The 227655-nt window shown below is 72.5% G+C and carries 202 protein-coding genes, 6 pseudogenes and 1 riboswitch (2 of these 209 only partly in view); of the genes and pseudogenes, 107 read left to right on the top strand and 101 right to left on the bottom strand.

The window, feature by feature from the left end:
* Together AB0H64_RS01040 and AB0H64_RS01045 are read right to left on the bottom strand one after the other, a co-directional pair.
* On the bottom strand, positions 1–266 hold the beginning of the coding sequence (locus AB0H64_RS01040; RefSeq protein ID WP_357618486.1) for an ABC transporter permease. Its footprint begins 472 nt before the window's first position; the window shows 266 of its 738 coding nt (coding positions 1–266); its start codon is at positions 264–266; the stop codon falls past the left edge of the window.
* Positions 263–1009, bottom strand: a complete 747-nt coding sequence (locus AB0H64_RS01045; protein WP_357618489.1) for an ATP-binding cassette domain-containing protein — start codon at positions 1007–1009, stop codon at positions 263–265. Before AB0H64_RS01045 ends, AB0H64_RS01040 begins: the two co-directional genes overlap by 4 nt.
* Before the next feature lie 61 nt (positions 1010–1070).
* Here AB0H64_RS01045 and AB0H64_RS01050 point away from each other — a divergent pair, with 61 nt between their 5' ends.
* The gene (locus tag AB0H64_RS01050; RefSeq protein ID WP_357618492.1) at positions 1071–1781 is read left to right on the top strand and encodes a TetR family transcriptional regulator; all 711 of its coding nucleotides are present in this window, start codon (positions 1071–1073) and stop codon (positions 1779–1781) included.
* Here AB0H64_RS01050 and AB0H64_RS01055 read toward each other — a convergent pair.
* The gene (locus AB0H64_RS01055; RefSeq protein ID WP_357618495.1) at positions 1704–2021 is read right to left on the bottom strand and encodes a DUF4190 domain-containing protein; all 318 of its coding nucleotides are present in this window, start codon (positions 2019–2021) and stop codon (positions 1704–1706) included. The two genes, AB0H64_RS01050 and AB0H64_RS01055, sit on opposite strands and share 78 nt — an antisense overlap.
* Before the next feature lie 115 nt (positions 2022–2136).
* Here AB0H64_RS01055 and AB0H64_RS01060 point away from each other — a divergent pair, with 115 nt between their 5' ends.
* The 3 genes from AB0H64_RS01060 to AB0H64_RS01070 all read left to right on the top strand — a co-directional run bounded on the left by AB0H64_RS01060 (position 2137) and on the right by AB0H64_RS01070 (position 3488).
* Complete coding sequence (locus tag AB0H64_RS01060; protein ID WP_357618498.1) at positions 2137–2610, top strand: nitroreductase family deazaflavin-dependent oxidoreductase; 474 nt, start codon at positions 2137–2139, stop codon at positions 2608–2610.
* A gap of 66 nt (positions 2611–2676) precedes the next feature.
* Positions 2677–3198, top strand: a complete 522-nt coding sequence (locus AB0H64_RS01065; protein ID WP_357618501.1) for an ion transporter — start codon at positions 2677–2679, stop codon at positions 3196–3198.
* Complete coding sequence (locus tag AB0H64_RS01070; RefSeq protein ID WP_357619687.1) at positions 3183–3488, top strand: ion transporter; 306 nt, start codon at positions 3183–3185, stop codon at positions 3486–3488. Before AB0H64_RS01065 ends, AB0H64_RS01070 begins: the two co-directional genes overlap by 16 nt.
* A gap of 63 nt (positions 3489–3551) precedes the next feature.
* Here AB0H64_RS01070 and rpsD read toward each other — a convergent pair whose 3' ends face one another.
* On the bottom strand, positions 3552–4166 hold the full coding sequence (gene rpsD / locus AB0H64_RS01075) for a 30S ribosomal protein S4 (RefSeq protein ID WP_355435866.1): 615 nt from the start codon (positions 4164–4166) through the stop codon (positions 3552–3554).
* Between the two features lie 76 nt (positions 4167–4242).
* Between rpsD and AB0H64_RS01080 the strand changes: the two genes are divergently transcribed.
* On the top strand, positions 4243–5085 hold the full coding sequence (locus AB0H64_RS01080) for a DUF2470 domain-containing protein (RefSeq protein WP_357618504.1): 843 nt from the start codon (positions 4243–4245) through the stop codon (positions 5083–5085).
* A 26-nt stretch (positions 5086–5111) separates the two neighbouring features.
* Here the strand turns inward: AB0H64_RS01080 and AB0H64_RS01085 are convergent, their stop codons facing one another.
* Both AB0H64_RS01085 and tnpA read right to left on the bottom strand, forming a co-directional pair.
* A complete protein-coding gene (locus tag AB0H64_RS01085) occupies positions 5112–6470 on the bottom strand; it encodes a transposase (protein WP_357618507.1) in 1359 nt (452 codons plus the stop codon).
* 6 nt (positions 6471–6476) lie between these two features.
* A pseudogene (gene tnpA, locus AB0H64_RS01090) lies at positions 6477–6877 on the bottom strand (IS200/IS605 family transposase).
* 107 nt (positions 6878–6984) lie between these two features.
* Here tnpA and AB0H64_RS01095 point away from each other — a divergent pair.
* On the top strand, positions 6985–7533 hold the full coding sequence (locus tag AB0H64_RS01095) for a hypothetical protein (RefSeq protein WP_357618510.1): 549 nt from the start codon (positions 6985–6987) through the stop codon (positions 7531–7533).
* A gap of 18 nt (positions 7534–7551) precedes the next feature.
* Here the strand turns inward: AB0H64_RS01095 and AB0H64_RS01100 are convergent, their stop codons facing one another.
* Complete coding sequence (locus AB0H64_RS01100; RefSeq protein WP_357618512.1) at positions 7552–8733, bottom strand: ROK family transcriptional regulator; 1182 nt, start codon at positions 8731–8733, stop codon at positions 7552–7554.
* A gap of 150 nt (positions 8734–8883) precedes the next feature.
* Here AB0H64_RS01100 and zwf point away from each other — a divergent pair, with 150 nt between their 5' ends.
* From zwf to AB0H64_RS01125, 5 genes are all read left to right on the top strand, one after another.
* Positions 8884–10413, top strand: coding sequence for a glucose-6-phosphate dehydrogenase (gene zwf, locus AB0H64_RS01105; protein WP_357618515.1), 1530 nt, complete (start codon positions 8884–8886; stop codon positions 10411–10413).
* 103 nt (positions 10414–10516) lie between these two features.
* Entirely contained in the window at positions 10517–12463 is a 1947-nt protein-coding gene (edd, locus tag AB0H64_RS01110; protein WP_357618518.1) for a phosphogluconate dehydratase, read from the top strand.
* Between the two features lie 139 nt (positions 12464–12602).
* The gene (gene glk / locus AB0H64_RS01115) at positions 12603–13592 is read left to right on the top strand and encodes a glucokinase (RefSeq protein WP_357618520.1); all 990 of its coding nucleotides are present in this window, start codon (positions 12603–12605) and stop codon (positions 13590–13592) included.
* Between the two features lie 242 nt (positions 13593–13834).
* Positions 13835–14449: a bifunctional 4-hydroxy-2-oxoglutarate aldolase/2-dehydro-3-deoxy-phosphogluconate aldolase gene (gene eda / locus AB0H64_RS01120; RefSeq protein WP_357618523.1), complete on the top strand. Its 615-nt coding sequence runs from the start codon at positions 13835–13837 to the stop codon at positions 14447–14449.
* A gap of 225 nt (positions 14450–14674) precedes the next feature.
* Positions 14675–16615, top strand: a complete 1941-nt coding sequence (locus AB0H64_RS01125) for a protein kinase (RefSeq protein WP_357618527.1) — start codon at positions 14675–14677, stop codon at positions 16613–16615.
* A gap of 21 nt (positions 16616–16636) precedes the next feature.
* Here AB0H64_RS01125 and AB0H64_RS01130 read toward each other — a convergent pair whose 3' ends face one another.
* A complete protein-coding gene (locus AB0H64_RS01130; RefSeq protein ID WP_357618530.1) occupies positions 16637–17572 on the bottom strand; it encodes an NADP-dependent oxidoreductase in 936 nt (311 codons plus the stop codon).
* A gap of 117 nt (positions 17573–17689) precedes the next feature.
* On the opposite strand from AB0H64_RS01130, the gene AB0H64_RS01135 reads away from it, so the two are divergent.
* From AB0H64_RS01135 to AB0H64_RS01145, 3 genes are all read left to right on the top strand, one after another.
* Entirely contained in the window at positions 17690–18127 is a 438-nt protein-coding gene (locus AB0H64_RS01135; RefSeq protein ID WP_357618532.1) for a helix-turn-helix domain-containing protein, read from the top strand.
* Between the two features lie 61 nt (positions 18128–18188).
* A complete protein-coding gene (locus tag AB0H64_RS01140; RefSeq protein ID WP_357618535.1) occupies positions 18189–18650 on the top strand; it encodes a MarR family transcriptional regulator in 462 nt (153 codons plus the stop codon).
* 16 nt (positions 18651–18666) lie between these two features.
* Positions 18667–19866, top strand: coding sequence for a cytochrome P450 (locus AB0H64_RS01145; RefSeq protein ID WP_357618537.1), 1200 nt, complete (start codon positions 18667–18669; stop codon positions 19864–19866).
* 25 nt (positions 19867–19891) lie between these two features.
* Here AB0H64_RS01145 and AB0H64_RS01150 read toward each other — a convergent pair whose 3' ends face one another.
* Positions 19892–20767 carry a PfkB family carbohydrate kinase gene (locus AB0H64_RS01150; protein WP_357618540.1) on the bottom strand — a complete coding sequence of 292 codons (876 nt, stop codon included), beginning with the start codon at positions 20765–20767 and terminating at the stop codon, positions 19892–19894.
* 26 nt (positions 20768–20793) lie between these two features.
* Positions 20794–21819, bottom strand: coding sequence for a LacI family DNA-binding transcriptional regulator (locus tag AB0H64_RS01155; RefSeq protein WP_357618543.1), 1026 nt, complete (start codon positions 21817–21819; stop codon positions 20794–20796).
* A gap of 252 nt (positions 21820–22071) precedes the next feature.
* On the opposite strand from AB0H64_RS01155, the gene AB0H64_RS01160 reads away from it, so the two are divergent.
* The 4 genes from AB0H64_RS01160 to AB0H64_RS01175 all read left to right on the top strand — a co-directional run bounded on the left by AB0H64_RS01160 (position 22072) and on the right by AB0H64_RS01175 (position 26732).
* Positions 22072–23352, top strand: a complete 1281-nt coding sequence (locus AB0H64_RS01160) for an ATP-binding cassette domain-containing protein (RefSeq protein ID WP_357618546.1) — start codon at positions 22072–22074, stop codon at positions 23350–23352.
* A 39-nt stretch (positions 23353–23391) separates the two neighbouring features.
* On the top strand, positions 23392–24207 hold the full coding sequence (locus AB0H64_RS01165; RefSeq protein ID WP_357618549.1) for a cyclase family protein: 816 nt from the start codon (positions 23392–23394) through the stop codon (positions 24205–24207).
* Between the two features lie 16 nt (positions 24208–24223).
* The gene (locus AB0H64_RS01170) at positions 24224–25627 is read left to right on the top strand and encodes an MmgE/PrpD family protein (protein ID WP_357618551.1); all 1404 of its coding nucleotides are present in this window, start codon (positions 24224–24226) and stop codon (positions 25625–25627) included.
* A 142-nt stretch (positions 25628–25769) separates the two neighbouring features.
* Positions 25770–26732: a sporulation protein gene (locus tag AB0H64_RS01175; protein WP_357618554.1), complete on the top strand. Its 963-nt coding sequence runs from the start codon at positions 25770–25772 to the stop codon at positions 26730–26732.
* Between the two features lie 165 nt (positions 26733–26897).
* On the opposite strand, the gene AB0H64_RS01180 is transcribed toward AB0H64_RS01175, so the two are convergent.
* The 5 genes from AB0H64_RS01180 to AB0H64_RS01200 all read right to left on the bottom strand — a co-directional run bounded on the left by AB0H64_RS01180 (position 26898) and on the right by AB0H64_RS01200 (position 34357).
* A complete protein-coding gene (locus tag AB0H64_RS01180) occupies positions 26898–28124 on the bottom strand; it encodes a hypothetical protein (protein WP_357618557.1) in 1227 nt (408 codons plus the stop codon).
* Positions 28125–28328: 204 nt separating this feature from the next.
* Positions 28329–29558, bottom strand: a complete 1230-nt coding sequence (locus AB0H64_RS01185; RefSeq protein ID WP_357618559.1) for an acyltransferase — start codon at positions 29556–29558, stop codon at positions 28329–28331.
* A 24-nt stretch (positions 29559–29582) separates the two neighbouring features.
* Positions 29583–30512 (bottom strand): cation diffusion facilitator family transporter, encoded by a 930-nt coding sequence (locus AB0H64_RS01190; RefSeq protein ID WP_357619690.1) that lies wholly within the window; start codon positions 30510–30512, stop codon positions 29583–29585.
* Positions 30463–31062 (bottom strand): ACT domain-containing protein, encoded by a 600-nt coding sequence (locus AB0H64_RS01195; RefSeq protein ID WP_357618562.1) that lies wholly within the window; start codon positions 31060–31062, stop codon positions 30463–30465. The genes AB0H64_RS01190 and AB0H64_RS01195 overlap by 50 nt, the downstream gene beginning before the upstream one ends.
* A 175-nt stretch (positions 31063–31237) precedes the next feature.
* Positions 31238–34357: a cytochrome P450 gene (locus AB0H64_RS01200; RefSeq protein WP_357618565.1), complete on the bottom strand. Its 3120-nt coding sequence runs from the start codon at positions 34355–34357 to the stop codon at positions 31238–31240.
* A gap of 69 nt (positions 34358–34426) precedes the next feature.
* On the opposite strand from AB0H64_RS01200, the gene AB0H64_RS01205 reads away from it, so the two are divergent.
* The gene (locus AB0H64_RS01205; RefSeq protein WP_357618567.1) at positions 34427–34987 is read left to right on the top strand and encodes a TetR/AcrR family transcriptional regulator C-terminal domain-containing protein; all 561 of its coding nucleotides are present in this window, start codon (positions 34427–34429) and stop codon (positions 34985–34987) included.
* Positions 34988–35056: 69 nt separating this feature from the next.
* On the opposite strand, the gene AB0H64_RS01210 is transcribed toward AB0H64_RS01205, so the two are convergent.
* Genes AB0H64_RS01210 through AB0H64_RS01230 form a run of 5 tightly spaced genes read right to left on the bottom strand, consistent with a single transcriptional unit; the run spans position 35057 to position 41866 of the window.
* The gene (locus AB0H64_RS01210) at positions 35057–36328 is read right to left on the bottom strand and encodes a right-handed parallel beta-helix repeat-containing protein (RefSeq protein ID WP_357618570.1); all 1272 of its coding nucleotides are present in this window, start codon (positions 36326–36328) and stop codon (positions 35057–35059) included.
* Between the two features lie 47 nt (positions 36329–36375).
* On the bottom strand, positions 36376–38163 hold the full coding sequence (locus AB0H64_RS01215) for a glycoside hydrolase family 13 protein (RefSeq protein ID WP_357618573.1): 1788 nt from the start codon (positions 38161–38163) through the stop codon (positions 36376–36378).
* Between the two features lie 4 nt (positions 38164–38167).
* Positions 38168–39007, bottom strand: a complete 840-nt coding sequence (locus tag AB0H64_RS01220) for a sugar ABC transporter permease (protein WP_357618575.1) — start codon at positions 39005–39007, stop codon at positions 38168–38170.
* Positions 39004–40572, bottom strand: a complete 1569-nt coding sequence (locus AB0H64_RS01225) for an ABC transporter permease subunit (RefSeq protein ID WP_357618578.1) — start codon at positions 40570–40572, stop codon at positions 39004–39006. Before AB0H64_RS01225 ends, AB0H64_RS01220 begins: the two co-directional genes overlap by 4 nt.
* Before the next feature lie 4 nt (positions 40573–40576).
* Positions 40577–41866: an extracellular solute-binding protein gene (locus AB0H64_RS01230; protein WP_357618581.1), complete on the bottom strand. Its 1290-nt coding sequence runs from the start codon at positions 41864–41866 to the stop codon at positions 40577–40579.
* A 303-nt stretch (positions 41867–42169) separates the two neighbouring features.
* Here AB0H64_RS01230 and AB0H64_RS01235 point away from each other — a divergent pair, with 303 nt between their 5' ends.
* The 3 genes from AB0H64_RS01235 (at position 42170) to AB0H64_RS01245 (ending at position 46132) form a co-directional block, all read left to right on the top strand.
* Complete coding sequence (locus tag AB0H64_RS01235; RefSeq protein ID WP_357618584.1) at positions 42170–43789, top strand: glycoside hydrolase family 13 protein; 1620 nt, start codon at positions 42170–42172, stop codon at positions 43787–43789.
* Positions 43790–43887: 98 nt separating this feature from the next.
* On the top strand, positions 43888–45243 hold the full coding sequence (locus tag AB0H64_RS01240; RefSeq protein WP_357618587.1) for an ATP-binding protein: 1356 nt from the start codon (positions 43888–43890) through the stop codon (positions 45241–45243).
* 70 nt (positions 45244–45313) lie between these two features.
* Positions 45314–46132: an SAM-dependent methyltransferase gene (locus AB0H64_RS01245; RefSeq protein ID WP_357618589.1), complete on the top strand. Its 819-nt coding sequence runs from the start codon at positions 45314–45316 to the stop codon at positions 46130–46132.
* 57 nt (positions 46133–46189) lie between these two features.
* On the opposite strand, the gene AB0H64_RS01250 is transcribed toward AB0H64_RS01245, so the two are convergent.
* Entirely contained in the window at positions 46190–47527 is a 1338-nt protein-coding gene (locus AB0H64_RS01250) for a cation:dicarboxylase symporter family transporter (RefSeq protein ID WP_357618592.1), read from the bottom strand.
* 136 nt (positions 47528–47663) lie between these two features.
* Between AB0H64_RS01250 and AB0H64_RS01255 the strand changes: the two genes are divergently transcribed.
* The 5 genes from AB0H64_RS01255 (at position 47664) to AB0H64_RS01275 (ending at position 54308) form a co-directional block, all read left to right on the top strand.
* Positions 47664–49169, top strand: coding sequence for a sensor histidine kinase (locus AB0H64_RS01255; protein ID WP_357618594.1), 1506 nt, complete (start codon positions 47664–47666; stop codon positions 49167–49169).
* Positions 49166–49843: a response regulator gene (locus tag AB0H64_RS01260; protein ID WP_357618597.1), complete on the top strand. Its 678-nt coding sequence runs from the start codon at positions 49166–49168 to the stop codon at positions 49841–49843. Before AB0H64_RS01255 ends, AB0H64_RS01260 begins: the two co-directional genes overlap by 4 nt.
* A gap of 62 nt (positions 49844–49905) precedes the next feature.
* Positions 49906–52044, top strand: coding sequence for an N-acetylneuraminate synthase family protein (locus tag AB0H64_RS01265; protein ID WP_357618600.1), 2139 nt, complete (start codon positions 49906–49908; stop codon positions 52042–52044).
* Positions 52045–52077: 33 nt separating this feature from the next.
* On the top strand, positions 52078–53058 hold the full coding sequence (locus AB0H64_RS01270) for a glycosyltransferase family 2 protein (protein ID WP_357618603.1): 981 nt from the start codon (positions 52078–52080) through the stop codon (positions 53056–53058).
* Positions 53055–54308, top strand: a complete 1254-nt coding sequence (locus AB0H64_RS01275) for an alpha-2,8-polysialyltransferase family protein (protein WP_357618606.1) — start codon at positions 53055–53057, stop codon at positions 54306–54308. The genes AB0H64_RS01270 and AB0H64_RS01275 overlap by 4 nt, the downstream gene beginning before the upstream one ends.
* Before the next feature lie 96 nt (positions 54309–54404).
* Here the strand turns inward: AB0H64_RS01275 and AB0H64_RS01280 are convergent, their stop codons facing one another.
* The 4 genes from AB0H64_RS01280 to AB0H64_RS01295 form a co-directional block, all read right to left on the bottom strand.
* Entirely contained in the window at positions 54405–55568 is a 1164-nt protein-coding gene (locus AB0H64_RS01280) for a DUF6716 putative glycosyltransferase (protein ID WP_357618609.1), read from the bottom strand.
* A complete protein-coding gene (locus AB0H64_RS01285; protein ID WP_357618612.1) occupies positions 55565–56509 on the bottom strand; it encodes a hypothetical protein in 945 nt (314 codons plus the stop codon). Before AB0H64_RS01285 ends, AB0H64_RS01280 begins: the two co-directional genes overlap by 4 nt.
* Positions 56510–56658: 149 nt before the next feature.
* The gene (locus AB0H64_RS01290; RefSeq protein ID WP_357618615.1) at positions 56659–56898 is read right to left on the bottom strand and encodes a transposase; all 240 of its coding nucleotides are present in this window, start codon (positions 56896–56898) and stop codon (positions 56659–56661) included.
* On the bottom strand, positions 56889–57842 hold the full coding sequence (locus AB0H64_RS01295) for a transposase (RefSeq protein ID WP_357618618.1): 954 nt from the start codon (positions 57840–57842) through the stop codon (positions 56889–56891). The genes AB0H64_RS01290 and AB0H64_RS01295 overlap by 10 nt, the downstream gene beginning before the upstream one ends.
* Positions 57843–58036: 194 nt before the next feature.
* Here AB0H64_RS01295 and AB0H64_RS01300 point away from each other — a divergent pair, with 194 nt between their 5' ends.
* From AB0H64_RS01300 to AB0H64_RS01350, 11 genes are all read left to right on the top strand, one after another.
* Entirely contained in the window at positions 58037–58852 is an 816-nt protein-coding gene (locus AB0H64_RS01300) for an aldo/keto reductase (protein WP_357618621.1), read from the top strand.
* 20 nt (positions 58853–58872) lie between these two features.
* Positions 58873–59826 carry a Gfo/Idh/MocA family oxidoreductase gene (locus tag AB0H64_RS01305; protein ID WP_357618624.1) on the top strand — a complete coding sequence of 318 codons (954 nt, stop codon included), beginning with the start codon at positions 58873–58875 and terminating at the stop codon, positions 59824–59826.
* A 118-nt stretch (positions 59827–59944) separates the two neighbouring features.
* Positions 59945–60084: riboswitch (cyclic di-AMP (ydaO/yuaA leader) on the top strand.
* A 13-nt stretch (positions 60085–60097) separates the two neighbouring features.
* Entirely contained in the window at positions 60098–60811 is a 714-nt protein-coding gene (locus AB0H64_RS01310; RefSeq protein ID WP_357618627.1) for a CHAP domain-containing protein, read from the top strand.
* 383 nt (positions 60812–61194) lie between these two features.
* The gene (locus tag AB0H64_RS01315) at positions 61195–62526 is read left to right on the top strand and encodes an ABC transporter substrate-binding protein (protein ID WP_357618629.1); all 1332 of its coding nucleotides are present in this window, start codon (positions 61195–61197) and stop codon (positions 62524–62526) included.
* A 79-nt stretch (positions 62527–62605) separates the two neighbouring features.
* The gene (locus tag AB0H64_RS01320; protein WP_357618632.1) at positions 62606–63562 is read left to right on the top strand and encodes a sugar ABC transporter permease; all 957 of its coding nucleotides are present in this window, start codon (positions 62606–62608) and stop codon (positions 63560–63562) included.
* Positions 63559–64395: a carbohydrate ABC transporter permease gene (locus AB0H64_RS01325; RefSeq protein WP_357618635.1), complete on the top strand. Its 837-nt coding sequence runs from the start codon at positions 63559–63561 to the stop codon at positions 64393–64395. The genes AB0H64_RS01320 and AB0H64_RS01325 overlap by 4 nt, the downstream gene beginning before the upstream one ends.
* Positions 64392–65801 carry a GH1 family beta-glucosidase gene (locus AB0H64_RS01330; protein ID WP_357618638.1) on the top strand — a complete coding sequence of 470 codons (1410 nt, stop codon included), beginning with the start codon at positions 64392–64394 and terminating at the stop codon, positions 65799–65801. The genes AB0H64_RS01325 and AB0H64_RS01330 overlap by 4 nt, the downstream gene beginning before the upstream one ends.
* A complete protein-coding gene (locus AB0H64_RS01335; protein ID WP_357618641.1) occupies positions 65782–66780 on the top strand; it encodes a LacI family DNA-binding transcriptional regulator in 999 nt (332 codons plus the stop codon). The genes AB0H64_RS01330 and AB0H64_RS01335 overlap by 20 nt, the downstream gene beginning before the upstream one ends.
* A gap of 18 nt (positions 66781–66798) precedes the next feature.
* Positions 66799–67821 (top strand): phosphotransferase, encoded by a 1023-nt coding sequence (locus tag AB0H64_RS01340; RefSeq protein ID WP_357618644.1) that lies wholly within the window; start codon positions 66799–66801, stop codon positions 67819–67821.
* 79 nt (positions 67822–67900) lie between these two features.
* Positions 67901–69100 carry an FAD-dependent oxidoreductase gene (locus tag AB0H64_RS01345; RefSeq protein WP_357618647.1) on the top strand — a complete coding sequence of 400 codons (1200 nt, stop codon included), beginning with the start codon at positions 67901–67903 and terminating at the stop codon, positions 69098–69100.
* Between the two features lie 67 nt (positions 69101–69167).
* Positions 69168–70505 (top strand): class II 3-deoxy-7-phosphoheptulonate synthase, encoded by a 1338-nt coding sequence (locus AB0H64_RS01350; protein WP_310711972.1) that lies wholly within the window; start codon positions 69168–69170, stop codon positions 70503–70505.
* 78 nt (positions 70506–70583) lie between these two features.
* On the opposite strand, the gene trxA is transcribed toward AB0H64_RS01350, so the two are convergent.
* Positions 70584–70964, bottom strand: a complete 381-nt coding sequence (trxA, locus tag AB0H64_RS01355; protein ID WP_357618651.1) for a thioredoxin — start codon at positions 70962–70964, stop codon at positions 70584–70586.
* A gap of 137 nt (positions 70965–71101) precedes the next feature.
* Positions 71102–72886 (bottom strand): ExeM/NucH family extracellular endonuclease, encoded by a 1785-nt coding sequence (locus AB0H64_RS01360; RefSeq protein ID WP_357618653.1) that lies wholly within the window; start codon positions 72884–72886, stop codon positions 71102–71104.
* A 106-nt stretch (positions 72887–72992) separates the two neighbouring features.
* Between AB0H64_RS01360 and AB0H64_RS01365 the strand changes: the two genes are divergently transcribed.
* From AB0H64_RS01365 to AB0H64_RS01385, 5 genes are all read left to right on the top strand, one after another.
* Positions 72993–74396: a pentapeptide repeat-containing protein gene (locus AB0H64_RS01365; RefSeq protein ID WP_357618656.1), complete on the top strand. Its 1404-nt coding sequence runs from the start codon at positions 72993–72995 to the stop codon at positions 74394–74396.
* 123 nt (positions 74397–74519) lie between these two features.
* Entirely contained in the window at positions 74520–75302 is a 783-nt protein-coding gene (locus AB0H64_RS01370) for a class II aldolase/adducin family protein (protein WP_357618659.1), read from the top strand.
* Positions 75303–75401: 99 nt separating this feature from the next.
* Positions 75402–75650 (top strand): SCO4226 family nickel-binding protein, encoded by a 249-nt coding sequence (locus AB0H64_RS01375; protein WP_357618662.1) that lies wholly within the window; start codon positions 75402–75404, stop codon positions 75648–75650.
* A 150-nt stretch (positions 75651–75800) separates the two neighbouring features.
* Complete coding sequence (locus AB0H64_RS01380; protein ID WP_357618665.1) at positions 75801–76670, top strand: TIGR03619 family F420-dependent LLM class oxidoreductase; 870 nt, start codon at positions 75801–75803, stop codon at positions 76668–76670.
* Positions 76671–76843: 173 nt separating this feature from the next.
* The gene (locus AB0H64_RS01385) at positions 76844–77143 is read left to right on the top strand and encodes a hypothetical protein (RefSeq protein WP_357618668.1); all 300 of its coding nucleotides are present in this window, start codon (positions 76844–76846) and stop codon (positions 77141–77143) included.
* A 34-nt stretch (positions 77144–77177) separates the two neighbouring features.
* Here the strand turns inward: AB0H64_RS01385 and AB0H64_RS01390 are convergent, their stop codons facing one another.
* Complete coding sequence (locus AB0H64_RS01390) at positions 77178–79019, bottom strand: rhamnogalacturonan lyase (RefSeq protein WP_357618671.1); 1842 nt, start codon at positions 79017–79019, stop codon at positions 77178–77180.
* A gap of 342 nt (positions 79020–79361) precedes the next feature.
* On the opposite strand from AB0H64_RS01390, the pseudogene AB0H64_RS01395 reads away from it, so the two are divergent.
* From AB0H64_RS01395 to AB0H64_RS01415, 5 genes and pseudogenes are all read left to right on the top strand, one after another.
* A pseudogene (locus tag AB0H64_RS01395) lies at positions 79362–79769 on the top strand (universal stress protein); the annotation flags it as partial.
* Positions 79770–80053: 284 nt separating this feature from the next.
* Entirely contained in the window at positions 80054–80158 is a 105-nt protein-coding gene (locus AB0H64_RS01400) for a hypothetical protein (protein WP_357618674.1), read from the top strand.
* 184 nt (positions 80159–80342) lie between these two features.
* Positions 80343–81362 (top strand): acyl-CoA desaturase, encoded by a 1020-nt coding sequence (locus AB0H64_RS01405; RefSeq protein ID WP_357619692.1) that lies wholly within the window; start codon positions 80343–80345, stop codon positions 81360–81362.
* 63 nt (positions 81363–81425) lie between these two features.
* Complete coding sequence (locus AB0H64_RS01410; RefSeq protein WP_357618677.1) at positions 81426–82235, top strand: class I SAM-dependent methyltransferase; 810 nt, start codon at positions 81426–81428, stop codon at positions 82233–82235.
* A gap of 244 nt (positions 82236–82479) precedes the next feature.
* Positions 82480–83151, top strand: coding sequence for a permease prefix domain 1-containing protein (locus AB0H64_RS01415; protein ID WP_357618680.1), 672 nt, complete (start codon positions 82480–82482; stop codon positions 83149–83151).
* A gap of 124 nt (positions 83152–83275) precedes the next feature.
* Here the strand turns inward: AB0H64_RS01415 and AB0H64_RS01420 are convergent, their stop codons facing one another.
* On the bottom strand, positions 83276–83608 hold the full coding sequence (locus tag AB0H64_RS01420; protein WP_357618683.1) for a helix-turn-helix transcriptional regulator: 333 nt from the start codon (positions 83606–83608) through the stop codon (positions 83276–83278).
* A gap of 90 nt (positions 83609–83698) precedes the next feature.
* Here AB0H64_RS01420 and AB0H64_RS01425 point away from each other — a divergent pair, with 90 nt between their 5' ends.
* The 4 genes from AB0H64_RS01425 to cydC are packed head-to-tail and all read left to right on the top strand — an operon-like array spanning position 83699 to position 89256.
* Complete coding sequence (locus tag AB0H64_RS01425; RefSeq protein WP_357618686.1) at positions 83699–84859, top strand: cytochrome ubiquinol oxidase subunit I; 1161 nt, start codon at positions 83699–83701, stop codon at positions 84857–84859.
* Positions 84860–84871: 12 nt separating this feature from the next.
* Complete coding sequence (locus AB0H64_RS01430; RefSeq protein ID WP_357618689.1) at positions 84872–85636, top strand: cytochrome d ubiquinol oxidase subunit II; 765 nt, start codon at positions 84872–84874, stop codon at positions 85634–85636.
* 6 nt (positions 85637–85642) lie between these two features.
* Positions 85643–87577, top strand: coding sequence for a thiol reductant ABC exporter subunit CydD (gene cydD / locus AB0H64_RS01435; RefSeq protein ID WP_357618692.1), 1935 nt, complete (start codon positions 85643–85645; stop codon positions 87575–87577).
* Positions 87574–89256: a thiol reductant ABC exporter subunit CydC gene (gene cydC, locus AB0H64_RS01440; protein WP_357618695.1), complete on the top strand. Its 1683-nt coding sequence runs from the start codon at positions 87574–87576 to the stop codon at positions 89254–89256. Before cydD ends, cydC begins: the two co-directional genes overlap by 4 nt.
* A gap of 51 nt (positions 89257–89307) precedes the next feature.
* On the opposite strand, the gene AB0H64_RS01445 is transcribed toward cydC, so the two are convergent.
* Together AB0H64_RS01445 and AB0H64_RS01450 are read right to left on the bottom strand one after the other, a co-directional pair.
* Positions 89308–98886 (bottom strand): amino acid adenylation domain-containing protein, encoded by a 9579-nt coding sequence (locus AB0H64_RS01445; protein WP_357618698.1) that lies wholly within the window; start codon positions 98884–98886, stop codon positions 89308–89310.
* The gene (locus tag AB0H64_RS01450) at positions 98883–103586 is read right to left on the bottom strand and encodes an amino acid adenylation domain-containing protein (RefSeq protein ID WP_357618701.1); all 4704 of its coding nucleotides are present in this window, start codon (positions 103584–103586) and stop codon (positions 98883–98885) included. The genes AB0H64_RS01445 and AB0H64_RS01450 overlap by 4 nt, the downstream gene beginning before the upstream one ends.
* Positions 103587–103782: 196 nt before the next feature.
* Here AB0H64_RS01450 and AB0H64_RS01455 point away from each other — a divergent pair, with 196 nt between their 5' ends.
* From AB0H64_RS01455 to AB0H64_RS01470, 4 genes are read left to right on the top strand one after another with little or no spacing between them, the layout of a single operon-like run.
* Complete coding sequence (locus tag AB0H64_RS01455; RefSeq protein WP_357618704.1) at positions 103783–104406, top strand: hypothetical protein; 624 nt, start codon at positions 103783–103785, stop codon at positions 104404–104406.
* Positions 104403–104729 (top strand): transcriptional regulator, encoded by a 327-nt coding sequence (locus AB0H64_RS01460; RefSeq protein ID WP_357618707.1) that lies wholly within the window; start codon positions 104403–104405, stop codon positions 104727–104729. The genes AB0H64_RS01455 and AB0H64_RS01460 overlap by 4 nt, the downstream gene beginning before the upstream one ends.
* Positions 104726–105607, top strand: a complete 882-nt coding sequence (locus AB0H64_RS01465; RefSeq protein WP_357618710.1) for an ABC transporter ATP-binding protein — start codon at positions 104726–104728, stop codon at positions 105605–105607. The genes AB0H64_RS01460 and AB0H64_RS01465 overlap by 4 nt, the downstream gene beginning before the upstream one ends.
* Complete coding sequence (locus AB0H64_RS01470; RefSeq protein WP_357618713.1) at positions 105600–106340, top strand: ABC transporter permease; 741 nt, start codon at positions 105600–105602, stop codon at positions 106338–106340. The genes AB0H64_RS01465 and AB0H64_RS01470 overlap by 8 nt, the downstream gene beginning before the upstream one ends.
* A 119-nt stretch (positions 106341–106459) precedes the next feature.
* Here AB0H64_RS01470 and AB0H64_RS01475 read toward each other — a convergent pair whose 3' ends face one another.
* The 10 genes and pseudogenes from AB0H64_RS01475 to AB0H64_RS01520 form a co-directional block, all read right to left on the bottom strand.
* Complete coding sequence (locus tag AB0H64_RS01475) at positions 106460–107698, bottom strand: trypsin-like peptidase domain-containing protein (RefSeq protein WP_357618716.1); 1239 nt, start codon at positions 107696–107698, stop codon at positions 106460–106462.
* Between the two features lie 154 nt (positions 107699–107852).
* Positions 107853–109403: an AMP-binding protein gene (locus tag AB0H64_RS01480; RefSeq protein WP_357618718.1), complete on the bottom strand. Its 1551-nt coding sequence runs from the start codon at positions 109401–109403 to the stop codon at positions 107853–107855.
* A 114-nt stretch (positions 109404–109517) separates the two neighbouring features.
* Positions 109518–110345: a MetQ/NlpA family ABC transporter substrate-binding protein gene (locus tag AB0H64_RS01485; protein ID WP_357618721.1), complete on the bottom strand. Its 828-nt coding sequence runs from the start codon at positions 110343–110345 to the stop codon at positions 109518–109520.
* Positions 110346–110380: 35 nt separating this feature from the next.
* Positions 110381–111037, bottom strand: coding sequence for a methionine ABC transporter permease (locus tag AB0H64_RS01490; protein WP_357618723.1), 657 nt, complete (start codon positions 111035–111037; stop codon positions 110381–110383).
* Positions 111034–111984, bottom strand: coding sequence for an ATP-binding cassette domain-containing protein (locus AB0H64_RS01495; protein WP_357618726.1), 951 nt, complete (start codon positions 111982–111984; stop codon positions 111034–111036). The genes AB0H64_RS01490 and AB0H64_RS01495 overlap by 4 nt, the downstream gene beginning before the upstream one ends.
* 300 nt (positions 111985–112284) lie before the next feature.
* Positions 112285–112413 (bottom strand): hypothetical protein, encoded by a 129-nt coding sequence (locus AB0H64_RS01500; RefSeq protein ID WP_357618729.1) that lies wholly within the window; start codon positions 112411–112413, stop codon positions 112285–112287.
* 115 nt (positions 112414–112528) lie between these two features.
* Positions 112529–113791: an alpha-amylase family protein gene (locus tag AB0H64_RS01505; RefSeq protein WP_357618732.1), complete on the bottom strand. Its 1263-nt coding sequence runs from the start codon at positions 113789–113791 to the stop codon at positions 112529–112531.
* A pseudogene (locus AB0H64_RS01510) lies at positions 113775–114152 on the bottom strand (FUSC family protein); the annotation flags it as partial. The gene AB0H64_RS01505 and the pseudogene AB0H64_RS01510, both read right to left, overlap by 17 nt.
* A 122-nt stretch (positions 114153–114274) precedes the next feature.
* Positions 114275–116647, bottom strand: coding sequence for an endopeptidase La (gene lon, locus AB0H64_RS01515; protein WP_357618735.1), 2373 nt, complete (start codon positions 116645–116647; stop codon positions 114275–114277).
* A gap of 102 nt (positions 116648–116749) precedes the next feature.
* Entirely contained in the window at positions 116750–116944 is a 195-nt protein-coding gene (locus AB0H64_RS01520) for a hypothetical protein (RefSeq protein ID WP_357618737.1), read from the bottom strand.
* Between the two features lie 502 nt (positions 116945–117446).
* Between AB0H64_RS01520 and AB0H64_RS01525 the strand changes: the two genes are divergently transcribed.
* The 3 genes from AB0H64_RS01525 to AB0H64_RS01535 all read left to right on the top strand — a co-directional run bounded on the left by AB0H64_RS01525 (position 117447) and on the right by AB0H64_RS01535 (position 120227).
* Positions 117447–118100, top strand: coding sequence for a biliverdin-producing heme oxygenase (locus AB0H64_RS01525; RefSeq protein WP_357618740.1), 654 nt, complete (start codon positions 117447–117449; stop codon positions 118098–118100).
* A 67-nt stretch (positions 118101–118167) separates the two neighbouring features.
* Positions 118168–118773, top strand: coding sequence for a TetR/AcrR family transcriptional regulator (locus AB0H64_RS01530; RefSeq protein ID WP_357618743.1), 606 nt, complete (start codon positions 118168–118170; stop codon positions 118771–118773).
* Positions 118774–118829: 56 nt separating this feature from the next.
* Positions 118830–120227 (top strand): MFS transporter, encoded by a 1398-nt coding sequence (locus AB0H64_RS01535; protein WP_357618746.1) that lies wholly within the window; start codon positions 118830–118832, stop codon positions 120225–120227.
* Between the two features lie 13 nt (positions 120228–120240).
* Here the strand turns inward: AB0H64_RS01535 and AB0H64_RS01540 are convergent, their stop codons facing one another.
* On the bottom strand, positions 120241–121485 hold the full coding sequence (locus AB0H64_RS01540) for a cytochrome P450 (protein WP_357618749.1): 1245 nt from the start codon (positions 121483–121485) through the stop codon (positions 120241–120243).
* A 153-nt stretch (positions 121486–121638) separates the two neighbouring features.
* Between AB0H64_RS01540 and AB0H64_RS01545 the strand changes: the two genes are divergently transcribed.
* Positions 121639–123060 (top strand): FG-GAP and VCBS repeat-containing protein, encoded by a 1422-nt coding sequence (locus AB0H64_RS01545; protein WP_357618752.1) that lies wholly within the window; start codon positions 121639–121641, stop codon positions 123058–123060.
* On the opposite strand, the gene AB0H64_RS01550 is transcribed toward AB0H64_RS01545, so the two are convergent.
* From AB0H64_RS01550 to AB0H64_RS01575, 6 genes are read right to left on the bottom strand one after another with little or no spacing between them, the layout of a single operon-like run.
* Positions 123045–124553 (bottom strand): HAMP domain-containing sensor histidine kinase, encoded by a 1509-nt coding sequence (locus AB0H64_RS01550; RefSeq protein WP_357618754.1) that lies wholly within the window; start codon positions 124551–124553, stop codon positions 123045–123047. The two genes, AB0H64_RS01545 and AB0H64_RS01550, sit on opposite strands and share 16 nt — an antisense overlap.
* Positions 124554–124563: 10 nt before the next feature.
* Positions 124564–125256, bottom strand: a complete 693-nt coding sequence (locus AB0H64_RS01555) for a response regulator transcription factor (protein ID WP_310714105.1) — start codon at positions 125254–125256, stop codon at positions 124564–124566.
* On the bottom strand, positions 125253–125819 hold the full coding sequence (locus tag AB0H64_RS01560) for a hypothetical protein (RefSeq protein WP_357618757.1): 567 nt from the start codon (positions 125817–125819) through the stop codon (positions 125253–125255). The genes AB0H64_RS01555 and AB0H64_RS01560 overlap by 4 nt, the downstream gene beginning before the upstream one ends.
* 37 nt (positions 125820–125856) lie before the next feature.
* A complete protein-coding gene (locus AB0H64_RS01565; protein WP_357618760.1) occupies positions 125857–127113 on the bottom strand; it encodes an ABC transporter permease in 1257 nt (418 codons plus the stop codon).
* Entirely contained in the window at positions 127110–127841 is a 732-nt protein-coding gene (locus AB0H64_RS01570; RefSeq protein ID WP_357618761.1) for an ABC transporter ATP-binding protein, read from the bottom strand. Before AB0H64_RS01570 ends, AB0H64_RS01565 begins: the two co-directional genes overlap by 4 nt.
* Entirely contained in the window at positions 127838–129010 is a 1173-nt protein-coding gene (locus tag AB0H64_RS01575) for a biotin/lipoyl-binding protein (protein WP_357618764.1), read from the bottom strand. The genes AB0H64_RS01570 and AB0H64_RS01575 overlap by 4 nt, the downstream gene beginning before the upstream one ends.
* 146 nt (positions 129011–129156) lie before the next feature.
* On the opposite strand from AB0H64_RS01575, the gene AB0H64_RS01580 reads away from it, so the two are divergent.
* Positions 129157–130947, top strand: a complete 1791-nt coding sequence (locus AB0H64_RS01580) for an efflux RND transporter periplasmic adaptor subunit (RefSeq protein ID WP_357618767.1) — start codon at positions 129157–129159, stop codon at positions 130945–130947.
* A 92-nt stretch (positions 130948–131039) separates the two neighbouring features.
* Here the strand turns inward: AB0H64_RS01580 and AB0H64_RS01585 are convergent, their stop codons facing one another.
* The 8 genes from AB0H64_RS01585 to AB0H64_RS01620 form a co-directional block, all read right to left on the bottom strand.
* Positions 131040–132596 (bottom strand): alkaline phosphatase D family protein, encoded by a 1557-nt coding sequence (locus tag AB0H64_RS01585; RefSeq protein WP_357618770.1) that lies wholly within the window; start codon positions 132594–132596, stop codon positions 131040–131042.
* 115 nt (positions 132597–132711) lie between these two features.
* Positions 132712–133305, bottom strand: a complete 594-nt coding sequence (locus AB0H64_RS01590; protein WP_357618772.1) for an HAD family phosphatase — start codon at positions 133303–133305, stop codon at positions 132712–132714.
* Positions 133302–134120 carry a hypothetical protein gene (locus AB0H64_RS01595; RefSeq protein WP_357618774.1) on the bottom strand — a complete coding sequence of 273 codons (819 nt, stop codon included), beginning with the start codon at positions 134118–134120 and terminating at the stop codon, positions 133302–133304. The genes AB0H64_RS01590 and AB0H64_RS01595 overlap by 4 nt, the downstream gene beginning before the upstream one ends.
* Before the next feature lie 83 nt (positions 134121–134203).
* Entirely contained in the window at positions 134204–134587 is a 384-nt protein-coding gene (locus AB0H64_RS01600) for an ArsC/Spx/MgsR family protein (protein WP_357618777.1), read from the bottom strand.
* A 59-nt stretch (positions 134588–134646) separates the two neighbouring features.
* Positions 134647–135054: an alternative ribosome rescue aminoacyl-tRNA hydrolase ArfB gene (gene arfB / locus AB0H64_RS01605; protein ID WP_357618780.1), complete on the bottom strand. Its 408-nt coding sequence runs from the start codon at positions 135052–135054 to the stop codon at positions 134647–134649.
* A gap of 167 nt (positions 135055–135221) precedes the next feature.
* A complete protein-coding gene (locus AB0H64_RS01610; protein WP_357618783.1) occupies positions 135222–135809 on the bottom strand; it encodes an NAD(P)H-dependent oxidoreductase in 588 nt (195 codons plus the stop codon).
* A 228-nt stretch (positions 135810–136037) separates the two neighbouring features.
* Positions 136038–138041, bottom strand: coding sequence for an AarF/UbiB family protein (locus tag AB0H64_RS01615; RefSeq protein ID WP_357618786.1), 2004 nt, complete (start codon positions 138039–138041; stop codon positions 136038–136040).
* 123 nt (positions 138042–138164) lie between these two features.
* The gene (locus tag AB0H64_RS01620) at positions 138165–139091 is read right to left on the bottom strand and encodes an acyl-ACP desaturase (RefSeq protein ID WP_357618789.1); all 927 of its coding nucleotides are present in this window, start codon (positions 139089–139091) and stop codon (positions 138165–138167) included.
* Positions 139092–139165: 74 nt separating this feature from the next.
* On the opposite strand from AB0H64_RS01620, the gene AB0H64_RS01625 reads away from it, so the two are divergent.
* Positions 139166–139639 (top strand): NUDIX hydrolase, encoded by a 474-nt coding sequence (locus AB0H64_RS01625; RefSeq protein ID WP_357618792.1) that lies wholly within the window; start codon positions 139166–139168, stop codon positions 139637–139639.
* On the opposite strand, the gene AB0H64_RS01630 is transcribed toward AB0H64_RS01625, so the two are convergent.
* Both AB0H64_RS01630 and AB0H64_RS01635 read right to left on the bottom strand, forming a co-directional pair.
* Positions 139596–140225 carry a hypothetical protein gene (locus AB0H64_RS01630; protein ID WP_357618795.1) on the bottom strand — a complete coding sequence of 210 codons (630 nt, stop codon included), beginning with the start codon at positions 140223–140225 and terminating at the stop codon, positions 139596–139598. The two genes, AB0H64_RS01625 and AB0H64_RS01630, sit on opposite strands and share 44 nt — an antisense overlap.
* Positions 140226–140275: 50 nt before the next feature.
* The gene (locus tag AB0H64_RS01635; protein WP_357618797.1) at positions 140276–141055 is read right to left on the bottom strand and encodes an HAD-IIA family hydrolase; all 780 of its coding nucleotides are present in this window, start codon (positions 141053–141055) and stop codon (positions 140276–140278) included.
* A 71-nt stretch (positions 141056–141126) separates the two neighbouring features.
* Here AB0H64_RS01635 and AB0H64_RS01640 point away from each other — a divergent pair, with 71 nt between their 5' ends.
* The 9 genes from AB0H64_RS01640 (at position 141127) to AB0H64_RS01680 (ending at position 150692) form a co-directional block, all read left to right on the top strand.
* Positions 141127–142350, top strand: a complete 1224-nt coding sequence (locus AB0H64_RS01640) for a M20 family metallopeptidase (protein WP_357618800.1) — start codon at positions 141127–141129, stop codon at positions 142348–142350.
* Positions 142351–142448: 98 nt separating this feature from the next.
* On the top strand, positions 142449–142904 hold the full coding sequence (locus AB0H64_RS01645; protein ID WP_357618803.1) for a calmodulin-binding protein: 456 nt from the start codon (positions 142449–142451) through the stop codon (positions 142902–142904).
* Positions 142905–143048: 144 nt separating this feature from the next.
* Positions 143049–143798 carry an aminotransferase class IV gene (locus tag AB0H64_RS01650; RefSeq protein WP_357618806.1) on the top strand — a complete coding sequence of 250 codons (750 nt, stop codon included), beginning with the start codon at positions 143049–143051 and terminating at the stop codon, positions 143796–143798.
* Positions 143799–143996: 198 nt separating this feature from the next.
* On the top strand, positions 143997–145820 hold the full coding sequence (locus AB0H64_RS01655) for an ABC transporter substrate-binding protein (RefSeq protein WP_357618809.1): 1824 nt from the start codon (positions 143997–143999) through the stop codon (positions 145818–145820).
* A gap of 7 nt (positions 145821–145827) precedes the next feature.
* Entirely contained in the window at positions 145828–146835 is a 1008-nt protein-coding gene (locus AB0H64_RS01660; RefSeq protein ID WP_357618812.1) for an ABC transporter permease, read from the top strand.
* Positions 146832–147767: an ABC transporter permease gene (locus AB0H64_RS01665; RefSeq protein ID WP_357618815.1), complete on the top strand. Its 936-nt coding sequence runs from the start codon at positions 146832–146834 to the stop codon at positions 147765–147767. The genes AB0H64_RS01660 and AB0H64_RS01665 overlap by 4 nt, the downstream gene beginning before the upstream one ends.
* A gap of 2 nt (positions 147768–147769) precedes the next feature.
* Entirely contained in the window at positions 147770–148810 is a 1041-nt protein-coding gene (locus AB0H64_RS01670) for an ABC transporter ATP-binding protein (RefSeq protein ID WP_357618818.1), read from the top strand.
* The gene (locus AB0H64_RS01675; protein WP_357618821.1) at positions 148807–149817 is read left to right on the top strand and encodes an ABC transporter ATP-binding protein; all 1011 of its coding nucleotides are present in this window, start codon (positions 148807–148809) and stop codon (positions 149815–149817) included. Before AB0H64_RS01670 ends, AB0H64_RS01675 begins: the two co-directional genes overlap by 4 nt.
* Positions 149818–149822: 5 nt before the next feature.
* Positions 149823–150692, top strand: a complete 870-nt coding sequence (locus AB0H64_RS01680; protein ID WP_357619694.1) for a GNAT family N-acetyltransferase — start codon at positions 149823–149825, stop codon at positions 150690–150692.
* Positions 150693–150694: 2 nt separating this feature from the next.
* On the opposite strand, the gene AB0H64_RS01685 is transcribed toward AB0H64_RS01680, so the two are convergent.
* Positions 150695–151807, bottom strand: a complete 1113-nt coding sequence (locus AB0H64_RS01685) for a DUF1343 domain-containing protein (protein WP_357618824.1) — start codon at positions 151805–151807, stop codon at positions 150695–150697.
* 57 nt (positions 151808–151864) lie between these two features.
* On the opposite strand from AB0H64_RS01685, the gene murQ reads away from it, so the two are divergent.
* Together murQ and AB0H64_RS01695 are read left to right on the top strand one after the other, a co-directional pair.
* Positions 151865–152836, top strand: a complete 972-nt coding sequence (gene murQ / locus AB0H64_RS01690) for an N-acetylmuramic acid 6-phosphate etherase (protein WP_357618827.1) — start codon at positions 151865–151867, stop codon at positions 152834–152836.
* A gap of 126 nt (positions 152837–152962) precedes the next feature.
* Positions 152963–154024 carry a serine hydrolase domain-containing protein gene (locus AB0H64_RS01695; RefSeq protein ID WP_357618830.1) on the top strand — a complete coding sequence of 354 codons (1062 nt, stop codon included), beginning with the start codon at positions 152963–152965 and terminating at the stop codon, positions 154022–154024.
* 9 nt (positions 154025–154033) lie between these two features.
* On the opposite strand, the gene AB0H64_RS01700 is transcribed toward AB0H64_RS01695, so the two are convergent.
* Entirely contained in the window at positions 154034–154936 is a 903-nt protein-coding gene (locus AB0H64_RS01700; RefSeq protein WP_357618832.1) for a TIGR03619 family F420-dependent LLM class oxidoreductase, read from the bottom strand.
* Between the two features lie 18 nt (positions 154937–154954).
* Between AB0H64_RS01700 and AB0H64_RS01705 the strand changes: the two genes are divergently transcribed.
* The 3 genes from AB0H64_RS01705 to AB0H64_RS01715 all read left to right on the top strand — a co-directional run bounded on the left by AB0H64_RS01705 (position 154955) and on the right by AB0H64_RS01715 (position 156908).
* Complete coding sequence (locus AB0H64_RS01705; protein WP_310714046.1) at positions 154955–155809, top strand: phosphotransferase; 855 nt, start codon at positions 154955–154957, stop codon at positions 155807–155809.
* A gap of 57 nt (positions 155810–155866) precedes the next feature.
* Positions 155867–156130: a zf-TFIIB domain-containing protein gene (locus AB0H64_RS01710; protein ID WP_357618835.1), complete on the top strand. Its 264-nt coding sequence runs from the start codon at positions 155867–155869 to the stop codon at positions 156128–156130.
* Positions 156131–156497: 367 nt separating this feature from the next.
* Positions 156498–156908 carry a peptidase inhibitor family I36 protein gene (locus AB0H64_RS01715; protein ID WP_357618838.1) on the top strand — a complete coding sequence of 137 codons (411 nt, stop codon included), beginning with the start codon at positions 156498–156500 and terminating at the stop codon, positions 156906–156908.
* 63 nt (positions 156909–156971) lie between these two features.
* Here the strand turns inward: AB0H64_RS01715 and AB0H64_RS01720 are convergent.
* Together AB0H64_RS01720 and AB0H64_RS01725 are read right to left on the bottom strand one after the other, a co-directional pair.
* Positions 156972–157079, bottom strand: a pseudogene (locus tag AB0H64_RS01720) (IS5/IS1182 family transposase); the annotation flags it as partial.
* Between the two features lie 141 nt (positions 157080–157220).
* Positions 157221–158225, bottom strand: a complete 1005-nt coding sequence (locus AB0H64_RS01725) for a hypothetical protein (RefSeq protein ID WP_357618841.1) — start codon at positions 158223–158225, stop codon at positions 157221–157223.
* Positions 158226–158461: 236 nt separating this feature from the next.
* On the opposite strand from AB0H64_RS01725, the gene AB0H64_RS01730 reads away from it, so the two are divergent.
* The gene (locus AB0H64_RS01730; protein WP_357618844.1) at positions 158462–160219 is read left to right on the top strand and encodes a long-chain fatty acid--CoA ligase; all 1758 of its coding nucleotides are present in this window, start codon (positions 158462–158464) and stop codon (positions 160217–160219) included.
* 9 nt (positions 160220–160228) lie between these two features.
* Here AB0H64_RS01730 and AB0H64_RS01735 read toward each other — a convergent pair whose 3' ends face one another.
* Genes AB0H64_RS01735 through meaB form a run of 4 tightly spaced genes read right to left on the bottom strand, consistent with a single transcriptional unit; the run spans position 160229 to position 163969 of the window.
* Complete coding sequence (locus tag AB0H64_RS01735; protein WP_357618847.1) at positions 160229–161341, bottom strand: acyltransferase; 1113 nt, start codon at positions 161339–161341, stop codon at positions 160229–160231.
* Positions 161338–161955 (bottom strand): TetR/AcrR family transcriptional regulator, encoded by a 618-nt coding sequence (locus AB0H64_RS01740; RefSeq protein ID WP_357618849.1) that lies wholly within the window; start codon positions 161953–161955, stop codon positions 161338–161340. The genes AB0H64_RS01735 and AB0H64_RS01740 overlap by 4 nt, the downstream gene beginning before the upstream one ends.
* Before the next feature lie 47 nt (positions 161956–162002).
* On the bottom strand, positions 162003–162947 hold the full coding sequence (locus tag AB0H64_RS01745; protein WP_357618851.1) for an acyltransferase domain-containing protein: 945 nt from the start codon (positions 162945–162947) through the stop codon (positions 162003–162005).
* 41 nt (positions 162948–162988) lie between these two features.
* A complete protein-coding gene (gene meaB, locus AB0H64_RS01750; RefSeq protein ID WP_357618854.1) occupies positions 162989–163969 on the bottom strand; it encodes a methylmalonyl Co-A mutase-associated GTPase MeaB in 981 nt (326 codons plus the stop codon).
* Between the two features lie 135 nt (positions 163970–164104).
* On the opposite strand from meaB, the gene AB0H64_RS01755 reads away from it, so the two are divergent.
* The gene (locus tag AB0H64_RS01755; RefSeq protein ID WP_357618856.1) at positions 164105–166288 is read left to right on the top strand and encodes a protein kinase; all 2184 of its coding nucleotides are present in this window, start codon (positions 164105–164107) and stop codon (positions 166286–166288) included.
* 15 nt (positions 166289–166303) lie between these two features.
* Here the strand turns inward: AB0H64_RS01755 and scpA are convergent, their stop codons facing one another.
* From scpA to AB0H64_RS01780, 5 genes are all read right to left on the bottom strand, one after another.
* Positions 166304–168451: a methylmalonyl-CoA mutase gene (scpA, locus tag AB0H64_RS01760; RefSeq protein ID WP_357618859.1), complete on the bottom strand. Its 2148-nt coding sequence runs from the start codon at positions 168449–168451 to the stop codon at positions 166304–166306.
* A complete protein-coding gene (locus tag AB0H64_RS01765) occupies positions 168448–170247 on the bottom strand; it encodes a methylmalonyl-CoA mutase subunit beta (protein ID WP_357618862.1) in 1800 nt (599 codons plus the stop codon). Before AB0H64_RS01765 ends, scpA begins: the two co-directional genes overlap by 4 nt.
* Before the next feature lie 124 nt (positions 170248–170371).
* Positions 170372–171082 (bottom strand): N-acetylmuramoyl-L-alanine amidase, encoded by a 711-nt coding sequence (locus AB0H64_RS01770; RefSeq protein WP_357618865.1) that lies wholly within the window; start codon positions 171080–171082, stop codon positions 170372–170374.
* A gap of 181 nt (positions 171083–171263) precedes the next feature.
* Positions 171264–172214, bottom strand: coding sequence for an S-methyl-5-thioribose-1-phosphate isomerase (gene mtnA / locus AB0H64_RS01775; protein WP_357618868.1), 951 nt, complete (start codon positions 172212–172214; stop codon positions 171264–171266).
* A gap of 68 nt (positions 172215–172282) precedes the next feature.
* Positions 172283–174136: a potassium transporter TrkA gene (locus AB0H64_RS01780; RefSeq protein ID WP_357618870.1), complete on the bottom strand. Its 1854-nt coding sequence runs from the start codon at positions 174134–174136 to the stop codon at positions 172283–172285.
* Positions 174137–174361: 225 nt separating this feature from the next.
* On the opposite strand from AB0H64_RS01780, the gene AB0H64_RS01785 reads away from it, so the two are divergent.
* The 5 genes from AB0H64_RS01785 (at position 174362) to AB0H64_RS01805 (ending at position 180446) form a co-directional block, all read left to right on the top strand.
* Positions 174362–175471 (top strand): DUF5925 domain-containing protein, encoded by a 1110-nt coding sequence (locus AB0H64_RS01785; RefSeq protein ID WP_357618873.1) that lies wholly within the window; start codon positions 174362–174364, stop codon positions 175469–175471.
* Positions 175472–175541: 70 nt separating this feature from the next.
* On the top strand, positions 175542–176618 hold the full coding sequence (locus AB0H64_RS01790; RefSeq protein ID WP_357618876.1) for a C39 family peptidase: 1077 nt from the start codon (positions 175542–175544) through the stop codon (positions 176616–176618).
* Between the two features lie 4 nt (positions 176619–176622).
* Positions 176623–178479, top strand: a complete 1857-nt coding sequence (locus tag AB0H64_RS01795) for a prolyl oligopeptidase family serine peptidase (RefSeq protein WP_357618879.1) — start codon at positions 176623–176625, stop codon at positions 178477–178479.
* Positions 178476–179738, top strand: a complete 1263-nt coding sequence (locus AB0H64_RS01800; RefSeq protein ID WP_357618882.1) for a M20/M25/M40 family metallo-hydrolase — start codon at positions 178476–178478, stop codon at positions 179736–179738. Before AB0H64_RS01795 ends, AB0H64_RS01800 begins: the two co-directional genes overlap by 4 nt.
* A gap of 105 nt (positions 179739–179843) precedes the next feature.
* The gene (locus AB0H64_RS01805) at positions 179844–180446 is read left to right on the top strand and encodes a TIGR03086 family metal-binding protein (protein ID WP_357618884.1); all 603 of its coding nucleotides are present in this window, start codon (positions 179844–179846) and stop codon (positions 180444–180446) included.
* A gap of 49 nt (positions 180447–180495) precedes the next feature.
* Here the strand turns inward: AB0H64_RS01805 and AB0H64_RS01810 are convergent, their stop codons facing one another.
* The 4 genes from AB0H64_RS01810 to AB0H64_RS01825 form a co-directional block, all read right to left on the bottom strand.
* Positions 180496–181644, bottom strand: coding sequence for a hypothetical protein (locus AB0H64_RS01810; RefSeq protein ID WP_357618888.1), 1149 nt, complete (start codon positions 181642–181644; stop codon positions 180496–180498).
* Between the two features lie 134 nt (positions 181645–181778).
* A complete protein-coding gene (locus AB0H64_RS01815) occupies positions 181779–182273 on the bottom strand; it encodes a GNAT family N-acetyltransferase (protein WP_357618890.1) in 495 nt (164 codons plus the stop codon).
* A 48-nt stretch (positions 182274–182321) separates the two neighbouring features.
* Positions 182322–183044 (bottom strand): hypothetical protein, encoded by a 723-nt coding sequence (locus AB0H64_RS01820; protein ID WP_357618892.1) that lies wholly within the window; start codon positions 183042–183044, stop codon positions 182322–182324.
* 1 nt (position 183045) lies between these two features.
* Positions 183046–184542 (bottom strand): hypothetical protein, encoded by a 1497-nt coding sequence (locus AB0H64_RS01825; RefSeq protein ID WP_357618894.1) that lies wholly within the window; start codon positions 184540–184542, stop codon positions 183046–183048.
* A gap of 248 nt (positions 184543–184790) precedes the next feature.
* Between AB0H64_RS01825 and AB0H64_RS01830 the strand changes: the two genes are divergently transcribed.
* Complete coding sequence (locus AB0H64_RS01830) at positions 184791–185651, top strand: glycerophosphodiester phosphodiesterase family protein (protein WP_357618895.1); 861 nt, start codon at positions 184791–184793, stop codon at positions 185649–185651.
* A 38-nt stretch (positions 185652–185689) separates the two neighbouring features.
* On the opposite strand, the gene AB0H64_RS01835 is transcribed toward AB0H64_RS01830, so the two are convergent.
* The gene (locus tag AB0H64_RS01835; RefSeq protein WP_357618898.1) at positions 185690–186277 is read right to left on the bottom strand and encodes a hypothetical protein; all 588 of its coding nucleotides are present in this window, start codon (positions 186275–186277) and stop codon (positions 185690–185692) included.
* A gap of 120 nt (positions 186278–186397) precedes the next feature.
* On the opposite strand from AB0H64_RS01835, the gene AB0H64_RS01840 reads away from it, so the two are divergent.
* Complete coding sequence (locus AB0H64_RS01840; RefSeq protein ID WP_357618901.1) at positions 186398–187369, top strand: LuxR C-terminal-related transcriptional regulator; 972 nt, start codon at positions 186398–186400, stop codon at positions 187367–187369.
* 11 nt (positions 187370–187380) lie between these two features.
* Here the strand turns inward: AB0H64_RS01840 and AB0H64_RS01845 are convergent, their stop codons facing one another.
* Positions 187381–187875: an ATP-binding protein gene (locus AB0H64_RS01845; protein ID WP_357618904.1), complete on the bottom strand. Its 495-nt coding sequence runs from the start codon at positions 187873–187875 to the stop codon at positions 187381–187383.
* Between the two features lie 158 nt (positions 187876–188033).
* Between AB0H64_RS01845 and AB0H64_RS01850 the strand changes: the two genes are divergently transcribed.
* From AB0H64_RS01850 to AB0H64_RS01865, 4 genes are all read left to right on the top strand, one after another.
* Positions 188034–188501: an adenylyltransferase/cytidyltransferase family protein gene (locus tag AB0H64_RS01850; RefSeq protein WP_310713983.1), complete on the top strand. Its 468-nt coding sequence runs from the start codon at positions 188034–188036 to the stop codon at positions 188499–188501.
* 302 nt (positions 188502–188803) lie between these two features.
* A complete protein-coding gene (locus AB0H64_RS01855; protein ID WP_357618907.1) occupies positions 188804–190762 on the top strand; it encodes a TRAP transporter fused permease subunit in 1959 nt (652 codons plus the stop codon).
* Positions 190759–191712, top strand: coding sequence for a TAXI family TRAP transporter solute-binding subunit (locus AB0H64_RS01860; RefSeq protein ID WP_357618910.1), 954 nt, complete (start codon positions 190759–190761; stop codon positions 191710–191712). The genes AB0H64_RS01855 and AB0H64_RS01860 overlap by 4 nt, the downstream gene beginning before the upstream one ends.
* A 62-nt stretch (positions 191713–191774) precedes the next feature.
* On the top strand, positions 191775–192272 hold the full coding sequence (locus AB0H64_RS01865; RefSeq protein ID WP_357618913.1) for a DUF1850 domain-containing protein: 498 nt from the start codon (positions 191775–191777) through the stop codon (positions 192270–192272).
* On the opposite strand, the gene AB0H64_RS01870 is transcribed toward AB0H64_RS01865, so the two are convergent.
* Both AB0H64_RS01870 and AB0H64_RS01875 read right to left on the bottom strand, forming a co-directional pair.
* On the bottom strand, positions 192250–193224 hold the full coding sequence (locus AB0H64_RS01870; protein WP_357618916.1) for a magnesium transporter CorA family protein: 975 nt from the start codon (positions 193222–193224) through the stop codon (positions 192250–192252). The genes AB0H64_RS01865 and AB0H64_RS01870 overlap by 23 nt on opposite strands.
* Positions 193225–193938, bottom strand: a complete 714-nt coding sequence (locus AB0H64_RS01875) for a DUF72 domain-containing protein (RefSeq protein WP_357618919.1) — start codon at positions 193936–193938, stop codon at positions 193225–193227.
* Between the two features lie 124 nt (positions 193939–194062).
* On the opposite strand from AB0H64_RS01875, the gene AB0H64_RS01880 reads away from it, so the two are divergent.
* On the top strand, positions 194063–195322 hold the full coding sequence (locus AB0H64_RS01880; protein WP_357619696.1) for a YibE/F family protein: 1260 nt from the start codon (positions 194063–194065) through the stop codon (positions 195320–195322).
* Here AB0H64_RS01880 and AB0H64_RS01885 read toward each other — a convergent pair.
* On the bottom strand, positions 195268–196125 hold the full coding sequence (locus AB0H64_RS01885) for an NAD(+)/NADH kinase (protein ID WP_357618922.1): 858 nt from the start codon (positions 196123–196125) through the stop codon (positions 195268–195270). The two genes, AB0H64_RS01880 and AB0H64_RS01885, sit on opposite strands and share 55 nt — an antisense overlap.
* A 170-nt stretch (positions 196126–196295) precedes the next feature.
* Between AB0H64_RS01885 and AB0H64_RS01890 the strand changes: the two genes are divergently transcribed.
* Both AB0H64_RS01890 and AB0H64_RS01895 read left to right on the top strand, forming a co-directional pair.
* On the top strand, positions 196296–197654 hold the full coding sequence (locus AB0H64_RS01890; protein WP_357618924.1) for an MFS transporter: 1359 nt from the start codon (positions 196296–196298) through the stop codon (positions 197652–197654).
* Between the two features lie 675 nt (positions 197655–198329).
* A complete protein-coding gene (locus tag AB0H64_RS01895; protein WP_357618927.1) occupies positions 198330–198677 on the top strand; it encodes a hypothetical protein in 348 nt (115 codons plus the stop codon).
* A 123-nt stretch (positions 198678–198800) separates the two neighbouring features.
* Here AB0H64_RS01895 and AB0H64_RS01900 read toward each other — a convergent pair whose 3' ends face one another.
* The 7 genes from AB0H64_RS01900 to AB0H64_RS01930 all read right to left on the bottom strand — a co-directional run bounded on the left by AB0H64_RS01900 (position 198801) and on the right by AB0H64_RS01930 (position 204554).
* On the bottom strand, positions 198801–199817 hold the full coding sequence (locus AB0H64_RS01900) for a peptidase (RefSeq protein WP_357618929.1): 1017 nt from the start codon (positions 199815–199817) through the stop codon (positions 198801–198803).
* A 23-nt stretch (positions 199818–199840) separates the two neighbouring features.
* Positions 199841–200365, bottom strand: coding sequence for a hypothetical protein (locus AB0H64_RS01905; protein WP_357618932.1), 525 nt, complete (start codon positions 200363–200365; stop codon positions 199841–199843).
* Between the two features lie 389 nt (positions 200366–200754).
* On the bottom strand, positions 200755–200934 hold the full coding sequence (locus tag AB0H64_RS01910) for a hypothetical protein (protein ID WP_357618935.1): 180 nt from the start codon (positions 200932–200934) through the stop codon (positions 200755–200757).
* A gap of 595 nt (positions 200935–201529) precedes the next feature.
* Positions 201530–202546 (bottom strand): MBL fold metallo-hydrolase, encoded by a 1017-nt coding sequence (locus tag AB0H64_RS01915; protein WP_357618938.1) that lies wholly within the window; start codon positions 202544–202546, stop codon positions 201530–201532.
* Positions 202547–202732: 186 nt separating this feature from the next.
* Positions 202733–202867 carry a hypothetical protein gene (locus AB0H64_RS01920; protein WP_357618941.1) on the bottom strand — a complete coding sequence of 45 codons (135 nt, stop codon included), beginning with the start codon at positions 202865–202867 and terminating at the stop codon, positions 202733–202735.
* A 107-nt stretch (positions 202868–202974) separates the two neighbouring features.
* Positions 202975–203988: an SDR family oxidoreductase gene (locus AB0H64_RS01925; RefSeq protein WP_357618944.1), complete on the bottom strand. Its 1014-nt coding sequence runs from the start codon at positions 203986–203988 to the stop codon at positions 202975–202977.
* Positions 203985–204554 (bottom strand): methyltransferase, encoded by a 570-nt coding sequence (locus AB0H64_RS01930; protein WP_357618946.1) that lies wholly within the window; start codon positions 204552–204554, stop codon positions 203985–203987. Before AB0H64_RS01930 ends, AB0H64_RS01925 begins: the two co-directional genes overlap by 4 nt.
* 178 nt (positions 204555–204732) lie before the next feature.
* Here AB0H64_RS01930 and AB0H64_RS01935 point away from each other — a divergent pair, with 178 nt between their 5' ends.
* A complete protein-coding gene (locus tag AB0H64_RS01935) occupies positions 204733–205329 on the top strand; it encodes a TetR/AcrR family transcriptional regulator (protein WP_357618949.1) in 597 nt (198 codons plus the stop codon).
* A gap of 180 nt (positions 205330–205509) precedes the next feature.
* Here AB0H64_RS01935 and AB0H64_RS01940 read toward each other — a convergent pair whose 3' ends face one another.
* Complete coding sequence (locus AB0H64_RS01940) at positions 205510–206082, bottom strand: NUDIX domain-containing protein (RefSeq protein ID WP_357618952.1); 573 nt, start codon at positions 206080–206082, stop codon at positions 205510–205512.
* A gap of 373 nt (positions 206083–206455) precedes the next feature.
* Here AB0H64_RS01940 and AB0H64_RS01945 point away from each other — a divergent pair, with 373 nt between their 5' ends.
* On the top strand, positions 206456–207025 hold the full coding sequence (locus AB0H64_RS01945; RefSeq protein WP_357618955.1) for a hypothetical protein: 570 nt from the start codon (positions 206456–206458) through the stop codon (positions 207023–207025).
* Between the two features lie 51 nt (positions 207026–207076).
* Complete coding sequence (locus tag AB0H64_RS01950; RefSeq protein WP_357618958.1) at positions 207077–207634, top strand: hypothetical protein; 558 nt, start codon at positions 207077–207079, stop codon at positions 207632–207634.
* 72 nt (positions 207635–207706) lie between these two features.
* Here AB0H64_RS01950 and AB0H64_RS01955 read toward each other — a convergent pair whose 3' ends face one another.
* A complete protein-coding gene (locus AB0H64_RS01955; RefSeq protein ID WP_357618961.1) occupies positions 207707–208006 on the bottom strand; it encodes a hypothetical protein in 300 nt (99 codons plus the stop codon).
* A 157-nt stretch (positions 208007–208163) separates the two neighbouring features.
* Between AB0H64_RS01955 and AB0H64_RS01960 the strand changes: the two genes are divergently transcribed.
* On the top strand, positions 208164–208349 hold the full coding sequence (locus AB0H64_RS01960; RefSeq protein WP_357618964.1) for a hypothetical protein: 186 nt from the start codon (positions 208164–208166) through the stop codon (positions 208347–208349).
* Positions 208350–208401: 52 nt separating this feature from the next.
* The gene (locus AB0H64_RS01965) at positions 208402–208752 is read left to right on the top strand and encodes an STAS domain-containing protein (protein ID WP_357618967.1); all 351 of its coding nucleotides are present in this window, start codon (positions 208402–208404) and stop codon (positions 208750–208752) included.
* Between the two features lie 33 nt (positions 208753–208785).
* Here AB0H64_RS01965 and AB0H64_RS01970 read toward each other — a convergent pair whose 3' ends face one another.
* Together AB0H64_RS01970 and AB0H64_RS01975 are read right to left on the bottom strand one after the other, a co-directional pair.
* A complete protein-coding gene (locus AB0H64_RS01970) occupies positions 208786–209211 on the bottom strand; it encodes an ATP-binding protein (RefSeq protein ID WP_357618970.1) in 426 nt (141 codons plus the stop codon).
* Between the two features lie 201 nt (positions 209212–209412).
* Entirely contained in the window at positions 209413–210831 is a 1419-nt protein-coding gene (locus tag AB0H64_RS01975; RefSeq protein ID WP_357618973.1) for a glycoside hydrolase family 6 protein, read from the bottom strand.
* A 426-nt stretch (positions 210832–211257) separates the two neighbouring features.
* Here AB0H64_RS01975 and AB0H64_RS01980 point away from each other — a divergent pair, with 426 nt between their 5' ends.
* Positions 211258–212397 (top strand): cytochrome P450, encoded by a 1140-nt coding sequence (locus AB0H64_RS01980; RefSeq protein ID WP_357618976.1) that lies wholly within the window; start codon positions 211258–211260, stop codon positions 212395–212397.
* 221 nt (positions 212398–212618) lie between these two features.
* Here the strand turns inward: AB0H64_RS01980 and AB0H64_RS01985 are convergent, their stop codons facing one another.
* Positions 212619–214169, bottom strand: a complete 1551-nt coding sequence (locus AB0H64_RS01985; protein WP_357618979.1) for an alpha/beta fold hydrolase — start codon at positions 214167–214169, stop codon at positions 212619–212621.
* 858 nt (positions 214170–215027) lie between these two features.
* On the opposite strand from AB0H64_RS01985, the gene AB0H64_RS01990 reads away from it, so the two are divergent.
* The gene (locus AB0H64_RS01990) at positions 215028–215606 is read left to right on the top strand and encodes a hypothetical protein (RefSeq protein ID WP_357618982.1); all 579 of its coding nucleotides are present in this window, start codon (positions 215028–215030) and stop codon (positions 215604–215606) included.
* Positions 215607–215904: 298 nt separating this feature from the next.
* On the opposite strand, the gene AB0H64_RS01995 is transcribed toward AB0H64_RS01990, so the two are convergent.
* Positions 215905–216504, bottom strand: a complete 600-nt coding sequence (locus AB0H64_RS01995) for a hypothetical protein (protein ID WP_357618985.1) — start codon at positions 216502–216504, stop codon at positions 215905–215907.
* Between the two features lie 677 nt (positions 216505–217181).
* On the opposite strand from AB0H64_RS01995, the gene AB0H64_RS02000 reads away from it, so the two are divergent.
* Positions 217182–217451, top strand: coding sequence for a GlsB/YeaQ/YmgE family stress response membrane protein (locus AB0H64_RS02000; protein ID WP_357618988.1), 270 nt, complete (start codon positions 217182–217184; stop codon positions 217449–217451).
* A 98-nt stretch (positions 217452–217549) separates the two neighbouring features.
* On the opposite strand, the gene AB0H64_RS02005 is transcribed toward AB0H64_RS02000, so the two are convergent.
* Positions 217550–218230 carry a GNAT family N-acetyltransferase gene (locus AB0H64_RS02005; RefSeq protein ID WP_357618991.1) on the bottom strand — a complete coding sequence of 227 codons (681 nt, stop codon included), beginning with the start codon at positions 218228–218230 and terminating at the stop codon, positions 217550–217552.
* 69 nt (positions 218231–218299) lie between these two features.
* On the opposite strand from AB0H64_RS02005, the gene AB0H64_RS02010 reads away from it, so the two are divergent.
* The 4 genes from AB0H64_RS02010 to AB0H64_RS02025 all read left to right on the top strand — a co-directional run bounded on the left by AB0H64_RS02010 (position 218300) and on the right by AB0H64_RS02025 (position 221092).
* Positions 218300–218827, top strand: coding sequence for a carboxymuconolactone decarboxylase family protein (locus tag AB0H64_RS02010; protein ID WP_357618994.1), 528 nt, complete (start codon positions 218300–218302; stop codon positions 218825–218827).
* Between the two features lie 336 nt (positions 218828–219163).
* Complete coding sequence (locus AB0H64_RS02015; protein WP_357618997.1) at positions 219164–219466, top strand: hypothetical protein; 303 nt, start codon at positions 219164–219166, stop codon at positions 219464–219466.
* 40 nt (positions 219467–219506) lie between these two features.
* Positions 219507–220112, top strand: a complete 606-nt coding sequence (locus tag AB0H64_RS02020; protein WP_357619000.1) for a PadR family transcriptional regulator — start codon at positions 219507–219509, stop codon at positions 220110–220112.
* Complete coding sequence (locus tag AB0H64_RS02025; RefSeq protein ID WP_357619003.1) at positions 220109–221092, top strand: cellulase family glycosylhydrolase; 984 nt, start codon at positions 220109–220111, stop codon at positions 221090–221092. Before AB0H64_RS02020 ends, AB0H64_RS02025 begins: the two co-directional genes overlap by 4 nt.
* A gap of 81 nt (positions 221093–221173) precedes the next feature.
* On the opposite strand, the gene AB0H64_RS02030 is transcribed toward AB0H64_RS02025, so the two are convergent.
* The 4 genes and pseudogenes from AB0H64_RS02030 to AB0H64_RS02045 all read right to left on the bottom strand — a co-directional run bounded on the left by AB0H64_RS02030 (position 221174) and on the right by AB0H64_RS02045 (position 224091).
* The gene (locus AB0H64_RS02030) at positions 221174–221740 is read right to left on the bottom strand and encodes a YciI family protein (protein WP_357619006.1); all 567 of its coding nucleotides are present in this window, start codon (positions 221738–221740) and stop codon (positions 221174–221176) included.
* A 45-nt stretch (positions 221741–221785) separates the two neighbouring features.
* Positions 221786–222829: an alcohol dehydrogenase catalytic domain-containing protein gene (locus AB0H64_RS02035; protein WP_357619009.1), complete on the bottom strand. Its 1044-nt coding sequence runs from the start codon at positions 222827–222829 to the stop codon at positions 221786–221788.
* 182 nt (positions 222830–223011) lie between these two features.
* A pseudogene (locus AB0H64_RS02040) lies at positions 223012–223416 on the bottom strand (phosphotransferase); the annotation flags it as partial.
* 72 nt (positions 223417–223488) lie between these two features.
* Positions 223489–224091: a CGNR zinc finger domain-containing protein gene (locus tag AB0H64_RS02045; RefSeq protein ID WP_357619011.1), complete on the bottom strand. Its 603-nt coding sequence runs from the start codon at positions 224089–224091 to the stop codon at positions 223489–223491.
* A gap of 162 nt (positions 224092–224253) precedes the next feature.
* On the opposite strand from AB0H64_RS02045, the gene AB0H64_RS02050 reads away from it, so the two are divergent.
* From AB0H64_RS02050 to AB0H64_RS02060, 3 genes are all read left to right on the top strand, one after another.
* A complete protein-coding gene (locus AB0H64_RS02050) occupies positions 224254–224706 on the top strand; it encodes a VOC family protein (protein ID WP_357619013.1) in 453 nt (150 codons plus the stop codon).
* 70 nt (positions 224707–224776) lie between these two features.
* Positions 224777–225676: a pyridoxamine 5'-phosphate oxidase family protein gene (locus AB0H64_RS02055; protein WP_357619016.1), complete on the top strand. Its 900-nt coding sequence runs from the start codon at positions 224777–224779 to the stop codon at positions 225674–225676.
* On the top strand, positions 225673–225867 hold the full coding sequence (locus AB0H64_RS02060) for a ferredoxin (RefSeq protein WP_357619019.1): 195 nt from the start codon (positions 225673–225675) through the stop codon (positions 225865–225867). Before AB0H64_RS02055 ends, AB0H64_RS02060 begins: the two co-directional genes overlap by 4 nt.
* A gap of 39 nt (positions 225868–225906) precedes the next feature.
* Here the strand turns inward: AB0H64_RS02060 and AB0H64_RS02065 are convergent, their stop codons facing one another.
* The 3 genes and pseudogenes from AB0H64_RS02065 to AB0H64_RS02075 form a co-directional block, all read right to left on the bottom strand.
* The gene (locus AB0H64_RS02065; RefSeq protein WP_357619022.1) at positions 225907–226404 is read right to left on the bottom strand and encodes a serine hydrolase domain-containing protein; all 498 of its coding nucleotides are present in this window, start codon (positions 226402–226404) and stop codon (positions 225907–225909) included.
* A 43-nt stretch (positions 226405–226447) separates the two neighbouring features.
* A pseudogene (locus AB0H64_RS02070) lies at positions 226448–226663 on the bottom strand (hypothetical protein); the annotation flags it as partial.
* A gap of 25 nt (positions 226664–226688) precedes the next feature.
* Positions 226689–227655, bottom strand: the 3' portion of a protein-coding gene (locus AB0H64_RS02075) for a glycoside hydrolase family 88 protein (RefSeq protein ID WP_357619025.1). Its footprint extends 221 nt past the window's final position; 967 of the gene's 1188 nt are visible here — the last part of the coding sequence; the start codon falls outside the window, past its right edge — the gene reads right to left on this strand; its stop codon occupies positions 226689–226691.

Genomic DNA, 227655 nt, shown 5'->3' on the forward strand with positions numbered 1-227655 from the left:
GTGACGCGCAGCCGCTCCAGCACCCCGAAGCGCCGCTCGAAGACGACGCCGAACCCGGCCATGCCGGTGCTCATGAGCCCGAGTTGGATGATCAGGCCGGGCACGAGCGTCTCCCAGGTGCCGATCGTGGCGAAGAGCGGCCCGAACAGGACGAGGAACAGCAGCGGCTGGATCGCGCCGATGACGACGCCGATCTTCTGCTGGAGGGTGACGGCGAAGTTGTGGCGGAACAGCAGCCACGTGTCCCGGGCCGCGGACCCGATCACGCCGGCAGCTCCTCGCGCAGCGACCGGCCGGTGATGTCGAGGAACACGTCGTCGAGCGTGCGGCCGCCGGCCTTCAGCTCGGCGGGGCTGCCCTCGGCGACGATCCGGCCGCCGTCGATGATCAGCAGGCGGTCGCAGAGCGCGTCGGCCTCGTCGAGGTAGTGCGTGGTGAGGAACACCGTCATGCCGTGGTCGGCACGCAGCGCGCGGATGTGGTCCCACAGATGGGCCCGGCTCTGCGGGTCGAGGCCCGTGGTGGGCTCGTCGAGGAAGAGCAGCGGCGGCCGGTGCAGCAGGCCGAAGGCCAGGTCGAAGCGGCGGCGCTGGCCGCCCGACAGAGCGCCTCCGGGCAGATGCTCCATGCCGGTGAGCTCCAGCCGGTCCAGCACCCCGGCGACGCGCTCGCGCGCCTCCTCGCGGCTCAGGCCGTACAGCATGGCCTGGAGCCGCAGCTCGCCGTCCTGCGGCGCCGCGAGGTTGACGCCGCCGCCCTGCGAGACGTAGCCGATGCGCCGCCGCACGCCAGCCGGGTCGGCGAGCAGGTCGTGGCCCGCCACGGTGGCGGTGCCCGAGGTGGGCGGCAGGAGCGTGGTCAGCATGCGCATGGTCGTGGTCTTGCCGGCGCCGTTGGGGCCGAGGAAGCCGACGATCTCGCCGGCCTCCACGGTGAGGTCCACGCCTCTGACGGCCTCGGCGCCGCCCTTGAAGGTCTTGCTCAGACCTTTTGTCTTGATCAATTTCATCGCCTCCAAGTTTAGAGTAGACGCAATTTTGGAGCGACTGCAAATTGGGTAGCATGAGCGCATGGAGGAAGGACTGCGCGAGCGCAAGAAGCGGGAGACCCGCCGGCGCATCGCGGACGTGGCGATGTGGCTGTTCATGTCCCGCGGGTTCGACAACGTCACGGTGGCCGAGGTGGCGCGCGCGGCGGACGTGTCGGTCAACACGGTCTTCAACTACTTCGGCACGAAGGAGGACCTGTTCCTCGACCGGCGGGACGACCTGCGGGACCTCCGCACGCGGGTGGTGCGGGAGCGGGCGCCCGGCGAGAGCGTGGTGGCGGCCTTCCGGCGCGACTTCTTCCAGGCCCTGGACGAGGGCGACTGGCGCTACGGCTTCAACGAGGGGGCCGAGGTGTGGGGGCGGCTGGTCAGCGAGAGCGCGTCACTGGCGGCCCGGGCGCGCGAGCTGGAGTCCGAGATCGAGGAGGGCCTGGCCGCGGCCATCGCCGAGGAGACCGGCGCGGACGACGACGACCTGACGCCCAAGCTGGTGGCGCAGCACATCCTCGGGCTGACCCGCCTGCTGGGGCGGCACTACACCCTCCGCAGCACGGCGGGCGAGCCGCGCGAGGAGATCCTCACCGACCTGCGTGAGCGGGCGCGGGCGGGGTTCGACCTGCTGGAGTCGGGGATCGGCGACTACGGCCGGCGCTCGCTAGGAGCCGACGCCGTTGAACACCGCGAGGCCGCCGGCGACGAGGAAGATGACCACGTAGAAGGCGATCACCGCTAGCCACAGGCAGGTGCTGACGATGCCGCAGATGCGGCCGGCCTGCACCATGCCGCGGTTCTCGTAGTAGTAGCCGCTGCCGTCGATCTCGCGCAGCGCCTTGTTGCCCATCACCCAGGCGAACGGGCCGAGCAGGCCGCACACGACCAGGCTGAGGATGCCGAGCACGAGGATCGTCGTGCCGTTGGGGTGGGTCTGGGGCGGCGGTCCGTAGGGGGACGGGCCGTAGTTCGGGTAGGACATCTGCGCTCGCCCCTCGTCGGTCGCCTGACAGCGGTTGTTTATACCACGAAGGCCACCTGACGGGCGGACGCTCCGCGGAGAGTGCATTTGACCTAGCGCTTGCTACACTCACGGCATGATGCAGGTCCTCAAGCCCTTCGCCCAGTGGATGGCCTCGACCGACTGGTTCCTGAAGGTCGGCCCCCGGTTCGTCCCCAAGCTGGACCGCGCCCTCTACCGGCTGACCCGGGGCAAGGTGATCAGCAGCGACCGCGTGGTCCCGTCGCTGGTGCTCACCACCACCGGCGCCAAGACGGGGCAGCTCCGCCAATCACCGCTCGCCTGCCGTCCCGAGCCGGACGGCGGCTTCCTCGTCGTGGGCAGCAACTTCGGCCGCGAGAACCATCCGGCCTGGACCGGCAACCTCATGAAGCAGCCGGAGGCCGCGGTCACGTACAAGGGGCGGGAGATCCCCGTCACGGCCAGGCTGCTGACCGGCGAGGAGCGCGAGGCGGCCTGGCGGGGGCTGGTCGAGCAGTGGCCCCTCTACGACCGGTACGTGGAGAAGTCGGGCAGGGAGCTGAGGGTCTTCCGGCTCACGCCCCGATGATCGTCCACACCTGATCTTCTACGCCATCATGGTGGGGCACCCGAGACCGTCAAGGAGCCTCCACCCGTGCGTGAACGTGTCCGCGCCGTCGTCACGAGCCGCCGTTTCCAGCAGCTCATCGTCGTCGTCATCCTGATCAACGCCGCCACCCTCGGCCTGGAGACCGTGCCCGCGGTCGCCGCGCGGCACGGCGCCACGCTCACCGCCATCGACCACGCCGCCCTCTACGTCTTCGTCGCCGAGCTGATCGCCAAGGTCTACGCGGAGCGGTCGCGCTTCCTGCGCGACCCCTGGAACGTCTTCGACGCGCTGATCGTCGCGATCGCGCTGGTGCCCGCGACCGGCGGCCTGTCGGTGCTGCGATCGCTGCGCATCCTGCGCGCCCTGCGCCTGCTGTCGGTGGTGCCCAGCCTGCGCCGCGTCGTGTCGGCCCTGCTGCGCGCCATGCCGGGGATGAGCTCCATCGTGGTGCTGCTGGGCCTGGTGCTGTACGTGGCGGGCGTCATGGCACCAAGCTGTACGGCCAGGCCTCCCCGGAGCGCTTCGGCAGCCTGCCCTCCTCACTGTTCACGCTGTTCCAGACCATGACGGGCGACGACTGGGGGAACATCGCGCGGGACGTGATGACCCTTCACCCGACGGCCTGGATCTTCTTCACCGCCTTCATCCTGATCTCCACGTTCATCGTGCTCAACCTGTTCATGGCGGTGGTGGTGAGCGCGATGGACGAGGAGTCGGCGGCCGAGCGCGCCGAGCTGCAGGGGCTCGGCGACGAGTCGGCGGCCTCCACCCGCGTCATCCTGGACGAGCTGGCCGCGCTGCGCCGCGAGGTCGCCGCCCTGCGCCGCGACGGCGCCCTCGACGGCCCCGGCCGCTGATCCCCTTCCGGAGACACGGCCGGAGACACGGCCGGGACACGGCCCGAGACACGTCCGGGCGGGTCAGCGGGAGTAGAACTCCACGACGAGCTGCTCGTCCACCGGAACCGCGATCTGCTCGCGTTCCGGCCGGGCCGTCAGCGTGAAGCGCAGGTCGGCGTGCTCCACGGACAGGTACGGCGCGATCCGCTCGTCGGCGTGGACGCCCTCGGCCGCGGCCACGAACGGCTGCATGCGCCGCGACCGCTCCCGGACCGAGACGACCTGGCCGGGCTTGACCAGGTAGCTGGGGATGTCCACCTTGCGGCCGTCCACGGCGATGTGGCCGTGTGTGACGTACTGGCGGGCGGCGTAGATCGACGGCGCCAGGCCGGCGCGCAGCACGAGGGAGGCCAGGCGGGTCTCCAGCAGCGTGACGAGCTCCGCGCCGGACGCGCCGGGCTTGCGCACGGCCAGGTCCCAGTAGCGGCGCAGCTGCCGCTCGGACACGTCGTAGTACCAGCGCAGCTTCTGCTTCTCCAGCAGGCGCAGGCCGTAGTCGCCGGTGGTGCGGCGGTTGGTCTTGCGGCCGTGCTCGCCCGGCGGGTACGGCCGCTGCTCGAAGTAGCGGATGGCCTTCCTGGTCAGCGGCACGCCCGCGCGGCGGGACAGCCGCACCTTGGGACCGGTGTAGCGCACGTTCACCTCATGTGATTAGGTAATCCTTACTTAGGTAAGGCTAACCTAGTCTTCACGTGGATCTCAAGGAGCCGCCATGCCGCCCGTCGCCGAACGCGTCCGCACACTCGCCGCGACCTCCGCCGTGGTCCGGGTGACCGTCGACGGCGCCCCCTCCCCCGCGACCGGCGGGGTGGACGAGCGGGGCCGCCCGGTGCTGCTGGTGCGCGCCGGCGAGCCGCTGCACCGGCTGCGCGACGACGCGGTGGTGGCGGTGAACCTCACCGCGACGCGGCGCCTGGGCGAGGCCGAGCACCCGCGCGGGCTGCTGGAGGTCCAGGGGTGGGCGCAGGCCGTACCGGTGGAGGAGGCGCGGGCGGCGGCCGTCGCGGTCGCGGCGCGCAGCGCGGACGAGGGGCTGTTCGCGGCGCTGGAGCGGTACGGCGAGCCGTCCGCGCCGCGGCTGCTGCGGCTCGACGTGGCGCAGGTCGTGTACCTGACCGGGCAGGAGTCGGGCGTGCTGGACGCCGACGAGTACCTCGACGCCCGCCCTGACCCGCTGACGGAGACGGCCGAGCGCGTCCTCGCCCACGTCAACGAGGCGCACCGGGCGCAGCTCGCCAACGGCGTGGCCGCCCTGCTCGGCGAGCCCGCCCTCATGGGCCAGGGCCGCGGTCACGACGGACGCCCCGGCGGCCCCGGCCGCTCGGGCGCCATCGGGACGGGCGATCCTGCGGCGGGCGCTCCCGGGGCGGGCGCTCCCGGGGTGGGCGCTCCTGGGGTGGGCGCGGGGCGCGGTGAGGTGTGGCTGTGGGAGCTCGACAGCCACGGCGCGACGGTCCGCGTCGACGACGACCTCGTCCGCTTCCCGTGGCCGGCCCGGGTGGGCACCGGCCAGGACCTGGAGGCCGCGCTGCGCGGGCTGATGTGCACGTGCTGAGCCGCCCGCGGCGATCACCATCTTGATCACGATTGTCGCGGGGACGGTCCAACCTCCGGCCGGCAATCACTATCTTGAAGCGCTCCCCGCGACTGAAGAAGTCGGGGGATTCCAGCCAGCTCGGGCTCCGGCTGCGCGGTGGCCCGGGCTGCTGTTGCTTGGCGGTCGGCCTTCCGGCCCACACGGTTGCGTGGTTTGCGCGCCCCAACCCGCACAGCCGGTCTGGCTTGTGCGTGCTCCGCCCTTCCGGCGGTGAGGATGTTCTTGGCGGCGTTCACGTCGGCGTGCTCGGTGTGGCCGCACGAGGTACACCGGAAGACCGCTTGTCTCTCGCGGGACTTCCGATCCACCACCGTGCACACGTTGCACGTCTGACTCGTGTACGCCGGGTTGACGGTTAGCACTTGAGTGCCCGTGTAGCGAGCCTTGCTCCGGGTGGCCAGCTCGATCCTGTGCCAGCCCTTGTCCAGGATGGCCCGGTTCAGACCGGACTTGCGCGCGGCCCCGTTCGGCAAGAACGCGCCAGGCTGTCCGGGGTCCGGCTTCGGCGCCACCCCGGCAGTCATCTTCCTGGTTGCCAGGGCCTCGAACACGATCAGCTCGAAGCCGGTGGCCAGGATGTGGGCGGTCTTGGCGGCGAAGTCAGCGCGGCGACGCCGTACCTTCGCCAACGCCGTGCCGAGCTTCGCGGCGGCGTGCCTGCGCCGGGCCGAGCCCTTGCGGGTGCGGGCCAGGCGACGCTGAAGCCTGGCGGCGTGCTCGATCTCCCGCTCGCCGGCGAAAACCTGCTGGTGGAACAGCCCGTCCGAGCGGGTCACGACCTTGGCCACCCCCCGATCGATGCCGACCGCGCTGCCGGGGTTGTCGTGCCGCTCAGGCGTGACCACGCCGTCGTCGACGACGAAACTGACATACCCGTGCCTGCCGTCCCGGCTCACGGTGGCGTTCTTGACCGTCCCGCCGAGCGGCCGGGTGATACGGAAGCGCACCCAGCCGAGCTTGGGGAGCCTCGCGCGCGCCCAGCGGCGGTTGAGCCGCTCGACCGTGATCTTCCCGCCCTCGGGGAACCGGAAGCTCGGAGCGTTCCTCACCCGCGACTTCCAGCGGACCTTCCATGCTCCGTGCCGGGCACATGCCTGATCCAGGTCAATGAGCGTCTGCTGAAGGCAATGACCGGGCACCTCGGCCAGCCAAGCGAACTCAGCCTTAGCCTCCACCAGTTGGCGCGCCTGCTCGTGGTAGCCGATGAACGCCCCACCACGCCGGTAGACGCGGCGCTGCTCCAGGGCGGTGTTCCACACACTGCGACAGGCCCCGCCGATCCGCTCGGCGAACTCAGCCTGCTCCGGCGTCAGATCCAGACGATACCTGCGCCCCGTCAGCATCCCCGATCACCGGCTCTTGTGGTTCTCGACGTACCACTCGACCACATCCAGGGGTGCGCCGCCCACGGTGGCCACGAAGCAGGAGCTGGCCCACAACGTCGGCAGCTTCGACCTGGCAGGGCGGCAACGCCTGACGCAGGACACGCGAGAAACGGCCCTTGACGGCCTTGACCAGCCTGTGGATCCCGAACCGCGGATCCACCTCGACCAGCAGAGACAAACGCGGTCGAGCATCACCTCCAGTTCCACCCGCCATGCCCCCTTCCTCCGATCACTTCGCGGATCAGCTCTTCCAGGCGGGTCTCAATCCGGCCGCCCAGCACACGCCTGCGCTACCTGAGGCACCACACCACCTGAAAGGCGCACTCGAAGGCGATGCCGCTGTCCGAGCGCAACATCACAGCCACGCAGAGCAAACTACAGATTCGATCTATCCACCGCTCAAACATTCGACAGAAGGGCTTGCCCTCATTGACGACGCCAGGAATCCGCCCAAGATCTATGATCGGCAGCTGTGACCGAGACCGAGCCGCGCAGACGTGTCCTGATGGCCGCCGGTGTGCTGACCGGCGTGGTGATGCTGAGCGCGGCGGCGATCCTCGGTCTGGGAGAGCTCGGAGGCGCCTCGCTGTCGCCGGTCAGCCTGCCGGACGGCGGCGAGCGGCCTCCGGTGCCCGCCACGGCCGGGGCCACGCGGGTCACGACGGCCAGCGTCCCGGTGACGCGCCCCGCCCATCACGCGCACACGCCGGCGGCCGTGCCGTCGCCGCTTCGCACCCCGACGCCCCGGCCCACGGCCACCCGCTCGCCCCGCACGGTGGACGCCACACCGGCTCCGCGGCGCGGCGCCACGACCGCGCCGCCCGTGAGGCCGGGCGAGGCGTCGGTCACCCCCACTCACTCCCGGCGGCCAGGAGCCGCCGGCCCCTCCCCGGCGGGCCCGGTCACGCCCACGCCCACGGACGTCGTCCCGAACGCCTCCGCCAACCCCGCCGGCCACACCCCGCCGGGCCGGACCAGGCAACCGGGCCACGGCGACAGCAACGGCGACGGCGCGGACTGATCTTCTCGGGGACGGGTGTCAGGAGGGGCGCCGGGCGAGGCTCTCGTCGACGGCCTCCGGTGACAGGACGCTGTCCAGCACCATCACCGCGCACCCGCTGATGCCCGCTCCCCAGCCCATGCGGCTCGGCTCGATGCGCAGGCGCCGTGTGGCCAGGGCCGTGGAGCGCCGGTAGACGACCTCCCGGATGCTCGACACGAGCGGCCCGAACGCCTCCGCCACGTCGCCGCCCAGCACCACCACGGACGGGTTGAGGATGTTCACCGCGCCGGCCAGGACCTCGCCGATGCGCCGCCCGGCCTCGCGGACCATGGCCATCGTCTCGGCGTCTCCGGCCCGCACGAGCGCGGTCACGTCGGCGATCGTCTTGACGTCCTTGCCGGCCGTCCGCAGCTCGCGCAGCAGCGCCGTGCCGCTCGCCACCGAGTCGACGCAGTCGACGTTGCCGCAGCGGCACAGGACGCCGCCGCCGTCGCGGACGGGGATGTGCCCGATCTCGCCGGCCGCGCCGAGCGCGCCGCGCAGGATGCCGCCGCCCGCGATGACGCCGGCGCCGATCCGCGTGGACACCTTGACGAACATCAGGTCGTCGAGGTCGGGGTAGACGCCGCGGTGCTCGCCGATGGCCAGCGCGTTCACGTCGTTGTCGACGAGCACGGGCACCGGGAACCGCTCGCGGACGATGGGCGGGATGAGCACGCCGGTCCACGACGCCATCACCCGCACGCTCTCGGTGCGGCCACGCGCGAACTCGACCGTGGCGGGCACGCCCATGCCGACTCCCTTGACGTCCTCGCGCGGCCGGTCGCCGAGGAGGTCGTCCCAGGTGTCGAGGAGCAGCGGCAGCACCACGTCGGGGCCCTGCTCGACGTCGATGGCGAAGTCGCGGCCGGCCAGCTCGTGGCCCGCGAGGTCGCACACGGCGACGCGGGTGCGGCTCGCGCCCAGCGCGGCCACCAGCACCACCCCGCCCGCGGCGTTGAACTCCAGCCGCACGGGGGGCCGCCCCCCGGTGGAGGGCGCGTCGGCCCGCTCCACCACGAGACCGCGCTCGATCAGCTCGGCGACGCGCAGCTGCACGGCGGGGCGCGACAGGCCGGTCACCCGGCCGAGATCGGCCCGCGTCACCGCCTCACCCGAGCGGATGAGGCGCAGCACCTCGCCGCTCGTGGCGAGGGTCGCGGCGGTACGTCGTGGCATCGGCTAAGTGAATCACAGGAGGTTACGTAATGAAAAGTCGCAACTTTTTCATCTCACATGCCAAAACTCTGCTTGTCCGCGAACCAAACTCTGGCTAGTGTCCGTTCTGTCCTTCTTGATAGATCAACGGAGTTCCTCGTCGTGTCCCCCATGAGCTCGTCTTCCGGCACATCCGCATCCGGCACATCAGCGTCCGGCGCGCCCGAGACCGCGCACACCGCCGACCTCGTGGTCTTCGGCGGCACCGGCGACCTGTCCATGCGCAAGCTGCTTCCCGCGCTGTACCACGGCGACCGGGAGGGGCGGCTCGCGCCCGGAACGCGCATCATCGCGATGTCCCGCGGCGGGCTGACCGACGCGGACTTCCGCGGCAAGGTGGACGCCGAGGTACGCGACCGGATCCCCGGCGGGGACCCCGAGGTGTGGCGCCGCTTCCTGGGCCGCCTGCACCACGTGTCGATCGACGTGGGCGGCGGCCGGGCCGTCGACGGGGGCTCCGACCGGTCGGGGTGGGGCGCGCTGGCCGCCCTGCTGGCCGGGCACGAGGACCGCGACCGGGTGTTCTACCTGGCGAGCCCGCCCCGGACGTTCGGCGCGTTCTGCCGTGAGCTGGCCGCCGCCGGCCTGGTGACGCCCCGCTCCCGCGTGGTGCTGGAGAAGCCGCTCGGCCACGACCTGGTCAGCGCGCAGCGCATCAACGACGAGGTCGGCGCCATCTTCGACGAGCGGCAGATCTTCCGGATCGACCACTACCTGGGCAAGGAGACCGTGCAGAACCTGCTCGTGCTCCGCTTCGCCAACGCGTTCCTGGAGCCGATCTGGAACTCGCTGTGGATCGACCACGTCCAGATCACCGCCGCCGAGACCGTCGGCACGCCCGGCCGCCGCGGCTACTACGACCACGCGGGCGCCCTGCGCGACATGGTGCAGAACCACCTGCTCCAGCTCCTCTGCCTGACCGCGATGGAGCCGCCCGCGCGCAACGACCGCGAGGCGATCCGCGACGAGAAGGTCAAGGTGCTGCAGGCGCTGCGGCCCATCACCGGCGGCGAGGTCGAGCGGTTCACCGTGCGCGGCCAGTACGTCGAGAGCGGGGACATGCCCGGCTACCTGGACGAGCCCGCCTCCACCCCGCCCACGGAGGAGTCGCGCCGGGTCGAGACGTTCACCGTGATCCGCGCCGAGATCCGCAACTGGCGCTGGGCCGGGGTGCCGTTCTACCTGCGCACCGGCAAGCGGCTGCCGCGCCGCGTGTCGGAGATCGTCGTCCAGTTCAAGGACGTCCCGCACTCGATCTTCCCCGGCGGCACGCCCAACCGCCTGGTCCTGCGGCTCCAGCCGGAGGATGGCATCCAGCTGCACATCATGGCCAAGGAGCCGGGCGCGGGCGAGGTGACGCTCAAGCCGGTGCCGCTGAGCCTCAGCTTCGGCCGGACGTTCACCGCGCGGGTGCCCGAGGCGTACGAGCGGCTGCTCATGGACGTGCTGGCCGGCAACCCGACGCTGTTCATGCGGCGCGACGAGGTGGAGGCCGCCTGGCGGTGGATCGACCCGATCCTCGCCGCGTGGGAGGCGTCGGGCGAGCTGCCCGAGCCGTACGCGGCGGGCTCGACCGGCCCCGCGGGCGCCCACGAGATGCTCGCCCGCAGCGGCCGGGCCTGGCACGAGGACGAGTCGTGACCGCCGCCGCCCCCTTACCTCCCCCACCATCTGCCCAGACCCCGACAGCACCGACAGCACCGAAAGCACCGGCAGTGGCCGCGTGGCCGACGAAGGAGCGTCCATGAACCCCGTCATCCAGGAGATCACGGACCGGATCACCGAGCGCAGCCGCGCCAGCCGCAGCGTCTACCTGGACCGGATCCGGCGCGCCGGCGAGGCCGCCCGCGCCAAGGGCCCGGCCCGCGCGCACCTGGGGTGCGCGAACCTGGCGCACGGCTTCGCCGCCGCGCCCGCCGAGGACAAGCCCGCCCTCATGGGCGCCGCCAAGCCCGGCGTGGCCATCGTGACCAGCTACAACGACATGCTGTCGGCGCACCAGCCGTACGAGACGTACCCGCCGGAGCTGAAGGCGGCCGTGCGGCGGGCCGGCGGCGTGGCGCAGGTGGCGGGCGGCGTGCCGGCCATGTGCGACGGCATCACGCAGGGCCGGGCCGGCATGGAGCTGTCGCTCTACAGCCGGGACGTGATCGCCATGGCGACCGCGATCGCGCTGTCGCACGACATGTTCGACGCGACGCTGCTGCTGGGCGTCTGCGACAAGATCGTGCCGGGCCTGTTCATCGGCGCGCTGCACTTCGGGCACCTGCCCGCGATCTTCGTGCCGGCCGGTCCCATGACCTCCGGGCTGCCGAACAAGGTGAAGGCCCGCACCCGGCAGCTGTTCGCCGAGGGCAAGGTGGGCCGCGGCGAGCTGCTCGACGCCGAGGCGAAGTCGTACCACTCCCCCGGCACCTGCACCTTCTACGGCACCGCCAACTCCAACCAGGCGCTGATGGAGGTCATGGGCCTGCACCTGCCGGGCTCGACGTTCGTCAACCCGCACACCGAGCTGCGGCACGCGCTGACCGAGGCGGCCGGCCGCCGCGCCGTGGAGATCACCGCGCACGGCTCCGAGTACACGCCGCTCGGCGAGCTGGTGGACGAGAAGGCCATCGTGAACGCCTGCGTCGCGCTGCTGGCCACCGGCGGCTCCACCAACCACACCCTGCACCTGGTGGCCATGGCCGCCGCCGCGGGCATCGTGCTCACCTGGGACGACCTGGCCCGCCTGTCGGAGGCCGTGCCGTCGCTCACCCGCATCTACCCGAACGGCCAGGCGGACGTGAACCACTTCCGCGACGCCGGCGGCATGCAGGTGCTCATCGGCGACCTGCTCGACGAGGGCCTGCTGCACGAGGACGTCCTGACGGTGGCCGGGCGGGGACTGAGCCACTACCGCTCCGCCCCGGCGCTGGAGGACGGCACGCTGGTCTGGTCCGAGGTCACCGGCGGCAGCAAGGACCTGGACGTGCTGCGTCCCGTCTCCGAGCCGTTCTCCGCCGACGGCGGCATCCACATGGTGGAGGGCAACCTCGGCCGGGCCGTGAGCAAGGTGTCGGCCGTCAAGCCGGAGCACCTGGTGATCGAGGCCCCGGCCAAGGTGTTCGACGACCAGCTCGACCTGCTGCGCGCGTTCGAGGCGGGCGAGCTGGACGGGCAGGACTTCGTCGCCGTCATCCGCTACCAGGGGCCGAGCGCCAACGGCATGCCGGAGCTGCACAAGCTCACGCCGCCGCTGGCCGTGCTGCTCGACCGCGGGCAGCGGGTCGCGATCGTCACCGACGGGCGCATGTCCGGCGCGTCCGGCAAGGTGCCCGCGGCCATCCACCTGTCGCCGGAGGCGGCCGACGGCGGCCCGATCGCGCTCGTCCGCGACGGCGACGTGATCAGGCTGGACTCGGCGGCCGGGACGCTGGAGCTGCGGGTCCCGGCCGAGGAGCTGGCCCGGCGCACGCCGGGCGGCCGGCCGCTCAGCGACGCGGAGTGGGTCGGCACGGGGCGCGAGCTGTTCGCGACGTTCCGCCGCATGGCGGGGCACGCCGAGCAGGGCGCCGGGATCTTCGGCATCAGCGGCGCCGAGTCGCCGCACCACGGCCCCGGGCTGGGCTTCCCGGCGGAGGCGGGCGCCTCCCACCTGGAGACCGGCCTCGCCGACCCGGCCCAGGTGGGCGCCGGAGCCCCCAGGTGAACGGGTTCGGACGGTCCGACAAGGCCGGCCGCCCCGGACGACCCGGTAAGGCCGCATGCCTCGGACGGCCCGACACGGCCGGCCGCCTCGGACGGCTCGGTAAGGCCGCGCGCCTCGGACGGCTCCGGAAGGCCGGGCGGTGAGCGGGTTCGCCTTTCCGTGGCTGGTCGCCGACATCGGCGGCACCAACGCCCGGTTCGGCCTGGTGACCGAGCCCGGAGCGCGGCCCTCGCACATCGCCGTACTCGCGGGGGCCGAGCACCGTGGCCTGCCCGAGGCCGTGGCCGCCTACCTCTTCGACCACGCGGAGGGCGCGCGGCCGGGTGCGGCCTGCCTGGCGCTGGCCGGTCCCGTGGACGGCGACCGCTACGCGCTGACGAACCTGCCCTGGTCCGGCTCGGCCCGTGACCTCGGCGTGCCGGAGGTGGCGCTGCTCAACGACTTCGAGGCGCTGGCCGTGTCGCTGCCGCACCTGGACGGCGACGACCTGGTGCCGCTGGGTAGCCCCGCCCCGGCGTACGGGGTGAAGGCGGTGCTCGGTCCCGGCACCGGGCTCGGCGTGGCCGGGCTCGTGCCGGTGGACGGCGGCTGGGTCCCCGTCCCGGGCGAGGGCGGGCACGTGACGCTGCCCGTACAGGACGAGCGTGAGCTGGAGGTGCTGCGGGCGCTCACGCGCCGGCACGTGCCGGGCGGCGCCGGCGGCCAGGTGGTGGCCGAGCACGTCCTGTCGGGTCCCGGACTGGTGCGGCTGTACCGGGCGCTGGCCGACGTCCAAGGCGTCCCCTCGACCGAGGACACGGCGTCGGCGATCGTGGCGCGGGCGGACGACGCGTTGTGCGCGGAGACGGTCGAGGTGTTCTGCGGTCTGCTGGGGTCGTTCGCAGCCAACGTCGCGCTGACGCTGGGCGCGCGGGGCGGGGTGTACCTGGGAGGCGGGGTGCTGCCGCGGATCGCGGAGCGGGTCCGTACGGGTCCGTTCCGCACACGGTTCGCCACGAACCCGGACATGGCGGACTACCTGTCGGCCATCGCGACGTGCCTCATCGTCGCCCCGCAACCGGCGCTGACCGGGGCCGCGGCCTGGCTGAGGCGCCTCGCCACGCGCGCCGCCCGTGGCTCCTCGGAATGAGCGGACGACCTGCCCGCCATGGCGGCCGCGCGGCTCCGGCGGAGCCGGCGCCGCCGCCGGGCCGAGGGACGGCGATGGCCGCGCGGACCTGCGGCCCGGGGACTCAGTAGCCTGGGCGCACGGCTCGCCCCGGCCGGACAACCTGGGGCGCACGGCTCGCCCCGGTTGGACAACGTGCAACGGCCTTCGGGGCCGACGAGATGGATGACGGCCCCCGTGGCCGGCAAGGAGAAGAGTTACAGATGACGAGCCTGCTCGACCTCGCCCCCGTGATCCCCGTCGTGGTGATCGACGACGTGGAGACCGCCGTGCCGCTGGCGCGGGCGCTGGTCTCCGGCGGCCTGCCGGTCATCGAGGTGACGCTGCGCACGAAGGTGGCGCTGGAGGCGATCGGCCGGATCGCCGCCGAGGTGCCCGGCGCCGTGGTGGGCGCGGGCACGGTGCGGACGGCCGGCGACGTGGAGGCCTCGCTGAAGGCGGGCGCGTCGTTCCTGGTCTCGCCCGGGGCCACGCCGTCGCTGGTGGACGCGATGCTGGCGGGCGGGGCTCCGTTCCTGGCGGGGGCGGCCACGGCGTCGGAGGTCATGGCGCTGGCCGAGCGGGGGCTGAAGGAGCTGAAGTTCTTCCCCGCCGAGGCCGCGGGCGGCCGGCCGTACCTGAAGTCGCTGGCGGGGCCGCTGCCGGACGTGCGGTTCTGCCCGACGGGCGGGATCCGGCCGGAGACGGCGGCCGACTACCTCGCGCTGCCGAACGTCGGCTGCGTCGGCGGCACCTGGCTCACCCCGGCCGACGCGCTGGCGGCGGGCGACTGGGCCCGCGTCGAGGCGCTCGCCGCCGAGGCCGCCGCCCTCCGCTGACCGGCTCGGGAGCCCACCCCCTGGGGACGGGCCTCTCTCCCCGCCCCTCCCGGCCCTCCGTGCCCCCATGGCCCATGGGGGCGGGGAAGGCGGCGGCGGGCGAGGCCCTCACGCCGCCACCGGAGGGCGTCTTCCTCCGTTAGAGTCTGGGGTGGAAAAGGGCATGCCGGGCGAAGGCCCGGCCGGTCGAGGCGGCGGGATGACGACGGCGAGAGGACAGCGACGTTGGGGCTGCAGGGCCGCTCCGCGGGCACTCCGCTGACACCCGAGGACCCCCCGGCGATCGGCCCGTACGAGCTGGTCAGCCGGCTGGGGTCGGGCGGGATGGGCACCGTCTACCTGGCCAGGGCCGCCGACGGTGCGCGGGTGGCGCTCAAGGCGATCCGTCGCGACTACGCCGCCGACCCGGTCTACCGGGCGCGCTTCCACGAAGAGGTCTCCAACGCGCGCAAGGTCGCCTCGTTCTGCACCGCCCGGGTGCTCGACCACGGCGAGGACGGCGGCGTCCTGTACCTCGTCACCGAGTACATCGACGGCATCTCCCTGGAGGACCACCTGATCGAGCACGGGGCGCTGTCGCCGTCCGTGCTCCACTCGGCCGCCGTGGGCGTCGCCGCGGCGCTGACCGCGATCCACGCGGCGGGCCTCGTCCACCGCGACCTCAAGCCGGCCAACGTCATGCTGACGCTCGCCGGGCCCCGGGTGATCGACTTCGGGCTGGCCCGCTCGGCGCACCTGTCCTCCCGCCACACCAACGCCGGGATGGTCATGGGCACGCCGGGCTGGATCGCTCCGGAGCAGGTGTTCGAGGGGAAGACCAGCCCGGCGGGCGACGTGTTCGCGTGGGGGTCGCTCATCGCGTACGCGGGCCTCGGCGGGCACCCGTTCGGCGAGGGCGACGCGTACGTGATGGCCGCCCGCGCCCGCACCGCGCCGCCCGACCTGCGGGGGCTGCCCGCGCCGCTCGACCGGCTGGTGGCCGCGGCCATCCACCCCGACCCGGCGCGCCGGCCCCCGGCCCGGCAGCTGCTGCTGGAGCTGGTCGGGGCGGCGGACGAGCCGGCGGCGCAGCTCGCGGCCACGCGCCACCTCACCACCACGTGGGACCCGGCGGACTTCCCGCCGCTGGCGCAGTCCCCCCGCAGCGCCCCCGGGCGCCCGCCCGTTCCCCCGCCCGGCCCGCAGGCGCCCTCGGCCGCGCCGCCCGCCCAGCCGGGGCCGTCCTCGCCCACGGGCGGCCGGCCCCCGCAGGCCCACCAGGCGGGCCAGGTCCCGCTCCCGCCGCAGGCCCACCAGACCGGTCAGGTGCCGCTTCCCCCACCGGGGCAGGCGCCCATGCCGTCCGGGGCCCTCCAGCAGCCGCCGCACCACCACACCGGCCAGGGCCCGCTCCCCGGCCGCCCCGGACCGGCCGCCCAGGCCCCGTCACACGGACCCGGACCCCAGAACCCGCCGTCACACGGACCCGGAACCCGCGGCCCGTCATCGCACGGACCGGGCGGCCCGAGCGGACCCGGCGGACTGGGCGGACCCGGCGGACCGCACGGCCCGTCGGGACACGGCCCGTCGGCACACGGGCCCGGAGCGCGCGGGCGTACCGTGCAGGGGCCGCCACCCGGTCAGGGGCCCGCGTCCGGGCTCACCGGGCCGGGCCCGCTGCCGCCCTCGACGATGCCCCCGCCCGGCACGCCCCGGCGCGGCACGTTCACCGGCTGCCTGACCGCCGTGGTGGTCGCCCTGGTGCTGCTCGTGCTGCTGGTCGCGTTGATCGCCTGGATGACGCGGGACCCCGCCGTGGGCAGCGTGGACGGGCCGGCGCAGGACGGCAGGCTGCGGTTCGCGGTGACCGGCACCAAATGTCCCAAGGCCGCCAAGTCCGCCAAGCTGCGCACCTGTACGGTCTCGGTGAAGGTGGACAACATCGGCCAGGAGGCCCGGGTCCTCTACCCGGGGCAGCAGAAGCTGTGCGACGAGGACGACGTCCCCCACGGCGGCATCCGGCTGCTCGACAAGGCCGGCACGGAGATCACTCCGGTGCGCATCGGGCCGGGTCAGTCGTTCAGCGGGGCGCTGGTGTTCGAGCTGCCCAAGGGCGCCGGCCCGGCCGCGCTGGAGCTGCACGACTCCGGCCTGAGCCACGGCGTCCGCCTCACCCTGGGCGGCTGACTCCCCCAGCCCCCGGCCAGGTCAGGGGACGAGGACGAGGCGGCCGCGCAGGCCGCCCTTGGCGAGGCGGCGGTGGCCCTCGGCCACCTCCTCCAGCGGCAGGGTCTCCGCGACCCTGAGCGTGAGCGTCCCCTGCTCCACCAGCTCGACCAGGTCCGCCAGCCGTGCCCCGTCCGCCGTGATCCAGTGGGTGAACACGCGCGTCCCCCGCAGCGGCACCGGGGCGCCGCCCGCGACCACCGCGGCGAAGGAGCCGCGGGAGCGGACCGCGTCGAGCGCCGCCGCCCCGGTCACGGCCGCGTCCAGAGCGCCGTGGACGCCGCCCGCCACCAGAGCCCGTACGGCCTCGCCGAGCCGGGCGGTACGGGGCACGAACAGCTCCGCGCCCAGCTCCCGTACCAGGGGCTCGTCCGCGGCCCCGGCGACGGCGACGACCCGCAGGCCCCGCGCGGCGGCGAGCTGGACGGCGAACCCGCCCACCGCCCCCGCCGCGCCCGTCACCAGCAGCGTCTCGCCGGGGGCCAGGCCGAGCCGGTCGAGGGCCTGCACGGCGGTCAGCCCGTTGAGCGGCAACGTCGCCGCCTCCACGGCACTCGCCCCGGACGGCGCGCGGCTCACGACGTTCGCGTCGAGCACGACCTGCTCGGCCTGGGTCCCGAGCGGCACGTCGAGCCGGTCCGACAGCCCCACCACGCGGTCCCCCGGCGCGAGCCCGGTGACGCCCGGACCGGTCTCCTCGACGGTCCCGGCCACGTCCCAGCCGATGCCGATCAGGTCGCGCTCCGGCAGCAGCCCCGCCTCGGTGAGGACGCCCGACCGGGTGGCCGCGTCGACGGGGTTGACGGTCGCCGCCTCGACCCTGATCCGCACCTGCCCCTCCCCCACCGACGGCGCCGGCAGGTCGGCGATCTCCAGCACCTCCGGGCCGCCGAAGGCGCGGATGACGACAGCACGCATGCGATCTCTCCCTCTCACTCGGGTGGCGGATCTCCCGCCGCACACCACCGTAGGAGAGGTACTCTCTAGCAGGAAGTACGTACCTGAGAGTGCGTAACGTACGGAGAGGAGACCCGCATGACCACGCGCACGGTCGCCGAGCGGCGCGAGGAGGCGCGCGCCGCCTACGACGCCTATCTGGCGGTCTGCCCCGCCCGGCAGCTCCTCGACCGGATCAGCGACAAGTGGGTGAGCCTGCTGCTCAACGCGCTCGCCGACGGCCCGCGCCGCTACAGCGATCTGTCGCGCACGGTCGCCGGGGTCAGCCAGAAGATGCTCACCCAGACGCTGCGCGCGCTGGAGCGTGACGGGCTGGTGTCCCGCTCGGTGACGCCGTCGGTCCCGGTGCGCGTGGACTACGAGCTGACGCCCCTCGGCCGCAGCCTGCTGCCGGTCATGCAGGCGATCAAGCAGTGGGCCGAGGCCAACATCGAGCAGGTCACGGCCGCCCGCGAGGCGTACGACGCGGGCCGGCCTCCGCGCCCGCACCGGCCCGCCACAAGGTCGGAGGCCTGAAACGAGGACGCGCGTATAGTTCGTCAAGTACGTACTTGACGATATTTCCGGCGGTGACACGATGGATCCACGGGAAGGCGAGTTCATCGACCGGATGGGGCTGGTCATGGAGCGCATCGGCGGGACCCGGACCATGGGCCGGCTGTACGCGTGGCTGATGATCTGTGATCCGCCGCACCAGTCGCTGACCGAGCTGGCCGCCCGGCTCGGGGTGAGCAAGACGGCCGTCAGCACGGTCGCCAGGCAGCTGGAGTCGGGCGGGATGATCGAGCGCGTGCCCGCACCGGGGCGCGAGCACCGCTACCAGGTGGCCCGCGGCGGATGGGCGCACGTCCTGAAGGTCCAGCTCGCCGGGGTGCACCTCGGCGTCGAGGCCCTGGACCTCGGGCTGTCGCTCGTCGGCGAGGACCGGCCCGAGCAGCGGGCCCGGCTGGAGGAGACCCGGGAGTTCTTCGCCTTCACCGAGCGCGACGCGGACGAGATGCTCCAGCGCTGGCAGGAGTACCGCGCAAAGGCGACATGATTCGGAGGGAGAGGCGATGACCGACATCGTCGAACGGTACGACATCCCCGAGCAGCACTTCTGGCTGCGCGGCCCGCGATCGGGACCACCGGTGGAGTACGACACCCGCACCGGCATGTGGAACGTCTACGGCTACCCGGAGACGCACGACATCCTCGGCGACCCCACGACGTTCTCCTCCGACACCATGCGGGTGCTCCCCAAGGGGCTGATGCCGGACAGCGAGGAGTTCTCGATGGCCGGCTTCATCACCCAGATAGACCCGCCGGAGCACGGCAAGCTGCGCAAGCTGGTCAGCAGCGCCTTCACCCGCAAGGTCGTCGCGGACCTCGAACCCAGGATCGCCGCCCTCACCCATGAGCTGCTCGACGCGGCGCGGGACCGCGGAGGGCTGGAGCTCGTGACCGACCTCGCCTACCCGCTGCCCGTCATCGTCATCGCCGAGCTCCTGGGCGTGCCCAGCGGTGACCGGGCCCTGTTCAAGCAGTGGGCCGACGCGCTCTTCCAGCGCGACAGCACGATCTCCCTCAACGAGCCCGTCGAGAAGCAGAGCGTGGACATCCAGGCCACGCTGAAGCCGTGGAAGGAGATGTCCGCCTACCTCGCCGGCCACGCCGAGGAGCGCCGCCGGCGTCCGCGCGCCGACCTGCTCACCAGACTGGTCGAGGCCGAGGTGGACGGCGAGCACCTCCCCGACGACCAGGTGGTCAACTTCGCGATCATCCTGCTGCTCGCCGGGCACATCACCACGACCCTGCTGCTCGGCAACACCGTGCTCTGCCTGGACGCCTTCCCCGAGCAGCAGGACAAGGTACGGGCCGACCGCGCGTCGGTCCCGGCCGTCATCGAGGAGTCCCTGCGCCTGTTGCCCCCGTTCGCCGCCCTCGGCCGCGCCACCACCCGCGAGACCGAGCTGGGCGGCGTGACGATACCGGCCGACCAGCTCGTCATGGTGTGGCTCGGGGCGGCCAACAGGGACCCCCGGCAGTTCGCCGACCCCGGCGTGTTCGACCCCGGCCGTGACCCCAACCCGCATCTCGCCTTCGGCCGCGGCATCCACTTCTGCCTGGGCGCTCCCCTGGCCCGGCTGGAGGGACGGGTCGCCCTGAACATCCTGCTCGACCGGCTCGACCCGCTGCGCACCGATCCGGAGGACCCGCCGAGGTTCATCCCCACGCCGACCATGACGGGGGTGGCCCGCCTGCCTCTCGCGTAGCCCTGTCAGCTCTCGCGGAGCCCTGTCAGGCAGCCGAGGCCGCGCGGAGCAGCGCGGCCTCGGTGATCGGCGCCTCATGGGTGCCGGGCACCGTGCAGGCGTGGGCCCCGGCCAGGGAGCCGAGCCGCACGCACTCCTCCAGCGCCGTTCCGCGCAGCCGGCCGTACAGGAAGCCGGAGACGAACGCGTCGCCCGCGCCGTTGCTGTCGACCACCGGACCGGGCAGCGGGGTGGCGGGGAAGGCCCGCAGGGCGCCGCCGCGCGGCAGCACCAGGCAGCCCTCCGCCCCGCGCGTGCAGACGACCAGCTCGGCGCGGCCCCGGCGGAGGATGTCGCGCATCACGCGCTCGGGCGACTCCAGCGCGGCGGCCGACATGAACACCAGGTCGGAGCGGTAGGCGAACGCGCGGTGGTGGTCGTTGACGCCGTCCCAGTCGTGCAGGTCGGTGGAGACGGGCATGCCGTCGAGGTCGTCGTACACGTCGCGGCAGTAGCCGGTGATCGAGACGTGCGCGTGGCGGGCGCGCACGCCGGCGTAGAGCTCGCGCGGCAGCCGCTCGCCCGGCGTGTCGCGCGGGTCGTGCAGCGAGGTGCGGCGGCCGTCGGGGCCGACGAGCAGCACGCTGCGGCGCGTGCCGGCGGCCGCGCGGCCCCAGAAGGCGTCGACGCCGGCGAGCGCGCCGCGGATGAGCGCGCCCTGCGAGTCGTCGCCGACGAGGTCGGCGAACGCCACCGACAGGCCGAGGGCTGCGCACCCGAGCGCCACGCCGGCGCCGGTGTTGCCGATCCGCTCCTGGATGGGCGGCACCCCGTAGGTGTCGGCGTACGGCAGGGGCAGCTCGGGGACGTAGACCGTGGCGTCGACGCCCGACCCGCCCAGCACGAGCACGTCATGGGGCATGTCCGGGGTCCTCCCCCGCTGGGGCGTCACCGGTTGACCAGGGGGCCGGAGCCGGTGGAGCCGCGCACGACGAGCTCCGGGCGGAAGATCAGCTCGACGTGCTTGGCCGGCGCGCCGTTCACCTCCTCGAGCAGCGTCTGCACGGCGGCGGACGCCATCGCGCCGATGGGCTTGCGCACGGTCGTGAGGGGCGGGTCGGTGAACGCGATGAGCGGCGAGTCGTCGAAGCCGACCACCGAGACCTGCCCCGGCACGGCCAGCCCCTTCTCGCGGCAGGCGCGGATCGCGCCGAGCGCCATGAGGTCGCTGGCGCAGACGATGCCGGTGCAGCCGCGGGCGAGCAGCTGGGCGGCCGCGGCCTGGCCCCCCTCGACGGAGAACAGCGAGTCGGCGATGAGGTCGTCGACGTCGGTGGCGCCGAGGAGCTGGGCCATGGCCTGACGGAATCCCTCGATCTTCCGGATGACGGGGACGAACCGGCGCGGCCCGAGGGCCAGCCCAATCCGCTCGTGCCCGAGGTCGACGAGGTGCTGCACGGCCAGGCGCACGGCCAGCCGGTCGTCGGGCGAGATGAACGGGGCCTCGATGCGCTCGCTGTAGCCGTCGACCAGCACGATCGGCAGCCCGCGGTCGGTGAGCCGGGTGTAGCGGTCCATGCGGGCGGTGGTGTCGGCGTGCAGGCCGGACACGAACACGATGCCGCTCACGCCCCGGTCCACCAGCAGCTCGGTGAACTCGTCCTCCGGCGCCCCGCCGGGCAGCTGCGTGCACAGCACGGGCGTGTAGCCGTGCTGGGTGAGCGCCTTCTCCACGGCCTGCGCGAACGCGGGGAAGATCGGATTGTCGAGCTCGGGGGTGACCAGGCCGACCAGGCCGTTGCTGCGCTGCCGCAGCCGGGGCGGGCGCTCGTACCCCATGAGGTCGAGCGCGGTCATCACGGCCTGGCGGGTGGCGGCCGAGACGCCCGGCTTGCCGTTGAGCACCCGGCTGACCGTGGCCTCGCTCACGCCGGCCTGGGCGGCGATGTCGGCGAGGCGGGCATGACCGTTCATGGCAGTCACTTTACCTCTGCTCGACCCCCATGCTGAAAGCCTTTCCGCAAATTTCCGCAAGCACTTCCAGACACTCGCGCAATCCCGCATACGCGGACAACCAGGGGTCCCAGCTTTATGGACCGAAACACAGCCTGAAATCACGTTTGTGAGAGATGTTTCACATGAAGGGTGGACATCGAGGTTGAGGCGCGATGTACTACCTCTTCCATCAGCCCCGTCACAGGTGACACGTGCGCAAGGTGTGGGCCCATGAGCTCGGTCGTTCTCGACAAAGTGACCAAGGTGTACCCGGGTGACCACCTGGCGGTCGACCGATTGAGCTTGAAGGCCGAGAACGGCGAGTTCCTCGTCCTGCTCGGCCCCTCCGGCTGCGGCAAGTCCACGCTGTTACGCATGATCGCGGGACTCGAGGAGATCACCCAGGGCGACCTGTGGCTCGACGGCCAGCTCGCCAACCACCTCGCCCCCCGCGAGCGGGACGTCGCCATGGTGTTCCAGAACGGCGCCCTCTACCCCCACCGCACGGTCCGCGGCAACATCTCGTTCCCGCTGGAGATCGCCAAGTCCGACCCGGCGCTCGTCCGCCAGCGCGTCACCGAGCTGTCCAAGGCGCTGCACATCGACGAGACCCTCGACCGCCGCCCCGGCACCCTGTCCGGCGGCCAGCGCCAGCGGGTCGCGATGGGCCGCGCCATCGTCCGCCAGCCCAAGCTGTTCCTCATGGACGAGCCCCTGTCGAACCTCGACGCCGGCATGCGCACCGAGCTACGCATGGAGATCTCGGCGCTGGTCAGGTCGCTCGGCGTCACCACCATCTACGTCACGCACGACCAGATCGAGGCGCTGACCCTGGCCGACCGCATCGCCATCATGAACCGCGGGGTGCTGCAGGACGTCGGCACCCCCTCGCAGATCTACAACGACCCGGCGACGGCGTTCGTGGCGGCGTTCCTCAACTCCCAGCAGCTCAACCTGCTCGCCGCGACGGTCCGCACCCCGCAGAACGAGCACGTCATGCTCGACTTCGGGCCGCATCGGCTGATCATCCCGTGGAGCGATCCCAGGGCGTACGCCATCTCGCAGCACACCGGTGGCCAGGTGCTGGTCGGCATGCGCCCCGACGGGCTGGCGCCCGTGCCGGAGTCGTACGACGGGCCGTCGTTCTTCGGGCGGGTCCGGGCGCTGGAGTACCACGGCCACGAGTGGCTCGCCTACATCGAGTGCGGCATGCCCGCGGTGCCCGTGCCGGAGCCGCCGGACCCCCGTGCCCGCGCCAACGGCCGCCCGAACGCCTCGGGGCGGCTCGGCGCGTTCGTCAAGCGGATGTTCGGGCAGGAGGAGGAGCGGCAGGAGCACGAGCAGACCGGCCAGCACCCCGGCAGCGGCGTCCACCGGCGGGCCGACCTCATCGTCCGCGTCGGCGGCCGCCCGGCGTGGCGGGCCGGCGACGCCGCCAAGGTCGCCGTGGACCCCACCCGCCTGATGATCTTCACGTTGGACGGCGCCCGCATCGACCCGCCCCGCCGCTGACCTTGTTCGTTCGTCCCGCCGATCCGGGGAGTGCCTGAGATGTCGCTCTGGAAGGCCCTCGACGGGGCACGTGTGTTGGACCTGGCACAGCCGATGCGCAAGGGCATGCCGCAGTCCCCGAACCATCCGCCGTTCCGGATGACGCTGGAGCGCAGGCACGGCGACGTCGTGCGGCCCGGAGGCGGCTCGGCCGCCAACGAGATCATCGTGACGGGCGGCCACGTCGGCACCCACGTGGACGCGCTCGCGCACGTCTCCCAGGACGGCCTGCTGCACGGCGGGCGGCCCGCGGCCGAGGTCATGACGCACGAGGGGTTCGGCGAGCTGGGCATCGACGCGTTCGAGCCGTACGTGGGCCGGTGCGTGCTGCTGGACGTGGCCGCTGTCCACGGGGTGCCGACGCTGCCGGCCGGGTACGAGGTCACGGCCGGCGACCTGGAACGGGCCGCCGCCGGGCTGGAGCTCCGCGAGGGCGACGCCCTCCTGATCGGCACCGGCTGGTCACGGCTCTGGCCGTCCGGGCCCGGTGCCGGCCCGTCGGGGACGGACTTCACCGGCGCGCGGGACGGCGCGCCCGGGCCAGGGGTGGAGGCGGCGCGCTGGCTGGCCGCGCGCCGGCCGAGGGTGGTCGGCGGCGAGACCATCGCCTTCGAGCACGTGCCGCCGGGCCGCGGGCACGCCACGCTGCCGGTCCACCGGATCATGCTGGTGGAGTCGGGCGTCAACATCGTGGAGACCATGCGGCTGGGCGAGCTGCTGGACTCGGGGGCGCGCGAGTTCCTGCTGGTGCTGAACCCGTTGCCGATCGCGGGGGCCACCGGCGCGCCGGTCCGCCCGCTCGCCGTCCTCGGCTAGCGCGATGGAGGACGCGATGCCCACCCACGTGGAGCGGCTGGCGGCCTTCGCGGCCGGCTGCCGGGACCAGGGCGTGCCGGACGCGGTGCGCGACGACGTGACGGGCCGGGTGCTGGACGTGCTGGGCAACTGCCTCGCCGCGTACGCCGACCCGGCCGGCGACGCGGGGCCGGCCGTGCTGCGTGCGGTGCGCCGGTGGGGCGGCACCGCGGAGGCGACCGTGATCGGCGACGGCCGCCGCCTGCCCGCCCCGTCGGCGGCGCTGGTCAACGGCACGCTGGCGCACTCGCTGGACTACGACGACACGCACCTGCCGTCGGTGCTGCACCCGAGCGCCTCGGTGGTGCCGGCCGCGCTGGCCGCCGCCGAGGCGACCGGAGCGAGCGGCTCCGCGCTGGTGAGCTCGGTGGCCGCGGGGATCGAGGTGTGCGCCCGCCTCGGCATGGCCTCCTACCTGCCCGAGACGCGCACCTCGCTGTTCTTCGAGCGAGGCCAGCACGCCACGTCGATCTGCGGGACGCTGGGAGCGGCCGTGGCGGCCGGGCTGCTGTTCGGGCTGCCGGCGGAGGGCGTCGCGCACGCGGCCGGGGTGGCGGCCAGCATGGGCTCCGGGCTCATCGAGGCGAACCGGACGGGCGGCACGGTCAAGCGGGCCCACTGCGGATGGGCGGCGCACGCCGGAGTGTCGGCCGCGGTGCTCGCGCTCGAAGGCGTGACGGGGCCGCCGACCGTGCTGGAGGGGCGGTTCGGGTTCTTCCGGGCGTGGCTGGACGGCCGGTACGACGCGGAGGCGCTGCTGTCGGGCCTCGGCGAGCGGTGGGAACTGCCGCGGACCGTGTACAAGCCGTACCCGGCCAACCATTTCACCCATCCGGCCGTGGACTGCGCGCTGGCGCTGCGGGCGGGCGGGCTGTCGCCGGAGGACGTGGCGGAGGCCGAGCTGGGGGTGGCGGCCCCCGTGCTGCGCACCATCGCCGAGCCGCCGGAGGAGAAGTCCCGGCCGCGCTCGGCGTACCACGCGAAGTTCTCCGGCCCGTACACGGTGGCCGCGACGCTGCTCGGAGGGGGCGGGCTCGGGCTGGACCTGGACGACTTCGCCGCCCTCGACCCGGACGCGCTCGCGCTCGCGGCGCGCGTGCGGTGCGTGGCGGACGAGCGGGCGTCGGAGCTGTTCCCGCGCGCGTTCGCGGCGGTGCTGAGGGTCCGGCTGCGGGACGGCTCCACGGTGGAGCACCGGGTGGACTCCTCGCGGGGCGGGCCGGAACGGCCGCTGACGCGGGAGGAGCTGGAGGTCAAGTTCCGCTCGAACGCCGGGCGGGCGCTGCGGGCGGACGCGGTGGAGGAGCTGCTGGCGGCGGCCCGCGACCTGCCCTCGGCCTCCTCGGCCTCCGCCCTCCTGGGGCTCACCCGCGCCGGCTGACACCGATCGTGGTCGAGCGATCACCCGGCGAACACGGGCGCGGACTGATAATCTCACGCCGCTCGTTCCGGAACCACAGCCCGGCGATGATCGTTTGCTGGTCGACATCAGTCATCGGTCCTGATCGACAGGAGTGCAACCCGTGGTCTTCAAACGCATGCTCGGCGCTCTCGGCGTGGGCGCGCCCTCGGTGGACACCGTCCTCGCGACGCCGCTCGCCCGGCCGGGCGGGACGCTGAGCGGCGAAGTACGGCTCGCCGGCGGCGACTTCGACGCCGACATCGAGCACATCACGCTCGGCCTGGTCGCCGGGGTCGAGATCGAGGGCGGCGAGGGCGAGGCGAGCGGGCTGGCGGAGTTCCATCGCGTCCAGGTGTGCGGCCCGTTCCGGCTGGCGGAGAAGGAGCTGCGGACGATCCCGTTCCAGATCACGCTGCCCTGGGAGACGCCGCTCAACGACGTCGACGGGCAGCCCCTGACCGGCATGGCCGTGGGCGTGCGCACCGAGCTGGCCATCGCCAAGGCTGTCGACAAGGGCGACCTCGACCCGGTCTCGGTCGAGCCGCTGCCGTCGCAGCTGCGGGTGCTGCGGGCGCTCCTGGAGCTGGGCTTCCGGTTCCGGTCCGCGGACGTGGAGGTCGGGCAGATCTACGGGGTGCGGCAGGAGCTGCCGTTCTACCAGGAGATCGAGTTCTACCCGCCGCCCCGGTACGCCGGACAGGTCGGCGAGGTGGAGCTGACGTTCGTCGCCGACCCGCACGGGCTGGAGGTGATCCTGGAGGCGGACAAGCGCAGCGGCCGGTTCGGAGGCTCGGGCGACGCGATCGGCCGTTTCCGCGTGGGACACGACGAGGCGCTCGGCATGGACTGGGCGAGCGAGATCGACCGCTGGCTCGGCGGCCTGGCGCGGCACGCCGGCCACGGCTACGGGCACGGCGGCGGACATCACGGCGATCACCACCACGGGGGACGCCACGGCGGCGGCGCGGGTCTCGGCGCGGTCGCGGCGGCCGGCGCGGCGGGCCTCGTCGGCGGCTACCTCGTGGGAGAGGCCGTCGAGGAGATCTTCGAGAGCGACGACGAAGGCGGCGGCGACGAGTGGTGACCCCGCACGCGAGCTCCGGCGAGCCTGGCCGGCCCCGTCAACGACGGTGAGCCGGGACGGTCGGGCCAGTGAGCCTGGCCGTCCCGTCAGGTTGGAAAAGGCGGGCCGGCGCGTCAGGACGGTGAGCCGGGCCGTCCCGTCAGGACGCTGAGCGGGGGCGGGTGGTCAGGACGCTGAGCCGGGGCGGGTGGTCCAGCGGGGGCCGTCCGGGGTGTCCTCGACCAGGACGCCGCCCCGGCCCATCGTCTCCCTGAGTGTGTCGGCGTCGGCGTAGCGGCCGGCCCGGCGCAGCTCGTCGCGCAGTGCCAGCAGCGGCTCCACCAGCCGGCGCACACCGGCCCCCGACGCCGACTCCCCCAGCCGGGCGATGAGCAGCCGCATGAGGTCGCGGGCCTGGTCGACGCCTCCCTCGTCCTCCTCGGTGTCGGACGACCACTTGACCAGGTCGGCCTCCAGGTCGAGCACGGCCCGCGCCGCGGCCGTCAGGTCGGACTCGGCCACCGCGTCCCGGAAGCGGCCCTCGCACGCGCGGATCACCTCCTCCAGCGTCACCTGGACGACCCTCGGGACGGCGAGCGGGCGCAGCGCGGCACCCGTCCGGCCCACGCCCCCGGCTCCCCCCTCGCCACCGCCCTTGCCGTCATCCCCGCCCTCGGTGAGGCGGCGCAGCTCGGCCAGGGTGACGCGGGTGCCGGCCGGCAGCACGGCCGCCGAGCCCTGCCGGCGGACGGTCAGGCCGCCGCGGCCCGCCACCTCCACCTCCCCGGCGTCGAGGTCCACGAGCACGGCGGTGTGCTCGTCGAGGCCGAGGACCGCGGTGCCCGGCGGCAGCTCCCGCTCCATGCGCGACAGCCGCCGCTCCCCCAGGTAGCAGTAGCGGGTGTCATGGGTGCCGCCCTCGGCGTTGTCGAAGTGCGGGATCACGACCACCCGCAGCCCGAGCGGCGCCAGCAGGTCGAGCCCCGGCCGCCAGTGCGGCTCCGCGCCGACCTTGTAGATCTCGTACACCGGGACCGTGGCCACCCCGGCCGTGCAGGCCGCCGCCGAGGCGAGGACCGTCGCACCCTGCCGGGCCCGGACGCGGGCCCGCAGGTCGCCGCCGACGGGCCCCTCGCTCCAGCGCTCCAGCGCGTACGTGGGACTGCCCGGCCCCGAGAACACCCAGTCGGCGCCCGCGACGCCGTCGGCCACCCGCACCTCAAGGCCGACGCTACGGGCGAAGTAACGACGGGCGCGGGCGCTGATGTCGGCACGGTTCTCCTGGAACGCGTACGGCGTGTCGAGCAGCACGGCCCGTGCCCCCGCCGGGAGGCGCCGAGCCACGGACCGGTGGACCTCCACCATGGTCGGGCTCGTCTCGCCGGACCCCATCAGCACCAGCATCCCGGGCATTCCCGCCGCCTCTCTCTCGCCCGCCCGCACCCGCGCCACAGGCGCGCTCGCGTGTCTCTGGCAGAACGTCGGGTGGTGGTGGCGGGAGGAACGCTCATGCTACGGGCGGGCGCCGACAATCGCCGGGCCTACCGCCTCCACCGTCCCGCCCCCGGAGAGACGGCAGCGGCGCCGGGACCGTGGGCCGGCAGGCCCGCGGGCGGGTCAGGTCGTGGCGAGCCGGGCCGCGCGGCGGCCGAGGCGCTGCATCGGCCGCTCCACGAACCGGTACGCCAAAGCGCTGACCAGCATGACCAGCGCCAGGGCCGTGGCCGCCATGGCGAGCTGCACCGGCAGCGGCGAGCGGCGCAGGTCCCCAGTGACCGCGATGAAGTACTTCAGCAGCGGATGGTGCACCAGGTACAGCGAGTAGCTGATCAGGCCCGTCCAGGTCAGCACCCGCGGCAGCCGCCGCCCGCGCAGCGCCATCGCCCCCGCGAACGTGGCCGCGGCCAGCACGATCGTGGTGATCCACACGTCCGGCTGGACCCACCACCATCCCGACCCGATCGCCCCCACCGGCGCGAGGGCGACCAGCGCGCCCGTGACGGCCACCGGCCAGAGGGCGCCGGTGCCGCGCTCCCAGCGGTAGACCGCGGTGCCCGCGAACATCACGCCCAGCACCGCGACGCCCAGCCACGGCACCCGCCCGCTCAGCACCAGCAGCGCCACCGCCATCAGGCCGAGGACACAGGCGCCGGCCGTACGGAACCGGCCCGAGACGACGCACGCGAGCCCGGCGGCGAACACGGCGCCCGAGGCGTACGGGAGCCAGCCGCCCGTCACCACGGCGCCCGCGAGCGCCAGCCCCACGACGACCGAGAACCCGGCGAACACCACGCTCAGCAGCCCGCTGCGCTCGTGCGCCCGCATCACGAACAGCGCGGTCACGAGCAGGTAGAACACCATCTCGTACGACAGCGTCCACATGGTGTCGGCGACGCCGCCCACGCCGACGACGTCCAGCAGCATGGTCGCGTGCGCCGCCACCGCCGACCCGTCCCGCGGCACCTCCGCGCGCACCGGCACCCACCAGGCCAGCCCGACCACCAGCGCGGCGACGGCCAGGTACAGCGGGTAGAGCCGGAAGGCACGGCTGACCCAGAAACGCCGCAGGTCGCCGTGCCGCTCCAGCGAGGCCGGGATGATGTAGCCGCTGACCAGGAAGAACACGAGGATGCCGTACACACCGAGGCTGAACCAGTACGGGCGCAGCGACGGCAGGAACCAGGGGAGCATGTGCTCGGCGACCACGGCCATCGCGCCCACGCCGCGCAGCGCGTCCAGCCACGCGAGCCGGTGCTCCCGGTGCGCGGCGTTCTCGTCCCCGGGGTCCCGGGCGTCCTCGCGGGCCGCGAGGGACGGGACGGGCTGGTCTGAGGCGGCGGAGGACACCCACCCCAACCTACCCTCACCTCATCAGGTGATGCGATGCCTATGGAGAGGGGCGTGGTGGTCGACGTCCGCGGGGCCGTGGGGGTCGGTGTGGACCGTGGCGGCCCGCAGCCGCGGCACGTCGTGGATGAGCCGGTGCTCCGCCTCCACCGCCAGCGCGTGCGCCCGCACCAGCGTCAGGTCGTGGTCCACGAGGATGTCCACCTCGGCGTGCAGCGCGTGCCCGATCCAGCGCAGCCGGACCGAGCCGACCTCGCGCACCCCCTCGACGGTCCTCAGGACGGCCTCGGTCTGGTCCACGAGGCCGGGGTCGACGGCGTCCATGAGCCGGTGGTAGATCTCCCGGCCGCCGTCGCGGAGCACGAAGCAGATGGCGACGGTGATGAGCAGGCCCACGATCGGGTCGGCGAGCGGGAAGCCGAGGGCCGCGCCACCGGCCCCGAGCAGCACGGCCAGGGACGTGAACCCGTCGGTCCTGGCGTGCAGGCCGTCGGCCACCAGTGCGGCGGAGCCGATCTCCCGGCCCACCCTGATGCGGTAGCGGGCCACCCACTCGTTGCCGGCGAACCCGGCCACGGCCGCGGCGGCCACCCAGCCCAGCGCCCGGACGTCCTGCGGCTCGACCAGCCGCCTGACCGCCTCGTACCCGGCCAGCGCGGCCGTGGCGGCGATGACGAGCACGATGGCGATGCCGGCGAGGTCCTCCGCCCGGCCGTACCCGTAGGTGAAGCGGCGGTCGGCGACACGGCGGCCGACGGAGAACGCGATGGCCAGCGGAACGGCGGTGAGCGCGTCGGGACGCGCTCGATGGCCCCCCGCTCCTCCACGTGGTCGGCCGGCGACACCACCAGGCTGGGCGCGACCCCCAGCGTGGCGGCCAGGTCCTGCTGGGAGGCGGCGGTCCTCAGCGCCGGGACAGGACGGACACCACGTCCACGATGCGGGCGGCGCGATCCACCTCGGCGCGGTGGAAGCCGGGGCCCTCGGAGCGGGCGACCACCACGTGCATGTCGTGGGCGGCGACCGGCAGCAGCATCAGCCGCAGCTTCTCGGAGACGCGCGTGGCGGCGCGCAGCGGCGGCTCGTCCAGGTCGAACGCGGCGGGGGCGGACAGGCTGGCGTGCCGCACCTCGCCGCCGGACAGCGCCAGCGACCACTCGGCCCCGCACAGCCCCGGCAGCGCGTCCACCAGCGTCGCGAAGGCACGCCCCGGCTCGGCCGCGACGTGCATGAGCAGGTCGTAGTCGGGCGCGGAGCCCGGCACCTCCCGGGTCGTCCAGACGCCCTCGATCCGGATTCCCGGCACAGCGGACAGCCGGTCGCGGACCTCGTCCGTCGTGGCGGCCCCCGGCCAGGACACGGTGAAGTCGTCCACGGCGCGCCCGGACGCGCGTTCGAGCACGGTCACCTGCAGGATGTCGGCGCCCAGGGCGCCGAGCGCCCGCGCCACCTGGCCGAGCGCCCCCGGCCGGTCCGGCAGCGACACCCTCAGTCGCAGCAGCATCGGAGCCCTCCTTTCAAGGGCTCCCACAGTGCCGCGCCAAGGTTTCGTGGATGTTTTAGGGATATGTCACGCATGCTGCGGTTATATCCCAATCCCCCGTTCCGGAGGGGGTTGGTCAGGGAGCCTTTGCCCCCTACGGCCTGCACCTTTCCACCCCTCCGGTGCGCCCAGGAGGTCAGGCGAAAACGTCCTGCTGGTAGCGGCCCCGCTCCTCCAGGCCGGCCAGCCACGCCTCGCCGTCCCCGCCCGTCCGCTCCCGGTGGATGCCGGCCAGGACGCGCCGGACGGCGGGCGCCATGCGCAGCCCGTCGCCGCACACGTACACGTGCGCCCCGGCCTCCAGCAGCTCCCACACGCGGTCGGCCTCGGCGGCCACGGCGTCCTGGACGAACCTGTGCGGATGCCCCGGCACGGCCGAGAACGCCTCGTGCACCCGGACGTGCGGCGCGGCGGCCCAGCCCGCCAGCTCCTCCCGGTACAGCCAGTCGTGCTCGGGGTGGCGGCACCCGGTGAACACCTCGACCGGCCCGCTCGCCCCGCCCAGCGCCCGCTCCTCCAGGAAGCCGCGCAGCGGCGCGAACCCGGTGCCCGGCCCGACCAGGATCACCGGCGTCTCCGGGTCGTCCGGCAGCCGGAACGGCGGCGCGGGCACCCGGACGTAGCCGTAGAACGTCTCGCCGGGGGCGAGGGCGGCCAGGTAGGCCGAGCACATGCCCTGGTAGCGGCCGCTGCCGGACCACGCGGGCCCCTCGACGAGCCCGACGGTGATCCGCACCCGGCCCGGCTCGGCCAGCGGCGAGGACGACACCGAGTAGTACCGCGGCTTGATCGGCCCGGCCATCTCCAGGAACGCCGCCAGCGGCAGCTCGATCGCCGGGAACCGCTCCAGCAGCGCCAGCGGCGACAGCCGCTTGGCGAGGATCTCGTCGGCGTAGTCCGCGGTCAGCGCGGCGAGCTGCCCGCGCGTCCACGGGCAGGAGGTGTGCGTCGCCAGCGCCTCCAGGTCGGCGCGGGTGGCGACCTCCTGGAGCTCGGCGAACTCGGTCAGCAGCAGCCCCGCCGTGACCGGCCGGTCCACCGGCAGGTGCGTGCCGCCCCGGGCGCGCAGCCGTACGACCTGGTCGCGCGGCACGCGCAGGCACCGCAGCGCCCATTCCACCAGCTCGGGATCGTTCTTGGCGAAGACGGCCAGGTGGTCGCCTGCGGAGTAGGTGACCCCTTCGGGCAGCTCCGCGACGAGGGAGCGGACCCCGGGCCGGGGCGCCTCCACCGAGAAGTCCCAGAGCCCGGCCGGGTCGGAGGTCAGCTCCTCGTTGGACACGACCGTGAGCGGGAAGGCCCGCTCGGAGACCACGGCGGGCCGCACCTCGGCCTCGGTCAGCACCTCCAGCTCGTAGCGGGGGCCGGCGTCCGCGGCCGACGCGCTGTACTCCTCGGCCAGGGCCGCCCACAGCGTCGCCGTCCAGGCGGACACGTCGCCGTCGAAGTCGCCGTCGGCGTCGGCCTCGCCCCGCTCGACCAGCGGCACGGCGCCGGCGGCGGTGAGCTTGTCGTACGCGCGGCGCGGGAAGTCCTGGTACGTGGGCCACTGGGTGTTGCCGCAGCCGAGCACCGCGAGCCGCACCCCCGACAGGTCGGGCAGCGCGCCGAGGGCGTCGAAGCGCTGGGCGTTGTCCGGGGCCTTGCCGTTGTAGGAGGAGGCGACGACGACGAGCAGGCCCTCGCGGGGCGGTTCGAGGTCGTCGAGGGTGGTGAGCGTGGTGGCGAACCCGGACCGGCCGGCCCGCTCGGCCAGCCGCTCGGCGATGTCGGAGCAGGTGCCGAGGTTGGAGCCGTAGGCGACGGTGAGCGGCACGCCGGTCACGGCGATCTCCTGTCCCTCGTCCCGCTCCTCCATCTGCTCCACGGGCGCCGCGCCGCTGAAGCGCTCGTGCGGGCGCCGCTCACGCACCTGGAGCGTGAACCCCTCCGGCTTGAGGGTGAGCGTCTGCTTGATCTTCATCTTGTACGCCGCGGGGTCGGAGAGCGCGAACCGCCGCAGGAGCATGGCCAGCGTCAGCCGCGCCTCGGTGAGGGCGAACTGGCGGCCGATGCAGGCACGCTCGCCGTTGCCGAACGGCTTGTAGGCGGCCGGGTGGTGGTCCTTCCTGCGCTCGGGCAGCCAGCGGTCGATGTCGAACTCCTCGGGCCGCTCCCACGCCTTCGGGTGGCGGTGCAGGGCCGGCAGGATGAGGGCGGCCGGGGTGCCCGCGGGCACGGGGTAGCCGCCGAGCGTGGTGTCCGCCAGCGCGGTGACGGCGAAGGCGGGGATCGGCGACCAGGTGCGCAGCGTCTCGTCGAGGATGCGCGGGATCACGTCCAGCTTCATGATCGTCTCGTAGGTGGGCGGCTCGTCGCCGGGCAGCAGCCGGTCCACCTCGTCGTACGCCTGGGCCAGGGTGTGGGGGTGGCGCAGCAGGTTGTACAGGGCGAAGGACAGCAGGCCGCTCGTCGTCTCGTGCCCGGCGATGAGGAAGGTGAGGACCTGGTCGCGGATGTTCGCGTCGGACAGTCGCTCGCCGGTCAGCGGGTCGGACGCCTCCAGCATCAGCCCGAGCAGGTCCTTGGCCCCGCCGGCCGGTCGGGCCCTGCGCTGCCGGATGACGTCCTCGACCAGCTCGCGCATGGTGGCGATGTCCTGGCGGTAGGCCTCCTCGCTCCGGCGCTTGAGCTTGGTGACCACGGGGAGCTGCCGGTTGCGGATCATGGCCTCGGTCAGCGCGCCGCCCATGGCCTTCAGGAACGGGTGCAGCTCGGGCGAGCGGAACGACTCGAAGCGGTAGCCGAAGCCGGTCAGGGAGATGACGTCGAGGGTGAGCCGGGTCATGTCGTCCGACACCGGGAGGTCCTCGCCCTGGCGGGAGGCCCACGAGTCGACCAGCCGCTCGGCGATCTCCAGCATCTGCGGGTAGTACGACTTCATGGAGCGCTGGCTGAAGGCCGGCATGAGGATGCGGTGGGCCTGCCCCCACACGGGCTCGTCCAGCTCGGCGGTGAACAGGCCGTCGCCGGAGAAGTCGCGGACGATCGACAGGGGCGGCTCGATGCGCTTGCGGAACCGGGTCTCGTCGCACAGCTCGGCCGCCATGTCGGGGTCGTAGACGAAGAGCACCCTCCGGCCGACGATGTCGAGCTGGAAGAGACCCTCGTCGTACCTGCCCGCCAGCTCGGTGAAGTGCGCCATCGGCGAGTGCGCGGGGATCTGCAGCGTGTTGCCCAGGAACGGCAGACCGGACGGTGAGGGGATCTCCTTCATCAAACTCTCCCTGTGTCGTCGCCTCACGAAGTAGCCATACACCGTATGGCTATCGCTAGCATACGCCGTATGGCTGTCAGTGCGCGCAGGGGCGCCCCCCTGAGTCCCGAGGAGATCTACTCGACGGCGCTGCGCCTGGTGGAGGAGGGCGGCGTGGAGGCGCTGTCGATGCGCAAGCTCGCCGCCGCCCTCGACGTGAACCCCATGTCGCTGTACCACCACGTCGAGAGCAAGACGGCGCTGATCGCCCAGATCTGCCGGACCATGGCGGGACGGCTGGAGCTGCCCGTCCAGACCGGGGTGCCCTGGCAGGAACGGCTGCGCCGGCTGGCCCACGCCTACCGGCGGCTGGTCTCCACGTACCCGTCGCTGTGGACGTACATCCACACCCACCCGGAGGCGGTCGCCGCCCACGAGGGCGGGCTGTGGGACGTCCTCTTCCCGATCATGGCCGAGGCCGGGGTGCCGGAGGACCAGCGCACGCGCACCGCCGACGTGCTCTACGGCTTCGTGACGGGGCTCATCCTGACGGAGCGGCAGGGCCACATCGGCCGCGACGATCCGGAGGAGGCGGCCCGGACGTTCGAGATCGCCATCGACATGATCATCCGCGGCCTCCCCCACCGCTGAGGCGGCATGGTCGCCAAGCGGCCGGCCGGCGTCTGGAAACGGCGATCACCACCTCGCCGCGGCCGGTGGTCAGGGCTGGTAGGCGCCCGCGGCCGGTGGGGAGGACAGGGGCTTGCCGGCGATGTCCGTGGTCAGGGCCGTGCCGCCGAACCAGGCGGCCGACAGCGGCAGGCCGCGGCCGAGCGCCGGGGACCCCGGGCGCAGACGCAGGTCGGTGCGCGAGACGAAGCGGGGGTCGGCCATGACCGTCCTCGGGCCGCGCTTGAAGCGGGCCGTGCGGCCCTCGTAGACGCTGCCCGCCTCGTCGGCGCCCTTGCCGTCCTCGAAGCCGGCCTGGCCGCCCACCCTGACGGCGTTGTTGCGCAGCCGCAGGATCGACGGGGAGCAGCCGCCGTGGCAGGACCAGCCGAGGGTGCGCGGGCCCGTCAGGTACACCGAGTTGTGCACCGCGACCGTGCCGAGCACCGGCCCCACCACGTGCCGGGGGCCGCGGGTGACGAGGAAGGAGCTCTGCGACAGGGAGGAGGTGACGACGTTGAAGGCGTACACGTTGCCCGTGGCGGTCTTGCCCTTCGTGGCCCCCAGCTCGGTGAACGTCTCGTTGTCGTGGGCGCGGTTGTAGGTGACGCGGTTGCGGTCGCCGTCGTAGATCTCGACGGCCGCGCCGTCCACCCGGTAGTCGCGGCTCGGTGCTTTGCTGCCGGTGATGGTGTTGCCCGTGACGAGGTTGTCGTCGCCGTTGACGAGGATCCCGAACGCCCCGGAGTCGTTGTCGGGGGCGTCGTCGTTGACGCTCATCTTGTCGTTGTCCTTGAGCGTGCTGTCGCGCACGACGTTGCGGGAGCCGGTCGGGGTGATCCAGACGCCGGCGATGTTGCGGTCGGCCTGCACCCCCACCAGGTGGTTGCCGTCGCCGCCGACCTCGAACCCGGCCCACAGGCACCGGGAGGCGCGCAGGCCGCTGACGCGCCAGTGGTCGCCGCTGACGACCACGCAGTTGCCCTCCTGGCCGCTGATCGTGGCCAGAGGGCCCTTGCCGTACGGCTGGACGACGATGGGCCGGGCCGCCGTGCCGTTGGCGGACAGGGTGAGGGTGCCGGTCCACCGGCTGCCCCGCTTGACGCTGATCGCGTCACCGGGCTTCAGGTCGGCCGCGTTGACCTTCTCGAGGGACTTCCACGGGGCGGTGGCGCTGGTGCCGGCGGCGGAGTCGTCGCCCTTCCTGGAGTCGACGTAGTACGTCGTACCGGCCGCGACGGCGGCCCCGGCCACGGGCACGGCGGGCACGGCGGGCAGCAGGAACGCCAGGACGGTCACCGAGGACAGGTTCACGCGCACCACGCCTACAAGTTGAACGCTCAAACAGGAAGGGCGCCCAACGTATCGGCTCACCGTGCCAGGCGCCAGATTCTCAGCGCCGGCCCGCCGCCGGGGATCGCGTTCGTGTCCGAAGTGTTGTAGACGGGGGTCGCGGGCCCCGGCAGAGGCAGCGGCTCGCCGGACGCCCGGCGGGCGCTCACCAGGAGAGTCTCGGCCTCGGTCTCGCGGGCGAACACCAGGTGGTCCGCGTCGGCGTGCAGCCAGCGCAGGCCGCCGCGCCGCAGCGCCGGCTCGGCGCGGCGCAGCCCGAGCAGCTCCCGGTACGCCGTCAGCGTGGCGAGGTCCTGGTCGGCCGGCCGGTTCCACGGCATAGGGGTGCGCGCGTGCTCGCCGTTGACGCCGGTGAGCCCGAACTCGCTGCCCGCGAACACCATCGGCGTGCCCGGCAGCGTGGCCTGGAGGCCGAGGGCCACCAGGTGACGCTCGCGGGAGCCGGTGACGGTGCGGATCCGCGGCGTGTCGTGCGAGTCGAGGATCTGCCAGGAGTGGACGAGCGAGCGCCACGACATGTGCGCGGCGAACGTCCGGACCGTGGCGAGGGCGGCCGTGCCGTCGCGCGCGGGCACACCACCGGGCACGCCGAGGAAGTGGGCGAGGCCGAGGCCGGGGTCGCGCAGCCAGGTCCAGACGGGGCGGGTGAAGCCGCCGTAGTTCATGGTGCCGTGCCAGCCGTCGCGGTCGAGGTCGGCGGAGGCGTCGTGGCTGTGCTCGGCGATGAGCGCCGCCCCCGGCCCCGCCTCGCGCCGCAGCAGCGCCGCGACCTCGTGCGTGTGGTCGTCGGCCCCGAAGCGCCCGGTCATGTTGGCGACGTCCACCCGCCATCCGTCGAGCGGGCCCAGCCACCTCCTCAGCGTGGCCGGCACCCGGGAGCGGACGAGCCGGCTGCCCCAGTTGAGCTTGGGCAGCGTCTTGACCCCGAACCACGCCTCGTAGTCGCCGGTGTCGGGGTCGAAGTAGAACATCTCGCGCTCGGGCGCGTTCACGTCGGACACCGCGGCGGTGAACCACGGGTGCGCGTCTCCGCAGTGGTTGGTGGTGATGTCGCCGAGCAGCCGCATGCCGTGGCCGTGCAGCGCGTCCGCGAGCCTGCCCAGCGCCTCGTCGCCGCCGAGCAGCGGGTCGACCCGGTCGAAGGCGGCGGCGTCGTAGCGGTGGTTGGAGCGGGCCGGGAAGATCGGTGTGAGGTAGACCGTGTCGGCGCCCAGGGCCCGGACGTGGTCGAGGTGCCGGACCACGCCGTCGAGGTCGCCGCCGTAGAACTGCTGGGAGGTGCCGGGGCCCTCCGGGATGACCGGGTCACGGTCCCAGTCACGTGACAGCGCCCACCCGGGCAGCGGCCGGGACGTGCCGGAGCGGCCGAAGCGGTCGGGGAAGATCTGGTAGACGATCGCGTCGGCCATCCAGGGCGGCGGCGGGTCGTGGGAGACGAGCCGGAAGTCGCCGGCGTCGGTCACGTCGTGCGCGGCGGGCCCGCCGGCGGTGAGCCACACCTGGCCGCCCGGGGTGTGCAGCAGGAAGCGGTAGCGGGTGACCGGGTTGACGGCGGCGATCTCGGCACGCCACCACACGTCCTGGCGCCCGTACCCGGTGACGTCCGAGGCCGTCCTCAGCTCGTCGACGGCCGCCTCGGTGTAGCGGGGCTCGCCGTCGTACACCGTGCGGACGTGCACGCCGGTGACGGCGGCGGAGCGGGGCGCGCGCACCCAGACCGTCACCGGGGAGCCCGGCGACGGCGTGAGGTCCGACACGTAGAGCGCGGAGCCGTCGTGGTGCGGCTCCCCGGCGAAACGCAGCATGCGCCTACCCCTTCACGGCTCCGGCGGTGAGGCCGGAGACGATGAACTTCTGCAGCCAGAGGAACACGCCGACGGTCGGGATCGCGGTGATCAGCGTGCCGGCCGCGAACATGCCGAAGTTGGCGTTGCGCTGGTCGCCGGCGATCATGCCGTACATGCCGACGGCGAGCGTCTTGCTCGCCGGATCGCGCAGGAACACGCTGGCCATGATGAACTCGCTCATGATCCCGATGAACGCGAGCAGCCCCGTCACCGCGAGGATGGGGGTGACCAACGGCAGGATCACCCGCCAGAAGATCTGCGCGTGCGTGGCCCCGTCGACCGTGGCCGCCTCGTCGAGCTCCTTCGGCACGGTGTCGAGGAAGCCCTTCATCAGCCACGTGTTCGCGCCCAGCGCGCCGCCGAGGTAGAGCAGCATGAGGCCCCACACCGTGTCGAACCCGAACGCCGGGTACAGCTCGGTGATCCGCGTGAAGATCATGAAGATCGTCACGATGGCCAGGAACTGCGGGAACATCTGGATGAGCAGCAGCGACAGCAGCCCCACCCGGCGCCCGCGGAAGCGCATCCGGCTGAAGGCGTAGGCGGCCATCATCGACAGCAGCAGGCTGGCGAACGAGGCGGCCAGCGCGATGAACACCGAGTTGAGGAACCACCGGGCGAACGGGTACCGGTCGTTGGTGAACAGGTCGGCGAAGTTGCCGAGGCTCGCCCCGTTCGGCAGCAGGTCGGTGGAGGCGAGCGTGCCGAGCGGGTTGATCGCCGCCGACACCACGAACATGATCGGCACCAGGGCGAACACGCACACGAGCAGCACGAAGCCGTGCCTGAGCGCGAGCTTCACGCGTAGACCTCCTCCTGCTTGCGGGTACGGCGGAAGGCCACCGCCGAGATGACCGCCACGAGCGCGAAGATGAACACCGAGATGGCCGCCGCGAACCCGAACTGCGCCCCGCCCGCCCCGAACGCCAGCCGGAACGTGTAGGTGATGAGCAGGTCGGTCGCGCCGACCTGCGGGCTCTCGGCGGGGAACGGGCCGCCCTCGCTGGTGAGCTGGATCGCGTTGAAGTTGTTGAAGTTGAACGCGAACGACGAGATGAGCAGCGGCGTGAGCGCCACCAGCAGCAGCGGCAGCGTCACCTTGCGGAACCCGTACCAGGGCGAGGCCCCGTCGATGGAGGCCGCCTCGGTCAGCTCGCGCGGGATCGCCTGGAGCGCGCCGGTGGTCACCAGGAACATGTACGGGAAGCCCAGCCACAGGTTGACCAGGAGGACGGCCGCGCGGGCCGTGCCGCTCTCGCCGAGCCAGTCGACGTTCAGCCCGAGAAGCTGGTTGATCAGGCCGAAGTCACGGTTGAACATGTCCCGCCACACCATCAGCATCGCGAAGGACGGCATGGCGTACGGCAGGATCAGCATGATCCGGTAGATCCCCGTGCCCCGCATGCGGGGGTGGTGCAGCGCGAGCGCCACGCACATGCCGAGCACGAACGTGCTGACGACCGAGACCAGCGCGAACACCACGTTCCACCCGAAGACGCCGAGGAAGTAGCCGGAGATGGTGGGGTCGGTCACCACCCGGGTGAAGTTGCCGAACCCGACGTTCACCTGCCAGCCCTGCGCCAGGTGCTCGCCCTTGGCGTTGACGAAGTAGCCGCGCGCCTCGTCGGCCTTCCAGGGACCGCCCTCGCCGTTGACGCAGTCGCAGGCGGCGTCGTAGGTGAGCGCGGACCTGCCCTCCACGGCGCGGCTCAGCCCGTTGGCCTTGATCACCCCGCCGGAGGTGGGGACGGCCAGCGCGGAGATCTCCTGCCCGCGGGCGGCGGCCTCGGGGGCCTTGAGCACGGTGAAGCCGGGAGCCTGGAGGACCTTGCCGGTGATGCCGAGCCGCGCTCCGGTCACGGGGGCCAGCCCCTGGCCGGAGCCGGCCTGCACCCGCTTGGTCTTGGGGTCCACGAGAAGGAACACCAGCTCGCCGTCGCGCAGCGCCGCGGTCAGCGCGTACTCGGGCGAGCCGGGGGCCTGCCGCACGGAGCCGGCCTCGATGGCGGTGACCGCCGCGTGCTTGTCGCCGCGGTGCCCGTCGCCGAAGTTGGTGAAGGCGGTGCTCACCGTGTACAGGACGGGGAACACCTGGAAGGCGATCAGGCAGACGGTGCCCGGGACGAGGTACTTCGCGGGGACGAAGCGGCGGGTCAGATAGAGGTAGGCGATGCCCGCGCTCGCCAGGCAGAGCAGCGCGAGCGAGGCCCACGCCTCGGCGGCGACCAGCGGCGGCACGGCGTAGAGCAGGATCGCGGCCGCCACGGCCAGCACCGCGATCCTGCTCACCACGTACGTCGTGGTGATCTCCCGGCGTGGCCGCGGACCCCTGCGGGTGTCCGCGGCCACGCGCGTGTCCTGCGCCATGACGTCAGTTCTTGAGCGAGCCGTCGATGGTCTTCTGCGCCGCCGCGGCGGCCTTGGCGGGGTCGCCGCCCTTGACGACCGAGGCCTCGGCGATGCCGAAGGGCTCCCAGATGGCCGCCATCTCGGGGATGGCCGGCATCGGGAAGCCGTCCTTGCCGGCGTCCATGAACTTGCCGGCGTCGGCGTCGGCGGCCTGGACCTCCTGCAGCGCCGCGGTCAGCGCCGGCGGGCGCGGGTCGGCCGCGTAGAGGGCCTTGGCGACGTCCTTGTTGGTCACGTAGTTGGTGACGAACTCCTGCGCCAGCGTCTTGTTCTTGCCCTTCGCGGCGACGAAGAACGACTGCACGCCGACGAACGGGGTGGCCGGCTTGCCGCCCTTGAACGGCGGGACGGGCGTGATGTCGTAGGAGAAGCCGCCCTTCTTCACATCACCCATGGCCCACGGGCCGGAGACGAGGAAGGCGCACTTCTTGGCGGCGAAGCTCGGGATGTAGTTCTCGTTGGTGATGGAGGTCTTGAGCGCCCCGTCCCCCTTCTCGCCGAGCTCCTTCAGCTTGCCGAACGCCTTGACCGAGTCGGGCGAGCCGACCAGCACCTTCTTGGCGTCCGGGTCACCGGTGGCCGTCGCGCCGAACAGGGCGCCGCCGCCGGAGGCGAAGATCGGATAGGAGTGGAAGGCGTCGCCCTTCTGCGCGACCGGCAGGCAGAGCACCTCCTTGACCTTGCCCGCGGCCTTGAGCTCCTTGCCCTTGGCGACGAGGTCCTCGAGGGTGGCGGGCGCGTCGGGCGCGAGCTCGGTGTTGCGGATCAGGGCGATGTTCTCCACCGCGTACGGCGCGGCGTACACCTGGCCGTTGAAGGTGACGGCCTTCATGGCGATCTCGGGGAAGGCGGCCTTCTGCTCCTCGGTGAGGTTGACCGGGTCGATGGCGCCGTTCTGGACGAGGTTGCCGATCCAGTCGTGCGCGCCGACCATGATGTCGGGGCCGCTGCCCTGCTGGGAGGCGGTGAGGAAGACCTGCTGGTTGTCCTTGCTGATCTCCTTCACCTCGACGGTCACGCCGTTCTCGGTGCCGAACTGCTCGGCGAAGGGCTTGAGCGCCTTGACCCGGTTGGGGTCGGCCCAGATCACGAGCTTGCCGCCCTGGGCGGCGGGCGCGGTGGCGCCGCTCGACCCGGTGGGCGCCGAGGAGGGGGCGGCGGCCGGCTCGCCGCCGCCGCAGGCCGACACGGCGACCGCCAGGGCGGACAGGGCCGCCACGTGTGCCGCCGCACCCAGAGCTCGCTTGCGCATGGGACCTCCAGAGGTCACGGAGGGAGCGGCGGCACGGGAGAGGTGCCGCCGCTGGAAGTCGATGTGGGCCGCGGATCAGCGGCTTATGTTTCCGGGACGTTAGCGAGACTTTGCAAGAATTGGAAGAACTTGCAAAAAGCGTTACCTGATCCAGACCCGTGCTGACCCCGGTTTGACCTGAGGACCAGGGCCCTGACCGGCAGAAGGGACGCTTCTGCAACTTTCCGCAAGTTGCGCTTGACCTCTCGTAACGCCACAGGCCATCCTGCATCGGAACGAACCACCCCCGGGGGAAGGACGACCATGGGCACCACGCCGCACCCGCTGCCGAACGACGCGCCGGACACCGGGCCGCCCGCCGTGTCTCCCGCTGTGTCACCCGCCGGGTCATCCGCCGGCGACGACTGGTGGCGGGACGCCGTCGTCTACCAGGTGTATCCCCGTAGCTTCGCCGACGACGACGGCGACGGCATGGGCGACCTGCCCGGCGTGCGCCGGCGGCTGGGCTACCTGAGCGAGCTGGGCGTCGACGCCCTCTGGCTGAGCCCCTTCTACACCTCGCCGCAGGCCGACGCCGGCTACGACGTGGCCGACTACCGCGGCGTTGACCCCATGTTCGGCACGCTGGCCGACTTCGACGCGCTGGTCACCGACGCCCACGCGCTCGGCATCCGGGTCATCGTGGACCTCGTCCCCAACCACTCCTCCGACCGGCACCCGTGGTTCCAGCAGGCGCTGCGCGGCGAGCGCCGCGACCGCTACATCTTCCGCGACTCCCCCAACGACTGGGAGTCGGTCTTCGGCGGCCCCGCCTGGACCCAGGTCGAGGACGGGCAGTGGTACCTCCACCTGTTCGCGCCCGAGCAGCCGGACCTCAACTGGGACCACCCCGAGGTGCGGGCCGAGTTCCGCGACATCCTGCGCTTCTGGCTGGACCGCGGCGTCGACGGCTTCCGGGTCGACGTGGCCCACGGCATGATCAAGGACGACGGGCTCCCGGACGTCGGGCCGAAGGAGGGCCGCCAGGTCGAGCTGCTCGGCGACGAGCGGGTGCCGTACTTCGACCAGGACGGCGTCCACGACATCTACCGCGAGTGGCGGCCGATCCTCGACTCCTACCCGGGCGGCCGGATGGCGGTGGCCGAGGCGTGGGTGTCGTCGCCGGAGCGGCTGGCCCGCTACGTCGGGCCGGACGAGCTGCACCAGGCGTTCAACTTCGACTTCATGATGGCCGACTACCACGCCAAGTCGTTCCGCACGGTCATCGAGAAGTCGCTGGCGGAGGCGGAGCTGGTCGGTGCGCCCACCACGTGGGTGCTGTCCAACCACGACAAGCCCCGCCACGTCACCCGGCACGGCGGCCTGGCCCGCGCCCGCGCCGCGACGCTGCTCATGCTGGCGCTGCCCGGCTCCGCCTACCTCTACAACGGCGAGGAGCTCGGGCTGCCCGAGGTGCTCGACCTGCCCGACGAGCTGCGCCAGGACCCCGCGTTCAAGCGCAGCGGCGAGAGCCGCGACGGCTGCCGCGTGCCGCTGCCGTGGACCACCGCGCCGGGCTGCGGCTGGCGCGACCCGTGGCTGCCGATCCCCGAGGAGTGGCGGGAGCTGTCGGCCGAGGCCCAGGAGGGCGACCCGGACTCGACGCTGAGCCTCTACCGGGCGGCGCTGCGGCTGCGCAAGCGGCATCCGGCGCTGGGCGGCGGCGCTCTGCGCTGGCTGGAGTCCTCCGTGCTGGACGCGCGTGAGGACGTGCTGGCGCTGGAGCGCTCGCCCGGCCTGGCCGTCGTGCTCAACACCGGTGAGGAGCCGGTCACGCTGGCGGAGCTGGGGCTTTCGGGCGAGGTCCTGCTGTCCAGCGGCCCTCAGCCGGACGCCGGCGCGGTGGCCCCGGACACCACGATCTGGCTCGCGCTCACCTCCTGACCGACGCGAGGGCCGACGCGAGCGCCGGTCGTGAGCATTGGGGGAATCTTTCCCTGCGCACGACGTCCGGCGGTCGTCACGGTTAGTAACCTCGGGGCGTGTCCCGCAAATGGGCGCGCTCCCTGCGCGGGCGTGTCACGCTCGTCGCGACACTGGTCGCCGCGATCCTGCTGATCCCGGTCGGCATCGGGGCGGTCACCGTGACCCGCACCTGGGTCGCGGCCAGCGTGGCGGCGGACACCCGTAACACGGCCGAGCGGATCGCCGCGGAGACCCGGGCCGGCACGCAGTGGCGCGCCGGCAGGGTCGCGGCGCCGGACCCGACCGTGCCGCTCATCCAGATCGTCGCCTCGGACGGCACCATCACGGCGGTCAGCGACGCGGCGCTCGCCATGCCGCGGCTCAGCGACGTGTGGCCCACCCCGGACAACCGCGTCATCAGCACCACGCGCTGCGGCCCTCAGGGGTGCCTGCACCTGACCGCCGTCCGCGTGTCGGCCGCCACGGCCTCCAGCGTCGTGTACGCCGGGCGGCGGGCGCCGAGCGTGCTGGCCAGTCACACCCTGGAGACGGTGACCTCGATCGAGATCATGATCCTCATCGCGCTCACCGGCTGGGCCAGCTGGACGATCATGGGGCGGGCGCTGCGGCCCGTGGCGGCCATGCGCGCCCAGCTCGACGAGATCAACGCCAGCGACCCGAGCCGCCGGGTGATGCAGCCGACCCGGGACGACGAGCTGGCCGGGCTGGCCGACTCCATCAACGGGACGCTGGCGCGCCTGGAGCGCTCGGCCCACCAGCAGCGCCAGTTCGCCTCCGACGCCTCCCACGAGCTGCGCACCCCCATCGCCGGGCTGCGCGCCCAGCTCGAAAGCGCCCAGCTCTACCCGGACGACACCGACCTCGACGCGCTCGTGTCCAGCGCGCTGCGCGACACCGACCGGCTGGAGGCGATCATCACGGACCTCCTGCTGCTGGCGCGGATCGGCTCGCGCGTGGACGCGGCGATGGAGCGGGTGGACCTCGGCGAGCTGGTCCGCGAGGAGCTGTCCGTCCGCAACGACAAGATCCCGGTACGGCTGGCGGTCGAGGACGGCGTGATCGTCCACGGCGTCCGGCTCCAGCTCGCCCGCGTGCTGACGAACCTGCTGGACAACGCCGCGCGGCACGCCGACCGCTACATCAGGGTGTCGGTGGAGCGCCAGGACGGGCTGGCCGTCCTGGCGGTGGAGAACGACGGCGCGGAGATCGCCCAGGAGGACCGCGAGCGGATCTTCGAGCGGTTCACCCGCCTGGACGCGGCACGCAGCCGCGACGCGGGCGGCACCGGCCTGGGACTGGCGATCGCCCGCGACGTGGCGGTGGCGCACGGCGGGACGCTCGAGGTCGACGACTGCCAGGGCGGCGCCCGCTTCGTGCTGCGCCTGCCGTCGGCGGCGCGCACCCCCGAGTGACATACCAGAAAGAACGCGACATCAGGGGAATCAGTGGATGGAAGCCTCTGATGTCCGGAATCATGGACTCATGATGGAGCAGGCGCCGTTGGGCATTGATCCGCACGTTCCCAACGCTGCGCGGATGTACGACTACTTTCTCGGCGGCAAGGACAACTTCCAGGCCGACAGGGACCTTGCGGAGCTGGTGCTGAGCGTGATGCCCGACGTCCGCGTCGGCACCCAGCAGAACCGCGCGCTGATCGGTCGCGTGGTGAGGTACCTGTGCGACCAGGGGATCACCCAATTCCTGGACCTGGGGTCCGGTCTGCCCGCGCAGGAGAACGTGCACGAGGTGGCCCGGCGGTACGCCCCCGACGCCCGGGTGGTGTACGTGGACAGCGACCCGGTGGTGGCGACCCACGGGAGGGCGTTGCTGGCCGAACCGGACCGCGTGGCCATGGTGCAGGCCGACGCGCGGCGGCCGGAGGACGTCCTCGGCGACCCCAGGGTGCGGGAGCTGATCGACTTCGACCGGCCGGTGGCGCTGCTGATGATGTTCTTCCTGCACCTGGTGCCGGACGAGGACGACCCCCAGGGGTTCGTGGCCCGTTACCGGGAGGCGCTGGCGCCGGGCAGCTACCTGGCGATCTCGCACGTGGGCAGCGACACGGCGCCGGAGCAGGTCAACAAGGTCGTCGAGTTCTACCGGCAGGCCAACACGCCGTTCTGCCCGCGGCCGGGCTCGGAGATCGCGGCCTTCTTCGGCGACTTCGAGCTCATCCCGCCGGGCCTGGCCACGGGGCTGGGCGAGCAGACCGGCTGGCCGTTCATCGACCCGGACGACCGGCCGCTGATCGACGAGGAGCTCGCCCGCATGGGGTACGCGGGCATCGGCCGCAAGCCGTAGCACCTCGCCGGGCCGGGCACCCGTGAAGGGGCGCCCGGCCGGTGGACGGACCGGGGATCAGACCGGTGACATCTCGCGGTCGGTCTGGGCAGCCGGCGGCTCGGGCTCGCGCTCGTCGTCGTCCTGCAGCGTGGCCTCGTCGAACGGGTCGCGCCCGGCCAGCACCTCCAGGGCCCGCTCCCGGTCGAATCCGCCGGTCCACCTGCCGACCAGGACGGTGGCCACGGCGTTGCCGGCGAAGTTCGTCAGCGCCCGCGCCTCGGACATGAACCGGTCGATGCCGACGATGAGGCCCACGCCGTCCACCAGCTCGGGGCGGTGCGACTGGAGGCCGCCCGCCAGCGTGGCCAGGCCCGCGCCGGTCACACCGGCGGCGCCCTTGGAGGCGATCATCATGAACAGCAGCAGCCCCACCTGCTCGCCGAACTGGAGCGGCGCCCCGGTCCCCGAGGCGATGAACAGCGTGGCCATGGTCAGGTAGATGGCGGTGCCGTCGAGGTTGAAGGAGTAGCCGGTCGGCACCGTGATGCCGGCCACGGTGCGGCTGACGCCCAGGTGCTCCATCTTGGCGATGAGCCGCGGCAGCGCCGACTCCGACGACGACGTGGACAGGATGAGCAGGAACTCCCGGCCGAGGTAGCGCAGCAGCGACCACAGGTTGATCCGGGCGACCACCCACAGCAGCGTGCCGAGCACCACGCCGACGAACAGCGCGCAGGTGATGTAGAAGGCGGCCATGATGACGGCCAGGCTCTTGAGCGCGTCGAGGCCGGTGGCGCCGACGAGCGCCGCGATCGCGCCGAAGGCGCCCACCGGGGCCGCCCACATGATCATGGCGAGGATGCGGAACACCAGCCGCTGGATGTGCGCGACGGCGTTGAGGACGGGCGCGCCCTTGGCGCCCATCGCCTGGAGCGCGAAGCCGGCGAGCAGCGCCACCAGCAGCGTCTGGAGCACCTGACCCTCGGTGAACGCCGACACCAGCGTGGTCGGGATGATGCCGAGCAGGAAGTCGGCCGTGCCCGTCGCCTCGCCCTTGGCCGCCTCGGCCGCCGCGGCATGCTTGGCGGCGTCGGTCAGGTGCAGCCCGCTGCCCGGGTCGATGAGGTTGCCGACGACCAGGCCGATGACCAGGGCTACAGTCGACATGACGAGGAAGTAGCCGAGCGCGAGCCCGCCGACCTTGCCCACGCTGGCGGCCTTGGTCACGGAGCCGACGCCGAGCACGATCGTGCAGAAGATGATCGGGCCGATCATCATCTTGATGAGGGCCACGAAGCCGGTGCCGAGAGGCTTGAGCGCCAGGCCCACATCCGGCCAGACGAACCCGACCACGATTCCGGCCAGGACGGCCGCGATGACGGCCAGGTAGAGGTAATGGGTGCGGTCACGCATGGGAGGTGCTCCAAGCGTCGAGGAGGACTCTTCTCACTTCGTGACTATGCGGCCCGTGGTGACCCACGTCACCATTGCGTAAGTTTCGTTCACCGCGTTCGTGACGGGCGAGGTGGAAAGTACGGAGAGGGTCCCGATGCGACAGTGGAGCCTGGCGGGGCAGATGCTGCTGCTGCAGCTCGTCGTGGTCGCCGTGGCCGTGGCGGGCGGCACCGTGCTGGAGTCGGTGCTGGCGCGCGAGGTGGTCAGCGGGCAGGCCGCGGCCACGTCGGAGGCCGTGGCGCTGAGCGTGGCGGCCTCCCCCGACGTGCGGGCGGCCCTGGCCGGGCCGTCGCCGACGGCCCGGCTCCAGCCGTACGCCGAGCGGGTGCGCGCGGAGACGGGCGTCGACTTCGTCACCATCATGAAGCCGGACGGCACCCGCTACACGCATCCCAACCCGGCCGAGATCGGGCGGCGCTTCCTGGGCCACACCGAGATGGCGCTGCGGGGACACCCCTTCACCGAGACCTACACGGGCACGCTCGGCCCGTCCGTGCGCGCGGTCGTCCCGGTCCGCGTCGGCGGCTCCATCCCGGCGCTGGTCAGCGTGGGCATCAAGGAGGAGCGGGTCAGCGCCGAGCTGCTCGTGGTGCTCGTGTGGACGGGCCTGATCACGGCGCTCGCCCTCGGGCTGGGCGCGGGCGGCACGTGGCTGGTGACCTCGCGGCTGCGCCGGCAGACCCACGGGCTCGGCCCGGTGGAGCTGAGCCGCATCCACGAGCACCACGACGCCGTCCTGCACGCCGTACGGGAGGGGCTGCTGCTGGTGGGCAAGGACGGCACGCTGACGCTGTGCAACGACGCGGCCCGCCACCTGCTCGGCCTGCCGGGCGACGCCGAGGGGCGGCACGTGGCCGACCTCGGCCTGGCCGACGTGCTGACCAGCCGGGAGGAGCGCATCCACCTGGTCGGCGACCGCGTGCTCGCGGTCAACGGCGCGGCCAGCCGCCTCGGCACCGTCGTCACCGTACGCGACCACACGGAGCTGCAGGCGCTGGCCGGGCAGCTCGACGCCGAGCGGGGGTTCGCCGAGTCGCTGCGGTCGGCGGCGCACGAGGCCGCCAACCGGCTGCACACGGTGATCACCCTGGTGGAGCTGGGCCGCGTGGAGCAGGCGGTGGCGTTCGGCACGGCCGAGCTGCGGGCGGCGCAGGAGCTGACCGACCGCGTGATGGCCGCGGTGCGCGAGCCGGTGCTGGCGGCGCTGCTGCTCGGCAAGAGCTCCGAGGCGGCCGAGCGGGGCGTCGAGCTCGTCATCAGCCAGGACAGCGACCTCGACGACCTGGGCGCCGAGCGCGGCGTCGAGACGCGGGAGCTGGTGACCATCCTCGGCAACCTCATCGACAACGCGATCGACGCGGCCTCACGGGTGGAGGTGTGCCTGCGCGGCGACGACCGGGAGGTGCTCGTGCGGGTGGCCGACGACGGGCCGGGGATCGTCTCGCCCGAGGCGTTCCGGCGCGGCTGGACGACCAAGGGCGACGGCCACGGGCTGGGGCTGGCCCTGGTGGGACAGGCGGTGCGGCGGCTGGGCGGCGTGATCGACGTGGCGGGCTCGGAGTTCACCGTGCGGCTCCCGGTGCCGGAGCGGGTCCGATGATCTCCGTGCTGGTCGTCGAGGACGAGGAGATCACCGCCGAGGCCAACCGCATCTACGTGGAGCGGGTGCCCGGCTTCCGGGTCGCCGGGGTGGCCCGCTCGGGCGGCGAGGCGCTGCGCTTCCTGGGGCACACGCCGGTCGACCTCATCCTGCTCGACCTGTACCTGCCGGACATGCACGGGCTGGAGGTGTGCCGCGCCGTGCGGGCCGGCGGGCTGCTGTGCGACGTCATCGCGATCACCTCGGCGCGCGACCTGGCCATGGTGCGCTCGGCGGTGTCGCTCGGCATCTCGCAGTACCTGCTCAAGCCGTTCGCGTTCGCCGCCCTGCAGGAGAAGCTGACCCGCTACGCCCGCTTCCGCAAGGAGGCCGGCGAGATCGTCGGCCAGGGCGACGTGGACCGGGTGCTGGGCACGCTGCGCGGCGTCGCCACCGAGCTGCCCAAGGGCATGACGCAGGACACGCTCGACACGGTCGCGGCCGAGCTGCGCAGCCGGCCCGAGGGCGTGTCGGCTCAGGCGGTCGGCGCGGCGGCCGGGGTGTCGCGGGTCACGGCCCGCCGCTACCTGGAGTACCTGGTGGAGCGGGGCGTCGCGGCGCGCTTCCCGCAGTACGGCGGGGTGGGCCGTCCAGAGTTGCTCTACCGGATGCCCACGCAACGTTCAGAGGAGTGACGCTGGTCGTTCAATCCGGGCCTCTAGCTTCTGGTGCATCCCTGAAGCACTGAGGAGTCACGTTGCGAGTCCTGGCCGTAGTTCCCGCCCGCGGAGGTTCGGCGGGCGTCCCCCTGAAGAACCTCGCCACGGTGGGCGGGGTGCCGCTGGTGGCCCGCGCCGTGCGCGCGTGCCTGCGGGCCGAGCTGATCGACCAGGTGGTGGTCAGCACCGACCACGCCGGCATCGCGGAGACCGCCCGGCAGGCGGGGGCGCTCGTCGTCGAGCGCCCGGAGGAGCTCAGCGGCGCGACGGCCTCCAGCGAGTCGGCGGTGCTGCACGCCCTGGACGCGCTCGGTGAGGAGCCCGAGGTCGTCGTCCTCGTGCAGTGCACGAGCGCCTTCATCGACCCCGCCGACCTGTCCGCCGCCGTGCGCAGGGTCCTCGACGGCGAGGCCGACTCGGTCGTGTCCGGGCTGCCGACGCACGAGTTCCTCTGGACGGCCGCCGGTGGCGGCGTCAACCACGACCCCGCGGTACGGCCCCGCCGGCAGGACCGCGAGCCGCAGTTCCGCGAGAACGGCGCCTTCTACGCCATGCGCGCCTCCGGCCTGCGCGAGCACGGTCACCGCTTCTTCGGCACCGTCGCCGTTCAGCCCGTGCCGACCCGGCACGCCGTCGAGATCGACGACCCCGAGGACCTGGAGCTGGTCCGGGCGCTGGCCCCGTTCGTCGACCAGCCGGAGCCGATCGACGTGGACGCCGTCGTCACCGACTTCGACGGCGTCCACACCGACGACCGCGCCTACGTCGACTCCGAGGGCCGCGAGATGGTCCTCGTCAGCCGCTCCGACGGGATGGGCGTCTCGCTGCTGCGCCGGTCCGGGGTGAAGGTGCTCGTCATGTCGACCGAGCACAACCCGGTCGTCGCCGCCCGGGCACGCAAGCTGGGCGTGCCGGTGCTGCAGGGGCTCGCCGAGAAGCGGACCGTACTGCGCGACTGGCTGGCGATCGAGGGGCTCGACCCGGCCCGCGTCGCCTACGTCGGCAACGACGTCAACGACCTCGGCCCGATGGCGGAGGTCGGCTGGCCCGTGGCGGTGCCGGACGCGCACCCGAAGGTGCGGGCCGCCGCCCGCGTCGTCCTCACCCGCGTGGGCGGGTCGGGGGCCGTGCGCGAGCTGTGCGACCGCGTGATGGCCGCCCGTCCCGCGCCCGCCCCGGCCGCGCCGGCCACCCCGCTGGTCCCCGGCACGCCGGCGCCCGCCACGGTGCCGACTCTCGACTCCCCCGCCTCTCCCGCCGTGAGGGCCCTCGGCGCCGCCGTCCAGGACCGGCCCAGGACCGCCCCGGCGCCGGTGGCCATCGGCGACGTGCTCGTGGGCGACGGCCTGCCGGTGTACGTGATCGGTGAGATCGGCATCAACCACAACGGCGACCTCGACCTCGCCCGCCGCCTCATCGACGTCGCCGCCGACGCCGGCTGCCAGGCCGTCAAGTTCCAGAAGCGCACCCCCGCGATCTGCGTGCCCGAGGAGCAGAAGGGCCAGATCCGGCAGACGCCGTGGGGCGAGATGACGTACCTGGAGTACAAGGAGCGCACCGAGTTCGGCATCGACGAGTACCGGCAGATCGCCAAGTACTGCGACGAGCGCGGCCTGCACTGGTTCGCCTCGCCGTGGGACGTGCCCTCCGTGGAGTTCCTGGAGGAGATGGGCGTCCTAGTCCACAAGGTGGCCTCGGCCGGCGTCGCCGACCACGAGCTGCTGCGCGCCTTGGCCGCAACGGGCAAGCCCGTCATCCTGTCCACGGGCATGTCCACGCTGCCCGAGATCGACCGGGCCGTCGAGATCCTCGGCACCGGCAACCTGATCGTGATGCACGCCACCTCGACGTACCCGCTGCCTCCGGAGGAGGCGAACCTGCGCACCATCACCACGCTCAAGGACCGGTACGGGGTGCCGGTCGGCTACTCCGGCCACGAGCGGGGGCTGCAGATCTCGCTGGCCGCGGTGACGCTCGGGGCGGTGTGCGTGGAGCGGCACATCACGCTCGACCGCACCATGTGGGGCTCCGACCACGCCGCCTCGCTGGAGCCGTCCGGCCTTGAACACCTCGTCCGCGACATCCGGATCATCGAGCAGGCGCTGGGCGACGGCGTCAAGCGGGTCTTCCCCGGCGAGGAGGCCCCCAAGGCCCGCCTGCGCCGCGTCACCGCCTGACCCCGCCACTCCTCGTTCCGGCAAGGGAAAGACTTGATCACTCTCTCGGTCGTCGTGCCGGTGCGGGACGGCGAGCGCTTCATCGCCGACGCGCTCGCCTCCCTGCGCCGCAACGCCCGGCGCGACTTCGAGTTCATCGTGGTGGACGACGGGTCGGTGGACGCCACCGCCGGCATCGTCGAGGACTTCCGCGGCGACCTGCCCGGCCTGTCGCTCATCCGCAATCCCCTGCCGCTGGGGCTGGCTGACGCGCGCAACACCGGGCTGACGGCCGCGGAGGGCCGGTACGTCACGTTCATGGACGGCGACGACTGGCTCGCCCCCGGATACCTGGAACGGCTCGTCGAGGCGATCGACGGGCTCGGCTGCGACTTCGTGCGGGCCGACCACGTCCAGGCCGAGGGCCGCAGACGGGTCGTGCACCGCGCTCCGCTGGCGCGGCGGGGCGTGGTGCTCGATCCCAGGGACGCGATCCTGCCCGCGAACGTGCGGACCATGGTCGACTACCCGTACGCGTGGGCCGGGGTCTACCGCCGCTCGCTGCGGGACCTGCTCCACTTCCCCGGCTCCCTGCACACCGCCGAGGACCGGCCGTGGATCTGGCGGCTGCACCGGGAGGCCGCCACGTTCGCGGTGGTGTCCGTCGCGGGCGTCTTCTACCGGCGGCAGGTGGCGGGCTCGCTGACACAGGTCGGCGACGAGCGGCAGCTCCACTTCTTCGACGCGTTCGACCTGGTCTTCAAGGACCTGGAGGAGGAGTTCCTGCCGAAGGCGGTGCGCAACTTCTGCGCGCTGCTCGCCCACCACCTGGAGCTGGCCGGCCGCTTCACGCCGCGGCTGCGGGCCCGCTTCGAGGAGCGCGGCGCGCAGGCCGTGCGGGCGCTGCCCACCGGCCTGGTCGTGGACGCGGTCTCCAGGATGTCCGTCCAGCGGGAGGCCGCGCTGCGGGCCCTCCTGCCGGACCTGCCCCCCAGCCCCCTCGTCCGGCTTCGCCGGGATCGGGAGGATTCATGACGACGGTCTGCTACGCCTCCACGCTGTTCGGCGCCATGTCGCTGGCGGCCGCGATCGACGACGGCCGTTTGGGAGGGGGCCGGTTCAGCAGCGGGCGCCGGGTGCTCATCGTCTCCACGAACGCGGCGATCCCCGAGATCGCCGTGCCGCTCGACCGGGCGCCCGGCTTCGCCGCGCTGCGCTCCCGCTTCGACGAGATCCACTCCTGGAACGACCTCATCGCGCCGCTGCACCCGTCGGACTGGAAGGCCCGGGTCATCGAGGTGCCGATGATGGAGCGGCTGATCCGCGCGCAGCTGGGCCTCGGCGAGGTGGACGAGCTGGTGCTGGAGTCGATCGCGGTGCCGCCCGCGCGGACCATCGCCGGGCTGGTGCGCGACTGCCCGATCACCGTCTACTCCGACGGGCTGATGAGCTACGGCCCGACCCGCGATCCGCTGCCCGCCGAGATCTTCCGCCGGATCACCCGCCTGCTCCACCTCGACCTGGTGCCGGGGCTGGAGCCGCTGCTGCTGAGCGAGTACGGGGTGCCGGCGGAGGTGCTGCCGGACACGGCGTTCCTGTCGGTCGTGCGCGAGGTGACGGCGACCGCACCCGACATGCTCGACGCGCGGGCGATGATCCTCGGCCAGTACCTGTCCGCGCTCGACATCGTCACGCCCGAGGAGGAGGCGGCGCTGCACGAGACCATGCTGCGCGCGCTGGCCGCCCGGGGGCACGAGACGGTCGTGTTCAAGCCGCACCCGTCGGCGGGCCGCGCGCACGCCCGGCTGCTGCGCCCCGCCGCCGAGCGGCTGGGGGTGCGGCTGGTGGTGGCGGACGAGAGCACACCGGCGGAGGCGTGCTTCGCGGCGCTGCGGCCGGAGCTCGTGGTGGGATGCTTCTCGACGGGCCTGATCACGGCCCAGCGGTACTTCAGCCTGCCGGTCGCCTCCTACGGGACGGAGCTGGTGCTGGACCGGCTGAGCCCGTACGAGAACAGCAACCGCATCCCCGTCACCGTGGTCGACGCGCTGCTGCCCCGGCTGTCGGAGGACGGCTCGGTGCAGGCGCCGCCCGCCATGGACCTGCCGGCGCTGGTGCGCGCCGTGGGCTACTGCATGCAGGCGGAGGCGTACCCGGAGCTGCGGCCGTCGGCGACGGTGTTCGACGCGCGCTACTTCAAGCGCAAGCGGCTGGAGACGCTCGGGCTGACCGGCCGGCCCACGGCCCTGGCCCGCCTGCGCCGCAAGCTCACCACCGCCCGCTGAACGCCCGCTGACGCACGCGCCCGCCCGGCGACGCACAACGGCCGCCGTCCCCTGACGCACGCGCCCGCCGCCCGCTGATGCGGCGGCGTGGGGGGCCTACCGCCGTCCGCTGACGTAGCGGCGAACGCGGCGCCGGGCGCGGTAGCCGTAGCGCAGCACGGCCGGCGGCACCTCCAGCCGGAGCCGGGCGCGGCGGCGGGCCGCGGCGTGCTCCGGCCCGTCCAGCAGCGACCGCGCCGGCAGCTCCCGGCCCGCCGCCGCCGCGGCCAGCAGGCCCGTCCAGTCGTCCAGCCCCGCCGGGTGGAAGTAGTTGGCCGCGCACCACTCGGGGTCGGCGGCCCGGAAGTCGCCCTCCGCGAGCTGGTCCAGCGTCCCGAGCAGCCCGCTCCCCTCGAACACCAGGTTGATCATCTCGGCGCTCACCCCGAAGTCGGAGAGCACCAGCGACGGCACCCCCTGGGCGACCGCCTCCAGCGCGGCCGTCGAGCTGACCGTGACGAACCCGGCCGCACGCTCCAGGTGCTCGTGCATGGGCCCGGCCGCGAAGGACAGCCGCCCCGGCTCGCCCATCTCGCGCCACAGCCGCTGATAGTGGTGGCGCTCGCGGTGCGTCTGCCGCTCGCCTTCCAATGCCCGCAGCTTCACCACCACGTCCAGGTCGGGCCGCCGCTCGGCCAGCCGCGCCAGCGCGGCCAGCACCCGCTCCCGCTCCGCCCGTTCCCGCGGCACCTTGGCCTGGGTGGCGAACACCACCCGGTTCCCCCCGCCCGCGGCCCGGCCGGGGCGCAGGAACGGCAGCCGGGCCAGCCCGATCGCCCCTCCCCCGCCGAGCCGCGCCGCGATCTCCCCGAACTCGGCCACCTCGCGCCGGCTGTGCAGCACGAACAAGTCGCAGCCGCTGCGGAAGAGCCACGCCTTCTCGGTGGCGGGCACGGAGATGCCGGGCAGCCCGGTCGCGAACGCGGGCCGGGGCCGCAGCCCGCTCAGCACCTCGGCGACCAGCACGTCCACGACCGGGCCGGTGCAGGCGACGAGGATCACGTCCGGCCGGCCGCGCTCCGCCTCGCGCCGCAGGGCGCGGGCCGACAGCACGGGCGGCGCGGGCCGCCCGCCCACCGCCGCGGCGATCTGCTGCGGCGAGGGCGCGATCGGCGTGCGCACCACCACGAGATCCGTCTCGCAGCCGGTCGGCAGGTCGCCGAGCAGGCAGGCCGCCCACTTCAGGTACGAGTCGGAGTCGGCGACCGCCAGCACTCTCACCCGGTCACTCCTGTCAGATGCGATCGCAGGGCGGGGGCCGCCCCGCTGGTCCACCAGTCGTCCGGCACGGCCACCGGCTCCACCGCGACTCCGCGCGGGCCGAGCAGGACCCGCAGGGAGGCGATGGCGGTCGAGGGCAGGCTGAGCACCCGCTGCCCGGCGCCCAGGCCGCGCAGCGTCAGCTCGGCCGGAGCGCCGCCGTCGTGCACGGTGATGCCGGGCCGTTCCCGGATGAGCGCCACGTCCACGGGGTCCTCGCGCCGGTGCGGGTAGTAGGCGAGCGGCTCCTCGCCGGCCAGGTCGGTCAGCCAGCGCAGGTAGCGGTCGCGGCGCACCAGGCCGTTGCGCACCAGGGACGTGCCGAGCACCACGGTGCGCTCGGCCGGTCCGGGCTCGGTGGGCGGCTGGGAGCGCAGCCAGGCGAAGTCATGGCGTACGAGGTCGAACCCGGCGTCGCGGACCGACTGTTCGAGCTCCTCGGTGACCGGCAGGGCGGTGAAGACGGTCACCCGGCCGGCGCGCAGCCTGAGCGCGGCGGCCAGCCCCAGCACGGCGCGCAGCCGTCCCGGCTGGGCGCGGGCCCGCAGCAGCGGACGGTACGGACCCGCCGCCAGCAGCTCCAGCAGCCGGAGCGTGGCCAGCCCGTCGTCCACGACGACCAGCCGGCCGGGACGGGAGGTGAGCCAGCGCAGCTGCACCTTGCCGGAGAAGGCGTCGCCGGCGGCGTTCATCCGCCGCGGCAGCTCCTCGGACGGCTCGGCCAGCTCCAGGCCCTCGGGCAGCGACAGGCGGCGCAGCTCGCGGCGGGTGGCCTTCAGCGCGCGCTGCCCGGCGCGGGGCACGACGTCGGTGGCGGGGCCGAGCAGGCCGGCGTGGTGCGCCTCGACGGCGCAGAGCATCTGGAGGGGTGACTCCACCCAGGCCGACGCCCGCTCCGCCACCCCTGCTCTCCCCACTCCGGGCTGATGCCGGCTTCGCTCCGGGTCGTCTGCGACCGCACGACGCGCTCACCGTAATCCGGCCCCCTGACGGCTCGGGGAACGCCGCATGAACAGTGACTCCTCCGCTCCCTGAAGGGACCGGCTTCTCGCTAAGCCGCTTCCGCGGCGTCGCGAAGGGCAAGCCCTGCCCTGAGGATGTTGACGGCCGCGTTCACGTCGGCGTGTGCGGCATGCCCGCACGCCGTACATCGGAACACAGCTTGGCTGACGCGGTTCTCCTTCGCGCAATGCCCACATGCGGCGCATGCGCGGGAGGTGTTGGCGGGGTTGACCGCGATCAGTGTGCGACCGGCGCTTTCAGCCTTGTGCGACAGGATCGTCAGCAACACCCCCAACCCGCGTCCAAGATGCTGCGGTTCAGGCCCGACTTGGCCGCGACATTACGGCCGGGGGCGTCGAGCGTGCCGGACGCCGAGCGGGTCATGGCGGCGATCCGCAGATCCTCGTGCACGATCACGTCATAGGCGCGGACCAGAGCGAGCGCGGTCTTGTGCGCGCCGTCCAGGCGCTGACGCCGCATCGTGGCATACAGCGCGGCCACGCGGGCCACGACCTTGCGGCGGCGTCCGCTCCCCCGCTGTGTCCGGGCCGGAGCCCGCTGCGCCGCCGCCAGTCGTCGGGCGGAGGAGGCCAGGTTGCGCGCGTTGGCCACATGGGCGCCGTCGGAGGTCGTCACCAGCCAGGCCACACCGAGGTCCACGCCGGCGACCGCTCCCGTGGAGGGGAGCGACTCCGCCGGCACATCGTCACACGACATGATCAGGAACCAGCGGGCACCCTCCCGCTTCACGCTGATCGTCTTCACCCGGCCCCGTATCGGGCGGTGCTGGTGGACGCGTACATGCCCGATCCCTTGCAGGCGGGCGAATGCCGCCGAAGGGTGCTCGGGCTGGGAATCCCACCGGCAGCCGTCGCCGTCCTTGGGCCAGGTCACCGTGTCGAACCGACCGCGCCCCTTGAACCGCGGGAACCCTGGCGTGCGCCCGGCTCTGACACGGGCGAAGAACGTCTTGAAGGCGTTGTCCAACCGGCGCAGAGTGGCCTGCTGGGAGGAGAACGACCACCGGCCCTGCCCCTCCGCGTCATCGGCGCGAATGTGCTTCAGATCCGCCGACTGATCACCGTACCGGACGCTCACGCCCGCCTTGCGGTAGGCCGTACGCCGATGCTCCAACGCGCCGTTGTACAACTGGCGGTGGTCCTCGAGGCACGCCACCAGCGCGATCTGCTGACGAACGGTCGGCCGCAGCAGGAACTTGTACGTCCTGCGCACGGCCATCACCCCCGCCCGGCACTCGCGCTGCCGGCGCGGTCGGCCAGTCTCACGATCATCATGACAGCACCACTCGCCCTCTTGCCGTGGAGAGCAGAAAACCCATGGTGAGATCGGAGGGCGAACCAGTCGCTGACGCCATTGCCCCCGACCCTGTGCAGGCGATGGTGTCCACCTTGGTTCTAATGGAGGCCATGAATTCGCTCAATCTCACCAGTGACGGCGTCTCGATCCCCCAGCTCGGGTTCGGCGTCTGGCAAGTACCCGCCGACGAGGCCGAGCGGGCCGTGACGACCGCTTTGGAGGCCGGTTACCGGCACGTCGACACCGCCAGGATCTACGGCAACGAGGAGGGCGTGGGCCGGGCGGTGCGCGCCTCCGGTCTGCCGCGCGAGGAGGTGTTCGTCACCACGAAGCTGTGGAACGACGACCACCACCGCGCCGAGCGGGCCCTGGACGAGAGCCTGGCGCGGCTCGGCCTGGACCACGTCGACCTCTATCTCATCCACTGGCCCGTGCTGAAGCAGGACGCCTACGTGGGTGCCTGGCGGGCGTTGGAGAAGGCGCACCGCGACGGGCGGGCCCGGGCCATCGGTGTGTCCAACTTCACGGTGGAGGCGCTCACCCGGCTCATGGACGAGACCGGGGTCACGCCGTCGATCAACCAGATCGAGCTGCACCCGTGGCTCCAGCAGCACGAACTGCGGGCCTTCCACGAGGCCAACGGCATCCTCACCGAGGCGTGGAGCCCGCTCGGCCAGGGCCGGGGCCTGCTGGAGGAGCCGGCGTTCCAGACGCTGGCCGCCAAGCACGGGCGCACCCCGGCGCAGGTCGTGCTGCGCTGGCACATCCAGCTCGGCAACGTGACGATCCCCAAGTCGGTCACGCCCTCCCGCATCCGGGAGAACATCGACGTGTTCGACTTCGTCCTGGACGACGAGGACCTGGCGGCTATCGGGGCACTCAACGCCAATCGCCGCCTTGGGCCCGATCCCGCCACATTTGGGTAAAAAAGCTATGATCCCTCGCCATGAGGGATCTCGCATGGGGCATCGCGGCGACAGGCGGTATCGCACGGACCGTGGGCGCGGTCATCGCCGCGGAGCCCGGCATGCGGGTGGCGGCCGTCGGCTCGCGTGACCTGGACCGCGCCGACGCGCTGGCCGCGGAGCTCGGCGCCGAGTCGGCGTACGGCTCCTACGCGGAGCTGTGCGCCGACCCGGCCGTCGACGCCGTGTACGTGGCCACGCCCCACGCCCAGCACCTGGCGGTGGCCGAGGCGGCCATCGCGGCGGGCAAGGCCGTGCTGTGCGAGAAGCCGCTGGCCGCCTCGCTCGCCGACGCCGAGCGCATGGTGCGCCTGGCCCGCGAGGCCGGGGTCTTCCTGATGGAAGCGATGTGGATGCGGTTCAACCCGCTCATCCGGCGGGTGGCCGCCGACCCGCGCTTCGGCGAGATCCGCTCGGTGCAGGCCAGTTTTGGCTTCGCTTTGCCGTTCGATCCGGCGCACCGGCTGTGGGCTCCGGAGCTGGGTGGCGGGGCCCTGCTCGACCTCGGGATCTACCCGTTCGGGCTGGCCCAGCTGCTGCTCGGGGCGCCGTCGGAGGTGCGGATGACGGGCTGCCTGGCGCCGTCGGGCGTGGACGCGGAGGCGGGCGGCGTGCTGGTCTATCCCGGCGGGAGGCGGGCGCTGGTGGAGTCCTCGCTGCTCGCCTCGTTCCCCAACAGCGCGTACGTGGTGGGCACGGGGATGCGGGCCGAGATCCAGGCGCCGTTCTGGGCCCCGAACCGGGTCGTGCTCAGCGGAGCGTCGATGGCGACGGAGGTCCACGACCTCGACCCGGCCGACAACGGATACGCGGGTGAGCTGCGCGAGGTACGGGACGCCCTGGCCGAGGGACGGACCGAAAGCGAGATCATGCCACTGGACGAAAGCCTTGCCATGATGGGGCTTCTGGAGGAGGCACGCTCCCAGCTCTCCTAGCTGGGCATTTATCCACTTGTAATCCTCTTGCCGGATGTATTACCTTAAATCCTGTTCGTCGGCTTACGTCCGGTTTGCCCGTTCGTTGCCGGCCTATCGCACAGATCATCACAGGACCCCCCTGTGACCGCTGAATCCGCCTGAGCGCGGAACCGGGGACCCACTTCTCTTGGGGTGAATCGGCACTTCCTTGTGCCGTAGGGCAGCTTCCACGCCCGAACCCGTCAGCTAACCCGGTAAGCGGCATGGAAGCAAGGAGCATCCCTTCTCGATGGCCAAGCACCGTCTCCTCCGTGCCCTCACGCCCGGAACGATCCGCGCCACCCTCGGCGCGACCATCATCGCCTCGGCCGCCTTCGGCGCCGTCGCGCCGGCCAACGCGGACACCCCCGAGCACGTGGGGCCGGCATCCAACTCGTCCACCAGCCAGAGCGTCAACAGCCAGGCCGCCAACAGCCAAGCCGCGTCCGGCTCGCAGTACGGCCGGGTCAACGTGACCGCGCAGAAGGTCCTCGACGTGGCCCGCGCGCAGGTCGGCACCTCCGAGAACGCCTACGGCGGCGGCACCAAGTTCCAGCAGTGGTACGCGAAGTCGCAGCGCGCGCTGGAGACCGTCAAGCGTGACGGCGGCTCGCCGCAGGCCTACCTCAACGCCGCCTGGTGCTCGATGTTCGTCTCCTGGGTCGGCGAGCAGACCGGCGCCCGCCCGCAGGTCGGCTGGGACGCCTACACCGTCGCCCACGCCCGCTGGTTCGCCCAGAACCACCGCTGGGGCAGCGCGCCCAAGCCCGGCGCCGTCGTCTTCTTCTCCTGGAGCGGCAGCAAGAGCCTGGACGACATCAACCACGTCGGGTTCGTCGTCAAGGACAACGGCAACGGCACGATCTCCACGATCGAGGGCAACACCGGCAACGGCCGCGTCGAGCAGCGCGTCCGGCCGACCTCCCAGGTCGTCGGCTACGGCTACCCGAACTACGCCGGCTGACCCGGTCCCCCTACCACTCCCCCACCTCTCCCCAGAGGGAGCGAGCGCGCGCCTTCCCCCGGCGCGCGCTCGCTCGCGTTCCGGGCAGGTCTCTCGTACGCCTGACACCCCTCGTCCCGCCCCGGCCTTCAGCGGGTTGTCCGTTCCTGTGGCGTTAACGGGACAGATGGTATGGGAGCGCTCCCAGCGACCTTTTCGCGCTGTTTGCGGCCTTGAATCCGCTTTCACGGCGCCAAATCCGGCCTGAGGTAACGGTTGCGTTGCGGGCCGTTGACGGCCCCCACGCCATGAGGGCACTCTTTGTGGGAGCGCTCCCAAGACCTTCCCATCGCGGCCTCACGTCGCGATGCACCTCCCACATTCACCACCCAGAGGGGTTCCGAATGAAGAACCACAAGCGCTTCGTCGTGACCGGAGCCGCGATGACGGCGCTGCTGGCCATCGCGGCGTGCAGCAGCGGCGGTGGCGGCGCCACCCCGGCGGGCTCGCAGAGCAGCGCGGCGGCGGAGCCGGTCACGATCAACGTGCACACCTTCGGCGGCGGCGAGAACTTCGGCTACGACGAGGCCGTCAAGAAGTGGAACGCCGAGCACCCGAACATCCAGATCAAGTACACGAACCTCACCGACCGGTTCGAGGACGTGTACCTGCCGCAGCTCCTCCAGCGTCTCCAGGCGGGGGCAGGCGCAGGAGACGTGGTCGGCATCGACGAGGGCGCGATGGGCCTCATGGCGGCCCGTCCGCAGTTCTTCGCCGACCTCGGCCAGTACGGCCTGGAAAGCCGCAAGGCGGACTTCCCGGCGGCCAAGTGGGAGGCGGGCCTCAACGCGGACGGCAAGCTGTTCGCGCTGGGCACGGACATGGGCGGCATGACCATGTGCTACCGCAAGGACCTGTTCAAGAAGGCCGGTCTGCCCACCGACCGCGAGGAGGTCGGCAAGCTCTGGCCGGACTGGAACGCGTTCCTGGAGACCGGCAAGAAGTTCGAGGCCGCCAAGACGGGCGCGAAGTTCATGGACGGCCCCAACACGATCTACAACGTCATCCTCTTCCAGGAGGCGCCGAAGAACGGCAACCTCTCCTACTTCGACAAGAACAACCAGCTCGTCATCGAGTCCAACCCGGCCGTCAAGACCTCCTTCGACTGGGTGACCACCTTCAGCAAGGCCGGCATGACCGCCAAGCTGCAGGCGTGGAGCCCGGCGTGGGACAAGGCCATCAAGGGCGGCGGCTTCGCCACCATGGGCTGCCCGTCGTGGATGCTCGGCGTGATCGAGGGCAAGGCCGGCGAGTCCAACAAGGGCAACTGGGACGTCGCGGCGGTGCCGGGCGGCACGGGCAACTGGGGCGGCTCCTGGCTCGCGGTGCCCAAGCAGAGCAAGCACCCCAAGGAGGCCGCCGAGGTCGTGAACTACCTCACCGGCAAGGAGGGCCACGTCGCGGCCTTCAAGGAGGCCGGCGCGTTCCCGAGCTCGCTGCCCGCGCAGCAGGACCCCGAGGTGGCGGGCCTGAAGAACGCCTACTTCAACGACGCGCCGACCGGCCAGATCTTCAGCGACTCGGTGAAGAACCTCCAGCCGGTGTTCTTCGGTGAGAAGCACGCCCAGGTGAAGACCGCGGTCGAGAAGGTCATCGAGGGCATGGACCAGGGCGCGATCAAGTACGACGAGGCCTGGTCGAAGTTCGTCGCGGCGGGTGTGAAGGCGGCGGGCTGACCCCCGTCCCCCAGGACCGGGTGGCGCCCCTTCCCCTCTGCGGGCGCCACCCCTCCCCGCCCCGGCTCGAAAGGCTTCCATGACTATCCAACTCGCGCCGCCGCCCGCCCGGCGGGCGCCGGGCAGGCGGTCGGCCCCCTCCCGGCGGATGGCCCGCTTCGACCTCAAGGGCACGCCGTACGTTCTGGTGTCGCCCTACTACCTGCTGTTCGCCGTCTTCGGCATCTTCCCGCTCGGCTACACGCTCTGGGTCTCGCTGCACGACTGGGAGCTGGCCGGCGACACGGAGTTCAACGGCCTGGCCAACTACGGCGAGCTGATCACCGACGCCGCCTTCTGGAACGCCGTCGTCAACACGCTCGGCATGTTCGTGCTGGCCACCGTGCCCCAGCTCGTGCTGGCGCTGCTGCTGGCCAACGCCCTCAACAAGAGGCTGCGCGGCCGGCTGCTGCTGCGCCTCGGCGTGCTGCTGCCGCTCATCACCTCCGTGGTCGCCGTGGCCGTGATCTTCAGCCAGCTCTACAGCCGCGACTACGGGGTCTTCAACTGGATCCTGTCCTGGTTCGGCGTCGATCCGATCATCTGGCAGAACGAGAAGTGGTCCTCCTGGATCGCGATCGCCACGATGGTCGACTGGCGCTGGACGGGCTACAACGCGATCATCCTGCTGGCCGCGATGCAGACGATCCCGCGCGACCTGTACGAGGCCGCCTCCATCGACGGTGCGTCGGCGCGCACGCAGTTCTGGCGGATCACGGTGCCGATGCTGCGGCCGACGATGGTGTTCGTCGTGTTCATCTCGACGATCGGCGGGCTGACGCTGTTCACCGAGCCGGTCATGTTCGAGGGCAACCCGATGATGACGGGCGGCACCACCGGCCAGTACCAGACAGTGGCCATGTTCATCGTCAAGTCCGCCTTCCGCGACTTCGAGATGGGCTACGCCTCGGCGGCGGCCTGGCTGCTGTTCGTGCTGATCCTGCTCGGGACGATGATCAACTACTGGTTCACCCGCCGCATCGGAGGCGCCCGATGAACAACCGCCTCTGGGACGCGGGCCTCATGACCAAGGTGGTGCTGGGCTTCGCGCTGCTGCTGTCCGCGTTCCCCATCTACTACATGTTCATCATGGCGACGCGCACCAACGACGACGCCGTGGAGACGCCGCCGCCGCTGCTGCCCGGCGGCCACCTCGGCGAGAACGTCCAGCGGCTGCTGTCCACCGAGGACGCCAACTTCGTCACCGGGCTGGTCAACTCCGCCATCGTGTCCGTCACCGTGACCGTGTCGGTGGTGCTCATCTCGACGCTGGCCGGCTTCGCGTTCGCCAAGCTCCGCTTCCCCGGCTCCAAGGTCCTGCTCGGGCTGATCCTGGTCACCATGATGGTGCCGCTCCAGCAGATGGGCGTGGTGCCGCTGTACGACATGATGGTCAAGCTCGGCTGGACCGGCCAGCTCCAGTCGGTCATCCTGCCGTTCCTCGTCAACGGGTTCGGCGTGTTCATGATGACCCAGTACACCTCCCAGGCGGTGCCCGACGAGCTGGTCGAGGCCGCCCGCGTCGACGGGGCGACCACCCTGGGCATCTACGGCCGGGTCGTCCTGCCCGCGCTGCGGCCCGGGATGGCGGTGCTGGCCCTGCTGGTGTTCATGCAGACCTGGAACGAGTTCATGTGGCCGCTCATCGTGCTGAACCCGGACAACCCGGTGGTTCAGACGTCGATCGCGGCGCTCAACTCCGCCCATGGCACGGACTACGTGATGCTGTTCACCGGCACCGCCGCCTCCGTCCTCCCTCTCTTCGTGGTTTTCGTGCTGTTCGGCCGGCAGATCGTCGGCGGCCTGATGGAAGGTGCGGTCAAGGCGTGACGACTCAAGAGGAGCAGACGAGCTCCCACCTGCGGTTCCCACCGGGATTCGCGTGGGGGGCGGCCACCTCGGCTTACCAGATCGAGGGCGCGGTGACCGCCGACGGCCGCGGCGTCTCCATCTGGGACACCTTCACCAAGCAGCCCGGCCGGGTGGTCGGCGGCCACCACGCGGACGTGGCCATCGACCACTACAACCGGTACAAGGACGACGTCGCCGTCATGGCGGACCTGGGCCTGAGCGCCTACCGGTTCTCCGTGTCGTGGCCGCGCGTCCAGCCGGAGGGCTCCGGGCGGTTCAACCTCAAGGGCCTCGACTTCTACAAGCGGCTCGCCGACGAGCTGCGCGCGAACGGCATCGACCCGTGGCTGACCCTGTACCACTGGGACCTGCCGCAGGCGCTGGAGGACGCGGGCGGCTGGCCCAACCGGGACACCGCCTACCGGTTCGCCGAGTACGCCCAGTGCGTCCACGACGCGCTCAAGGACCACGTGCACACCTTCAGCACGGTCAACGAGCCGTGGTGCGCCGCGTTCCTCGGCTACGCCTCGGGCGAGCACGCCCCCGGCCGCCGCGAGCCGGCCAACGCCATCAGGGCCGCCCACCACCTCAACCTCGCCCACGGGCTGGCCGTCCAGGCCATGCGGGGCAGCAGGGTCGGCGGCTGCGTCAACCTGTACGCGGTGACGCCGGCCGGCGACAGTGACGCCGACCTGGACGCGGCGCGGCGGATCGACGGGCTGCAGAACCGGTTCTTCCTGGACGCGCTCCTCCTCGGCCGCTACCCCGAGGACGTCCTGGCCGACCTCGGCATGGACACCGGCTTCATCGCCGACGGCGACATGGAGACCATCAAGGCCCCCATCGACCTGCTGCTCGTCAACTACTACAGCCGCTTCACCGTTTCGGGAGCCGGAGGCGGCAAGGCGTCGGCGGCGGCGGCCCCGACCGAGACGGGCTCGCCCTGGGTCGGCAGCGAGCACGTGTCGTTCGTCAACGGCGGGCGGCCGGTCACCGCGATGGGCTGGGAGATCGACGACAGCGGCCTGCTGGAGGTGCTGCAGCGGGTGGCGCGCGACTACCCGGCGATCCCGCTGGTGATCTCCGAGAACGGCGCCGCGTTCGACGACGTGCTGAAGAACGGCCGCGTCCACGACGTCCAGCGCACCTCGTACCTCGACTGCCACCTGCGCGCCTGCCGTGAGGCGATCGACGCCGGCGTGCCGCTGCAGGGCTACTTCGCCTGGTCGCTCATGGACAACTTCGAGTGGGCGTGGGGGTACGGCAAGCGTTTCGGGCTCGTCCACGTCGACTTCGAGACGCAGGAGCGGGTGCTGAAGGACAGCGCGCTCTGGTATTCCCAGATCATCCGGCAGAATAGGCGCCATGAACCGACCGACTCTTGAGGCAGTCGCGGCCCGGGCCGGGGTCGGCCGGGGCACGGTGTCCAGGGTCATCAACGGGTCCCCCAACGTCAGTGACAAGGCGCGCGAGGCCGTCCGCCAGGCCATCGACGAGCTGGGCTACGTGCCCAACCGGGCCGCGCGCGCCCTCGTCACCCGGCGCACCGACACGGTCGCCCTGGTGGTGTCGGAGAGCGAGCTGCGGGTCTTCGACGAGCCGTACTTCGCGGGCACGATCCGCGGCATCGGCTCGGCGCTGTCCGAGACGGGGCTCCAGCTCATCCTGGCGATGGCGCAGTCCGACGAGGAGCACGAGCGGCTGGAGCACTACCTGACGGGGCAGCACGTCGACGGCGTGCTGCTCCTGTCGCTGCACGGCGACGACCCGCTGCCGGCCCGGCTGGAGTCGATGGGCGTGCCCACCGTGCTCGGCGGCCGGCCGGTCGGCCCGGCGCCCTACAGCTACGTCGACATGGACAACCGGGCCGGCGCCCGGCAGGCGGTCAAGCATCTGCTGGGTCTCGGCCGGGAGTCGATCGCCACCATCGCCGGACCCCAGGACATGGGCGTGGGCGTCGACCGTCTCGCGGGCTACCGCGACGCGCTGCTCAGCTCAGGCATGCCCGAGCTGGTCGCCTACGGCGACTTCTCCGAGGAGAGCGGCGCCGCGGCGACGCGCGAGCTGCTGGAGGCGCATCCGGCGCTCGACGCCGTGTTCGCCGCCTCCGACCTGATGGCGGTGGGCGCGCTGCGGGTGCTGAAGGCCACGGGGCGGACCATCCCGGGCGACGTGGCGGTGGTCGGCTTCGAGGACTCCAAGGCCGCCACCCACACCGACCCGCCGCTGACCACGGTCCACCAGCCGACGGAGGCGATGGGCCGGCAGATGGCCCAGCTCCTGGTGGCCCGCATCAACGGCGAGGAGGTCCGCCAGCCGGTGGTCATCCTCGACACCCACCTGGTGCTCCGCCAGTCCGCCTGAGAGCAGGGAACGCACACCATGGACAGCCGGACGAAACGCCGCCTCACCCCCGCCGAGCTGGACGCCCTGGCCCGGCGGGCCGTCGGCGCCGGCGTCGCCGCCGCGGCGGAGCTGACCGACGGCTACGCCAACGCGGTGTGGCGGCTCACGCTCGACGACGGCCGCGACGTGGTGCTCAAGGTGGCGCCGCCGCCCGAGCTGGAGCAGCTCAGCTACGAGCGCCACCTGCTGCGCATGGAGGCGGCGGTGTGCGAGCTGGCCGCGGCGGCGGGGGTGCCCGTGGCCGCGCTGGTGGCCGCCGGGTTCGACGACCCGGTGCTGGGCGGCGACTACCTGGTGCTGCACGCGCTCGACGGCGTCTCGTGGATCGACGTCCCGCCCTCCAGCGACCCGCTGGTCAGGGGCCCGCTCGACGGGGGCGGGCACGACGCGCTGCGGCGGGAGCTCGGGCGCCACCTGGCCCGGCTCAACGCGGTGACCGGCGAGGTGTTCGGCTATCCGCACGCGGGCATCACCGGAGCCACCTGGCGGGAGGCGTACCTCGCCATGATGGGGGCGCTGCTCGCCGACACCCGGCGCTACCCGACGCCGCTGCCGCTGCCCGCGGCCGAGATCGCGGCCGTGGTCGCCGGCGCCGCGCCCGCGCTGGACGAGGTGACGACACCGCACCTGGTCCACTTCGACGTGTGGGCGGGCAACGTGTTCCTGGACCTGACGGGGCAGCCGCGCATCCAGGCCATCATCGACCACGAACGGGCGTTCTGGGGCGACCCGCTGGCGGAGTTCGTCACGCCCACCCTCTTCGACGAGCTGGACGAGGACGACCCGCTGCTCGCGGGCTACCGCGAGGTCACGCCGCTCGACCTTACGCCCCGCGCCCGGGTGCGGCTCGACCTCTACCGGGCGTACCTGTACCTGATCCTGCTGGTCGAGAACGGGCCGCGGCAGTACCCGGAGGACGAGTACGAACGGATCCGCGGCCTCGCCACGGAGTGGCTCACCCACGTGCTGCGCCGCCTCGCCGCGAGCCCGCCGGCCTGACCGAAGCCAGGGCCGCGGCGCGTTCGGACCTGCCCGTACGGGGAAAGCTCCAGCGAAACGCCGCACCTGGGGACGGACCATGAGCTGTGTGATCGCGGGCGGCGGCCCGGCGGGCGCGATGCTCGCCCTCCTGCTCGCCCGGGCCGGCGTCGAGGTGACGCTGCTGGAGAAGCACGCCGACTTCCTGCGCGACTTCCGCGGCGACACCATCCACCCCTCCACCCTCCAGGTGCTCGGCGAGATCGGGCTGGCGGAGGAGTTCCTGCGGCTGCCGCACCGCAAGACGTACGAGCTGAGCGTCGTCACCGACACCGGACCGATCCCGCTGGCGAACCTGCGCGGGCTGCCCTGCGCCTACGACTACATCGCGTTCGTCCCCCAGTGGGACTTCCTGTCGCTCGTCACCTCCGCCGCCGCCCGCTACCCGTCGTTCCGGCTGCTGATGAGCGCCGAGGCGCACGGGCTGATCGTGGAGGGCGGCGAGGTGCGCGGGGTGCGCTACCGCGACGCGGAGGGCGAGCACGAGCTGCGCGCGGGGCTGACCGTCGCCGCCGACGGGCGGACCTCGGTGCTGCGGCGGGCCGCCGGGCTGCTGCCGAGGGAGTTCGGGGCGCCCATGGACGTGCTGTGGTTCCGGCTTCCGCGCGTGCCCGGCGATCCCGACGAGACGTTCCTGCGGCTCTCGCGCGGCCATCTCATGGTGGTGATCGACCGGGAGACGTACTGGCAGCTCGCGTACGTGATCCCCAAGGGCGGCTACGACGACCTCGTACGGCGGGGCATCGGCGCGCTGCGCGAGCCGGTGGCGCGGCTGGTGCCGTTCCTGGCCGGCCGGGAGACGCTGATCGAGGGCTACGACGACGTGAGCATGCTCACCGTGGTGATCGACCGGCTGCGCCGCTGGCACCGGCCCGGGTTCACGGCCATCGGCGACGCCGCGCACGCCATGTCGCCGGTGTTCGGCGTCGGCATCAACCTGGCCGTGCAGGACGCCGTGGCCGCGGCGAACCTGGTGGCCGGGCCGCTGCGCGCGGACGGCCGCGTGCCCGAGGCGACGCTGCGGCGGCTCCAGCGGCGGCGCATGTGGCCGACCCGGGTCACCCAGGCCGCCCAGCGGGTCGTGCAGGACCTGCTGATCGGGCCGGCGCTGCGCAGCCGCCTGGGGTCCCCGCCGATCCGGCCGGACGTGACGCGGATCCCCCTGCTCAACCGGGTCCCGCGGCGCTTCATCGGCCTCGGTGTACGGCCCGAGCACGTCGAGGTGCCCGCGTCCCCGTGAAACGACCTTCTCACAACGTGGACATCGGGGTCGGCCGGGCGGGGCGGGTGGAATACCCTCGTATATCGTGAGCGCACAGAGCAATCTCGATTCCTGGAGAGCCCTCCCCGCGGCCCAGCAGCCCGACTGGCCCGACCGCGGCGAGCTCGACAAGGTCGTCGCCGAGCTCGGCGGCCTGCCTCCCCTCGTCTTCGCCGGCGAGTGTGACCTGCTGAAGGACCAGCTGGCCGCCGTGGTCCGCGGCGAGGCGTTCGTGCTGCAGGGCGGCGACTGCGCGGAGACGTTCGCCGGCGCCACCGCCGACAACGTCCGCAACAAGCTCAAGACGCTGCTCCAGATGGCGATCGTGCTCACCTACGCCGGCAAGGTGCCGGTCGTGAAGATCGGGCGCCTGGCCGGGCAGTTCGCCAAGCCGCGCTCCAAGGGCACCGAGACCCGCGACGGCGTGGAGCTGCCCGCCTACCGGGGCGACATGGTCAACGGCTTCGACTTCACGCCCGAGGCGCGCCGGCCCGACCCGTGGCGGCTGCTGAAGGCGTACCACTCCTCCGCCGTGACGCTCAACCTGGCCCGCGCCTTCGCCAAGGGCGGCTACGCCGACCTGCGCCAGGTGCACGCCTGGAACCAGGACTTCGTCGCCGAGTCCCCCGCCGGCCGCCGCTACGAGCAGCTCGCCCGGGAGATCGACCAGGCGCTGGCGTTCATGCGCGCCTGCGGGGCCGACCCGGAGGAGTTCCACACGGTCGAGTTCTTCTCCTCGCACGAGGCGCTGATCCTCGACTACGACCGGGCGCTGACCCGCATCGACTCCCGCACCGGCCTGCCGTACGACGTGTCGGCGCACATGGTGTGGATCGGCGAGCGCACCCGGCAGCTCGACGGCGCCCACGTCGACTTCTTCGCCCGCATCCGCAACCCGATCGGCGTCAAGCTGGGCCCGACGACCACCTCGGCCCAGGCGCTGGAGCTGGTCGAGAAGCTCAACCCCGACAACGAGCCGGGCCGGTTGACGTTCATCACCCGCATGGGCGCCTCCAAGATCCGCGAGCTGCTGCCCAGCCTGGTCAAGGAGGTCACCTCCGCCGGTGCCCAGGTCGCGTGGATCTGCGACCCGATGCACGGCAACACCTTCGAGGCGCCGAGCGGCCACAAGACGCGGCGGCTCGACGCCGTGCTCGACGAGGTGGCGGGCTTCTTCGAGGTGCACCGCGCGCTCGGCACCCACCCGGGCGGCATCCACATCGAGTTCACCGGCGACGACGTGACCGAGTGCGTGGGCGGCGGCCACGAGATCGCCGAGGGCGACCTGGCCACCCGCTACGAGACGGCCTGCGACCCGCGCCTCAACCGCGGCCAGTCCCTCGACCTGGCCTTCCGCGTCGCGGAGCTGTACCGCAACGCCTGATCCCGCGAGTGCGGTCCCCGGCATGCGAAAGCCCCGCCGTCATGGGCGGGGCTTGCCGGCCGTGCGGCCGGGCCGGGGTCAGCCGTTCCGCTGCTCGGCCCCGTTGAGCTCCTCGCTCAGCTCGGTGCGGATCGCGTCCATGTCGAGCGCGCGGACCTGGCGGATGAGGTCCTCCAGGGCGGGCTCGGGGATGGCGCCCGGCTGGGCGTAGACCACGATGCCGTCGCGGATGGCCATCAGCGTCGGGATCGAGGTGATGTCGAAGCCCTGCGCGAGCGCCTGCTGCGCGTCGGTGTCGATCTTGCCGAAGGTGATGTCGCCGTGCTTGTCCGACGCCTTCTCGAAGATCGGGCCGAACATCTTGCACGGCCCGCACCACTCGGCCCAGAAGTCGAGCAGGACGATCCCCTTGTCGGCGATGTCGTTGAAGTTGGTCTCGGTTACCTCGATGGTCGCCACAAGTGGCTCCTCGCTCGTCGACGAAGCTGTCACCGGATAGAAACCCCTACCCGTCTTCCCTCATTCCAGCACGCGGCCGGACCCCGCCACGAGGCGCGTGGCGGGGTCCGGCCGCGTGCAGCGCTGTCCCGTCCTGCTCAGCCCCTGCCGCCGGGCAGGGTGAGGCCGATCACGACCGGGTCGTGGTCGGAGGAGCGGTAGGCGTCCGGCCGGTAGAGGCCGTCCGGGTTGTACTCGGTGTTGTAGTCCAGGAGGCGCGGCTCGTCGGCGTTGATGTGCCAGATCGTGGTGCTGGTGACGCGCCTGAGGAGCTGCCGGCCGGCCAGGGCGTGGTCCAGCTCGCCCGACATCCCGTCGAACAGGTAGCTGTAGCGCAGCGGCGCCGGGACGAACCGCTTGGTGAGGCTGGTCAGGCCGCCCGCCTCCAGCGTGTCGATCGGGTCCTCCTCGCCGTAGGAGTTGAGGTCGCCGAGCACGAGCGGGTTCGGCAGGTCCTCGACGAGCTGGAGCAGGGCCTGCGCCTGCTTGACTCGGGTGGCGTTCCAGCAGCCCTGTCCGTCGCCCTGGTCGGCGTCGGGGCCGTCGCCGGCAGGGCAGCTGCCCTTGGACTTGAGGTGGTTGACGACCATGGTGAACGGCTGGCCGCCGCCCGGCCGCCGGAACGTCTGTATGAGCGGCGGCCGGCTGAACACCGGGTCCTGCGAGGCGCGCGGCTCGCCGACGGGCTCCAGCTTGGCGGGCTTGTAGACGATGCCGACCTGGATGGCGTCGGTGCCCGGGTACGGGTGGGTCAGCGCCGCGTACGTGCCCGCGCCGACCTCGGCGTTGACGGCGTCCACGAGTGCCTGGAGCGCGCTCTGGCCGTTGTTCTCGACCTCCATGAGAGCGACGGCGTCCGCGTCGATGCCCTTGAGCGCCGCGACCAGCTTGGCGAGCTGCCGCCGCTGCTCCTCGGCGTTCGTCGCGCCGCGGGAGCCGAGGGTGGTGAACCAGTTGAGCGTGTTGAACGAGGCCACCTTGACGTTGCCGATCACCGGGAACGGCTTGGGCAGCCGGGGGTTGGCGTGGTGGTAGGCGACGGGCTTGGTGGGCTGGAGCCGGTAGGCGCCGATGCCGTACCCGAGGACGCCGGTGACGCCGACGGCCACGTCGCCGGTGCGGACGATGGGCGGCAGCGTGGCGGGGTTCTGCCGGGTGGAGCCGTCGTCGATGAGCAGCGCGCGCCGCGCCTGCTGCCCGGGGTCGACCCCGGGGCGGTCGGTCGGCTGGTAGAGCCGGCCACCGGCGGAGACGGTGACCTCGCCGTAGCGGCCGAGGTTGTAGTGGTCGGTGACGGTGAGCGGCTGCGGGAGGGTGAGCAGCATGTTCTCGACGCTCTCCAGCGCGTCGCCGGGCAGCGTGTACGGCCGGGCGGGCACGGTGCCGGTGCCGCAGACGTCCACGGCGGTCACCGGGGACAGCTCGGTCCAGCCGTTGTACTCGACGGCCTTGCCGGTGACCAGGACCCGGTCGCCGGGCTTGACGTCCTTGAGCGTGTCACGGGCGTAGGCGAACAGGCCCTCGGACGTCGCCGGGTCGGAGTCCGGCCGCGGGTCCTGCAGGAAGAAGCCGCCGAGCTGGTCGGAGCGCTGGAAGTCGCCCGTGACGACACCTTCGACGCGCACGGTCTGCCCGGCGAGCGGGGTGGCGTCGCCGCCGCCCTGGACCTGCGAGATCCGGTGGGTGGCGGGGGTGTCACAGGGCGCCGCCGCCGTCGCCGGTGTGCTGGTGGCGTCCGGAGTGGTTGCGTCCGGCGCGGTGGTATCCGGTGCGGTGGTGTCCGGAGTGGTGGGGGACGCCGCGGCGGCCGGAACGGCCAGCAGGGAGGCGGAGAGGGCGGCCGCGGCGAGCGCGGCGAGAGTGGCCCGGGGTAAAACGCGCATGACCGGCACTTTAGAGGGACGCCCGCCCACATATGTCTACATAAATATTGATAGAGCATTAAATTAGCGAACCTTGACACGCGAGTGCCCGGGGTATGACGACTGCATGGACTGGGTCACCTGCACGCATTCCGCTGCCTGCACGGGCATCGCACGCCGGCCGTACGACCTCTGCCTGGCGCATCTGCCCCCCGACCAGCTCGCCGCCGCGATCGGCGAGATGCTCCCCGGCCGCCTGCTCGACCTGCGCGGCACGGTCATCGGCGGCGACCTGCTCTCCCGCGTGATCGAGGCGACGGGCGGGCGGCCGGGACGGGCCCGCCTGGACCGGGCCCGGTTCGGCGGCGACGTGCGGCTCACCGGTGTCGTGTTCGCCGGGGACGTGTCGCTCGACGGCGCCGTCTTCGAACGGCTCGCCTCGTTCTTCGGAGCCCGCTTCGAGGGCAACCTGTCGCTGGCCGACGCCCGGTTCACGCGGGAACTGTCGATGCACGGCGTGACCGTGCGCGGCCACGTGTCCCTGGACCGGGCCGTCATGGCCCGCGACGCGCTGTTCAGCCAGGCGTCCTTCGGGCGCGGGCTGTCGTGCGAGCGGGCCAGGTTCGACGGGTACGCCACCTTCGACGGGGCGCGGCTCGGCGACGGCGCGACGTTCCGGGGCGCCCGGTTCGGGCGGACGCTGTCGTTCCGCAAGGTCGTCGGGAGCGCCGGGTTCGACGCCGCGCACTTCGCCGGCAACGCCTACCTGTCGGCCACCGGCCGCCTGTCCGCCGCCCGCGCCCGCGCCGACGCCTCGCTCGACGTGTCGGTCACCGGCTGCGGCGTCGACCTGCGGCGCGTCGAGGTCACCGGGAGCGCCACGCTCCGGCTCACCGGCTCGCACGCCGACCTGGAGGGCGCGGTGCTGCGTGGCCAGGCGACGGTGACGGGCCGCGGCGGCGCGTCGATCACCTCGCTGCGGCACGTGGACGCGCGGAGCCTCGCGCTGTACGGGCTGGACCTGTCGGCCTGCCGCTTCGCGGGGCTGGCGCATCCGGCGGGCGTGCGGCTGAAGGACTGCCGCTTCGCGCTCACGGGACGCGGCGTGCGGGTGAGCATGCGGCGGCCGATGGTGCGCTGGTTCTCGCGGCGCAGCGTGCTGGCGGACGAACGAGCCTTACGCGGCGGCTCCGGTCTCCTCGACCCCGCCGACCCGGGGGCGGAGCCCCGCGACCCCGGCGACCTGCGGGCCGGCTGGCTCGCCACCCTGTACGCGGAGCTCGGCCGGCGCGCCGACGACCGCGGCCTGTCCCACGACTTCGCCTTCGCCGCGACGGAGATGCGCCGCCTGGCGGGCCGCCGCTGGTGGGACGCCGTCTCCTGGCCCCTGGTGACGGCCGGGGCCCGCATGGGGCGGGCGGCCGGCTGGATCGTCCTGCTGACGGCCATCGCGGCGGGCGCCATGCTCCTGTCCACGGCCCAGCACGCCGCCCACAGCTCACCGCAGCGGCCCCCGTCCGCCCATCGCTGACGCCTTCCCAGGGGACCCCGGCTCCCCCGCCCTCTCCGTCCCCGTGAGCCGCCCGCGTCAGGAGGTTGATGCGGACGGGAGCGGGCGGCAGTCTGGACGGGTCCCCTCAGTGCTGGAGGCACGATGAACGTGGAACCGGTCCCCACCGACCAGCTGATCTTCCGGCTGCCGCAGAAGTTCGACGACGTGGAGGACGAGCGCCGCCACCGCCAGGAGCGCCTCGTCGCCGCGCTGCGGCTGTTCGGCAGGTTCGGCTTCGAGGAGGGGGTGGCCGGGCACATCACCGCCCGCGACCCCGAGCACCCGGACCACTTCTGGGTCAACCCGTTCGGCATGAGCTTCAGGCACGTCAGGGTGAGCGACCTCATCCTGGTCAACCACCAGGGCCAGGTGGTCCACGGCAGGTACCACGTCAACCAGGCCGCCTTCGCGATCCACGCCATGGTCCACCAGGCCCGTCCGGACGCGGTCGCCGCCGCCCACTCCCACTCGGTGTACGGCAAGGCGCTGTCCTCGCTCGGCCGCCCGCTGGAGCCGCTGACCCAGGACGCCTGCGCCTTCTACGAGGACCACGGCCTGTTCGACGACTACACCGGCGTGGTGGTGGAGACCGAGGAGGGCAGGCGGATCGCGCGGGCGCTGGGCTCGCACAAGGCCGTCATCCTGCGCAACCACGGGCTGCTGACCGTGGGCGACTCGGTGGACGCCGCCGCCTGGTGGTTCATCACGATGGAGCGCTCGTCCCAGGCCCAGCTGCTGGCCATGGCCGCGGGCCCGACCGTGTCCATCGACCACGACCAGGCCAAGCTCACCCACGGGCAGATCGGCAACGACCTGGTCGGCTGGATCAACTTCCAGCCCCTGTACGACCAGATCGTCCGCTCCGATCCCGACCTGTTCGACTGAACCGCGGGCCGGCCGCGCGGCGAGCCTTTGGCTCCTTGTTGGGTGTTTGCGGGCTTATGTCCGTCCTAGGCTGGGGGAATACGGCCCTAGGAGGAACCCATGGCCACATTCATCGACGTTCACCATGGCATGGCCGGCATCACCGCCGAGCAGCTCCACGAGGCGCACAGCGCCGACCTCGCCATCCAGGACGAGGAGAAGGTGACCTTCGAGCGGGCCTGGGCCGACCCGGAGGAGGGCGTGGTCTACTGCCTGTCGGAGGCGCCCAGCGCCGAGGCCGTCCAGCGCATCCACGAGCGGGCGGGCCACCCCGCCGACGAGATCCACCCCGTGCCCTTCACCGCCTGACGCGGCGGCCGGCCCCTGCCGGGGCCGGCTCCCCGTCCACTCGTCCCCTTCGCGCCCGCGCGCTTCCCGGCTGCCGGCGGCTTGCCCTGACGCCAGTGACAAGGTTCTACTCTGTCGCCGTCAGCCGCCGGGCGAGCCAGAGGGACGACCATGAGATTCGCGATCAGCTACAGCACCGCCCACAGCGGCGTCGACCCCGACGCCATCGCCGCCTTCGCCCGGCACGCCGAGGAGTGCGGTTTCGAGGCGCTGTACGTTCCGGAGCACGTCGCGCTGTATCCCGGGGCGAAGGTCGGGCCGTGGGAGATCCCCCCGGCCCTGCCGTACGCCGACCCGCTGGACACCCTGACCTTCGTCGCCGCCGCGACCAGCCGCATCCTGCTGGGAACGGGCGTGCTGCTGCTGCCGTACCACCATCCCGTGACGCTCGCCAAGCGGCTGGCGACCATCGACCTGCTGTCCCGGGGCCGGATGCGGCTGCTGACCGTGGGCGTCGGCGCGCTGCCGGGCGAGGCGCGGGCGGTCGGGGTGGACTTCGGCACCCGGGGGCGGCGGGCGGACGAGGCGATCGACGTCCTGCGGCTGCTGTGGGAGGGCGGGGAGGAAGGCGTCAGCCACGCCGGGGAGTTCTTCGCGTTCGAGAATCTGTGCAGTTTCCCCAAGCCGTCCGGGGGCGCGGGGCTGCCGATCCACGTCGGCGGGTCGAGCCGGGCGGCGGCCCGCCGGGCCGGGCTGCGCGGCGACGGCTACTTCCCCGGCGGCGCGCTGACCCGCGCCGAGCGGGCCGCCCAGTGGGAGCTCGCCCGGTCGTCCGCCGCGGAGGCGGGCCGCGACCCCGACGCGCTGGAGCAGACCCGGTGGGGGACGATCGACATGACCGGCGATCGGGTCGACGAGCTCGCCGCGCAGGGCGCGACCCGCCTCGTGATCAGCACGTCCACTCCCGACCTGGACGGGCAGCGGGAGGAGATGTCCGCCTTCGCCCGGCGCTTCTCCCTGGCGGCCTCGGCCCTGAGGTAGCCGGCAGCCCGGTTCGCCGGTGGGATGTCGTGCGATCTCCCGGAAGTCGGGGACAGCTCGTGCTCGTGCGGTTACGGTTCCGGCATGGGCATGAAGGAGAGGACCGCGACGCGCGGCGTGCGCGCGGGCGCCGGCGCTGAGCGGATCGGCCGGAGCGCCCCCGGGAGGGCGAGGTGACCGGGCCGATGATGTGCCCCGAGTGCCGCGGCCGCCGAGGGCACCGGCTCGGCGGCCTGTTCCTCGCCTGCATGCTCTGCCATGGACGCGGCTGGGTGAGCGGGAGCGAGCCCGAGGAACGGCCCCGGCCCGTCCACGAGCCGCCGCCGGTCTGGGAGGACCCACGCTGGCTCGATCCGATGGTCGCCGCCGCCTTTCCCTGCCGTTACTGCCTGGGCTGCGGCGCGGTGTCACACGTGAACCGGGACCGCGGCATCCTGGTCACCCTGGCGTGCACGTGCGCGTCACGTCCCTGACGACGCCCGTTCCTTTCTCGGCGGAGATGCTCTCTCAGCGGACATAGATGGAGGGCCGGGGAGGGGTGGGCATGCCGTCCCCGATGAAGAAGCTCGGATGCGGCGGCTGGTTGTAGGCGGTGTTCTGCCAGGCGATCGCCACCCTGTACTGCGGGTCGTGCATCAGCGTGTAGAGCCGCCGGTCCGTGGGCGTGGTCGTGGCGTACACACGCAGCGCGCGGTTGTCGCTGGTGGGCCAGACGACCTCCTCCCGCCAGTCGCCGAACAGGTCCGCCGACAGCGACGGGGTGGCCTTGGTGCCGTTGTTGGAGTGCACGCCGGAGGCCGTGAGCAGCCGGGTGTCGCCGCTCGTGCCGTACTTGTCGATCCTCGTCTGGTCGAGCAGCTCCCTGAGGGGGTCGGCGTCCCACCAGATGAGGAAGTTCGCCGAGGACGGCTTGCGGCCGGCGTTGTTGCCGGTCACGCTGCGCAGGTTGGCGTCGGCGGCGGACCAGAACTCGCTCGCCACCCTGACCGTCGAGATGTCACCGGCCACGCCGCGGCCGTTGTCGCCGTTGGCGGGGGTGGACCAGAGGATCCGGCCGTCGCGCGGGTCGATGTAGAGCGAAGAGGGCTGCGAGCCGGACTCGCTCACCTTGAAGTACTCCAGTCCCGGCCTGGCCGGGTCGAAGTCGCCCAGGTGCTGCGCGTCGCCGTGGCCCGTGCCCGTGGTCCACATGCCGGTGCCGTTGTCGTCGACGGCCATGGCGCCGTACACGATCTCGTCCCTGCCGTCCTGGTCGATGTCGCCGACGGACAGGCTGTGGCTGCCCTGGCCGGTCCACCGCGAGCCGGCCGAGTTGCTGTCGAACGTCCACCGCTTGGTGAGCGTGCCGTTGCGGAAGTCCCAGGCGGCGATGACGGAGCGGGTGTAGTACCCGCGCGCCATGATGAGCGACGGGCGTTCCCCGTCGAGGTACGCGGTGCCGGCCAGGAAGCGGTCCACCCGGTTGCCGTACGAGTCGCCCCACGAGGAGACGGTGCCGCGCGGCGGGTCGTAGGAGACCGTGGACCTGGCCGCGCCGGTCAGCCCGTCGAACATGGTGAGGTGCTCCGGCCCCGACAGCACATAGCCGCTGGAGTTGCGGTGGTCGGCGGACGCGCTGCCGATCACCGCGCCGGCGCCGTCACGGGTGCCGTCGGCGGTCTTCATCGCCACCTCGGCCCGGCCGTCGCCGTCGTAGTCGTACACCTGGAACTGCGTGTAGTGCGCGCCCGCGCGGATGTTGCGGCCGAGGTCCACGCGCCACAGCCGCGTGCCGTTGAGCCGGTACGCGTCGACGTACACGTTGCCGGTGTAGCCGGACTGGGAGTTGTCCTTGGCGTTGGACGGGTCCCACTTGAGGACGATCTCGTACTGGCCGTCGCCGTCCATGTCCCCGACGCCGGCGTCGTTGGCGCTGTAGGTGTAGGCGACGCCGTCGGGGGTCGTGCCGCCGGAGGGCGGCTGGATCGGCACGTCGAGGTAGGAGCCTCCGGTGAAGCGCAGCGACGACGGGGAGGCGGCCTGCTCGACGCCGCCGACGACGGCCCTGACCGTGTAGGAGGCGTCGGCGGCGGCCCCGCCGTCGAGGTGGTCGGTGGCGGTGGCGAGGGAGGCGATCCTGGTGGAGCCCCGGTAGAGGTTGAAGGTGACGCCCTCGGGGTCGGTGCCGAGCAGCCGCCACGACACGAGGTTCCCGGACCCGGAGCGGACGCTGACCAGGCCGCGGTCGAGGTCCTCCATCTGCTTGGCGGCGGCCGCTCGCTGCACCGCGTGAGCGGGGCCGGGTGAGCCGGTGAGAGCCGCTGCGAGAGCGAGGGCGGCGGCCGTCGTTCCGGTGGCGCGTAACCGCATGTCATGTCCTTTCCGGCGGATCCTGGGGCGGTGACCCCCGAGCATGACGGAGCCGGACGGAAGCCGTAAAACGTTCTCCGTGCGGAGCGGGGTGGCGGAGGCCGACCGGCTCGCAGAGGCGACCTGCCACCAGGCAGAACCCTCGACGGGCCCAGGCGTGCGGACATGAACGTTTCAAGAGACCGCCCCGTGGGGCGCCGGGGGTGCCGCGCGCGAGCCCCGGTCGGGACGTCCTCGCGGAGCCAGGGCCATGCCTTGGGGATTCGCAGAGGGGGAAACGGCGATACCCATGACAGAGCTCCGGCGCGACGGGGGGTCGCGGGAGCGTGTGAGGTGACGACCATGACACAGCCGATCGTCGTCGGGTTCGACGGATCAGACTCCTCGCGGCAGGCCCTCGCCTGGGCGGAGCAGGAGGCGGCCGTCCGTGACGCCCCGCTGCGTGTCCTCCACGCCATGCCACGCTGGTCGCCCGACGTCCTGCTGGTCCCCGAGCCTGCCGGCTGGGAGATCGAGGCGGACAAGGCCGCGCGCGAACAGCTCAGGCAGGCCGCGGCCGAGATGCGGTCGAGGCGGCCGCGACTGGAGGTCACCACGGAGGTGGTCGCGGACAGGCCGGAGGACGCGCTCGTCCAGGCAGCCGACGCCGCGCAACTCGTCGTGGTCGGGAACCGGGGCCGCGGTGGGTTCGCCGAGCTGCTGCTCGGCTCCGTGAGCCGGCACGTGGCCAGCCGCGCGCCGGCCCCCGTGGCGGTCGTCCGGCAAACGCCGGCCGGCCGGCACGGGGTCATCGTCGTGGGCGTGTCGGGGCAGCCCGGCGAGGAGGCCGTGCTGGAGTACGCCTTCCGCGAGGCGGTGCTCCGGGGAGCCGCCCTGCGCGCCGTCCATGCCTGGACGCACCCCGGCACGGTCGAGCCCTGGACCGTGGAGCCCGTGGTCTTCGACAGCGAGGCGGCGGGCCGGGACGAGGCGCAGCGGCTGGCGGAGTTCCTCGCCGGATCGGCCGAGCCTCGGCGGACGCCGACGCCGTGGTCGTGGGGGCCGCGCATGACGCGCCGGGGGCCCTGCTCGGCCTCGGTGGCACCGCTCACGCGGTCCTGCACCACGCGCGGGCGCCCGTGATCGTGGTCCGCGCCTGACCGCTTCCTCTACTGTCGGGAGACGCCACGACGGTCATGGCGGAGGCGGTTCGATCCGGTGGTAGGGCTGGCACCACCGGAAGAACGGGCGCCAGCAGGGGTCCGTGCGCCCCTGGCTCTGGAGATGCTGACAAGCGATCACCCATGACCGACTTCGTGAGCATCGGAGACAGATGTGACAGTGGTGGAGGCGCCCCGCCCGCAGCGGGGCAGCGACTTCGCGAGATTGTCGCGCCGCATCGCGGAGGCAGGGCTGATGGAGCGGCGGCCCGGCTCCTACGCGGTCCGGATCGGACTGGTCGCGACCCTGTTCGTGGGGAGTTGGGCGGTGTTCGCCGTGGTGGGAGACTCCTGGTGGCAGATGCCGGTGGCGGTGCTGCTGGCTGTGGCCTTCGCGCAGGTCACACTGCTGGCCCACGACCTCGCGCACGGCCAGATCTCCCGCTCGCGGCGCACCGCCAGGATCGCGGGGCTGCTGGTCGGCAACCTGGCCGTCGGCCTGAGCTACGGCTGGTGGATGGACAAGCACACCCGCCACCACGCCAACCCCAACCACGAGGACCACGATCCCGACGTCTCGCCCGACATCCTCATCTGGTCGCGGAAGCAGGCCGAAGCCGCGCGCGGGCTGCCGCGGCTGCTCGGGCGCCGGCAGGCGTGGCTGTTCTTCCCGCTGCTCACGCTGGAGGGCGTCAACCTGAAGGTGTCGAGCTTCCGCGCGCTGCGCCGCCCGGCGCTGAAGAACCGCCCGGCCGAGGGGCTGCTGCTCGTCGCGCACGTCCTGACCTACGCCGCTGCGCTGTTCGTGGTGCTGCCGCCGGCCAAGGCCCTGGCCTTCCTGGCCGTTCACCAGGCCTTCTACGGCGTCTACCTGGGCTGCACGTTCGCTCCCAACCACAAGGGCATGCCGGTGCTGACCGCGCAGGACGAGCTGGACTTCCTCCGCCGCCAGGTGCTGACGTCCAGGAACGTCAGCGGCGGGCGCCTCCTGGACGTCGCGCTCGGCGGCCTGAACCACCAGATCGAACATCACCTGTTCCCCGCCATGCCCAGCGCGAACCTGCGCAAGGCCCAACCCATCGTGCGCGACTACTGCCGCTCGCTGGGCGTCGAATACGCCGAGTGCGGACTGCTCGCGTCCTGGGGCCAGGCCCTACGCCATCTGCACGAGGTGGGCCGGCCGCTGCGCCGCGCCGGGACCTGACGACCGGTTCCGGCCGCGGCGGTACCTCGCCGGTCGGGGGCGTTCGGCCTAGGGTGCCGGTACGTGGAGGAGTTGTTCGGCGGCGCGGCCCCTTACTACGCCCGGTACCGGCCCGCGTACGGGGAGGCGGTGATCGACCACCTGGCCGGAGCGCCCGGCGCGGACAGCCGGGTGCTGGACCTGGGCTGCGGGCCGGGGACGATCGCGATTCCGCTCGCCGGCCGGGTGAGGGCAGTGCTCGCCGTGGACCCGGCCGAGGAGATGCTGGCGGAGGGTCGGCGCCTCGCGGCCGGCGCCCAGCTCGGTGACTTCGCACCACGCCGCGCCGCCGTCACGTGGATGCGCGGCGACTCGACCGGGTTGCGCGCGCTGCCGCCGTTCGACCACGTGGTGATGGGACGGTCGTTCCACTGGATGGACCGCGCGGCGGTGCTGGCGGAGCTGGACGAGCTGCTGCCGCCCGGCGGCGCGGTGGCGCTGCTCGGCCCGGCCACGCAGCCGGGCGAGCCGTGGCAGCCGGACGCCCAGCCGTGGCAGGCGATCGAACGGCGGGTCTGCGCGGACTTCGGCCTCGACATCGAGGCGGCGGCCCACTCCTTCCACGCCACCGGCGAGTCCCACCACGCCGTGCTGACCGCCTCGCCGTTCCGCCGCCTGGAGTCGCGGACGTTCACGCGGCGGCTGGTCCTGGACGTGGACGGGCTGGTCGGGCTCCAGCTCTCGTACTCCTACAGCTCACCCGCCGCGCTCGGTGATCGGCTGCGCGCCTTCGTCGCGGCGTTCCGGGAGGCGCTGCTCGCCGACAATCCGGCGGGGCGGTGGGAGCAGGACCTGGTCACCGAGGTACTGATCGCCAGACGGCCGGAGTGCTGACCATGCCTGATCGCCGGGCCTGCTCGCCGGCGTTTCTCTGTGCGGGCCTCGTCCGGGTCCTGACGGGCCAGGCTCCTCAGGAGGCACTCGCGACCGCGCTCACCGTCGGGGGTCTGGGGGACGCCGGCGCGGAAGGCGAGGGTACGTTCCTGGTCGGCGACGGGCAGGTCACGGTGAGGACGCCGGCCGGGAATCGGGGAGATCCCCGATGGGCCCCCGGATGCCCGGCCCGTACACTTGGCACATGCTGATCGACGACTACGTGGCCGATCTCGGCAGGGCGCTGGCGGGACCCGCCGGCCCCAAGCGCGATCTGGTCGTCGAGGCGCGTGACAGCCTGGCCGACGCGGCCGACGCCCTGGAGGCGGAGGGGTTCGACCGCGCCGAGGCCGAGCGGATGGCCGTGGCGGAGTTCGGCGAGGTGGCGGAGATCGCCCCCGGCTACCAGGACGAGCTGACCGCGTCGGCGGGCCGGCGCCTGGCGGCGGTGCTGTTCCTCAGCCTGCCGGTGAGCGTTCTCATCTGGTCGATGATCTGGCGCATCTACCCCGACTCCGGCGCCGCCTGGGAGGACCGGCCGGCCTGGTACACGCCGATCGCGCGGCTGCTCGACTACCTGCAGGCCGGGGGCGCCGTTTACGGGGGGTTCGCGCTGGTGGCGCTGAGCCGCGGCGGCCGGTGGATCCGGCGGCCCAGGCTCGTCACCCGCTCCCTCGGGCTGGCCGTCATGATCCTGCTTCCGCTGTGCGGCCTGCTGAGCTCGGCGCTCACCGCCGTCTCCGGCCTGCCGAGCGACTTCGACACCCTGGCGCCGGTCATGCTGGCCGAGCTGGTGACGTCGGCCTTCTGGGGGGCGCAGCTGTACGGCGCCACCCGCTGCCTGCGCCTGACCCGCACGACCCCCGCCACCGCCTGACCGCCCGGCCCAGCACCCGCCCGCGCCCCCACCGCGGTCCCGATCCGGCGCGCGGCCGCCCATCCCAGCAGCGACCGGCGCGCGGCCGCACACTTCAGGAGCGACCGGCGCGCAGGCACGCCCCTCAGGAGGCTTCGGCGCCGGGCCTCAGGACGCTGCCGATGGCGCTGGTGAACTCCTGCCACGCCGACCGCTCCCCCTCCAGCCGCTTGCGCCCGGAGTCCGTGAGCCGGTAGGTGCGGCGCTTGCGCCCGCCGACCGTGGCCCACTCGCTGGACAGGTAGCCGATGCGCTCCAGCCTGCGCAGCGCCGGGTACACCGTCCCCGTCGGCACGGTCAGCGCACCCCCGCTCCGCTCTTGCAGCGCCTCGATGATGGCGTAGCCGTGCAGCGGCCCGGCCTCGACCACGGACAGCAGCAAAGCGTCCATGTGGCCGCGGAGCGCGTCGGGGTTCATGCCCTCGATCCTAGGCAACCATGCGTCATATAGACAGCCTACATGTAGACTCCCTACATGTAGGCTGTCTTGATAAGGAGTTGATCGCGCATGGACGTGCTGGACCTGGCGCGGACGCAGTTCGCGGTGACGGGGAGCCTCCACTTCCTCTTCGTCCTGCTCACGCTCGGACTCGCGCCCCTGGTGGCGATCATGCACACGCGATGGGCGCTGTCCGGCGCCCCCGAGCGCGAGCGGGCGACCAGGTTCTGGGGGCAGATCTACGTCACCAACTACGCGGTCGGGATCGTGACCGGCCTGGTGATGGAGTTCCAGTTCGGGCTGTCCTGGAGCGGCCTGTCCCACTACGCCGGAGACGTCTTCGGCGCGCCCCTGGCCATGGAGACGCTCATCGCGTTCTTCCTGGAGTCCACGTTCCTCGGGCTGTGGATCTTCGGGTGGGGACGCCTTCCGAAGTGGCTGCACCTGGCGTGCATCTGGGCCGTCACGGTCACCGCGTACGCCAGCGCCTACTTCATCATGGCGGCCAACTCCTTCCTCCAGAACCCCGCCGGCGCCGTCGAGCGCGGCGGCCGGTTGGAGCTGGTCGACGCGGCTGCCCTCTTCACGAACAAGACCCTGGTCTTCGCCTTCCCCCACGTGATCAGCGCGGCCCTGTTCACCGGCGGCATGGTGCTGGTCGGCGCGAGCGCCTACCGGCTGCGCCGCGGCACCGAGGACGTGGCGCTCTTCACCCGGTCGATGCGCACCGGCGTCGTCACCGCCGCCATCGGCATCACGCTCACCGTCGGCTTCGGGTACGGCCAGTTCGGCGGCCTGCAGGAGGGCAAGTTCAAGGGCGACACCGCGGCCGTGCCGCTCGCCCTGATGATGGAGATCGGCAACCTGCTCTTCCTCGTGGCGGTGTTCTTCATGCTGCCGCTGGTCCGCTTCCTGCCGCGCTGGCGGTGGACGCACCGCTTCCTGATGATCCTGACGCCCGTGCCGTTCGCCCTGGCCATCTGCGGCTGGCTGGCCAGGGAGATCGGCCGCCAGCCGTGGATGGTCTGGGAGAAGCTGACCGTGGCCGACGCCCTGTCCCCCGGCCTGACCCCGGGCATGATCACCGCCTCGCTCGTCGGCTTCACCGTCGTGCTGGGGCTGCTCGCCCTGACCGACTACGCGCTCATCGCGCGGCTGGTCAGGCGGGGCCCGCGCGACCTCGACCTGGGCGCGGCCGAGGAGCGGCCCGCCCCCGCGCTGAGCTACTAGGAGTCACCCCCGATGGAACTGATCTGGTTCGTCGTCTTCACGCTGCTGCTCGCCGGCTACTTCGCACTGCAGGGCTTCGACCTCGGCGTGGGCCTGCTCATGCCGGTGATCGGCCGGACCCAGGAGACCCGGGACCGCATGGTGGCCGCCATGGCGCCGTTCGTGCTGGCCAACGAGGTGTGGCTGGTGGCCGTCGCCGGCGCCCTGTTCGGCGTCTACCCGAGTCTGGAGGGCGAGGTGCTGTCCGGGCTCTACCCGCTGGTGGTCGCCATGCTGCTGTCCTGGGTCGTGCGGGACGCCGGGCTGTGGTTCCGGCGCCGGATCGACGGGGCGGGCTGGCGGCGGTTCTGGGATGTGATGATCATGCTGGGGTCGCTGGGGCTGTCGTTCGGCTGGGGCGTCACGCTGTACGCCGTCGCCACGGGCTTCGGCTCCTCGCTGCTCCACCCGATCGGGCTGCTCCTGGGCGTGGTCGTGACGCTGCTGTTCGCCTGGCACGGCTGGACGTTCCTCGGCTGGCGCGCGCCCGAGACCGCCGGCATCACCCGCTCCGGGCGCGCCCTCGCCCTGTCGGGGCTCGCCGCGGCGGTGCCCGTGCTCGCCCTGCTCGTCGCCTCCCTCCCGTACCTGCTCGACCACAGCGCACCGTCTTCCACGCTGGGTGTGATGGGTCTCATGATCCTGCCGTTCGCGCCCGTCATGGTCGGCGCGCAAGTATGGGTGTGGCGCGTCTTCCGCCCCGGGAGGAGCGCCGTCCCGGTCCCCTCGTTCTTCTGAGGACACGTGCACAAGGATCTCCTCCGGCTCATGCGGGCCGAGCAGTCGGTACGCCGCCACCTGGCCGTCACCCTGGCCGCCGCGGTCGTCGCCGGCCTGCTCGTGCTGGTGCAGGCCGAGCTGCTGGCCGGAGTGCTGTCCGGCAGGTTCGCCGCCACGGCGCTGGCCGGCCTCGTCGCCGTGGTCGCGCTGCGCGCCCTGCTGGCCTGGACCCAGGGCGTCTTCGGCGGACGCACCGCCACCGGCGTGAAGTCCGCCCTGCGACGGCGGCTGCTGGGCCGGCTCCAGGAGCTCGGCCCCGCCCGGCTGAGCGGCCACCGCTCCGGCGAGCTGGTGACACTCGCCGGCCGCGGTCTCGACCGGCTCGACGCCTACCTGACCGGCTACCTGCCGGCCGTGGCCGTCGCCGGGGTGGTGCCGGTGGCGGTGCTGGTCCGGCTGTTCGCCGCCGACCTGACCAGCGCGGTGATCGTGCTGGTGACGCTGCCGCTGATCCCGGTGTTCGGGGCGCTGGTGGGCATGACGACCAAGGCGGTCACCGAGCAGCAGTTCCATGCGCTGTCCCGGCTCGGCGGGCACTTCCTCGACGTGGTGCGCGGGCTGCCGACGCTGCGCGCCTTCGGCCGGGCCCGCTACCAGGCGACGGTCATCCGGCAGGTCGCCGACGCCCACCGGTCGGCCACCATGCGGACCCTGCGGGTGGCGTTCCTGTCGTCGCTCGTCCTGGAGCTGTGCGCGTCGCTGTCGCTGGCGCTGGTGGCCGTGCCGATCGGGCTGCGGCTGCTGGGCGGGTCGCTGGACCTGTCGACGGCGCTGCTGGTGCTGCTGCTGGCGCCCGAGGCGTACCTGCCGCTGCGGGTCATGGGCACGCGCTTCCACGCCTCGATGGAGGGCGTGGCCGCCGCCGACGCCGCCTTCGCCGTCCTGGACCGGGCCGCCGACCCGGGCGAGGCCCGAGCCGTCCGGAACTGGGCCGCCGATCCCGGCGAGTCCCGAACCGTCCCTGACCGGGCCGCCGACCCCGGCGAGTCCCGAGCCGTCCCTGACCGGGCCGCCGACGCCGGCGAATCCCGGGACGGGCCCGCGCAGCCGGGGCGCGAGGCGCCGCGGATCGAGCTCCAGGCCGTCACCGTGCGCTACCCCGGCCGGGACGACGCGGCCCTGTCCGGCGTGTCCCTCACCATCGAGCCGGGCGAGCGCGTCGCGCTGGTCGGCGAGAGCGGCGGCGGCAAGAGCACCCTGCTCCACCTGCTCCTCGGCTTCGTCCAGCCGTCGGAGGGCCGTGTGCTCGTGGACGGCACCGACCTGCGCGACCTCGCCCCGGGCGCGTGGCGCGACCGGCTGGCGTTCGTGCCGCAGCGCCCCCACCTGTTCGCGACGTCGGTGGCGGACAACATCCGGCTGGGAGCACCCGAGGCGTCCCAGGACGAGGTACGGCGGGCGGCGGCGGCCGCGCGCGCCGACGAGTTCGTGGAGCGGCTGCCCGGCGGCTACGACGCCCAGGTGGGCGAGCGCGGCGCCAACCTGTCGGCCGGGCAGCGGCAGCGTGTCGCCCTGGCCCGGGCCTTCTGCCGTCGGCACGCCCCGGTGCTGCTGCTGGACGAGCCGACCGCCCGGCTCGACGGGCGCAGCGAGGCCGCGGTGGTGGCCGCGACGGCCGACCTCAGCCGGGGCCGCACGGCCGTCATCGTCGCCCACCGCCCCGCGATGATCGAGCTGGCCGATCGCGTTGTCCGGCTCCACGAGGGCCGCGTGATCGCCGACACGGCCCACCCGGACGCACCGCCCCCTGACACACCGTCCCCTGACACACCGTCCCCCGACGCGCCGGTCCTGGACGGCCTGTCCCCCGACGTGCCGTCCTTCCAGGGCGAGGCGGGCCCCGGCGGCGAGACCGTCCGGACCGGCGGGCCCGGCCGGATTCGCGGAGGTGACCGATGAGCGGGCGGACGGGAGTCCGGCTCATCTGGGCCGTGCTCGCCGGCGCCGGCGCCGACCTGGCCGGGCTCGGGCTGATCGCCGCCGCCGCGTGGCTCATCACCCGGGCCGCCGAGCAGCCGGAGCTGGCCGCGCTGAGCGTGGCGATCGTCGCCACCCGGGCGTTCGCCACCGGCAAGGGCGTCCTGCGCTATGCCGAGCGCCTGACCGGCCACGACGTGGCCCTGCGCGCCCAGGCCGGCACCCGCGAGGAGCTGTACGAGGCGCTGATCCCGCCGCGCCCGCCCCGGCACGGCGGCGCCGACCTGCTGAGCCGGATGGTCGACGACACCGAGGCGGTCCAGGACCTGCTCGTACGCGCCCTGCTCCCGGCCGCGGCCGCGGCGCTGACCGGCCTGGCCGCGGTCGTGGTCGGGCTGTTCGTGCTGCCCGTGACGGCGCTGGTGCTGGCCGGCGGGCTGGCCGTGGCGGGCGTGGTGCTGCCCGCCGCCACCGCCGCCGCGGCGCGCCGCTGGTCGGCCCGGGTCGCCCCGGCCCGGGCCGCGCTCGCGGGCGCGGTGGCGGACCTGGTGCACGGCTCGGCCGACCTGGCCGCGTACGGCGCGGAGGACCGCGCGCTCGCGACGGCCCTCGACGCGGACGGCGCCCTGGCCGCCCTCGAACGCCGCCAGGCCCGCGTCCACGCCCTCGCCCTGGCCGGAGGCACCCTCGTGCAAGGGCTGACCGTGGCGGCCATCGTCCTGCTCGCCCAGGGCGCCGGCGCCGGGAGCGTCGCCACGGCCGTGCTGGCGCTGACGGCGCTGGTGTCGTTCGAGCCGGTCCTGCCGCTGGCGGCGGCGGGCGAGCGCATGGCGGGCATCACGGCCGCGCTGAAGCGGCTGAAGGAGGTCCGCTCGGCCCCGCCCGCCGTCGCCGAGCCGTCCTCCCCCGCCCCCGTGCCCGCGCCGCCGTACACGGTCGAGGTCGAGGACCTCGTCGTACGGCACGGCGACGCCGCGCGGCCCGCGGTCGACGGCGTGTCCCTGACGCTGACGCCCGGCCGGCGGGTGGCGCTGGTCGGCCCCAGCGGGGCCGGCAAGAGCAGCCTGCTGTCGGCGCTGATGCGCCTGGTCGAGCCCGAGGCGGGCCGGGTGCTGGTCAACGGCGCCGACGTGCGGGGCATGGCGCCGGACGACGTCCGGGCGCTGATGACCGGCCTCACCCAGGACCCGTACGTCTTCCAGGCCAGCCTGCGCGACAACCTGCGCCTGGCCGGCCCCGAGGCCGGCGAGGAGGAGCTGGCCGCGGCCGTGCGCGAGGCGCGGCTGGACCAGTGGGCCGAGCGGACCGGCTGGGGCGTCCAGCTCGGCGAGGACGGCCGGACGGTGTCCGGCGGCCAGCTCCAGCGGCTGGCCCTGGCCCGGGCCCTGCTGTACGACCCGCCGGTGCTGCTGCTGGACGAGCCGGCCGAGGCGCTGGACGAGGACACGGCCGACCGGCTCATGGCGGACCTGCTCGACGCCACCCGGGGCCGCACCACGCTGCTCGTCACCCACCGGCTGCACGGGCTGGAGGACGTGGACGAGATCGTCGTGCTGGAAGACGGCCGGGTCGTCCAGCGCGGGACCCACGCCACGCTGGTGGCCGAGCCCGGCTACTACCGCGACCTGTGGGAGTCCGAGGCCCTCACCCGCTCCCGCTAGCTGTATTGCCCGGTCTCCCCCGGCACGGCGGCGCCGTGCCGGGGGAAGCGATCAGGCGACGAGTTGCTTGTCGGCCTGCTGCTGAATCAGGTCCTTGTCGGCGATGACCACCGCGTCGGGGATCGCGTCGGGCAGGTCGTCCTCCAGGTGACGGACCGGCCGGTAACGGGCGGCCGCCAGGCCGATCAGCACGGTCACCGCGCCCGCCACGACGGTGAGCAGGGCGATGCCCCTGCCCTGCGCGGCGCCGGCGATGGGGTCGAAGACGTGCTCGACCAGCGGTCCGGCCAGCAGGAAGCCGAGCGGGACCATGGCCCAGCTGAGCATCAGGTTGGTGGCGATGACCCGGCCCTGCAGGTCGAGCCCGACCTTCTGCTGCACGATGGAGAACCAGTGCGTGTTCAGGAACGCGGTGAGCAGCCCGATGAAGAACAGCCCGACCGCGGGCAGCACCGGGTGCGGCGCGATCCCGATGACGGCGAAGGCGAAGCCCAGGGCGATGAAGCTGCCGAGGATGCCGTGGGTGCGGCGCGCCAGGCCGCCGGTCACCGTCATGATCACGCTGCCGGCCAGGAGCCCGACGCCGGTCATCGAGAGCGCCACGCCCAGGCCGCCGGTGTCGGTGAGCTTGAGCAGCAGCGGCGTGGCCAGGACCTCGACCATGGCGAAGGGGAGGTTCAGGAACGAGGTGAACAGGATGATGGCCAGCAGCCCGTGCCTGCGGGTGATGTAGCGCCAGCCCCCGGTCACCTCCTGCCAGAACGACTCCTCCCGCTTCTTGAACAGCGTGTTCGGGAAGCGGACCGCCAGGGTCACGGTGACCGCGAAGGCGAAGGTGGACAGGTCGATCGTGACGATGCCGCGCATCCCGACGGCGGCCACCAGCGCGCCGCCCAGCAGCGGCGCCAGGACGGTCCCGGCGGCCTGCCCCAGCTGGGCCAGGCCGTTGGCTCTGCCGTAATAGCGTTTGGGCACGAGCTGGGCCACGGCCGCCATGTAGGCGGGCTGGTGGAAGGCCGTCGAGACCGCGCCGACGGCGACGATGACGTAGACGTGCCAGAGCTGGAGGCCGCCCGTCCAGAGCAGGGCGGCCATTGAGGCGGAGGCGAGGCCCGCCGCGGAGTCCGCGGTGATCATGACGAGCCGGCGGTTCCACCGGTCCGCCACCGCTCCAGCGATCGGCGCCAGCACGACGGCGGGCAGCATCGCCATGACCGAGACGACGGCGAACATCGAGATCGACTGCGTCTGCTGGTAGACCCACAGGCCCAGGCCGAACGTGGTCAGTCCGGTGCCGATCAGCGACACCAGCTGGCCGAAGGCCACCAGGAAGAACGTCTTCAGGCTGGCCTGCTGCACGCGGGGCAGCGGGGGCGGCGGCGCGGGCCGGTCACCGTCATCGAGGATCTCGGCCAGCTCGGGCGCCTGGTGCTTCTGGAAGTAGTGCCCGGCCTTGGGGATGACCTCCAGCGACACCGAGTCGGAGAACGCCTCCCACTCGCGGAAGCGCTCCTCGTACAGCTCGGTGGCGCGGTCGTTCTCGCCGACCACGCAGACCAGCGGCGCCGACAGCTTCTTGATGGGCGCCTGGTAGAGGTCGGTGTAGTAGTCCTCGCCCTCCTGGGTGTCGTGGAGGAAGACGCCCATGATGAAGTCACGCTCGCCGGGGTCCAGCGCCTCGGTGAAGAAGCCCATCGCCCGCAGGAACTCCAGCGCCTGCCGCTTGGAGGTCCACCGCTCCATCGGGAAGACCCTGCGGAACCAGGCGAAGGCCTTGCCGGGCAGGCGGGGCGCCGGGAAGTGGCCGCCGATGACGACCTTCACCGGCTCGACGCCTTCCTCCTCCAGCCTGCGGGCCAGCTGGACGGTGAGCGCGCCGCCCATGCAGTGGCCGTAGAGCGCGAACGGCCCGTCGACCTTCTCCTTGATCTCCTTGACGCAGCCCTCGACGAGCTCGTGGAAGGGCAGGACGGGCTCGCCGGGGTTGCCGGTGTCGTGGCCGGGGGGCTCCAGCGCGAGCATGGTGATGTGCTCGGGCAGGGCCGCGGCCAGCGGCTGGTACGTGATCGCGCCGCCGCCCGCGAACGGCACGCAGACCAGGGTCAGCGTGGCCGCGGAGCGCGGGGGCGTCAGCTCGTGCAGGAGGCCGCCGCCCCGGGACGACCCGTCGAGTGTGGCGAACGCCCGGATGGTGGGGTTCTTGAACAGGTCCAGCACGGTCGCCGGGATCCCGGAGTCCCGTACGGCGCGCACGGCCTTGAACGAGTCGCCGCCCAGCGCGAAGAAGTCATCGTCGATGCCGATGCCCTTCACGCCCAGGATCGCCGACCAGAGCTCGGCCAGCCTGACCTCGGCCGGCGTCCGGGGCGCCGCGCCCTCGGCGCGCGCCCGGCTCACCGGCTCGGGCAGCGCCTTGCGGTCCACCTTGCCGTTGGGGGTGAGCGGCAGCGCGTCCATCAGTGTGAACGACGAGGGGATCATGTAGTCGGGCAGCTTGCGCCGCAGGTGGTCGCGCCAGTCGTGCTCGGAGTCGGCGGCGGTGTGGACGGTCAGGTAGGCGGCGATGCTCTTGTCCTCGTCCGAGCCGCGCACCACCACGACCGCCTCGCGGACCGCGGGATGCGCCAGCAGGAGCGACTCGATCTCGCCCAGCTCGATCCGGTAGCCGCGGACCTTCACCTGACCGTCGGCCCGGCCGAGGAACTCGACCGAGCCGTCGGCCCGGCGCCTGGCGAGGTCACCGGTCCGGTACAGCCTGCTGCCGTCCTGCCAGGTGACGAAGCGTTCGGCCGTCAGCTCGGGCTGGCCGAGATAGTCGCGGGCCAGGCCCGCCCCGCCGATGTAGAGCTCGCCGACCACGCCGGTGGGGACGAGCTGCATCGCAGCGTCGAGCAGGTGGATCCGGGTGTTGGCGATCGGGTGGCCGATGGTGATCGGCCCGTCGGTGACCCGGGTGAGGGTGGACCAGATCGTGGTCTCGGTCGGCCCGTACATGTTCCACAGCTCGGCCACCCGGCCGCGCAGGTCGGCGGCCAGGTCGGCGGGGAGCGCCTCGCCGCCGCAGAGCGCCTTCAGTGCGGGCTTGCCCTCCCATCCCGACGACAGCAGCAGCCGCCACGTCGCCGGGGTGGCCTGCATGACGGTCGCGCCGTCGAGCAGGTCGGCGAGCCGTTCCGGGTCGTAGGCCGCCTCGCGGCTCGCGATCACCACGCGGGCGCCGACCGTGAGCGGCAGGAACAGCTCCAGCACCGAGATGTCGAAGGCGAACGTGGTGACGGCCAGGAGCGTGTCCCGGCCGGTCAGGCCCGGCTCGCGGCTCATCGAGGTGAGGAAGTTGACCACCGAGGAGTGCTGGACGCGCACGCCCTTGGGCCGCCCGGTGGAGCCGGAGGTGTAGAGGACGTAGCAGAGGTTCCCGGGGCCGGCCGGCACGTCCAGCCGTTCGGGGCTCTCCTCGGAGAAGCCGTCGTCGACGAGGACGATCTGTCCCTGGTAGCCGGTGTAGCGGCCGGCCAGCTCGCGCTCGGTGACCAGGACGCGGATGCCGGAGTGGTCCAGGATGTAGTCCTGGCGCTCCTGCGGGTACATCGGGTCGAGCGGCACGTAGGCGCCACCCGCCTTCAGCACGCCGAGCAGGGTGACCAGCATCATGGCCGACCGCTCCATCGCGACGCCCACCAGCGCCTCGGGCCCCGTGCCCGCCGCCCGCAGGCGCCGGGCGACCCGGTTCGCCCGCTCGTCCAGCTCCCGGTACGTCAGTGAGACGCCCTCGAAGGTGACGGCCACGGCGTCGGGCGTCCGGTCGGCCTGGGCTTCCACCAGCTCGTGAACGCACAGGCCGGGCACCTCGACGTCCTGGCTTTCCAGCTGCTCGGCCAGCTCCTCGCCGGTGAGCAGGACCAGGTCGGACAGCGCGGTCCCGGGCGCCGCGACGATCGCGGACAGCAGGGTCTCGTAGTGCCGGAGCAGCCGCTGGACGGTGCCGGCGTCGTAGAGCGCGGTGTTGTACTCCAGCCTGCACAGCAGCTCGTCGCCGTGATCGTAGGCGTAGAGGACCAGGTCCACCTGGGCGGTGCCGGTCTCCACGTCGAGCTCCCGCACGGCCAGCCCGGCCATGTCGAGGTCGCTCTTGGGCAGGTTGAGCAGGTTGAACAGCACCTGGAAGAGCGGGTTGCGCGACAAGTCCCTGGGCGGGTTCAGCTCCTCCACCAGCCGTTCGAACGGCACGTCCTGGTGGGCGTAGGCGCCCAGCGCGTACTCGCGCACCTGCGCCAGCAGCTCCGTGTACGGCATCCCGCCGTCCATCGTGGCCCGCATGACCAGGGTGTTGATGAAGCAGCCCGCGATGCCTTCGAGCTCGGGACGGGTGCGCCCGGCCACCGGCGAGCCGACGCAGATGTCCTCCTGGCCGCTGTAGCGGTACAGCAGCGTGTGGAGCGCGGCCAGCAGGGTCATGTAGAGCGTGGCACCACGCTCCTGGCTCAGCGCCCGCAGCCCCTCGACCAGGTCCGCGGGGAGCGCGTGGGTGGCGACGGCCCCCTCGAAGGTCTGCATCGGCGGGCGCGGCCGGTCCGTGGGCAGGTCCAGGCTGTGCGGGACGCCGCGCAGCCGCTGCGTCCAGAAGCCGAGGTCGGCGCTCTGCTCGCGCTGCCAGCGCGCGTAGTCGCGGTACCTGGCCTGCGGCTCGGGCAGCGTCTCGCCGTTGTACAGCGCCGCCAGCTCGGTCCTCAGCAGGGTGATCGACCAGCCGTCCACGACGATGTGGTGGAAGGCGAGCGACAGCACGTGGTGGTCCGGGGCGAGCCGCAGCAGCCGGGCCCGGAACAGCGGGCCGTGCTCCAGGTCGAAGGGCTGGGCCGCGGCCTCGCTCAGCGCGCGCTCGGCGTCGTCGCAGTCCTCGACCGGCAGCGGCACCTCCCCGGCGGGCAGCACCACCTGCACCGGCTCGCCGTCCGGGGCGCGGAAGACGGTCCGCAGCGACTCGTGCCGCCGCACCAGCTCGCGCAGGGCGCCGTGCAGCCGCTCCACGTCCGGCTCGCCCCGCAGGTCCAGCGCCGTGGCCACGGCGTACGCGGCCGAGCCGTGCACCTGGTCGATGAACCACATGCGGCGCTGGATGAACGAGACGGGGGCCGGACCGGGCTCCTCGACGGCCGCGATCGCCTCGCGGGAGCCCGCCGAGGCGACGAGCTCCCGCTGGCCGCCCAGCGTGGGGTGGTCGAAGACCGCCTCGATGGGCAGGCCGAGGCGGGAGGCGAGCTGGGTGGCGACGAGGGAGTCGCCGCCCAGGTCGAAGAAGTCGTCCTGCGGGCCGGTGGGGACGATGCCGAGCACGTCCTGCCAGGCCGCGGCGACCGGGTCGAGCTCCTGGACCGCCCGGGGCACCGCCTCCGCGACCGGCACCGGCATCGGCGCCGCCGCGAGCGCGGAGCGCCGGGTCCGCGGCTCGATCCAGTAGCGGCGCCGCTCGAACGGATAGGCGGGCAGCGGGACCCGTCTGCCCGGTGGGCCGACCCTGGCCCAGTCGACGTCGGCGCCGCTCACCCACAGCCGCCCGACGGCCTCCAGGAGAGCGGCCTGCCCGCTGTCCGGCTCGGCGAGCGGGGCGGCCACGGCCTGGCCTCCCTGGCGGCGCACCAGGGTGGTCAGCGTGCGGCCCGGCCCCGCCTCCACCACCGCCGCGCCGGTCTCCACGAGGGCGGCGGCGCAGTCGGCGAACCGCACGGTCTCCCGCAGGTGACGCACCCAGTAGGCGGGGTCCTTGGTCTCGGAGCCGGACACCCAGCCGCCCGTGACGTTGGACAGGTACGGCAGGTCCGCAGTGCCCAGCCGCACGGAGCCGACCTCGGCGGCGAAGGCGTCGAGCACCGGATCGAGCATGGAGGAGTGGAAGGCGTGGGAGGTGCGCAGCGGGCGGCACGCCACGCCCTGCCGGGTCAGCCGCTGCTCCAGCTCGGCGATGGCCGGCTCCGGGCCGGCCAGGACGCACCGGTCGGGGGTGTTGACCGCCGCCAGGGAGACGTCCTCGCCGAGCAGGTCACCCAGCTCGGACTCGGGCAGCGGCACGGCGAGCATCGAGCCCGGGGGCAGGCTCTGCACCAGGCGGCCGCGGGCGGCGACCAGGCGCAGGGCGTCCTCCAGGGTGAAGACCCCGGCCAGGCAGGCGGCGACGTACTCGCCGATGCTGTGGCCGGCCATCATCGCCGGGCGGACCCCGCGCTCGATCAGCGTGCGGGCGAGGGCGTACTCCGTGACGAACAGCGCGGGCTGGGTGAGCCAGGTCTGGTCGGGGTCGCCGGCCTCGCCGTACAGGGCCTGGCGCAGGTCCAGGCCGAGGTGCGGCTCCAGGATGCCGGAGCAGGCGTCGACGGCGGCGCGGAAGACGCTCTCCGACCGGTACAGGCCCGCGCCCATCCCCCGCCGTTGCGCGCCCTGGCCGGGGAAGACGAAGGCGACCTCACGGGGGTGCGACTCGCCGGTGACGAGCTCGGCGTCCGGCGCCGTGCGCGGGTCCTCGGAGACCAGGATGCCGCGGTGCCGCAGCTGGCGGCGGCCGTGCCGCAGGGTTGCGGCGACGTCGCCGAGCTCCGTGTCCGGATGCGCGCGCAGGTGGGCGCGCAGCCGGGTGGCCTGCTCCGCGAGGGCCGTGTCACTGGCTGCCGACAGGACGAGCAGGTGCGGGCCGGCCTCAGGCGGAGCGGGCGGCTGCGAGGTCGCCGGCTGTGCCGGCGACTGCGAGATGGCCGGCTGTGCCGGCGACTGCGAGATGGCCGGCTGTGCCGGCGACTGCGAGATCGCCGGCTGCGCGGGCGCCTCCTCCAGCACGACGTGGGCGTTGGTGCCGCCCATCCCGAACGCGCTGACGCCCGCCCTGCGGGGTTCCGTGCCCTGCGGCCATTCCACGCCGGCGGTGGGCACGTAGAACGGGTGGAAGCCGATGCGCGGGTTGGGGGTCGTGAAGTTGGCCATGGGCGGCAGCGTGCGGTGCTTGAGCGCCAGCACGGTCTTGATGAGCCCGGCCATCCCGGCCGCGGCGTCGGCGTGGCCGATGTTGGACTTGACCGAGCCGAGCGCGATCGGCCGATCGCCGGTGAAGACCTGGGACAGCGCCGCGACCTCGATGGGGTCGCCGAGCGCGGTGCCCGTGCCGTGCGCCTCGATGTAGCCGATCGTGGCGGGGTCGACGCCGCCGGAGGCCAGTGCGGCGGTGATGACCTCGGCCTGGCCGTCCACGGCCGGCGCGGTGTAGCCGACCTTCCTGGTGCCGTCGTTGTTGACCGCGGAGCCGCGGACGACGGCGTGGATGGTGTCGCCGGCGGCGACGGCGTCCTCCAGCCGCTTGAGCACGACGACGCCCACGCCGCTGGCGCCGATCGTGCCCTGCGCCTCGGCGTCGAAGGGGCGGCAGTGCCCGTCCGGCGAGCCGATGCCGCCGCTCTGGTACAGGTAGCCGCGGCGGGTCCAGGCGTTGACCCGGACCGCTCCGGCCAGCGCGATGTCGCAGTCGCCCGCGATCAGGCTCTGCCTGGCCAGGTGGAGCGCGACCAGCGAGGTGGAGCAGGCGCTGTTCACGCTGACGCTCGGCCCGCGCAGGTCGAGCTTGTAGGAGGTCCGGGTGGGCAGGGAGTCCTTGTCATTGCTGAGCAGGGCCTGGAACTCGCCCACCGCCTTGAGCACGTCGGGCGCGGCCAGCAGGTTCTCGATGAAGTAGCTGCTCATCGCCGAGCCGGCGAAGACGCCGATGTGTCCGGGGTGGCGGGCGGGGTCGCAGCCCGCGTCCTCCAGCGCCTCCCAGGCGGTCTCCAGGAACAGGCGCTGCTGCGGGTCGAGGATCTCGGCCTCGCGCGGGGTGAACTCGAACAGCGTGGCGTCGAACAGGTCGATGCCCTCCAGCACCGTCCCGGATCTGACGTAGGCGGGGTCGGCCAGCCGTCCGGGGTCCTCGCCGTCGGCGAGCAGCTCCGCGTCGGTGAAGTCCTGCACGGCTTCCACGCCGTCGCGGATCGCCGCCCAGAACTCCTCCGGCCCCGCGGCGCCCGGGAAGCGGCAGGCCATGCCGACGATGGCGAGCGCGCCCCCGGCGGACGCGGGTGCCGCCCGGACGACCTCCGGCGCGACCTGCGGAGCGGCCGGGGCGCCGGGGCTCAGGAAGGACGTCAGCGAGGCGACCGTGGGGTACTTGAACAGGTCGGTGACCGTCAGGCTGAACCGCTTGCGCAGCCGCTCGTGCACCTGCAGGACCAGCAGCGAGTGGCCGCCCACGTCGAAGAAGTTGTCGTCGGGGCCGAAGGCGGCGCCGCCCAGCGCCTCGCGCCAGGCCCGGGTGACCAGCTGGGAGATCTGGTGGCGCGGCAGCTCCCCGGGCGCCTCGTCCCCGGCCATGGCCGCCGAGAGCACCTGCTGGAGGTCGGCCACCAGGGCGCGGATCGTTCCCGGGTGGTAGAGGTCCGTGTTGTACTCGACGAGCCCGTCCAGGGTCTCGCGGACGCCCACGGTCAGGTCGAACTTGGCCGTGCGCTCGGGGATCTCCACGGGGGTGACCGTCAGCCCGGCCAGCTCCAGCGTCGCCGTGGCCTCGGGCAGCATGTTGAACATCGTCTGGAACACCGGGCTGCGGTCCAGCCGGCGCTCCGGGTTGAGCTCCTCCACCAGCCGCTCGAACGGCATCCCCTGGTGGTCGTGGGCGTCGAGCACCGCGTCCCTGACCCGCTCGACCACCTCGGGGAACGACGGCTCGCCCGACAGGTCGGCGCGGATGGCCAGGGTGTTGGTGAAGAACCCGATCAGGCCCTCGAACTCGACGCTGTCCCGGTTGGCGATGGGCGTGCCCACCACCAGGTCCTTCCGGCCGGAGCGCCGGGATAGGACGACCAGGTAGGCCGCGAACAGCACCATGTACGGCGTCGCGCCCAGGCTCCGGCAGTACGCCTTGAACTCCTCGCGCGGGAGGTCCAGGGAGAAGGGCAGCTCGGCGCCCGCGTACGTCTGGACGGCCGGCCGGGGCAGGTCCGCCGGCAGCTCGGTGACCGGCGGCGCGCCGGCCAGCGTCTCCCGCCAGTAGGCCAGCTCCCGGCCGTGGTCCTCGTCCCGCTGCCGGATCGCGTAGTCGGGGTACTGCTGGGGCAGCGCCGGCAGTTCCCGGCCGTCGTACAGGGCGCCCAGCTCGTGGCGCAGCACGTCCAGCGACCAGGCGTCGGCGACGATGTGGTGGAGCGTGAGGTGCAGGACGTGCCGGTCCGCGCCTTCGCGCTCCAGGTGCGCGCGGATGAGCGGGCCGGTGGTCAGGTCCATCGGCGTGCCGTCCGCGGCGTCCGACAGGTCGACCGTCAGCGACTCGGCCACGATCTGGTACGGGCCGTCCTCGTCCATGGCGAACGTGGTGCGCAGGCTCTCGTGCCTGGCCACCAGGGCGTTCAGCGCCCGGTGCAGCGCTTCGCGGTCGAGCGGGCCCTCGATGCGGAAGGCGAGCGGGATCAGGTAGTGCGCGGCGCCCGGCGCCATCCTGTCCAGGTACCAGGCACGCACCTGGGTGAAGGACATCGGCAGCCGGTCGGGCCTGGACCGCCCGGCCTGCTGCTTCTTCTTGCGTAACGCGTCCAGGAGCTGGCGCTGCTGGGGTGACAGGCTCATTGGTTCCCTTCCATGGACCGCAGCAGGGCCTCGGCCTCTTCGTCTGAGTACGCCGCGACCATGAGATAGAGCTCGGCGGCCGCCTCCACGTCCGGCGAGGCGAGCCGCGCGCCGAGCTCGGCGACGGTCGGGTGGGAGAAGAGCGTCCGCAGCGGGACCTGCACCTCCAGGGCCTCGCGCAGCCTGGACGCGATCCGGGTCGCGTTGAGCGAGTGTCCGCCCAGGTCGAAGAGGTTGTCGTGCCGGCCGACCTGCCCGCCCAGCACCTCCTGCCAGATGGCGGCGATGGCCTGCTCCACCGGAGTGGCCGGGGCCGTGACGGTTCGTGGGCCCGTGCCGGGCTCCGGCAGGGCCTGCCGGTCCACCTTGCCCGACGGGTTCACCGGCAGGGAGTCCAGGGTGACGAACGTGCTCGGCACCATGTACTCGGGCAGCCGCTCGGCCAGGTAGGGCCGCAGCTCGGGGGTGCCGTCGGCGACGACGTACCCCACCAGCCTGCCCTTCCGTACCATGACGAACGCCTCGCGCACGGCGGGATGCCCGGCCGTCACCGCGGCGATCTCGCCGGGCTCGACCCGGTAGCCGCGGATCTTGACCTGGTCGTCCGCGCGGCCGAGGAACTCGATGTCCCCCGCCTCGTTGCGGCGGGCCAGATCCCCGGTCCGGTAGAGCCTGCGCCCGTCGCGCCAGGTGACGAAACGCTCCTGGGTCAGCTCGGGCTGCCCGTGGTAGCCCCTGGCCAGGCATGCTCCGCCGAGGTGCAGCTCGCCGGGGACCCCGTCGGGGGTCTCGTGGCCCATGCGGTTCAGGATCAGCGCCTGGACGCCGGTGACCGGCTTGCCGATGGGGGGCAGCCGCGGCCAGTCCTGCGGGGGGCCGGTGAGCGTGTGGGCGATGTCGATGATCGCGCCCTCGGTCGGCCCGTACTGGTTGTGGAGCGTCATCCACGGCCTGACGAACCGTTCGAGCTGCGGGGTGACCTGGAGCTGCTCGCCCGCGGTGATCACCTCGCGCAGCGTGGCGGGCGGCTCGATCCCGGCGCCGGCCAGCGACTGCAGCGCCACGAAGGGCAGGAAGATGCGCTCCACCCGGTGGCGCGCGATGTGGTCGAGCAGGGCGGCCGGGTCGCGTCGCACGTCGTCGGCGACCATGACGAGCGTCCCGCCGTACGCCCAGGTGCTGAAGATCTCCTGCACCGAGACGTCGAAGCCGAGGGCGGTGAACTGCAGGCTCCGGTAGGAGCCGCTGTGCCAGGCCATGAGGTTGGCCACCGGGCGATGCGGCATCGCCACGCCCTTGGGCTGCCCGGTCGAGCCCGAGGTGAACAGGATGTAGGCCAGGTCGTCCGGCGTGACCCCGCTGTCGGGCCGGTGGTCCGGCTGGCCGTCGAGGTCGGTGTCGACGTGGACGGGCCGCTCGTGCGGCAGGCCACCGGCCAGCGCCCGGTGGGTCACCAGGACCGGGGTGTCGACCCGGCCGAGCACCTGGGTGAGGCGGCCCTCGGGGTAGGAGGGGTCGAGCGGCACGTAGGCGCCGCCCGACTTCAAGATGCCCAGCAGTGCCACGGGCAGGTCGAGCGAGCGCCGCACGTGCAGGGCGACCGGCACCTCCGGGCCCACGCCCATGCTTCGCAGCAGGTGGGCGAGCCTGTTGGCGCGCCGGTCGAGCTCGGCGTAGGTGAGGGCGGCGCCGTCGAACTCGACGGCGACCGCGTCGGGCGTCCTGTCCGCCTGCTGCTCGAAGAGCCGGTGCAGGCACTGGTCGGGACCGCGGCCGGGGGGCTCGTGCTCGCGGGCGAGCAGCGCGGAGACCGGCGCGGCCGGGTCGGCCGCCACCTGCTCCAGGACGCGTACGTAGTGCCCCAGCAGGCGCTCGGCGGTGGCGCGCTCGAACAGGTCGGTGGCGAACTCCAGGCTCATCTGCTGCCCTTCGGCGTAGAGCACCAGGTCGGCCTTGGCGCCGCCGTTCTCCACCTCCTCGAGCATCCGGAAGGTCACGCCGTCGCCCCGCCTGGCGTCCGGCGGCTCCTGCATCGCGAACATCACGTCGAACGGCGGCCGGCCGTCGGGGCAGAGCTCCCGCACGATCTCCTCGAGCGGCACGTCGGTGGGCGTGGCCAAGATCGTCGCCCGCACCTGCGACAGCAGGCGCTCGAAGGAGGGGTCGCCCGCCAGGCCTGTCCTGATCGGCAGCGTCTCCACGAAGAAGCCGATCATGGCGTCGGCGCCCGGCGCCTCCCGGCCGGAGAACGGCACGCCCGTCACGATGTCGTCCTGGCCGCTGTAGCGGTGCAGCAGCGCCTGGAAGGCCGCGAACAGCACCATGAACGGGCTGGCCTGGGCGCGCCTGCCCAGCGCCTCCAGGTCGCCGAGCAGCCCGTCCGGCAGCGTGGCCCGGACCCGGGCGCCGCGCCGCAGCGGCGCCGCTGACGCGGGGCGGTCGGCGGGCAGCGCCAGCCGCTCGGGCGGCGAGTCCAGGGTCTTCCTCCAGTACGGCAGGCCGTCGAGACCTCGCCGGGCCTGGCGCGGGCCGGCCGGCGGGGGCAGGGTCTCCCCCGCGTAGAGCCGCGCCAGCTCGTCCAGGAGGACCCCGGCCGACCAGCCGTCGAAGGCGATGTGGTGGACGGTCATCAGCAGCCGGTGCCTGTCGTCGGCGAGCCGGAGCAGCAGCGCCCGCAGCACGGGGCCGTTGCGCAGGTCGAACGGGTCACGGGCGGCGTGCCGTGCCAGCGCGTTCGCGCCGCGCGGGGTGGCGTCCATGACCTTCATCGTCACGGGCGCCGCCGGCTCGACCACGGGGACCGGCTCGCCGTCGTGCTCCTCGTAGCGGGTGCGCAGGGACGGATGCCGGCGCACGATCTCGTTGATCGCGCTCTCCAGCCGCCCGGCGTCGAGGGGACCGTCCAGGGAGAACAGGATGGGCACGTTGTACTGCGAGCCGGGCGCCATCTGGTCGATGAACCAGAGCCGGCGCTGCGCGGGCGTGAGCCCGTCCTCGGCGGGGGTCGCCGCGGCGGCCTGCGGCAGGCCGTCGATCTCGCGGGCGAGCGCGGCGAGCGTGGGGTGCTCGAAGAGCATCCGGGGCTCGACCGGCTTGCCCAGCCTCTCGCAGGCGCGGGCGGCGACGCGCATGGCCAGGAGTGACTGGCCGCCCAGTGCCAGGAAGTCGTCGTCGGCGCCGATCGGTCCGGCGTCGAGGACGTCCTGCCAGATCTCGGCGAGCAGCGCCTCGGTGGGTGTGCCGGGCGGGGTGACGGAGCGGGGCGCGCGGACCGGGTCCGGCAGCGCGGCCCGGTCCACCTTGCCGTTGCCGGTCAGCGGGAGCTCGTCCAGGAAGACCCAGGCGGTGGGGATCATGTAGTCGGGCAGGAACCTGCGCAGGTGGGCGCGCCCCTCCTGCTCGGTCGCCGTACCCACGACATAGGCGACCAGCTCGTGGCCGCGGACGGCGGTGGTGGCGGCCCGGACCCGCGGGTGACGGCCGAGCACGGTCTCGATCTCGCCGAGCTCCACCCGGTTGCCGCGGATCTTGACCTGGTCGTCCGCACGCCCCAGGATCTCGATCCGGCCGGCCTGGTCACGGCGGGCCAGATCTCCGGTGCGGTAGAGGAGCCGCCCGTCCTGGTCACGGACGAAGCGCTCGGCCGTGAGATCGGGCCGGTCGAGGTAACCCAGGCCGACGCACACGCCGCCGAGGTGGATCTCGCCCTCCTCGACCGGCTTCATCGCCTCGTCCAGGAGCTGGACGGTCACGCCTGGCAGTGGCGAACTGAGCGCGGGCGGGCGGCTCTGACCGTTGTAGACCGGCACCTCGCCGGCGATCGCGATGACGGCGCATTCCGCCGGGCCATAGAGGTCGAGCAGGCGGAAGGGCAGCCCAGGTCTCGGGTAGGTGGTGAGCCGGTCCCCGCCGGTGCCCAGCGTCGCCAGCTTGGTCTCCGCCGGCCAGGACAGGCCGAGCAGGCCCTCGGCGATGGGCGTGGGTGCGAAGCAGGTCGTCAGCTCCTGATCCACGATCCAGTCGCGCAGCGCGGGCAGCGAGAGCCTGGTCCGCTCGCTGGGGATGACCATCGTGGTGCCCGCGGTCAGGTACAGCCAGATCTCCCAGACCGAGGCGTCGAAGTTCGGGCTGGCGAGCAGCGAGGCACGGCCGCCCAGCCCGAAGGTCTCGTGCGACCACGTGATCAGGTTGGTCAGCGCGCGGTGCGGGACGAGCACGCCCTTGGGAGTCCCCGTCGAGCCGGAGGTGTGGACGACGTAGGCGAGGTCGTCGGCCTCGACGTGGGGCGTGGGTGACGCGTCTGCCTCGTCGGACGCGTCGATCACCGGGACGCCGTCGGGGACCAGTGCTCGCCATTCCGGCGCCGTGACCACGGCCGCCGCTCCCGCCAGCATGGCGTGGACCCGCTCCGCGGGGGTGGCCGGGTCGATCGGCGCGAAGGCGACGCCCGCCTTCATCGCGGCGAGCTGGCCCGCGACCAGCCGGATCGAGCGGCCCGCGAGCACGGCCACCCAACGCTGTCCCTGCTCGGTCGTCGTGTGACGACGCAGGTGATCGGCGATGCCGTTCGCGAGGCGATCCAGCTCACGGTAGGTGAGGTGTTCTTCGCCGGCCGAGACGGCGACCTTTTCTGGGGTCGCGCGCAGCTGGTGCTCGTAGAGGTGCAGAACAGATGCTAAGGGTGCTGCATCTGACGTCATGTGTCACGCCCTGCGATTGTTGAGTTTTTGCGGCCTTTGGGCACGCCGCCGAACAGGATGACCTGGTCGCCAGATTTCTGTCAACCGCGGGTGACCAGGGAAAACCCCGACCCGCACAGTGACATCTCGTCGAGGGTTGAGTTGGCGCGCCATCTGGTTTAAAGTACAAACCAGTTTGATGGTGAGAGAGGTTGAGATGACAGACGACGCCGAGGCCCCGGCCGGTCCCGCGGAGACGCTGCGGCTCATCGAGGAGCAGCAGGCCGCCACGGTCAGGCGGCTCCGGGGCGAGCCGCTGCTGCTCTTCGTCCCCTGGGGGGTCGCCTGGCTGATCGGCTTCACCGCGCTGTTCCTGCGCTTCGGGCTGGACGGCCGGCCGCTGGCGCCGATCTCGCAGATGCAGGCGGTCGGCGTGCTCCAGGGCGCCCAGGTGCTGGCGGGCGCGTTCGTCGGGTTCGGCATCGCGAGGATGAGCGGGCAGGTGCGCGGCGACAGCTCGGCGCGCGGGACGATGATCGGCTTCACCTGGCTCGCCGGCATGGTCCTCGTGTTCGCCATCGGGATCCGCATCTCCCTGGTCCTGCCGGAGGAGGAGGCCCAGCTGCTCTGGGCGGGCACGTCGCTGCTCGTCGTCGGCGTGATCTACATGATGACGGCGGCGGTCTGGCTGAACTGGCCGATGTTCTTCCTCGGCGCCTGGACGATCTCGGTCAACGTCGTCGGGATCATGCTGGGCGCGGGCTGGCATGCGCTGCTGATCGCGGCCCTGGTCGGCGGCGGGTTCGTCGGGACGGGGATCTGGCTGCGGTGGCGCGGATGACGGCCGACCCACCTCCGCCACCCGAGCTCGACCCCGTCATCCACGCCCAGGCCCGGCTGCGGGTGGTGGCGGCGCTGAACACGCTCGGAGATCGCGACGACATGGCGTTCCCGGCGCTGAAGGACCTGCTCGGCATGACCGCGGGCAACCTGTCCGTCCACCTCACCAAGCTGGAGGACGCCGGATACGTCCGGATCACCAAGACCCACAAAGGCCGCACCCCCGTCACGTACGTCGGGCTCACGAAGCGCGGGCGGCTGGCCTTCGACGAATACACCAGGGCCATCCGAGCCCTGATCGACACCGCTGGAGGCTCCACATGACGGTCCTCGCCCGCACGGCCGAGGTGACCCGGAAGTACGGCGACGTGCTCGCGCTCGACCGGGTGTCGATCGACATCCGCGCCGGGGAGCTCGTCGGCCTGCTCGGCCCGAACGGGGCCGGCAAGTCCACGCTCATCAACCTGTTCGTCGGCCTGCGCCGGCCGACGTCCGGCACCGTGGAGCTGCTCGGCGGCTCCCCCCAGGATCCCGTCGTACGGCGGGGCATCGGCGTCACCCCGCAGGAGACCGGCCTGCCCGAGGCGCTGCGGGTCGGCGAGATCGTCGACTTCGTGTCCGCGCACTACCCGCGCAAGGCGGGCCGATTAGAGCTGCTCGAACGGTTCGGGCTCCAGGACCTGGTCAAGCGGCAGGTCGGCGGCCTGTCGGGCGGGCAGAAGCGGCGGCTGGCCGTGGCGCTGGCCTTCGCCGGCGAGCCGCGGATGGTCTTCCTCGACGAGCCGACGACCGGCCTCGACGTGGAGGCGCGGCGCACCTTGTGGGAGGGCATCAAGGACTTCCACGGGCAGGGCGGCACGATCGTGCTGACCAGCCACTACCTGGAGGAGATCGAGGCGCTGGCGCAGCGGGTGGTCGTCGTCGGCCATGGACGGGTGCTGGCCGACGACACCGTGACCGCGATCCGGGACGTGGTCGGTGTGCGGCGCGTCTCGCTGACCGCGGCCGAGCTGCCCGAGCTGCCGGGCGTCCTCGGCATCGACCGCGAGGACGGCCGCGTCCACCTGGTCACCACCGACCCCGACCGGCTGGTGGTGGAGCTCGTGCGCAGCGGCACGCCGTTCTCGGGGCTGGAGATCCGGCCCACCACGCTGGAGGAGGCCTTCCTGGCCATCACCTCGAAGGAGACCCACCATGCCTAGCCTCATCCTCGCCCACACCCGCTACCAGCTCCTGGAGCAGATCCGGGTGCCGATCGGCCTGGTGGCCAGCGCGTTCTTCCCGGCGGCCGCGATGCTGGCGTTCGTCGTGCCGTTCGCGGGCGACGACCCGGCGAGCGCCACCCGCGCGACCGGGTCGATGATGATGATCGGCGCGATGTCGGCGGCGCTGATGGGGCTGAGCATCTCGGTCGCGCAGGACCGCGAGCAGCCCTGGAACCCCTACCTGCGCACGCTGCCCGCCGGGCCGCTCCCCCGCTTCGCCGGGCGGATCCTCACCACCATGGCGGTCATGATCGCGGCGGCCGTGCCGGTGGTCGTCATCGCGGCGCTGTTCACCCCGGCGACCGTCACGGCGCCCAGGCTGCTGTTCGGGCTGGCGGCGCTGCTCACCGGGGCCGTGCCGTTCATGATGATCGGGCTGTTCCTGGGATTCCTGCTGGCGTCGAAGGCGGCGATCGGCGTGTCCCAGGTGGTGTTCTTCCCGGTCGCGATCCTGGGCGGGCTGTTCCTGCCGCCGCAGATCATGCCGGAGTTCGTCCAGGCGCTCTCGCCGTACGTGCCGAGCCGCGGCGCGGTGGAGCTGGTGTGGACCGCGACCACCGGCTCGGCCCCGAACGTGACGGCGCTGGTCATGCTGGCCGTGTGGACGGTGGCGGGGGCGCTGGCCGCCGGCTGGGCCTACCGGCGCGACGAGGGCCGCCGGTTCTCCTGACGCCTCGCACGCGAAGACGGCCCCGGTCTCGGGGCCGTCGTCGTATCGAGATCTGAACGGGGGTGTGCCGCCGAGTCCGCAGCGATCTCGACGGCACACCCGTCCGTGAGGGGGTCCTGTTATTTCTTCTCTTCGAGAGTGACGGTGACGTTACTCGTCTTTCCATCCCTCATATATGTGATCTGAACCTGTTGGCCCACTTTGAAACCTCTGACCTGCCCAACAACTGTGTCGCCGCCGTCGACGGGCTTGCCGGCGATCTTCGTGATGAGGTCGCCCTCCTGGAGTCCGGCCTTGGCCGCGGGGCTGCCCTGGATCACCTGGCGCACCAGCGCGCCGGTGACGTCGCCGGTGGCGTCGGTGACGCTCACGCCGAGGTAGGCGTGGCTGACCTTGCCGCCGTTGACGAGCTGGTCGGCCACCTGCTTGGCGGTGTTGACGGGGATCGCGAAGCCCACCCCGATGCTGCCGTTGCTGCCGCCGTTGGTGGCGATGGCGGTGTTGATGCCCACGACCTGGCCCGCGGCGTCCACCAGGGCGCCGCCGGAGTTGCCGGGGTTGATCGCGGCGTCGGTCTGGATGGCGCCGCCGATCGTGGTGGCCTCGGCCCCCTGACCGCCCGGCTGCCCCCAGCCGGGCGGGGCCTGCTGCTCCTGCTCGCCACCGACCGTGAGCGTGCGGTCCAGGGCGCTGATGATGCCCGCCGAGACCGAGCCCTGCAGGCCGAGCGGGCTGCCGATGGCCAGGACCGGCGCGCCGACCTTGAGCTGGTCGCTGTCGCCGAGCTGGGCCGGGGTCAGGCCGGACACGCCCTCGGCCCTGATGACCGCGAGGTCGGTGGTCGGGTCGGTGCCGACCACCGACGCCTTGGCGGTCTTGCCGTCGCTGAACTTCACCGTCATCTGGCCGCCCTGCCCGGCGCCCACGACCACGTGGTTGTTGGTGAGCACGAGGCCGTCGGCGGACAGCACCACGCCGGAGCCCTCGCCGGTGCTGCCCTGGATCATGACGACGGACGGCTGCAGCTTCGCGGCGACGTCCGAGACGGTCAGGGTGCTGGCCGCCTGCTTGAACGAGGCGGGCGCCGGGGCGGCCGTGGCCGCCACCGTGTCAGGCTGCATCGCGGTGGCGACGGCGGCCCCCGCCGCACCGCCCCCGAGGGCCATGGCAGCCAGGGCGAGGCCGGCGATGGCCTTCTGACGGGTGGAGATGCCCGGCTTGGCGGGCGGAGGGGGCGGAGGCGCGGGGTGACCCATGATGATGGTGTCTCGCCGGGGGAAGCCCCCGGCGGAGGGCGGCGTGTCACCGAACTGGCTCCAGCCGCCGTTTCCCTGCTCGCGAGGCTCGTTCGCGTTCATGTCATCTCCTCAAGTCCCGATGACTCAAGAGTGCCAAGTCACGCGTAAGTGCAGGTTAAGACCGTGATCAGAGGTTCCTGAGAGCCCTGACACGGGCCTTATCACCGCTGGTAGGGGCTCGGTCACCTGTCCCGCGAACCAGAAAAAATCTTCGTTATCGGGACGTTCCGGTGTCGGCGGCGGGCCAGTACTCGTCCCGGAGCAGCCGCTTGTACAGCTTTCCGGTGGCGTGGCGCGGCAGCTCCTCGCGGAAGTCCACCGACCGCGGGCACTTGTAGGGGGCCAGCCGCGAGCGGCAGTACGCGATCAGCTCCTCCTCCAGCCCCGGCCCCGCCTCGGCCATGGATGCCGGCTGGACCACGGCCTTGACCTGCTCGCCCATCTCCTCGTCCGGCACGCCGAAGACGGCGACGTCGGCGACCTTGGGGTGGACGGACAGGACGTTCTCCGCCTCCTGCGGGTAGATGTTCACGCCGCCCGATATGATCATGTAAGAGAGCCGGTCGGTGAGGTAGAGGAAGCCGTCGGCGTCGAGGTGGCCGATGTCGCCGAGCGTGGTCCAGCCGCGCCCTCCGGGGTCCTGCACGGAGCGGGTCTTGCCGGGGTCGCCGTGGTACTCGAAGCGCACGCCGCTCTCGAAGTAGACGATGCCCGTCTCCCCCGCGGACAGCTCCTCACCCCGCTCGTCGCAGACGTGCACGGGGCCGAGCAGCGAGCGGCCGACCGTCCCCGGATGCGCCAGCCAGTCCTGCGGCGAGGCGTACAGGAAGCCGTTGCCCTCGGTGCCCGCGTAGTACTCGTGGACGATCGGGCCCCACCACTCCATCATCCGCTCCTTGACCTCGACCGGGCAGGGCGCGGCGGCATGGACGGCGCACGTCAGCGACGACAGGTCGTACGCCTTGCGCGTCTCCTCCGGCAGCTTGAGCAGCTTGCTGAACATGGTGGGGACGAGCTGCGTGTGCGTGACCGCGTACCTCTCGACGAGCCGGAGGTACTCCTCGGGGTCGAAGCGCTCCATCACCACGACCGTGGCGCCCAGCCGCTGGAAGGTCATGCAGTAGCGCAGCGGGGCGGCGTGGTAGAGCGGCGCGGGCGACAGGTAGACGCTGTCGCCGGTGGCCCCGAACAGGCCGGCGACCAGCTTGTAGAGCATGGGCGGCTCGGTGAGCGGGGCCTGCGGCAGGGACGGCTTGACGCCCTTGGGGCGGCCGGTGGTGCCGGAGGAGTACAGCATGTCGGCGCCCTGGCGCTCGTCGGGGATCGGCGTGACCGGCATGCCGGCGACCGCCGTCTCGTACGACTCGAACCCCGGCGCCGTGCCGTCCAGCATGAGGCGGCGCTCGACGCGCGGCGTGGCGTCCGTGATGGACGCGGCGACGCCGGCCAGGTCCGCGCCGGCGATGAAGACGCGGGCGCCGCAGTTGCCGACGATGTAGGCGAGCTCGTCGGTGAGCAGCCGTGAGCTGATCGCCGTGTAGTACAGGCCGGAGCGGTGGGCCGCCCAGGCGATGGCCAGGAAGAGCGGGTGGTTGCCGAGCATGAAGGCGACGTGGTCGCCCGGCCGCAGCCCGGCGGCGCGGAAGAGGTGGGCCAGCCGGTTGGACTCCTCGTCCAGCCGCCGGTAGGTGACGATCTCCCCGGAACCCGCCATCACGACAGCGGGTTTGTCGGGGTTCGCTGCCGCGATCACTCCCGGGTACATGAACCGAACACTATTCGGCCATCGGCCGCCGCGCCAGCATCCTGATCTTCGTACGTCGTTCCGGGAACGGCGGAGCCGCGGCCTCGTGCCGAGACCGCGGCTCCTTCACGGAGGTCACTCCGCGGGGATGACCGAGCCCTGGTACTTCTGCTTGATGAACTCCTTGACCTTCGGGTCCTGGAGCAGCTTGCCGAGGGTGACGATCCCGGCGTCCTTCTCGTGCCCGGCCTGCACGACCAGGCCGTTGACGTACGGGTTGCCCTCGCTCTTCTCCAGGGCCAGCGCCTGGGAGGCGGGCTTGAGGCCGGCCTCGATGGCGTAGTTGCCGTTGATGACCGCGGCGTCCACGTCGTCGAGCGAGCGCGGGAGCTGGGCGGCCTCCAGCGGCTTGAACGTCAGCTTCTTCGGGTTGCCGGTCACGTCGCGCTCGGTGGCGGTGGTGCCGGCGCCCTCCTTGAGGGTCACGACGCCGTTGTCGGCGAGCAGCTTGAGCGCCCGGCCGAGGTTGGTGGCGTCGTTGGGCAGGGCGACGGTCGCGCCGGAGGGCAGCGCCGCCAGGCCGGTGACCTTCTTGGAGTACAGGCCCAGCGGCTCCAGGTGGACGGGCGTGACGAAGCTCAGCTTCGTGCCCTTGGAGGCATTGAAGTCGTCCAGGTACGGCTTGTGCTGGAAGAAGTTGGCGGTCAGCTGGCCCTCGCTGAGCTGCACGTTCGGCTGAACGTAGTCGGTGAACTCGACCACTTCCAGCTTCAGGCCGGCGGCGGGCGCCAGGTTGTCCTTGACGTAGTCGAGGATCTCGGCGTGCGGCACCGGGGACGCGCCCACCTTGATCACGGTGTCGGCGGACTCGGCGCCCGCGTTCGTGGTCGCGGACTGCGACGTGCCGCATGCGGCCAGCAACACCGAGAGCGCGGCCACACCTACAATGTTCCGAAATTTCATGATTTTTCCTTATTTAGTGATGGGGTACGTGTCGGTCAGCGGTGCGACAGCCGGCGGGCCACCGCGTCGCCCAGGCTCTGCACGACCTGCACGATCACGACCAGGAGCACGACCGTGACGATCATGAGCAGGGTCTCGAAGCGCTGGTAGCCGTACCTGACGGCCAGGTCGCCCAGCCCTCCCCCGCCGATCGTCCCGGCCATGGCGGAGTAGCCGATGAGCGCGACGATCGTGACGGTCAGCCCCGCCACCAGGCCGGGGAACGCCTCGGGCAGCAGCACCTTCCGCACGATGGTCGTACGGCCCGCGCCCATGGCCTGCGCGGCCTGCACCACGTCCGACCCGACCTCGCGCAGGGCGGTCTCGACCAGCCGCGCGAAGAACGGCACCGCGCCCACGGTGAGCGGCACGACCACGGCGGCGGTGCCGATCGTGGTGCCGACGACCAGCCGGGTGAACGGGATGATCGCGATCATCAGCACGATGAACGGCAGCGACCGGCCGACGTTCACCACGACGCCCAGCACGGACCTCAGCGTGGGGAGCGGACGCAGCCCGCCGCGGTCGAAGACCACCAGCGCCACGCCCAGTGGCAGCCCGAACAGCACGGTGAGCAGCGTCGACCAGCCGACCATCTGCGCGGTCTGCCCGGCGGCCTCCCACAGCAGCGGGGTCATCTCGTCCCAGGTCATGAGGCCACCTCCACGAGCAGTCCGCGGTCGCGCAGGTAGGCGAGCGCGGGATCGGCGTCACCGGTGATCGAGACGCGCAGCCGGCCGACCGCGCCGCCGGCCAGCTCCTCGATCGAGCCGCCCAGGATGCTGATCTCGACGTCGAACTTGCGCACCGCCTCCGACACGACGGGCCGCTGGGGGTCGCCGGTGAAGGTGAGCGTGACCGAGCCGGGCGGCGCGGGCTCGGGCAGCGGGAAGATCTCGCGGGTGAGGCGGGAGCCGGGCGTCCGGATGAGGTCCGCGATGGCGCCGGACTCCTCGATCCGGCCGCCGGCCATGATGGCGACGGAGTCGCAGACGCTCTTGACGACGTTCATCTCGTGCGTGATGAGCAGGATCGTCAAGCCCAGCTCGGTGTTCAGCCGCTTGAGCAGGTCGAGGATGGAGCGGGTGGTGGCCGGGTCGAGCGCCGAGGTGGCCTCGTCCGACAGCAGCACCGACGGGTTGCCGGCCAGGGCGCGGGCGATGCCGACACGCTGCTTCTGGCCGCCGGAGAGCTGGTGCGGGTGGTCGCCGCCCCGGCCGCCCAGCCCGACGAGGTCGAGCAGCTCGGCGACGCGGCGGGCGCGCTCGGCCCGCGGCACGCCCATGACCTCCAGCGGGAAGGCCACGTTGCCCGCGACGGTGCGGGAAGAGAGCAGCGCGAAGTGCTGGTGGATCATGCCGATGCGCTGGCGGGCGCGGTTGAGCTCGCGGGACGGCAGCGCGGTCAGGTCCTGCCCGGCGACCGTGACGGTGCCCGCGGTCGGCCGTTCGAGCAGGTTGACGCAGCGCAGCAGCGTGCTCTTGCCGGCGCCGCTCTGACCGAGCACGCCGTAGATCTCGCCTTCGCGCACACGCAGGTCGACACCGTCGAGGGCGACGGTCTCGCCGTACAGTTTGCGCAGGCCGGAAACCTGGATCACGTGAGAACCCCACACTGGCAGCGGCCACGCCGCTGGAACGGACGAACGTCGGAAACCGTCCTCAGGAGCCGGACGTCTGAAGGAGGCGTCTGCCCCTGAAGACGGGGGGCCGGAAGGACCGGGAGGACCGGGCTGCGGCGCGGCTCAGCGGGCGCCGGGGTGGAACGGCAGGTGGCTCAGCCTGCGCAGCACGTAGCTCGGTGCGATCATCGGGAGACCTTCGGGGAGGAGGGCGGACGGTTCCTGGCGCCGGCGGGCCGTTCCACCCTCGGGGGGCTCACGGCAGGCGCCGGCGGGCGGTCAGCGGGCGGTGGGGACCGCCGCGCGCATGTGCGCGCGTGTCATGGCCCGCAGGTGCGCCGGCTCCATGGCCCGCGTCATCGTCCGCATGTGCGCGCGTGTCGCCGCGCGCATTCGCCGGGTGCGCATGCGACAACAGCGTCCGCCGATGGGAGCGCCCGGGTTGCTCGCGTGTGCCTCGTCCACGTCAGGTGCCAACAGCTTCTTTACTTCCCTATATTCCCGGCATCTTTGGTGATCTATGTCACGCCGGCTTCTCGGCGAGGATCCGCCACGCGTGCGGGCCGACGACCGCGGGGTCGTGGTGGCCGCGCTCCGGCTCCAGCGGCGTCAGCCGGGAGACGTCCATCGGGAAGCGGTAGGCCCGGTCGTCGAGGTTGAGCAGGGTGATCAGCGCCTCTCCCCCGGCGCTCGACCGGAGGGCCGCGGCCGTGTTGGTCAGGTGCTCGACGGTCGTGCGGGCGCGCACCAGCCACGGGTGGCGCCGGCGCATGCCGACGAGGTTCTGGTGCAGGCGGTACACCGGCCAGCCGTACGGGGCCAGGTCGCCGGGGGCGGCCGGGAAGGCGGGCCGGATGGCGTCGTCGCCGCCCTCGCGCTCCTCCTTCAGCCCCTCGAACGCCTGCTCGTCGCCGGAGTACAGGCTGGGCACGCCGCCGACGGTGAGCAGGATCGCCAGGGCGTGGCCGAGATGCCGCCGGTCGTCGAGCCGGGTGGCGAGCCGGGTGACGTCGTGGTTGCCGACGAAGGTGAGCGGCGTGAACGCGCCGAGCAGGTCGTTGTGCCGGTCGAGGGCCCAGGCCAGCTCGAACAGGTTGCGGTCGTTGAGCGAGCTCCAGACGGCCTTCCACAGCTCGTACTGGGTGACGGAGTCCAGCCCGGACTCCTTGACGTACCCGGTGTAGTCCCCGTGGATCACCTCACCGGCGAACCACGCGTCCGGATGCCTCTCCCGGACGCCCGGCAGCACCTCGCGCCAGAAGGACGGCGGCACGGCGTAGGCGGCGTCGAGCCGCCAGCCGGCCGCGCCGCGCGCCAGCCAGTGGTCGAGCACCGCGGCGACGTGGTCGCGGACGGCCGGCAGGCCGTGGTCGAGGGCGACCAGACGCTCGTGCCCCTCGAACGTGTCGTGGCCGTCCGGCCCCTTCCTGAACCAGTCGGGCCCGGCGCGGAAGGACCTGCCGACGTGGTTGAACACGCCGTCGAGCACGATCCGCAGCCCGCGTCCGCGCGCCTCGGCGACGAGGGAGTCGAAGTCGGCGTCGTCGCCGAGGCGCGGGTCGACGCGGAAGTGGTCCACGGTGTCGTAGCCGTGGGTCTCGGAGGCGAAGATCGGGCCCAGGAGGAGGCCGGAGCAGCCGAGCTCGACGGCGTAGTCCAGCCACGGTTCGAGCTGCCGCAGCCGGTGCCGGACCGGCTCGCCGGGCGGCGGGGCGGCGGCGGGGGCCCCGGTGAAGCCGAGGGGGTAGACCTGCCACAGGATCGCGTGGTCACTCCACGACGGCACGGGCGCTCCTCACGTCATCGGGCCGGCTCTCGGCCCTGTCGTCCTGGCTTTGTACTGCGTTCTGCCGGCTCTGTACGGCGTCCTCGCGGCTCCGCGCCGCGTCCCCCGGGCTTCGCACCGCCTCCTTCGGGGTCCGCACCGGGTTCCTCCGGCGGCGTACTGCCCAGGGTAGGTAGCCCAAACCGCGGGCGGGCGCGCAGCCGATGGCCGTGTCGGCGATCCGGTGACCGGCCATGCCGGCGGACGCGCCACCGCTGAGCAGCAGGACCAGGGGCGTCATCACGGCGGCGTACGCGGCCGGGCGGCGGTCCTTCAGCGGCGGCCTCAGGGCCGCCAGCGCGGCCACGAGCAGCGCGAACGGCCACGCGTGCGGCCGACGCCCAGGCGGGCATGCCTCCGCCCGCCGTCCCGTGAGGGAGCGGCGGGCGGGCTCCGCGTCCGCCGCCGTCCAGGTGGCGGCGGACGCGTCTCATGGACGGCGGGTCAGGCCGCGGCCGTGGAGGCGACCTTGGCCGGGTTGAGGGCGATGTCCAGCACCTCGCGCACGTCGCTGACCGTGTGGATGGTCAGCTCGTCGCGCACCTCCTGGGGAACGTCGTCCAGGTCGGGCTCGTTGCGGGCCGGGATGAGCACCGTGGTGATGCCCGCCCGGTGCGCCGCGAGCAGCTTCTGCTTGACGCCGCCGATCGGCAGGACCCGCCCGGTGAGCGAGATCTCGCCGGTCATGGCCACATCGCCACGGACCTGGCGGCCCGACAGCAGCGAGGCCAGCGCCGTGGTGAGCGTGACGCCCGCCGAGGGGCCGTCCTTCGGCACCGCGCCCGCCGGGAAGTGGACGTGGACCGAGCGGTCCTTCAGCGCGGTCACCGGCAGCTCCAGCTCCGCGCCGTGCGAGCGGAGGTAGGACAGGGCGATCCTGGCCGACTCCTTCATCACGTCGCCGAGCTGGCCGGTCAGCGTGAGGCCGGTCTCGCCGGTCTCGGGGTCGGCCAGCGACGCCTCGACGTACAGGACGTCGCCGCCGGCGCCCGTGACGGCCAGGCCCGTCGCCACGCCCGGCACCGAGGTGCGCTGCTTGGACTCCGGCAGCGACGACTCGGGCACGAACCGTGGCCGCCCGATGTAGCCGACCAGGTCGTCGGCGCCGACCGTGACCGGCAGCTCGCCGTTGGCGGCCACCTTGCGCAGGATGCGGGCGACCGACCGCTCCAGGGAGCGGACGCCGGCCTCACGGGTGTACTCGGCGGCCAGCCTGCGCAGCGCCGCGTCCTCGACCGTGACCTCCTCGCCCGTCAGCCCGGCCAGCTCCAGCTGCCGGGGCAGCAGGTGGTCGCGGGCGATGGCGACCTTCTCGTCCTCGGTGTAGCCGTCGAGCGTGACGACCTCCATGCGGTCGAGCAGCGGCCCGGGGATGGCTTCCAGGACGTTGGCCGTGGCGAGGAAGAGCACGTCGCTCAGGTCCAGCTCGACCTCGAGGTAGTGGTCGCGGAACGTGTGGTTCTGCGCCGGGTCCAGCACCTCCAGCAGGGCGGCCGTCGGGTCACCGCGGTAGTCGGCGCCGACCTTGTCCACCTCGTCGAGCAGGACGACCGGGTTCATGGAGCCGGCCTCGCGGATGGCGCGGACGATGCGGCCGGGCAGCGCGCCGACGTACGTGCGCCGGTGGCCCCGGATCTCCGCCTCGTCGCGCACGCCGCCGAGGGCGACGCGGACGAACTTGCGGCCCATCGCGCGGGCCACGGACTCGCCGAGCGAGGTCTTGCCCACTCCGGGAGGGCCGGCCAGGGCGAGGACGGCTCCGCTGCGCCGGCCGCCGACGACACCGAGGCCCTTGTCCTGGCGGCGCTTGCGCACGGCCAGGTGCTCGATGATGCGGTCCTTGACGTCGTCGAGGCCGGTGTGGTCGGAGTCGAGCACGGCCCGCGCTCCGGTGATGTCGTAGTTGTCCTCGGTCCGGTCGTTCCACGGGATGTCGAGGACGGTGTCGAGCCAGGTGCGGATCCAGCCGGTCTCCGGGGACTGGTCGGAGGTCCGCTCCAGCTTGTCGACCTCCTTCAGCGCGGCCTCGCGCACCTTCTCCGGCAGGTCGGCCGCCTCGACGCGGGCCCGGTAGTCCTCCTCCTCGCTCTCGGAGGTGTCGCCGTTGAGCTCCTTGAGCTCCTTGCGGACGGCGGCGAGCTGCTGGCGCAGCAGGAACTCCCGCTGCTGCTTCTCCATGCCCTCCTGGACGTCCTTGCGGATCGTCTCGGCGACGTCGAGCTCGGCGAGGTGCTCGCGGGACCACTCGACCAGCTTGGCCAGCCGGTCGGCCGGGTCGGCGGCTTCGAGCAGCTCGACCTTCTGGGCCGTGGTCAGCCAGGGGGTGTAGCCGGAGCTGTCGGCCAGCACCGAGGGGTCGTCGATCTGGTTCACCTGGTCGACGACCTGCCACGCGCCGCGCTTCTGCAGGATGGTGGTGGCCAGGGCCTTGTACTCCTTGGCCAGCTCCTCGGCGCGCTCACTGACGGGGACGGCGTCGACCGTGATGGCCTCCACCCACAACGCGGCGCCCGGCCCGGTGGTGCCGGTGCCGACGCGCACCCGGTCCACGCCGCGCACCACGGCGGCGGGCTCGCCTCCGGGCAGCCTGCCGACCTGCTCCACGACGGCCTGCACGCCGACGGCGCCGTAACGGCCGTCGATGCGGGGAACGAGGAGGACTCGCGGCTTGTTGCGTCCGGATGCGCGGCTCGACGACTCGGCCGCGTCGATCGCCGCACGCACCTCGGAGTCGGACAGGTCCAGCGGGACCACCATGCCCGGCAGGACCACCTCGTCGTCCAGCGGCAGGACCGGGAGGGTCAAGCTCTCACTCATGCGAACTCCCAAGGGTTGAGTTATACAGACTCAATTCATCAGAGCCCGCCAGTGTTCCCTTCCTTGCCGATGTTCGCTCAGAGCGATCGTAATCATGTAAGTTCAGTCGGCCGGCGCGGCGTCCTCGCCGGGAGGGACGTCGCCCGCCTCGACGGCGACCGGCGGCTCCCCGCGATCCCGTGCCGGAGTTCGCCCGGCGGGGTGGTGACCGAGCAGATACGCTGAGTAGCTGTTCGCCGCCGGTGAAGCACCCGCCTCATGAGGGGTGACGAACATCGGGAATGGGTGTTGAGTCATGTCGAGTCGCCTTCGTTGCGCGTGACGGGGCGCCGACGGGCCGAGGGGGACGACTCCTGCTGCAACAGGATGCCGCCGTCCCCCTCGCCCACTGACGCCGGGGCGTTGCCTCTCTCCGCATGACGGCCGTTCACCGAACGTGAATACGATGCGCATTCATGTTCACTTCCGAGGGCGCGTGGAGCCCTCTCGACGGAAGAGTACATAACATCGAGACCGCCCCGTGTGGGTACTCGTGAATCAAGCTCGGATCAATTTTCCTTCAGGGATCGTACTGGTCACAGGGCGTTTCCTCGACCAGCGGCACGCATGCGAGGCGCCCACAGGAGCCATTTATCCGCTTTTATAAAGAATGCCGTTCTGTTGGGGAACGGAATTCTGCGGGCAGCAGAAAGGGAGCGCGGGCGACCACGATTTTTGACGACACGGTGTCATCATCCGCTTGACGGGAGGGCCGCGGGTTTGTGACACTGTGTCGTGAAACTGCGGCACGTGATGGGGTGTGGGTGTGACGTCGTTCTCCGAAGCGTTGAGGAACGCCACGTGGGGTGACCACCAGGCGGCCGAGGGCGAGAGCTACCTCACGGAGCTCATGGGCGGCCGGCTCAGTGCCGCCGAGTACGGCGAGATGGTCGCGCAGCACCACTTCGCGTACGCGGCGCTCGACGGCGTGTCCCGTGAGCTGACGGACCACCCGGTGGCGGGACGGTTCGTGTTCCCCGAGTTGTACCGCGGACGGGCGCTGGAACGCGACCTCGCCACGATCTACGGCGAAGGATGGCGCGACCGGATCACCCCGTCGAAGTCCACCCGCACCCTGGTGGCCAGGATCGAGCAGGTGGCCGGCTGGCCCGGCGGGTACGTCGCCCACCACTACACCCGTTACATGGGCGACCTGTCGGGCGGGCAGTTCATCCGAATGGAGCTCCAGCGCATCTACGGGTACGCGCAGGGCGGCGGGGTCGACTTCTACGTGTTCGACCAGGTGGGCAGCCTGCCGAGGTTCAAGCAGGAGTACCGGTCCCGGCTGGACGCGTTCGGGGAAAGCCTCGACGAGCAGGAGCGGCAGCGCGTCATCCGCGAGGTGAAGCTGGCCTACCAGCTCAACACCGAGGTACTGGCCGAGCTGCTGCACACGGTGCGCGCGGCCGCGTAGGTCACCGCGCCGTCACAGGTCCGGGCTCCCCCTCCGCCCGGGCGGGCGCGCCGCCTACCATGACCCTATGCCCCGGATCTCCGCCGCGACCATCGGCGAGCACCGCGCCCGCACGCGCGAGCGCATCCTCCAGGCGGTCTCCCGCCTGTCGCGCGAGCAGGGCATCGACGCGCTCTCGATGACCGACGTCGCCCACGAGGCCGGCATCACCAGGACCGCGCTCTACAACTACTACCCCGACAAGGCGGCGCTGCTGCTCGCGTTCACCGAGCAGGTCACCAGCTACTTCATCGAGAGCTACGAGCGGGAGCTGCCCTACGGGGCCACCCCCGCCGAGCGGCTGCGCGCGTACGTGCGGCTCCAGCTCACCGGCCTGGTCGCCCACCCGCATCCCGGCCCCGCCGACCTCGGCGCCGCCCTCGGCCCTGACGCCTACCAGCGGCTGGCCGAGCACGTCGCCCCCATGCAGCGGATCCTGGCGGAGATCCTGGAGAGCGGCGCCGCGTCGGGCGACTTCGAGGTGCCGGACGTGGCGGCGACCGCGCGCATGGTGCTGGCCGTGATCGGCGCGGAGCGGGTGCCCCTGGTCAGCGGCGCGGACACCGTGGACCGGGCCGGGGAGCGGGTGTCGGCCTTCGTGCTGCGCGCCCTGGGAGCCCGCGCCGGGAGCTGACCGCCGGGGTCGGGGGGAGATCAAGGTCCGCCTCGGGCCGATGACAGGATGGGCCCATGGAGAACGGCCACATCCAGCTCTCGTCCGCCCGGGGACGGTGGATCCTCGCGGCCACCGTCCTCGGATCCGGCCTGACCTTACTCGACAGCACGATCGTCAACGTCGCCCTGCCCTTCCTCGGCAAGGAGCTGGACGCCGGCATGGCGGGCCTGCAGTGGACGGTCAACGCCTACACGCTCACGCTGGCCGGCCTCATCCTGCTGGGCGGGTCGCTCGGCGACCGGTTCGGCCGGCGCAAGGTGTTCGTCATCGGCACCGTGTGGTTCGCGATCGCGTCCGCGATGTGCGGGCTGGCCCCCGACGTGGGGTTCCTGGTGGCCGCGCGGGCGCTGCAAGGGGTGGGCGGGGCGCTGCTCACGCCCGGGTCGCTGGCCATCATCCAGGCGTCGTTCGTGAAGGACGACCGGCCGCGCGCGGTGGGCGCCTGGTCCGGGCTGGGCGGCGTGGCCGCCGCCGTGGGGCCGCTGCTCGGCGGCTGGCTGGTGGAGTGGGCGGGCTGGCGGTGGGCGTTCCTCATCAACCTGCCGTTCGCGGCGCTGGTGGTGCTGGTCGCCGCGCGGCACGTGCCCGAGAGCAGGGACGAGCAGGCCTCCGGCCGCTTCGACGTGCTCGGCGCGGTGCTGGCGGCGCTGGCGCTGGCCGGCGTCACGTACGGGCTGATCGACCTGAGCGCCCCCGCACCGCTGATCGCCGGCGTGGCGCTGGGTGTGGCGTTCGTGCTGGTCGAGCGGCGGCGCTCGCCGGACGCGCTGGTGCCGGTCGGGATCTTCCGCGACCGGGTGTTCACCGCGGTCAACGTGGTGACGCTGATCATGTACGCGGCGATGGGTGTGGTGTTCTTCCTGCTGGTGGTGCAGCTCCAGGTGGTGTCCGGGTTCTCGCCCATCGCGGCGGGCCTGTCGCTGCTGCCGACGACCGTCCTGATGCTGCTGCTGTCGGCGCCGGCCGGGGAGGTGGCCAAGAGGTTCGGGCCGCGTCTGCCGATGACGGCGGGCATCGTCGTGGCGGGCGCCGGGTTCCTGTGGATGAGCACGATCTCCACCGGCGCCTCGTACCTGCTCCAGGTCCTTCCGGCGGTGGCCGTCTTCGGTCTCGGCCTGTCGGCGGCGGTGGCCCCCCTGACGGCCACCGTGCTGGCCACCGCCGAGGAGCGCTACGCGGGCACGGCCAGCGGCGTCAACAACGCGGTGGCGCGCACGGGCAGCCTGCTCGCGGTGGCCGCGGTGCCGCCGCTCGTGGGCCTGGTCGGCGACGCGTTCGAGCAGCCGGCGGTGTTCGACGCGGGCTTCCGGAGCGCGATGCTGGTCAGCGCGGTGATGATGTTCGTCTCCGCGGCCATCACGTTCCTCACGATCAGGACGAACGTGCTCGACCCGGATCGGGCCGGCCGCTGAAGTCCCCGCGACCCTAGAACGTGAACGGCTGGCTGCGGACGCTGTTGTCGAAGTTGGACAGCAACAGCTCCGGCTCGCCGACCGCCCGGATGTCCGGCAGCCGCGTGAGCAGCTCGCGGAACATCGTGCGCATCTCCTGGCGGGCCAGGTTGGCTCCGAGGCAGAAGTGCGGCCCCGGCCCGCCGAACCCGACGTGCGGCTTGGTGTCGCGGGTGATGTCGAACGCGTCGGGGTCGGGGAAGACGCTCTCGTCGCGGTTGGCGGAGCCGTAGAAGAGCACGACCTTGTCGCCCTGTCTCAGCTCCAGCCCGCGCAGGGAGTAGTCCTGGGTGACGGTGCGCCGGAACTGCATGATCGGGGAGACGTGGCGGACCATCTCCTCGATGGTGTTGTTGATGTGGCCGTCGAAGTCGCTCGTCAGCAGCTCGCGCTGGGCGGGGTGGTCGGTGAGCAGCTTGATGCCGTGGGCCATCGTGTTGCGCGCGGTCTCGTTGCCGGCGACCAGCAGCAACGCGAAGAAGGAGCCCAGCTCCTTGTCGGTGAGCTTCTCGCCGTCGGGGTTTGCGGTGACCAGCAGCGAGATGAGGTCGCCCTTGGGGTCGGCGGCGCGCTCGTGGCCGAGCTTGATCACCATGCGCTGGAGGGCCAGCAGGGCCAGCATGTTCTGCCCGGCGAGCTGGATGCTGCGGGCCAGGCTGGGGCGCACGCCGGTGTAGGCCGTGGAGACGTCGACGTGCTCGTGCACCTTCTCACGCAGCTCCTGCGGGATGTCGAGCATGTCGCAGATGACGTGGATGGGCAGCCGGGCGGCGATCTGGTGGACGAAGTCACGGGGCCCGTCCTTGACCACGTCGTCGACGATCCGCGCGCAGGCCGCCTCGATGTCGCCCTGCAGACCGGCCAGCATGCGCGGGCTGAAGGAACGGGTGACGATGCGCCGCAGGCGGGCGTGGCGGGGGTCGTCCATGTTGACCATCGACTCGCCGAACACCTGCTTCACCCAGCCGGGCGGCTCGGGGTTGGTGACGGCCGGCTCGCTGGAGAACACCTTGGCGTTGCGGCTGGCCTCCACCACGTCGGCGTGGCGGACGAGGGCGTAGAAGCCCTTGCCGGAGCGCAGGAGTGGCACCCGCTTCTCCTCGAAGAACACCGGGTGCTCCAGCTGCCGGAGCCGGGCGAACGCCTCGTTGCGCTCCTTGGGGGGCTTGCGCCAGAAGTCCAGGTCCGCGAGATCGATGTCCGCCACGTCGATAGCCACGCGCCTATCCTGGCACGCTCCCAGGCCGGTCCGGGATGGGATCCCCGCGCCGGCCGGGCTTCCCGTTCGCGGGGGTCGATGTGCATCCGGACCTCTTGGCGCGTTCCCGTGCCGTTCAGGCCCGGTTTCTTCCGGGGAGTCATCACTGGAGACATGAAAGCGCTGCTCGCCGCATGTCTGCTCCTCCCTCTCGCCTCCGGCCCGGCGCACGCCGCGGCGGGTACGGCCGCCGCGGCGCGGTCGTGCGGCGGCGGGGCCTCCGACTTCGACGGCGACGGCCGTCCCGATCTCGCCGTGGCGGCGCCGTACGACGACCGGCGCGCCGGCTCCGTGACCGTCCTGTACGGCGACGGGCGGAAGGTGCGGCTCGTCCAGGACGACGCCGAGCCGGGCGACGCGTTCGGCTCGGCGCTGGCCACCGGGGACTTCGACGGTGACCGGTGCGCCGACCTGGCGGTGGGGGTGTCGGAGGAGTTCGCGGGCGAGCGGGTGCCGGGCGGTGACGGCAACGGCGCGGTCCAGGTCTTCCACGGCTCCCCGGAGGGGCTGCGCGCGGGCGAGCGGCTCGTGCCGCGCAAGCCGTCCAGCGACCGGTTCGGCGCCACGCTGGCGGCGGGCGACCTGGACGGCGACGGGCGCGACGAGCTGGCCGTGGGCGCGCCCACCCGGGGACGGGGCGGCGCGGTGGTCGTCTACTGGATGAAGGGGCGCGGCCCGTACGAGATCACGCAGCGGACCCGCTGGGTGCGGCAGGCCGCGAACGTCACCGACCAGTGGGGCGGGACGCTCGCGACGGGCGACTTCGACGGCGACGGCCGCGAGGAGCTGGCCGTGGGCGCGCCCGCCGACAGCGTCACCCAGGACGGCCAGGGCTCGGTGACCGTGCTCGACGTCGCGCGCGGCCGGGCCCTGGCCCTGACGCAGAGCAGCGCGGGGATCAAGGGCTCGGCGGAGAAGTGGGACGCGTTCGGCGCGGCGCTGACGTCCGGCGACTTCGACGGCGACGGCCGCGACGACCTGGCCGTCGGGGTGCCAGGCGAGGGGCTGAGCGCCAACCAGCGGGCGATGGACTACGGCGACGGGGCCGTGCACGTGCTCTACGGGGGCCGCTCCGGGCTGCGGGGTGCCCGGAGCGAGATGTGGACGCAGCGGCTGCTGCGGGGCGAGCCGCGCTACTACGACCGGTTCGGTGCGGCGCTGGCGGCCGGTGACTTCAACGGCGACGGCGACGACGAGCTGGCCGTGGGGGTGCCGGGCGAGAACGCGGTGCAGGTGCTGGCCTCCGACCCGCGCGGCGGCCTGACCCGCCACGGGGACGTGCTGGTCAAGGGGCGCGGCGCGGTCCCGGCCGTGCTGCCGGCCGCGCGCGGTGAGCACGTGTCGGCCCTGTCCGTGACGGCGGCGAAGCAGGCGCCTGGAGGACCGGCTGACGGGCTGGTGGTGGCCGAGCCGGACAAGGGCGCGGTGTGGCTCGTGCCGGGCGCGCGCAAGCCGGGCGCGTACCCGGGGGTGCGGCCCGGCCGGGCGCGGGAGCTGGGCGAGGGCACCGGCCTGTACGGCTACGCGCTGGGGTAGGAGCCCGGCTCGGCGGCGGGCAGGACGGCGCGGAAGACCGCGCCCTTCCCCGGCTGCGAGGAGGCGGTGATCGCGCCCCCGTGCGCCTCCACGAGCGTGGCCGCGATCGACAGGCCCAGCCCGGCCCCGCCGGTGCCGCGCGCCGGGTCGGCCCGGTAGAACCGCTCGAACACCAGCTCCGCGATCTCCTGCGGGAACCCCGGCCCCTCGTCGGCCACCTCCAGCTCCGCCCGGTCGCCGAACACGCCGACCCCGACGCGGAACGGCGTGCCGGGCGGCGTGTGGGTGAGCGCGTTGCCGATGAGGTTGCCCAGCACCTGGCCCAGGCGCGGCTCGTCGCCGACCACCGGCACGGGCCCCTCTCCCCCGTCGAGCCGGACCAGCTCGATGACCCGGTCGGGGGCGAGCGTCTGCGCGTCGATGACGGCGGTCGCGGCCAGGCTCAGCAGGTCCACGGGGCGCCGGTCGAGGGCGCGCCGCTGGTCGAGCCGGGCCAGCAGCAGCATGTCCTCCACCAGCAGCCCCATGCGGGCGGCCTGTCCCTCGATGCGGCCGAGCAGCCGGACCGCCTCGTCCAGGCTCCGCTCCTCGCCCAGCCGGTACAGCTCGGCGAAGCCCCTGATGGAGGTGAGCGGGGTGCGCAGCTCGTGGGAGGCGTCGGCCATGAACCTGCGCATGACCTCCTCCGAGCGCTGGGCGGCCGTGGCCGAGCGGCGGGCCTCCTCGGCCGCCGCCTCCCGCTCCCGCACCGCCACCTCGATCCGGCCGAGCATGCCGTTGAGTGCCCGGCCGAGCTTGCCGACCTCGGTGGTGGCGGCCCACAGCGGCACCCGGCGCGACAGGTCGCCGCCGGCGATGTCGCGGGCGGTGCGGGCGATGTCGCCGAGGGGGCGCAGGCTCCGCCGTACGACCCAGTAGCAGGCGATCCCCAGCACGACCAGCGTGCCGCCACCGCCCACGACGACGATGAGCATCAGCTGCGAGACGGTGCCGTCCACGTCGCCGAGGTTGATCGCGATGACGCGGCTGGCGCCGTCGCGGGCGGGCACGGCGATCACCCGCCACAGCGGCCCGTCGGCGGGCAGCGACTCGACGGTGAAGGGACGGCCGGCGCGGCGGGCGACCTCGGCGCTGGTCAGGAGTGGCAGGTTCGGGGTGTAGACGTCGGTGGACTCGGAGAACCTGCGGATCACGGTGCCGCCCGCGTCGACGAGCACGCCGTGGAACAGACCGTAGAAGCGCTCAGGCGACCGGGGGCCGGCGGCGGGGTCGGGGGGCGGCGGCACGCGCGCCGGGCGGCTGGCGGAGTGGAGCTGCTGGTCGACCCGCTCCACGAGGTAGCCGCGCAGCAGCCGGACGGCGAACAGCCCGGTCAGCGCGATGGCCAGCGTGACCATCAGCAGCGTCGCCGAGACCAGGCGCAGCCACAGCGGGGCGCGCGCCAGGCGGCGCCGCACGCCGCGGACGGCCTCACTCCCACGCCCCACGCTCATGTCCCCCGGGTCAGTCCTTCGGCGGGCGCAGGATGTAGCCGACGCCGCGCAGGGTGTGCAGGTGCCGGCGCTCGCCCGTGTCGAGCTTGCGCCGCAGGTAGGAGACGTACGACTCGACGAGGCCGACGTCGGTGCGCCAGTCGCCGTTCCAGACGTGGTCGAGGATCTGGGTCTTGGACAGCACCCGGCCGGTGTTGAGCATGAAGTAACGCAGCAGCCGGAACTCGGTGGGCGACAGCCGCACGGGCAGCCCGTTGCGCCACACCTCGTGCGTCTCCACGTCGAGCTCCAGGTCGCCGGAGCGCAGCCGGTTGGGCAGGGGCGCGCCCCGGCGGGTGCGGCGCAGCACCGCCCGGATGCGGGCGATGACCTCCTCCAGGCTGAACGGCTTGGTGACGTAGTCCTCGCCGAGCCCCAGCCCCGCCAGCCGGTCCTCGGGGGTGTCCTTGGCGGTGACGAACAGCACCGGGACGCGCCGGCCGCGCGAGCGCAGCCGGGTGGCGACGGTCAGGCCGTCGAGGTCGGGCAGCATCACGTCGAGCATGACGAGGTCGGGCGCGCGCTCCTCGGCCACCCGCAGCGCGCTCTTGCCGTCGGCGGCGGTGAACACCTCGAAGCCGGCCATGCGCAGGCTCGCCGAGAACAGCTCCCTGATGTTGGGCTCGTCGTCGACGACCAGCAGCCTGGCCTCGGGGACGCTCATCGGCCGCCGCCTCCCTGGGTGATCGACACGGCCGACACCGAGCCGTCGGCGGCCTTCTGCCCGCGCACCACGACGGTGGTGCCGGTGGCCAGGTCGGACACCTTGGCGGGCTTGGAGATCTGCACCGTGGTCGAGCCGGTGGTCGTGACGGTGACGGTGGAGCCGTCCATGGCCTTCAGGTATACCTTGCCGTCCGCCACCTTCTCGACGGTGCCCACCGTCCCGCCGCCTCCCATGCGGCCCATGCCGGGCTGCCCTCCTGGTTGACCCCCGGGCTGCCCGCCGTAACCGGGCGGCGTGCCGTACCCCTGGGGCATGCCGCTGCCGCGCTGGCCGTACCCCTGGGGCCCGGCGCCCGGCTGCCGGCCGGCGGCGGCCGGCACGGCGTCGCCGCCCAGCGTCTTGTGCGCCTGGATGCCGATCAGCACGCCGGCCACCAGCACCACGCCGGCCCCGAGCGCGAGCGTGAGCCTGGACGGCGCCCTGCGCGGCTGGACGGCCAGCTCCTCGCGCAGGTCGTCGCGGAACGGCGAGGAGTCGAGCGAGCTGTCGGGCTCGGCCATGTCAGTCTCCTAGGGGGATACGGGGATGGGGGACGCGTCACTCGTGGCGCAGGGCCTGGATCGGCCTCAGCTTGGCGGCCCGGTTGGCGGGATAGCTGCCGAAGAACAGCCCGATGCCGACCGACACGCCGAGGGCCAGCACGACGGACGACGGGACGAGCACCGGCTCGATGCCGGCGATGGTGAACCGGGTGCCGACGAAGGCCACGAGCACCCCGGACAGCCCGCCGACGAGGCTCAGCAGCGTGGCCTCCGTCAGGAACTGGCCGAGGATCGCGCCGCGGGGCGCGCCGATGGCCTTGCGGATGCCGATCTCCCTGGTCCGCTCGGTGACGGTGACCAGCATGATGTTGGTGATGCCGATGCCGCCGACCAGCAGGGAGATCGCCGCGACCGCGCCGAGCAGCACCGTGAAGGTGCCGGTCGCCGCGCTGACGGTCTCCTGGAGGGTGGCCTGGTTGAGGATGCGGTAGTCGGCGGCGGCCGTGCCGGTGATGCCGTGCCGCTGGTTGAGGAGCGCCGTGACCTCGGCCTGCGCCGTCCCGGTGGCGGACGCCCCGGTGGCCCGGACGACGATCGAGCCGAGCGACCCGAACCCGGTCAGGCTCTGCTGGACGGCGGGCAGCGGCGCGACGGCCACGTCGTCGGCGTCCTGCATGCCGCTGGAGCCGCTCTCCTTGAGCACGCCGACGACCGTGAACGGCACGCCCGACACGCTCACCTGCCGGCCGACCGGGTCGAGGTCCCCGAACAGCTCCTCGGCCACGGTCGTGCCGAGCACCATGACCTTGCGGGCGGCCAGCACGTCGTCGTTGAAGAAGTACGTGCCCCGCTCCACCTGCTTGTTCATGGCCTCGAAGTAGCTCGGGTAGGTGCCGACGAGCTGAGAGACGGTGTGGCTGGCGGCCTCGTAGGTGGCGGTGGCCGAGCCGGCGGTCACGACGGGTGAGACGGTCGCGACCGACGGGGCGGCCGCCCTGTCCGCCAGGGCCTCGGCGTCGGCCAGGGTGAGCTGCCTGGCCTGCGTGCGGGGGCCGGTGTTCTGGCCTGCGCCGCCGGGGGCGCCCCGGCCGCCGCCCGTGCCTCCGCCGGTGAAGGACGGCGAGATGGTGAGAGTGTTGGCGCCGAGCCGCTGGATGTTCTGCTGGATGCTCTGGGACGAGCCCTCGCCGACGGCGACGAGCAGGATGACCGCGGCGACGCCGATGAGGATGCCCAGCGTGGTCAGGGCGCTGCGCATCTTGTTGGCCAGCAGGCCGCGCAGCGCGAAGCGGACGATCTCCAGCCGGTTCACCGGGCGGCCTCCGCGAGCCTCGGCGGCGGGCCGTCGACGGGCGCCTGCCGGCGGTCCTCCACGACCTCGCCGTCCACGAGCCGGATGACCCGCTTGGCGTGCGCGGCGACGTCGTCCTCGTGGGTGATGAGCACGATCGTGCGGCCGGACTGGCTGAGCCGGTCGAGGATGTCGAGCACGTCGCGGGTGGAGGCGGTGTCGAGGTTGCCGGTGGGCTCGTCCGCCAGCAGTAGGGCGGGCGCGGTGACGAGGGCGCGGGCGACGGCGACGCGCTGCTGCTGACCGCCGGAGAGCTGGTTGGGCTCGTGGTGGACCCGGTCGGACAGGCCCACCTGCTCCAGCGCGGCGAGCGCGCGGGCGCGGCGCTCGGCCTGGCCGACGCCGCCGTACACGAGCGGCAGCTCCACGTTCGCCAGCGCGCTCATCCGCGGGATCAGGTTGAAGGACTGGAACACGAAGCCGACCCTGCGGTTGCGCAGCAGGGCGAGCTGGTGCTCGTCGAGCAGGCCCACGTCGGCGCCGTCGATCCGGTAGCTGCCGGAGGTGGGGACGTCGAGGCAGCCGAGGATGTTCATGAGGGTGGACTTGCCGGAGCCGGAGGCGCCCATGATGGCGACGTAGTCGCCCTTGTCGACGTCGAGGTCGACGCCGCGCAGCGCACGGACCCGGGCGTCGCCCTCGCCGTACTCCTTGACCAGGTCCCGCACGCGCAGGACGGGCGCGGTCACCGCCCGCCTCCGGGCACGCCCCCGCCACCGGGGAAACCGCCGCCGAAGCCGCGCTGCTGGCCGGTGCCCGTGCCCGTGCCGGTGCTGACGGAGGGCAGGACGACCACGTCGCCCTCGGACACGCCGGAGGTGATCTCCGAGGTGGCGGTGCCGCGCACCCCCACCTGGACCGGGGTCCTGACCTGGCCGCCGTTCTTCAGCAGCGTGACCGTGCTCTGGCCGCCGCTGGTGGAGATCGCGGCGGTGGGGACGGTGACGGCGTTCTCGGCGCTGCCCACGACGACCTCGACGGTGGCGGTCTGGCCGAGCCGGACCTGCGCGGGCACGCTGCCGAACGTGATCGTCACCGGGTACTGGACGACGTTGTTGCTGGTGGCGGCGGCCGGCTGGATCTGGCTCACCTTGCCGGTGGCGGTGACGCCGGGCAGCGCGTCGAAGGTGACGGTGGCGCTCTGGCCGACCTTCAGCTTGCCGGCGTCCGACTCGGTGAACGAGCCGACGAGCTGGAGCTTGCGGGTGTCGGCCACCTCGATGAAGCCCGACGTACCGGACGAGCCGGACGAGCCGGACGAGCTGCTCGCGCCCGACTGGCCGGACTGGGTCTGCCCTGAGCCCGAGGAGGAGCCGGAGCCGGCGGAGGAGCCGCCGACGCTGCCGTTCACGGCGGTGACCGTGCCGGCGAAGGGCGCCCGGATCACGGTGCCCACGACCGTGCGGCTCGCCTCGCGGTAGGCGTTGCGGGCCTTGACGTAGGCGGCGTAGAGCTGCGCGGTGGAGGTCCCGTCCTCGGTGGCGGAGGCCAGCGTGGCCTCGGCGGCCGACAGGGTCTCCCGCGCGGCGGCGTCGTCCACCTCGGCGAGGATGTCGCCCTTGCTGACCTTGTCGCCGGCCTTGACGTTGATGCGCTCGACCGTGCCGCTCGTGCCGAACGTCAGCGCCCTGCTCTTGGCGCTCTCCACGGAGCCCGACGCGGTCACGGAGGCGGTCACGCCGCCCCGGCCGGCCGTCGCGGTCCGCAGGGCCGTCTCGCCGGCCGCCTCGTCCGTGCCGAGCTGGGCGTAGGCGAACGCGGCACCGCCCAGCAGGAGCACCACCAGCGCTCCGTTGGTCACCAGCGTCCTGCGGCTGGTGGTGGTCGTCGGCGCTCTGCGCCTGGGGGACACCTTCACAGCCGGTGACCCTGGCACACCAGCCTGCGCCCGAGCCGGGAGCTTGCTGAAGGTTCGCTGACAACGGCCGCCGCCCCGAAGGCACACAGCGAACTCTGAGCCGGCTCGCAGGAGGGCGTGAACCTGCCGCGCCAGGATGGGCCGTCATGAGACCGACTTCGCGGCCGAAGGCGCTCGCGCTGGGCGCGCTGGCCCTGGCCGTCCTGGCGGGCGGCTCCGGCCTGGCCGTAGCGCTGCGCGACGACGCCCCGGCCACCGCCCGGATACAGCTGGCGGCGGCCAGGCGCGGCGTGGTGACCGCCTCGGTGACGGCGGCCGGCAACACCGTCGACGGGTCGCGCCGTGACCTGGCCTTCGGCGGCTCGGGGACCGTGACGCGCGTGTACGTCAAGGTCGGGGCCAAGGTGCGCAAGGGGCAGGTGCTGGCCCGGATCGACGGCCGCGCCGCGCGTGAGGCGTACGAGGCGGCCGAGGCGGACCTGGCGGCGGCCGAGGAGGCGCTGGAGAACGCGTCGTCGGCCACGACGGCCACCTCGTCCTGCGCCCCGTCCTCCTCGGCGGCCCCGGCCGCAGCCGTCCAGGGGGTCGCCGTCCGGGCAGCCGCGTTCAGGCAGGCCACGACGCCCGTGCAGGCCGCGGCACCCGCACAAGCTGCGGCGCCCGTACAGACCGCAATACCCGTACAGGCCGCAGCGCCCGTACAGGCCGCGGCGTCCGGACAGACCGCAGCGTCCGTACAGGCCACGGTGGAGGGCCGGACGGCCGCCCCTCTCCACGGGACGGCCGCCTCCCCCACGCCCACGCCCTCCTCGGCGGCGCGCACTCCCGGCCACTCGGAGCCGGACCCGACCCCAGCCGAGCCGCGGCCCACGGCGACCGTCACCGTGACGGCCACAGTGACGGCCACGGTCACGGCGACCGCGACGGCGACGGCGACCACGACCGTCACCGCCGCGCCGCCGACCCGCCCCTCGACCACGGAGCCCACGGCCGGACCGACTGGCGGACCGACGGGCGGACCGACGGGCGGCCCCGCTCCCACCCCTACCGCCTCCCCCACAGGACGTCCCACCGGCGGCGCGAGCGCCAGTCCGACCGGCAAGGCCAGCCCGGCGACCAGCGGCAGACCCACCGGCAAGCCGACCGGGAAGGCGACCGGCAAGCCCACGGGCAAGCCGTCGGGCAAGCCGTCCGGCCGGCCCTCGGGCGGTCCCAGCACCCGCGCCTCCAGCGGCGCGCGTCCCTCCCAGGGGGCGTGCGCGCCGGGCGGCGGCGCGAAGGGCGGGCTCAGCGAGGAGCAGGCGCAGGCGAACGTCGACCGCGCCCAGGCGGCGCTGGAGCAGGCCGCCGACGCCGTACGGGGCACCCGCATCGTGGCCCCGGCCGCCGGCACGGTCCTGTCGCTCGCGGGCCGGGCCGGTGACGCCGCCGGCGGCGGCACGTTCGTCAGCCTCGGCGACCTGGACGAGCAGCAGGTCCAGGCCATGGTCACCGAGTCCGACGTGAACCGGCTCAAGATCGGCCAGAAGGCGCAGATCACGCTGGCCACGCGCCCCGGGCAGCGGTACACGGGCCGGGTGACCGGCATCGCCCCGACCGCCACCACGGACGGCAGCCTCGTCCGCTACTCCGTCGCGCTGGCCTTCGACGAGCCGCCGTCGGGGATCATGCTGGGTCAGACGGCGTCGGTCGTGGTGACGACCGGCAGCGCGGCGGACGCCGTCTACGTGCCCGTCGCGGCGGTGCGCGGCCGCGCGGACGGCGCCTCGGTGGTCACCGTGCGCTCGGGCGGCCGGGACGCCACCCGCGTGGTGCGCACGGGCGTGCGCGGCGACCAGTACGTGCAGGTCATCTCGGGCCTCAGCGAGAGCGACCAGGTGGTGCTGGAGGGCGGCTCGGCGAACGGGTTCCCCGACGGGTCCTGGCCGGGACGCTGAGCGAACCTTCAGCGTCCGCACAGGAGAGAGTCAGCCAGAGCCGGCCGGACCCAGTGACGACCGGGCCCAGCGACGGCCGAGCCCAGAGGCGGTCAGGCGCGGGCCTGGGCCGTCGACGGGATCGTGACCCGGTGCGCCGTCCTCGCCCGGGCCCCCCTGCGGGAGATGTAGTCGAGGGTCCGGTAGTCCACCGAGAGCTCCTCGCGGGTGAGCCTGGCCATCAGGTACCCGCGCCGCTGGTCGACGAACGAGATGTGCGGGTTCTCCGACAGCGCCTCGGCGATCCACGCCTTGTCGCGGTAGCCGTCGCCGTCGCTGGCGATCGAGGAGGCGATGAGCTCCTTGGCGATCACCGGCGCGTCGGGGTCGTCGAAGTCGGTCTTCAGGTCGGCCAGGTGGTGCATGTGGGCGTCGCCGGTCAGGACGACCGGGTTGGACGTGGCCGCGAGCGAGCCGAGCAGCCGGGTGCGCTCGGGGGCGTAGCCGTCCCAGGAGTCGAGGTTCACCTCGCGGCCCGGCCCGACCTTGTAGTCGCGCTGCGTCATCATGATCTGCTGGCCGAGCAGGTTCCACCGGGTGGTGGAGCCGCGCAGGCCGCTCTCCAGCCAGCTCCACTGGTCCGGGCCGAGCAGCGTCCGCCCGGAGTCGAGCCGGTCGTCGCAGCCGGCCCGCACGCCGTCCAGGCACGCCTGGTCGTCGCGGAACTGGCGGGTATCGAGCAGGTGGAAGCGCGCCAGCGACCCCCAGGAGACGCGCCGGTTGACCCGCAGCACGGCGCCCTGCAGGCTGGCGCGGCGCAGCGGCATGTTCTCGTAGTAGGCGCGGAAGGCGTGGGCGCGGCGGCCGGCGAACCCGGGCGCGCCGGTGCTGGAGACGGAGCCGGCCCAGTTGTTCTCGATCTCGTGGTCGTCGAAGGCCACCAGCCACGGGGCGGTGGCGTGGGCGAGCTGGAGGTCGGGGTCGCTCTTGTACTGGGCGTGGCGGAGCCGGTAGTCGGCGAGCGTGGCGCACTTGCCGGGCGTGTGGGTGCGGACCCGGCCGGCGAGCGCGGTGTAGCCGCTGGGGCCGTACTCGTACATGTAGTCGCCGAGGAAGACGACGAGCTCCGGCTCCTCCTCGGCCAGCCGCCGGTAGGCGGTGTAGTAGCCGTGCTCGTAGTGGGCGCACGCGGCCACGGCGAACGCGAGGGGCCGCTCCCCCGCGGGCGCGGTCCGGGTACGGCCGGCGGGCGACAGGCGGCCCTGGGAGCGGAAGCGGTAGAAGTACTCGCGGCCCGGCTCCAGGCCGTCCACCTCGACGTGGACGCTGTGCGCGGCGCCCGCGCGGGCCGTGGCGGTGCCGGAGCGGACGACGGACCCGAAGCGCTCGTCGGCGGCGATCTGCCAGTCGACGTCCACGTCGCGGGACGGCATGCCGCCGCGTCCGTCACCGCCCAGCGGGTCCGGGGCGAGGCGGGTCCAGAGCACGAACCCGTCGGTGGAGGGGTCGCCCGAGGCGACGCCCAGCGTGAACGGGTCTCCCTTGAGGGCACGGGAGCCGCCGGCCGCGAGCGAGGCGGAGGCCCCCGCCGGTGAGGTGGGGGTGGTGAGGGCGCCGGCCTGGGTGAGCAGGCCGGCCGCCGCCGCGGTGAGGAAGGATCTGCGGTTCACGCCTCAGGTATGTCCGGCGCCGCTGACCCGGCCATGACAGCGGCGCCACGTACGAGTGAACAGCGTCGGTCGAGGCCGTGGGCCTCCGCGTGGATCAGCACTGATCAGACGGTGATCAGACGGTGATCAGAGCGGACAGGTCGGCGCGCAGCGCGCCGGCCGTCGTGAACAGGACGCCGGTCATGCCCGCCTCCCGGGCCCCGGCCACGTTGGCCGGGCGGTCGTCGACGAAGATCACGTCGGCGGGGTCGGCGCCCAGCTCGCGGGTGAGGTGGTCGTAGACCGCGCGATCGGGTTTGACCACGCCGATCCGGCCGCTGAAGACGCGGTGCGGGATGGCGGCGACCCAGGGCAGCGCCTCCAGGCCGTCCGCCTGGGAGGCGGGGGCGTTCGACAGCAGGCCCACGCCCCTGCCGCCGGCGAGCAGCTCGCCGAGGAGCTCGACCGCGCCCTCGTCCGGGTGCGACCAGCTCGCCACGTCCATGGCGTTCAGGCGCGCCGCCTCCCCCGGGTCCACGGACCGGCCCAGGACCGCCGACCAGTACTCCTCCGTCGTCAGGACGGCCCGGTCGAAGTCGAGGCGGTGCTTCCAGTACCCGGCCCGGAACGCCACGGGGTCGGCGCCCGCCGCGCGGACCATCTCGTCGACCTCGGATTCGGGCTGGGGCGTCGACAGGACGTTGCCGTAGTCGAAGACGATCCATCTCATGACAGAAAGGGTCGCAGATGCGGGTCGATCGCCGGGCAGCCCAGGTACTTCTCGGCCGTGTGGAAGTCGATCCAGTCCAGGTTCACCAGCTCCTCGACGTCGACGCCGGCGAAGCTGTCGCACAGGTCCGGGGGGATGGCGGCGATGTCGTCCTTGTCGGCGATGTTCACCCACCGCCGGACGCCGGGCGGGCGCCCGCCGCGGCCGTTGACGGGCGCGGGCAGGAGGCGCTCGAAGACGACGTTGCGCATGCCGAGGGGGCTGCCGAGGGTCAGCAGCAGGTCCACCTCGACACCGGGGTCGGACCAGAGCGCCTCGTAGGCGACGACGCTGCCCAGGGAGTGGGCGATGACGACGCGCGGCCGGTTGCGCCGGATGGTCGCGGCGACGGCCTGCCGCGACCGCTCCCGCCTGACGGGGTCCGTCAGGTACGCGGCGACCTCGGGCGCGAAGAGCTGGGCGAACGCGGCCGAGCGGGCGTCGAGCCGCGTCAGCAGCCAGCCGGTGAACGTGCGGAGCGCGCCGGTGACGTGCTCGCCCCAGCCGCACTGCCGGGCCCACTCGGCGAGCACGTGGTGGGCGTCGGTCCCCATGGCGGCGAACGCCTGCGGGCCCTGCTCGGGGGCGCGGTCGTGCAGGAGGTGCGAGAAGTAGGCGACCTCGGTGATGTACGGCCGGGCCTCCCCGCCGAGCGCCGAGTGTAAGTAGCGGTTCCACTTGAGGCGCATCGCCTCGGCCGCCCCGCTCGCCGAGTTGCCGGCGTCGACGTAGTAGGTGTACTTCCCGATTCCGTGCACGCCGACGATCCCCGCCACAGCGCCTCCCCACTAGACCCGCGGATTCCCGGCGATGGTCGCACATGTCGCTTGCATCCCACCATCACAAGATCGACGGGGGGCTACTCCTCGTCCTGCCGGGCCGGCTCGCGCTCCAGGACGGAGCGGACGGCGTCCGGTGAGCGGCCCACCACCGCCGTCCCGTCGTCCGCGGTGATGATCGGCCGCTGGATCAGGACGGGATGGTCGGCCAGCGCCGTGATCCACCGGTGGCGGTGGCCGTCGTCGCGCGGCCAGGAGGTGAGGCCCAGCTCGGCCGCGGCGGGCTCGTTGAGGCGGGTGATGTCCCAGGGCTGCAGGCCGAGGCGCCGCAGCACCTCTTCGAGCTCTTGGGCGGTCGGCGGCTGTTCCAGGTAGTGCCGGACGGTGTAGGAGGCGTCGGCGGCGTCCAGCAGGGAGAGCGCGCTCGCGCATTTGCTGCAGGCGGGGTTGATCCAGATTTCCATGCCGTGGTCCTACCGCATCGCGGCGGCGCAGGCGAGCGCACGCCCGCGTGTCGGGCCGGTCAGGGGTCGCGGCGGAGGCGTTTGAGGTCGGCGCGCTGCTTCTTGGCGGCGATGCGCCGCTCGACCGCCCCGCGGCCCGGCTTGGTGGGGCGGCGGCGCTTGGGCGGGGGCGCGATCGCCTCCCTCAGGCGCTGCGCCAGCCGCTGGCAGGCCGCCTCACGGTTGCGCAGCTGCGAGCGGTACTCCGAGGCGGCGATCGTGACGACCGGCGAGCCCAGCCGGTCGAGGGCGCGGGCCTTGAGCGCCGGCGGGAGCGCGGTGCTGGCCGCCACGTCGAACGTCAGCTCCACCCGGCTGTCCGTGGTGTTGACGCCCTGGCCGCCCGGGCCGGAGGAGCGGGAGAAGCGCCACACGAGCTCGGCGTCGGGGATGACGACCGCGTCGTTGACGACCAGCGGGCCGGGCATGGTGGTCTGCTCCTGTCGTTCGCCGTGACCGGGGTTCCGGTGACCCCTTCACCGTACCGAGCGGACATGTGCCGCGGCCAACGGCTTTTCTCCGGAACGGCTCCGGCCCGACCGGTGCGCGGTCGGGCCGGAGTGTGACGCCGGAGTGTGAAACGGTGTCCGCGCCGTCAGGCGGTGAGGGCGGCGTCGCGCCTCAGCACGGGCTGCCTGACCGGTACGGGCTCCATGACGGGCACGGGCTCGCCGACCGGAGCAGGGCACAGGCGGCTCACCACGTCCCGCACCTGCTCGCGCAGCCGGCCCACGGTCAGGCGGCCTCGCTCGTCGAAGTGCGGGCACAGCGGCGAGATGACCAGCTCGGCCCCCATGACCATGGCTCCCGCCTCGCTGAGCTGCCGGTACAGCTCCGCCTGCGCCCACATGGCGCCGCAGGCGCGGGCGCTGGCGCTCATCACCGCGACGTGCTTGCCGGTCAGGGCGCCGGAGGCGGACATCCACCGCAGCGCGTCCCCCAGCTCGACCGGCAGCAGGCTGTGCTCGGGCGCGATCAGCAGCAGCGCGTCGGCCTGGTCGACCAGGCGGCGCAGATCGGCGGGCGCGTCGGGCATCGGTCCGCCGGTGAACGGCGGCACCGTGGCGAGCCCCGTCCAGGGCGTGAACTCCACGCCGGGCGGCAGTTCCCCGCCCACCGCGGTGAGCAATCTATTGATGAAGGATCCTGCGTGGAGGCTCGCGGCGATCCCGATGATTCTCACCCTCTACTCCCGAAGGATCTCAATGTGGTGGCCATGGCCGGGAACCTGCCCGATGTCGGGGATGTCCAACACCAGGTCAAGGTCAAGTTGCGCCCCAAGCCGGTACGAGGCTCCGGCGCGCCTCTGACATGCGATGACGTTCACTCGCTAGAGATCGACAGAATGAAGTTCGGTCACCGGCGGGGCCACAGTGATGATCGGGAGGGTGGTTCTTACCGGCCTGAGTGGCTACGGGCGCTGCTCGCGGGGGCGGCGGAAGACGACGGCCAGCACCCGCAGCACCAGGATTCCGCTGATGACGAGCAGGTTGTATCCGATGAGCTGGAAAAGGCTGATCGCGGGAGTCACCCGCGGGCCGCCCTGGACGCCGAGGAGCAGCACCGCCATCAGCCCCGCCGTGGCCCCGAGCACCGTGAGCAGCACCTGGTGGAGCAGCCCGGTCAGGAAGCGGCGGTCGCGGTCGTCGGCGAGGAGGCGGACGTTGACGCCGAGGCGGCCGTGCTCGGCGGCGCTGGCGATGCGCTCCATCCTGCGGGGCAGGCGCCGGAGCATGGGCAGCAGCGCGGTCACCTCCTGGACGACGGTCTCCTTCAGCGCCCCGCCGTCGAGCCGCTCGGCGAGGTGGCGTCCGGCGAACGAGCGCGCCTCACCCATGAGGTCGAACCCCGGAGCCAGCCGCTGCAGCGTTCCCTCCAGCGTGGCCAGCGCGCGGAACACGGCGGCGACCTCCGGCGGGACGGACAGGCCGTGCCCGGAGACGATCCTGAACAGGTCGGTGAACATCTGGACGCTCGCCGCGCCCGGCACCAGGTGCCTGGCCATGAACTGACCGAGGGCGCGCTCCAGGGCGGGCTCGTCGATGTCCTCGGGCCTCGGCATCACCTCCAGCAGCGCGTCGGTCACGGCCAGGGGGTCCTGCCGGTTCATGGCGAGCAGGAACCGCTGGAGGGCGGAGCGCATGGAGGTGTCCAGGCGGCCCACCGAGCCGAAGTCGAGCAGGCCGAGCGTGCCGTCGTCGAGCAGCATGAGATTGCCGGGGTGCGGGTCGGCGTGGAAGACGCCCTCGACGAGCACCTGCCGGAGCAGGCAGTCGAGCAGGGCGCGGGCGACCTCGGGGCCGCTCTCCGCGCCGGCGGCGGCGGCGAGCGGGCGGCCCGTCAGCCGCTCCATGACGAGGACGCGCTCGCCGCACAGCGCCGTGACGGGGGCCGGGTACGTGACCGCGATCCGCCCTGAGTCTGCGCCCCCACCGGACGTCCCGGCAGGGGCGGCCGGCCGGGACGCGGTGACGGCGGCCATGTTGGCCGCCTCGACGCGGAAGTCGAGCTCCTCGCGCAGCGCCGTCGCGAACCCCTCGGCCAGGTCGCGCACCCCGAGCGAGCGGCCCCAGCGCGTGCGGCTCTCCAGGGTGGCGGCGAGGCGGCGCACGATGTCGAGGTCCCTGGCCACGATCTGGTCGATGTCCGGCCGGCGCACCTTCACCACGACGCTCTCACCGGAGCGCAGCCGGGCGGCGTGCACCTGGGCGATGGACGCGGCGGCCAGCGGCGTACGGTCGAACTCGGCGAACACGGTCTCGGCCGGGCCGCCCAGCTCGGCGGTCAGCACCGGCTCGACCTGCTCCCACGGGGCGGGCGCGACCCGGTCCTGCAGCAGGCCCAGCTCCTCCACGAACTCCGGCGGCAGCAGGTCGCGGCGCGTGGACAGCACCTGGCCCAGCTTGACGAACGTGACGCCGCCGTCGTCGAGCGCCCGGCGCAGCGACGCCGCGAGCCGCTGCCTGCCGGGCCGGTCCTCGACCCGGTCGCCGCGCCCGCGCAGGTACGGGCCGAGGCCGTGCCGGATGGCGATCCGGGTGATCTGGGAGTAGCGCCTGGCCCTGGAGATGCGGCCGCGCAGCGACCGGGCCAGCTCCAGCGGCCCCGGGATGGAGCCCGGCGGCACCAGCGCCTCGGCCAGCACGAGGATCACCATGGGGATGAGCACCACGCACATGGTCACGAGCAGGACCACCCACACGGCTCCGATGCCGGGATCGGCGTCCCGTCCCGCGGGGAACGAGCCGAAGATCGGCGAGAGCATCGGCGCGGCGATGGTGAAGGCGAGCAGCGCGGCCAGGAACGTGCGCAGGGCCCCGAGCCTGACTCCCAGGAGCCGCCGGGCGACGCCGGCCAGCAGAATGATCAGTACCAGGGCGGAGAGGGAGACGATCAGCGCCACGGGGAAGTCCATGGCCACCGATCATCCCAGACATATCACCCGGGACGGCCCATTCCACCGGGGGGCCGGGCCTGGCCGGGGCGCGGGGCGCTCCCGGAGGCCCGGGCGGTGGTGAAACGGTGATGGAGCGGTGGGTCAGCGGGCGGCGGCGCGGGCGCGGCGCTCCTCGCGGCGCTCCACGAAGCGCGCGGCCGTGGCCTCCGTCTTGGCCAGGAACGCCGACAGCTCCTCGCGGGCCTGCTCGCCCTCGGCGTCGAGCCCGGTCTTGTCGAAGACCGACCACTGCCGCAGCACCGGCATGAGCACGTCGTCGAGATGGAGGCGCAGGTCGTAGATGCCCTCGTGAGCGATGATCATCGCCTTGCGGGTGAAGCCCTCGATGCTCGATCCCGGCATCTGGAAGGTGGTCACCACATCCGTCACGGCCCGCATGGTCTGGTTGGGGTCGAGCTCGAAGGCCGCCTTGAGCAGGTTGCGGTAGAAGAGCATGTGCAGGTTCTCGTCGGCGGCGATGCGGGCGAGCAGCCGCTCGCAGCCCTCGTCGCCCGACGCCCGGCCGGTGTTGCGGTGCGCGATGCGGGTCGCGAGCTCCTGGAAGGAGACGTACGCGAGCTGCTGGAGCATGGTCCCGTACTCGCTGGCGAAGCCGCTCTCCATGTGGACCATGCGGGCGCGCTCCAGCGCGACCGGGTCGACCGCGCGGGTGACGGTCAGGTAGTCGCGGATCGCGGTGCCGTGGCGGTCCTCCTCGGCGGTCCAGCGGTGGACCCACGTGCCCCACGCGCCGTCACGACCGAAGGTGGTGGCGATCTCGTGGTGGTAGCTGGGCAGGTTGTCCTCGGTCAGCAGGTTGACGATGAGCGATACGCGTGCCGCCTCGGGGATCTTGGAGTCGCTGTCCTGCCACGCCTCACCGCCGTAGACGCCGTCGAAGTCACGGCCTTCGCTCCACGGGACGTACTCGTGCGGGAACCACTCCTTGGCCATCGTGTGATGGCGGTCGAGCTCTCCCGCGACCACGGGTTCGAGCTCGTGCAGAAGCTCCGTCTGAGTCATCGCCATATGAACGTTCTCCTTTGTTACGGGACCGTAGGTTAGGTTACCCGAAGGTCATCCCCGTCCCGTAAGGTGCCGTCATGCGTCCCAGCGTGCGTGGCCTGCTGCTCGACCGCGACGAGCGGCTGATGCTGTTCCGGCGTACGGTTCCCGGACGCGAGGTCTACTGGTCGGTCCCGGGCGGCCACGTGGAGCCGGGTGACGCCACCCTGGAGCACACGCTACGCCGCGAGCTGCTGGAGGAGCTGGGCGCCACGGTGTCGGGCGTCACGCCGCTGACCACGGTGAGCTATCCGTGGCAGGGCGGGGTGAAGGTGCAGCACGTGTACGGCTGCCGCCTGGCCGGCATGGACTGGGCGCTGCGGCACGGCCCCGAGGTGGACGACCCGGCGCGCGGGCACTACGAGCTGGAGCGGGTGCCGCTGCGCCCCTCGGAGATCACCTCCCGGCACGTGGTGCCGGAGCCGGTCGCGCGCTACCTGTCGGAGCACATCGGCGCCCTGCCCCGGCTCATCCGCCGCGACGGTCCTCGATCTCCCACAGGTGGTCGATGACGTGCCAGGCCAGGCGCCGGACGGCGTAGCGGGGCGTCCACCGGGTGTCGCCCGGCGGCTCCCAGGGCAGGGCGAGCACCCCGGTGAGCTCCTCGCGCATCGCGTCGCGGTCCGCGCGCGAGGCGTACGGCTTGTGCCGCACGCCGAGCTGGCGGGCGTAGGAGCGCTCCGCCTCGACGACGTGGTCGTAGATCCTGGACGTGTCGCGCCCGCCGCCGCGCGGGCCCTTGCGCAGCTCCTCCGGCGAGACCGCCACGGTCTCGTCGAACAGCTCCCAGGCGGCGCGCAGCAGCGCCACCTGCCGGGCGGCCTCCTCCGCGCCGAGGGGCTCCCGGTCGAGGTCCGGCATCGCGGACGGCGCGCCGAAGTCCGTGGTCGTGTCGCCGGGCACCCGGGCGGCCACGACCGGCTCCCCCGGCTCGAACGCCAGGCCGGCCCGTCCCGCGATCACCCGGTAGCGGGGGGCGTAGTCCATGAGCAGGTCGAGCGCCGCCTCCTCGCCCTTGGCGACCCGGCACCAGCCGGGCCACTCCAGCGAGCAGGCGAAGACCTTCTTGGGGCCGAGCTCCAGATAGACACGGGTCATGGCCTCCACCTTGCCAGCGGTACCTGTCAGAACGCGTCAGGTACGGAGGCTCACACGAGGTCGACGAGCTCGGCCACCGAGCCCACCACGAGCGACGGGCGGTAGGGGAAGCGGTCGATCTGCTGGGGCTGGGTGACGCCGGTGAGGACGAGGATCGTGTAGAGGCCGGCCTCCATGCCGCACACGACGTCGGTGTCCATGCGGTCGCCGATCATCGCGGTCGTCTCGCTGTGGCCCTCGATGGCGTTGAGCGCGCTGCGCATCATCCGGGGGTTGGGCTTGCCGACGAAGTACGGGTCGACGCCCGTCGCCTTGGTGATCATCGCGGCGACCGCGCCGCAGGCCGGCAGGGAGCCCTCGGTGGAGGGGCCGATCGGGTCGGGGTTGGTGGCGATGAAGCGGGCGCCGTTCTCGATGAGCCGGATCGCGCGGGTGATCTGGGTGAAGCTGTAGGTGCGGGTCTCGCCGAGCACGACGTAGTCGGGGTCGAGGTCGGTGAGCACGTAGCCGACCTCGTGCAGGGCCGTGGTCAGCCCGGCCTCGCCGATCACGTACGCCGAGCCGCCGGGCCGCTGGTCGTCGAGGAACTCGGCGGTCGCCATCGCGGAGGTCCAGATCGACCCCTCCGGCACCTCCAGCCCGGCCGCCGCCAGCCGTACGGACAGGTCGCGGGGCGTGTAGATCGAGTTGTTGGTCAGCACCCTGAACGGCTTGCCCGAGTCGCTGAGCCGCCTGATGAAGGTGTCGGCGCCGGGCACCGGTCGGCCCTCGTGCACGAGGACGCCGTCCATGTCAGAGAGCCAGTAATCAATCCGTTTACGCTCGGTCACCCGGTCATCGTACAGAGGGGGTCTTGTCGACTTCGCGACCGGCATGTGAGCGAATAGTGCCTATGTCGCACATGCCGTTCACTGAATCCGCCCGTGACCTGCGGGACGAGCTGGTCGCGCTGCGCCGCTCCCTGCACGCCACCCCCGAGTTGGGCCTCGTGCTGCCGCGCACCCAGGAGAAGGTCCTGGCGGCGCTCGACGGGCTGCCCCTGGAGATCACGACGGGGACCGCGCTCAGCTCCGTCACCGCCGTGCTGCGCGGCGGGCGGCGGCCGGCCGGCGGGCAGGCCCCGGTCGTGCTGCTGCGGGGCGACATGGACGGCCTGCCCGTCACGGAGCGGAACGACCTGCCGTACCGCTCGGAGATCGAGGGCCGGATGCACGCGTGCGGTCACGACCTGCACACCGCGATGCTGGCGGGCGCGGCGCGGCTGCTGAGCGAGCGGCGCGAGGAGCTGCCGGGCGACGTCGTGTTCATGTTCCAGCCCGGCGAGGAGGGGTTCGAGGGCGCCAAGATCATGATCGACGAGGGCGTGCTGGAGGCGGCGGGGCCCCGGCCGGTCGCCGCGTACGGACTGCACGTGATCTCCTCGATGCTGCCGCCGGGGCTGTTCACCTCGCGGCCGGGGCCGATCATGGCGGCGGCCGACGTCTTCCAGGTGAAGGTGAAGGGGCGCGGCGGCCACGGCTCCAGCCCGCACCGGGCGCTGGACCCGGTGCAGGCGGGCTGCGCGATGGTGACGGAGCTGCAGACGATGGTCACGCGCACGTTCGACGTGTTCGACCCGGTGGTGGTCACGGTCGGGCAGTTCCACGGCGGGACGGCCGACAACGTGATCCCGGACGAGGCGTGGTTCGAGGCGACGGTCCGGACGTTCAGCGCGGACGCGCGGGCCCTGGTGAAGCGGCGGCTGGTCGAGGTGGTGGAGGGCGTCGCGGCGGCGCACGGGCTGGGCGTGGAGACGTCGTTCGGCATGGGCTACCCGGTGACGGTCAACGACGCGGACGAGGCCGGCTTCGCCGAGCGGACGGCCGGTGAGCTGTTCGGGCCCGGCCGGTTCTTCGTCACGCCGCAGCCGGTGATGGGCTCGGAGGACTTCTCGTACGTGCTGGAGCGGGTGCCGGGCGCGTTCCTGTTCCTAGGCGCGTGCCCGGCGGACCTCGACCCGGCGGCGGCGCCGTACAACCACTCCCCCGAGGCGCGGTTCGACGACGCGGTGCTGCCGGACGGCGCGGCTCTGCTGGCCACGCTCGCCTGCGACCGGCTGACGGCGGCGGAGACCCTGCCGGTGTGACGGCAGGGATCGGCCCTGATGGTGACGTAAAGTGTTCGTCAAGCTACTCTGAGTGAGGAGTGGCCGTGTCCACGGCCCGACACGCACCGGAGACGCCCATGCGACGTATCACCCCCAAGGTCGCCGCCCTCGCCGCGGTCGCGATGCTCACCATCGCCGCACCCGCCCAAGCCCAGCAGCCCGCGGCCCCCCACCGCGCCGCGGCCGCCTCTGACGCCTACTTCGAGTTCACCGACATCACCGGCGAGAGGGCCGTCCTCAGGCTCACCGATCCCGCCAAGATCCAGCACGCCAGGGACCTGGTGAACGGCACGACCGGTGAACGGCCGCACGTCCTCGGCCGGATCGTCAAGCGCCCCGCCCCCTACAACCCCCGGTGGAGCTTCACCTACGACCCCGCCACGGTCGACTTCTTCGACTACGCCATCGAGGTGTGCGACGCCACGATCCCCTACGTCGAGGACCATCTGGACGAGGCGGGCGGCGCGTTCCTGCCCGGCCTGATGTGGTGCCCCTGGACCTCACGCCTGGTGCGCGAGGTCCCCGCGCCGTAGGACGGTGACGCCGGCCCCCCACGGCCGCCCGATCGCCCCGCCGCCCCGGACGACCTCCATGTCCGGGGCGGCCCGGGCCAGGCCGGCTCCCGGTGCCCGCCGGAGGCGTGCCGCACATGCGGCGCGGTCCGTACGCTGGAGCCCGTGATCGATCGTGTAGCCGTCGACGGCCGGCCCGCGGCGGCCGGCGACCTGGGGCTCGCCGTGGCGGCCCGCTACGGCCACTTCACCGCCATGCAGGTGCGAGGGGGCCGGGTGCGCGGCCTGGCCCTGCACCTGGACCGCCTCCGCCAGGCCACCCGGGAGCTGTTCGGCACGGCCCTCGACGAGGAGCTCGTCCTGGCCACCGCCCGCCTGGCCCTGCGCGGCGAGCCCGACGCGAGCGTGCGGGTGATCGTCGCCGAGCGCGACGGCCCGCGGGTGATCGCCACGGCGGCGACTCCGCACGCGTGGCCGGCCGGGCCGCAGGCCCTTCTCCCGGTGCCCTACCAGCGCTACCTGCCGCACCTCAAGCACCTCGGCGGCTTCCCCCAGGCCCACCTGGGCCAGCGGGCGAGGGCCGAGGGCTTCGACGACGCGCTGTTCGTGGGGCCGGACGGCCTGATCTCCGAGGCGACGATCGCCAACCTGGGCTGCTCCGACGGGGAGCGGATCGTCTGGCCGGAGGCGCCGATGCTGCGCGGCATCACGATGGCGCTGCTGGAGGGCGAGCTGCCGGCCGAGCGGCGCCCGCTCACCGTGGGCGACCTGCCGGCCCATCCGGCGGTGTTCATGACCAACTCGTGGGGCGTCGTGCCGGTGTGCCGGGTCGGCGACCTGCGGCTCAGGACGGACGAGAGGGCCATGGCGCGGGTGACGGCGGCCTACGAGGGCGTGCCCTGGGACGTGATCTGACCTGCGGACCCGGGCCCCGGACGGGGCTCCGGGCGGGCTCCGGGCGGGATGGCGCCGAGCGCCATTGCGGACACCGATGAAGGAAAGTTACATTAGCCTCACAACCCCTGGAGATTATTGACGCGTCTTTCCCTCGACCGTAGGGTCCGGGTCAATCCTGCAGATCCTGAACAGGCCAGACATCCCCCGGAGCGGAACATGAAGCGACTAGCAGCGGTAGTGGCGTTGCTGGGCCTTGCCACCGTGACAGCGTGCAGCGGTGGTTCCACCAACAAGTCCGGTTCGGGCGGAGGTGGCGGGCTCTTCACCACGATCGACGTGAACAGGCCCGGTCTGGACGCGTCAGCGCCGGCCAACCCGTACAACCCGAAGGGGAACTCGTTCCCCGGGTTCAACTCCATGAAGCTGGGATGGGTCAAGAATCACCTGACGGACCCGAACCAGGCACTCCCCGGCATCGCGGCCAGCTGGGAGATCGCCCCGGACAACTCCGCCATCACGCTGAAGCTGCAGCCCAACGCGAAGTGGTCGGACGGTCAGCCGGTCACCGCCGAGGACGTCAAGATGTCCATCGGGATCGCGTACACCCAGGGTAGCACCGCCTTCTCGGTCACCCCGGGCGCCGCGGGAGCCGCTGCGGACGTGACCGTGGTGGACGACAAGACCTTGAAGATCACACAGGAGATGGCCAACCCGAGCCCCAAGTTCGTGCGCGGCGTGCTGGACACCACGGTCCTGCCCTCGCACGTCTGGAAGGACGTCCTGCCCGCGACGTTCTGGGACACGCTGAAGACCGCCCGCGGTGACGGCGCCGAGGCCGAGAAGGCGCGCGCCGACATCACCGCGTTCGGCCAGAAGGTCCTCACCTTCGCCCCGCCCAAGGACGTCTCGGCCGGCCCGTTCGTGCTGGAGCGGGTCAACCCCGGCGAGGCGCTGCTGGTCAAGAACAAGAACTTCTACAACGTCGCCAACGTGGCCCCGGCCCAGGTGAAGTTCCTCAACTACACCGGCAACGAGCAGATCTGGAACTACCTCACCGCCGGCAAGCTCGACCAGTCCGGCTTCGTCGCGGCCCCCACGGACGTGATGAACCGGATCAAGCAGGCGCCGGGCATCGAGGTCATCAAGGGCTACTCGCCGGTGGCCGTGAGCATGGCCTTCAACCAGTCCAAGAAGCCGTACGACAACGTGCACGTGCGCCGCGGCCTGGCCTACCTCATCGACCGCGACCAGGTCACCAAGGTCGCATCGCCCGAGGGCGGCACCCCGGCCGTGACCACCAGCGGCATCCACCAGAAGGCCGCCCAGGCCTGGATCCCCGACACGCTCGCCAAGCTCGACCCGTACAAGCCGGACCCGGCCAAGGCGGAGGCGGAGTTCAAGCAGGCCGGCCTGGCCAAGAAGGACGGCAAGTGGACGCTCGCCGACGGCACGCCGTGGAAGGTGTCCATGCACGCGCCGTCCGGCTTCTCCGACTGGCTGTCGGCCCAGGAGAACATCAAGAGCCAGCTCGTCAAGAACGGCATCGACGCCGAGGTCGTGACCACCACCGACTACCCGCTCTACCTTGAGGAGCTGGCGGCCGGCAAGTACGACGTCGGCTTCTGGCTGATGGCGCTCGGCCCCGCGCCGTACGACATCTTCCAGCGCCTCTACGGCGCCTCCAACGGCTGGACCAACGTCGCCGGCAAGGTCACGCACTCCGCGCCCGGCAAGGGCGGCAACTGGATGGGCGGCCCCGAGGAGATCGAGGTCGACGGCGCCAAGATCAACCCGGGTGAGCTGACCGGCAAGCTGAACACGGCGACCGAGGACCAGGCCAAGCCGATCATGGCCCAGCTCGCCACCGCCGCCAACCAGGACCTCCCGGTCATCCAGCTCTGGGACTACGTCAACAACCAGTTCGTCAACAACACCCGCTTCACCGGCTGGCCGCACGACGACGAGATCCTGCGCCTGGGCACCGGGGTTCTCCCCGCCGGCGTGTGGATCCAGCTCGGCATGGTCAAGGCGAAGCAGTAAGGCCCTTATGACGGTCATCGCACGGCGACTCGCGGGCCACCTGGCCCGCGGGCTCGTCATGATCCTTGTGGTCGCCACGGTCAGCTTCTTCATCGTCAACAACATCCCGGGCGACCCCATGGCCGCCCGCTACGAGAAGCTGATCGAGGGCGGCATGTCCCCGGAGGCGGCCGCGCAGGCCGTCAAGGTGCTCTACGGCTTCCAGCCGACGGGCTCCCTGTGGCAGCAGTACACCGACTACATGACCGGCCTGCTCCACCTGGACCTCGGCGTCTCCGTCAGCAGGCCGGGCACCCCGGTCCTCGACGTGCTGGGCGAGGCGGCCAAGTGGACGGTGCTGCCGGTGCTGGCCGGCACGCTGCTGAGCTTCCTCGTCGGCGTCATGCTCGGGGTGTTCGCGGCGATCAAGCGCAAGAGCAAGCTGGGCGACGCCCTGGCGATCTCCGGCTCGCTGCTGCACGGCATCCCGCAGTACGTGCTGGCGATGCTGCTCGTGGTGATCTTCGCGACGCTCATCCCGATCCTGCCCGCCGACGGGCCGGTGGACATCCTCTTCGATCCCGGGTTCAACGCCGGCTACATCGGCTCGCTCGTCGAGCACGCCGTGCTGCCGGTCGTCACCTACGCCCTGTCGGCGTACGGCGGCTGGGTCCTGGCGATGAAGTCGAGTGTGGTGACCGTCCTGGGCGACGACTTCATCCTCGCCGCGGAGCTGCGCGGGATGAAGCGCTCGATCGTCTTCCGCTACATCGCGCGCAACGCGATCCTGCCGCTGTTCACGATCCTGGCGCTGTCGCTCGGGCTGCTGCTCGGCGGCGCCGTCTTCATCGAGAAGATCTTCAACTATCCGGGCCTCGGCCTGATGCTCATCAACGGCGTCAACGACCGCGACTACGCGCTGATGAGCGGGGCCTTCCTGCTCATCACGACGGCGGTGATCCTGGCGAACATCGTGGCCGACCTGTTCTACACCACGATCGACCCGCGGGTGCGCAGCGGAGAGGAGGCGTCATGAGCGCCACGCTAATCCCCGAGACGTCCGGCATCCCCGAGACGTCCGGCGGCGGCCTCTCCACGGCCTCGGCCATGCGGCGCAACTTCTGGCGCGGCGTGTGGCGGGTGATGAGGCGCAAGCCCAGCCGGCTGGCCGGCGCGGTCATCCTCGTGGGCTTCGCCTTCATGGCGATCTTCGGGCCGATGTTCTATCCCGACAATCTGCCGGACAACGCCAACGCCATCACGCAGCCGCCGAGCTGGGAGCACTGGTTCGGCACCGACCCGCAGGGCCGCGACGTGCTGGCGCTGGTCATCACCGGCTCCCGGTACGTGCTGCTCAGCGCCGCCGTCACCGCGCTCATCACCGTGGTCTTCGGCACCGGGCTCGGCCTGTTCTCCGGCTTCAAGCGGGGCCGCTGGGACACCGTGCTCATGCGGGTCACCGACATGAAGCTGACGATCCCCGGCCTGCCCCTGCTGCTCGTCCTCGCGACGGTCTGGAAGTTCGGCAACCCGCTGCAGATGGGCCTGGTGCTCGGCCTGCTCGGCTGGGGCGGCGTGGCCCGCGCGGTGCGGGCGCAGACGCTGTCGCTGCGCGAGCGCGGCTTCATCGAGGCGGCGCGCGGCCTCGGCCTGTCCACCGGTCACATCATCGGCAAGGAGCTGCTGCCGAGCATGGCGCCGTACATCGCGATGAACATGCTCATCGCGGTCACCGGCGCCGTCTACGCGCAGGTCGGCCTGTTCTTCCTCGGCGTGCTGCCGTACGAGTCGAACAACTGGGGCGTGATGCTCAACCTGGCCGTCTTCCAGGCCGGCGCGATGATCACCCCCTACGCGCTCGGCTACCTGCTAGCGCCGCTGCTCGCGATCCTGCTGCTGACGCTCGGCATCGTGCTCGTGGTCGACGCCATGGACGAGATCTTCAACCCCCGGCTGCGTGAGGAGTAACGGTGGCCCAGCCAGAGACGGCAGCCCCGCAGGCGGCGCCCGAGCCGGTCACGGCGCCGGCGACGCCCGCCCCCGGGGTGCGCATCGACGGCCTGACCGTCGTCTACAAGACCCCCGCGGGCGAGCTGCCGGCCGTCCGCGACGTCAGCCTCATCCTGGAGCCCGGCTCGATCACCGGCATCGTCGGCGAGTCCGGCTCCGGCAAGTCCACGCTGGCGCTGTCCCTGCTCAACGCGGTGCAGCCGCCGGGACGGATCTCGGCGGGCAGCGTCGAGATCGACGGGCTCGGCGACGTCGTCGGCCTCGCGGGCGAGCGGCTGCGCAAGGCGCGCGGCGCGCACATCGGGTACGTCTTCCAGGCGGCCCAGAACTCCCTGAACCCGCTCAAGACGGTCGGCAAGCAGCTCCTCGACCTGGGCCGCTCCCACGGCGTGGACGACCTGCGCGGCCTGGTCCGCGAGGCGAAGGAGCTGCTCGGCCGGATGGGCCTCGACGGGGCCCGGGTCCTCGACTCGCACCAGCACGAGCTGTCCGGCGGCATGCGCCAGCGGGTCGGCATCATGCTGGCGCTGGTGCTCAACGCGCACCTGGTCGTCCTCGACGAGCCGACCACCGCCCTCGACATGATCACCCAGGCGAACATCCTGAAGATCGTCCGGGAGGTCCACGCCGAGCGCGGCCTGACCACGCTGGTCATCACGCACGACATCGGCGTGGTGGCCGAGGTGGCCGACCGGCTGGCGGTCATGTACGGCGGGCGGCTCGTCGAGCAGGGACCGACCCGCGAGGTGCTGGGCGCGCCCAGCCACCCGTACACCCGGGGCCTCATCCAGGCCATCCCCCGGCTCGTCGGCGACATCGACGAGGCGCGGGCGCTGCCCGGCCGGCCGCCGACGCTGGCGACCGTGCCGAAGCAGGGCTGCGTGTTCCGGGAGCGCTGCGCCGTGCGCATGGACGTCTGCGAGAGCGACGACCCGGCGGCCGTCGCGCACGGGCCGAGGATCGTGGCCTGCCACGCGGTGGGCGTCAAGGAGCACGCGTGATCACGGGAACAGGCATCACCAAGACCTTCAAGCAGCGGGGCGGCGTGCTCGCCGGGCGTGAGGTGCGGGCGCTGCGCGGCGTCGACTTCGCCATCGCCAAGGGCGGCGCGGCCTCGTTCATCGGCGAGTCCGGCTGCGGCAAGACCACGCTCGGCCGGATCATCGCCGGGCTGGAGACGTACGACGAGGGCGAGATCGCCATCGACGGCACGCCGATGACGCCGCTCAAGACCAAGCAGCGCCAGCCGCACTTCCGCAAGATCCAGATGATCCACCAGGACCCCTACTCGGCCCTGAACCCCACCCGCACCATCCACCAGACCCTCCAGGCGCCGCTGGCGCTGCGCGCGAAGCAGACCGGCCGGTCGAGGAAGTGGATGGAGGAGCGGGCCGCCGAGGTGCTGTCGCTGGTCGGCCTCGACCCGGGCACCGTGCTGTCGCGCTACCCGCACCAGCTCTCGGGCGGCATGCGGCAGCGCGTCGTCATCGCCCGCGCGCTGACCGTGGACCCCGAGATGCTCGTCGCCGACGAGGCCGTCTCCATGATCGACGTGTCGTTGCGGCTGGGCATCCTCGCGCTGCTGAAGGACCTGCGCGAGCGGCTCGGCGTGGCCGTGCTGTTCATCACCCACGACGTGGCCACCTCCCGCTACATCGGCGGCGACGGCGAGCTGTACGTCATCTACCGGGGCCAGGTCGTGGAGCGGGGACCGGTGGACACGGTCATCGCCGACCCGGTCCACCCGTACACGCAGTCGCTGCTGTCGGCCATCCCGGTGCTGCACGGGCTGGAGCAGCCCGGCGAGCAGCCGGTGGTGCCGCTGGAGTCGCTGGACGAGTCGAAGGCCGACTCCGGCTGCCTGTTCGCCCGCCGCTGCCCGTTCCGGAGCGAGCGGTGCGAGACGGAGCTGCCGCTGCTGCGGGTGACCGACGGCGTCCCGCAGGAGCACGCGTGCTTCCACCCGGAGCGCCGCGACGTCATCGCCCGCCCGCTGAGCGGCGTGTGAGCCGGATGCCGCACGCCGCCGGACTCGGTGGGGCGGAGCTGCGGGAGGCCGTGCGGGCCGCCGAGGCCGCGCTGACGCTCGACGCCGCCGAGGCGGGCGCGCTCGTACGGCGGCTGGCCGCGCCTCCGGCGGACCGCACCTGGACCGCCCTGGTGGAGAACGGCGGCGTCGTCATGGCGTCCCTGTCGGCCAAGGATCCCTCCGTGGGACACCTCGACCTGCTGGCCGTCCACCCGGAGCGGCAGGGGCGCGGCGTCGGCCGGGAGCTGGTCCGCGCGGCCGAGGAGTGGCTGCGCGGGCAGGGCGCGACGCAGGCCCGCTTCGCCGGCAACCCACCGTGCTACGCCTGGCCCGGCGTGGACGTCCGCTACACCGCCGCCGCCTGCCTCGCCGAGAGCCTGGGCTACGAGCGCTACCACGTCGCCTGGAACATGACCGCCCGCCTCACCACGGGCGAGCTGGCCACGGCGAGCGACGTCGCGCTCCTGGCCGAGGCGGGGGTGACCGTGCGCCGCGCGGACGACGCGGACGAGCGCGGCCGGGTGGCCGCCTTCGTGGGCGAGCACTGGAACGAGCGCTGGGCCTGGGAGGCGCTCCACGCCACCGGCCTGCACTACGCCGAGCGCGACGGCCGGGTGCTGGGCTTCGCCGCCTGGGGCTCGCGGCCCTCCTGGTTCGGGCCGATGGGCACGGCGCCGGAGGCCCGCGGACTCGGCGTGGGCCGGGTGCTGCTGCGCCGGTGCCTGGCAGAACAGCGCGCCGCCGGCCAGGCCACCGCCGAGATCGGGTGGGTGGGGCCGCTGCGGTTCTACGCGCGCGCCGTGGGCGCGCGCGCCGAACGCGTCTTCTGGCTCTACCGGCGCGCCCTGGCGTGATGTCAGGTGTAGAGCAGCGGCCCGCCGGGGGGAGCGGGCTCCGGGCACAGGGGACGCGGGTCCTCGCCCATGTCCAGGCACGCCGTGAGCGTGTCCGACCCCCACAGGTGGTTCTCGGCGTTCTCGGGCCCCCACCAGCCGAAGCCGTCCGGGTAGAGCGTGCGGGCCACGTGCAGCATGGACACGCCGGTCAGCACCGGCCGGAACGCGGCCCGGTCGTGCACGTGGAGCTGGACGCCCCGCACGGCCGTCCCCGCGTGCTTGTGGAAGGTGGGGGTGAACCAGGTGTCGCGGAAGCGCACCCCCGGCAGGTCCAGCGCGGCCAGCTCGGCGGCGAACCTCTCGTCCGCGAACGGCGCGCCGACCAGCTCGAACGGCCGGGTCGTGCCGCGCCCCTCCGAGAACGTGGTGCCCTCGAACAGGCCGGTGCCGGGGTAGACGAGCGCGGTGTCGGGGGTCGGCATGTTGACCGACGGCATCACCCACGGCAGCCCGGTCCCTGCGGCGTCCATGTCGCGCCGCCAGCCCTCCATCTCGACGACGCGCAGGTCCAGGTCGAAGCCGAACAGCACGGCCAGCTCCCCCGCGGTCCTGCCGTGCCGCACCGGCAGCGGGAACCTGCCGACGAAGCTCGCGAACGCCGGGTCCAGCTCCGGGCCCTCCGTCACGGTCCCGCCCAGCGGGTTCGGCCGGTCGAGCACCACGAACCGCAGCCCGAGCCGCGCGGCCGAGGCCATCAGGTCGTACATCGTCCACACGTAGGTGTAGAAGCGGGTCCCCACGTCGGCGATGTCGAAGACCAGCGTGTCGGCCCCGGAGCGGGCCACCACCTCGTCCAGCGCCTCGCCGGAGCGCTCGTGCGTGTCGAAGGCCGGCAGCCCGGTCCTCGGATCGGTCGTGTCCGGCTCGCTGGAGGCGGCCTGCGCCGTCCCGCGCAGGCCATGCTCGGGGCCGAACAGCGCCACCAGCGGCGCCCCGGCCGCCAGCAGGGCCTCGGCCGTGGGGGTCAGGTCGGGCAGGACTCCGGTGGGGTTGGTGATGAGGCCGAGCCGCCGTCCGCCCGCCAGGGAGGGATCCGCGGCCAGCCGCTCGGCACCGGTTCTTACATACGTCATGAATCCATAGTCTGAAAGATATTTACAAGAGAGAAGGAGAAGGTGGAAATTAGCGTCATGATTGAACCGCTATCCGAGCCCTCCACCGTGTCGTCCACCGGTGCGTCAGCCGCTCCCGCCGACGGTCAGGCCCTCGTGCCGTCCGGCGAGCTGGCCACCGAGCAGAGCGACCCCCGCTACGCCCAGATCGACCGGCTGCCGACCGAGCAGATCGCGCGCCTGATGAACCAGGCCGACGCGGCCGTGCCCGCCGCCGTCGCGGTGGTGATCCCCGCCATCTCGGCCGCCATCGACGCGATCTCCGCGCGGATGGGCTCGGGCGGCCGGCTGCTGTACGTCGGCGCCGGCACGTCGGGGCGGCTGGCCGTGCTCGACGCGTCGGAGTGCCCGCCCACGTTCGGCACCGACCCGGAGCTCGTCCAGGGCGTCATCGCCGGCGGCCCGGACGCGCTCACGCGGTCCGTGGAGGGCGCCGAGGACGACGCCGAGGCCGGCGCCGCGGACCTGGCGCGTCTGGAGGTGGGACCGCTCGACTCGGTGGTGGGCGTGTCCGCCAGCGGCCGCGCGCCGTTCGTGCTCGGCGCCCTGGCCGAGGCGCGGCGGCGCGGCGCGCTGACCGTCGGCCTGTCGTGCAACGACGGCGCGCCCCTGTCGGGCGCCGCCGAGCACGCGATCGAGGTCGTCGTGGGACCCGAGGTGGTGGCCGGCTCGACCCGGCTCAAGGCGGGCACCGCGCAGAAACTGGTGCTCAACATGATCTCCACGATCGCGATGGTGCGGCTCGGGCGCACGTACGGGAACCGGATGATCGAGATGTCGGCCATGAACAGCAAGCTCGCCGACCGGGCGGTGCGCATGGTCAGCGACATCACCGGCACCGACCGGGAGACCGCGGCCCGGGCCGTGGACGAGGCCGGCGGGCAGGCCAAGACGGCCGTGGTGATGATCCGGCACGGGCTCGACGCGGAGGGGGCGCGGGCGCTGCTGGAGTCGCACGGCGAGCGGCTGAGCGACGCGCTGAGCGGCTGACGCGCCGCGCCGGGCGCCGCCGGCTGCGAGGGCGGCGTGCCTGGGGACGGCATCCTGGGAGCCGTACGTCCCGGAGCCCGTGGCGGGTGGCCGGACGAGGAGATGGAAGCGGAGAGGGGAGGGAAGGTGGCGGAAGGTCTGGACGCGGTCCTGGCCGGGGCGGTGCCGCGCGTGTGCTCGGCGGCGGTCGCGCTCGTCGCCGTGGACGGCGAGGTCGCGGCGGCGGCGCTGGCCGGCGAGCTGGTCAGGTACGCCGACGCCGAGGGGACCCTGGCCGGCGACCGGCCGCCGGCGCGCCGCGACTCGATCTTCGACCTGGCCTCGGTGAGCAAGCTGTTCACCACGGCCGTCGTCCTGTCGCTGGCCGAGGAGGGCCGTCTCGGCCTGGACGATCCCGTGGCGGCCTGGCTGCCCGGCCGAGACCCGCGGATCACGCCGCGCCGCCTGCTCACCCACACGGCCGGGCTCCAGCCCACGCGCCGCGTGGACCTGGAGCTGCCCGGCGCGGACCACGCCACCCGGCTGGCCGCGATCATCGACACGCCCGTCACCGGCCCCGTGGGCGGTCCGTACCTCTACACCGACGTCGGCATGGTCACGATGGGCCGCGTGGCCGAGCTGGCGGGCGGCGCCCCGCTCGACGAGCTGGTCCGTGCCCGCGTCACCGACGTGCTGGGCCTGACCGCCACCGGTTACCGGCCGGGCCCCGGCATGCTGCCGCGGGTCGCGGCCACCGAGTGGAAGCCGGAGCGGCCGCTCACGTCACCGCCGGGGTGCGTGCGCGGCGAGGTGCACGACGAGACCTGCCACGGCCTGGGGGGCGTGGCGGGCCACGCGGGGCTGTTCGCCCCGGCCGACGACCTGCTGGCCTTCGGCGAGGCGCTGCGGGCCGGCGGCGGCAAGATGCTGCGGCCGGAGACCGTGGCCGAGATGGTCCGCGACCAGGGCGCCGAGGGGGCGCCCTTCCGGCACGGGCTCGGGGTCCGGATCGGCGACCCGGGCATCGTGGGACCGCTGGAGGGCGCGTTCGGGCATTCCGGCTTCACGGGGACGTCGCTCGTCGTGGACCCGGCGCGCGGGCTGACGGTGGTGCTGCTGACCAACGCCGTGCACCCGGTGCGCGGCCGGGACGGCATCCGGGACCTGCGCCGCGCGGTGGCCGCCGAGGCCCTGAGCCTGTCCCGCTGATCCCGGGACTCAGGAGGCGGGGGCCAGGGCCTCCAGAGCCTCCTCGGCGCGCCGCATCGCCTCCTTGGGCTCGGCGGTGACGATCTCCGGGTCGAAGTTGAGGTCGTGGAAGACCTCCGTCACGCCGCGCGCCATCAGGTCGTCCACGTCCCGCCGGATCTCCTCGAACGTGCCCGTCAGCGGCGGCCGCTCCCCCTCGGCCTCGCCCGCGGGGCGCACCCGGGTGACGCCGCGGCAGACGATGCGCAGCGCCTCAGGATCGCGCCCGGCCTCCCGGGCCGCCTCCTTGACGATCGCCACGCGCGGGCCGATGCCCGCCAGGTCCTCCCGGCTGGAGCTGATCCAGCCGTCGGCGATCCGGCCCGCCCGGCGCAGGCCGGCCTCGGCCGCGCCGCCGAGCAGGATCGGCGGCGCCTGCGCCGGGCGCGGGTCGAGATGGGACGGCGGGATCCGGTAGAACTCCCCGGAGTGCTCGACCTCCTCCCGTGTCCACGCCTCGCGCAGCACCTGCGTGAACTCCTCGATCCGCCGGCCCCGCCCCTCGAAGCCCACCCCCGCGGCCTCGAACTCCTCGCGCACCCAGCCCAGCCCCAGCCCGGCCGTCAGCCGCCCGCCGGACAGGATCTGCAGCGAGGCGAGCTGCTTGGCCAGCACGACCGGCTGCACGTACGCGTTGATCACGGCCACGCCCAGCCCGATCGCCTCGGTCACCCCCGCCAGGTACGACAGGGCGACCACCGGGTCGTGCACGCTGCGGTAGATCGGCCCCATCGGGTGGCCCACCGGGTAGAGCACCCGCTGGAACGTCCACAGCCGCTCGTACCCGAGCTCCTCGGCCCTGGTGGCGACCCGCCGCATGGTGGCGGGGGTGGCCCAGGGGCCCGACTGCGGCACGGCGAATCCGATTCCCATGCCCTCTAGTCTGTACGAGTGGATCTGCAGGCGGAACTCGGGGCCATCGCCGGCGCGCACGGTGGCACGGGGGAGCCCTCGCTCCACCCCACCCGCACCGACGTCGTGGTGTTACGCCGGGGCGAGGTCGTGGTCAAGGCGCACTCGCGGCGCGACGACGCCGAGGCGCTGCGGCTGCGGGTGCGCGCCGCCGCGTCGGCAGCGCTCAGCGGCCTCCTGCTCCCCCCGTTGCGGCCCGACGTGCTCACGGTGGCGGACCGCGCGGTCACGGTGTGGCCGGCCGGCACCCCCGTCTCGCACGACGAGCTCGACGCCGCGCCCTGGGAGGAGGGCGCCCGGCTGCTGGCCCGCCTGCACGCCGTCCCGCTGACCCTGCTGCCGCCGCTGCCCGAGGCGGGCGCACCGGCGCGGGCGGCCCGCGCGGTGCGGCGGATGCCCGGCGACGGCCCGGTCGAGCGGCTGTTACGCCGGGCGTTCGCGGAGCTGCCGGAGCCCGAGCCGGCGCCCGGCCTGCTCACCCACGGCGACTGGCATCTGGGCCAGCTCGTCCGCCGCGACCGGTGGCTGCTCATCGACGTGGACGACCTCGGCGTGGGCGACCCCGCGTGGGACCTGGCCCGACCCGCCTGCTGGTACGCGGCGGGGCTGCTCGACCCGGCCGTGTGGGACCGGTTCCTCGGCGCGTACCTGGCCTTCGGCGGGCCCGCCCTCGGCGACGGCGCCGACCCCTGGCGCCGGCTCGACCTGCCGGCCCGCGCGGTGACGATCCAGCTGGCCGCCGTGGCCGTGGTCAACGCCGGCCGCGACGGCCGGGAACTCGACGAGGTGGAGCAGTCGTTGATCGAGGCGTGCAACAGAATCGTCAGAGCGTGACGGGGTTGCGCGCGGTAGGTTTTCCTCACAGATCCGAGGCCAAGGAGACCGACGAAGATGCAGTGCCCCAAATGCCGCGGCAGCATGCGGACTTATGAGCGCAACGGCGTCCACATCGAGCAGTGCGACAACTGCCGGGGGATCTTCCTCGACTACGGCGAGCTGGAGACGCTGACCCGGATGGAGGCCAGCTACCACGCCGCTCCCCCGCCCCCGCCGCCCGCCGCGGGCCCCGCCTGGGGTGCCCCGCCGCCGCACGGCGGCCACCACTACGGCCACCACCGCCAGCGCAGCTGGGTGGGCATGCTCTTCTCGTCCTGACGGACACCGGCTCACACCGGACGACACGGCCAGGGCCGCGCACCCGAGTTGCGCGGCCCTCGCCGTGTCCGCCCTTCGGCATCATGCGGTGGTGCGCCAGGTCGGCCGTCCACCGCAACCAGCCCATGAGCGCAGCGCAGCGAACGGCCGAACCATCGCCCGCACGTCGACGTACCACCGCTGCCGTACCGCCGACCGGCTCCACCAAGCCACTCCCGCCGCCGCGGGCGCTCACCGGGCGCGCCCGACCCGACCGGCGTGGTGACGTCGTTAGGGACGGGCCGACCGATGGGAAGTGGACAGTCGAAACCGCCACGGGCTAACGTGATCTTCCTCTTGCCGGCCCCTGAGGTGAAAGAGGAAAGTCGTGCGCAAACCGGTTTCTGTCGCGCTGCTCGCATTCCTGACCCTGGCCATTCTCCCGGGTGCGTCCCCGGCTCAGGCCGACGACCCGGCCGCCGACCCGGCCGCCGCAGGTTACTTCTGCCTCTACGAGCACGACGACTTCAAGGGCGGGAAGTGGTGCATCAAGGCAGCCCCCTACAAGGCTTGGAAGAAGGACCACAACCTGTCCAACAACTACTGGCAGGGCACGTCACGCACCATCAACAACGGCGCGAGCTCGATGAAGAACGGCACCCTGTGCGCGGTATGGCTCTACGACGCCTACTCGTACGGCGGTTACACCTACTACGGTCAGGGCAGGAGCGAAGACTCCGATCTGACGAACAACCACTTCGACAACAGGGCCTCCTCGCTGCAGATGGATTGCTCCTAGAGTGAGTCGGGGTCATGAGTCGGGATGACCGTGGGCGACCTGGGTGCGCAGGTGGCTGCCGGAGGCGGCGTCGGACACGCTCGCGGCGGTGACGGCGAGCAGCGGGCCGGGAGTGCCGACCGCGATGCCGCGTTCGCGACCCGTGATCTTCTTGCCGGCTTCGTAACCGCGGCCGGCCGCCGCTGACGCCTGTCGAAGGACCAGCCGCTGCCGAGGCGGTGTCCGATGCGGTGTCCGATGCCGTCCCGCCCGGAGGGCTGGGCTGCGGCCTTTGGCTCTTCCGCCGCGAGCACCGGAGCGACCTCGGCGCCCTCAGCTCGGGAAGTCGTCGGGGTCCACGTCGGCGGTGCGGGCGTTGCCGCCGTTGATGGCGTGCAGGGTGATCCGCCAGTCGTGCCAGCGGATCTGGGTGGCGGTGAAGGTGGTCTTGAACGACACCGACTTCTCGAAGCGCTCGAAGCTGCACTCGCGGGTGAAGGCGCGCGCCTTGCCGTCCCAGTCGACACCGTGCGTGAAGTAGATCTTGTAGCTGCCGTCCCGCACACCGCTGACCTTGAACTTCGACTTCTTGCGCACGTACACGCTGACCGTCTTCGAGCCGCCCTTGACCATGGTGACGACCGCGTCGCGGGTGCCGCCGTTGTCGATCTGCAGCGAGCTGCGGCCGTTGAGGGTGCTCCTGCGGACGAACGTGCCGTTGCCCAGGCGCCGGGTCTTCTTGGCGCCGGCCTTCACGGTGACCACGTCGGCCGGGTAGTCGCCCGCCTTCTGCAGGGCCTGGCCGGCCTGGTCGAGGGCCTTGAGCGCGCCGCCGACGTCGGTGAGGGCGGCCGAGGAGGTGCACAGGTCCCGGCTGCCGACCTTGCCGGCGGTGCCGCCGAGCGCGGTGGCGAAGTCGCGCAGGCTGCCCACGTACGCGTCGTGCTGGGCGCGCACCTGCTCGGGCGGCGTGACCGCGGCGAGCGCGGCGGCGCCGTCCTCGATCGTCTCGGCGGCCCGCTGGGCGCGCCAGCCGAGGGTCTTGGGCTTCCGCGCCGCCGTCATGGAGTCGATGGCGCCGGCCATGGCCTTGCGCCGCGTCTCCAGCTCCGTCTTGTACGCGGCGGGGTCGAGGGCCGACGCGCTGGGCGCGGCGGTCTCGGAGGGGCCCGTCGCGCTGCCGGAGGAGGGGGCGCCGGAGGAGGCGGTTCCGGAGCCGCCGCCCACGCCGCTGACCACGGGCTGGCCGCCCGAGGGCCGGGGAGTGGCGGCTGAGCAGGCGCCGAGCGTCAAGGTCGCCAGGGCGAGGACGCAGGAGATCATCCGGGGGGCTGCCACCTGTCCCACTATCGCCGTCCTGATCCCCCATCGTCAATCGCGGCCCCCTCCCCCGCGCCGCCCGCCTCCACGTTCCACGTCCCCCGCCCCCACGTCCCGTCGCCGTCGCCCACGCGCCGCCCGCCCCCCCGCGTCCCGTCGCTGTCGCCGCCGCACCGACACGGGACGATCACGACTGTCGACTCGCGCGGTGCGCTCCGCCTAGAGTCGGCTGCATCACACCCAGGAGGACAGGCATGTCGAGCATTCCCTCCCTGCTGCGCGACCGGATCGCCGCCACCCCCGACGCCGAGGCGTACCGGACGCCGTCGGACGACGGCTGGGCCTCGCTGTCCTGGCGGGAGGTGGGCGAGCGGGTCCGCCGGTTGGCCCTCGGCCTGGCGCAGATCGGCGCGGGCCCCGGCACGAGGGTCGCCATCCTCAGCTCCACCCGCCTCGAATGGATCCTCGCCGACCTGGCGGTGCTGTCGACGGGCGCCGCCACCACCACGATCTACCCGTCCAACACGGCCGCCGAGTCGGCGTTCGTCATCACCGACTCCGGCAGCACGATCGTCATCGTCGAGGACGACGACCAGGTGGCCAAGGTCAGGTCGGTGCGCGAGGAGCTGCCCGACGTCAAGCACGTGGTCGTCATCGACGGCACCCCCGACGCGGACGGCTGGGTGGTGCGGCTCGACTCGCTGAGCGGCGAGGGCGACTTCGACGCGATGGTCGACGCCATCGGCCAGGACGACCTGGCGACGCTCATCTACACCTCCGGCACGACCGGCCGGCCCAAGGGCGTGGAGCTGACCCACGACAACTGGCTGTACGCCGGCGGCGCGGTCCGCGAGCTCGGCATCATCTCGGAGGAGGACCTGCACTTCCTGTGGCTGCCGCTGTCGCACTCGTTCGGCAAGCTGCTCCAGGTCGTGATGATCGACATCGGCGTCCCGACGGCGGTGGACGGCCGGCTCGACCGGATCGCCGAGAACCTGGGCGTGCTCAGGCCGACGTTCATGGCCGCGGCGCCGCGCATCTTCGAGAAGATCCACAACACGGTGACCGCCACCGTCCAGCGCGAGGGCGGCGTCAAGCTGCGCATCTTCCGGTGGGCCCGCCAGACGGGCCTGCGGGTGGTGCGGGCCCGCCAGCGCGGCGCCGCCGTGCCGCTCACGACACGGGTCGAGTACGCGCTGGCGGACCGGCTCGTGTTCGCCAAGCTGCGCGAACGGTTCGGCGGCCGGATCCGCTTCTTCATCTCGGGCTCCGCGCCCCTGTCGCGCGACATGGCCGAGTTCTTCGACGCGGCCGGGCTGACGATCCTGGAGGGCTACGGGCTGACCGAGTCCTCGGCGGGCAGCTTCTTCAACCGGCCGGAGTCGGTGAAGTTCGGCACGGTCGGCCCGCCGCTGCCGGGGACGCTGGTGCGCATCGCCGACGACGGCGAGGTGCTGATCGGCGGCCGGGGCATCATGCGCGGCTACCACGGGCTTCCGAAGGAGACGTCGGAGGCGCTGGAGGACGGCTGGCTGCGCACCGGCGACATCGGCGAGCTCGACGACCAGGGCCGGCTGACCATCACCGACCGCAAGAAGGAGCTGATCAAGACCTCGGGCGGCAAGTACGTGGCCCCGACGTACCTGGAGGGCCGGCTCAAGGCGGCCTGCCCGTACGTGTCGCACGTGTTCGTCCACGGGGACCGGCGCAACTACTGCACCGCGCTGGTGACGCTGGACATGGAGGTCGTCAGGCCCTGGGCCGAGGCCGAGGGCCTGCCCGCCGACGCCGCGGAGCTGCGGGAGCACCCGCGGATGCGCGAGGAGGTGAGCAGGGCGATCGACCAGGTGAACGCGGGAGAGGCGAGCTACTCGACGATCAAGAAGTTCGTCATCCTGGGCGAGGACTTCACGGTCGAGTCGGGCGAGCTGACGCCGAGCCTGAAGATCAAGCGCAAGGCCGTCGAGGAGCGCCACGGCGACGTCCTCGACGCCCTCTACGACCGTCCGTGAGAACGGCTCCTACAGGATGCGCCTGGCGCCGGGGATCGACCTGACGAGGTAGGCGAGCCCCCAGCACAGCGGCAGGGAGACGGCGGTCACCAGCGCGAACTTGACGACGGCCGCCGCCTCCAGCCCGCGCAGCGCCACGGCGACGCCGACGAGGACGATCGGGTGGACGACGTACACCGTGTAGGCGTGCGCCGACAGGAACCGGCCGAACGGGCCCTGCCCGTCGAAGCGCTCCCGGAAGAGCACCACGAGACCGGCGATGAGCCCCACGGCGAAGAACGACTGCCAGACCGCCGTGGCGGCCGACGACAGCGCGCCCGTGGTGATCGCCGACAGCGGCAGCGGCACGGCCAGCGCGACGGCCGCGACGACGAAGCCCAGGCGGCCGGTACGGCGCGGCAGGCTCTCGAACCAGCCGCGCCGGAAGGCCACGGCGCCGGCGGCGAACATGGCCACGTACTGCGGCAGGTAGTCGGGGCTGGGGAGCCCGAGGAAGGGGACGTACGTGCCGGTGGGCACCGCGAGCCGCCACAGGAACGTGGCCGCGGCGAGCCCGGCGGCGAACAGCGCGAGCGTGCGGACATCCGGCGGCGACTGCGGCGCCGGCTCCCCGGACCCGTCCTCCGGCCCGTCGTCCCGCCCGCCGCGCCGGCGCCGCCACAGCGTGTACGCCAGCGCGAAGACGATCAGCATCTCCGCGAACCACATCGGCCCCGGGTCCCAGGTGCGCAGGTAGAACTCGGCGTACGGCATGCCCCGGCCCTGGGCCAGGTACTGCGGCAGCGTGACCAGCGGGCGCAGCAGCACGAGGAAGACGAGCAGCGGGACCCCCAGCCGGACCAGCCGGTCGCGGACGAACGCCCGCCCGCCCTTGCGGTCGTGGGAGCCCGGGCTGAAGAAGCCGGAGATGAGGAAGAAGAGGCCCATGAAGAACGCCTGGTTCAGGGTGACCAGGATATCGAGGGCCAGCCCGGAGGGGTCGCGGGCGGGCTCGACGTAGAACCACACCGGGATGTTGCCGTAGGTCACGGCCACGTGGTGGATCACGACGAGCGCGGTGAGGACGACGCGGAGGTTGTCGACCGCTAACAGGCGGGTGGCGGATCGGGTCCCGGTGGTCATGTGCAGGCCCTTTCGAGGAGGTCGGCGAGCTGCCTGGCGTGGGCGTCCAGATCGTGCTCCGGGTGTGCCTGCCAGTAGGCGAACATGGAGTCGACGGCCGCCTGGTGGGTGACGGCCATGACGCGGACGTCGAAGGCGCGGAACTCCCCGCGTTCCTGCCCGTGGCGGTAGATCGCCTCCAGCGCCTGGTAGAGCTCGTCGCTGGTCTGGACGCCGTAGCGGGGAGTGCCGTCGGCCGCGCGCAGGTTCGTGAAGATCTCACCGAGGGCCCGGAGCTGGACGCGGTTGGACCGCATGTGCTCGGCCACGGACAGGACGTGCGTCCTGAGCAGGTCGGTGGCGGACTCGGCGCCCTCCATGCGGGCGACGACGAACTCGGCGATCTGCGTGTAGACGCGGTTGACCACTTCCTCCATCAGCTCCTCCTTGCCGGCGAAGTGGTAGGAGATGACGCCCTTGCTGATGCCGGCGTGCTGCGCGATCCGGGCGAGCGACGCGCGGGCGAAGCCCACCTCGGCGATCACCTCGACGGCGGAGCGGACGATCTGGTCCCGCCGCGCCTCCTCGATGAACGACCGCGCCTTCTGGCCGCTCGGCTTGTTTTCTGACCGCATGGCCAAAAATTAGCACATGCGGACAGAAGATCGGTAGGACCCGGGTGTCAGAGGGGCAGCCAGCCGGCGCGGCCGTACCAGGTGCCGCCCGCCGCGAGGTGGTCGGCGATCGCCCGCTCCAGCCGCGTGCGGCGCGGCAACTCCGGCGCGTACGCGCCGGCCCCGAGGACGAACGCCAGCATGTCGCTGCCCTCGAACCGGTGCAGCAGATGGAAGCGGCGCTGGAAGGCGACGATGTTGGAGCCGGCCGGCAGGTAGCGGGCGAGCTGGTCGTCCAGCAGCCACGAGTGGCAGGTGACGACCCGGGGGCGCTCCTCGGGGAAGTGCCGGGCGAAGAAGGCGCGGGCCCGCGCGAACGCCGCGTCGCATGCCTCGGGGGTCATCGGCCCCTTGGAGTCGGGGACGTGCACGGCGAGCGCGGCGTCACCCGGGGCGGCGGGCAGCCCGGCGCGGGCGACGCCCTCGGCGGTGGTGCGCCCCAGACGGGTGCGCTCGAACTGGAGGCGGCCCAGGTCGTACATGAGGCCGCGGGCGTGCAGGGCGAACCACCAGGGCGCGTGCAGGCCGGGGCCGCCGTGGCGCCTGCGGTGCGCGGCCATGGTGCGCCCCAGGTCGGTGAACGTCGCCCAGGACACCGCCTCCGGGACGCCGCGCTCCCGGTGGTAGCCCCTCGTGTACGGCAGCGCGGCCAGGAAGACGTGCGTGAACACGTACGGGCCCAGCTCTGGGGGCAGCCGGTCGGGGAACGCCGGGCCGCGCTCGACCAGGCCCATCGCGGCGACGAGCGAGTGGACGCACCGCTCGACGAGCCACCACTGCGGGGTGCCGCGCTCGGGCAGGGTGGAGACGACGCCGTTGACGTCCTCGTGCGGGACGGCCAGCCGCAGCAGCTCGGCGACGGGATCGCGGGGGAACTGCACGTCGATGCCGCCGAGGGACTCCAGGTGGTCCAGCCAGGCGGGATGGTCCCGGAGCAGCGCCTTGATGTCCATCGCCGTCCAGGGTAGCCCCGGGCCCTCCGATGACCGGCGGATCAGGAGCGTTCAGGAGCGGATGGAGGGCGGGTGAAGGCGGACAGGAGACGGTCGGCGGCGAGCGACGGGGTGAGGCTGCCCGCGAGGACCTCCTTCTCGACCTTCTCCGCGATGGCCGCGACCCGCGGGTCGTGGAGCAGCTCCGACAGCAGCCGGTCGCGCACCAGCGTCCACGTCCACCCCACCTGCTGGCGGCGGCGCTTGTCGTCCAGGTCCAGCGCCTCCTGGTGCGCCAGCACGTGGTCCCACAGCTCCGCCAGCCCGTCGCCGGTGAGCCCGCTGCACGTCAGCACGGGCGGCGGCGTGCTGTCGGAGCGCAGCATGCGCAGCGCCCCGGCCAGCTCGCGCGCCGCCTTGCGCGCGGCCGTCGCGTGCTCGCCGTCCGCCTTGTTCACCGCGATGACGTCCGCCAGCTCCAGCACGCCCTTCTTGATGCCCTGCAGCTGGTCTCCGGTACGGGCCAGCGTGAGCAGCAGGAACGTGTCCACCATGTCGGCGACCGCCGTCTCCGACTGCCCCACGCCCACGGTCTCGACCAGGACGACGTCGTACCCGGCCGCCTCGACGACGACCATGGCCTCCCTGGTGGCCTTGGCGACGCCGCCCAGGGTGCCGGAGGTGGGCGAGGGCCGGATGAACGCGGCCGGATCGGCCGCCAGACGTGACATGCGGGTCTTGTCGCCCAGGATGCTGCCGCCCGTACGGGTCGAGGACGGGTCCACGGCGAGAACGGCGACCCGATGGCCCTGCTCGGTGAGCATGGTGCCGAGGGCGTCCACGAATGTGGACTTCCCCACACCCGGCACGCCCGAGACTCCGACGCGGCGCGCCCGGCCGGACAGCGGGGTCAGCTCCACCAGCAGGCGCTGCGCGAGGGCGGCGTGGTCGGGCCGCGTGGACTCGACCAGCGTGATCGCGCGGGCCGTCCAGATGCGGGAGCCGTCGCGCACGCCCTCGGCGTAGTCCTCCAGCGACCGCACGCGCCCTCCCTGCCCCCACTGATCCAACCTGCTAGGAGTTTCCCGTTTGATCAGCTTAACTCCCGCCAAGTCATAACTTTTGACGCTAAGGTGCAGAGCGTAGTCGTCCCACCCGTCACAGGAGTCACTCCCCTCATGCCCCACGTCGAACCCCTGCGCGAGGGCGACCCGGCATCGGTGGGGCGCTACCGGCTCGCCGGCCGTCTCGGCGCCGGCGCCCAGGGCGTCGTCTATCTCGCCCAGGCGCCGAACGGCGCTCCGGTGGCGGTCAAGGTGCTGCACGAGGGATTCGCCGGCGACGACCGCCTGGCGCGGGAGATGGCCGCCGCCCGCCAGGTCGACCCGGTCAACGTCGCCCAGGTGCTCGACGCGTCGGTCAGCGGCCGGCCGTACGTGGTGAGCGAGTACGTGGACGGGCCGTCGCTGCAGCAGGCGGGACCGCAGGCGGGCGCGGAGCTCCAGCGGCTCGCCGTCGCCACCGCCACGGCGCTCGCGGCGATCCACCGGGCGGGCCTCGTCCACCGCGACTTCAAGCCGGCCGGCGTGCTGCTGGGGCCCGGGGGGCCGCGCGTGATCGGGTTCGGCGTCACGGGCGCGCTCGACTCCAAGCTCTCGGCCACCAGCAACGTCGTCGGCACTCCCGCGTACATGGCGCCGGAGCAGCTCGCGGGACAGGCGGTGGGGCCGGCGGCGGACGTGTTCGCGTGGGGGTCGGTGATCGTCTTCGCGGCCACGGGCGTGCCGCCGTTCGGCGACGACTCGCTGCCCGCGGTGATCAACCGCATCCTGCGGGCGGAGCCGCACCTCGGGGAGCTGCCGCAGCCGCTGCGCGCGGCGGTGGCCCGCTGCCTGACCAAGGACCCGGCCGGGCGCCCGACCATGCACGAGGTCCTGCTCCACCTCCTCGGCGACCCGGCCTCCTCCCCCGGCTCGCCGGGCTCGCTCGGCTCTCCGTCCTCGGTCGGCTCTCCGTCCTCGGTCGGCTCACCGTCCTCGGTCGGCTCGCCGGGCTTTCCCGGTACGGACCCGCACGGGACGCAGGGGGACGCGTGGCGCACGGCGCCGCAGGCCGCGGTCCGGCAGGAGCCGATCTCCCAGTCCACGGACCCGGTCCGCCCGGTGACGGGACCCCAGGCCCCCGTCTGGCCACCCGCCGCCACCACCCAGGACCACTCCTTCGACACCCCGCGGCCCTCGGCCGCACCGAGCACGCCCCGCCCGGACGCGGCCGGCCCGAGCACGTTCGACCCGAGCACACGGGATCAGAACGCACCCGGCACGGGCGCATTCGGCACGAGCGGACCCAGCGCGGGCGCATTCGGCATGGGCGCACCCGGCGCGGTCGGACCCGGCACGGCCGGTGCAGGAGCGGCCGGTGCAGGGGCGGCCGGTGCAGGGGCGGCCGGGATCGGCGCGGCCGGTTCCGGTGGGGCGGGTGTCGCGCAGGCGGCCTCGTGGGCCCGTACCGCCGATCATGGTGAGCCGTGGCCGGCCGACGGGGGCCCCGAGGACCCACGGCCCCAGGACGGAGCGCGGCGCGACTCCTGGCCGCAGGACGAAGCCCGGCGTGACTCCTGGCCGCAGGACGGACCCCGGCGCCAGCCGTGGCCCCAGGACGGAGCGCGGCGTGACTCCTGGTCCCAGGACGGGGCGGTGGCCGGGCCGGGTGAGGCCGGGGAGCGGCAGCCGGAGCCCGGCGAGAAGCCGGCCCCCGCGGCGCCACGGAGGCGGCGCGGCAAGACGCTGGTCATCGCCGCGGCGTCCGGCCTGACCGCGCTCGCCCTGGGGGCGGCCATCGTCTGGCTGACCCCCTCCTCCCCGCAGCCGAGGTCGCAGAGCCTGGTCGGCGCCTCCTCCAGCACCTCCCCCAGCGCGTCGCCGTCCGCGTCGCGCAAACGGCCCACCAGGACCCGCACCCCCGCCCCGGCCCACCCCGGCACCGCCGACCCCGACACCACCAGCTCCGCCGATCCCGACGGCACGGCCTCTCCCACCGCCGGTCCGGTGACGGGACGGCTCGCCCTCACGTACGTGCGCGCCCTCGGCACCAGGGAGGGCACCTGCTGGGCCGGTGACCACGTGGCTCTGACCGCGATGGTGGAGCGCGCCGGCGGCCAGCTCCCGTTCGGCTACGTGTGGATGGTCGACGGGCGCGTCACCGGCCGCGCGACGACCGTCGTGGCCTCGGACGGCCGGCTCGTCCTCAACGCGCCCCGCACCCTGACGGCCGACGGCGGCACCCATCTGGTCACGCTGCGCATCACCACCCCGGTGACCCGCCAGCGCTCGCTCTCCGTGACCTTCTGCCGGCAGCCGTAGAGGGGCGCTCTCCGCCTACGCGTGGCGCTCGCGGAGGTCGTTCAGCAGGTCCAGGGCCGCGTCGGCGATCACGGTGCCCGGCGGGAAGATGGCCGCGGCGCCGGCGGCCCGCAGGGCGGCGAAGTCGTCCGGCGGGATCACCCCGCCCACCACGATCATGACGTCGGAGGCGTCCAGGTCCGCCAGGGCCCGCCGGAGCGCCGGCACCAGCGTCAGGTGGCCGGCCGCCAGCGACGACACGCCGACGATGTGCACGTCGGCCTCCACCGCCTGCCGCGCCACCTCCTCCGGCGTCTGGAACAGCGGGCCGACGTCCACGTCGAACCCCAGGTCGGCGAAGGCCGTGGCGATCACCTTCTGGCCCCGGTCATGACCGTCCTGGCCCATCTTGGCCACCAGGATGCGGGGGCGGCGGCCCTCGGCGCGCTCGAAGTCGGCGCACGCCTGCCGGACCCGCTCGATGTTCCCGGCCGGGCCGGCCTCGTCGCGGTACACGCCGGAAATGGTACGGATCTGACCGGCGTGGCGCCCGAAGACCCGCTCCAGCGCGTCGGAGATCTCGCCCACGGTGGCCTTGGCCCGGGCGGCGTCGACGGCCAGCTTGAGCAGGTTGTGGTCGAGCCCCGGCCGGGGATCGGCGGCGGCCTCGGTGAGCGCCTCCAGTGCGCGGCCCACCGCCTCGGGGTCGCGTTCGGCGCGCAGGCGGCGCAGCTTGTCGAGCTGGCTGGCCCGTACGGCGCTGTTGTCGACCTTGAGCACCTCGATCGGCTCGTCGGCGTCGGGCCGGTACTTGTTCACGCCGATGACCGGCTGGCGGCCCGAGTCGATACGGGCCTGGGTGCGGGCCGCGGCCTCCTCGATGCGCAGCTTCGGCAGGCCCGCCTCGATGGCGCGGGCCATGCCGCCGGCGGCCTCGACCTCCTCGATGTGCGCCCAGGCGCGCTCGGCGAGGTCGTGGGTGAGCCGCTCGACGTAGTAGGAGCCGCCCCACGGGTCGATGACCCTGGTCGTGCCGGACTCCTGCTGGAGCAGGATCTGGGTGTTGCGGGCGATGCGGGCGGAGAAGTCGGTGGGCAGCGCGAGCGCCTCGTCCAGCGCGTTGGTGTGCAGCGACTGCGTGTGGCCCTGCGTGGCGGCCATGGCCTCGACGCAGGTGCGGGCGACGTTGGTGAAGACGTCCTGCGCGGTCAGCGACCAGCCCGACGTCTGCGAGTGCGTGCGCAGCGACAGCGACTTGGGGTTCTGCGCCCCGAACCCGGACACCAGCTTCGCCCAGAGCAGCCGCGCCGCGCGGAGCTTGGCGACCTCCATGAAGAAGTTCATGCCGATGCACCAGAAGAACGACAGCCGGGGCGCGAACCGGTCGACGTCCATGCCGGCCGCGATGCCGGCCCGGAGGTACTCGACGCCGTCGGCCAGCGTGTAGGCGAGCTCCAGGTCGAGCGTGGCCCCGGCCTCCTGGATGTGGTAGCCGGAGATGCTGATCGAGTTGAACTTCGGCATCTTCTCGCTGGTGTAGGCGAAGATGTCCGAGATGATCCGCATGGAGGGGGCCGGCGGGTAGATGTAGGTGTTGCGGACCATGAACTCCTTGAGGATGTCGTTCTGGATGGTCCCGGCGAGCTGCTCCGGCTGCACCCCCTGCTCCTCGGCCGCCACGATGTAGAGCGCCAGGACGGGTAGCACGGCCCCGTTCATGGTCATCGACACCGACATGCGGTCCAGCGGGATGCCGTCGAAGAGCTGCCGCATGTCGTAGATCGAGTCGATCGCCACCCCGGCCATGCCCACGTCGCCCTCGACGCGCGGGTGGTCGGAGTCGTAGCCGCGGTGCGTCGCCAGGTCGAACGCCACCGACAGGCCCTTCTGACCGGCCGCGAGGTTGCGCCGGTAGAAGGCGTTGGAGTCCTCGGCGGTGGAGAAGCCCGCGTACTGGCGGATCGTCCACGGCTGGTTGACGTACATGGTCGGGTACGGGCCGCGCAGGTACGGGGCCGCGCCCGGGTAGGTGCGCAGGAAGTCGAGGCCGTCGAGGTCGGCGGCCGTGTAGAGCGGCCTGACGCCGATGCCCTCGGGCGTCTCCCACACCTGCCCCTCCGCCGGCGGGGAGGCGTCGGGCGGCGCCTTGCCCTCCAGCGGCACGCCGGTGAAGTCGGGGATCATCGGGTCACCTCCAGGACGTCGAAGGTCGTGCGGAGCACGCCGAGCGCGTCGCACCCGGTGTGGAGGCAGGCGTCCACGCCGTCGTACGAGCCCTTGCCGGCCAGCCAGACCAGGCGCGCCCCGGCCTTCCTCAGCGCGGCGGCCACGGCCTCGGCGTGCTGGGCGTACAGGCGGTCGGTGGAGCACAGGCAGGCGACGGTGGTGCCGCTGACGGCGAACGCCGTGGCGATCTGATCCGGCTCCGCCCCGGGGCCGGCGGTCTCGGTGGCCAGCCCGCCCGCGTGGAAGAGGTTCGCGGCGAACGCGGCGCGGGCCGAGTGGGCGGCGACCGGGCCGATCGTGGCGAGGAACACCTTGGGGCGTTCGGGGAGCGCGTCGGCCACGTCGCGCAGCTCCTCGAACTCCTGGGCGTACCGGATCACCGGCAGCCTCTCGGGAGTCCCCTCCCGGGAGGAGGCGAGCCACGGGCCGTCCCGCCGGGGGCGGCGCGGGGGCTTCTCGCCGGGATGCGGGTACTCGCTGACGCCCGTGATCGGGAAGCGGCGGTGCGCGACGTCGGCGGCGCGGCGCTCCCGGGTGGCGGCGACCCGCCGTGCCACCAGGCCGGCCGCCGCCTCGATGCCGCCCGCCGCCTCGATGTCCTGGAACCACTCCCAGGCCCGCTCGGCCAGATCGGCCGTGCGCCGCTCGACGTACCAGGACCCGCCGGCGGGGTCGGCCACCCGGCCGACCCCGGCCTCCTCCAGCAGCAGCGCCTGCGTGTTGCGGGCGATGCGGCGGGAGAACGCGTCGGGCGGCCCCAGGCAGGCGTCGAACGGCTGCGCGGTGACCGCGTCGGCCCCGCCCACCCCGGCGGCGAAGCAGGCCACGGTGGTGCGCAGCATGTTCACGTACGGGTCGCGCGCGGTCATCATCGCGGAGCTGGTCACCACGTGCTGGAGCTGCGTCCCGGGCGTCCCGGGCGTCCCGGGGGTCCCGGCGGCGGGGGGAAGGCCCGTCTCGACCCCGCACAGCTCGGCGATCCGCGCCCACAGGCGGCGCGCGGCCCGCAGCTTGGCGATCGTGGCGAACTGGTCGTCGGTCGCGGCGTAGCGGAACTCCAGCTGCCCGAACGCCTCCTCGACGCCCAGCCCGGCGTCGGTGAGCGCGCGCAGGAAGGCGACGCCCAGCGCGATCGAGCAGCCCAGCTCGTCGGCGTCGCCGCCGCCCGCGTCGTGGTACGGCGTGGCGTCCACGGTGACGGCCCGCAGGCCCGGGAGCTCGGCGGCGCACCGCCGGGCGAGCCGCACGGCGGTGTCAAGGCCGCCGGCCGTACCGGCTCCGAGGTTGCCCCGGGCGGGGGTGCCGCGCGCGGCGGCCAGGGCGAGCAGCGCCTCGGCCGCCTCGGCGGTGCGGTGACCGGCGTCCAGCGTGATCGGCGCGAGGTCGAGGTAGACGTCCTTCAGCACCCGGCCCAGCTCGCCCACGGGGATCGCGCCGTCGCCGACGGCGAGCCACAGGGAGGTGACGCCGTTCTCCAGGTCGGCCAGCACGGCCTCGGGGTCGGGGACGGCGTGGCGCTGCCGCACGTCCCAGCCCCCGGCGGCCCGCGCCGCGTGCCCGGCCCGGTCGAAGGGCGGCGCGGCCGGCAGGTCGTCGGCGTCGTACAGCGGGAAGAGCGTCACCCCGTCGTACGTCGGGCCGGACAGGGCCTCCTCCGGGGACGCGGCCTCCACCCCCGACTTGCGCAGGACGGCGAGCGCGAGCGCCCGCCAGTCGTCGCGAGTGGTCGCGGGAAAACCGGCTGCCAGGTCCATGATTCGGATAGTAGGCCGAACGCCGCGAACCGGGTAACCCCAGGGGTCCCCCAGCGAAACGCCCGGCCGTCCCGGCCAGCCGGGGCCTGCCGGGGCGCGACCACGACAGGCCCGAAGGAGCGGGTCAGGAGCGGGGGGCCTCCCAGGCCAGGCGCCAGGTGGTCGGGCCGACGACGCCGTCCGCGTCCACCCCCTGCTCGCGCTGGAAGCGCAGGCAGACGTCGCGCGACGCCGCCCCGTAGGCGCCGTCCACGTCGAGGTCCCACCCGCGGGCCTTCATCTGCCGCTGCCAGGTGCGCACGTCCTCCCCGCGTGTCACCGGCGGATAGCGCAGCAGCCGGCCGGGGAACGGCGGCGCCTCGGGCTGCTCGCCGTCGCCGCCGTTCTCCCCGTCCCCGTCGCTGTCACCGCCCGGCCGCGGCGCTCCCCGGCGCACCCACGCGTACAGCGGCTCGCCGGGGCAGTCGGTCGCGTACCCGTCGCGGTGCCCCTTGATCTCCAGGCCCGCGTCGCCGTGCTGACGGACGTACTCGACGGCGTCGAGGATGGCGTGCAGCACCCCGTCGGGCGGCTCCACCAGCCCGGCGTTGCCCACGAGGCCGAGCACGGCGTAGTGGCCGGAGTTGAGGCCGGGGCCGTTGGCGGCGGGCAGGTGGTGCAGCCCGCGTCCCTCGAACACCTTCCTGTGCGGACAGGCCACGAACGAATAGCCGATGTCCAGCCAGCCGTTGCCGTCCTGGTGGCCGCGCTGGATGGACTGCACCAGGGACACGCAGCCCGCGTGGTCGGCGACGATGCCGGGGTTGACCACGCCGCCCGTGTAGTGAACTTTCACCCCCCTGGTGGAGGCGAGTTGCGTATAGCTGCCACGGGGTGCGCGGGCACCCCAGTCACGTCGTGTCACGAGGTCGATGGCCACCGTTGTGCTCTCCGGAGGGTCGAATATGTGACAACCGAGGGTAACGTGGCCTATGCGGACAGATGGGTGAATTGATAATTATTCACATCGAGGCGCGTCACGGACGGATCACTCGCTTGTCGGTGACGATGGCGGTGATCAGGTCGTGCGGGGTCACGTCGAACGCCGGGTTGACCGCGTCCGTGCCTTCGGGCGCCAGCCGCATCCCCCGGACCGTCACGATCTCCTCGGCGCCCCTGTCCTCGATCTCGATCCCGTCGCCCGTGAGCGTGGCGAAGTCGATCGTCGTCTCGGGCGCCACCACGACGAACGGCACGCCGGCCCGCGCCGCGCCGAGCGCCAGGGCGTACGTGCCGATCTTGTTGGCGGTGTCGCCGTTGGCGGCGATGCGGTCCGCGCCGACGAGCACCGCGTCCACGCCGCCCCTCGCCAGCAGGTACGGGCCCGCGCCGTCGGCGACCAGCCGGTGCGGGGCGCCCATGCGGGCCAGCTCCCACGCGGTGAGCCGGGCGCCCTGGAGCAGCGGGCGGGTCTCCAGTGCCAGCACCTCGGCCAGCCGGTCGCGTTCGAGCAGCGTCTGCGCGACACCGAGCGCCGTGCCCCGCTCCACGGCCGCGAGGCCGCCGGTGTTGCAGACCGTCATGATCCGCAGCCTGCCGCCGGCGCTGCCCTCGGTGAGGAGGTCGGCGCCCCGCTCCCCCATGGCCAGGCAGGCCGCGATGTCCTCGTCGCGGATGCGCAGGGCGGTCTCCAGGACCGCCTCGCGGCCCTTCGGCAGCCAGGCGGCGGCCTGGTCCACGCCCCAGGCGAGGTTGACGGCCGTGGGCCGGGCGGCGCGCAGCCTGGCGATGGCGTCGCGGTCCTCGCCCGCCAGCACGACGCCGAGCGCTCCGGCGACGCCCAGCGCGGGCGCCCCGCGCACGGCCAGCCGCCGGATCGCGTCGATCAGCCGGTCGACGGTGGTGATCCTGACCATGACGCACTCGTCGGGCAGCCGCGTCTGGTCGACCAGCTCGATCGCCCCGCCCACCCAGTCAATGGTCCGCACTCTCCGCACGCTAACCGACTACGGGCGATTCGCCACCATTCCGGGATCAAATGGCCGGGATCGGGTGGTCAGCGTTCGGCGAGGACGATGACCGCGTCGCCGTCCGCGAGCACGAGGGACTGCGACTTCGGCGGATTGAGGACGATGCCGTAGTGCGGCGGCGTGTTGCGCCCGCCCGCGTCCCGGTAGCCGATCGCCGTCTCCCCGCGCCGCCGCGCCGCCTCGATGACCGTCGAGAACGTCACCTCGGTGCCCGTCTTCACGTAGTCGCCCGCGGGCCGGGGGTAGATCTCCGAGCCGTGCGAGTCGAACAGGTAGCTGAAGACGTCCGCCAGGTGCCGGTTCTCGGCGAGCTGGGCGAGGAGCAGGCCGATGACCGTGTCGCTGATGACGATGTCGTCGGCCTCGGTGACCTCGGCGAGGACGCGGTTGCTCTCGTCGTGCATCTCGCTGACGATCGAGTAGTGCTCGCCCCGCGCGGTCTGCATGTCGCGCAGTTGCAGCAGCGTCATGAGGGTGCGGGTGTCGGCGTGGTGGGGGTCGAAGCGGTCGTCCGACAGGACGATGACGTGCTGGAACAGGCCGAGGCCGAGCGCCTCCAGCTGGTAGCGGTCGGTGGTGTCGCACTCCTTGACGTTGACCGTGAGGTTGGCCAGGCCGTCCAGGCCCGCCCCGGCCTTGGGGTGGTCGGCGGCGACCTCCAGGGCCGAGCCGGGCGCGACGTAGCCGTCGAGGTAGCGGACGATGTGCTCGGCCCGGCCGTTCCAGTTGAGCACCAGCGTGCGCTCGGGTTCGGGCGCGGTGGGCGGGGCGCAGACGACGGCCTCCTCGTCGATGACGGGCTCGCCGGTGGCCAGGCGGACGTGGGAGTCGTCGTGGGCGATGACGACGACCTGGTCGTCCGCGCCGATGACGGTGTCCGAAGGCGGGTTGAGCACGACGCCCGAATGCCTGCGCAGGCCGAGGACGCTGGCCGTCTCGTAGGCGTGCAGCGCCTGGCCGTAGGTGCGCCCGGCCAGCTCGGCGCCGGAGCGCAGGTAGATCTCCCCGCCGTCGAAGTTGAGCAGGTCCATGCAGACGACGGACATGCCGGACTGGCGCGAGGACTGGACGATGAGCCGGGAGGCGGTGTCGTCGGCGTCGACGAGGTGGACCTCTCCCCCGCCGGCCAGGCGGGCGGCGGGGATGTTGCCGGAGGCGGCGACGGCGGCCACCACCGGCGGGTGCGCCCCGGCCCGCTTGGCCAGCGCGAGCAGGATCTTGATGACGTGCGCGTCGGGGTCCTCGCCGTCGGGCGAGAGCACGACGACGGACCGGGCGCTCTGGAGGTTCATGAGCGCGAGGTCGCGCGGCTCGGTGGGCCGCCCGGTGCGGCAGACCAGCCGGGTGCGCCCGAGGTCGACGTGCTCGCGGATCTCCTCCTCCATGTCGAGCTTGTCGCGGTCGGCGAGGACGGCGATGACCGAGCCCGGCTGGCTGGCGTGCGCCTTGACCAGCTCGCCCACGATCGTGAACACCTGGTCCGACCAGCCGAGCACGACCGTGTGGCCCTTCTCGACGATGCGCGAGCGCCCCCGGCGCAGGCGGTCGACCTTCAGCTTGAGGCCGTTGGACAGCAGGCCGACGAGCATGCTGACGATGAACAGCCCGCCGAGGGAGCCCGCGAACATGACGGTCATGTACGCCGTGGAGCCCTTGTCGCCGGCGACCTTGCCGGGGTTGAGGGCGTGCATGAGCGCGACCCACAGCACCTCGCCGGCTCCGCCGACGCCCTCGGGCTCGTGGGGGGCCAGCCAGAGCGTCAGGCCCGCGACCGCCACGACCAGCGCCACGGACAGGACGGCCAGCAGGCCGACGAGCGAGGCGGTCCCCCGGGACATCGTGTTGTCGAACCAGTAACGCGCACGCTCGCGGAACGTCACCCCTGCCACCCCGGTTTACCTCCACCATTCGCACACTTGACCGACACAACACCGACGCAACAAGGTACCGGTGGATCGGCCCCTCCGCAGCGATACCGATGGCCTGGTGAAACGGTCCGGCCTGCTCCCGGGCCGGGGCGTCATGACATATCGGTATGGCTCCGGAACGGCGCCAGATCGCAAAACCCTTCGACAGACCGCCGCCCTGAGTGGATCATTATCCTCATGTCCGTGATGAAGGAGGTGCCGTTCCCGAGCCCGGAGTCGCCAGACCTCCCGATGAACATCTGGATCGACGACGCCGACTCCGCGATCGACGTCATCGACGCGCTGGCGCTGTCGCCGTTCGCGACCGGCGTGCAGCCCTGGTCGCGCCTGGCCAACCTGGAGCGGGTGCGCCCCGACGCCACGCTGAGCCCGGCCGAGGGCCGGCTCGTGCGCACCGCGCAGGTCCAGGACGGCTCCGAGTCGCGCCTGATCTGCGGTGACGGCTGGACGCTGCGGATCGTACGGCACCGCAACCGCACCGCCACCGTGAGCGTCACCGCCGTCACCGAGGAGCTGGCCCGTTCGGTGCTCAAGGAGAGCACGGACGGCGCCGTGGAGCCGGAGCCGGAGACCGACCACGTCGACATGGGCTTCTGGTGGCGCGGCATGCACGGCGGGACCCGCTCCGAGAAGCCGATCACGGCCCAGCCGTGGGAGGAGATCAGCGGCAACTACTCCGCGCAGGTCCGCCGCTCCCTCGACGCGCTGATGACCGTCACCCCGGCGGACGTGCACGGCCGGCTCATCCTCATGCACGGCCCGCCCGGCACCGGCAAGACGACGCTGCTGCGCTCGCTGGCCAAGCAGTGGCGTGAGTGGTGCCAGGTCGACTGCGTGCTGGACCCGGAGCGGCTGTTCAACGACCCCGGCTACCTCATGGAGGTCGCCGTCGGCTACGACACGGACGAGGACCGGCACCGCTGGCGGCTGCTCGTGCTGGAGGACTGCGACGAGCTGATCAGCTCGGCGGCCAAGTCGCAGACCGGGCAGGGCCTGTCGCGGCTGCTCAACCTCACCGACGGGCTGCTCGGCCAGGGCCGGGACGTGCTGGTGGCGATCACCACGAACGAGGACCTGGCCCGCCTGCACCCCGCCGTCGTCCGTCCCGGCCGCTGCCTGGCGCAGCTGGAGGTCGGGCCGCTGACGCGCGACGAGGCGATCGGCTGGCTCGGCTCCTCCGAGGGGGTCGGCCCGGCGGGGGCGACGCTGGCGGAGCTGTACGCGGCCCGCTCGGGGCGGGCGGTGCCCGTCCACGCCTCGGACGAGTCCACCGGCCTCTACCTCTGACCTTCGCCCCTGCGGCGGTGCGTACGTAAACCATCCGATGCGGGCGACCAGGCCGGGGACCACAATCGGCATGGTGCTCACCGTCGATCCGGCCCGTGTCGCCTTCCGCCGCCTGGCCGTGTCCTTCGGGACCGCTACCGGCGCCCCGGGCGGGCTCGTCCCGTGGACCGGCGACGAGGTGCCGATCGGCTTCCCCGCCACCCAGCTCGTCCCGTCGTGGACCGCGCGCACCCCGCCCGGCTCATGGGTGGAGGTCGAGCTGCGGGCCAGGACGGCGGCCGGGGCCCTCACCAAGTGGTACGTGATGGGCCGCTGGTCCGAGCACGGCGACCCGCGCACCTCCGTGCCCGGCCAGGGCGACGACGACGGTGACGTGGCGGTCGACACGTTCGTGGCGCGGCGGCCGGTGACGGCGTTCCAGGTGCGGGTGACGCCGTGCGGCCCCGGCGTCCTGATGGGCTCGCTCGGGGTGATGGCCTCGGCCGTGCCGCCGTTCCCCGTCGTCTCCGCCTACGAGCCGGGCCGCGACGGGGCGGCCGCCGTCGAGCTCGCGGTCCCCCGCCACTCCCAGCACGAGCACGCCGGCCACCACCCGCACATCGACGGCGGCGGCGCCAACTGGTGCGGCCCGGCCTCGGTGGCGATGGTGCTCGGCTACTGGGGGCTCGGCCCGGCGCCCGAGGAGCTGGCCTGGGTGGGAGCGGGCGACCCGTCGCCGCTGGTGGACCACGCGGCCCGCGACACCTACGACTCCAGCTACCAGGGCACCGGGAACTGGCCGTTCAACGTGGCCTACGCCGGCCGGTTCGGGCTGTCGGGGTTCGTCACGCGGCTGCGCTCGGCGGCCGAGCTGGAGGCGTTCGTCCGGGCCGGGATCCCGGTGGTCACCTCGCAGTCGTTCAAGGCGCACGAGCTGCCCGGCTCCGGCTACTCGACCGGCGGGCACATCATGGTCGTCACCGGCTTCACCGCCGGGGGCGACGTCGTCGTCAACGACCCGGCGGCGCCGAGCGACGCCGACGTGCGCCGGGTCTATCCGCGGGCCGCGTTCGAGAACGTGTGGCTGCGAGGCTCGGGCAGCGGCGGCATCGTCTACGTCCTCCATCCGCCCGGGCATCCCCTTCCTCCCTCCGATGGCAACTGGTGAGTCCATGAGCATTCGACCGATCGACGTGGCCCGTACCGACGGCGGCCCCCTGTGGGTGGAGGCCGTCGCCACGCCCGCCGGGGTGGAGGTGTGGTGGGACGAGCCGCGCCCGCACGAGGGCGGCCGGCGGTGCGTGGTGCGGCGCCTGCCGGACGGGTCGCGCGTGGACGCGCTCCCTGCCGGCTGGAACGCCCGCAACCGCGTCATCGAGTACGGCGGCCGGTCCTGGCGGCCGCTGCCGGGCGGCGGGCTGGTGTTCACCAACTGGGCGGACCAGCGCCTGTACCGGCTGGACGGTGACGGCGAGCCGGTGGCGCTGACGCCGGAGGGCCCGGCCCGCTACGCCGACCTCTACCTGGCGCCGGGGCGCGAGGAGGTGTGGGCGGTGCGCGAGAGCGGCACGACCCGCGACCTCGTCGCCGTGCCGCTGGCCGGTGGGCCGGTGCGGGTGATCGTGCGGGCGCAGCACTTCCTCATGTGCCCGCGCCTGTCGCCCGGCGGCGGCCACGTGTCCTGGATCGGCTGGGACCACCCGAACATGCCGTGGGACGGCACGGAGCTGTGCGTGGCGCCGCTCGGCCCCGACGGGACCGCCGGGCCGCACACGGTGGTCGCGGGCGGCCCGGCCGAGTCGGTCGTGCAGGCGGAGTGGCGCGACGAGGAGTCCCTGTACGCCGTCACCGACGCGACCGGCTGGTGGAACCTCCACCTGGTGGGCCGCGAGGGCGGGCCGGCGCGCAACCTCACGCCGCGCGAGGAGGAGTTCGGCGACGCGCCGTGGAAGCCGGGCGCGTCCTGGTTCGCGGTCGCCGAGTCCGGGCTGGTGGTGGTGCACGGCACGGCCGACCGCCTGTTCCTGTCCGTGCTGGACCCCGAGAGCGGGGAGCTGCGCGACGTGGGCGGCGAGGCGACGTACTGGGCCTCGACGGTGTCGGCGGCCGGCGGGAAGGCCGTGGCCGTCTCGGCCACGCCGTACACGCCGCGGGAGGTGACGCTCGTGGACCTGGCGAGCGGCGCGCGCGAGGTGGTGTCGGCGCCCAAACCGCTGCCCGAGCGGGAGCTGCTGCCCGACCCGGAGGCGTTGACGATCGAGGGCGTCCACGCGCACGTCTACCCGCCCGCGGGGGCGCGCGGCCCCGCCCCGTACGTCATCTTCGTGCACGGCGGGCCGACCGGGAGCAGGCCGATGGTGCTCGACCTGGAGATCGCCTACTTCACCAGCCGGGGCATCGGCGTGGCGGAGGTCAACTACGGCGGCTCCACCGGCTACGGCCGGGCCTACCGGGAGCGGCTGCGCCACCAGTGGGGCGTGGTCGACGTCGAGGACTGCGCCAGGGTGGCGCGCGGCCTGGTCGAGATGGGCAGGGCCGACGCCGCGCGGATCGCGATCCGGGGCGGCAGCGCGGGCGGCTGGACCACGGTCGCGGCGCTGGTGCACAGCGACGTGTTCGCGGGCGGCGTCGCGCACTACGCGATCACCGACCCGGAGAGCTGGGCCGCCGAGACGCACGACTTCGAGTCGCGCTACCTGGACGGGCTCATCGGGCCGCTGCCCGAGACCCGGCAGCGCTACACCGACCGCTCGCCGCTGCTGCGCGCCGCGCACGCGTCCGGCCCGTGCCTCATGCTGCACGGGCTGGAGGACGCGATCGTGGACGTGAGCCAGGCCGAGCGGTTCACGGCCGAGCTGGACCGGCACGGCAGGGGCTGGGCGCTGCTGACCTACCCCGGCGAGCAGCACGGCTGGCGCCGGGAGGAGACCATCGTCTCCACGCTGGAGGCCGAGCTGGCGTTCTACGGGCTGATCTTCGGGTTCGAGACGCCCGAGGTGCCGCCGCTGAAACTGGAAGGAAGAGCGTGAAGAGCGTTGCCGAGATCTGCTCGGACCTGATCAGGTTCGACACCACCAACCCGGGCTCGGGCGAGCGGCCGGCGGCCGAGTACGTGGCCACGCTGCTGGCCGACGCGGGCCTGGAGCCGGAGGTGTTCGAGTCGGCGCCGCGCCGCACGACCGTCGTCGCCCGCCTGGAAGGCGACTCGCCCGACGCGCTGCTCGTGCACGGCCACCTGGACGTGGTCCCGGCCGACCCGGCGGAGTGGCGCATGCACCCGTTCTCCGGCGAGATCGTCGACGACTGCGTGTACGGCCGGGGCGCGGTCGACATGAAGGGCTCGTGCGCGATGACGCTCGCGACCGTGCTCGGTATGCGGGCGCGCGGGCAGCGGCCCAGGCGCGACGTCGTGCTGGCGTTCCTCGCCGACGAGGAGGCGACCGGCGACTACGGCTCGCGGCACGCGGTCACCGAGCACCGTGACCTGTTCGACGGGGTCACGCAGGCGATCAGCGAGTCGGGCGGGTTCAGCGTCGCCTCGGGCGAGCACCGGGTCTACCCGGTGGCGGTGGGCGAGCGCGGCACGGCGTGGATGAGGCTCACCGCGCACGGCGTGGCCGGCCACGGCTCGCGGCCGGCCGTGGACAACCCCGTCGCCACGCTCGTCCACGCCCTGTCCCGCGTCGCCTCCCACCAGTGGCCGGTACGGCTCACGCCGTCGGTGGCGGCGCTCATCCGGGAGCTCTCGGAGATCACCGGGCAGCCCGTGGACCTGGATCGGCTGGACGAGGAGGCGGCCCGGCTCGGCGCCCTCGGCACCCTGTTCAAGGGGCAGATCCGCAACTCCGCCAACCCGACCATGCTGGACGCGGGCTACAAGGTCAACGTGGTGCCGTCCACGGCCCAGGCGCACGTGGACGGGCGCTACCTGCCGGGGTTGCAGGAGGAGTTCCTGGCCACGATCGACGAGCTGCTCGGGCCGAAGATCACCCGCGAGTTCGTGAACCTGGAGGACGCCCCGGCCGCGTCGTACCCGTCGCCGTTCTTCGACGAGCTGGCGGGGGCGCTGGTGGCCGAGGACCCGATGGCGCGGCCGGTGCCGTACGTGATGAGCGGCGGCACGGACGCCAAGTCGTTCGCCCGGCTCGGCATCGAGGGCTACGGGTTCGCGCCGCTGATGCTGCGGCCGGACCTGGACTACTTCGGCATGTTCCACGGCAAGGACGAGCGGGTGCCGGTCGAGGGGCTGGAGTTCGGTACGCGCGTCCTCACGCGCCTGCTCACCTGAGTCGCGCCGTGCCGCGACAAGCCGCTGGGACGACTCGCCACAGTGGAACAAAGCATTCCGTTCTGATATAGTGATGACATCAGCGAAACGGAAGGGCTGCGGAACATGAGCGAGATCGTGAACACCGGCTGGGACGTGCTGGACCTCTCCCACGAGGCGCTGCGCCGGGTCGTGCGCGGAGTCCCCGCGGACGCGTGGCACCTGCCGACCCCGTGCGCGAAGTGGGACGTGACCCAGGTGCTCCAGCACGCCGCCGGCGACCAGGTGGGCTTCGCGGCGTTCCTCACCGGCGAGCCTGGTCCCGCGGAGGACCCGTTCGCGCCCTCGGGCACCCTGGCCGAGGACCCGGAGGCGTACACGGAGTCGGCCCTGGGACGCTCGGCCGCGGCCTGGGCCGGCGTGGACCGCGACGCCGAGCAGGTGCCCGTGCCGGTACCGCCGAACACGATGGAGCCGTCGCTCGGGGCGGGCGCCTGCGCGCTGGACGCCGCCGTGCACGCGTGGGACATCGCCGTCGCGACCGGGCAGCCGTCGCCGCTGACCGCCGACATGGCGCGGGAGCTGCTGGAGGTGGCGCGGCGGATCGTCGAGCCGCTGCGCGCCTGGGGGGCGTACGCGGCGGTGCTGCCGGCGGCCGAGGGTGACGACGACGTGGCGGCGCTGCTGCGCCACCTGGGCCGCGACCCGCACTGGGCGCCTGCCGCCTGACACCGGCCGCGCGGAAGCCCCCAGGACGGCGTGCGGCCGTCCCAGGGGCTCAGGCGGTCCGGAAGCCGGTGATCTCGCGGTCACCGATCTTGGTGACCGGGTTGGAGTCGACGCCCCGGTACGAGACGACGGCGGCGGCGGCCACGGCCGGCGCCAGGTTGGCGATGGCCACGATCGCGGTGCCGAGCCTGCCGCCCAGGAACTCGACGGCGGGACGCAGCGCCGGATTGAGCCGCGCCGCCATTCCCAGGCCGGCGATGGCCGCCGCGATCGCGCCGGAGAAGATCAGCGCGGGCATGAAGATGCTGTCCATGTCGCGCACCGTCTGCGACAGCGCTTGAGCCAGCCGCCGGGTGCGCTCCGTGAGGTGGACCCCCGCGGCGAGGAACTCGACCAGCCTCGCGTCGGCGGCCTCCATCGCGGGCCCCGCCCAGGCCGCCGCGATGGCCTCGCGCACCGGGCCGGTGTCATGGCCGAACATCTCGCCGCACCGCTGGGCGATGTAGAACCAGCCGCTGACGGCGTAGTCGATGTCCTCGTCCGAGGGCACGACCACCGCCGACCAGGCCAGGCCCGCGGCGACGGCGCTCCAGGAGAACGCCCTGGCGGTGGCGATGTTCAGGCGGGTGCGCTCGGTGGCCTTCGCGAGCCGGCTGAGGAGTTCCCGCTCCGCCCGTTGGGCGGCGGCAGGGTCGTACCGCCGGATACCCGCTCCCATGTGGGAGATGGACCCGCGCGCTTCGGCCATACGCTTGTCGAGGTCGCCCTGGGCCAACGAGGTGGGCGCCAGGCCCAGGAAGCCCGCCGCCGTGATGCCCGCACCGCCGCCGATACCCTGCCAGGTGAACGGGTTGTACCGGGGATTGTCGTGGAGGTGCGGGTCGTCCACACTGCCGAGGGGACCGGGTCCCGGGGGCGGTGCGCTCCGGGCCTCCCGCATCGCCTCGAAGATCCGGCCCAGTCCCGCGGTCATCGCCTCGTTGCGGTCCTCCGCGCCGCCGTACTCATGTTGGGTCCGTTTCACTTTCTCGACCAGCCTGGAGCCCTCGATCTGGCCGCGGAAGAACTCCTCGCGCACCTCTTCCCAGATCTTCCCGTACTCGCGCCGGGCGTGTAACTCACCCGCGGCGCCGAGCGCCAGCGGCGACAGGGTCACCGTGTCCCCCTGGTACGCCAGGGCTTCCAGTGAGTCCGCCATGTCCGCCAGCATCGGTCCCACGTCGCCCAAGGACTGCCGCGTGTACTGGAACCCCTGCCCGTCACCCATTCGACCACCCGCCTCTTGTCATGATCGAAAACACGATAGCGCCCAGGGACAGCGCCGTCCGGCCCCTAGCGCTGGTCGAGCACGAACATGATGTGCTCGTCCTCGCCGTGCGTGACGGTGCCCTCGCGCCGGAACCCGCTCTTCTCCAGCAGCCGCACCGACCCGGTGTTGCCGCTGAACGGGTCGGCGTACAAGGGGCGGGCCTTCTCCTCGCGCAGGAACAGCGCCAGCGCCCGGGTGCCGACGCCCCTCCCCCAGAACGCGCGGCCGAACCAGTAGCCGACGAACCGCCGCTCGCCCTCCCACCAGGCGACGACGTTGCCCGCGACCTCGCCGTCCACGAGGACCGCCCGGACGAGGGCGGTGGGGTCGCCCAGGACCCGCGTCCGCCAGTGGGTCATGAACCTCTCGCGCTCCCGCGCCGGAAACCTGGAGCGCCGGGTCGCCTCCGGGTCCTGCTCCTGCTCGAAGAAGACCTCCAGGTCGGCCTCCGTCACGGCCCGCAGGCTCACGTCCACGGCCATGGCATCGCTCGTGCGGCCACTCGTGTCATCGCTCATGCCGGCCCAGCGTGCCATCCGTCACCGACAGAATCACCCCGGCCGGAGTCACCCCGGCCCGTGCAGGCCGACGGGGTTGCGCCTCTCCCACAGCTCCAGCGCCTTGCGCAGCTCCCGCTCCACGGCGGACGAGCGCGTGACGGCCAGGCTCTCGCCGAGCAGGCGGACCGGGGCGGGCCCGGCGATCCACCGGTCCACCTCCACGTACCACGCCCGCTCGGCCGCCGTCCGGACGGGCCAGTCGCGCATGAGACCCGCCATGTGCCGGGCCGCCGCCTCCTCGCCGGTCATCTCCTCCCACACGGCGAGGTACGGCAGCGGGTCCAGCCGGTAGCCGTCGCCGATGAGTTCGATCATCTCCGGGGCGCCGAGCTCGCGCGGGTAGGCGCTCAGCGTCACCTGCCACCACGCGCCGACGGCCGCCACGACGGCGTCCCTCTCGTCGTCCGGCCAGCCGGTCCAGGCCCGCGCCGTCCTGACGGCCAGGTCCGGCGCGACGAACCAGCCGTCCATCTCCTCGGTGACCAGCAGCTCCAGCAGGCGTGGCAGGTAGTGCTTGAAGTCGGCCTCGTCACCCCACGTCCCGTGGTTCCAGGCGTACGGTTCGAGGACCTCCGCGCCGAGGGAGCGCAGCGGTCCCGTGCGCGCGGCCCGCACCACGTCGGGGGAGACGCAGTGGTCGCAGACGACGGTGTGCTCCGGCAGCGGGTACCGGGCGAAGGTCTCGTACAGGTGGTCCAGCGCCGTGCGCGCGTGGGGGTCCGTGCTCACCTCACCGGATGGTAGACCGCCCGGGGCCGCGCCACGCGCACAGCGCGCCGGAATCACGAGATCGCTGAACGTGAGGAAGAGGAGCGGGGGCGCGGGCGGTCGCCTCCGGCCGCCCGCGCCCGTCCCTCGGCGGGTGCCGCGGGGTCAGCCCTGCACCACGGTGACCCGGGCGTGGATCTGCGAGGAGGCGCCCGTGCCGAACCTCGTGCCGTTCACGACCGCGCCGTACCCGGCCCCGCTTGCCCAGTCGAGGGTCATCACCCCGGGACGGGACGAGAAGTCGATGCTCCCGATCAGCTCGGTGAAGGCGCTGCTGCCGCCGATGCGCGAGGACCCGTTCGCGGCGAAGCTCACCCGGTTGCCGTCGATCCGGTAGCGGCCCCGCAGCGGGTACAGGTCGGTGCGGACGTCCGTGGTGGTGAAGGCGAAGGTGCCGTTCTCGAAGAACGTCAGGACGGCGTTGGCGACCCGGGCTCGGGCGCGGCTGCTCGGCGCCCCCTTGACCTGCTGGAACCGCAGGATCTGCCCACCCCGCAGCACCACCACCGCCCTCGCCGCCGCCGCTGATGTCGCCGCCGCTGATGATGTCGCCGCTGATGATGTCGCCGCCGAAGACGCCCCCGCGTACGCCGTCGCCGGTAACGCCCGCGCGTTCGCCGGGGCCGGCGCGACCGCCGGCCCGCCCAGTCCCGCGATCAGCGCCACCCCGGCCACGATCCGCCGCCCGCCCGGCCCGCGCCTCGGCGGCCTGCGGGTCCATGATGAAGCGGCGCGCCCGGTTCGCCCCGAGCCGCGCCTGCCGCGCCAGCCCGGGATCGACGTGCTGGCCGGCGGCGACATGGTCCACGATGGGCAGCAGGTGGTCGTGGATCTCCCGGTGGGTCAGCTCGCGATGCCGGGTGATCATGTGGAGGCGTTCCTGCTCGGCGAGCAGGCGCTCGGCCCGCCGGGTGGCCTCCTGGGCGCTCTGCGCCGCCCCGGCCAGCGTGCGCAGCTCCCGGCCGATCAGCACCGCGATGCCGTACCAGAGCACGAACCCGAGCAGGTCCGAGACCAGCTTCAGCGTGTAGTGCGGGTAGAGCGCGGCCACCCACGACACGCACAGCGCCACGAGCCCCGGCACGGCCCGCCCGGCGAACCCCAGCCCGAACCCCATCGCCGCCGGCGCCACCAGGCTGAACGGCAGGAACTCCGTCGTGATCACGTTACGGTCCGCCGGGAACGCGGCCCGCGTGCCGGCGAGCATGAGCACCACGCAGAACGCGAGGTCGCCCCAGACGAGCAGCGGGTCGCGCAGGTCGCCGGAGCGCCAGGCGCGGCGGAAGAACCACGTGGCCTCGGCCGTGGCCGCGGTGGCCGAGACGACGGACAGGGCCGGGTGCTGGAGGTGGTGCCAGCCGAGCAGCGGGATGTAGACGAACGGCGTCGTGCCCGCCCGGGTGTAGGCGATCATCCTGGCCATGCGCGCCTCGGTGTGGCGCCTCACCTGCTCCGCCACCGCACCCCCTCCCCCTGTCCCCTCCTTCCGACATCGCCCTCAGTGCGCTTTTGGTTACGGAAGATGGCGCGGCGGCGCCTTTTTCCCGCCATGCCATGACGAGTTGGGGTGCCTCGTCGGACACGCTCTGGAGACCTGAGCGCCACATCCTCCACTCGACATCTCGGAGACACCCGGAACTCAACAGCCGGTCATGCAGGATTGTCAGGTTCAGAGGCGGAACCGCTCCCCCGGACCCGAGGAGACTCATGAGCCGACGACCCGGTCTCGTCATCGTCACCGCGCTGACCGTCCTGGCCGCCGTCATCCCTCCGCCCGCCGCCTCGGCGGCGGGACCCGCCCCCGTGCCGTCCGTCGTCGCCCACCGCGGTGCCTCCGCGTACGCGCCCGAGAACACCATCGCCGCCTTCGAGCTGGCCGCCGAGCAGGGCGCCGACCTGTTCGAGCTCGACGTCCAGGAGACCCGCGACCACCGGCTCGTCCTCATGCACGACGACACGCTCGCCCGCACCACCGACGCCGAGAAGGTCTTCCCCGGGCGCGCCCCGTGGCCGGTGTCCGGCCTCTCCCTGGCCGAGATCCGCGAACTGGACGCCGGCTCCTGGTTCGACGGCGACTACGCGGACGAGCCGGTTCCCACGCTCGCCGAGACGCTGCGCGCGATGAGCGGCAGCGGGCTCGGGCTGCTGCTGGAGATCAAGTCGCCGCACCTGTACCCCGGCATCGAGTCCCGCGTGGCCGCCGAGCTGCGCCGCGCCCCGGCGTGGCTGGAGCCGGGGCGGCTGGTGGTGCAGTCGTTCGACTGGGACTCGATGCGCAGGTTCCACGCGCTGATGCCGGACGTGCCGATCGGGCTGCTCGGCAGGCCGTCCACGGGGCGGCTGGCCGAGGTGGCGGGGTTCGCCGACGAGATCAACCCGCCGTACCAGGACATCACGCCCCAGTACGTACGGCTCGTCCACGCGCGCGGCATGCGCGTGTTCGCCTGGACCGTGAACGACCCGGCGGTCATGCGCCGGATGCTCGGCCACGGCGTGGACGGGATCATCACCAACCGGCCGGACGTGCTGAGGGAGGTCGTCGGCGAGAACCTGCGCCGCGCCGCCTGAGAGGGCTCGTCAAGGCCCTCAGGCAGCACCGGTGACGCTCAGCCGACGCCGAAGGCCGCCAGCGTGATCCAGGTGGCGGCCACGCCCACCAGGGCTCCCACCGCCACCTGGCCCGCCGTGTGGTGCGCCAGCCGCACACGGGCCCAGCACACCAGCGCCACGACGGCCGCCCCCGCCAGCGCGGTGGGGACGGCCGGAAGGACGTGGGCCAGCACCACGACCGTGCCCGCCGACACGGCGGCGTGGAAGGAGATCTTCCAGCGCAGCGTGACGGGCACGGTCACGGCCAGGGCGACGAGCATGGCGGCCACGGTGGCCACGAGCAGGGTGGGCGCGCCCAGCGCGACGAGCAGCACGAGCGCGACGAGCACGGCCGCCACCGCCGACAGCAGCGGCCCGGTTCGGCGGGCCCGGTCGACGATGTGGTGCGAGTCCAGCCGCCCGGACCGGACCCCGAGCGCGATCACCAGGGCCGGCACGCCACCGCACAGGACGGAGGCCAGCAGGCCCCACAGGGCGCCGGCCCAGCCCTGGGCGATCAGGCCCACGACCGGAGGCATGGCGATCACCAGCACCTGCGGTGCCAGCAGGTCCGTCACCCTCCGCGCCACCTGGTCGGCCGTCATGCCAGCAAAGATTACGCGATCATGTGGGCCGTGGCCCGCCGCTGCCGGCGGTGTGGGAGGCGGTGTCCGGGTTCAGCGTGGCTGGGCGAAAGGTCAGGGCCGCGTGGGATATAAAGAACCGTGGCCGAGATCACCCTGAACGTCCGCCAGTTGCAGGCGTTCGCCGAGGTCGGCTACGAGGTCGCGGGAGGCGGCGGCGCGCATGCCGCGATGGCCGCGCTGCGCCGCGTGGTGCCGCTCGACGCGTACGAGTTCGTCGCGTTCGACCCCGCCACCGGGAGGCATCACAGCGTCGTCTCCGACGGCCACCACCGCATCGACGGCGACGCGGCCGAGGAGTACACCGGGCTCGACGCCTACCGCCGGGCCATGACCACGCGCGCCCCGGTGAGCATGCCCGAGCCCGGCACCGAGCGCTACTTCCGCCGTCACCTCGCCCCGTACGGCTGGACGGCCGGGCTGACCGCACCCCTGTTCCTGTCCGGGGGACGGTACACCGGCCTGCTGCACCTGGCCTCGCGCGACGCGTTCCCGGAGCTGGCCGAGCAGCTGGTCACGGCCGTCGCTCCGATGCTGGCGCACGTCACCGACCTGACGCGGTGCGTGATCGACCCGGTGGGGCTGCCGCCCGGGTTCAGCGCGGTGACGTTCGACCGGCTGGGCACGCGCCGCGACGTGCCGGGGTTCACCGCGTCGCCGGCGCTGACCGGGGAGCCCGGGCTGGCGGCGCTGGCCCGGGCGTTCATCGACGCCAGGGAGCTGAACCGGCACGGGCTGTGGCTCGGGCGCGACGGCCGCTGGCACGAGCTGCGGCTGCTGCGCGCCGGGGTCGGGTTCCAGGGGTCCATCCAGGGCGCGGTGGTCGCCGAACGGCCGTGCGCCCTGCCGTACGAGCTGACGGGGCGGGAGGTGGACGTGCTCACCCGTGTCGCGGCCGGCGACTCCAACCCGCAGATCGCCGCCGCGCTGGTGCTCAGCGTGCGGACGGTCACCACGCACCTGGAGCACATCTTCACCAAGCTGGGCTGCGACAGCCGCACCCGCCTCACCACCAAGGCCCTGGCCGAGGGTCTGTGCCGCCTGGACCTCTAGCCCCTTCGGTGTCAGGCGATCGACGAGGCGGGGGTGAGCTCGAACCAGACCGTCGTGGCCCCGTTGGCGCGGCTGAGGCCCCAGCGATGGCTGAGCGCCTCCAGCAGCGGCAGACCGCGCCCGTTCGTGGCGTGCGCGCTCTCCGGGTCGCGCCCGTCTCCCGTCGTACGGCAGGCGCAGGGCGGCTCGTCGGAGCCGGCGTCCGCCACCCAGACCCGCACCGCCGGCCCGGAGGCGCGCACCCCCACCGTGAACCAGCCGCCCGTCCCGGACCGGGAGTGCAGGATCGCGTTCGTGGCCAGCTCGCTGGTGAGGAGCGCGCAGTCGTCGTAGAGCGGGTGGTCGCGGCCCAGGACCGCCGCGACGAGCCGCCTCGTCCTGGACACCTGTGCCGGCACCCCGGGGAAGCGGACGAGCAGGTCCCGCGTGCCGGGCGGTCTCGTCGTGCCCGTTCCCTGGTCCGGGTGGAATCCCTGGTGGGCGTTGCGTGCGTGCGGCGGTGTCACTGCGGCCTCCCCCATTCCGGCGACGTCATAGGACGCGCCACCCCAAGCACTGAGATATCGCCAAAAGGTAGGAATGCCCTTTCCGTCGGTCGCCAGCGCGGCCCGTCCGGATGACCGAGTAGTCTGCGATCGACGCATCGACGAGGAGGAGTGCCCACGTGAGCAGCCTGGAGGCCGTCTGGGTGCAGCCGTACGCCCAGCCAGGGGCGGCGGTCGTCACCGGGGTGTTCGACATCCTGCACGTGGGTCACGTGCGCTACCTGGGAGAGGTCGCCGAGCGTGGGCTTCCCCTGGTCGTGGGCGTGGAGGACGACCCGCGGGTGCGCGCCTGGAAGGGGCCTAGCCGGCCGCTCAACCCGGCCGCCGAGCGGGCCGAGGTGATGGCCGCGCTGCGGTTCGTGGCGGGCGTGTTCATCGTGACGGGTCCGCCCGAGGCGCACGGCCCCGAGGACTACATCGACCTGCTCGCCCCCATGCGGCCCGGCGCGCTCGCGCACACCGCGGGCGACCCCCACGCGGGCGGCCGGCGCGCCGCCGCGGCACTGCTGGGCGCCGAGTGCTGGGAGCTGGAGGCCATCCCGGACCGCTCGACCACCCGAATCGTGAATGCGGCAGGCAAGGGCTGAGCGTCTTCCGGGCCACGGAGCACAGGAGGCCGCGGTCCGGAAGCGCGACAGGAGCCAGGCCCGGCCGGTGCCGGTCGCGGAGCCGGCGCGGCGCGTCTCGCGGTCCGCTTTCTGATTTCCCGGAACGAACGCGCGGCGCTTTTCCGGTCGGTGGCATTGAAGTTTTCGGCCATTGAACAACCGTCCCCAACGGCGTTTCCAGCCGATGCGTGATCTTTGTTGTCAAGGAAGGGTAACGGCCCCTTCCCTGGACCGGTATGGGGAACGTACATTCCCCGAGACGCCGTGTCGGGGAGGGCCCTGTGACCGAGGTGAGCGATCGCGCGCCGGAGCCGGCGGCGGCCCAGGAGCAGGAACGCCCGGCCCGGGTGCTCACCGGCCCCCTCTGGACGGGCGTGCGCGTCGTGGGCGCGGCGCTGTCGGTCTACTCGCTGATCGTCGTGTTCCGGCCGGTGGAGGCGCTGGAGCAGCGGATGACGTTCCTGGCGGTGGCGCTGCCGCTGGTGTTCCTGTGCTACCGGTCAGGGCGGCCGCGGCAGGTCCGGCAGGTCCGGGACGTCGGGGACGTCGGGGAGAAGGGCGAGCGGCCGACCGTGGCCGACTGGGCGCTCGCCGCGGCGTCCCTCGCCGTGCTCGTCTACCCGCTGCTCGGGATCGACGCCTTCCGCGACCGCGGCTCCGGCTCGGCCCTGACGACGCTCGACCTCGCGGCGGGCGTGGTGCTGACCGTGCTGCTGCTGGAGGCCGTACGGCGCACGGTCGGCTGGTCACTCACCATCATCTGCGCATTTTTCTTGATTTATGCCTATTTCGGGGCCTATTTGCCTATCAGCTGGCCGATCGGGCACCGCGGATTCGACATCTCCCAGATCGTGTCCCAGCTCTACACCGGCACCGAGGGATTCTTCGGCGTGCCCCTCCAGGTGGCCGCCAGCTACATCATCCTTTTCACCATCTACGGCGCGGTCCTCGACTTCTCCGGCGCCACCAGATTCTTCATCGACCTCAGCTTCGCCGCGTTCCGCCGCTCCCGCTCCGCCCCGGGCCGGACGGTCACCATGGCCGGCTTCCTGCTCGGCACGGTGTCCGGCTCCGGCGTGGCGACCACGGTGAGCCTGGGCAGCGTCGCCTGGCCGGTGCTCAGACGCGCCGGCTACCCGAGAGAGCCCGCCGGCGGCATCCTGGCGGCGGGCGGCATCGGCGCCATCCTGTCCCCGCCGACGCTCGGGGCGGCGGCGTTCATCATCGCCGAGCTGCTCCACGTCAGCTACCTGGAGGTGCTGCTCTACGCGACGATCCCGACACTGCTGTACTACCTGGGCATCTTCCTGGCCATCGAGGTCGACTCGCATCGCTTCGGCACACACGCCGTCGAGGTGGACGCGCCCAGCGCGGGCCGGCTGCTGCTGCGCTTCGGCTACCACTTCAGCTCGCTCGTCCTCATCATCGTGCTGATGGCGCTGGACCGGTCGGCCTTCCAGTCCGTCGTCATCGCCACCGCGATCGCGTTCGCGCTGTCGTTCCTGGACCCGGCGCACCGCATGGGGCCGCGCCGGGTCGGCGAGGCGCTGGCCAAGGGCACGCTGGAGGTGCTGCCGGTGACGGCGGTGTGCGCGGCGGCGGGCATCATCGTCGGCGTCATCACCCAGACCGGCCTGGGCCTGAACCTCAGCTCGATCATCGTGGACGTCGCCGCCGGCAACCTCCTGCTGACGACCGTCCTCGCGGCCGTGGCGGTCATGCTGCTGGGGCTGGCCGTGCCGGTCACCGCGAGCTTCATCATCGCCGCGGTGATCATCAAGCCGGCGCTCACGCAGCTCGGCGTCACGCCCGCCGAGGCGTACATGTTCGTCTTCTACTACGCGGTCCTGTCGGAGGTGAGCCCGCCCACCGCGCTGTCGGCCGTCGCGGCGGCGGCCATCACGGGCGGCAACACGTACAAGACGATGATGATGACCTGGCGCTACACGCTGCCGGCGTTCCTGGTGCCGTTCGCGTTCGTGCTCACGCCCAACGGCCAGGCGCTGCTCGGGCAGGGCCCGATCGGGACCGTGCTGCTGATGGCTGCCGTCTCGGCCGTGGCGGTGGCGGCGCTGGCCATGGCGACCGGCGGGCTGCCCGGCGTGCCGGAGCGGCTGCTCGCGGCGGTCGCCGCCGTACTGCTGCTCTTCCTCGAACCCGTCCCCATCGCCGCGGGCCTCGCCGTGCTGGCGGTCGCGGCGGCCGTCCACCTCATCAGGCGAAGGAGACACCGAACGTGAAGCGGATCATCGCGGTGCTCGCCGCGGCCGTCCTGGCCGCCGGCGCGGCCGGCTGCGGCGGCGGGGCGGGGGGCGGGCGGGGCAACCGGCTGTCGATCGCCACCGGCGGCACGACCGGCGTCTACTACGTGTACGGCGGGGGCCTGGCCAAGCAGCTCAGTGACGGCATCGCCGACACCCGGGCGACGGCCTCGGTCACCTCGGCCTCGGTCGAGAACATCAAGCTGCTGGCCACCGGCAAGGCCGACATCGGCTTCTCCCAGTCGGACACGGCCGCGGACGCGGTCAACGGCACGGGCTCGTTCACCGCGAAGCAGCCGATCAAGGCCATCGCTCGCATCTACGACAACTACGCGCACGTCGTGGTCGCCCCGGGCGTCAAGGCGGAGAAGGTGGCCGACCTCAAGGGCAAGCGCGTCTCCCTCGGCCCGCCGAACTCCGGCACCCAGGTCGTGGCCCGCCGCATGCTGGAGGCGGTCGGCCTCGCGCCCGACACCGACGTCAGCAAGCAGCAGCTCTCGATCAACGAGTCGGTGCAGGCGGTCAAGGACGGCACCATCGACGCGTTCTTCTGGGTCGGCGGCCTGCCCACGGCAGGCGTCGTGGACCTGGCCACCAGCCGGCCGGACATGAGGATGCTCGACACCTCCGACGCCCTGGCCGGCATGCGCTCCAAGTACGGCGAGGAGTACGTCGGCCTCGACATCGACCTGTCCGTCTACAAGCTGAAGGGCAGCATCAAGACGGTCGGCGTCGCCAACGTGCTGCTGGTGCCCGACTCCATGAGCGAGCAGCTCGCCTACGACATCACCAGAGTCCTGTTCGAGCGCAAGGCGCAGCTCGCGGCCGTCCACCCGGAGGCGAACAAGCTGGACCCGAAGCGGGGACAGCAGGTGGCGCCCGTGCAGCTGCACCCCGGGGCGGCCCGCTACTACAAGGAGAAGGCCTGACCCGCCGTAAAGGAGGAGGGCGGACCCGCCGCCTCCTCGCCCTGGCCGGCGCGCTGACGTGCGTGCTCGCGCTCGCCCCCGCCGGCGGGGCCGGGCGTCCGGCCGTCGGCGGGCTCGTGCTGCCGCCGTCGGGCGTCTTCGCCCTCGCGTACGTCCACTCGGTCTACCGGGCTCCGTCGGCGGAGGTGTTCACGGCGCGCGGCGGCCGGTTCACCATGCGGGCCGTGGTCTCGGCCAGTGGCGGGGTCCTCGACTACTACGCCCTGGAGGGGACGCGGGGCCGGACCCCGGAGGGCGACTGGGCGCTGCGGCTGGCCGTCCCCGCGACGTACGAGGAGCTGCCGGTCATCGCCACCCCGATCGGCCGCCGGACCCTCGTCGCCGGCGGGCGCTGCCTGCCGCTCTATCCCGCCTCGGGGGCCAGGGAGGTCCGGCTGACGGTACGGCTCGTCCTGGAGGACCGGGGAGAGCCGTGCCCGCCGCACTCATGGCTGGCCGCGTTCGGCGGACGCCTGCAGGCAGCCGATCCATCGGCGCTCACAACCAGTCCCTCTTCTTGAACGCGGCGTACAGCCCCACGGAGATCCCGGCGATCAGCACGGCCGACAGCCAGAAGCCCCACTCGGCCCCGTAGCCCGGATAGGGCACGTTCATGCCGTAGAAGCCGGTGATCAGGGTGGGCACGGCGATGATGGCGGCCCAGCCGGTGAGCCGCTTCATGATCTCGTTGAGGCGGAAGCCCTGCTGGGCCAGCCGGGTCTCGCGCAGGTTCGCGACCTGGTCACGGGTGGACTCCAGCCACTCGTCGACGCGGATCACGTGGTCGTAGACGTCCTCGTAGTACGGGGCCATGGGGGTGCCGGCGACCAGGCCCTGGTTGCGCCGCAGCAGGGTGCCCAGCACCTCCCGCATGGGCATGGCGATCTTGCGGAACCGGGCCACGTTGCGGCGCAGCTCGTAGATGGCGCGCTGGAGCGCGCGGCCGTCGATCGGCGGGCTCTCGTCGAAGAGCTGCTCCTCCAGGTCCTCGACGCGCCCGTCGATGTCCTCCACGTAGTCGAGGTGACCGTCGACCACGTAGTCGAGCAGCCCGTGAAGGAGGAACGAAACGCCGTTCCCGCCGAGGGTGCCGTTGGTGGCGTCCCAGCGCCTCATCACCTCCCGGATGTCGAAGCGCTCGTTCTCGCGGATCGTGACGAGCGCGTTCGCCGTGACGAAGACGTCCACCTCGACCGGGTCGATCCGCCCGTCGTCGACATGGACCCCGTAGACGGTGATGAACAGGTGCTTGTCGTAGATGTCCACCTTGGGGCGCTGGTGGCCGGAGACGACGTCCTCGACGGCCAGCTCGTGCAGGCCCAGCTCCTCCTCCAGGACGCCCAGCTCGTCCCGCGTCGGGGAGCACAGGTCGAACCAGACCGTGTTGACCGGGTCGCGGACGTAGTCGGAGACGTCCTCGACGGGAAACCCTTCCTTTTCGAGGACACCGTTGCGGTACAGGCGTGTGTGCACCTAAAGGAGTCTCGCAAAGCGGGTGGCGTTCCGCACCGCCGCGCCCCCCGGATCGTTGTTGAAGTAGACGTAGGCGTCCTGCCAGCCCGCGTCCCGGACGCGGCCCGCCCAGGTGCGCAACGACGTGTCGCCGTACGAGGGCCGGGGCGTGGCGCGCCCCTCGTGCAGCCGCACGTACCCCCAGGGGGCCGTCCGCCAGAGCGGCGCCACCGGCCGGCCGAGGCGGTCGGCCCAGCACAGCGCGGCGCCGCGCGCCTGGAGGAGGTCGCGGACCTCGGGGGTCCACCACGACTCGTGCCGGCACTCGACGGCGACGCGCACCCCGCCGGGGAAGCAGGCCAGGCAGTGGTCGAGGCGCTCGGGGTCGGCCTTGAGCGTCGGCGGGAGCTGGAGGAGGACCGGGCCGAGCTTCTCCTTGAGCTGGGAGGCCGCGGTCATGAGCCGCTGCACCGGCTCCTCCGGGTCGGCGAGCCGCTTGATGTGGGTGAGGAACCTGCTCGCCTTGACCGCCATCACGAACCCGTCGGGAGTGCGCTCCCGCCAGCCGGCGAACGACTCCGGCGAGGGCAGGCGGTAGAAGGCGTTGTTGCTCTCGACGGTGCGGAACGTCTCGGCGTACGTCTCCAGCCACAGGCGCTGCGGCACCCCGTCGGGATACAGGACGCCGCGCCAGTCCTTGTACTGCCACCCCGAGGTGCCGACCCAGGTCGTCATGAGCTGCGCCTACCCCGCGCGACGGCGAATACCCGGCTGTGGTTGCACTACTGTCACTGAACGCGGTGGCGGAAAAAGCCGGGCGGCGAGAAGAGCCGGGCGGCGGCAGGAGACAGGGGTGCGGATGGGCGCCGGGCACGGGCACGGGCATCACCACGGCGAGAGCCTTCCCGCTTCGCGGCGGGCGGTGGTGGCGACGCTGGGCGTGCTGGTGCCGCTCGCGGTGGCGACGCTCGTCATGCTGGTCTGGCTGTGGCCGTCCGGGCGGAGCGCGGAGCCCGTGGGAGCGGGCTTCGACCAGCTCGGCGGCACGGTGACGGCCGTCCTGCCCGGGAAGTGCGCGCGGGTGCCGGACGGCGCGGCGCCGCCGGACCCGGCGACCTGCGGCCACGCCACCGTACGCGTCGACGAGGGCCCCGACCTGGGGCGGGAGGTGAAGCTGGCGCTGCCCACGGGGCCGGGGACGCAGCCGTTCGCCGCGGGTGACGACGTCGTGCTCATCCGCGTCAGCGGCGGTGAGGAGCCGGACGACGAGCCCGGCTACCAGCTCTCCGACCACGACCGTACGGACGCGCTATGGCTGTCGGCGGTGGCGTTCGCGCTCGCGGTGATCGCGTTCGGCCGCTGGCGCGGGGTGACGGCCCTGGTGGGGCTGGCGATCACGTTCGTGCTGCTGCTGGCGTTCGTGATCCCCGGCATCCTGGCGGGCGAGCCGCCCATGCTGGTCGCCATCGTGGGCGCGGCGGCGATCATGCTGACCGTGCTGTTCCTGACGCACGGGTTCACGCTGACGACGTCCATGGCCGTCCTAGGAACACTGGCCAGCCTCACGGTGACGGGCCTGCTCGCGTACGGGGCGATCGGGTTCGCCCGGCTGAGCGGCGTCACCGACGACAGCTCGTTCATGCTCGGCTTCAGCACGAGGATCGACACGCAGGGGCTGCTGCTGGCCAGCGTCATCATCGGCGCGCTCGGCGTGCTGGACGACGTGACGGTCACACAGGCGGTCACGGTCACCGAACTGGCCGCCGCCAACCCGTCGTACGGCTGGCGCCGCCTCTACCGGGCCGCCGGCCGGGTCGGGCGCGCCCACATCGCCTCGGTGATCAACACGATCATCCTGGCGTACGCGGGGGCGTCGCTGCCGCTGCTGCTGCTGTTCAGCGTGGGCGCGCAGCCGCTGGGAGAGGTGCTGGGGACGCCCGTCATCGCCCAGGAGATCATCCGGAGCGTCGTCGGCACGCTCGGGCTCATCTCGGCCGTGCCGATCACCACGGCCCTGTCCGCGCTGGTGGCCTCCCGGCGCGGCGCGTTCCCGGGTGGGACGGCTCAGCCGACGGCGCTGCTGCCCTCGACGCCCAGCTTGCGGCGCGCCCGCTCGTAGAACGTGGTGCCCAGCCGCACGACGTTGGCCGCGCCGGGCACCGCGACGATCGACACCTGGTCGCCCGGGCACAGGTGGGCGTGCACCGTGCCGTCCACCTCGACGGCCACGCGCCCGCTGGTCGGCAGGACCTCCAGCGTGACCTCCTCGTCGGCGGGCAGCACCAGGGCACGGTTGAACACCGAGTGGGCCGCCGCCGGCACCACCAGCACCGCCTCGACCCGCGGGGACACGATGGGCCCGCCGGCGGAGAAGCTGTAGGCGGTGGACCCGGTGGAGGTGGCCACGATCACCGCGTCGGCGGCGTAGCGGACGAACGGGTCGCCGGCCGGGGTGACGCTCACGGCCGCCAGGCCCTCGCCGGGGATGCGGGCCAGCGCGATGTCGTTGAACGCGGTGACCTCCTCCTCCCCCAGCTTGGCCCGGATGGCCATGCGCGGCTCGACGGCGTAGGCGTGGCCGTCGATGGCCGACAGGGTGGCGGGCAGGTCACGCACGTCGATCTCGGCCAGGAAGCCGAGCCGGCCCAGGTTGACCCCCAGGACCGGGGTGGGGCGGCCGGCGATGAGCCGCATCGTGCGCAGCATGGTGCCGTCGCCGCCCAGGCTGACCAGCAGGTCGGCCCGCTCGACGAGGGCTTCGGCGTCGACGGCCACGGCGCTGCAGTCGATCCGGCCCACCTCCTCGGGGAGGCCGAGCACCGTGACACGGCGCTCGTCGGCCCAGCGCAGGATGTCGCCGATCGCCTCCTCCGAGTCGCGTCGCGGGTGCAGCACGAGCCCGACCGTTCCGACCATTCCCATGGAAACCACCCTAGACGCCCCCACTCCAGGTCCGTCCACGTGCGCCCCGCGGACCCGCGCCCGCCGGAGACTCCGCCGCGCGGCGCGCATCCCGTTTCGCCGGGCGCGGAAACCGCAATCGCCGGGGCTCCGGCGCTGCCGTGCCGCTCCGGCGGGGGAGGAATTCACGAGTGAAGCAGGAACGCCATCCCCGGTCCCAGCCGCCCCCGGCACGCGGGACCCCCCACTCCCCCTCCCCGGCCGGCGGGCACGCCGGCCCGCCGAGCGGGGTGCGCCACTCCCTGCGCGCCTTCCGGCACCGCGACTTCACGATCTTCTGGTGCGGTGCCCTCGTCTCCAGCACCGGGAGCTGGCTGAGCAACCTCGCCGTGCCGTACGTGCTGTACCAGATCACCGGCAGCGCCTTCTGGGTCGGGCTGGTGAGCGTGGCGCAGTTCGTGCCGAGCGTGTTCCTGGCGCCGGCGGGCGGGACGCTGGCCGACCGGCGCTCCCGCAAGCGGATCCTGCTGGCCACGCAGTCGGGCATGGCGGTCTCGGCGCTGCTGCTGTGGGCGGTGTGGACGTCCGGCCAGCGGGACCCGGCGGTCATGCTGGTGCTGGTGGGCGTCGGCGGGGTCTTCGCCGGGTTCAACATGCCGACGTGGCAGTCGTTCGTCAGCGACCTGGTGCCGCGCGGTGACCTGCACTCCGCGGTGACGCTGAACAGCCTGCAGTTCAACACCGCCCGCTCGCTCGGCCCGGCGATCGCCGGGCTGCTGCTGGCCGTGCTGGGGCCCTCGTGGACGTTCCTGCTGAACGCCGTGTCGTTCCTGTTCGTGCTCGCGGCCCTGGCGGCGATCCACCCGCGCGCCGGGCGGCCCCAGCAGGCGGCGCCGGCGGGCATGACCCGGCAGTTCCTGGCGGCGCTGCGCTACATCCGGCGCCAGCCGGGGATCGTCATGTCGCTGGTGGTGTCCGTGCTGGTGGGGATGCTCGGACACCCGATCTTCCAGTTCACGGTGGTCTTCGCGGAGAGCGTCTTCCGGGCCGGGCCGGTCGGGCTGGGACTGCTCAACGCGGCGCTCGGGCTGGGCGCGGTCGTGGCGGCGCCGCTGGTCTCCGGCTGGCACCACAAGCTCCGCCTCGGGCCGGTGGTCCGCTGGGGGCTGATGCTGTACGGGCTCTCCATGATCGGCTTCGCGGCGGCGCCCGGGTACGCCTGGGGGGTGGTGGCGCTGATCGTCGTGGGGGGCTCCTTCCTGGCGGTCATCTCTTCGGTGAACACCTCGATCCAGGTCATCGTGGCCGACGGCATGCGCGGGCGGGTGATGGCGTGCCGGATCGCGTCTTACACGGCGTCGCTGCCGGTGGGCGGGCTGCTCCAGGGGCTCGCGGCCGACTGGCTGGGGCCGCGCTGGACGGTGTGCGGGGCGGGGGCGCTGCTGGCCGTCGCGGCGGTGACGCTGATGCGCCCGCGCGGCCGGGCCCGGCTGAACCGGCTCGATGACCCGCACGACGACACCCACCTGTGCGCCGCCACCGCGACCTGACCGGTGACCGCTCCGCTATATGCACGTAAATGGCCGCATAAAGCATGAAATATCTCAAGTCAGCGTCAAAGCGATCGATGCCGAGTTTGTTCGCTCAGCACGGGCGGCCGTTCACGAGGGCCGTCGCGATATCCGAAACGGCCGCAGCAAGCTTTCCCCGATGGCATCCCGCTTGCGTTCAGGGAGGCGTCCGGCCGCCGTTCCCGAAGGAGCCCCGCTCCCTTTGCCGGACGCGTCCGGGCTCCTTTTGCCGGACGCGCCACGAGCGCATTCGTATCACCAGCCGCCCGCAACGACGACGGCGGACGTACGCACGGACCGGCGATTCGCCCGCCCGGCCGGGCCGCACACCCGCCACCTGGGCGAGTCCTCACCTGGCCGCTCTTCAAACGCGCGGGGCGGGATAATTTACGCGGCCCGTGGAATTCTTTGGCCACCGGCGGGCGCCGCGAGCCTGCCTCCCTGCCGGTTGGACATATCAGATATTTCAAGCCATGTAGTGATATATCCGGAAATAAGGCTTTGCTTCTTGCCGGGAGACTCCGCCAATCACCGCCCATAACCTGAGTTCAGTGCGCCGCATCCGGCGTATCCCGGGAGAAACCGAATTCGACGCTCCAGCCAGACCGCCCCGCACATCCGGCGGGCGGCCCTCATCTCAGGGAGTGATCTCTGATGCTCAAGCGTCTCATCATCACCGCCGCTCTGGCGGGTTCCACGCTCGTCGTCGGCGGCGCGGCCACCGCAGAGGCCGCCACCGCCGCCCCCACGTGCGCGACGCCCATGTCGCAGCACGTCACTACCGCCAACTCGGCCAGCAGGTGCCGGTGGCGCTCCTGGAAGGGCCGCAAGTGCTGGTTCTGCTGGCGGCACGGCGCCTGGGAACTCCAGTGGTGCCGCGGCCGCGGCGGCGGCGGCGGAGGCGGTGGCTGGGGCCACGGCGACGGCAACTGGAACCACGGAGGCAACTGGAACCACGGGGGCGGCAACTGGGGCCACGGCGGCGGCAACTGGAACCACTGACCGTAGCTGACGGGTTGCCACCCCGCGAGACGCGCTCTCGCGGGGTGGCAACCCTCCCGCGCCTCTCCACGACGTCACCGGGCGGCGCCCGCGGTTCTCGTGCTCCCCGCGGGCCACGCCTGGTCAGCCTGTGGTCTCGTCCTGACCTGAGCGGTGTCGTCTCCGGACGATCAGGAAAGAGGCCGCTGCGAGCGCGGACAGCACGGCGCCGGTGACGATCGCCGCCACAGGGAGATAGCCGTCCATGGTCGCGGCGACCGCTTCGGCCGTCCCCGCGGCGGACGGGAACCGGATGTCCGCTGCGGCGGTGCCTTCGGTCAGACCGCTTTCCAGATGGATACGGGCGTGCCACGGGCCGTCGGGCACCTGTTCGGTGAGGTACGTGATGACCGATCCGGTATCACCGGGCGCGAGTGTCGTGCCCGTCTCGACGTTGTAGGGGCCGGCGCTCAGGCCGCCGCTGGTGAGTCTCAGCTCCCCGCTCAGGTCCAGCGCACGGCCTCCGGTGTTACGCACCTGGGCCAGGACGGCCTGCCGCCCGTCCGCTGACCGTTGGGCCGTCAGCGAGTCGATGGTGAAGCCCGCGGCGGGCGCGTTGTCGCCGCCGACGGACAGGTAGACCCGGACGCCGACGCGGTTGATCTCCCGCAGGCCCCCTCCGGGAGGCGGGTCGTCCGACACCTCCGCCCAGATCATCGCGTAGCGCTCGCCGGGGGCGGCGTTCTTCGGCACGTCGATGGTCGCGGTGACCATCGAGTGCGCTTGCGGGGCCAGGGTCACCTCGTCCCGGCTCATGCTGGTCCAGGTGGACAGCTCGTTGGCGGTGCGGCCGGGAGCGAACCGGAATGCCCGGTCGCGGATCTCCCCGGCGGCCGGGTAGAGCGCCACACGCTGGGGCGAGTCGGTCGTGTTGACGATCTCGACCCGCCGGTGGATGACCGAGCCCGGCTTGAGGTGGTCGACGATGTAGCTCCGGGCTCGCGAGTCGGCTCGCGCCTGGATCGGCGCGTCGACCAGGCGGATCCCGATGCCGTTCCCGCGCTGGCCGGCCGCTGCGGAGGCCGGCCAGCGCAGCATGCCGGTGGCCGGGGTGAGGACCCCGGCCACCAGCAGCCAGGCAAGGAGGTTGTGAAGGCGCACGGCTGTCGCTGTCCCGGTGCCGGTCAGCCGACCGAGTGGGTGACGGTGCCGGTGTAGATGCCGGCGACCGTCCCGTCCGGAATGGTGATGTCGAGCGTCGGATTCCAGGTGGCGGTGTTGTCGCCGACGAGGTCGGTTCCGGTGAAGGCGACGCGCGGCACGTTGATGACGCCGCCAGGTCCGGGCGTGAAGGTGCCTGTTCCCGTGTGGGTGCCCGAGCCCGGAGAGTAGTCGACGTTGACGTTGGGGATCGTCTCGGGCGGGGTGGCCCCACCGGTGGTGAAGTCGGTGCTGAGGGCGGTGGCGGTCCAGGAGCCGTTAAGGACACCGCGGTGGTCGGTCACCGTGACGGGACCCATCGGCCCGGAGATGCTGGTGGTGCCGGACGACACCGAGCCGAGGTTCGCCGAGTCGGGGGCGTCGATCGTGAGAGCGCCACTGGTGATCGTGAAGGTGACGATGGTGTCGTCGGCCACGGCCGGCAGGGCGGTCACCGCCACGAGGCCAAGGCCGATGGCTGCAGCGGCCACGGCAATCGGTTTGCGCATTGTTGCTCCGATGTTCAAGCGAGGATGTGAGAGGCGCGAGGACAGCAGCTCTCACCGGCAGTCCCGAAAGTTCAAGGAAACCGACATGTCGCCACGTCTCGCACTTGAAATATAACTGTGCGTAGTCAATTGGTGATCAAATGCGCGTCCGGGGCGTGCGGTGAAAAAGTATGGAGCTCGATCTCGACGGCACTCCCCGCGGAGCCCGATACCGACGTCGCCGCCGCCCTCACCGTCCTGGCAACGCGGCGCAGAGCACCGTCAACCGGGTGATGTACGGCGACCGCCACGACCCGGAGGGGGCGCTGACCCGCCTCGGGACACGGCTGCAGGCGGTGCTGCTACCGGCCGAGAAGCCACCGGCGATCGTGGAGACCGTGGCCCGGTCGTCACGCGTGCCGTACGTGGCGATCGACCTGGTGGACGGCGCGGGCGAGCGCCACTCGGCGGCCCGGCTGAGCCCGCGCCGCCGGCCTGCCCGGCCGATCGAGCTTCGTCGGCAACGTGATCGAGCTGCTGATCGTCATCGCCGTCCTCGTCGTCGCCGCGCCGATCGTGCTGGAGATCATCCCCCGCGTCGGCTGCTGAGGCTTCTGAGACTTCTGAGGCTTCTGAGGCTTCTGAGACGACAAGGGAAGCGGAGCACGGCGCTGAAGCGTCGGCGGTGCTGAGAACTCTTCGGGACGCTCACGCATCGATCATCCTGTCGCGGGAGGCGTCACCCAGTCGATCACGATGGTGCGTCGGACGCCGGCGTCCAGCATGGCTTGACTCTTGTGCTGGCCGTTGACGTATGAGGAGCGTCGATCCCAGCCCCCGCGAGGAGCGCAGACGCGATGTCAGTCTCCGCCGTGGTACCAGCAGCACTGGCGTGCCTGGCGGCAGGGAGCGGGCTGGCGCAGGACTCTCCCCAGCTGATCCCTGTGGGGGCATGCAGGTCTTGGCCGGAACGGCTCCGGGCGGGGAAGCCGCATCGTCCAGAGGGTGCGGCAGCGGGGTTCAAGCTCCGGTCCCGCCGGGTGCCTTGGTGATGCAGCCGTTCACGGCCAGGTCCTCCAGCAGCAGGCCGACCCCAAACGTCGTACGGCTTGAGATCCTCAGCCTCCGCTCGGGGACGGCCTCTCGCTCAGGGCTTGGTCATGGGGCGATGGGGCTGGTCGTCTGTCAGCAGCAGCCGTGGGTCGATTGGCCGGGTGAGGCGGCTGCGGCGCCTGAAGGCGTGCCGGTGTTCGCTTCCTGGTCTTGGGCGATGCGGCCGCGCAGCATGGTCTCCATGACCTTCATGAAGCGCTGCGTCCTGGCACGGCCGATGACGAACGGATTCCCCGCCCCCGTGGACCCGGCGCGCAACTCCTCGATGCGGGCCAGGCCGTTGTCGGCGCCCCCGTGATTGTTCAGCTCGACGTCCACCCCTGCCTGCCTCATCCTGGAGGCGAAGGCGAGCACAGAGGAGAGATTGGTGCGCTTGTCCGCGGTCGCGGCGGGCGGCGCGGTCCCGCCCCACAGCATCGCGGTGTGCCGTAGCCCCTTCCAGCGGACCGGGAAGATCGGCGAGACGGTGCCCGGCGTGTGCCCGGGCGTGTGGTGGAACGCGACGGTGGTGTCGCCGAGGGTGAGCTTCTGGCCGTCGGAGATCTCCAGGTCTCGCTTCGGCGCATTGGCCGGGCGTTCGGCGGCGAGGAGGTTCCAGTCGGCTCGGCTCATCATGACTCGGGCGCCGTACCGGTCGGCGAGGAACTGGGCGCCGCCGAAATGATCGTTGTGGCCGTGGGCCACCACCACGTACTTGATCTTGGCAGGATCCGCCCCCACAGCACGCAGCCCAGGAACGATGATCTTCTCGGCGTCGTCCGGTGATCCCAGCGCGTCGATGAGGATGATCCCCTGGGAGGTGAACAGGGCCGTGGCCTGGACGAAGCTGGTGCCCAGCACCGCGACGTCGTCGAAGATCCTCAGCGGCGCGAGGGGCCTCGGGGGCCGCGGCGTGCCGCCCGGCGTGAGCGCCTTGACGAGGGCCAGCAGGACCGGGTCGTCACCGGCCAGCTTGGCGGCAAGGTCGTAGTAGTGCTGTGCGCTCTTGGGGGCGGCGGCCGATGCTTCGGCCTCGCGTCCCGCCAACGGCAGGAGGGCCGCGGCGGCCAGCAACGCACGGCGGGACGGGCGGGACTGCCCGAAGGACATGGGCGAACACCTGCTTTCACGGGCCAGAGACCTGAACGCGATCACGACCTCGATGGACGTCAATGCCCGCTTAGCAGACCAGAACCAATCTCCCTGCGTCCAATATTGATATATATGGTCAACCGATTATAAAGATGATATTGAAGCTGGTCAGGCGCCAATGACCTCCCGCGCCTGACCAGGCTCTCAGAGGTGGGTCTGGCGGGTGACGGACGGGTCGGTGATGGTGGTGTCGGCGGCCAGGAGGAAGGCCTTGGACAGGATGATCCCCGCGGCAACCCCTGGAAGAAATGTGAAGTCCTGCGGGAGGCGTGCCGCCACGACCGCCGCCGGGGCGTCCGGCGAGCGTGAGCACGCCGGACGCCCCGGCACTGCGAGGCGCCATCCGTCCTTCAGGGCATTTCGATGATCGCAAGCCCGCGGGGCGGTCAGCGGGAGGGGAAGCCGGGCGGCATGTTCATCGGGCCGCCGCCGAGCGGGCCGCCGCCGACCAGGACGGTCGATCCGGCCATGTAGGCGAACTCGGCGCTCGCCAGCGACACCACCGATCTGGCGATCTCCTCCGGCGTGGCCATCCGGTGCGTGCCAGGGGCGTTCAAGGGGCCCCAGGCCCGTTTGAACGCCTCCCAGATCGCGTCGGGCAGGGAGGCCGGGCGCACCAGCGCGGTGTCGGTCGTTCCGGGGGAGATGGCGTTGATCCGGATGCCCTTGGGGCCGTAGTCCATGGCGGCGGTCTCCACGATGCCCTTGATCGCCTGCTTGCTGGAGGTGTAGGCCACGCCGCCCGGGCGTCGCGACTCCGAGGCGGTGCAGATGATCACGCCGCCGTTCTGCAGCATGTGCGGCACCTCGTACTTGATCGACAGGAAGACGCCTCTGGTGTTGGTGTGCTGGACGTCGGTCCAGTCGTCGAGGGTCATCTCGTGCGGGGGCGCCGTCTTGGTGATGCCGGCGTTGTTGAAGGCGATGTCCAGCCGTCCGAACGCGGCGGCCGTCTCGTCCACGAACCGCCGCAACTGGTCGGGGTCGCGAACGTCAGCCTGCTGGTAGCGGGCGGCGCCGCCGGCCTTGCGGATGTCCTGCTCGACCTGGCGGCCCAGTTCGGCGCGCCGCCCGCAGAAGCCGACCTTCGCGCCCTCGGCGGCGAACGCCCTGGCCGTGGCCTCCCCGATGCCGGAGGTGGCTCCGGTGATCAGGACGACCTTGCCGGCGAAGCGACCGCGCGGCGAGGCCGGGGGCGGCGCGCTCGTCGGCGTGTCGGTCAGGTACGGCGGGATCGCCACCGCACCGGCCAGGCCCGCCGCGCCGGCCGCGGCGGCGGCGAGGCCGAAGAAGGCCCGCCGACCGCGCCGCGGGCTGCCCGGTGCCTCCTCGCGGCCGGACCCTGCGCCGGCCGGCTTGTCCTGGACGTCCTCATCCCGAGTGATCTCCTGCTCGCTCACCGGCCGGCCCCCTGCCCGGCGCAGAGGTGGTGCACCCAGGCGGGCGGCATGTTCCAGGTCACGAGTTCCCGCCCGACCTGGTGGCGGCGCACGACGTCGCGCAGCGCGCGATGGGTCTCGGCCCTGGCAGGGGTCAGCAACCGCACGGCCCCCGAGCCGGCGTAGCCGAAGAAGGACAGCCGCCCGCCCGGCCGCAACGCCCCCAGGAGCTGATCGAAGATCGACCGTACGAGGGCCGCATCGAAGTTGGCGAACGGCAGCCCGCACACGATCACGTCATACTCATCAAGGACCTGCTCCTGGACGGGGCGCACCCACAGCCGGCTACTCCCCGTCAGCGCCGGCTCCGCCTCGATCGCCGCCTGCAGCCGGGCCGCCAGCCGCGGGTTGGCCTCGATGAGATCCAGCCGGTCACCGGGGCCCAGCCGAGCGGTGATGTGCCTGGTCACCGCGCCCGTGCCGGGCCCGACCTCGAGCACCGCCCGCGGCCGCGAGCCAGTGGAGGGCAGGTGGCGTGTCAGCGCCCGGCCCAGCCGCCGACCGCTGGGAGCGATCGCTCCTGTCATCTGATTGGTCCTGACGAACTCGGCCCCGACCACGGCGGCATCATGCAGTTGCCGCACAAGGGTTGCCATAGAATCCTCCGACGAAACGAAACGTAACGTAACGACGTGGAGCATGACATACCTGCGAGTCAAAGTAAAACGTTACGTTTCGTCACACCTGCAGCGTAGGATAGAGGTCATGACGAGAACCGCCGCCTCATCCCGCCGCAGTGAGCGCTCGCGCGTGGCGATCCTCAACGCCGCCATGGAGCTGTGCACGGAGGAGGGCTTCGGCGGGGTGACGATCGAGAAGATCGCGGCCCGGGCGCGGGTCGGCAAGCCCACGATCTACCGGTGGTGGACCTCCAAGCATGCCGTGATCCTCGACGCGTTCATGGAGCACATCGCGCCAGAGCTGACCTTCCCGCAGACCGGCGACCCTCTGGAAGACCTGCGCGGCTGGCTGCACGCCGTCGCCAGGCTGCTCGGTGAGCCCCGCCTCGGGCCGCTCATGGCCGGCGTCATCGGAGCCGCGCAGCACGATGCCGCGCTGGCCGAGGAGTTCCACCGGCGCGTGTACGCACCGACCAGGGAAAGGACGGCCGGCCAGATCCGGCGGATCCAGGACGAGGGCCGGCTGCCCGCCATCCCCCCTGACCTGCTGGTCGACCTGATCATGGGGCCGCTGTGGCTCCGGCTGCTGCTGGTCGGCGACCCACCGGGGCCGGACTACGTGAACGCCGTGCTGGCGGCCGTGGCCTCCAACGAGAACGCATCCGCCGAGCGGGGCACGTAGAGATTCTCCCAGCGTCGCGACGCATCCGGGCGAAGGCACCGCCGAGGGTCATCTCTCCGGTCTCGAAGCCCTCCCGTGCCCTCCGCGATCAGCGAGCCAGCGGCAGGAGGGCGGCATCGTGCTCGCCGACGGGACCACCCTCTGCATCGCGGTGACCCGCACACCGACCTCGGCGCCGCCTCACCCGACAGCGCCCCTGCCGGCCGGGACCGCTCGCGCAATGCGCTGCCCGACGAGGCGCTCGGCCTCGGCGAACGGGTACCAGCCGGCACCCGTCACCTCGGACTCCTGGATGCGCCCCACATCCGCATGCGCTGTCACGAAGGCGTATCCGATGTCGAGGTGGTGGTGCTCCGGCTCGTCCTTCGCCGGCCGTGCCGGCATCCTGCCGTACTCGATGTAGACGGGGACCTGCGACGCTGGGAAGACCATGCCGGGGTCAACATCGGTCTCCTCCACCAACTCGCGCACCGCCGCGTCGATCAGTGCGGGATCGGTCGGCTCAAGGTGACCTCCAGGCTGCAACGTGATCCCGTACGCGCGGTGCTCGACAAGCAGGATCTCGGCGTCATCGGCGTTACCGCGGACCAGCAGTGCGCCGACAGTCACATGCATCGGAAATGTCCGCCGCGAGGCGAAGTCCCGCCCCTGAGGCAGCAGTCGCACCGGCTCAGACAGCCGCGCGGCCTCGTCCGGGTAGCGCTTGATGTAGGCGGAAAGCGTGCTCGAAATGTTCGAGTCACTGATCGCCATGGGGCACCCCCACACCACCAGCCCGAGCGACCATCAATTCCTTGATCATCGCGTTTGGCATCGGAACGGGTGTGCACGGCTTGTCTCGGCGTCCGCGGACAGGTGCAGGCACCTCCGGCAGCTCAGGAGCAGGGGGTCGATCGCCATACCGGCTGGCGCCTCGAACCTTGGCGTCCCGCCGAGGAGGGCCGCCATGAGTACGTCCTGAGCCTGCTCGGCGGACACCCGGCAGGGGCGTCGCCTCGGGGTGGCCAGCTTGTCCACGGCCGCGCGCGGCAGCCGCTCGCCGTCGCAACTGAGACACAAGTGGATCACCAGAAGGCGCTGTGATGCTCCGTGGTGACAGCGAAATCGCGTCCCAGGAGACACTCGTATGAGGAAGAAAGCTCTGTCCGCCGCGACGGCTGCCCTGGCCGGGCTGGCGGCCATGACCATGGCCACTCCCGCTCCGGCGTCCGCCTCGGCGGTGACGATCAGGGTCGAGCGCGCCCACACCGAGACCGTACGGGAGTGGTTCGACCCGTTCACCTGCCCGACGAACATGGTCCTCACCGGCCGCTCGCACCACGGCGACGAGAACGCCGCGACGACCTACTACTGCAGCCTCATCTTCATCAACGACGAGCAGGCCCGGGTGTTCGTCGGCGACTGGTCCCCCGGCCAGAAGGAAAGCAGGTCCGGCTACTCCGCGCCCGCGGATCAGGCGCTCGTCGGCAGGTGGCACACCGGGGACGAGAACGGCACGACGAAGTACCGCCCCGCGACGATCTCCTGGCAGGGCCGGCAGGTGCGGCTGACCGATCCGCTCTGGACCGGTGAGTGCAAGGAGAGCAGCCACACCTGGCAGGCGGAGTACAACAAGGTCATGGTCGGCCGCTCGCACAACGGGGACGAGAACGGCAGGACGAAGTACCAGTACGCCACCGTGACCGTCGCGGGCTGACCCGCTCGCCGTTTCATGCACACCATCACATACGTAAGGGAACCGCAGCAGATGAGGACGTACCGCAAGGCCATACCCGTCGTCGTGGCCGCCGCCCTGTCGGCCGCCACCATGGCCTCCCCCGCGGCGGCGGCGACGATCAAGGTGGAGAGCGTCTACTCCGAGACCGTATGGGAGCCGAGCGCCCAGTTCACCTGCCCGCCGAACCAGGTGCTCACCGGCCGCTCGCACTACGGCGACGAGGGCAAGCCGACCACGTACTACTGCGGCCGAATCCTGATCAACGGCGAGCAGGCCGAGGTGCACACCGGGGACTGGAGCTCTCCTCAGCGGGAGAACAGGTCGAGCTACACCGCTCCCCTGGACCAGGTCGTCGTCGGCAGGTGGCACACCGGCGACGAGAACGGCCTGACCCGGCACCTCAGCGCGGCGCTGTACTGGCAGGGGCGGCAGGTGCGGCTGACCGATCCGCTCTGGACCGGTGAGTACAAGGAGAGCAGCCACATCTGGCAGGCGAGTGCCGGCAAGGTCATGGTCGGCCGCTCCCACAGCGGGGACGAGAACGGCAGGACGAAGTACCAGTACGCCACCGTGAGTTTCGACGGCTGATCCCACCTCACGGCGGTGGCGGTGGCGGGGCGACTCCGGCCGCCGCCGCCCGGCCTCAGCGGTGGGGGCAGGCTACTCGCACTTGCCCCCGAGCCAGGCGCGGTACTCCTTCGTGTAGTTCGTCATCACGCTCTTCGGCGCCTGGGCGAGCACGGACTGCCACCGGCTCACGTTGCCGCTCCAGGCGGGCGGCGGCTCCTCCCAGCCCACGCTGTCGGTCCAGCGGCCCTCGGAGCCCTTGAGGAGCCCCGGGTGCCGCCTGGCGAGCTCGGCCTGGATCCAGGAGTCCTGGGAGTAGACGAGGATGCGCTGCGAAGCCTGGCGTTCCTTGATCGGGTCGGAGATCTCCTTCCAGGCCGCCGTCGCGTACACGGTGCTGGAGAGGAGGGCCTTGGCCTCGGGCTTGACCTCCAGGAGGGCGACCAGGCCACGGGAGCGGACGTGGTCGAGCCACTACCGGAGCGTGTAGACCTGTACGGGCCCGCACTTCTGCCTCGGCGCGAGCCCGGCGCGCCTCGAAACGCGCATCGTGCTGGAGGAGCTGGTCACCGCGGTCCACGAGGACTACGAGGTCGGCACGCCCGTCCGCGTGCACCATCCGAACATCCACGGCCTGCGCAGCCTGCCGACCGCCGTCAAGCCCCGCCAGGGACGCGCCCGAACGCCACCCAGAACGCGCGAGCCGTCAGGCTACGATGCAGGTGATCCCTGCTGATGTCGTCGCGTACGGCAACGGCATCGTCAGAGGCAGAGGAGCGAGCGGACACATGACCCCCCTTACCGTCAGCGTGCGACAACGATCCGGCATGGACCTGGTGCGCCTGAGCGGAGAGCTCGACCGCGGCTCCCTCGGCCAGCTCGCCACGGCCCTGCGGCCCCCGCTGGACGCCCCCAGGCCCAGGATCGTCGTGGACGTGGCCGAGCTGCGTTTCTGCGACTCCCGGGGCGTCCGGGGACTGATGGAGGGCCAGCGGCAGGCCGAAGGCGCGGGTGGCGGGCTGCGCCTGATCGGCGTGCGCGGCGTCCTGGCGCGGCTGCTCACCGTCGCTCATCTGGTCGACCGGTTCCCGCCCTACGACAGCCTCGAACACGCCTCCCGCTGGCCGGCGCCCGGCTGACCACGGCGTACGGATCGCGCTACCAGGCCGAGGTCAGCGCTCTGGGGCGCCGTTCCCGCCGGCGGCGGGGTGGCGCATGCGCAGCCGCAGCCGCGAACGGTCGTCCAGGTGATCGAGCGTGACCTCGTCGCACAGCCGGTGCATCAGCCAGAGGCCGAAGCCGCGATAGGCCACCGTGGGCGTGGCGTGGGCGCCGCGGCGCACGTGCTCGCCGGTCAAGGTGCCGGCCATGTCGATGACGTCCACCCAGATCCCGGCCGCGTCGGTGCCCGCGACGAGCGTGCCGGTGCCGCCGCCGTGCTCCAGGACGTTGTCGGCCGCCTCGTTGACCGCCAGCACCAGGTCGTCCAGGCGATCCCCGCCGAGACCGGCGTCGGCGGCGAAGGCGGTCACCAGCTCGCGCAGCCGGCTCAGGTCCTCGGTGATCGGGCACCGCAACTGCCGCCCGGCCTCGCCCATGGCCCCCCTTCCCTGAGCCGACCCGGGCAGCGCCTGCCCTGCTGCCGACGCCGGCAGCGTCGGGCATCCGTGTCTCCTACCGCGCACCCGCGGGAGATCCATCGGGCGCGCGGTCGGCACAAGTCGGGAATGTGGCTGACCAGGCTACCTGAACCGGTACACCTGGGGGGTCAGGTGTACCGGCGGTCGGGCGGCGACGGCTCAGGGGCTGCCGTTGATCAGGGCCATGGCCAGCTCGGGGCTGAACGTACCGGCGGGGTACCCCGCGCCGATGCCGCAGTTCCCGTCGGAGTCGCCGGGCACCTTGACCCAGAACAGGTACTCGGCGCCGCTCGTCTGCCGGGCCGGCGGGGTGCCCAGCCTGCGTCCCGGCGGGTTGCACCAGTTGTCGTCCGGGGTGGAGTCCGTGTACGGGCCGTTGCCGTTCCGGCTGGTGTCGATGACGTACGGCTTGGCGCCCACCGTCCCGGACAGGTACCCGTTGACCGCGACCGCGTACGCCTCGCTGTCGGCGGTGGTGAAGAAGTTGGAGACGTTCACCGAGAACCCACGCGTGTTGGCGATGCCGGACTTGACCAGCAAGGGCGCCATCTCCTGAGCGCTCATCCAGGTGGCGTTGGCGGCGTCGAGGTAGACCCAGGCGTTGGGGGCCTGGGCGCGCAGCACCTGGGTCGCGTCCAGCAGCATCCGGTACTGGTCCTCGGGATCCTTGCCCTTCTTCGCCAGGCAGCCGGCGGCGGCGACGGCGTCGGGCTCCAGCACGACGATCGCGTGCCTGCTGCCGATCGCCCTGGCGAACTCGGTGATCCAGGCGTGGTAGCCGGCGGCGTCTCCCGCGCCGCCGCCCGACTGGTCCGCGCACGCGTCGCGGTTGGGGATGTTGTACGCCACCAGCATCGGCAGCCGGTCCTGGGCCTGCGCGGCCCCGACGTAGGTGTCCACGGCCAACGTGAGATCGCCGAACCAGCCGCCGAACCATTCGAAGATCGGCTTGTTGCCGATGTTCGCGCCGATGGCCTGGGCGTCGGCGCCCTGGTGCTCACTGGCCCATCGCGCGGGGTTCGACTGGGTGGACACGAACATGGCGGTCGGCCGGGTCGTCTGCGTCTCCATCAGCGACACGTTGTCGAAGCGGACCGTCGGGGTGCCGCCGGACCCGCCGAGCTGGAAGGTCACCTCGGCGGCGGTGCCGGCGGCCGGGGCCGCCACGAACGGGATGCTGTAGCGCCTGCTCCCCGTGGTGAGCCGGACGTCCGTGGCCAGGGACTGGTTGGAGCTCGGGGTGGCGGTGTACTGGACGGTGGCGCGGGCCGTGAAGGCGAGCGTGGAGTAGGCGTCGAAGGAGAGGGTGTACTTCTTGCCGGCGTTCAGGGCGGCGGTGGTGGGGGCCGCCACCATGGCGTCCCACGGGTTGGCGACGGCGCTCTTCACGTCCACCCGCATGCGACCGGACTCGGCCGCGACCGTGGTCTGGCCGATCGCGGCCCACGGGGCGGTGGAGCCGGAGAAGGCGCCGTTCGCGATGAGCTGCGCGGCGGCAGAGGCAGGCTGGGGGGCACTGAGGAGGGCGGCGGTCAGGACGGCGGCCAGCGCCGCGGCTTTGCCTGCGAGGACTCGCACGTGATCACCTTTCGGCAGGTATCGCCGTTGATCATTACCGACCTCCTTGACCTCGGTCAAGAGCCGGGCGGGGCGGCCCGCGTACCGGCTGGTGAGGCGCTGGCGCGGCCGGTCCACCACACTCGTCGTGTGACCGGAGCGCGCTCCGCGACGCGCGGCACCGCTCCGGTCGCCGGTCCTGCGTGGCCGCCCGGAAAATGAACGCCACCAAGATCTAAGAGAATGCGGCGGGCAAGGTTAAGCTGTGGCGTCACTCGTCATCGAGTCATGCCGTTTGTAAGGCTAAAAACGGACATTCGGTGATGCACATGTCTACTCACTGACTTTTCGTCAGATGGGGGTCGTATGTCGTCTAAACTGCCCTCCTTTCCTGTCGCGAACGAGAACCCGCTCGACACCTGCGTCCGGTTACGAGAGATCGCTCCCGTGGTGGAAGTGGAATTCCCCGGAGGCGTGCCCGCCTACCTGGCGCTGACCCACACGGCCGTACGCGAGATCCTCGCCGGGGACAACAAGACCTTCCTCCGCGACCCCAGCCACTGGCCCGCCCTGCACGACGGATCGATCCCCGAGGACTGGCCGCTGCGCGCCATCGTCCAGGGCGGTCACCTGGCCACCGTGGACGGCGCCGACCACCGACGGCTGCGCGGCCTCGTCGGCAAGGCGTTCACCCCCGCCCGGGTACAGGCCCTGGAGCCGCGGATCCAGCAGATCATCGACGGCCTGCTCGATGACGTGGTGGCCGCCGGCGACGGCGTCGACCTGGTGCCCGCCTTCACCGAGGCGCTGCCGATGTGGGTGATCTGCGAGCTGTTCGGCGTGCCCGCCGAGGACCGGCTCCGGCTGCGGAAGTGGACCGCCGCGCTGCTGGCGCACACCACACCGCCGGAGGAGGCGTTCGCGACACAGAACGAGCTGCAGGCGTTCCTGCACGACCTGGTGGAGCGCAAGCAGCGCGAACCGGGCGACGACCTCACCTCCGGGCTGGTCCAGGCCCGCGACGAGGGGGACCGCCTGACCACCGACGAGCTGGTCGGCGTCCTGTGGCTCATGCTCGTCGCCGGCCACGAGACCACCGTCCACCTGCTCGGTCACGCCATCGTGGCGCTGGCCCAGAACCCCGATCAGCTCGACCTGGCCAAGGCCGAGGACCGCTGGGCCGACGTGGTCGAGGAGACCCTGCGCTACCGCCACTCGGTGATGATGACCAGCTTCCGGTTCACGGCCGAGGACGTGACCGTCGCCGGGGTGCACATCCCCAAGGGCCAGGCGGTGGGCGTGGTCTACCAGGCCAGTGGCGTCGATCCGGCTCAGTTCGGCGAGAGCGCCGAACGGTTCGACATCACCCGCGAGCAGACCGGGAACCTCGGCTTCGGTCACGGCCCGCGCTACTGCATCGGGGCGCCGCTGGCCCGGATGGAGAGCCGGCTGGCGCTCGCCTCGCTGTACCGGCGGCTGCCGCGGCTCAGCCTCGCGACCGACCCCGGCGCCATCCCGTACTCCCCGTCGTTCTTCACCATCGGCCCGCTGTCCCTGCCGGTGAACCTCGGCATCACCGAGCCCTGACCAGCCGCCCCGGCGCTGCCGCGCCGCCTGTGATCGTGCGACGTGGCTTTCGGTCCGGTTCGTCGTACGCGACATCGGAGGCGATCACGGTGCATCCGGTCTCATGACAGACCCGGCCCTGGTGGGTGGTGAGGCGCCGCCCCGACTCGGCGACGAGTCGGGGCGGCGCCGGTGTGGACCGGGACACGGCCGGCCGGAGCCGGGCCGGTCCCGGTCGGAGCTCAGCCGGACGTCCCCGGCCTGCCGGCAGCGGCCGTGGTCGCCGCCGGGTGGGCGGAGGGCAGGAGCGGAGCGCCCCAGGGCAGTTTGTCCGTCGGCCACAGCTCACGCTGCGACTTCTTGCGCAGGGTCTCGACCCTGCCGCCCACGGCGCATCGGAAGCCCTGCGGAGGCAGGGTCAGCGAGATCAGGTAGTTGTCGATCGGCACCGTGCTGCACTCGTCCTTGCCGTAGATGCGGTGCCCCCAGCCCTCGTACGTGATCAGGCGCGCCTTCGGGCCGAGCTGCCGGGCCACGTTGGCGGACCAGGAGTACGGGGTGGAGGGGTCGTGCAAGGAGTTGCCCAGCAGGATCGGAATACTGCCCGTGTAGCGCAGCCGGTGCTGCGGGTTGGTGGTGGGGTGGCCGAGGCAGACGGGCAGGTCCTCCATCGGCATCGGGTTGTAGCGCATGTCCGGGGCGCGGCGGTTGGAGCTGCGCAGCAGCGCGGCGTACTCCCTGTAGTTGCGCACCCGTAGCCGGTAGTCCTGACAGAGGATCGCGGTGGGCAGCTGGGCGACGTCCCCCGAGACGGGCCCCCGGCCGGGCATCGGCGGCACCCACGACGACGGCTCCCCGCCGTCCAGGGCGCGAAGCAGCTCGGCCAGCAGCTGCCAGGCGGGCCCTTCGGTGCCCAGCACGCCGTTCCACAGGACCTGGATCTCGGTCATCGGGCGGTCCGGGACGCCCGGGTAGTACAGCCGGCCGCTGCGCGCCTTGGCCAGGATGCTCTCCCACACCGCGCGGACGTCCTTGCCGTGCAGGGCGCAGCTCGGGTCCTGCCCGCACCAGCCGGCGAACTCGTCGAAGGCGTCCTCGACGGCCGCTGCCTCGGTGTCGAGGAAGTTCTTGACGCCGAGGCTGTGGTCCATGTTGCTGTCCAGGGCCATGGCCCTGATCCGGTTCGGGAACAGCTCGGCGTACATCTGGCCGATCAGCGTCCCGTACGAGACCCCGTAGAAGGTGAGCTTCTCCTCGCCCAGCGCGGCGCGCAGCGCGTCCACGTCGCGCGCGACGTTGACCGAGTCCACGTGGTCGTACAGCGGGCCGGTACGGGCCCGGCAGTCCGCGCGCAGCTTCCTGGCGAAGGCGCTCCACCTGAAGAAGTCGGCCTGGCTCTTCATGACGGCGTACGGGATCTGGTTGAACACCGACGCCGAGCAGATCACCGGGTGGCTGCGGCCGACACCCCGGGGGTCGAAGCCGACGATGTCGAACCGCTTCTGCAGCTCCTCGGTGAAGAACCCGGGAGCGCCGAAGGCGGCCTCCACGCCCGAACCGCCCGGACCACCCGGGTTGATCACCAGGGAGCCGACGCGGGCCGCGGGGTCGGTGGCCCTGCGGCGGGCGATGGCCAGGTCGATGGTGGGCCCGTCCGGACGCGACCAGTCGATCGGCACCGCCAGCTTGCCGCACTCGGCGGAGGGCTCCTCCTCGCAGGGCGCCCAGGCGATGCGGCCCTTCGCCGGGGCCTGCTGCTGCGGACTCTGGGAGGTCGTCGGCGTCGGCGACACCGTCGGTGTGGCTGACGGCGCCGTCGGTGCGGGGGTCGTCCTGGCTTCGCCTCCGGGGCCCGCCGCGACGGCCGGCGATATGGGTAACAGCGTCGCCATCGCCACGAAGGCGGCGGCGAGCAGAGAGGATCTTGCTGGCACAGTGCTCCAATCGTCGATCGGCCGGTGGGACCGCTCAGGCGGCTCTCGACCCGGCTCCGATCATCCTCGGTCGACGGCCGCGACACCTGAAGCGGGCGGCGGCGAACGCGGCCCTCGTGTTCGACCGCGCCAGATCGACGGCAGCACGATACAACGGCGGCATCCCCAAGATCCCGGGAACGGCCGCCGTCCAGCCGACGACGCGGACGGTCAGTCGTCCTCGTCCTCTTCGTCGTCCTCGTCATCGCCGTAGTGGTCGTACTCGTAGTCGCTGAGATGCTCGTAGAGCTCGTCGACCAGGCCCGACCTTTCGACCCACCACGGAGTTGGACGCCCGGCCGTACCGCCCTTGACCAGCCAGGGCGCGTCCGCGCCCTCGTCCAGCTCATAGACGTCCGGCTCGGCGAGACAGCCGATCTTGGGGACGGGGACGGTCGCCTGCGGACCTCAACCCCGACCCCGAGGACGTCTAGGACGAGGCGCACCGCGAGCGGCTGCGCCGTACGGCGGCAGCACCGCCTCGGGCGTGTGATCTCTGGCCATCGGAGGGAGACACGCGGGCGCGGCGCGCTGGGCTCGAACACAGCGCGGGTGAACGCCACACCGGCATGGGCCTGATGATCGACAACCTTGGGCGCGAATGGTAATGATCTAGCTACAGAGAGTGACTGGTGGATGTGCCAGAACTCGTCGCCGTGAACAGATACGGAGATCTACATGCGGACAGCAACCACGCGAACCATCTCTCGATCCAGGCGGTCGGTCGCCGCCGTCACCACGGTCATCGGCAGCGCCCTGCTGGCCGCCATCATGGCCGCACCGGCCCACGCCGGCGAAACGCCGAACGTGCACGGCAAAGCCCACGCATCCGTGGCTGCCCCATCGGGAGGAGGCTGGGAATGGGTCCAGACCGGCCCTCTCTCCTTCAATCACCCCCTCACAGGGGCCACCCGCGCCTACGAGCGAATCTCCGAAGTCCCGGCGCTCACAATCCCCTTTCCCGGCGTGTGGGAGGTCTCGTATGGCGTCCGCACATACACGCAGAAGGGACTGTGCATAACCCCAGCAATTTTCAACAACGGCACGCTCATCCGCGGCAGTGAATCAGTGGTCTGCGTCGACAGCGCCGAGGCGGGAAGCCAGGACACCATCGGGCAGACATTCACACACACCTTCGCAGCCGGGGACGTCGTGACGCTCCACGCGTACCGCATCAGGGAGGGCGGCCACACCTCCATCCTCAGCAACGCCGACGGACGCACCCAAGTCACAGCGCACTGGGTGAGCCCCACCTGATCCGGAATCACCGACGCGTACGAGTGGTGAACTGCCGCAGGTGCATGCGCCTGTTCGCGGACGCCGAGAACGAGCCGTGCACACCCGTTCCTATGCCCTGACCTGCTCATACGACGTTGACGATCTGATGACCCAGCTCCCTCTCGCCCCTGCAGCGAGAGGAAGCACAACCACATGCGGGCCGTTGGGCCCTGGGCCCAGTTGGGTGAACCAGCGAGGCCCTCACCGGCGGAGCGGCGAGGGCCTCATCTGAAAGGCAGCCCCGACAGCGGCCTGCGCCCGGGGTGGCCCAAGGGCTTCAGAGGTGCCAGGGCGCGTCGTTGGGGGCGATGCGCCACAGGCGGTCGGAGCTGGGGTAGGCGGTGTCCAGGTGCAGGCTGTCCCAGCTGCCGTCGTTGTACCTGTTCAGCGTCATGGCCAGGTTCTTGTTGACCTTCGGCCGCCACATCCACCAGCCGGTGTACGTGCCGCCGACGACCTTTTCGGCCCGCAGGATCCACTTTTGCAGGTCGGAGCCGTCGCAGGTCTTGACGACGATGGTGGTGCCGCGTTGCGGGGCGGCGGCCGCGGGCTGCAGGCACTTGTTGGCGGCCTGGTTCCTCAGCACGGTGGTGTAGGTGTCCGCCTCGTCGGCCTGCCAGGTGGAGTCCTCCTCCCACACCTCGGTGTTGTACGTCCACCCGGGGTCGCGCAGGGTGATGGCCGTCGCCCCCTCGGCGGTGCTGTTGCTGGACAATGCCAGCCGGCCTCCGCCGGCCTTGTTGATCACATCTTTGTCGCGGACCGGCGCGGCTGAGGCCGGTGCGCCGCCGACCCCGTCGGCATGGGCGGTCGACGCGGTGATCGCGGCGCTGGCGGTAATGGCCGAGGCCAGCACGAGAACGGCGGTTTTGCGCATGTAAGTGTGTCTCCTGTGGGAAAGGGACGGCCTGCTCCTTGTGGCGGCAGGCCGCAACTGAGTCGCCACCTAGAGTATCGATCATGATACGGAGAGTAGCTGTGGCTCGATGGGTGAGTCTTATCGCGAATGGTCACCAGCATCCGGTCCGGGCGCCGAGACATTGCTGATGACGATGAAACCAGCGCCCCGGACCACCGGCCGGCGGTCGCCCGCAGGGCCTCGACGAGGCCCGTCGCCCGGATGCGCAACCCGGTGACGAAGCGCCCCCGCAGAGCCTGTTCGATCTGCGCCGGCGCCCGTTCGGGCCAGGTGACGGTGACCTTCACGGCGAATTCGTGCCGGCGCGCCAGGACGCTCACCTCGGACGGCAGCTCCGCGTGCCGGCTCTGCCAATGCTCGTCCACCAGCAGATCGATCCGCCGTGCGGGGCGCGAGGAAGTCGACGGCACAGCCGCGCGAGGGCGCCAGGGAGGTCAGCCGCCGGGTGAGGGACGGCACCTGGCCCAGTGTCCGCCGCTTCCATTCACCTTGCGCCCTTTTTGACCTCGCGGCATTTTCTTCGGCATTCATCAGATGAATGCCGCGGACACCCGAGAAGCGTCGAGGAACCATCGGATCGATGCCGGTCGTTGCAGTAAGTGAGTCGTTCGGCGGCCCACCTCAGGAGTGGCAGCATGGAAATCACCGGCATCATCTCCGCCATCATCATCGGCATCGCGATCGGCGCTCTCGGAAGGCTCGTCATTCCGGGCCGGCAGCATCTGCCGATCTGGCTCGCGATCCTGATCGGCATCGTGGCCGCGCTCATCGGCACCGCCCTCGCCGGAGCTCTCGGGGTCGCCGACACCGGCGGGATCGACTGGATCGAGCTGGCCATCCAGGTCGCGCTCGCCGCCCTGGGCGTGTTCCTGACGGAGGGCATGTACATCAGGCGCAGGAGGTAGCCGGCCGCTCCCGGGGCCTCCACCCCGGGAGCGAGGCCGTCAACCGCATGAGCGCCGCACACGGCCTGGCCAGGAGGCAGGACGCGCCCTGAGAACGGTTACGGGGCCTCTTCGGCCAGGCCGAAGGCGGTCCAGCCACCGTCGGGGAAACCGGCCGCCACGGCGACGGCGGCCGAGGCCAGGTTGTCCGGGGCGTGCATGTACGTGGGGACGGCCCCCTCGTCGAGGACCCGGTGGGCGGCCTGGGCGACGAGTGCGCGTGCCAGCCCCCTCCCCTGGGCCTGGGGGGCCGTCACGACGGCCAGCTCGTGCCCGTACGCGTCGTGGCGCTTGATCCCGACGCCCGCGAGGTGCGCTCCGGTCTCCGGGTCCCGGGCCACCAGCACGTCGCCGCCGAAGGGCCGCAACCACGCCGGGACGTGCGGGTCGTCCGCGGGGACCCACTCTCCGGCCTCGGGCAGCGGCGCGGGCCGCAGGGTCCACCGGTACACGGCGGTGAACCATCCCCGCTGCGGATACCCCACCATGGCCGGGACCTGCGGCCCCACCACGGCGAGGTCACCGTCGGCGGCGTATCGCCGCGAGACCGGCCCGGCATGCTCGGGCGGGACCGACAGGACGCCGCCTTCCGGCCCCGCCACTCCCAGGACCGGATGGAGCCTGCCGTCCCAGCCGGGCCGCGTCCGTCCCGGCTCGCCGACGATGTCGAGGCGGGAAGCGGGCGGCCACGCGCCGAGCCAGCGGGCCAGGTGCTCGCCCAGTCGTCGTTCGGGTGTCATTTCAAGTCTCCTCGCATATACGGTGCGGGGGTATAGTATCCGAACCGTACGCTTGAGAAGGGAACCCACATGCGACGCCTGACCGCACTCGACCCCGCCGAAGCGCCGGGGAGATCCCGTGAGCTGCTGGACGACATCATCGCCAGGAGAGGTGGCGTCGGTGAGATGGTCGCCACCATGGCCCACTCCCCCGCGCTGCTCCAGGGCTATCTCGACTTCTCCCGCGCGATGAAGCGGTCCAAGCTCCCCCGTGCCCTCAGCGAGAAGATCTCCCTGGCCGTACAGGAGTGGATCGGCTGCGGCCTCTGCCTCGACGCCCACACCAAGGGCGCCCAGGCGGCGGGGCTGAGCGAGACCGACATCGCCCTCGCCCGCCAGGGCACCTCCACCGACGCCCGCGAAGCGGCGCTCATCGCCGTCGCCGTCCGCGTGCTCGCCGAGCCGTCCTCGATCACCGACCAGGACGTCGCCGGCCTCCGGGCGCACGGCTGGAGCGACCGCGTCATCGCCGAACTCCCCGGCCTCGTCGCCCTCAACCTGCTGACCGGCTCCTTCAACCTCCTGGCCGGCCTCGAACCGGCCGAGCGACCGGCATAGTCCCGCCGCCCCGCTCGCCGGCCGTCCGCGCCTCCCGGCGGTGCTCGCGGAGCGCGGCACCCCTCTGCCGGACGCCTCCCGAGCCGCCAGATGTCGACGACCACGATCTCCGGCCCGGCACCGGGAAGCCGGCGCCGCGAGCGCATCACGACGTGATCGCCCTCGGCCAGTACGCGATGGATCTCGACCTGCATGCCGGCGAGCGGGACGAGCGCGGCGCGTACGGCGGCGAGCCATTCCGCCTTGGTGGACGAGGTCGAATCCGGCCGGTGATGGACCGGCCTGGACCCGCGCGGGCTCGCTCCTCGGATCGTCAACCTGGCCGAGGTGCACGCGGTGCTGCGTACCCGGATCTCGCGTCCGCTCGCCGCTGCTCCCGACCCCGAGCTCACCGCGCTCCACGAGGAGCTGCCGGCGCCCGGCGCCGAGGACGCGAGCCACCCGATCGAGTCCGAGGTCGTGATCCCGATGATCTTCAGCTTCGGCGGGCGAGAAGTGCGGCCGTTCTCGACCACGACCACGTTCGGCACCCCGATGGACATCGAGGTAGCGCCGGCCGCCGACGACAGAGACACGTCGTCGCACCCGGAAAGACCAAGAACGCACTCCGTGCCGGAGGCTGACACGATCACGGTATAGTCGAACTCGTCTAGTCGTGTTCGACCATCTGGGAGCCCTGGTGCCCGCACGCCCCCTGCGTACCCCGATGACCGTGGCCGTGCTCGGCCTGCTGGCCGAGCGGGCGCGTCACGTCTACGACATGCGCGTGGAGATGCGCGAACGCGGCCACGACCGCACCCTGAAGATCAAGAACGCGTCGTTCTACGACGCCCTGCCCCGCCTGGTCAACGCGGGCCTGATCGTCGAAGGCGAGACGATTCGCGAGGGCGCCCGGCCCGAGCGGACGATCTACCGCATCACGGAGGCAGGCGGCTCGACGCTACGAGACTGGCTGCGCGAGCTGCTCGACGGTCCCGAGGACGACACCTCCGGTTTCACGGTCGCGCTGATGTTCATGTTCGCGTTGCCCAGGACCGAGGTGATCGCCCTCCTCGAACGCCGCGCCGAGCGCATGCGGGAGCGTGTCGACGAGACCGGCCACGCGCTGGACGCCGCCGCCCGAGACGGTGTCGCGCCGGTGTTCCTGGCCGACCACGCCTTCCCTCAGGCCCTGCGCCGGGCCGAGCTCGACTGGCTGCGCGCGTTCACCACCCAGCTCCGCGACCCGGCCACGTACTGGCCCGGCCCCGGTTCCGGCTCCCCGACGAAAGACGCAGGTAAATGAGCACGTCCTCCCTTCACGAGACCAACCGCCTCCTGGCCCGCACCGTCAACATCGGCGCCGACTTCGGCGCCGCACTCGAACGAGGGTGGACGGTCCCGGTCAGCGCGCGTCATCTGGACCTGTGCCACGAGGCCGGGTTCTCCGCCGTCCGGCTGGCGACCTGCTGGGCAGCGCACACCACCGAGTCCCGGGGACGATTCACAGTGGACCCGGCGATCCTGGACAGCGTCGACCTCCTCCTCGACCAGGCCGCCGAACGCGGACTGAGCGTCGTCCTGAACAACCTGCAGGACCCCGAGCTGATGGCCGACCCACCCCGTCACCTCGACCGGCTGCTCGCCACCACCCACCAGGTCGCCGAGCGCTTCTCCGAGCGCCCCGCCCAGGTGATGCTCGAACCCCTGGCCGAGCCCCGCGGCCCCCTCGATCCTCTCTGGAACGACTACCTGCGCCAGATCCTCACCACTCTGCGCGAGGCCGACCCCGCCCGAGCCGTCGTCATCGGCCCGGCCTCCTACAACAACATGCGGCGCCTGCCCGACCTCCACCTGCCCGAGGACGACCGCAACCTGATCGTCACGGTCCACCAGTACTGGCCGATCACCTTCACCATGCAGGGCGAGACGTGGCTCGGCACCGAGACCCCGTTCGGCGACCCCGTCTCCTGGCTGGGCACGACGTGGCAGGGCAGCCACGAGGAACGCTCCGTGCTGTCCGACGCCTTCGCCGGCCTGGCGGAGTGGGCGCACGTGCACGACAGGCCGATCTTCGTCGGCGAGTTCGGCACCTCCGGCAACGCCGACCCGGGCTCACGCGCGCGCTGGGCCGCCGTCAACCGGCGCCTGGCCGAGGAGCACGGCTTCTCGTGGGGCTACTGGTCCTTCGGGCCGACCTTCGCCCTGTACGACGAGAGCGCCGGCGGGTGGGACCCCGCGCTGCTCCAGGCCCTTGGCCTCGGTCAGGCGGGCAGGGCCGGGTAGTCGGTGTAGCCGGGCCGCGTCGCCGCCGTAGAAGGCGGCTGGGTCCGCGGTGTTGAGCGGACGGCGGTGTCGGCGGGCCGATCACCGTCGCCCGCCGAACTCCCAGTCGTGCACCTCGATGTCGGCGTACCGGTCCGGGGTCAGCAGGGCGCGTGCCGCGTCCGGGTCCGGCGCCCGGACCAGCAGCGCCGTACCCAGCCAGGCGGTGCCGTCGTCGGACAGCAGCGGCCCGTAGGCGATCAGCTCGTCCAGGCCGGGCGGCGGGACGAGGTCGGCGGCCTGCCCGGAGCCGAGGCCCAGCACCAGGTACCGGTTGCCGCCCTCCCGGCCGCCGGGGAACTCCCACATGGTGCGTCCCAGCACGTTGCGCCATCGGCGCAGCACCACGTCCCGGTACACACCGGCCTGGTAGTTGGGCTCGTCGAAGACGAACGCGCGCGCGGTGGCCAGATCCGGCAGGTCGACGATGTGCACGCTGCCGGTGGCCGTGTCGCTGCCGCGGTCGAAGGTCGGGCCACGGGCGATCAGCTCCGCCGCGTACCGGTCCATGTAGGACCAGTGCTCTTCGAGCAGCTCGTCGCGCAGCGCCGCGGAGTCGGGCCGGTCACGGTGATAACAGAAGAACTCCACGCCGAGAGTACCTACCATGGGCCGCACCGACGGCTCCATGCCGGCCTGGGGCGTCTTCGGGGGTCAGGGCTTGACGAGGACCTTGAGGGTCTTGCGGTCGGCCATGTCCTGGTAACCGGCGGGGACGCCGTCGAGGGTCGTCGTGGCGTCGAAGACCCTCCCCGGCTCGATGGTGCCGTCGAGGATGTCGGGCATCAGCTGCTCGATGTAGGCCCGGACCGGCGCCGGTCCGCCGGCGAGACGCAGGTTGTGGCGGAAGAGGCTGCCGAAGCCGACCGGGGCCTCCTCGTACTGCGGGACGCCGACGCGGCTGATGACGCCGCCCGGGCGGACGACCCCGACCGCCTGCTCGTAGGCGGGCATGTTGCCGACGGCCTCCAGGACCACGTGTGTGCCGTGCCCGCCGGACAGCTCGCGGACCTGGTCGATGCCTTCCGCGCCGCGGGCGGAGACGACGTCGGTGGCGCCGAACTCCCGGCCGAGCTCGGTGCGCGCCGTGTGGCGGCCCATGAGGACGATCTGCTCGGCGCCGAGGCGCTTGGCCGACAGTACCGCCAGCAGGCCGACGGCGCCGTCACCGATCACGGTGACGCGGGTGCGCTCGTTGACGCCGCCCGCCACGGCGGCGTGGTAGCCGGTGCCGAACACGTCGGAGAGCGTCAGCAGGGACGGGATGAGGGCCGAGTCCGCCGCGACGGGGAGCTTGACGAGGGTGCCGTCGGCGAGCGGGACGCGGACCGCCTCGGCCTGGCCGCCCTCTTCCGGCTCGCCGTCCCAGAAACCGGCCTGCGGGTGGACGCACGAGGTGTGCAGGCCCTCGCGGCAGAACTCGCAGGTGTTGTCGGAGATGGCGAAGGGCGCGACGACCAGGTCGCCCTTCTTGACGGATGTCACCTCGGAGCCGGTGTCCTCGACGATGCCGATGAACTCGTGCCCCATCCGTGCGGGGCCGTCCGCCGGGGACAGCGAGCCGTACGGCCACAGGTCGCTGCCGCAGATGCAGGAGGCGGTGACGCGGACGAGCGCGTCGGTGGGCTGCTTGATGACGGAGTCGGGGACCTCCTCGACTCGGACGTCGCCGGCGCCGTACATGAGGGTTGCGCGCATCAGTTGTTCTCCGTTTCGGGTGGTGGTGGGGCAGGAACAGGGTTTGCCCAGATCAGGCACTAGTTCACTGTTGCTCGTATCAGGCAAATACGGGGCAAAGGCGGCGGTGCCGAAGTTGAACGCCGAGACGGTGAAGGCGCTGAAACGCACCGCCGCGGACGGTGAGAACGAACACCGCTGGATCAGGCCAGATCGACCCAAGGGGCCGGCGGGGCCGAGGCGAAGAAGCGGAGCAGGCCCAGGAGCCGGCCGGCTGGAGGGGCGGTCCAGTGACGTTCGCCGGGGCGCGGTACTGGATCTGCCAGGCGGCCGAGGGCCCAGATGAGGGGGAACCACAGCACGCGAGCTTCCCAGGCCGGTGTGCTCGCTGAGGTTCCCTCGCCGGTTTCCCGTCGGTAGCCGTCGAGCATGGCCGGGATGCCGGTCAGGGGCATCTTGGCGAAGTCGACAGCCGGGTCGGTCCACTGGGCGTCGCCCCAGTCCACGATCCCGTTGAGCTCGGCTGTCGTCGGGGAGACAAGGAGGTTCTGCGGGGCGATGTCGCCGTGGACCAGGGCCGAGGACGGGTCCGCGGGGAGCTGCGCCGAGAGCCGGTCGAACGGACACGGTCGGTGCCGGCGGTGGGCAGGTCGAGGCGTGCGAGATCTTGGCCGCGCGGCTCAGTCGCCACTCCCCTGCCGCACCTTGGCGTAGTGGCGGGCGGCTCGTGCCCGGTTGCCGCAGCCGGGTGAGCACCATTCGCGCCGTGGGGTGTCGCGGACGAAGTACAGGATGCAGCCTGGGCCCTGGCAGGCGCGCAGCTGGTGACACAGGGGCCCGCCGAACAGGTCGACGGCGTCCTCGGCCACGGCGGCCAGCGCCGCGGCGACAGGGCGGCCCGCGGTGCACTCCGTCGTGTGCGGCTCCGGCGTGCTGCGCAGCTCCCGCCAGCGCGGGGTACGGCCGGCGTGCCGGTTGAGGGTCGCGACCATGTCCGGATCGAGTGCGCGGTCGTTCACGGCCGCGGCGGCGAGGGTCCGTATGGCGTCCCGGAGCTCCCTGGCGAGGTTCAGGTCGTGGTCCGTCACACCGTGAAGGTCAGCGTCGGCGAGTCCGACCGCGAGACGTGGGCGCATGTCGCGCAGCCACGCGGCCAGGTGCTCGACGCTCCGCAAGCCGTCCTTGGGGCGGCCTCTCACCGCGTACGAGGTGTTGCCGAGTTCGATGGCCGGGGGTTCGCCCAGGAACGGGGCGCCGCCATCCGTCAGGTGTGCCACTTCCACCCTTCTAACGCTACCTCCAGGTTGACAGCGTTATAAACACCCTGCATATTCTAATGGAACCGGGGATTCTTAGCCGTTAGAAACGGCGCCCCCGGCAGATGGGCAGCCATGCCCGCCACCGACTTCGACCACATTCACATGGCTCCACCTGGGAGGTTCCGCATGAGCACACCTGTCCTGCAGACCGGGCACGTCGGTCTGAACGTGACCGATCTGGCACGTTCCACTGCCTTCTACCGCCAGGTCTTCGGGTTCGAGATCATGGGTGAGCAGACCGACGGCGACCGCAGATTCGCCTTCCTCGGCCGCGACGGCACCCTGCTGGTCACGTTGTGGCAGCAGAGCGGCGGCGTGTTCGCCACCGACCGGCCCGGCCTGCACCACCTGTCGTTCCAGGTGCCCGACATCGAGGCGGTCCGGCGCGCCGAGGCCACCCTGCGCGAACTCGGCGTGCGGCTCTTCCACGAGGGGATCGTCCCGCACGGCGAGGGCGCGTCCTCGGGTGGTGTCTTCTTCGCCGACCCGGACGGCATCCGCTTGGAGATCTATGCGCCGACCGGCGCGGACACCGCACCGGCGCCCATGAAGGACGCGCCGACGTGCGGCTTCTTCTGACAGAGCCAACAGACCCACCTGTGCCCGGCCGCGCGCCGCGGCCCCCGGCCACGACGGAAAGGGATCGCCCATGCTCCACCCAGGCGAACGCTCGGTACAGCGCCGCGCCGGTCTGACCGCCGACGGATGGGGGTCGGCCGGCGCGGGGGCGGCCATCCCGCCGGTGGCGGCGGAGTTCCTCGGGCAACAACGTCTCGTGGTGATCGCAGCCGCCGATGACACCGGCGCGGCGTGGGTCAGCGCGCTCACCGGCCCACCCGGGTTCATCACCGCCCCCGACGACCGCTCCGTCATCGCCGACCGGCTGCCCGGCGCCGGCGATCCGCTCGCGGGCCTCTTCGACGCCGAGCGCCAGGTGGGCATGCTCATGATCGAGCCGGCAAGCCGGAGACGGATGCGGGTCAACGGCCGGGCCTGCCGGCACGGGAGCCGGCTCCTGGTCCACACCGAGCAGGTGTACTCCAACTGCCCGAAGCACCTCCAAACCCGCACCTACGTCGACGACTTGCCCTCGGCAAGCAGGACAGCGCTCGTCACCGGTGAGCTCACCGCCGATCAACAGCAGTGGATCGGCACGGCCGACACGTTCTTCGTCGGCACGTACGCGGAGGGGCTGGGAGCCGACGCGTCACACCGCGGCGGCCACCCCGGATTCGTCGCGGTGACCGGCAGCCGCCGGTTGACCTGGCCCGACTACGTCGGCAACTCGATGTACATGACACTGGGCAACCTCGAGCTCGAGCCGCGCTGCGGGCTGCTGTTCCTGGACTGGGAGCACGGTCACACCCTGCACCTGACCGGACGCGCCCGCATCGACTGGGACCCGGCGCGGGCGGCAGAGGTGCCCGGCGCGCAACGGCTGATCGACTTCGACGTCGAACGAGCCGTCCAGATCGCCGGCGGCATCCCGCAACGGTGGTCCTTCGGCAAATACTCCCGATTCAACCCGCCGGCTGAGAGGAATGCATGATGCGCGTCCGTGTCGACATGACCTTGTGCCAGACCCACGCCCAGTGCGTGTTCGCCGCCCCTGAGGTCTTCGCCCTCGACGACGATGACGAGCTGGTGTACGAGGCCGCGCCTGCCGACGCGCTGCAGCGCGCCGTGGAGGAGGCGGCTCGCGCCTGCCCCGTGCAGGCCATCGTGCTGGACGACGACTGACAGTGGTGATGGAGGTGAGCCTGTCCCTGCCCGTCTCGGCTAGTCGGGGATACCCCGGTCCGTCATCTCGTCGAGAAGGCTGTCGAGGAGGCCCACTCGGCGTTCGGTGTGGTCGGCGATCGCGATGAGGACCACGCTCAGGTCCAGATCAGGCACTCGGGCCTGTAGGGCGCGCAGGCCCGGCCACCCCCCTCCGTGGCGATAGACGCGGTGACCGGCGTGTGAGCGGACCCCGATGCCCCAGGCGTAGTCGATGGGTGTTCCGTCGTCGAGGCGTCCAGGGGTCTGCATGAGCGCCGAGATGCCGAGTTCGTCCGCGTTGAGTGCCTGACTCCAGCCCAGCAGATCGCTGACGGTGCTCCACACGCCACCGTCGCCCAGGGACAGCGGGGCGGGATGAGGGCGGGCAAGCGGCGCGGCGCCGGGAGGTGTGGGATCGGGCCCGGGCCAGTAGCACGTATCGGCCATCGCCAGCGGAGCGAACAGCCGACGCAGGGCGAACTCGGGCAGCGGCCGGCTGACCGCCCGTTCCACCACGGCGGCGAGGCAGCCAGTGCGACAGGGCGGATTCCATGTCCAGCTCCCCCTGCCGGGCGAGCAGAGCCGCGCAGGCAGCGGTCAGCTGCTTCGACAATGAGGCCGCGTAGGTGAGCGTCGTCGCGCCCAGGGGGTCACCGCGGAGTGTCAGCCCCTGGGCCAGCAGCACGGGCGGCCGGCCACCGTGCTGTATCCCGACCACGATCGGTTCGTCGAAGCGGTAGCCCGCCCTGGCGACAAGATGCTGCAACTGGGACATGTAACCGAATCATGGCCCGAGCCGGTCAACGGCGCAGCTGCTCGTTCATGATGAGGAACGCTCCCAGGCCGTGGAAGTCGTTGACCGGCCGGGTGCGGCCGAAGTAGTAGCTCAGCGAGTCGCTGGCGTTGGTGCCCTGGCTGATGTCCACGATGTTCGTCCGGCCGGCCCCGTCCACCGACAGCTTGGCCAGCACGCCCTGATAGCCGCGTTCGGCGTGGGTCTGGTAGGAGGCGTCGACGTACCCGCGCTCGACCGCCTTGGAGATCGTGTACGTGTACATGGCCGAGCAGGACGTCTCGGTCCAGTTGGCGGGGTTCGACGGCTCGGTGACGACCTGCCACCAGCGGCCGGTCGCGGGGTCCTGCCAGCGGGCGTAGGCGGGCACGAGTTCGCGCAGGATGTCGATCAGGGCCGCGCGCCGGGGATGCGTGGCCGGGATGATCTCCAGGACGTCGGTCACGGCCATGCCGAACCAGCCCATCGCCCGGCACCAGGAGATCCCGTTCGTGTTGCCGAGCGACGGCTTGACCCAGGGCGCGGTCAGGCCGCCGGGTTCGTCGTAGGCGTGGTAGAGCAGGCCGGCTCCCGTCCCGGAGGCGCGGCGCAGGTGGCTCCAGTAGACCTCCAGCTGCCTGGCCGGTTCGGCGGCGGTGAAGGAGTCGGCCGACACCCAGGCGCCGTATCTGGCCAGGAACGGGTCCACCATGTACACGCCGTCGCCCCAGAGCTGGCCCTGGCGCGAGTCGGAGGTCGAGTGCCACCAGCCGCCGTCGGAGGTGCGCGGATAGGTGTTCAGCCGCTTCCTGATCTTGGCTGCGGCGGTGCGGTAGCGGGCCTGCCCGGTCTCGCGGTACAGGGCCAGCAGGACGTTGCCCGCCTGCATGCTGTCCAGGTTGCCGAAGCTCTGGGCGATGCCGCCGGAGGAGTCGACGAACCGGTCGGCCCAGTCCTTGATGTAGGCCAGGTAACGGGGCTCGCGGGTGCGCTGC

This window comes from Nonomuraea sp. NPDC050733 (assembly GCF_040654215.1).
Lineage (GTDB): Bacteria > Actinomycetota > Actinomycetes > Streptosporangiales > Streptosporangiaceae > Nonomuraea.

What these genes read in the sequence shown, in the direction of transcription:
- AB0H64_RS01045 (WP_357618489.1), bottom strand. Translation starts at nt 1,009, where the DNA reads ATGAAATTGATCAAGACAAAAGGTCTGAGCAAGACCTTCAAGGGCGGC.
- AB0H64_RS01050 (WP_357618492.1), top strand. Translation starts at nt 1,071, where the DNA reads ATGGAGGAAGGACTGCGCGAGCGCAAGAAGCGGGAGACCCGCCGGCGC.
- AB0H64_RS01055 (WP_357618495.1), bottom strand. Translation starts at nt 2,021, where the DNA reads ATGTCCTACCCGAACTACGGCCCGTCCCCCTACGGACCGCCGCCCCAG.
- AB0H64_RS01060 (WP_357618498.1), top strand. Translation starts at nt 2,137, where the DNA reads ATGATGCAGGTCCTCAAGCCCTTCGCCCAGTGGATGGCCTCGACCGAC.
- AB0H64_RS01080 (WP_357618504.1), top strand. Translation starts at nt 4,243, where the DNA reads ATGCCGCCCGTCGCCGAACGCGTCCGCACACTCGCCGCGACCTCCGCC.
- AB0H64_RS01085 (WP_357618507.1), bottom strand. Translation starts at nt 6,470, where the DNA reads ATGCTGACGGGGCGCAGGTATCGTCTGGATCTGACGCCGGAGCAGGCT.
- AB0H64_RS01100 (WP_357618512.1), bottom strand. Translation starts at nt 8,733, where the DNA reads ATGCCACGACGTACCGCCGCGACCCTCGCCACGAGCGGCGAGGTGCTG.
- zwf (WP_357618515.1), top strand. Translation starts at nt 8,884, where the DNA reads ATGAGCTCGTCTTCCGGCACATCCGCATCCGGCACATCAGCGTCCGGC.
- edd (WP_357618518.1), top strand. Translation starts at nt 10,517, where the DNA reads ATGAACCCCGTCATCCAGGAGATCACGGACCGGATCACCGAGCGCAGC.
- eda (WP_357618523.1), top strand. Translation starts at nt 13,835, where the DNA reads ATGACGAGCCTGCTCGACCTCGCCCCCGTGATCCCCGTCGTGGTGATC.
- AB0H64_RS01130 (WP_357618530.1), bottom strand. Translation starts at nt 17,572, where the DNA reads ATGCGTGCTGTCGTCATCCGCGCCTTCGGCGGCCCGGAGGTGCTGGAG.
- AB0H64_RS01135 (WP_357618532.1), top strand. Translation starts at nt 17,690, where the DNA reads ATGACCACGCGCACGGTCGCCGAGCGGCGCGAGGAGGCGCGCGCCGCC.
- AB0H64_RS01140 (WP_357618535.1), top strand. Translation starts at nt 18,189, where the DNA reads ATGGATCCACGGGAAGGCGAGTTCATCGACCGGATGGGGCTGGTCATG.
- AB0H64_RS01145 (WP_357618537.1), top strand. Translation starts at nt 18,667, where the DNA reads ATGACCGACATCGTCGAACGGTACGACATCCCCGAGCAGCACTTCTGG.
- AB0H64_RS01150 (WP_357618540.1), bottom strand. Translation starts at nt 20,767, where the DNA reads ATGCCCCATGACGTGCTCGTGCTGGGCGGGTCGGGCGTCGACGCCACG.
- AB0H64_RS01155 (WP_357618543.1), bottom strand. Translation starts at nt 21,819, where the DNA reads ATGAACGGTCATGCCCGCCTCGCCGACATCGCCGCCCAGGCCGGCGTG.
- AB0H64_RS01160 (WP_357618546.1), top strand. Translation starts at nt 22,072, where the DNA reads ATGAGCTCGGTCGTTCTCGACAAAGTGACCAAGGTGTACCCGGGTGAC.
- AB0H64_RS01165 (WP_357618549.1), top strand. Translation starts at nt 23,392, where the DNA reads ATGTCGCTCTGGAAGGCCCTCGACGGGGCACGTGTGTTGGACCTGGCA.
- AB0H64_RS01170 (WP_357618551.1), top strand. Translation starts at nt 24,224, where the DNA reads ATGCCCACCCACGTGGAGCGGCTGGCGGCCTTCGCGGCCGGCTGCCGG.
- AB0H64_RS01180 (WP_357618557.1), bottom strand. Translation starts at nt 28,124, where the DNA reads ATGCCCGGGATGCTGGTGCTGATGGGGTCCGGCGAGACGAGCCCGACC.
- AB0H64_RS01195 (WP_357618562.1), bottom strand. Translation starts at nt 31,062, where the DNA reads ATGCTGCTGCGACTGAGGGTGTCGCTGCCGGACCGGCCGGGGGCGCTC.
- AB0H64_RS01200 (WP_357618565.1), bottom strand. Translation starts at nt 34,357, where the DNA reads ATGAAGGAGATCCCCTCACCGTCCGGTCTGCCGTTCCTGGGCAACACG.
- AB0H64_RS01205 (WP_357618567.1), top strand. Translation starts at nt 34,427, where the DNA reads ATGGCTGTCAGTGCGCGCAGGGGCGCCCCCCTGAGTCCCGAGGAGATC.
- AB0H64_RS01215 (WP_357618573.1), bottom strand. Translation starts at nt 38,163, where the DNA reads ATGCTGCGTTTCGCCGGGGAGCCGCACCACGACGGCTCCGCGCTCTAC.
- AB0H64_RS01225 (WP_357618578.1), bottom strand. Translation starts at nt 40,572, where the DNA reads ATGGCGCAGGACACGCGCGTGGCCGCGGACACCCGCAGGGGTCCGCGG.
- AB0H64_RS01230 (WP_357618581.1), bottom strand. Translation starts at nt 41,866, where the DNA reads ATGCGCAAGCGAGCTCTGGGTGCGGCGGCACACGTGGCGGCCCTGTCC.
- AB0H64_RS01235 (WP_357618584.1), top strand. Translation starts at nt 42,170, where the DNA reads ATGGGCACCACGCCGCACCCGCTGCCGAACGACGCGCCGGACACCGGG.
- AB0H64_RS01245 (WP_357618589.1), top strand. Translation starts at nt 45,314, where the DNA reads ATGATGGAGCAGGCGCCGTTGGGCATTGATCCGCACGTTCCCAACGCT.
- AB0H64_RS01250 (WP_357618592.1), bottom strand. Translation starts at nt 47,527, where the DNA reads ATGCGTGACCGCACCCATTACCTCTACCTGGCCGTCATCGCGGCCGTC.
- AB0H64_RS01255 (WP_357618594.1), top strand. Translation starts at nt 47,664, where the DNA reads ATGCGACAGTGGAGCCTGGCGGGGCAGATGCTGCTGCTGCAGCTCGTC.
- AB0H64_RS01260 (WP_357618597.1), top strand. Translation starts at nt 49,166, where the DNA reads ATGATCTCCGTGCTGGTCGTCGAGGACGAGGAGATCACCGCCGAGGCC.
- AB0H64_RS01275 (WP_357618606.1), top strand. Translation starts at nt 53,055, where the DNA reads ATGACGACGGTCTGCTACGCCTCCACGCTGTTCGGCGCCATGTCGCTG.
- AB0H64_RS01300 (WP_357618621.1), top strand. Translation starts at nt 58,037, where the DNA reads ATGAATTCGCTCAATCTCACCAGTGACGGCGTCTCGATCCCCCAGCTC.
- AB0H64_RS01305 (WP_357618624.1), top strand. Translation starts at nt 58,873, where the DNA reads ATGAGGGATCTCGCATGGGGCATCGCGGCGACAGGCGGTATCGCACGG.
- AB0H64_RS01310 (WP_357618627.1), top strand. Translation starts at nt 60,098, where the DNA reads ATGGCCAAGCACCGTCTCCTCCGTGCCCTCACGCCCGGAACGATCCGC.
- AB0H64_RS01315 (WP_357618629.1), top strand. Translation starts at nt 61,195, where the DNA reads ATGAAGAACCACAAGCGCTTCGTCGTGACCGGAGCCGCGATGACGGCG.
- AB0H64_RS01320 (WP_357618632.1), top strand. Translation starts at nt 62,606, where the DNA reads ATGACTATCCAACTCGCGCCGCCGCCCGCCCGGCGGGCGCCGGGCAGG.
- AB0H64_RS01325 (WP_357618635.1), top strand. Translation starts at nt 63,559, where the DNA reads ATGAACAACCGCCTCTGGGACGCGGGCCTCATGACCAAGGTGGTGCTG.
- AB0H64_RS01335 (WP_357618641.1), top strand. Translation starts at nt 65,782, where the DNA reads ATGAACCGACCGACTCTTGAGGCAGTCGCGGCCCGGGCCGGGGTCGGC.
- AB0H64_RS01340 (WP_357618644.1), top strand. Translation starts at nt 66,799, where the DNA reads ATGGACAGCCGGACGAAACGCCGCCTCACCCCCGCCGAGCTGGACGCC.
- AB0H64_RS01345 (WP_357618647.1), top strand. Translation starts at nt 67,901, where the DNA reads ATGAGCTGTGTGATCGCGGGCGGCGGCCCGGCGGGCGCGATGCTCGCC.
- AB0H64_RS01360 (WP_357618653.1), bottom strand. Translation starts at nt 72,886, where the DNA reads ATGCGCGTTTTACCCCGGGCCACTCTCGCCGCGCTCGCCGCGGCCGCC.
- AB0H64_RS01365 (WP_357618656.1), top strand. Translation starts at nt 72,993, where the DNA reads ATGGACTGGGTCACCTGCACGCATTCCGCTGCCTGCACGGGCATCGCA.
- AB0H64_RS01370 (WP_357618659.1), top strand. Translation starts at nt 74,520, where the DNA reads ATGAACGTGGAACCGGTCCCCACCGACCAGCTGATCTTCCGGCTGCCG.
- AB0H64_RS01375 (WP_357618662.1), top strand. Translation starts at nt 75,402, where the DNA reads ATGGCCACATTCATCGACGTTCACCATGGCATGGCCGGCATCACCGCC.
- AB0H64_RS01380 (WP_357618665.1), top strand. Translation starts at nt 75,801, where the DNA reads ATGAGATTCGCGATCAGCTACAGCACCGCCCACAGCGGCGTCGACCCC.
- AB0H64_RS01390 (WP_357618671.1), bottom strand. Translation starts at nt 79,019, where the DNA reads ATGCGGTTACGCGCCACCGGAACGACGGCCGCCGCCCTCGCTCTCGCA.
- AB0H64_RS01415 (WP_357618680.1), top strand. Translation starts at nt 82,480, where the DNA reads ATGCTGATCGACGACTACGTGGCCGATCTCGGCAGGGCGCTGGCGGGA.
- AB0H64_RS01420 (WP_357618683.1), bottom strand. Translation starts at nt 83,608, where the DNA reads ATGAACCCCGACGCGCTCCGCGGCCACATGGACGCTTTGCTGCTGTCC.
- AB0H64_RS01425 (WP_357618686.1), top strand. Translation starts at nt 83,699, where the DNA reads ATGGACGTGCTGGACCTGGCGCGGACGCAGTTCGCGGTGACGGGGAGC.
- AB0H64_RS01430 (WP_357618689.1), top strand. Translation starts at nt 84,872, where the DNA reads ATGGAACTGATCTGGTTCGTCGTCTTCACGCTGCTGCTCGCCGGCTAC.
- cydC (WP_357618695.1), top strand. Translation starts at nt 87,574, where the DNA reads ATGAGCGGGCGGACGGGAGTCCGGCTCATCTGGGCCGTGCTCGCCGGC.
- AB0H64_RS01445 (WP_357618698.1), bottom strand. Translation starts at nt 98,886, where the DNA reads ATGAGCCTGTCACCCCAGCAGCGCCAGCTCCTGGACGCGTTACGCAAG.
- AB0H64_RS01450 (WP_357618701.1), bottom strand. Translation starts at nt 103,586, where the DNA reads ATGACGTCAGATGCAGCACCCTTAGCATCTGTTCTGCACCTCTACGAG.
- AB0H64_RS01455 (WP_357618704.1), top strand. Translation starts at nt 103,783, where the DNA reads ATGACAGACGACGCCGAGGCCCCGGCCGGTCCCGCGGAGACGCTGCGG.
- AB0H64_RS01460 (WP_357618707.1), top strand. Translation starts at nt 104,403, where the DNA reads ATGACGGCCGACCCACCTCCGCCACCCGAGCTCGACCCCGTCATCCAC.
- AB0H64_RS01465 (WP_357618710.1), top strand. Translation starts at nt 104,726, where the DNA reads ATGACGGTCCTCGCCCGCACGGCCGAGGTGACCCGGAAGTACGGCGAC.
- AB0H64_RS01470 (WP_357618713.1), top strand. Translation starts at nt 105,600, where the DNA reads ATGCCTAGCCTCATCCTCGCCCACACCCGCTACCAGCTCCTGGAGCAG.
- AB0H64_RS01475 (WP_357618716.1), bottom strand. Translation starts at nt 107,698, where the DNA reads ATGAACGCGAACGAGCCTCGCGAGCAGGGAAACGGCGGCTGGAGCCAG.
- AB0H64_RS01480 (WP_357618718.1), bottom strand. Translation starts at nt 109,403, where the DNA reads ATGTACCCGGGAGTGATCGCGGCAGCGAACCCCGACAAACCCGCTGTC.
- AB0H64_RS01485 (WP_357618721.1), bottom strand. Translation starts at nt 110,345, where the DNA reads ATGAAATTTCGGAACATTGTAGGTGTGGCCGCGCTCTCGGTGTTGCTG.
- AB0H64_RS01490 (WP_357618723.1), bottom strand. Translation starts at nt 111,037, where the DNA reads ATGACCTGGGACGAGATGACCCCGCTGCTGTGGGAGGCCGCCGGGCAG.
- AB0H64_RS01500 (WP_357618729.1), bottom strand. Translation starts at nt 112,413, where the DNA reads ATGCGCACCCGGCGAATGCGCGCGGCGACACGCGCGCACATGCGGACG.
- lon (WP_357618735.1), bottom strand. Translation starts at nt 116,647, where the DNA reads ATGAGTGAGAGCTTGACCCTCCCGGTCCTGCCGCTGGACGACGAGGTG.
- AB0H64_RS01520 (WP_357618737.1), bottom strand. Translation starts at nt 116,944, where the DNA reads ATGACTCAACACCCATTCCCGATGTTCGTCACCCCTCATGAGGCGGGT.
- AB0H64_RS01530 (WP_357618743.1), top strand. Translation starts at nt 118,168, where the DNA reads ATGCCCCGGATCTCCGCCGCGACCATCGGCGAGCACCGCGCCCGCACG.
- AB0H64_RS01535 (WP_357618746.1), top strand. Translation starts at nt 118,830, where the DNA reads ATGGAGAACGGCCACATCCAGCTCTCGTCCGCCCGGGGACGGTGGATC.
- AB0H64_RS01545 (WP_357618752.1), top strand. Translation starts at nt 121,639, where the DNA reads ATGAAAGCGCTGCTCGCCGCATGTCTGCTCCTCCCTCTCGCCTCCGGC.
- AB0H64_RS01550 (WP_357618754.1), bottom strand. Translation starts at nt 124,553, where the DNA reads ATGAGCGTGGGGCGTGGGAGTGAGGCCGTCCGCGGCGTGCGGCGCCGC.
- AB0H64_RS01555 (WP_310714105.1), bottom strand. Translation starts at nt 125,256, where the DNA reads ATGAGCGTCCCCGAGGCCAGGCTGCTGGTCGTCGACGACGAGCCCAAC.
- AB0H64_RS01560 (WP_357618757.1), bottom strand. Translation starts at nt 125,819, where the DNA reads ATGGCCGAGCCCGACAGCTCGCTCGACTCCTCGCCGTTCCGCGACGAC.
- AB0H64_RS01580 (WP_357618767.1), top strand. Translation starts at nt 129,157, where the DNA reads ATGAGACCGACTTCGCGGCCGAAGGCGCTCGCGCTGGGCGCGCTGGCC.
- AB0H64_RS01590 (WP_357618772.1), bottom strand. Translation starts at nt 133,305, where the DNA reads ATGAGATGGATCGTCTTCGACTACGGCAACGTCCTGTCGACGCCCCAG.
- AB0H64_RS01600 (WP_357618777.1), bottom strand. Translation starts at nt 134,587, where the DNA reads ATGGAAATCTGGATCAACCCCGCCTGCAGCAAATGCGCGAGCGCGCTC.
- arfB (WP_357618780.1), bottom strand. Translation starts at nt 135,054, where the DNA reads ATGCCCGGCCCGCTGGTCGTCAACGACGCGGTCGTCATCCCCGACGCC.
- AB0H64_RS01615 (WP_357618786.1), bottom strand. Translation starts at nt 138,041, where the DNA reads ATGGACTTCCCCGTGGCGCTGATCGTCTCCCTCTCCGCCCTGGTACTG.
- AB0H64_RS01620 (WP_357618789.1), bottom strand. Translation starts at nt 139,091, where the DNA reads ATGGCGATGACTCAGACGGAGCTTCTGCACGAGCTCGAACCCGTGGTC.
- AB0H64_RS01625 (WP_357618792.1), top strand. Translation starts at nt 139,166, where the DNA reads ATGCGTCCCAGCGTGCGTGGCCTGCTGCTCGACCGCGACGAGCGGCTG.
- AB0H64_RS01630 (WP_357618795.1), bottom strand. Translation starts at nt 140,225, where the DNA reads ATGACCCGTGTCTATCTGGAGCTCGGCCCCAAGAAGGTCTTCGCCTGC.
- AB0H64_RS01640 (WP_357618800.1), top strand. Translation starts at nt 141,127, where the DNA reads ATGCCGTTCACTGAATCCGCCCGTGACCTGCGGGACGAGCTGGTCGCG.
- AB0H64_RS01645 (WP_357618803.1), top strand. Translation starts at nt 142,449, where the DNA reads ATGCGACGTATCACCCCCAAGGTCGCCGCCCTCGCCGCGGTCGCGATG.
- AB0H64_RS01655 (WP_357618809.1), top strand. Translation starts at nt 143,997, where the DNA reads ATGAAGCGACTAGCAGCGGTAGTGGCGTTGCTGGGCCTTGCCACCGTG.
- AB0H64_RS01660 (WP_357618812.1), top strand. Translation starts at nt 145,828, where the DNA reads ATGACGGTCATCGCACGGCGACTCGCGGGCCACCTGGCCCGCGGGCTC.
- AB0H64_RS01665 (WP_357618815.1), top strand. Translation starts at nt 146,832, where the DNA reads ATGAGCGCCACGCTAATCCCCGAGACGTCCGGCATCCCCGAGACGTCC.
- AB0H64_RS01680 (WP_357619694.1), top strand. Translation starts at nt 149,823, where the DNA reads ATGCCGCACGCCGCCGGACTCGGTGGGGCGGAGCTGCGGGAGGCCGTG.
- AB0H64_RS01685 (WP_357618824.1), bottom strand. Translation starts at nt 151,807, where the DNA reads ATGACGTATGTAAGAACCGGTGCCGAGCGGCTGGCCGCGGATCCCTCC.
- murQ (WP_357618827.1), top strand. Translation starts at nt 151,865, where the DNA reads ATGATTGAACCGCTATCCGAGCCCTCCACCGTGTCGTCCACCGGTGCG.
- AB0H64_RS01700 (WP_357618832.1), bottom strand. Translation starts at nt 154,936, where the DNA reads ATGGGAATCGGATTCGCCGTGCCGCAGTCGGGCCCCTGGGCCACCCCC.
- AB0H64_RS01710 (WP_357618835.1), top strand. Translation starts at nt 155,867, where the DNA reads ATGCAGTGCCCCAAATGCCGCGGCAGCATGCGGACTTATGAGCGCAAC.
- AB0H64_RS01730 (WP_357618844.1), top strand. Translation starts at nt 158,462, where the DNA reads ATGTCGAGCATTCCCTCCCTGCTGCGCGACCGGATCGCCGCCACCCCC.
- AB0H64_RS01735 (WP_357618847.1), bottom strand. Translation starts at nt 161,341, where the DNA reads ATGACCACCGGGACCCGATCCGCCACCCGCCTGTTAGCGGTCGACAAC.
- AB0H64_RS01740 (WP_357618849.1), bottom strand. Translation starts at nt 161,955, where the DNA reads ATGCGGTCAGAAAACAAGCCGAGCGGCCAGAAGGCGCGGTCGTTCATC.
- AB0H64_RS01745 (WP_357618851.1), bottom strand. Translation starts at nt 162,947, where the DNA reads ATGGACATCAAGGCGCTGCTCCGGGACCATCCCGCCTGGCTGGACCAC.
- AB0H64_RS01755 (WP_357618856.1), top strand. Translation starts at nt 164,105, where the DNA reads ATGCCCCACGTCGAACCCCTGCGCGAGGGCGACCCGGCATCGGTGGGG.
- scpA (WP_357618859.1), bottom strand. Translation starts at nt 168,451, where the DNA reads ATGATCCCCGACTTCACCGGCGTGCCGCTGGAGGGCAAGGCGCCGCCC.
- AB0H64_RS01765 (WP_357618862.1), bottom strand. Translation starts at nt 170,247, where the DNA reads ATGGACCTGGCAGCCGGTTTTCCCGCGACCACTCGCGACGACTGGCGG.
- AB0H64_RS01785 (WP_357618873.1), top strand. Translation starts at nt 174,362, where the DNA reads ATGTCCGTGATGAAGGAGGTGCCGTTCCCGAGCCCGGAGTCGCCAGAC.
- AB0H64_RS01790 (WP_357618876.1), top strand. Translation starts at nt 175,542, where the DNA reads ATGGTGCTCACCGTCGATCCGGCCCGTGTCGCCTTCCGCCGCCTGGCC.
- AB0H64_RS01795 (WP_357618879.1), top strand. Translation starts at nt 176,623, where the DNA reads ATGAGCATTCGACCGATCGACGTGGCCCGTACCGACGGCGGCCCCCTG.
- AB0H64_RS01805 (WP_357618884.1), top strand. Translation starts at nt 179,844, where the DNA reads ATGAGCGAGATCGTGAACACCGGCTGGGACGTGCTGGACCTCTCCCAC.
- AB0H64_RS01810 (WP_357618888.1), bottom strand. Translation starts at nt 181,644, where the DNA reads ATGGCGGACTCACTGGAAGCCCTGGCGTACCAGGGGGACACGGTGACC.
- AB0H64_RS01815 (WP_357618890.1), bottom strand. Translation starts at nt 182,273, where the DNA reads ATGAGCGATGACACGAGTGGCCGCACGAGCGATGCCATGGCCGTGGAC.
- AB0H64_RS01830 (WP_357618895.1), top strand. Translation starts at nt 184,791, where the DNA reads ATGAGCCGACGACCCGGTCTCGTCATCGTCACCGCGCTGACCGTCCTG.
- AB0H64_RS01835 (WP_357618898.1), bottom strand. Translation starts at nt 186,277, where the DNA reads ATGACGGCCGACCAGGTGGCGCGGAGGGTGACGGACCTGCTGGCACCG.
- AB0H64_RS01875 (WP_357618919.1), bottom strand. Translation starts at nt 193,938, where the DNA reads ATGACGACCTGGGTCGGCACCTCGGGGTGGCAGTACAAGGACTGGCGC.
- AB0H64_RS01880 (WP_357619696.1), top strand. Translation starts at nt 194,063, where the DNA reads ATGGGCGCCGGGCACGGGCACGGGCATCACCACGGCGAGAGCCTTCCC.
- AB0H64_RS01885 (WP_357618922.1), bottom strand. Translation starts at nt 196,125, where the DNA reads ATGGGAATGGTCGGAACGGTCGGGCTCGTGCTGCACCCGCGACGCGAC.
- AB0H64_RS01895 (WP_357618927.1), top strand. Translation starts at nt 198,330, where the DNA reads ATGCTCAAGCGTCTCATCATCACCGCCGCTCTGGCGGGTTCCACGCTC.
- AB0H64_RS01905 (WP_357618932.1), bottom strand. Translation starts at nt 200,365, where the DNA reads ATGCGCAAACCGATTGCCGTGGCCGCTGCAGCCATCGGCCTTGGCCTC.
- AB0H64_RS01910 (WP_357618935.1), bottom strand. Translation starts at nt 200,934, where the DNA reads ATGATCTCCAGCACGATCGGCGCGGCGACGACGAGGACGGCGATGACG.
- AB0H64_RS01915 (WP_357618938.1), bottom strand. Translation starts at nt 202,546, where the DNA reads ATGTCCTTCGGGCAGTCCCGCCCGTCCCGCCGTGCGTTGCTGGCCGCC.
- AB0H64_RS01930 (WP_357618946.1), bottom strand. Translation starts at nt 204,554, where the DNA reads ATGACAGGAGCGATCGCTCCCAGCGGTCGGCGGCTGGGCCGGGCGCTG.
- AB0H64_RS01935 (WP_357618949.1), top strand. Translation starts at nt 204,733, where the DNA reads ATGACGAGAACCGCCGCCTCATCCCGCCGCAGTGAGCGCTCGCGCGTG.
- AB0H64_RS01940 (WP_357618952.1), bottom strand. Translation starts at nt 206,082, where the DNA reads ATGGCGATCAGTGACTCGAACATTTCGAGCACGCTTTCCGCCTACATC.
- AB0H64_RS01945 (WP_357618955.1), top strand. Translation starts at nt 206,456, where the DNA reads ATGAGGAAGAAAGCTCTGTCCGCCGCGACGGCTGCCCTGGCCGGGCTG.
- AB0H64_RS01950 (WP_357618958.1), top strand. Translation starts at nt 207,077, where the DNA reads ATGAGGACGTACCGCAAGGCCATACCCGTCGTCGTGGCCGCCGCCCTG.
- AB0H64_RS01965 (WP_357618967.1), top strand. Translation starts at nt 208,402, where the DNA reads ATGACCCCCCTTACCGTCAGCGTGCGACAACGATCCGGCATGGACCTG.
- AB0H64_RS01970 (WP_357618970.1), bottom strand. Translation starts at nt 209,211, where the DNA reads ATGGGCGAGGCCGGGCGGCAGTTGCGGTGCCCGATCACCGAGGACCTG.
- AB0H64_RS01990 (WP_357618982.1), top strand. Translation starts at nt 215,028, where the DNA reads ATGCGGACAGCAACCACGCGAACCATCTCTCGATCCAGGCGGTCGGTC.
- AB0H64_RS01995 (WP_357618985.1), bottom strand. Translation starts at nt 216,504, where the DNA reads ATGCGCAAAACCGCCGTTCTCGTGCTGGCCTCGGCCATTACCGCCAGC.
- AB0H64_RS02000 (WP_357618988.1), top strand. Translation starts at nt 217,182, where the DNA reads ATGGAAATCACCGGCATCATCTCCGCCATCATCATCGGCATCGCGATC.
- AB0H64_RS02005 (WP_357618991.1), bottom strand. Translation starts at nt 218,230, where the DNA reads ATGACACCCGAACGACGACTGGGCGAGCACCTGGCCCGCTGGCTCGGC.
- AB0H64_RS02010 (WP_357618994.1), top strand. Translation starts at nt 218,300, where the DNA reads ATGCGACGCCTGACCGCACTCGACCCCGCCGAAGCGCCGGGGAGATCC.
- AB0H64_RS02025 (WP_357619003.1), top strand. Translation starts at nt 220,109, where the DNA reads ATGAGCACGTCCTCCCTTCACGAGACCAACCGCCTCCTGGCCCGCACC.
- AB0H64_RS02030 (WP_357619006.1), bottom strand. Translation starts at nt 221,740, where the DNA reads ATGGTAGGTACTCTCGGCGTGGAGTTCTTCTGTTATCACCGTGACCGG.
- AB0H64_RS02035 (WP_357619009.1), bottom strand. Translation starts at nt 222,829, where the DNA reads ATGCGCGCAACCCTCATGTACGGCGCCGGCGACGTCCGAGTCGAGGAG.
- AB0H64_RS02050 (WP_357619013.1), top strand. Translation starts at nt 224,254, where the DNA reads ATGAGCACACCTGTCCTGCAGACCGGGCACGTCGGTCTGAACGTGACC.
- AB0H64_RS02055 (WP_357619016.1), top strand. Translation starts at nt 224,777, where the DNA reads ATGCTCCACCCAGGCGAACGCTCGGTACAGCGCCGCGCCGGTCTGACC.
- AB0H64_RS02060 (WP_357619019.1), top strand. Translation starts at nt 225,673, where the DNA reads ATGATGCGCGTCCGTGTCGACATGACCTTGTGCCAGACCCACGCCCAG.